Genomic DNA, 228,609 nt, shown 5'->3' with positions numbered 1-228,609 from the left:
TGCGCGCAGGCGCGACAAAAGCGGCGGCGTCGGCCAGGGTGGCATGGACGCGCTGGCCCAGCACTTGCTGGCCGGCCAGCGCCGGGTTGACGGGCACGACCCGGTAGCCGTGCGCGATCAGGTAGTCGGCCACCTGGTGGCTGGCGCGTTCAGGTTTGTCGGACAGGCCGACGATGGCGATGATACGGGCGTCTTGCAGGATGCGGGCGATAGTGGATGTGGTGGACATGGGCTGGGCTTGGGCAGGCGTGCGACATTGCCTGCCTAGCGTAGCAGATTCACGCCCACACCGCAGTCCGCCTGAAGACCTGAGCAGGTCTATTTGCGCACGGCCGCCATCTGCGCCACGAACTCGCGCGCGCGCGTGGTGACGGCGGCGTAGTCGCCCTTGGCGCCCGGGCCACTCAGGCTGCCGCCGATGCCGACGGCGATGGCACCGTTGGCAAACCATTCGCCCAGGTTCTCCACCGTGACGCCGCCGGTCGGCATCAAGGGCGCATGCGGCAACGGTGCGCGCAGGGCCTTGATATACGCGGGGCCGAACATCTCGGCCGGGAAGACCTTGACGATATCGGCGCCGGCCTGCAGGGCCGTGACGATTTCGGTCGGCGTCATGGCGCCCGGCATGGCCAGCACCTGATAGCGCTGGCACACGGCGATGGTGTCGACATTGACGCTGGGCGAAATGATGAACTGGGCGCCGGCCAGAATCGCCGCGCGCGCCGTTTCAGGATCGAGCACCGTGCCCGCGCCCAGCAGCACGTCCTTGCCATGGCGCTCGCGCAGGGTGCGCAGCACGCCCAGGGTGTCGGGGGTGGTGAACGCCACTTCCAGCGCCGTCACGCCGCCAGCGATGCACGCCTCGGCGATCTGTACCGCCGCTTCCGGTGTATCGGCGCGCACGATGCCCACCATGCCGCGTTCGATGATGCCTTGAAAAACTGTTTGCTTCAACATGCTTGATGCTCCTGTTCGGTCAACTGTTCGGTTAATTAAGCTGGCAGTGCGCCAAAGCGCACTTCGGGCAAGCCGCGCACGTCGTCAAGCCGTGCATGGAACAGGCCACCGGCCTGCGGCTCGGCCGCCAGTTGTTCCGGCGTCAGGCTTTCCTGCGCCGTGGTGATGAATACCTCGTTGCATGCGGGGCCGCCCAGGCTCACGCAGCTCGGCTGCGACACGGGCAAGCTCACTTGCCGGTCGAGCGTGCCGTCAGGCGCAAAGCGCACTACGCGCGCCGCGCCCCACTGCGCGCTCCACAGATAGCCGTCGGCGTCGATGGTGGCCCCATCGGGCGCGCCAGGGTCGCTGGCCAGATGTGCAAACACCTTGATTTGGGCAGCATCGCCGCCCAGATAATCGTCCCAGCGCCAGATCACGCCCTGGATCGAGTCGCAGAAATACATGGCGGCACCATCGACGCTGAAACAGATGCTGTTCGAGATCGCCACGTTCGGCAGCGGCAGGCGCTCCAGCGTCAGGTCCAGGTTCAGGCGGTAAAAGCTGCCGATGGCGTCGCGGCACGGACGCTCGTCGAGGGTGCCGAACACGAAGCGGCCCTGGCGGTCGCAGCGGCCATCGTTCAGGCGCGTCATCGGCAGGTCGGCTTCGACCACATGCAAGGTGGTGACGGCGCCGCTGCGCAGGTCATACCAGGCCAGGCGCGAGGCCAGTCCCAGCAGCAGCACATGTTCGTCGCCTGTCAGCGCAAAGCAGGCCAGGCGCTCGGGCATGAGCCAGGTCTCGCGCACGCCGGTGGCAAGCGTTAGCGCATGCAGCTTGCAGCCTTCGATATTGGTCCAGAACACGCGCCCGCTGCGCTCGCACCAGCGCACGCCCTCGCCCAGGAAATCCTGGGAGTCGACCAGTAATTGAGCTGTTGATTCGGCTGTTGTCTCCATCGTTCTCCCCTTTTATTTTTAGTGGGATTAGTGCGACTCGCGCGGCACGGCCGAACCGCGGCAACCGACCAGGAAGTCCAGGTCTGCGCCTTCATCGGCCTGCATCACATGCTTGATATACATGGACTGGTAGCCGCCGCGCATGGTCGGTGCAATCGGCTTCCATTCGGCGCGGCGGCGCGCCAGTTCTTCGTCCGACACTTCCAGGTGCAGGCGGCGGCCGTGCACGTCAAGTTCGATCATGTCGCCATCGCGCACCAGCGCCAGCGGGCCGCCGGCGGCCGCTTCCGGCGCCACGTGCAGCACCACGGTGCCATAGGCCGTGCCGCTCATGCGCGCATCCGAAATACGGACCATGTCGCGCACGCCCAGTTCCAGCAGTTTTTTCGGCAAGCCCATGTTGCCCACTTCGGCCATGCCAGGGTAGCCCTGCGGACCGCAGTTCTGCAGCACCATGATGCAGCTGGCGTCGATGTCCAGCTCAGGATCGTCGACCCGTTCCTTGTAGTGCTCGATGCTGTTGAAGACCACGGCGCGGCCGCGGTGCTGCATCAGTTCGGGCGAGGCGGCCGACGGCTTGATGACGGCGCCGCGCGGCGACAGGTTGCCGTGCAGCACGGCGATGCCGCCTTCGTCCTTGAACGGCTGCTCGAGCGGCGTGATGACTTCCGGGTTGAAGTTTTCCGCTTCGGCCACGTTGATGGCCATGGTGGCGCCGGTCACCGTCAGCGCTTCGCCATGCAGCTTGCCCAGCAGGTCGCGGATAATGACGGGCAGGCCGCCCGCATAGTAAAAATCTTCCATCAGGTACTGGCCCGACGGCATCAGGTTCAGCAGGCATGGAATGTCGCGGCCCAGGCGGTCCCAGTCGGCCAGGCGCATGTCGACGCCGATACGGCCGGCAATGGCCAGCAAGTGGATCACGGCATTGGTCGAGCCGCCGATGGCGCCGTTGACCATGATGGCGTTTTCAAACGCATCGCGCGTCAGCACTTTCGACAGCTTCAGGTCTTCATGCACCATGTCGACGATGCGCCGGCCAGTCAGCTGCGCCTGCAGCTTGCGGCGCGAATCGACGGCGGGAATGGCGGCATTGCCCGGCAGGGTCACGCCCAGCGCTTCGACCATGCTGGCCATGGTCGAGGCAGTGCCCATGGTCATGCAGTGGCCGCTTGAGCGCGACATGCACGATTCGGCCTGCTTGAATTCGGCGGACGTCATGCGCCCGGCGCGCACGTCTTCGGAGAACTTCCACACATCGGTGCCCGAACCGATGGGCTTACCGCGGTAGTTACCGTTCAACATCGGGCCGCCCGACAGCACGATGGTCGGCAGGTCGACGCTGGCCGCGCCCATCAGCAGGGCCGGGGTGGTCTTGTCGCAGCCGGTCAGCAGCACCACGCCGTCAATCGGATTGGCGCGGATCGACTCTTCGACGTCCATGCTGGCCAGGTTGCGGAACAACATGGCGGTCGGGCGCAAATTGGTCTCGCCCAGCGACATCACGGGAAACTCGACCGGGAAGCCACCGGCTTCGAGCACGCCGCGCTTGACCATGTCGGCCAGGTCGCGGAAGTGGGCGTTACAAGGCGTCAGTTCGGACCAGGTGTTGCAGATGCCGATCACCGGACGGCCATCGAAGGCGTCGCTGGGCATACCCTGGTTTTTCATCCAGCTACGGTGGATGAAGCTGTCTTTGTCGTCGCCACCAAACCACGATTGCGAGCGTAATACTCGTTTGTTCTTTTGCTCGCTCACGCGGCCTCCTGCTGTGAAATCAAGCCGCGTGCGGCGGCAATTAAAAGGGCTCCATGGCCCGCCAGATTGGCTTGCTGTGCATCGTCGACGACGATGCGCTTGCCGTAAAAAAATCCGTGTTCTTCGATCAACAATGCCAGCGCCTGGCGCAGCATGGCCTTGCCCGTGATGACCAGGGTAGTCTCGGGCCGCATCTGGATGGCGCTGCTGTTGCGCAGCGCCAGCAAGTCGCCGCTGAGCACCGCGCCCATCAGGAAGTTGGCGCGCTCATTGCGCTCGACGGCGCCGAACTGGCCCAGGGTGCGCACGCTGAAGCAGGCGCGCGCCAGGCCCGTCTTTTGCGCGGCGGCGGCGCCGGCCAGCAGCATTTTCGGCACCAGGGACTCGGCAAAGTCGCCGTCGACCGACTGGCGTATCAGGGTGTGCTGGGTGATCGCCTGCAGCAATTCGCCGGCGATGGTGGTGGCGCAACCGAGGATGCGTCCCTGCTCGTCAACGCTGACGAGCTTGGTATGCGAACCGGGCATGATCAGCGTGGCCGCGTCCTGCAATTGCAGGCGGTCCAGCAAGCCGATCACTTCCGTCTCTTCGCCGCGCATCATGTCCATCGCTTCGGCATTGTGCAGGCCGATGGCGCCATGCTGGTTGCGCACGCCAGGCACCAGCCACAGGGGCTGGGCCAGCACGTCGGGCAGGTCAACCGCCTGCATGCCCTGCGCCAGTTGCGCCAGGCCGGCCGGCGCCGGCAGATGCGGTATTTCCCTGACGCCCATGGGCGAAGTGATCATGCCCGAAGCGAGCACCAGCCTGACCTCGGCGCTGGAAATGGCCGCCTGCGACTGCACTGCGGCGATGCTGTCGCGCAGCGCCTGCTTGAGCGCGCCGTTATGGCCATCGATGGCCGTATTGCGCACACCGATTTCCTGTGACGCCTGGGCGATGACGGCGCCGTCCCGCCATAACAGGGTACGCGTATTGGTGGTGCCGGCATCGATGGTGATTATATTCATGGGCAAGTTTCGCAGCGTCGGTAAAAAAAGGGGCTAAAAACTGCCCTATGTTAGAACCGCGCGGCATATCTGACCAATCACTTATTTAACGCCACCGATATCGATTCTGATATGTCAAACGCATCGATATCCTGTACCCCCAGACGATACACGAAAGTATGCCGCATCGCTGCGCCACACGGTATCTCGAGCGCCTCGGTGGCCAGGCAAAAGCGCCGGCTGTCCGACTGCAGATGCAGCCGCGGCTGGGTGGTAAAAAAGCGCAGCTCGCGGCCAGAAGCGGGGTCGGCCACGCGCGCCGCTTCGCGCAGCAGGCCGTCGCCGGCCAGGCAGAAGCCATGGTCGAAGCCCACCGTGCCGGCCGGCTGGGCGCCCGGCCAGGCCAGGCGCGCGCCCAGCGGCGCCGGGTGGCGGAAGTCGAACGCGCTGCCGGCCACATCGATCACATCAGCGGCCGGCAGGGCCGGCACGTAATGGTCGGCCGCCACGCGCAGCACATGGTCGGCAACCATGCCGCCGCCATGCAGGTTGAACGCGGGCGCGGCCAGGCCGATGCGCGCCGGCGCGATGGCCACCGCCTCGCAATCGATGCGCAGGCCACCATTGTCTTCCAGCCGGTAGCGCAGGCGCACGCACAGGCCGTCCTGCGCCAGACGCAGCTCGAGGCCGGCCTCGCTGGCCGCCTCGCACTGCCAGCGCGGCGCTGCTACTTCGCTGGCGGGCCTGGCTATCGCATGCTCGAGTACATCGGCCAGGCGGCCGTAGCGGTCGGGCGCCCACCACGACGCCAGGCTGGCATCGTGCGGGTTGACCTGCACCCGCATGCCGCGGCTGTTGCAAAGGGTATGCAGGGTATCACTGCCGGCGCAGACAGTCATGGTCATGGGGCGGCCGCCTGAGGCGACCGGCTGCGCAGCTGGAATTCGCGCGGCGTGCAGCCGAGTTCGCGCTTGAAGACGGCGTGCATGTACTGCACCGTGGTAAAGCCGCAGCGCACGGCGACCTCGGCCACCTGGCCCGGTTCGCGCGTGAGGAGGGTCTTGGCCGCGTCGAGCTTGAAGTGCAGGATCTCGTCGTGCACGCTGCGCCCCAGCTCGTGGCGGAAATGCGCTTCCAGCGTCGAGCGCGACACGCCCACGTAGTCGGCCACCTGATCGGTCTTGATGCCCTGGCAGGCGTACTGGCGAATGAAATGGCGCGCCTGCATCACCTGCGGATGCTGGAACGGCTGGTGCCGGGTCGAGGCCAGCACGTTCAAACCGGCCGGCGGCACCAGGATGCGGGTCTCGGCCAGGCGCGCACCGTTCAGCATCTGGTGCAGCAGGTGCGCGGCCGTGCGGCCCATCTCTTCGGCGCCCTGGATCACGGAACTCAAGGGAATGCGCGTGAGCATGCGCGCCAGCGGATCGTTGTCGATGCCGATCAGCGCCACCTGCTCGGGCACGGCGATGCCCGCATGCATGCAGGCCTGCAGCAGCTGGCGCGCGCGCGCGTCGCTGACCGCGATGATGCCGACCGGTTTTTCCAGGCTGTTCAACCAGGCGATCTGCTGCTCGACCGCCTCGTCCCACGACGGCGCGCTGGTGGCCACGCCGCGGTACACATCGGCGCGCATATGGTCGCGTTCCATCAGGCTGCAAAACGCCGTCTCGCGCTCCTGCGCCCAGCGGTTCACGTCCGCCTCGGGCAGGCTGAAACAGGCAAAGCGGCTCAATCCCGCTTCGACCAGGTGGTCGTAGGCCAGCTTGACGATCTTGAAATTGTCGGTCGCCACATAGGGAATGCCGGCCGGATAGCCGCTGTCCTTGGCATACGAGCCGCCCACCGCCACCACCGGCAGATGGCTGTTGGCCAGCGCCGCGCAGACGGCCGGGTCGTCGAAGTCGGCGATAATGCCGTCGCCCTGCCAGCGTTCGATGCCGGGCAGGCGGCAGCGGAAATCCTCTTCCAGGAACAGATCCCACGACACGCGCGTGGTGTTCAGATACGCCGCGATGCCGGCGATGATGTCGCGGTCATAGATCTTGTTGCCATTGAAAAGCAGCGCGATGCGGTGCGCAGTCGGCATCTTCATGTGGGTGTCTCCTCCATGTGGCGGCCGGGACGTATCGTCGTCCCTGGCTGCCTGTCACGCATCGGTTCTCTTACCGGCGTCCCGCTCTTGTGCTGACATCAACCCAGACGGCGAGGGTGAGAATACTGCCTTTCACGATCATCTGCCAATACGTGTCGACGTCGAGCATCGACATGCCGTTGTCCAGGCTGGCCATCACCAGTGCGCCGATCAGCGCGCCGTAGACGGTGCCCGAGCCGCCGCGCATCGAGGTGCCGCCGATAAAGCAGGCGGCGATGGCATCGAGTTCGCTGAAGGTGCCGGCCGAGGGGGAACCGGCGGCCAGGCGGCCCGTGTTGATCAGGCCGGCAAGCGCGCACATCAGGCCCATGATGCCGAAGATCCATAGCTTGACGGCTTTCACGTTGATGCCCGACAGGCGCGTCGCCTCCATATTGCTGCCGACGGCATAAATGCGGCGGCCGAACACGGTCTGGCTGGTGATATAGCTGAACAGGCCCAACAGCGCCAGCAGCAGCAGCACCGGCAGCGGAATGCCTTCATAGCCGTTCAGGGTGCGCACAAACGCATACAGCACGGCGCCGATCACGGCCACGCGCAGGGTGTCGACCCACACCGCCGTTTGTGGCAGGCCGTGCTGGGCGCGGCTGGCGCGGCCACGCCAGGTCAAAAATGCCGCCAGCACGAACAGGAACACGCCCAGCACCACGCCCGGCGTGGCCGGCAGGTAGCCCTGGCCCAGGTAGACCATCGGCTCGGACACGGGAGCGACCGTGATGCCGCCGGTGATACCGAGCAAAATGCCGCGATAGGCCAGCATGCCGCCCAGGCCCACGATAAACGAGGGGATGCCCCGGTACGCCGTCAGGTAGCCGTTCAACAGACCGATCACCAGGCCGCAGCCGAGCACCGCCATCAGGTTCAGCGCCAGCGGCCAGTGCTGCGTGACATCGAGCACGGCAGCGACGCCGCCCAACAGGCCCAGCAAAGAGCCGATCGACAGGTCGATTTCGCCGGCGATAATCACCAGCACCATGCCGCAGGCCAGGATGCCGGTGACCGACATCTGGCGCAGCAGGTTCGACAGGTTGCGCGGGGTGACGAAGCTGCCTTCGGTCTTCCACGAAAAAAAGGCCCAGATCAGCGCCACCGCGATCAGCAGGGCCAGCATCTTGTATTGGGTGAAAAGCTGTTTCACGCTATGCGTATTCATGCGGCAGGTTCCTTGTTTGCAGTAGTGGCGCCTGGCGCCGGACGCTGGTCGAGCGCCGCCGCCAGCACGGTCTCCTGGCTCAGGCCATCGTTGATAAAGTCGCCGCGCAAGCGGCCTTCGCCCATCACCAGCACCCGGTCCGACACGCCCAGCACTTCGGCCAGCTCGGACGAGACCATGATGATGGCCACGCCCTGGTCGGCCAGCGCCAGCATCAGCTTGTAGATTTCATATTTGGCGCCCACATCGACGCCGCGCGTCGGTTCGTCGAGAATCAGCACGCGGGGGCGCGTCAGCAGCATCTTGGCCAGCACGGCCTTTTGCTGGTTGCCGCCCGACAGGCTGGTGATCGGCAGCGACGGGCTGGCCGTTTTCAGTTCCAGCTGGGCGATCTCGCCGCGCACGGCCGTCAGCTCGGCGTTGCCATCGATGCGCGTGGCGCGCGCGAACTGGCCCAGCACCGACAGGGTGATGTTCTGGCCCACGTCGAGGTCCGGCACGATGCCGTGGTGCTTGCGGTCTTCGGGCACCATCGCCAGGCCCATGGCGATCGCCTTTTGCGGCGAGCTGGTGTCGATCTGGCGGCCATCGAGCCACACTTCGGCCTGGCACGGCCCCTGGTAGGCGCCGAACAAGGCGGAGACGAGCTCCGTGCGCCCTGCCCCGACCAGCCCGGCGATGCCAAGGATTTCTCCCTTGCGCAAACTGAAAGAGACATCGTCGACACGTTTGCGTTGCGGGTTGTCGGCGTCGATGCAGCTCACGTGGCGCGCCTCGAACAGCACTTCGCCAATCGATTCTTTTTTCGCGCGCTGCGGATAGAGCTGGTTCATTTCGCGGCCGACCATTTGCGAGATGATGCGTTCGACATTCATCTGCGCCATCGGCGTGGTGGCGATATGCTTGCCGTCGCGGATCACGACGATGGTGTCGCAGATGGCCGCCACTTCATCGAGCTTGTGCGAAATATAGATGCAGGTGACGCCCTTGGCCTTCAGGGCGCGGATAATATCGAGCAGCACGGCGATTTCGGACGCCGTCAGCGACGACGACGGTTCGTCGAGAATCAGCAAACGCGCATTCTTGTTGAGCGCCTTGGCGATCTCCACCAGCTGCTGGTGGCCGCCGCCGTAATTCATTACCGGCAGCGCCACGTTCAATTCGGGGATCTTCAGTTCGCGCAGCAGCTCGTCGGCGCGCTGGTACATGGCGCCATAATTCATGCGCCCGCCAGGCAAGGTAATCTCGCGCCCCATGAAAATGTTTTCGGCCACCGACAGCTGCGGCACCAGCATCAGTTCCTGGTGGATGATGATGATGCCGGCGGCCTCGGTATCGCGGATCGAGCCGGCGCGCAAGGGCTGGCCATCCCACAGGATTTCGCCATCCCAGGTGCCGTGCGGGTACACGCCCGACAGCACCTTCATCAGGGTCGACTTGCCGGCGCCATTCTCGCCGCACAGGCCAATGCACTCGCCAGCCCGCACCTGCAGGTCGATGCCATCAAGCGCGCGGACACCGCCAAACTGTTTGACGATGCCTTTCATTTCAAGCAGATAGTCAAGCATGCTCACTCTCGTTGCAGATACAGGGAGAAATGCCGGGTTGGCGCGCAGCGCGCAACCCGACATTGCGCGGAGAATCAATTACCCAGCTGCGCCTTGGTATAGAAGCCGTCGTCCACCAGAATATTGACATTGGCCTTGGTCAGCGGCGTCGGTTTGAGCAGCACGGTGCTGACTTTTTTCAGACCGTTGTCATAGCTGGAGTTGTAGGCCGGCTTTTCGTTGCGCGCCAGTTGCACCGCCAGTTTGGCCGCTTCCGAGGCGATGGTTTTGAGCGGTTTGTAGACCGTCATGGCCTGGGTGCCGGCGATCACGCGCTTGACGGCGGCCAGATCGGCGTCCTGGCCCGATACCGGTACCTTGCCGGCCAGTTTTTGCGCGGCCAGCGCCTGGATGGCGCCACCGGCCGTGCCGTCGTTCGAGGCGACGATGGCGTCGATCTTGTTGTTGTTGGCCGTCAGCGCGTTTTCGACGATGGACAGCGCTTCGGTGGCGCTCCAGTCCTTGACCCATTGCTGGCCAACGATCTTGATGTCGCCCTTGTCGATGAACGGTTTCAGGACCTTCATCTGGCCTTCGCGCAGCATCTTGGCATTGTTGTCGGTGGGCGAGCCGCCCAGCAGGTAGTAGTTCCCCTTCGGTTGCAGCTTGGTCACGCCTTCGGCCTGCATTTCGCCGACTTTTTCATTGTCGAACGAAATGTAGGCGTCGATATCGGCACCCAGGATCAAACGGTCATACGACAGCACCTTGATGCCGGCCTTTTTGGCTTCCTTGATGGTGTTGTTGAGGACCGTCGCATTGAACGGCACGATCACCAGCACGTCGACGCCGCGCGAGATCAGGTTTTCGATCTGCGAAATCTGGCGCTGCTCGCTGGCGTCGGCCGATTGCACGAAGACCTTGGCGCCCTGCTTTTCGGCGGCGGCGATAAAGAAGTCGCGGTCGCGCGTCCAGCGTTCAACGCGCAGGTCGTCGATGGAAAAGCCGATTTTCGGGTTTTTGGCGTCGGCCAGGGCGGCGCTGCTGGTCATTGCCAGCATGGCGGTCATGATGGCGGCGCTGATGATCTTGTTCATGGTGTGTCTCCTTGTGGATTTTATTAACGACGTTTTGAACTACGGGTGCTGCTGAAAAAGGGGGGCTCGGTTGGTCTCAATGGTTATGCCGTGGCAGGGTCTGGCCGACGGCGCGGTATTTCAGCGCCAGCTCCATGCAGGCGCCCGTTTCGAGCTGGCCCACGCTGGCGCGGTAGATTTCCTGCCATGGCGTGGAACTGTCGTTGATGGCCGGCGGCAGTTCCTGGGCGCGGCGCGCCAGCTCGGCGTCGTCGACCAGCATGTCGCAGCGGCCCTCTTGCAAGTTGACGCGAATCAAATCTCCCGTGCGCAGCAAGGCCAGGCCGCCGCCGACGGCGCTTTCGGGCGACGCGTTCAGAATCGACGGGCTGTCCGAGGTGCCCGACTGGCGTCCGTCGCCCAGCGTCGGCAGATTCAATATGCCAGCCTTGAGCAGGGCGTCGGGCGGCTGCATGTTGACCACTTCGGCCGAACCGGGCCAGCCGACCGGGCCGGCGCCGCGCATGACCAGCATGCAGCTGTCGTCAATTGCCAGCGCCGGATCGTTGATGCGGGCGTGATAGTCGCTTGAGCCGTCGAAGACGATGGCGCGCGCCTCGAAAATTCCCTCGCTGCCGGGGCGCGACAGATAACGTTCGCGGAAAGCCGGCGAAATCACGCTGGTCTTCATGATGGCAAAGTCGAACAGATTGCCCTTCAGGGCCAGAAAGCCCGCTTTTTCCTTGAGCGGTTCGGCAAACGGGCGGATCATTTCGCGGTCATTGCTTTCCTGCCCAAGCAGGTTCTCTGCCATCGTCTTGCCGGTGACCGTCGGGCGGTTCGCGTGCAGCAGGCCTGCCTGCTGCAGTTCCCACATGATGGCCGGCACGCCGCCGGCGCGGTGGAAGCGTTCGCCCAGATATTTCCCGGCCGGCTGCATGTTCAATAGCAGCGGCACGTCGTAGCCATGCGCCATCCAGTCGCTGGAATGGAGCTCGACGCCGGCGTGGCGCGCCATCGCCATCAGGTGCGGCTGGGCGTTGGTCGAGCCGCCGATGGCCGCGTTGACGATGATCGCGTCCAGGAATGCTTCACGCGTGAGGATGGTCGACGGGCGCACGTCGTCATGCGCCAGGGCGACGATGCGGCGCCCCGTTTCATAGGCGATCTGGCCCCGTTCGCGGTACGGCGCGGGGATCGCCGAGCAGCCGGTGAGCGACATGCCCAGCGCTTCGGCCAGTGCGTTCATGGTCGAGGCCGTGCCCATGGTGTTGCAGTGGCCGGCCGACGGTGCCGAAGCGGCCGCGATCTGCAGGAATTTGTCGTTGTCGATCAGGCCGGCGGACAACTGTCGGCGGCCTTTCCAGATGGCCGCGCCCGAGCCGACCAGCTCACCGTCCATCCAGCCGTCGAGCATGGGGCCGCCCGACAGCACGATAGCGGGAATGTCCACCGTGGCGGCAGCCATCAGTTGCGCCGGCGTGGTCTTGTCGCAGCCGGTGGTCAGCACCACCGCGTCGATCGGGTAGCCGTGCAGGATCTCCACCAGGCCCAGGTAGGCCAGGTTGCGGTCCAGCGCGGCTGTAGGCCTGCGGCAGTTCTCGAAGATCGGGTGCAGCGGGAACTCCATCGGAATGCCGCCCGCGTCGCGGATGCCGTCGCGCACACGCTTGGCCAGGTCCAGGTGGATGCGGTTGCACGGGCTGATGTCGCTGCCGCTTTGGGCGATGCCGATGATGGGCCGGCCCGAGCGCAGCTCTTCAGCCGTAATCCCGTAGTTCATGAAGCGCTCGAGATAAAGCGCCGTCATGTCGATATGGTCGGGATTGTCGAACCAGTCCTGCGAGCGGAAGCGGCGCGGCGCAGTCGATGGTGGAATTTTCATGTCGCTCATGCGCCGTACCAGCCCGCATCGACATAGTATTCACGCCCGGTGCACTTGGCCGCGTTGTCCGACGCCAGGAACAGCGCCAGCGCCGCCACGTCTTCCGGCTCCACGCGCAACTGCAGACACTGGCCTTGCAGGATCATGGCTTCGGCTTCCGGCGTATGCCACAGGCGCTCCTGGCGCGGTGTGCGCACGGCGCCGGGAATGATGCAGTTGACGCGGATGCCGTCGCCGCCCAGGTCGCGCGCCAGGCCGCGCGTCAGGCCTTCGATGCCGGCCTTGGCCGTCATGTAGATCGACAGGTTGGGCTGCGCCAGGTGCCAGGAGATCGATCCCAGGTTGAGGATCACGCCGCGCTTTTTCGCGCGCATGGCCGGCGCCACGGCCTGGGCGCAAAAATACTGGTGGCGCAGGTTGACCGCGATGCGCTCGTCCCAGTAGGCGGGCGTGACGTTCTCGATCTGGTGGCGGTCGTCGTTGGCGGCGTTGTTGATCAGGATATCGGCTGCGCCAAAGGTCGCTTCGATGTCGGCAAACGTGGCAGCCAGGCCGGCCAGGTCGGTCAGGTCGCAATAGCGGAACACGGGCGGCTGCGGCAGGTCGGCCAATTTCGCTTGCAGCGCGCGCGAGGCTTCCTCGGCGATATCGAGGAAGGTCACCTGGGCGCCCTGGCGCGCAAATGCTTCGACGATGGCCACGCCGATGCCGGTGCCGCCACCGGTGATGATGACGCGCTGGCCGGCCAGACTGGGATAGGTTGCATGCAGCATTGTTTTCTCTCTTTTTATATGGGGTAAATTGAATGGTCAGAGCAGGCCGCGCTGCGCCAGGCTGGCGTACAGCGCGCGCACGCCGAACTGCCACGGTGCGATCGTGTCGCAATGCCGCACTTCATTGACCAGCGCGCCCAGTGCGGGGCTGGCAATCGTCACGCGGTCGCCCAGGTGGTGGGTAAAACCGCCGCCCGGCGCGCCACGGTCTTTCACGGGCGAGAACATGGTGCCCAAAAACAGCATGAAGCCGTCCGGATACTGGTGGTACTGGCCGGCCGTCTGGCGCACCAGGTCGAGCGGGTCGCGGCTGATTTCGCGCATGAAGCTGGCGCCCTCCAGCACGAAACCGTCGTCAAAGCCTTCGATCAGCAGCGACACTTCGGCGTCGCGCACGGTATCGATGGTAAAGCGGTCATCGAACAGGCGAATGAAGGGACCGATGGCGCAGGAACCGTTGTTGTCCTTGGCCTTGCCCAACAGCAACGCGCTGCGCCCTTCGATATCGCGCAGGTTGACGTCATTGCCCAAAGTCGCCCCCAGCACCTCGCCGCGGCTGTTGACGGCCAGCACGATTTCCGGCTCCGGGTTGTTCCAGGCCGATGCCGGCAGCAGGCCCACTTGGGCGCCGCAGCCGACCGACGACATCGGCTGGGCCTTGGTAAACACTTCCGCGTCGGGGCCGATACCCACTTCCATGTATTGCGACCAGGCGCCGCGCTGCTGCAACTGCTGCTTGAGGCGCTGCGCCGCGTCCGAGCCGGGCTTCAAGGCCGACAGATCGCTGCCCAGGGTCGCCTGCAGGGCGGCGCGCAAGGTGTTGGCCTTGTCGGCGTTGCCGCCGGCCTGTTCCTCGATCACGCGCTCCAACAGGCTGACGGCAAACGTCACGCCGCAGGCCTTGACCGCCTGCAGATCGCACGGCGCCAGCAACAAGGGCTGGCCTGCCGGCGCGTCCAAGGCCTGCGCCAGCAATTCGGCAACCGGGCCCAGCGACTCGCCCTGGGCCTGGCGCACGAAGGCGAGCGCATTGTCGCGCTCCAGCAACTCCGACACGGTGGACACCGAGGCCGTGATATCGAATACCTCACCACCGCGCACGGCCACCACGCAGGGACCGTCGCGCCAGATGCGGCCGATCAGGGTGGCGTCGGCGAGGTCGAGGGGCAACAGGGAAACAGGAGAAATCGGCAACATGGCAGCTTTCGGAAAATGGGGAGCAAGTCAGGTGAGGCCGATTCTGCGCGCCGTCCAACACCTCCGCAATTACGAAAATCACCAAATTGCATGATGATTATTGGTATTGCGACGCATCAAAAAATGCCGGAACAGGCCGCTTTCCCGCGCCCTGTTCCTGTCCATGAAAACGCATGCGGCAGTGCATCAATAAGGGCCGTGATATCTTTTTGGGTATCGCATAAGTGAAAAAATTGATTGGTGAGGTCTCACTGGACAAACTAGTATCAGCCGTGGCCTGGATTGGCCACCAGCATCACGCCGGCCGACAGACCGCGAAGCTGGACCATTCAACTATTCAAAGACGGTGGAGACCTAATATGAAAACAACAATGAAAATGCTGAGCGCGAGCCTGGTCCTGGCCATGTCCGGCATGACCGTGGTACCAATGGCCAACGCCGCAGACAAGGGCGCGGTCGGCATTTCGATGCCAACCAAATCGTCGATGCGCTGGATCGCCGACGGCGACAACATGGTCAAGGTATTCAAGGAACGCGGCTACAAGACGGACTTGCAGTTCGCCGACGACGATATCCCGAACCAGCTGGCGCAAGTGGAAAACATGATCACCAAGGGCGCCAAGGTGCTGGTGATCGCCGCCATCGACGGCACCACCCTGTCGAACGTGCTGCAAAAAGCCGCCGACAAGGGCATCAAGGTCATTTCCTATGACCGCCTGATCCGTGGCACGAAAAACATCGATTACTACGCAACGTTCGACAACTTCCAGGTTGGCGTGCTGCAAGCTGGCTATATCGAATCGGCGCTGAAGCTGAAAGAAGGCAAAGGCCCGTTCAATATCGAACTGTTCGGCGGTTCGGCCGATGACAACAACGCGCACTTCTTCTACAACGGCGCCATGTCGATCCTGAAGCCTTACATCGACAGCGGCAAGCTGGTGGTGCGTTCGAAGCAGATGGGCATGGAAAAAGTGGCCACCCTGCGCTGGGACGGCGCCGTGGCGCAAGCCCGCATGGACAACCTGCTGAGCGCCTACTACGGCAATGCCCGCGTCGACGCGGTGCTGTCGCCATATGACGGCCTGAGCATCGGTATCCTGTCGTCGCTGAAAGGTGTTGGCTACGGTACGCCGAAGCAGCCATTCCCGGTCGTGACGGGCCAGGATGCCGAGATCCCGTCGGTAAAATCGATCATCCGCGGCGAACAGGCTTCGACCGTGTTCAAGGACACGCGCGAACTGGCCAAAGTGACCGCCAACATGGTCGATGCGATGATGACCGGCAAAACGCCGACCGTCAACGACACCAAGACCTACAACAATGGCGTGAAAGTCGTGCCATCGTTCCTGTTGAAACCAGTCATCGTCGACAAGGCGAACTGGAAGCAAGTGCTGGTCACCGGCAGCGGCTACTACACCGAAGCGCAAGTAAAGTAATTTCGTAGACGGGTACTGAAGGCCCGGCGACGCCGGGCCTTTCGCTTCACAGAATATCAAGCAAAGACTGCAGCACGGCCGCCACCTGCGGCGCGGCCGTGCCAGAGAGGTTATATGACGAACACTATCCTGGAAATGCGCGGGATACGCAAGACGTTCCCGGGCGTGGTTGCGCTCGACAATGTCAACCTGCGCGTGCGCAGCGGCGAGATCCACGCCATCGTGGGCGAGAACGGCGCCGGCAAATCGACCCTGATGAAAGTGCTCAGTGGCGTGTACGGCTACGGCAGCTACTCGGGCGACATCGATTATCAGGGCCAGACCCGGCAATTTCGCGGCATCAAGGACAGCGAAGAAATCGGCATCATCATCATCCACCAGGAACTGGCGCTGGTGCCCCAGTTGTCGATCGCCGAGAATATCTTCCTCGGTAACGAGCCGGCCACGATGGGCGTCATCGACTGGGAACACGCGCAAAGCAAGACGCGCGAACTGCTGCACAAAGTCGGCCTGAAAGAATCCCCGGACACCCTGATCACGAACCTGGGCGTGGGCAAGCAGCAATTGATCGAAATCGCCAAGGCGCTGTGCAAGGACGTCAAGCTGTTGATCCTCGACGAGCCGACCGCCAGCCTGAACGAAAGCGACAGCGCGGCCCTGCTCGACCTGCTGCTGGGCCTGAAAGCCCAGGGCATTGCGTCGATCCTGATTTCGCACAAACTGAACGAAATCTCGCGCGTCGCCGATGCCATCACGGTCCTGCGCGACGGCAACACCGTCGACAGTTTCGACTGCCGTGTCGAACCCGTCAGCGAAGACCGCATCATTGAAAAAATGGTCGGACGCGAGATGGCCGACCGCTATCCGCCGCGCACGCCAACGATAGGCGAGACCATCTTCGAAGTGCGCGACTGGAAGGTCTACCATCCCGAGCACGCCGACCGCGCCGTCATCAAGGGCATCAACATGCATGCCAGGAAGGGCGAGATCATCGGTATCGCCGGCCTGATGGGCTCCGGGCGCACGGAACTGGCGATGAGCATATTCGGCCGCGCCTACGGCCAGCGCATCAGCGGCACGGTACTGAAGAACGGCCAGGAAATCGATGTCAGCACCATCGGCAAGGCCATCGCCCACGGCCTGGCGTATGTCACCGAGGACCGCAAGGGCCTGGGCCTGATCCTGGAAGAAGACATCCAGAAGAACACCAGCCTGGCCAACCTGGACGCGATTTCGAAACACATGGTGATCGACGAACAGCGCGAATTCAGTGTCGCCGAAGAATTCCGCCGCAAGCTCAAGACGCGTTGCTCGAGCGTGGCGCAAAAAGTGGTCAACCTGTCCGGCGGCAACCAGCAGAAAGTGGTGCTGGCGAAGTGGCTGTTTTCGCGCCCCGACGTGCTGATCCTCGATGAACCGAGCCGCGGCATCGACGTCGGCGCCAAGTACGAGATCTACAGCATCATCAGCGACCTGGCCGCCGAAGGCAAATGCATCATCATGATTTCCTCGGAAATGCCGGAATTGCTGGGCATGTGCGACCGGATCTATGTCATGAACGAAGGCCGCTTTGCGGCAGAACTAAGCGCAGCAGAAGCGTCGCAGGAGAGAATCATGCGCGCAATCGTCACACACGGAGAGAACAATGGATAACAAACTGACAGCCGGCGCGCCAGCAACGCCAGCGGCCGCGCCGGAAGCGAAAAGCTACGCCGGCTTTTTGAAGAACAATATGCGCGACTACGGCATGCTGCTCTCCTTGATCGTCATCATGGGCTTTTTCCAGTACATGACGAACGGCACCTTGATGGAGCCGCTGAACCTGACCAATCTGGTGCTGCAAAACAGCTACATCGTCATCATGGCGCTGGGCATGCTGATGGTCATCGTGGCCGGCCATATCGACCTGTCGGTCGGCTCGGTGGTGGGCTTTGTCGGCGCGCTGGCGGCGGTATTGATCGTCAACTACGAGATGAACTTTGTCGCCGCCAGCATCATCTGCCTGATCGCCGGCGCCATCATCGGCGGCGCGCAAGGCTATTTTGTCGCCTTCTTCAAGATCCCGTCGTTCATCGTCACCCTGGCCGGCATGCTGGTGTTCAAGGGCCTGACCCTGGCGCTGCTGGCAGGCCAGTCGGTCGGTCCTTTCCCGGAAGGCTTCCAGATGCTGAGCTCGGGCTTTCTGCCGGACCCGTTCGGTGGCGACCGCCTGCGCGGCTTCTCGCTGCTGCTGGGCGTAGTCGCCGCTTGCGCCCTGATCTTCACCTCGCTGCGCAGCCGCGCCAAGCAGATGAAGCACGGCATGGAAAACGAGCCGCGCGCCTTCTTTCTGCTCAAAAACGGCGTGTTCGCCGCCGTGATGGTGTACTTCAGCTACCTGCTGTCGTCGTACCGCGGCTTCCCGAACGTGCTGGCCGTGATGTCGGTGCTGATCGTCGCCTACACCTTCATCACCAACCGCACCGTGCTGGGCCGCCGCGTCTACGCCGTCGGCGGCAATGAAAAAGCGGCCCGCCTGTCGGGCATCAAGACCGAGCGCGTCAGCTTCTACACCTTCGTCAACATGGGCATGCTGGCAGCCCTGGCCGGCCTGATCTTCGCGGCACGTTTGAACACCGCCACGCCGAAAGCCGGTACCGGTTTTGAACTCGACGTGATCGCGGCCTGCTTTATCGGCGGCGCCTCGGCGTCGGGCGGCGTCGGCAAGGTGATGGGCGCGGTGATCGGCGCCTTCATCATGGGCGTAATGAACAACGGCATGTCCATCATGGGCATCGGCATCGATTACCAGCAAGTGATCAAGGGCCTGGTACTGCTGGCCGCCGTTTTCATCGATGTGGTCAACAAAAATAAATGAGAAGAACAAATAAGTACTAGTTCGAGCCTTTAGGGGGTTCAAGCCGGCGCATGCGCCGGCTTTTTTTATGGGCGCGGCCTTATGGTGCGCCCAGCACGGCAGACAAGGCCACCGCATCGGCGCCAGCGGCAATGCGCAGCGGGCATGTAGCATCGTTGGCGGCGCGCCAGACCGCCTCGGCCACGTCCGCCGCCAGCGTCACCTCGGACGACTGGCCCCACTGCGCAAAGACGTCCTGCGCCAGCGCCGCGTAGGCGTCGGGGATGGCGCCCTGCATGCGCTCGCGGGCGTTTTCGCCGAAGCGCGTTGCAGGCGCCCGGCCCGGCAGCACCAGCCTGACCCGCACATTGAATTGCGCCAGTTCCAGCGCCAGCGACTCGGTAAAGGCGTTGACGGCCGCCTTGCTCGCCGTGTACACCGACAGTAGCGGCAGTGGCGCCAATGTCACGCTGGACGTGACGTTGACGATCACGCCGGCATTGCGCTGCCGGAACTGCGGCAACACGGCCTGCGTCAGCGCGATGGTGCCCAGCGTATTGGTCTCGAACACCTCGCGTGCGGTGGCCATTGCCGTACCTTCGAGCGCCCCCAGCACGCCGATGCCGGCATTGTTGACCAGCACGTCGACCGGCCCGGCAGCCTGCATGACCCGGGCGATACTGGCGGCGTCGGTGACGTCGAGCGCCAGCACGCGCAGCTGGGCCGATGGCGGCAGCAAATCCGGATTCGGCGTGCGCATCGTGGCGACCACGTTCCAGCCCCGTTCGAGGAAATGGCGGGCGGTGGCAAGGCCGAAACCGGACGAGCATCCGGTGATCAGAACAGTTTTCATACAAACTCCTGGTATGGTTGGCAGTGCCCTGACTATAGAATGCCCCTGCCGGACTTGCTATAATCAAAAGTCCATCTTTTATTCGCAATAGTCCACAATGGTCGATCCGCTTGCCGAAGTCGTCACCCTGCTCCAGCCGCAAGCCAGATACTCGAAACTCGTCGGTGGCGCTGGCAGCTGGCGCATCCGTCGCGCGGAGTCGGGCCAGCCCTTCTACTGCGTGGTCCTCGACGGAGGCTGCCGCCTGACGCTGGACGGACAGGCGCCGCTACAACTGCGGCAAGGCGACTTTGTGCTGATCCCTGCCGCCCAGGGCTACACCATGTCGAGCCTGGCACCGGCCATACCGCAAGCGACCGACAGCGTGCCTGTCGAACTGCCGCAGGGCCAGTTTCGGCTCGGCAATCCGGATGGGCCACCGGAGGTGCTGCTGCTGGTCGGCCACTGCGCTTTCGGTTCGCCCGACGCGGCCTTGCTGGTGTCGCTGCTGCCGCAGTTGGTGCATGTACGCGGCGAGCACCGGCTGGCCACCCTGGTGCAGCTGGTCATGGACGAATCGCGCGCACGGCGGCCCGGGCGCGAGGTCATCCTGGCCCATCTGATGGAAGTGCTGCTGATCGAAGCGCTGCGCTCGACGGCGGAAAAGAATGCAGACAACGGCAGGGAAAACCTGGCGGCGCCGGGCTTGCTGCGCGGCCTGGGCGACGACCGGCTCGCCGCCGCGCTGCGCTGCATGCACGACAACATGGCGCGTGCCTGGACGGTGGCCGAACTGGCGCAACAATCAGCGCTGTCGCGCTCGGCCTTCTTCGAGCGCTTCAGCCGCGCGGTCGGCGTCGCACCGATGGAATACCTGCTCGCCTGGCGCATGGCCTGCGCCAAAGACCTGCTGCGGCGCAAGGAAGACGGCGGCATCGCCGCGGTGGCCGGACGGGTCGGCTACAGCTCGGCCAGCGCCTTCAGCGTCGCCTTTGCCCGCCATGTAGGCATGCCGCCGGCACGTTATGCGCGCGGGCAGATGGAAGCGTCAAGTTAGCAGGAAGCGGCCGCGTCTGCTCTCAAAATGGCACGGCATCGGCCGTGCATAGGGTGACGGGATTGCCCGGATTGAGCAGCTGGCGCCATACCCAGTTATGGTGTTCGACGATGGCCGGCGCGGCCAAGTGCGGGCGGTCGCGCGTGGTATGCGCGTCACTGATCACCACCGTCGCCAGTTCCAGGCTGGCCGCGCGGCGCACGCTGGTGTCGATGCAAAACTCGGTCGCATAGCCGCAGACATAAATCGTCTCGATGCCGGCCTGCGCCAGGTGCTGCTGCAACCCCGTCTGGCGAAACGCATCGCAGGAGTGCTTGGCGCTGACATGGTCCTGCGGTTGCGGCGCGATCTGCTCTGGAAAGCGCCAGCCGTGCGTGCCGACGGCCCATTCCGAATCGGCCGTATCGTGCTGCACATAGATCACCGGCACGCCGGCGGCGCGCGCCCGGGTGATCAGACCGGCGATGCGTTCGAGCATGGTGTCGGCCTGCCAGGCTGGCGGCTCGCTCAGTACCGCGTTCTGAAAATCAATCACAATCAAGGCATGGCGCATGGTGTTCCTTTCAAGATAAGGTTCTATCGTAGCTGTTTTCCTTATCCATCTGGTAGCGGCATGGCAGGGCTATGCCGCTACTTTCACCTCCTGCATCACATCCTGCATCACCTTGCCATGATGCAGCACCACTACCCGCTGCGCCATGGCGATGGTTTCCGGCCGGTGCGCCACGATCACGCGCGTCAGCTGGATTGTCGATATGTATTTGGGCACCTCGATGCCGTTTGAAAGAGGGCGTCCATTCCATTCGAACCATATTAATTGTTATTGTTGGCATATTTTTCCCTATTTACCAAGATACGCTCTGCGTAGATGAATTGTGATGGGAGTTCCTTGCATTGCGGGTGCGGCCATCAGATTGGTCAGGCGCACCTTGTATGTGCCTGGTGCAAGTAAAATATTAGTTATCTTCTTGTCGAAACTCTTGCCATCAGCGGCATAGTTGCCTATTTTTGATTCGTTTTTATCGAAATCAAAAGATAAGCCGTCCTCACCGATTGATTTTATTTGTAACCTCAGTTTGAGGGGCTCACCCAAGTCGACATACTCTCCCGTATGTGAATTCTTTGTTGACGTACCAACAAGTCGTAAAACGCGCCACGAATCATTCGGATCCTTTCTATTAAAATGAAACCCAAGTCCAAATGTATAAGTTTGCTTCTCGACGATTCGAATTTCGAATTCTGCAACCTCATCACCTTTATCTAAAGAAAAGGGCATTTCAAAGGGCGGTTTTAATATTCTTGTCTGTTCAGCACACGCTATCATGCTAAAAAAAAACAGTGTCCCCATCCAAAAAGTTTTAATTATTCGCAAAACTTTATATGATTTCAGCATGTGAATCGATCCTCCAGTTTTTCGATTTTCGTTGCCTTGCCGTGCGCAAAAAATACTTGAAAAACACAGTCGTTCTTGCCTAAGAACCGCATCTTTTTTTTAAAGGTCATCCAAATTTTACTATTGAAGCAATTGCAAAACGTTTTTTTAGAACCGGTCGACATCACGAAAGCGCGATTTCCCATCGCGTTTTCGTGATGCTGGGCGAATTCTGATCGGTTATGGCGGCGGAATCATGGTCAATCTCATGTTGAGGACGTGGGGATGCCGCACCAGGACGCTTGGGGCGGAATCGGGGGTTGATCTAAACGGTTTGGTCGGGGCATCTTCGAAGTCGCATCAACTGGTCGGCGCCGAGTGCGAGCAGCCCGAACATCAGATGGCTCATGACTTTGGCGTTTCCCTTGACCATGATATTGCGGCTGCCAAACTCGTCCTTGAGGTGCGCGTTGGTCCGCTCGGCGGCGCTACGCTCACATTAGCGAACTGCATCGGCAGGCTCGAAGTGTTCCCTCTCACCACCGCGCGGATTGTGGTCGATCAAGGGTACATGTCCCAGTTCGCGGCAGTGGGCATGCAACTCTTTGCTGCAGTAGGCAGCGTCCATCAAATCGTACAAATTGGTGACCCGTTGCTTCGTGATGAGCGACAGCAGCACGGCGGCGCGGCTGTCATGCATCGAGGTCGAGCACAGCAACGCGGCGATGGGGACGCCGCAATCGGCAGTGTCGATGTGCAGCTTGTAGCCGTTCCAGCTGGTCTTGTACCCTTGCGCGTTGCACTTGGTGCCCCGGTCACAGATGGTGGGCAATTCGGCGAGCATCTCGGGCAAAGCCTGGCCAAGTTGACGCCGGATCGGCGAGCCAGATGCTGGTGCGGCCTGCTTGACAGGGCGCCTACGCTTCTTGCTCTCTGCCGGTGCCGCATTGACCGCTGCCGCACGCCGTTCGCGCGCGGCAATGGCCGTGCCGTCGCGGCTGATGTGCCCGATCAACTGGTCGCCCAGGTGTTCCTCGATCATGGCTTCTTAGGCGCGTTCAACCAGCCGCTCCTCAGCGAATTGCGCAAACGCCCGCGAAAACGTCGCCTCCGAGGGCAACTTTGCAAACGGCAGAAACCCGCAAATGCGCCGCAAGGTCCTGTCCATGGCCAGGCGCTCGAGCAGACCAACGGTGGTGATGATGCCCAGCACCGCCTTGGCCACAAAAGCATTCGCCAGCCAAGCCCGTACATGCGGCGGGCGGCCAATGCCATCCCAGGATTCGCCGACGAACTCCTCGATACGCGCCCAGTCCAAGACGTAGACAACGCGTTCAAGTTTCGGCGTCATGACGCCCACCTCTGCACGCAATTCCGGCAGTACATCGTATTGAACTGCATTCCAGCGTTGCATGATCAAAGCAGGTTGGGTGGCATTCATAGTGTGGGCGTTTTGATTAAGCGTCAGAAACTAAATCATGCCAGAAATGGGCGCCCACTCCCACCTTTTCGCTTGCGCTGCCAAGCACTTTCCATCCGTTCCGCTAGTTTTGCAAGAGCCTCATGATACTGATCGTTGACTCAAATATCTTATTAAATAACTAAAAACTATCAAAAATACATTAACTACCGATGTTGTACGCCACACGGTAAATTATCACGATCAGAAGGGCTGCTGCTGCAGAGGCAAAAGTACGTAATACGAGCCCTCTGAAAGTTACAACTGATTGCACTCCGAAATCGATTTTGAAAAACCGAAACCAAAATACGTTCGGCAAAATGGCGACGATAAATAATACGAAAGGCGAGATTGTTATCTTGTCTCCAAAAATAAGCGGCAACATCATGTATGAAAGCGGCAAAATGACAATTGCAAAGACTTTATATTGCGAGTTTAATTTTTCAACAGACTGAGTTTTCACATAATATCCAGAATTGAAATACCGCCTTGATCAAATAAAAAATTACCAAAATAAATTTCTTCGAAAATACTAAATTTTTTAAAAATTTATTCTTATAATTTATATCCGAAGACTTTCACTGTCAATAATTTATAGACCATTTTTATTGCATTTTGGAAAGGTTTGTAAAAACGGCGCGCTTGAGGTCGAAAGAGTTCAATTTATCGATCTGGTCAAAACCAACATTTATACTGCCGCCAGCCGCGCCGCCCTGTCCCCCCACCAAGCCGCCTCCTCGAACACGGAAAAGCCCGACAAGTCCGCATGCGCGAACAGGATGGCGCCGTCATGTTCGCGCAGTGCCTTCAAGCCCGCATTGCTGCGAAAGCCGGGCAAGGGCGCGGCCATGGCGTGGCCGCGCACGGTGATGTCGACGCGTTCGACGCAGCTGGCAAAGTCGCGGCCATACGCCGTTTTCAGGTCGACGCTGGCCAGCGCCAGCAGTTCCTCGGGGGGGGCCGTATCGAGCCACTTGCGCGCCTGTTCCGGCGTGCGGTCGGACAGCGCGACGTAGGCGCTGAAGACGGTTTGCTCGGGCGGGCGCACGCGGATATCCTGGTGGGTGGAGACCACGTAGCCCAGGCCCGGCTCCTGGTACACCACGTTGTCCCAGCACAGCGGCGCATGCGGCAATTCATCGGGAAAACGTTTCAACAGAAAGTTCGCCACCATCCATGGCGCATAGGCGGGTGTATGGCGTTTGATGTCAAAGCCGTAGCTGGCGATGTCTTTCACCACGCGCGCCGCCACATACAGAGGCATGGCGCAGATGGCCTTGCGGGCACGGACGAGATAAGTGCGCGGCTGGCCGTCGACCAGCTCCATGCACAGCGCTTCGACGCCGGTCGCCGTGGTGGTCAGCGACACTACCGTGCCGGCGTGGCGTGCTACTTTCGACGCCTGCTCCAGCGCGGTGGCGACCGGCTGCATGCCGCCGGGCCAGGTCAGCCAGGCGCCATTGCCCGCGTTGGCGGCCTGGCCCCAGCGGCTGCAATAGTAATGCAGGCCGGCCCAGGCCGAGACCTGGTCGTAGCGCGTGCCGTAGTCGTCGCGGCAGCAATAGTTCAGGTACCAGTGCAGGGTAGGCGAGGTATAGCCGCGCTGCTCCATCCAGGTTTTGAGCGTGATGGTGTCGAGCGCCTGCCAGGCCGGGTCCTGCGAGGAGGCCACGGTCGGGAACACGAACACGCGCTTGCCGTCGTTGCCGCGCGCCTGGCGCAGCTGCGCCACCTGTGCAAAGAAGCGCCGGTGCTGCACCAGCTCTTCAGGCGACACGCCTTCGACGGGAATAAAGCCGTCCTGCCAGTGGCCGTTGAACAGCAGCCGCTCTTCCGGCGCGTGCAGGATATAGCGCTCGTCGTAGGTCGGTTTTTCTGCCATCGGGTCGCGCTGAATAATGCCCAGGTCGAACAGTATCTCGCGCACATGGGTCGATTCGGGCGAAGGCAAAGGCAGGTAGTGGCCACCGGTGGGATAGGCCAGGTCGCCGAAATGGCCACCGGCCGCATTGCCATAGGGCTGCGGGCCGTCGACCATCAGGAAGTCTTTGTGACCGAGTTTGTTGAGCCGCCAGGCAGCAGTCAGGCCGGCAATACCGGAGCCAAGTATGGCCACGTCGGTGGTGAGGGTGCGCGACGGCGGTGGCAGCGCCTTGCGCTCGCGCAGAACGTTACGCAAATAATGACCTTCGGCCCGGCCCGGATACAGCACTTTCGGCGTGATCTCCTGCCAGCGCAAATACGCCGCAATGCTGCCGGCGCCAGCGGCCAGCGCCGCCGTGCCGCCGGCAGCCCACAGCATGAAGGAACGGCGCCGCATCAGCGTATCACCCGATTCCAGTCCTGCTCGAATTCATGCACCAGCGATTGGGTATTCAGACGGTTCGGCGCCATCGGCAAGCGCTGCATGTCGGGCGGGAAGATGAACATTTCGCGCGTGGTGTCGGCATTCAAATAGCGCATCGGCAGGCGGTAGCGGGTGGGCGGTGTGTAGTCAAGCTGGGGCGAGGCGAGGATAAAACCCCATTCGCCGAACGAGGGCACGTAGGCGTGATACGGCCAGGTGCGCATGCCCACTTCGCGCAAGGTGGCGTCGATGGTCCAGTAGGCGTGCGGCGCAAAGAAGGGCGAAGTCGATTGCACCACCATCAGGCCCTTGGCCGCCAGGTGTTTTTTCACCAGGTCGTAGAACGGCACCGAATACAGCTTGCCGAGCGCGAAGCTGGAGGGATCGGGGAAGTCGACGATGGCCGCGTCGAACATATCCTGATTATTGCGCAGCCAGACGGCGGCGTCGGCGTTGATGACGGTGACGCGCTTGTCCGAGAACGATTTGTGATTCAATGCGGCCAGTTCAGGGCGGGTGGTAAACGCGCCCGTCATGGCCGGGTCCAGGTCGACCACGGTAACGTGTTCGATATGCGGGTAGCGCAGGATCTCGCGCAGCGCCAGGCCGTCGCCTCCGCCAAGCACCAGCACGCGGCGCGCCCAGGGCAAGGCTTCCAGTACCGGATGCACCAGCGCTTCGTGGTAGCGGTATTCGTCGCGCGAGGAGAACTGCAGGTTGCCGTTGATGTACAGGCGCGTGTCGTCCTTCCAGCGCGTGATCACCAGGCGCTGGTAGGGCGTGGTGGTGGAATAGACGATCTGGTCGCCGAACAGGCCATGCTCGCCCCACTCCACCATGCGGTCGGACATGGCAAAGCCGGTCACCAGCAGCAGCAGCACGGCGCAGGCACGCAGGAATTGGCCGCTCATGTTTTTCAGCTCGGCGCGAAACACATAAATGCTCCACAGGCCGACGGCCACATTGAGCATGCCGAACAAAAAGCCCGTGCGTACCAGGCCCAGGTAGGGCGACAGCACCAGCGGGAACAGCAGCGAGACGGCCAGCGCACCCAGATAGTCAAACGTCAGCACGCGGCTGACCAGTTCCGAAAATTCGGTTTGCCGCGTGTTCAGCGCGCGCATTACCAGCGGCACCTCCATGCCCACCAGTGCGCCGATCAGGAACACCATCACATACAAAAGCATACGAAACGGCGCGGCCATCCACGAAAAGGTCATGAACAGGAGCGCCGCCGACAGCCCGCCGATCAGGCCGACGGCCAGTTCGATATCGACAAAGCGCGACAGCACGTCGCCGTCTTTCACGTACTTTGAAAAGTGAGCGCCTACCCCCATGGCAAACAGGTAGCAGCCGATAATCGTGGAAAACTGCAGGATGGAGTCGCCCAGCAAATAACTGGACATGGCGCCGGCGATCAGCTCATACGCCAGGCCGCAGGAGGCGACCACGAACACCGATAAAATCAGAATCTTTTTGTTCATTGGGCTGGTTTTGTTCTAATATGCTTGCACGTTATCAAATGCTCAATCGAGGAATGCCGTGCCCGACATCCTAAACTATCTGCTCCACCTTTTACTGGCCGCCGTGCTGCTGATGGCTTTTTTTGTCATCTACACGCGCGTCACGCCCTATAACGAGGTGCTGCTGATACGCCAGGGGAATCAGGCGGCGGCGCTGTCGCTGGGCGGCGCCCTGCTCGGTTTTTCGGCCACCATCGCCTCGTCGCTGATGCACACGGCGAACTACCAGCAGTTCTTCGCCTGGGCCTTTGGCGCGATGGTGGTGCAGCTGCTGGCCTACCTGGTCACCACGCGGCTGCTGCGCATGTCGAAGGACCAGATCGAATCGAACAACACCGCCTTTGGCGGCCTGCTCGGCGCCATCGCGCTGGCGATCGGTGCCATCAATGCCGCCTGCATTTCCTGACCCCGTATTCACCTTCGCAAGGACACCATCATGAGCCTCGGCAGCTTTATCAAGAAGCAGTTTATCGATGTACTGCAGTGGAACGAAGAGAAGGAAGGCGTGCTGGCCTGGCGCTTTCCGATGCAGGATTTCGAGATCCAGAATGGCGCCATCTTGAACGTGCGCGAGTCGCAGGTGGCCGTGTTCGTCAATGAAGGCAAGATCGCCGACGTATTCGGCCCCGGCACGCACAAGCTGACCACGCAAACATTGCCCCTGCTGACCAACCTGAAAAACTGGGACAAGCTGTTCGATTCGCCCTTCAAGTCCGACGTGTATTACTTCAGCACCCGCGTGCAGACGGGCCGCAAATGGGGCACGCCGCAGCCGATCACGATCCGCGACAAGGACTTCGACATGATCCGCGTACGCGCCTTCGGCATGTACTCGTACCGCATCGCCGACGCGCGCACCTTCTTTACCGAAATTAGCGGCACGCGCGACGTCTACACGCGGGACGAAGTGGAAGATCAATTGCGCGGCATTCTGATGGCCAGCATGGCCAGCTCGCTGGGCGGCGCCAACGTGCCCTTCCTCGACATGGCGGCCAACCAGGCGCTGATGGCGCAGCAGGTCAAGGACGGCCTGGCGCAGGCTTTTATCCGCTACGGCGTGGGCCTCGATGAATTCAATGTAGCCAGCATCAGCCTGCCCGAAGAATTGCAGTCGGCGCTCGACGAGCGCATCTCGGCCGGCATGAAGGGCAGCCTGGGCGCCGACAAGATGAGCGGCTTTACCAGGTTCCAGGTGGCCAACGCGATCCCGCTGGCGGCGCAGAACGAAGGCGGGCTGGCCGGCGTCGGCGCGGGCCTGGGGGCAGGACTGTCGATTGGCCAGGTGATGGCGCAGGGCATGGCAAGCGCGTTGCAACAACCTGCACCAGCGCCGGCACCGGCACCGGCCGCGCCTGCCGAAGAACCGATCGAGGCGCGCCTGGAAAAACTCAAGGGCCTGCTCGACAAGGGACTGATTTCGGCGGCCGACTACGACGGCGCGAAGGCCGAACTGCTGAAAAAACTGATCGGCTAAATATTGGCGAAATACGACCGCATGCAAACTGTTTCCTGTCCCAGCTGCGGCGCGGAAGTCCACTTCCGCTCGCACGCTTCCGTGCTGGCCGTGTGCGAGTACTGCCACAGCACCATCATCAAGGATGCCGACGCGGTGCGCGATATCGGCAAGATGTCGGCCGTGCTGGAAGATTATTCACCGATCCAGGTTGGCACGGCAGGCGTGCACGAAGGCGTCAATTTCACGGTCGTCGGGCGCATCCAGCAGCGCTACGCGGCCGGCACCTGGAACGAGTGGTATGTGCTGTTCGATGACGCCAGCACGGCGTGGCTGGGCGACTCGTCCGGCCTGTACACGCTCACGCGCGAGCGCAAGGCCAGCGGCACCCTGCCTGCCTTTGCCGAACTGCGCCCGGGCCAGCGCTACACCATCAATGGCGAACCCTATACGGCGGCCGAAGTGCGCAGCGGCGAGTGCATCGCCGGCCAGGGCGAGCTGCCGTTCAAGGTCGGCAGCGGCTGGCGCATCCAGGTGGCCGATTTGCGCAACTACGCCAGCTTCGCCACGCTCGACTATACGGATGGCCCGCAGCCGGTGCTGTACCAGGGCGTGGCCGTCACCCTCGATGGCATGCAGTGCCAGCTGCTGCGCGACACGGACGCGATCGCACGCACCGCCGGCAAATACCGCGGCAAGCTCGATGCGCTCGACTGCCCTGCCTGCGGCAGCGGCATCCAGTATGTGCCGGGCGCCGCCGCGCAGCTGGTCTGCCCGTCCTGCCATGCCCAGCTCGACGCCAGCGGCCCCGAGGCGCAGGTGCTGGCCAAGGGCCGGCAAGTGGAAGACGAAGCCGACATCACGCTGGAGCTGGGCGCCAGCGCGAAAATCAACAATGCCGACTTTACCGTGATCGGCATGATGCGCCGCGCCGACGACGAAGGCAGCGCGTGGAACGAATACCTGCTGTACAACGCCATCGCCGGCTTTTTCTGGCTGGTGGAAACCGACGACGGCTGGTCGCGCGCCAACGTGCTGCCGAACTGGCCCAGCTGGGCCTCGCTGGAAGCCGAAAAATGCACGCTCGACGACACCACCTACACCAGGCTGTATGACTACGGCTCGCAAGTGACGTATGCGGCCGGCGCCTTCAACTGGAAGGTGGCGGTTGGCGACACCACCCATGTTTATGAATTCGAACAGGGGCAAACCAGACTGGCGGCCGAACTGAGCAGCGAAGAGATGACCTGGTCACGCTCGGTGCCGGTCGCCTACGACCAGATGAGCGCCTGGTTCGGCGCCGCTTTTCACGGCAGCATGCCGTCTTCGAACAGCAAGATGAGCCACCGCGGCGCGGCCAAAATCTTCATCATCATCACGCTGGTATTGAATGCGATCCCGATGTTCATCTCGTTTTCCAGCACCCTGATTTGGAGCCTGCTGGGCTGCCTGGCGCTGTTCGTGCCCGCCGTTTTCCTCGACAAGAACAAGACCCCATAATGAGCAAATACGTGATCTACGCACTGATGGTGACCTTCTCCGTCACGGCCGCCAACTGGGTGCGCATGTTCAAGGTGGCCGGCAGCGGCGGCGCCGGCACCACTGCGGCCAGCACCGGCAGCAGCTGGAGTTCGCGCACCGGTGGCGGTGGCGGCAGCTACGGTAGCGGCTCCAGTGGCGGCAGCAGCTATAACAGCGGCTCCTCCGGCGGCGGCCGCCACAAGTGAGCATGACGTCTCTCCCTTACCTGCCACACGGCACCCATCTGCTGGCCGATCTGTCCGGCGTCGCTGCGGCCTCCTTGCGCGACTGCGCGGCACTGGAGGCGCTGCTGCGCCAGGCCGCCATCGAAGCCGGCGCGCAGGTATTGCACGGCCACTTCCACAGCTTTGGCCAGGAAGCGGGCGTGACGGGCGTGCTGCTGCTGGCCGAGTCGCATATCTCGATCCATACCTGGCCTGAAGCGGGCTTTGCCGCCGTCGATATCTTTATGTGCGGCACGGCACGCCCACAGCTGGCGCTCGATATCATCAGCACCGAGTTGAAAGCGCGATACTCGACGCTGCAGACGGCGCGCCGCGCGCCGCCAGGGCAGGCCTGAACCGGTTGGCCGATTGCCAGGCGATCGCTTACACTGTCGGCTCGCTTCCCTACTTGTTGATCCCCATGCGCCGTTCCGCCCTGCTTGCCTTGCCCTTTCTGCTGCTGGTGTCCGCCTGCGACGACTATACGGCGCCCAGCCTGTACCAGGCCACCACGCCGGACTGCAAGACGTGGACGGACGGCTCGCGCTTCGAGCTGCCGCGCGGCATTACCGCCTACGCCACACCGCCGACCACCCTGAAAGACGGCGGCACCGAACTGGCACTGATTTTTACTTTGCCGGTCGGCACGCAAGCCAGTTTTACAAGGCTGTCGTTCCTGCTGGAAGAGCCGAAAAAGCCGCCATTTGCGAATGCCACGGTGACCACCATCTACCAGCGCGGGCTGGACCAGAAGGCGGAAATCGTCGACGTGATCGAGCAGTTGCCCATCATGTTCTCGGCGGTGGGCAACAGCAAGGCCACCCAATGGCGCCTGCGCCTGCAGCTGCCGCGCAAGCTGCCGCAGCGGTTTGACTTGAACATGCCGGACATGCTGGTGGGCGGCAAGCGCTATCCGGTGCGCACGTTTACGTATCGCTATTTTGACGAGCGCAAGGCCTACGGCATGTGCAGCTGATGTTGACGCCGGCGCGCGCCGCTGGCACACTAAGCAAGTACGCATAAATTCTTGTGACTTCTGACTTCCATAACCGGCGCTCTGCGGCGTTGCCCGCTGCTAGCAGTGCTCGCACTGCGTCGCATCGGGCGCCTTGCAGTGCATCCGGTTCTGTTCGTCATAATTTCACAATAATTTCTTGGTACTTACTTAGTGTTTTACATCACACCACAGGAGTAGACAACATGCGCCATTCGGATATTGCCGTGCTGTCGGCTGCCTGATCACTGCCCTGCTTTCATCGCATCCGGCCCGGCCGGATGGTTTTCCATACGCGTGATCGCGTAGCCGACTTTCCTCTTCTTTCGTGCCAGTCTTGCCCACTGGCGGTGCCTGCACGCGCAGGCGACATGTCCGCACGCGGACGACAGAATATGGAATCACGCTACCATGATCGCAATCGATTTTGAACAACTACGCCCCATCGGACTGCAGCAGGCCATCGCCAGCGCAGCCGCCCTGCTCGAACCCTCCTCCCCCGCCGCGCAGCTGATGCGCGTAAGCGCCGTGCACCGTGACAGCATTATCGTGCACGACGGCCATGCCGAGCGCCCGGCATCGATACTGCCGCAACTGTTGCACGACTTGCAGGCGCAAGACACCGTGCTGGCGGTCGGCGACTGGATCACTATCGAAGACGATGGTCACGATACGCTGTGGATAACTGCGCGCTTGTCCCCAGGCACGCAAATCGCACGGCGCGGCAATGACGGCCGGCGCCAGCTGCTGGCCAACAATGTCGATACGGCCTTGCTGGTGATGGGACTCGATGCCGACTTCAACCCGCGCCGCCTCGAGCGCTACCTGGCCATCGTGCTGGCCGCGCAGGTAGCTCCGGTGGTGGTACTCAGCAAGGCCGATGTGGCCGATGACGTGGCCGGCAAGCTGGCCCTGCTCAGGCAGCGCCTGCCCGCTCATCTCACTCTGTTTGCCATCGATACGCGCCATGCCGGCGACGTGCAAATCCTGGCACCGTGGCTGGGCGCGGGACAGACTTTGGTGCTGCTCGGTTCATCGGGCGCCGGCAAGTCCAGCCTGACCAACACCTTGTGCGCGGCGCGGCAGGCAAGCAATGGCGTGCGCCATGGCGACGGCCGTGGCCGGCATACGACGACGTCGCGCTCGCTGCACCGGTGTACTGGCGGGGCCTGCATCATCGACACGCCGGGCTTGCGCAGCTGGCAGGCCGACGCCGATGCCGAGACGCTGGCGGCCACATTTGACGACATCGCCGCGCTGGCGGCAAGCTGCCAGTTCCGCGATTGCCGGCATGCCAGCGAACCAGGTTGCCAGGTGCGCGGTGCGATCGACGCGGACCGCCTGCGCAACTATCACAAGCTGCTGCGCGCTGCACGACGCGACGACGAGACGCCGCTGCAGCGCATTGCCGCGCGCGCCAGGTGGAAAACCATCGTGAAGGCGACCCAGGAAAGGAACAAGCGCCGGGGATAAGTGAGTGCGCCCATGCCGGGCACACATGAAAAAAGGCAGCCCGAAGGCTGCCTTTTACATGGCTGCGTGCAAATTAATGCTTGCGCAGCTTGTGGATCGCGGCCAGTTGCGCAATCGCGCTGGCCAGCTCGGCTTGCGCTTGCGCGTAGTCGATGCCCGAATCCTTGTTGTGCATATTTTCTTCCGCCAGCTTCTTCGCTTCCAGCGCTTTCGCTTCGTCGAGGTCGTGACCGCGGATCGCGGTATCGGCCAGGACGGTCACGGTGTCAGGCTGCACTTCCAGCAAGCCGCCGGCGACGAAGACGAACTCTTCTTCAGCCTGGCCGACTACCTTGATGCGGACCGCGCCCGGACGGATGCGGGTAATCAAGGGCGTGTGGCGTGGGTAGATGCCCAGCTCGCCTTGTTCACCCGGCAACGCGACGAATTCTGCTTCACCTGAAAAAATCAATTCTTCAGCGGAAACCACGTCAACGTGAATTGTGTGTGCCATGTGTGTCCTATCGGGTTGAAGAACCCCGCCCGGTGAAGGGCGGGGTTAGGCCCAGACTTAACTTAGTTAAGTTTCTTGGCTTTTTCGATTGCTTCGTCGATCGTGCCGACCATGTAGAACGCTTGTTCCGGCAGGTGATCGAGTTCGCCCGACGCGATCATCTTGAAGCCTTTGATCGTGTCTTTCAGCGAAACGTATTTACCTGGCGAACCGGTAAATACTTCGGCGACGTGGAAAGGCTGCGACAGGAAACGCTGCATTTTACGTGCGCGGGCCACCAGCAGTTTGTCTTCCGGTGCCAGCTCGTCCATGCCCAGAATCGCGATAATGTCACGCAGTTCCTTGTAGCGCTGCAGCGTCGTTTGCACGGCGCGCGCAGTGTCGTAGTGCTCTTGACCGACGATCAGCGGGTCCAGCTGGCGCGAGGTCGAGTCCAGTGGATCGACGGCCGGGTAGATACCCAGCGAAGCGATGTCACGCGACAGGGCAACGGTCGAGTCCAGGTGGGCGAAGGTGGTTGCTGGCGAAGGATCGGTGTAATCATCGGCAGGAACGTAGACGGCCTGGATCGAGGTGATCGAACCGGTCTTGGTCGACGTGATGCGCTCTTGCAGACGGCCCATTTCTTCGGCCAGGGTAGGCTGGTAGCCCACCGCCGACGGCATACGGCCCAGCAGTGCCGACACTTCGGTACCGGCCAGGGTGAAGCGGTAGATGTTGTCGACGAAGAACAGAACGTCCTTGCCTTCATCACGGAACGATTCAGCGATCGTCAGGCCAGTCAGCGCCACGCGCAGACGGTTGCCTGGCGGTTCATTCATCTGACCGTAGACCATCGCCACTTTGGAGTTTTCCGGATTTTCCAGATCGACCACTTTCGCATCAGCCATCTCGTGGTAGAAGTCGTTACCCTCGCGAGTACGCTCACCGACGCCGGCAAACACGGACACGCCGCTGTGTGCCTTGGCGATGTTGTTGATCAGTTCCATCATGTTGACGGTCTTGCCCACGCCGGCGCCGCCGAACAGGCCGACTTTACCGCCTTTTGCAAACGGGCACACCAGGTCGATCACCTTGATGCCGGTTTCCAGCAGTTCTTGCGATGGCGACAGTTCGTCGTACGCAGGAGCGGTGCGGTGGATCGAGGCGATCTGTTCGTGCGATACCGGACCGCATTCGTCGATCGGGTTACCCAGCACGTCCATGATGCGACCCAGGGTTGCCTTACCAACTGGCACCATGATCGGTTTGCCGGTGTTCTGGATCATCATGCCGCGACGCAGGCCATCGGACGAGCCGAGTGCAATGGTACGGACGATGCCGTCGCCCAACTGCTGTTGTACTTCCAGGGTCAGTTCCGAGCCCGCCATCTTCAAGGCATCAAATACCTTAGGCATCGCGTTGCGGGGAAACTCAACGTCCACCACAGCGCCGATACACTGAACGATTTTGCCATCAGCCATGTTCGTTCCTTCAAATATAGTTAAATTCGTTTAAACCGCTGCCGCACCGGCGACGATTTCGGAGAGTTCTTTGGTAATCGCAGCTTGGCGGGTCTTGTTGTAGACGAGCTTCAATTCGCCGATCACACTACCTGCGTTGTCGCTTGCAGCTTTCATCGCGACCATCCGTGCCGATTGCTCGGACGCCAGATTTTCTGCGACTGCCTGGTACACCAGCGCTTCTACATAGCGCTCCAGCAATTCGTCGATGATGCTTTGTGCATCCGGCTCGTAGATGTAATCCCACGAGTGTGCGCTCTTGTCGGCGACCATCTTGTCAGCCGTCAATGGCAGCAGCTGTTCGACCACTGGTTCCTGCTTCATCGTGTTGATGAATTTGGTGTAGCACAGGTACACTGCGTCGAGCTTGCCAGCCTGGAACTCTTCGAGCATGACCTTGACAGGTCCGATCAATTTATCCAGGTGTGGCGTGTCGCCGGTCTGGATCGCGTGAGCGATGACCTTGACGCCGATGCGATTCAAAAAACCCAAACCCTTGTTACCGATAGCGACTGCTTCAATCTTGTTGCCGGCCACTTCCAGCTCGCGCGACTTGGACGTCACCTGGCGCAAGATATTGGTGTTCATGCCGCCGCACAGACCCTTGTCGGTCGTGACGACGATGAAACCCGCTGCCTTGGCTTGCGTGCCTTGCGCTGCCGCCAGGAATGGGTGCGTGTATTCCGGATTGGCATTCGCCAGATTGGCGGCGATATTGCGAATCTTGTCACTGTAGGGACGAGCAGCCCGCATCCGGTCTTGCGCCTTGCGCATTTTGGACGCGGCGACCATTTCCATCGCCTTGGTGATCTTCTTCGTATTCTCTACGCTTTTGATCTTGCCACGTATCTCTTTGCTTGATGCCATGAGTCCTTACTCCTTCTGCGCGTAGGGCGGCGCCTCACTCGAGGCGGGCGCCGCCTGGCCGCTTAATATGCGCCGGATTTCTTGAAATCAGCAATGGCCGCCGACAGAGTTGCTTCGCTGTCTTTGTCGAGTTGCTTGGTTTCTTCGATCTTGGCCAGCAGAGCAGCTTGCTTGGTTTTCATGTAAGCGTGGACGCCTGCTTCAAACGACAGCACTTGCTTGACTGGCACGTCGTCCATGAAGCCCTTGTTCACCGAGAACAGCGACACGGCCATCAGCGAGATCGACAGTGGCGAGTACTGGGCTTGCTTGAGCAATTCCGTGACGCGGGCGCCACGGTCGAGCTGCTTGCGGGTCGATTCGTCCAGGTCCGAGGCGAACTGCGCAAACGCGGCCAGCTCACGGTACTGCGCCAGGTCGGTACGGATACCGCCGGACAGGTTTTTGATGACCTTGGTCTGGGCGGCGCCACCGACGCGCGATACGGAAATACCGGCGTTAATCGCAGGACGGATACCGGCGTTGAACAGCGACGTTTCCAGGAAGATCTGGCCGTCGGTAATCGAAATCACGTTGGTTGGCACGAAGGCCGACACGTCGCCTGCCTGGGTTTCGATGATCGGCAGCGCCGTCAGCGAACCGGTCTTGCCCTTGACGGCGCCGTTGGTGAACTTCTCGACGTAGTCGGCGTTCACGCGGGCTGCGCGTTCGAGCAGGCGGCTGTGCAGGTAGAACACGTCGCCAGGGTACGCTTCGCGACCTGGTGGACGGCGCAGCAGCAGCGAAATCTGACGATAGGCAACAGCTTGCTTGGACAGATCATCGTAGACGATCAGTGCATCTTCACCGCGGTCACGGAAGTATTCGCCCATGGCGCAACCGGAGTACGGCGAAATATATTGCATGGCGGCCGATTCCGAAGCGGAAGCGGCGACCACGATGGTGTATTCCATCGCGCCGTGCTGTTCCAGCGAGCGCACGATGTTCTTGATCGACGAGGCCTTCTGGCCAATCGCGACGTAGATACACTTCATGCCCTGGCCTTTTTGATTGATGATCGCATCAATCGCCACGGCCGACTTGCCGGTTTGACGGTCACCAATGATCAGTTCGCGCTGGCCGCGGCCAACCGGAACCATCGCATCGATCGACTTCAGGCCGGTTTGCATTGGTTGCGACACGGATTCGCGGGCGATCACGCCCGGTGCGATTTTTTCAATCGCGGCCGTCATTTTCGCATCGACTGGGCCTTTGCCGTCGATCGGCTGGCCCAGCGCGTTGACCACGCGGCCCAGCAGTTCAGGACCGACTGGCACTTCCAGAATGCGGCCGGTGCATTTCACCGTGTCGCCTTCGGAGATGTGCTCGTAAGCACCCAGGATCACGGAACCGACGGAGTCGCGCTCCAGGTTCATCGCCAGGCCAAAGGTATTGCCCGGGAATTCCAGCATCTCGCCTTGCATCACGTCCGACAGGCCGTGGATGCGGCAGATACCGTCGGCAACGGAAATGACCGTGCCTTGGTTACGCACTTCAGCGCCGCCATCAAGACCTTGGATCCGGCTCTTGATCAACTCGCTGATTTCAGATGGGTTGAGTTGCATACTAACTCCTAAAAGTGTTTCTCTCAGCTTGCGCGAGGGGTAAGGGTCTGTCTAAGCTGGCCTGCCGAAGCGCGTGTCTTACGACACCAGTGCGGCGTGCAATTGCTGCAGTTTGGCGCGCACCGAGGTGTCGAGCACCTGGTCGCCAACCACCACGCGCACGCCGCCGAGCAGCGATGGATCCACTGTGACGGCAGGGTTGAGCTTGCGACTGAATTTCTTTTCCAGCGTTGCGACCAGCTCGGCCGTTTGGCCTTCGCTCAGATCGAAAGCGCTCGTGATCTCGGCGTCAGCCGCACCTTCCAGACCGTTTTTCAACTGGTGGAATTGCGCGCCGATTTCCGGCAGCAGGCTGATGCGGCCATTTTCGATCAGCAGGGTGACGAAGTTTTTGACTTCTTCGTTGAGCGGCGATTTCAACAACGACAGGATGGTGGCGGCGACGTCGCTCTCCGAAACTTTCGGATTGCGCGCGTACGCCTGTACCTCGGGGTGGCTGCCGATCTGGGCCAATTCGGACACCAGTTCGGACCACGCCGCGAGGTTGCTGGACTCCTTACCTGCTTGGGCTACGCGGAACAAAGCTTCCGCGTAGGGACGGGCGACGGTTGCGAGTTCTGCCATGATTACAGCTCGACAGCAAGACGCTGCAACATTTCGGCGTGCGCCGTGGCGTTGACTTCACGCTTCAGGATCTGCTCGGCACCTTTGATCGCCAGGTCAGCCACCTGAGCGCGCAGTTGTTCGCGTGCTTTCGACAGTTGCTGCTCGGCGTCGGACTGGGCTTGCGCGATGATACGCGCCGCTTCAGCCTGGGCATTTTGCTTGATCTCTTCAGCAACCAGCTGGGCACGCTTTTCAGCGTCCGCAACGCGTTGCGACGCTTCTTCACGTGCACCGTTCAATGCTTCTTGCGCACGCTTTTCAGCGACAGCCATCGAAGCCTGACCTTGATCGGCCGCAGCCAATCCATCCGCGATTCGTTTGGCACGCTCATCCAGCGCTGTGTTCAGCGCTGGAAATACGAACTTCATCGAGAACCAGACCAACACCGCGAAGGTGATCATCTGGCCGATGAGCGACATATTGATGTCCATACCTTTGCTCCTGACTAAAAGTTTCTCCTAGGATTGGAGCGAATTACTGAGCAGCGGCCATCAAAGGAGCCAGGAACGGGTTGGCGAACGTGTACAGCAGAGCGATACCAACGCCGATCATCGAGATGGCATCGAGCAGACCAGCGATCACGAACAGTTTGGTTTGCAGTTGTGGCATCAGTTCTGGTTGACGTGCCGAAGCTTCCAGGAATTTACCACCCAAGATAGCGAAGCCCAAAGCGGTACCGATTGCGGCCAGGCCGATGATGATTGCTGCTGCCAGAACGGTCATGCTTTGTACTTGTGCGATCAGAGCTTGCATAAAATTCTCCTAAATTTAAAAACGAAAGGTATTAACAAAAAACAAAATATAAAGTTGCTGATTAATGCTTCTCAACCGCAAGGCTCAGATACACAACCGTCAACGCCATAAACACAAAAGCTTGCAAAGTTACAATCAAGATATGGAAAATTGCCCATGGACCACCCAACGCCCACTGTGCCCACCAAGGCAGCAACGCGATCAAGATGAAAATCAGCTCGCCGGCATACATATTGCCGAACAGTCGCAGCGACAGGGAGATCAGTTTTGCAACCAACTCAACCATTTGCAGCAAGAAATTAACTGGTGCCAACAAGATCGTGCCGATGATGCCACTGGCGTGGAACGGCGCGGTGAACAACTCCTTGATCCAGCCGCCCAGGCCCTTGGCCTTGACGGAAAACGCGATAATGCACAGAACCACCGAGAACGACATGCCAAAAGTATGGTTCACGTCGGCGGTCGGCACCACGCGCAGGTTATGCACGCCAAACCAGCTCAAAATCATCGGCAACAGGTCAACCGGCAGGAAGTCCATCGCGTTCAACAGCCAGACCCACACGAAAATCGTGATGGCCAGCGGCGCGATGATCTTGCTTTTGGCGTGAAAGGCCCCATTAATGGTCTCATTGACCATTTCCATGATCATTTCGACGAAGTTCTGCAGCTTGCCGGGAACACCGGCCGTCGCGCGGCGCGACGCCATGTAGAAAACGGCAAGGAAAACAAAGCCCAGGGCGGCCGAGATCCAGAAGGTGTCCAGATTGAAGGTGCCAGTGGCACTTTTCAAGTGGGTCAAATGGTGGCTGATGTATTCTGTGGCGTTGGCCGGGGCAGCATGGCCCGCTTCAATAGCGTGTTCTGTGGTCATAATGAATTTAGATTTGTCGTTTCAGAGCACAACGGGCCCCAAAACCAATGATTAAACAGCGAGCAATGAAAACCAGTATGCTAAGGTTGCCACCGCGAAACCCAAGATCAGCCATAACCAGGCGGCCGACTGAAACAACACCAGTGCCAATATAAACAGCACCGCTGTGATAAACATTTTCACCGCTTCCGCACGCACGTGCGCACGAAACGCCTTTTTGGCGTCGCTGGAGCCGCGAACGACCAGCATGGCATATGTCATGCTGCCAATGACGGCAATTGCACCGCCAACTGCGGCGGACCAGCCCTTCACACTGCCACCAAAAAACAGGGTTACCGTGGCGAAGCTGATGACGATTGCTAGCTGCAAGGCAACTACTTTGTAGACTGGCTTGGCAATGTTTTGCTTCGAATCACTCAATTACCAAGTTCCCGGAAAAAAATCTACACGCCCAAAGACACGGGATTATAGTTGGCTTTGTTCTACAGAGTCAAACGTTGGTGCACCGCAGCAGGGCAATTGCTGCATGAAACAGACGCTTTATCGACACTTCGCGGCCATTTGCACCAACATATGGCAAAGCGGCTTGCCGTGCCGCTTGCGCACGTGTTAGCAACCCGCCATTTAACCACGCAAACGGCTCAACAGGCCATCCAGTACGTCAAGATCGGCAAAATCAATTACCAATTGACCACGTCCCTTGTTGCCCATCTTGAATACTACCGGCGTGGCCAGCGCGTCGGACAGCTCTTCTTCCAGGCGCGCGATGTCGCCCGATTTTTCTTTCACGCGCGGTTCGGCCGGGTTGGCCGCTTCGTCGATGCTGCGCGTGACCAGTTTTTCCGTTTCGCGCACCGACAGCCGTTTCGCCACCACCAAGTTGGCCAGCGTGATCTGGCTGGCCGCGTCGACCGCCAGCAGCGCGCGCGCATGGCCCATGTCGATATCGCCGGCCATCAGCATGGTTTGCACGGGAGCGGCCAGGTTCATCAGCCGCAGCAGGTTGGAGACAGCACTGCGCGAGCGTCCGACCGCAGTGGCCGCTTGCTCATGGGTAAAATTGAAGTCGGTAATCAGGCGCCCAATGCCTTGCGCTTCTTCCAGCGGATTCAAGTCTTCGCGCTGGATGTTTTCAATCAGTGCCATGGCGGCGGCCGCCAGATCGTCGACATCGCGCACCAGCACCGGCAGGTCTGTCAGGCCGGCCAGCTGCGCCGCGCGAAAGCGCCGCTCACCGGCGATGATTTCATATTTGACAAGTCCGCTCAGGGTGTCCTGGCCGATCGGGCGCACCAGGATCGGCTGCATCAAGCCCTGTGCCTTGATCGAGGCGGCCAGTTCATTCAGGGCGCCCTCGTCCATGCGCGTGCGCGGCTGATATTTGCCGGCTTGCATTTGTGTTACCGACAAGGTTGTCGGCGTGCTCAGTTCCGGGCTGGCGAAGTCGCCGCCGCCCAACAGGGCGTCGAGGCCGCGCCCCAGACCTTTTAATTTTTTGGTAGCCATGCTGTCCTAATGAATTTTTTAAGTAAGCGCTCACATTATGACTGTGATCGCCTGCTTCTTACATATGTTTGATGCGTTCAACCATTTCGGCGCCAAAGGCGATATACGCTTGCGCGCCTTTCGAGCTGGGGTCGAAGTTGACGCCAGGTAAGCCATACGACGGCGCTTCGGCCAGGCGCACGTTGCGCGGAATAATCGTCTTGAAGACCTTGTCGCCAAAGTGCTGTTCCAGCTGGGCCGACACTTGTTGCGATAATGTCATGCGAGGATCAAACATCACGCGCAACAGGCCGATGATCTTCAATTCCGGGTTCAGGTTGGCATGCACCTTCTTGATGGTGTTGACCAGGTCCGACAGACCTTCGAGCGCGTAGTACTCGCACTGCATCGGGATGATCACGCCATGCGCGGCGCACAGGCCGTTCAGGGTCAGCATCGACAAGGCCGGCGGGCAATCGACGAGGATGAAGTCGTAGTCGCCGTCCACTTCGGCCAATGCATCCTTGAGCCGGCTTTCGCGGCGGTCCAGTTCCACCATCTCCACTTCGGCGCCGGCCAGCTCGCGGTTCGACGGCAGCACGTCGAAACGCCCCGCTTCCGAACGCTGGCGCGCCGTCCTGACATCGGACTCGCCCAGCATCACTTCATAGGTCGACGCGGTCAGCCCGGCCTTGTTGATGCCGGCGCCCATGGTGGCGTTGCCTTGCGGATCGAGGTCGACCAGCAGCACGCGCTGGTCCAGCTTGGCCAGGCCGGCGGCCAGGTTGACGCTCGTTGTGGTTTTACCAACACCACCCTTTTGATTTGCTACACAAAAAATTTTGGCCATGTATCTTCTAGTTGTAAATGGATGCACACTTCATTGTCGCGCCCCGGCTTTCCACCGAAACAATTTATACTGTTTATTCTATTTATACGATATAAATCATTTATATAATTTATACCGTATAAATGATTTATACCGTATAAATGATTTATATCATTTATTTTTCAGCGCTTAAATTCTTGTTATAAACACCAGATGGCGCTCCGCATTCAGCCCTGGAACCGTGATCGGCTGCAATTTCGTCACTTTCCAGTCTGCCGGCAGTCGCTCGCGCTCGTCTGGCGGGGCCACGCCCTTCAAGGCGATGAATTGACCGCCCTCCTCCAGCACGTGCTTCGACCAGTTGACGAAGTCGGACAGGTCGGCGAACGCGCGCGAGGTGATCAGGTCGAATTTCTGCTGTACTTCCAGCTGCTCCACGCGCCTGGTGTACACCGTGACGTTGGACAGGCGCAGTTCGGCCTTCACTTGCGTCAAAAACGCCGTCTTCTTGTGCACCGTATCGATCATCGACACCTTGATATCGGGCCGCGCAATCGCCAGCACCATGCCCGGCAGGCCGCCGCCGGCGCCCACGTCGAGCACATTTTTGGCGTCCGCGAAAGCGGGCACGGCGGCCAGCGAATCGAGCACGTGCAAAGTCAGCATCTGCAGCGGATCGCGCACCGACGTCAGGTTGTAGACGCTGTTCCACTTGGCCAGCAAGGCCAGGTAATCGAGCAGTTGTTCCGCCTGTTGCGCGCTCAGGTCCAGCCCCAGCGCGGTAATACCCTCATCTAAAATCTGGGCCAATGCGGCCCGGTCAAACTGCTTCATTCAACAACCTCGTCCTGTAAAGTGGTGGTCTGTATGTCGGCATGACCTGCGCCGAAGCCGCGCTTTTTCAGGTGCACCAGCAGCAGCGAAATGGCGGCCGGCGTCACGCCGGAAATGCGCGAGGCCTGGCCCAGGGTTTCCGGGCGCTGCTTGTCGAGCTTCTGGCGCACTTCGACCGACAGCGCGGTGATGTCCAGGTAATTGAAACCTGGCGGCAAAGCCAGGTTTTCATAGTGTTCGTGGCGCTCGATTTCCTTGGTCTGGCGTTCGATATAGCCGGCATACTTGAGCTGGATTTCCACCTGTTCGCGCACCGCGGGGTCCTCCACGCCGGGACCGGCCAGGGCTTGTCCTGCCACGCCCGTCATGCTCATCAGAGTGTCGTAGGCCACGTTCGGGCGGCGCAGCAAGTCCGCCAGCGAATACTCGCGTTCGATGGCCTGGCCGACGATGCGTTCCGATTCGGCGGCGGCCAGGATGCGGGGATTGACCCAGGTGGAACGCAGGCGTTCCAGTTCCAGGGCGACGGCTTCGCGCTTGCGCTCGAACGCCTCCCACTGCACGTCGCCGACACAACCCAAGGCGCGGCCGATTTCCGTCAGGCGCATGTCGGCATTGTCTTCACGCAGGCTCAATCGATACTCGGCACGGCTGGTAAACATGCGGTAAGGCTCCTGTACGCCCTGCGTGATCAGGTCGTCGACCAGCACGCCCAGATAGGCTTCGGAGCGGCCCGGTGTCCACGCGTCCTTGTCTTGCGTCAGCAACGCCGCATTGATACCGGCCAGCATGCCTTGTGCGGCCGCTTCTTCGTAGCCGGTGGTGCCATTGATCTGGCCGGCAAAGAACAGGCCCGCCACCACCTTGGTTTCCAGCGAGGCTTTCAGGCCGCGCGGGTCGAAATAATCGTATTCGATGGCATAGCCGGGGCGCAGAATATGCGCGTTTTCCATGCCTTTCATCGAGCGCACCAGGGCGATCTGCACGTCGAACGGCAGGCTGGTCGAGATGCCGTTCGGATAGAATTCGTGCGTCGTCAAGCCTTCCGGCTCGAGGAAAATCTGGTGCGATTCCTTGCTGGCAAAGCGGTGAATCTTGTCCTCGATCGACGGGCAATAACGCGGACCGACGCCTTCGATCACGCCCGTGTACATGGGGCTGCGATCAAGGCCGCCGCGGATGATGTCATGCGTCTGGCTATTGGTATGCGTGATCCAGCACGGCACTTGTCGCGGGTGCATGGCCGTGTTGCCCATCACCGAAAACACGGGCACCGGATCGAGGTCGCCCGGCTGCTCTTGCATCACGGAAAAGTCGATGCTGCGCCCGTCGATGCGCGGCGGCGTGCCGGTTTTCAGACGGCCTTGCGGCAGTTTCAATTCCTTCAGACGGCTTGATAACGAGATCGCCGGCGGATCGCCGGCGCGGCCGGCCGAATAGTTATTCAGGCCCACGTGGATCTTGCCGTCGAGGAAAGTGCCTGCCGTCAACACCACGGCGCGCGCCAAAAACTTCAGGCCGATCTGCGTCACGGCGCCCACCACGCGGTCACCTTCCACGATCAGGTCATCGACGGCCTGCTGGAACAGCCACAGGTTCGGCTGGTTTTCCAGGCGCGAACGGATCGCAGCCTTGTATAAAATACGGTCGGCCTGGGCGCGCGTGGCGCGAACTGCCGGGCCTTTCGAGGAATTCAAAATGCGGAACTGGATGCCGGACTCGTCGGTGGCGATCGCCATCGCGCCGCCCATGGCGTCCACCTCCTTGACCAAATGGCCCTTGCCGATGCCGCCGATCGACGGATTGCACGACATCTGGCCCAGGGTTTCAATATTGTGCGTGAGCAAAAGCGTCTTCTGCCCCATGCGGGCGGAAGCGAGTGCCGCCTCGGTACCGGCGTGACCACCACCGACGACGATGACGTCGAATTCTGTAGGAAATAACATGAGTAATAGGTAAATGCGAGGAGTGAGCTCCGATTATAGAGTCTTTTTGCGGCCATAACTTTTTAGCGTCCATTTTTTGCCTATTTTTTACTCAGCAAGCAAAGCCGGGCACCTGTTCCACGTGGAACAGCGCTGACGACCATCAGCCCGGTTTCACGTGGAACATGCACGGTGACCAAAAGCGGAGTAAGCTCGTTGCATCGTCTCGCACCGGAGTGCGCATGTCCGCCTTTCAGTTTCGCACCGTTCCCCATCTGATCAGCGAGCCCGGCGCCAGCAGCGAGCTCGGTACGCATGTCCGCCAGCATTTTCCCGCCGTGCGCCGCGCGCTGCTGGTGACCGATCCAGGCTTTCTCGCCACCGGCCTGGTCGCTACGCCACTACGCAGCTTGCGTGACGCAGGCATTGAGGTGCAGGTGTTTTCGGATGTCCAGGCCGATCCGCCGGAAGCCGTGGTACTGGCGGCCGTGGAGCAAGCCACATTGTTTCACGTGGAACTGGTGATCGGCCTCGGTGGCGGCAGCTCGATGGACGTGGCCAAATTGATCGCCGTGCTGGCACCAGGCCAGCAGACGCTGGCCGACATGTATGGCATCGGCAAGGTCCAAGGCGCGCGCCTGCCATTGGTGCAACTACCCACCACCGCCGGCACCGGCTCGGAAGTGACGAATATTGCCATCGTCACCACTGGCGCCGCCAGCAAGATGGGCGTGGTGGCAGCGCAGCTGTACGCAGACCTGGCCATCCTCGATGCCAGCCTGACCCTGGGCCTGCCACCCGCCGTCACAGCCGCCACCGGGATTGATGCGATGGTGCATGCGATCGAGGCCTACACCACGGCGCACCTGAAGAACCCGTTGTCGGACATGCTGGCGCGCCAGGCCCTCTCCTTGTTGTCCGCCAACTTGGTGCGCGTGTGCCGCAATGGCGACGATCTGGCGGCGCGGCAAGCCATGCTGCTCGGTGCCATGCTGGCCGGGCAGGCATTTTCCAACGCGCCGGTGGCGGCCGTGCACGCCCTCGCCTATCCGATCGGCGCCATGTTTCACGTGCCACATGGTCTGTCGAATGCGCTGGTGATGCCGCATGTGTTGCGCTTTAACCTCAGCCATGCAACACCCATGTATGCGGAACTGGCGGCCATCGTTGCGCCGCAAGCGAGCGGTAGCGAGGAAGCGCGCGCGCAAGGTTTGATCGCTGCCCTGCAGGCGCTGGCGGTGGAGACGGGCATCGTGCGCACCTTGCGTGAAGTGGGCGTCGCTGAAAGCGAGCTCGATGCACTGGCCGAGGCCGCCATGCTGCAGACACGCTTGCTGGGCAATAACCCACGCATCGTGACTGTGGATGACGCGCGCGCCATTTATGCAGCCGCTTGGTGAAATAACAGAGGAAAGAAGAAGATTGCACTGATACACTCAGCACATGAAGCCTGCCGATATCCCCATCCATCCGGACGCCACCGTCGCTCCCGCCCAAGGTTGCGCCGGTTGCCATGACAGCGAAGCGCTGCCGTTTTCCTTCGAGTATGCCTACCAGCCCATCGTCGACCTGGACACGCGCAGCATCTACGCCTATGAAGCGCTGGTGCGTGGCCCGAACGGCGAAAGTGCCGCCAGCGTGCTGGCGCAGGTGACGGACGAGAACCGCTACCGCTTCGACCAGACTTGCCGCGTGAAAGCTGTAGCCGGCGCCGCGCGCCTGGGCATGAAAGAATTCCTGTCGATTAATTTTTTGCCGAATGCCGTGTACCGCCCCGAAGTCTGCATCCGCAGCACGCTGGAGGCGGCGCGCACGCATAATTTCCCTACCGACAAAATCATCTTCGAAGTGACGGAGGGCGAACGGGTGCAGGACCGCCCTCACCTGGTCAATATCTTCCGCGAATACCGGCGCTTCGGTTTCCAGACCGCCATCGACGATTTCGGCGCCGGTTATGCGGGGCTCAATCTGCTGGCCGAATACCAGCCCGATATCATCAAGATCGACATGGACCTGGTGCGCGACGTCGACCGTCATGCGCCGCGCCAGGCCATCGTGCGCGCAATCGCCAGCCTGTGCCGCGAACTGGGTATCAAGGTACTGGCCGAAGGCATCGAAACGCGCGCCGAGCGCGACTTCCTGTCCAGCTGCGGCATCTCGCTGATGCAGGGTTACTGGTTTTCAAAACCCGTGTTCCAGGGCTTGGCAGAGATACCGGACAGCGCTTGGGATGTATAAGATAAGTACTAAAAAAAATGGCCACGTGAAACGTGGCCATTTTTTTGATGAATAGCGCTCAGTCCGGAATAGTCACCACCGCTCCCGCCACGGTGATGGTATTGGCCGGCGCGGGCGCGGGCGCGATCAGCGGCAGATTCACACTGGTGACCGGCGTGCTGGCATCGGGCCGGGTGACGGTGCGCACCACTTGCGATGGCGGCAGCGGCTGGTTCGAGCGCAAGTGGGCGTACATGGCGTCGAGCGCGCGGTTCAGGTACACGTGCAAGGGCACGATCAGGGTCGGCAAGGCGCTGCTGAAGGAGTCGAAGTGGTTGGCGTTGGTCACTTCGATATAGCGCAGCTTGCTATTAGCGCCCTCCACCGCCGCGTTCAGCCCCACATAAGCGCGCGAGGCATGATTGACGGGAATCAGCGTATCGCTGCGGCCGTGCACGATCATCGCCGGTTTACCGTTGAGCTTGCCGCTGGCACGCACCTGCGCCATGCCCTCGCGCACGCGCGCGCTTTGCGCAGCCAGCCCCCCCGTCAAGGCCGCGCCAGTAACGGCGTCGTTGCCGGTCGCCAGGCTGCGCAGGCACAGGAAGCCGTCGAGCGCCTGGTCGGGCAGATTGCTCGACGGCGAAACGGCGGCCGTATACAGACGCGCGCCGCCGACAGCATTCTCATAAATCACATTGCCAAGGATGCCGTTCTGCGTGGCGAAGCTGGCCGCCTTCTGCGCGCTGGTGTAGGCGACGGCATTGCCCAAGGCATCGGTCTGCGCAAAGCTGAAGCCGCAGACTTTATCCGTCGCGGCAAACCTGCCGTAGGCGTAGGCATAGGTCACGGCCACCAGGATATTCGTGCCCGCATGCGCAGCCTGCAAGGGATCGGCGTCCGGCAGCCAGCCATAGGCTTGCAGGCGGCGTTTCGCATCCTGCTGCTGCGAGGCCAGGTCGGCGCCAGTCAACAGGCCCTTGGCTAGCAGCGCGGTGCAGCGCCCGGCGTTGCCGGCCACGGCGGCAATGCAGGGCTGGTACAGCGCCGCATAGGTAGCGTAATCGAACAGCGCACGCCCGGCGCCGTTGACGGTCACCGCGCCCTGGCGCACGCTCCAGGCGGTCGATGGCTGCGGCTGGATCTGCGGCTCGCTGGCGGCCACGCCGCTGATCAATCCCTGGGTATCCTGCTCGGCCGCCAGCAAGGCGGCGCCGGCGCCATTGGAGATGCTCGAAGCAATCGTGATGGTGTTGGATGGCTTCAGGCGCACCAGATGGGCAACGCCATCGCGCGCGGTGGCGCCATAGCGCTCGTTCAACACGTAATAGGCAAACTCGACCGCCTGCAAGGTCGCCCTGCCCCAGTCCTTTTCGGGGTTCTGTTGCGAGTGCGCGTGCTTGAAGGCGACGCGGTTCGGATAATCTCTGGCAAAGGCGGCGCGGTCGGCATCAAGCAGGTCGGGCGCGAAAATCGCATTTTTCCCGGCTTGTGTGCGCGTCGCGCGCAGGCCGTTCTGCAGGTTGACGCTGTCGTCGTCGAACACATACAGGCCGGTGCCCGAGCCCTTGTCGGCATAGGCCACGGCGCAGCCTTTTTTCAGGCCCCATTCACCGGAACTGCCGATGGCGCCGTAAATGCCGCGCGAGCCGCTGGATGTCCCCGTGACGATGCAGGCGCGCTCGGGATCAAAACTGGCGGGCACCTGCACCATCAGGGTGAGGTTTTTCTTGCCCGTGCCATCGTCGGCGTAGGCCACGTACTCGCTGCCCGCGATCAACCCTTCGCCGCTGCCCGCCACGCCGTTGGCGTCGACGTTCGGGCCATACAGGCTGCCGTAGCCGCTGTTGGCTGCGATATCGAGTACGGCGCGGTAATTGGCGTGGATGGCGTTGCGGCGCAGTTCCAGCGCAGTCGGACGCTCGGGGTCGGCATAGGCGGGTACCGCAGCGGCCAGGCCGGTCTTGCCGAGACCGGCCGTCAATAAATCATTGGTCTTGCCATCGACATCGAGGCGCGTGATGGCGCCCAGGTAATCGGGCAAGGGGTTCAGGTCTTCGGCCGTGTGGCTGCTGCCGCAGGCGGACAACAACAAGAGCGCGCCCAAGCCGCCGGTGCGCATGATGGTGGTGGTCATAGCTGTTCTCCATTCATTGATGAGGTAACGCTAAAAACGGTCTCCAAATAAAAAACGCCGGACTCATATCCGGCGTTGCTTGCGGCTCAGGACTCAGGCGGCGGGCCTGGCGGCCCTGCCTCCGAAGCGGGCGATCGCCTCGCCCACGATACCGCGCCGGAACATCAGCACGCAGATCACGAAGATGATGCCGGTGACGATGCCCACCGATTCGCCCAAGGTCCCAAACCACTGCACGCCCGTGTGCGTGGCCAGGTAGGTGCCAAAGTCGCCCAGTTTGTTTTCCAGCGCAATGATCAGCACGGCGCCGAGGATGGGGCCGGCCAGCGTGCCCATGCCACCCACCAGAGTCATCAGGACAACCAGGCCCGACATGCCCCAGTACACATCGGTCAGGGTTTCAAAGCCCAGCACCAGCGTCTTGGTGGCGCCGGCCAGCGCCGCCAGGGACGCGGACAGCACGATGGCCGTCAGCTTGTACTTGTTGACGTCGTAGCCCAGGGAGATGGCGCGCGGCTCGTTTTCCTTGATCGCTTTCAACACCTGCCCGAACGGCGAGTGGATGGTGCGCACGATCAGGGCGAAGCCGGCGACAAAGATGGCCAGCACCACGTAGTACAGCACGGTGTCGTTACCCAGGTTGATGGTGCCAAACAGTGTTCCACGTGGAACACCCTGCAAGCCATCTTCGCCGCCGGTGAACGGCAGGCGCAGCGCCAGGAAGTACACCATCTGCGCCAGCGCCAGGGTGATCATGGTGAAATAGATGCCCTGGCGGCGGATCGCCAGGCTGCCCATCACCAGGCCCAGGAAGGCGCCGGTGACGACGCCGGCCAGCAGGCCCAGTTCCGTCGGCCAGCCCCAGGTGCGCAAGGCGTAACCGGTGACATAGCCGGCGCCGCCAAAAAACGCCGCATGGCCGAAGGACAGCAAACCGGTATAGCCGATCAGCAAGTTGAAGGCGCAGGCAAACAGGGCAAAGCAAAGCAACTTCATCAGGAAGACCGGATAGCCGTAAAACGGTGCGGCCAGCGCCAGCGCCAGGGCGATTGCGTAGCCTACATTTTTATTCATCGTGATTGCTCCAATACATGACTGATGAGATTACTTTTCTTTGCCGAACAGGCCGGCGGGACGCAGCAGCAGCACGATGACCATCACCACGAACACCACGGTGGCCGAGCCTTCCGGGTAGAACACGCGGGTCAGGCCCTCGATCACGCCCAGGCCCAGGCCTGTCAGGATGGAACCCATGATGGAGCCCATGCCGCCGATCACCACCACGGCAAACACGACGATGATCAGGTTCGAGCCCATCAGTGGCGAGACCTGGATGATGGGTGCGGCCAGCACGCCGGCAAAACCGGCCAGCGCCACGCCGAAGCCGAACGTCAGCGTCACCATCAGCGGCACGTTGATGCCGAACGCTTCGACCAGTTTCGGGTTTTCCGTACCAGCGCGCAGGTAAGCACCCAGCTTGGTTTTTTCGATCACGAACCAGGTGGCCAGGCACACCGCCAGCGAAGCGACGACGACCCAGGCGCGGTAGTTCGGCAGGATCATGAAGCCCAGATCGGTGGCGCCGGACAGCAATTCGGGCACGGCATAGGGCTGGCCCGAGACGCCATAGAAGGAGCGGAACACCCCTTCGACGATCAGGGTGATGCCAAAGGTCAGCAGCAAGCCGTACAAATGATCGAGTTTGTACAGCCAGCGCAGCATGGTTTTTTCGATCAGGATGCCGAAGGCGCCGACGATCAGGGGGGCGATCACCAGCATGGCCCAGTAATTGATGTCGAAGTAGCTCAGGCCGATCCAGGCCAGGAAGGCACCCATCATGTACATGGCGCCGTGCGAGAAATTGATGACGTTGAGCAGGCCAAAGATGACGGCCAGACCGAGGGACAACATGGCATAGAACGAGCCGTTGACAAGACCCAGCAGCAGCTGGCTCATCATCGCTTGTAATGGAACGCCGAAAATTTCCATGGCATCACAGTATAAAAAGCACCGCCGGATGACGGTGTGGTATCAAGGGAGGGCGCGGCGGCGCAAGGTGAAGCGTGGCCGGCATGCACGGCCACGACCACACTGCCCGCGTGGCATGGCGCCAGACGGGCAGTGTGGTCAGCTTATTTCCAGAGCGAACACTTCGATTCGGCCTTGGTCAGGTAGGCTTGCGCCCCCGGCACCGTGGCCACCACCTTGTAGTAATCCCATGGGTATTTCGACTCGGCCGGCTTTTTCACTTCCATCAGGTACATGTCGTGCACCATGCGGCCATCGGGACGCACTTCGCCGTTCTTGGTGAACATGTCGTTGATCCTGGTTTTTTTCAGGTAGGCCATGACCTTGTCGGAATCGTCGGTGCCGAGCGCCTTGACGGCCTTCAGGTAATTGGCTGCGGCCGAGTAGTCGGCTGCCTGCAGCATCGACGGCTCTTTCTTCATCTTGTCGAAATAGCGTTTCGACCAGGCGCGCGTTTCCGGATTCAGGTCCCAGTACCAGCCATCGGTCAGGTACATGCCCTGCGTCAGGTTCAGGCCCAGCGAATGGATGTCGTTAATAAAAATCAGCAAGCCGGCCAGTTTCACGCTCTTGGTCACGCCAAACTCATTGGCCGCCTTGATGCTGTTGATGGCGTCGCCACCGGCATTGGCCAGGCCGAGGATTTGCGGTTTGGCCGCTTGCGCCTGCAGCAGGAAGGACGAGAAGTCGGAGGCGCCCAGCGGATGCTTGACGCTGCCCAGCACCTTGCCGCCGGCCGCCTTGACGACATCGGCCGTGTCTTTTTCCAGCGAGTGGCCAAACGCGTAGTCGGCCGTCATGAAATACCAGTTCTTGCCGCCCTGCTTGACGAGGGTGCCGCCGGTGCCGCGCGCCAGTGCCACGGTGTCGTAGGCGTAATGCACGGTGTAAGGCGAGCATTCTTCATTGGTCAGGCGCGAGGAGCCGGCGCCAATGGCGACAAACACTTTTTTCTTTTCGGCCGCAACCTTGGCCATGGCCAGGCTGGCGCCTGAATTGGTGCCGCCGATCAGCATGTCGACGCCCTGCTGGTCGAACCATTCGCGCGCCTTGGAGGCGGCGATATCGGCCTTGTTCTGGTGGTCGGCGGAAATGAATTCGACTTTCTTGCCGGCGATAACGACACCGGCGTCGGCGATCGCCATCTTGATGGCTTCGGCGCCGCCAAGGCCGTCGACGTCGGAATACACGCCCGACATGTCGGAGATAAAACCGATCTTGATGGTGTCGCCGGAGATCTGGGCCTGGGCGGCGGAGGAAAAGCCCAGGGCACAAAGGGCAGCGGTGGCAATGGCGATAGCGTTACGTTTCATGGTGTCTCCGTTGAAAATCATTGTGTGCTATTCAGACGATCGCTTGACACTAAGCAAGCACGCATAAATTCTTGGTACTTACTTAGACACCAAGCAGCTCGGTCAGTACCGGCATCTTGGCCTCAAGTTCGGATGCAGCAAAAGTCTCGACGATCTGACCGTGCTCCATCACATAAAACCGGTCCGCCAGCGGTGCGGCAAACCGGAAATTCTGCTCCACCATGACGATGGTGTATCCCTTCGCTTTCAAGGTGGTGATCATGCGCGCCAGCCCCTGCACGATGACGGGCGCCAGGCCTTCCGAAATTTCATCGAGCAGCAGCAAGCGCGCGCCCGTGCGCAAGATGCGCGCCACGGCCAGCATCTGCTGCTCGCCGCCGGACAGGCGCGTGCCCTGACTGTGGCGGCGCTCCTGCAAGTTCGGGAACATGGCGTAGATTTCCGCCACCGACATGCCCTTCTCGCCGCTGGCCACGGTCAGCTTAGGCGGCAGCATCAGGTTTTCTTCCGTCGACAGCGAAGAAAAAATGCCGCGCTCCTCGGGACAATAGCCGATGCCCAGGTGAGCGATCTTGTGCGTGGCCAAACCGATCGCTTCGATACCGTTGACCTTGATCGAACCGGTGCGCGCGCCCGTCAGGCCCATGATGGCGCGCAAGGTGGTGGTGCGGCCGGCGCCATTGCGGCCCAGCAAAGTAACCACCTCGCCCTGGCGCACTGTCAAGTTCACATCGTGCAAGATGTGCGATTCGCCATACCAGGTGTGCAGTTGCGAAATTTCCAGCGCGGGCGCCGCATGGCTGCCGTTTGATACCGTCGTCATCAATGCGCCCCTTCCAGTTCCGCATGGGTGGTGCCCATGTATGCTTCCATCACCTGTGGATTGCGCGACACTTCCGCATAACTGCCCTCGGCCAGCATGGCGCCGCGCTGCAGTACGGAGATCTTGTCGCAGATGCCCGACACCACGCTCATATTGTGTTCGACCATCAAAATGGTGCGGCCGGCCGAAACTTTCTTGATCAGCTCGGTGACCCGGTGCACGTCTTCGTGGCCCATGCCCTGCGTCGGTTCATCGAGCAGCATCATTTCCGGCTCCATCGCCAGGGTGGTGGCGATTTCCAGCGCGCGCTTGCGCCCGTAAGGCATGTCGACCGTGATGGTGTCGGCAAATTCGGTGAGATCGACTTCGGCCAGCAAGGCCATGGCGCGGTCGTTGAGCTGGTTCAGGGCCCGTTCGCTTTGCCAGAAATAAAACGAGGTGCCGAGCTGGCGCTGCAAGCCGATGCGTACATTCTGCAGCACCGACAGATGCGGGAACACGGCGGAAATCTGGAACGAGCGGATCACGCCCATGCGGGCGATCTGCGCCGGCTTGGCGGCGGTGATATCTTTTCCATTGAACAGGATCTGTCCGGAAGTGGGTACCAGGAATTTGGTGAGCAGGTTAAAACACGTGGTCTTGCCGGCGCCGTTGGGACCGATCAAGGCGTGGATATGGCCGCGTTCCACTTTCAGGTTGACATCGCTCACAGCGGTGAAACCCTTGAATTCCTTGGTCAAACTTCTTGTTTCCAAGATGATGTTGGACATCATGTCTCCTAGTTGTACTTTTTGTACTACTTAGTCTTTTTTATAATACACAACTTGAATTTTCCGCACAATACAGTATAACTACGGGGATTTTTTCCCTTTTCGGCTGGCGCAAACAGGCTCAAACGACGCCGCTTTTCCAGTCGTTTTGTATCATTTGCGCCGCTTTTTCCGCGATCATCACGGTCGGCGAGTTGGTATTGCCCGACGTAATAAAGGGCATGATGGAGGCGTCGACCACGCGCAAGCGCGCCACGCCGATTACGCGCAAGCGGCTGTCCACCACGGACAAAGGATCGCTGGTCAGCCCCATGCGGCAAGTGCCGACCGGGTGGAAGATCGTCGTGCCGATCTCGCTGGCAGCCTGCGCCAGTTCAGCCTCTGTCTGGTACTGAGCACCAGGCTTGTATTCCTGCGGAGCAAACCGCTGCAAGGCGGGCGCAGCAACTATCGTGCGCGTCAGGCGCAGGGCATCGGCCGCCACCTGGCGGTCTTCCGGCGTGCTGAGGTAATTCAGGGCAATCTTGGGTGGTGCGTAACTGTCGTTCGCAGCCAGTTGCACCTGGCCGCGCGACGTCGGACGCAGATTGCAGACGCTGGCCGTAAAGGCGGGAAAAGCATGCAAGGGCGTACCGAACTTGTCGAGCGACAAGGGCTGCACGTGATATTGCAGGTTCGGCGTGGCCTGGCCGGGATCGGATTTGGCGAACGCCCCCAGCTGCGACGGCGCCATCGACATCGGCCCGCTCTGGAACAGCGCATATTGCATGCCGATCTGCATCCTGCCCAGCAAATTGCCGGCCATGATATTCAAGGTTTTCACGCCCTGCACCTTGAATACCATGCGCAGCTGCAAATGATCCTGCAAATTGCCACCCACGCCAGGAGCGTCGACCACGGGGTTGATACCGTGCTGGCGCAGCAAGGCGGCCGGTCCGATGCCGGACAATTGCAGCAGATGGGGCGAGCCGATGGCGCCGGCCGTGAGCACGGTTTCGCGGCGGGCGCTGGCCTGCCACTGCGTGCCGCCGCCGGTAAACGTGATGCCGGTGCAACGCGGGCCACTGTCGGACGCCGTGATCTGCAGCCGTTCCACGTGGCAGCCCGTCATGATGGTCAGATTGGGCCGGCGCGACGCCGGTTTCAAAAATGCTTTCGAGGTATTCCAGCGGATGCCGCGGCGCTGGTTGACGTCGAAATAGGCGCTGCCGCTATTGTCGCCGCCGTTGAAGTCCAGCGTTTTGCCAATGCCGACTTGTTCCGCCGCATCGCGAAAAGCGTTCAATATATCCCACGACAAGCGCTGTTTTTCCACCCGCCACTCGCCGCCGGTGCCATGGTGGTTTGACGCGCCGCCATGGTAATGCTCGCTTTGTTTGAACAGCGGCAGCACCTGGTCCCAGCCCCAGGACGCGTCGCGCGTCAGCTCGGCCCAGCGGTCATAGTCCTGCGCCTGGCCGCGCATATAGATCATGCCGTTGATGGAAGAGCTGCCGCCCAGCACTTTGCCGCGCGGATAAATCAGGCTGCGCCCGCCCAGGCCGGCATCGGCCTCGGTGGAATACAGCCAGTCCGTGCGCGGATTGCCGATGCAATGCAGATAGCCGACGGGGATATGGATCCATACGTAATCGTCCTTGCCGCCCGCTTCCACCAGCAAGACGGCGGCGTTCGGGTCGCGCGTGAGCCGGTTGGCCAGCACGCACCCTGCCGTACCGCCACCGATGATGATGTAGTCAAATTCGCCTGCCGATTCCAATGAAGCTCCTTTCGGTAATACCGTCGAGGATGGGCGGCGTGTCTCCTCGCCGCTTGCCTTTACCAGAGTCTGTGTTCGTGCATCAGTCGCAAAGCAGATTACCACCAGTGACCTTGCACGGCGACATTAATTGCTGAGTCTGCTCAATTCCCTTCCAAAACACCCTCTTCCGGGCTGTGGATAAGTGTATGGATATCCACAGGCACACTATGTGCGTAAGCGAAAAAATTTTCACAGGCGATTTTTTTGTCCCAAAACTGTTACCGCGTCATACAGCGCTTACGCAGCGTTTATACGCGCGCCAAGTTTTTGTTTACAAGGATAAATCTGTACTTATCCACAGGAAAGTTCCTGCGTTAACTACTATTACTATGCTTGTATACGATCTTGTTAGAGTAAACCTGGTCACCCGCAGTTTGACTCGCCAGGCCCGCTTTGCTTGACGCAGCTCTGGCAAGCGAAAAAAAAATTTGAGCCAACACTGCGCCAGCGAAAAAACGGCAAGCCGGCACACCTGCGTCGGCACTGCCAAACCGTCTTGCAGGAAACGATGTGCAGACGTCAAGCCGTCGACGGATCAGGCAAGGTCAGCAACCAGAAAAAATGGGGATTTCAGAACGATTGTGGATAACTCATTTGATATCCACAGGATGACTTGTGCGTAAACACGAAGTTACGCGAGCAGCCCAATTTTATACAATTTTGCTCCTTCGGCGATACAAAGCTTATGCAGGCTTTTTTTTTCGCGTAAACGTTTGATCCTGTTGAAAAAAAGCGACTTATCCACAGAAAAATCGGCGTTTACTATTACTACTATTTTTATATACGAATCTATTGTAAACCGACAAAAAATCCGGCCAACGCACCTGGTTGTGCCAAAAGCAGGTAACACCGGCAAAAAAAACGCGTTAACAGCAACGTTGATCTCCACTGCCAAACCGTCTCCAGGAATCCGTAGTGGATCCTGGCCAACATCGTGAGCAACAATCGAAGTGAACAAACAGCACGGCGGCCAGCACGAAAACCAGGGTTTTTGCTCACCGGTGTGGATAACTGCCTGCATATCCACAGGATGAGATGTGGGAAAAGTCGTTATTTGTCCACAAGCAAACTTTTATCCCAAACAAGTCCTGCCTCGATACAATGCTTATGCAGCGCCTTTTTTGCATGCCAAGTGCTTGTTAACATGACGGTATACCGACTTATCCACAGAAAAACCGTCGTTTACTATCACTACTATTTTTATGTATACCTCTTTATTTAAAACACAGAAACAAACGCGAACCGTGGAAAATCCCAGTTAACGGCTTCGCTGAACGCTTTCAACCCCGCATATCAGGGAAAAACACATGACTACAGACAAAAAAATGCGCCTGGGAATCATCAGCGCCTTGCACGAAGAACAGCAGGGGCTGGTAGAAGCCATGCAAGGGGCCGTCACGCGCTCGCACGGCATGCGGGTCTACACCCTTGGACAGTTGTGGAATATCGACGCTGTGTGCGTCCTGTCGCGTCTGGGCAAGGTTGCCGCCGCCATGACGGCTTCTTTGCTTGTGGAAAAGTTCGGAGTTACCCACATCGTCTTTACCGGCGTGGCCGGCAGCGGGGATAAAACGGTGAAAGTCGGCGATATCGTGGTGGCCGAAACGCTGCTGCAGCACGATATGGATGCGCGGCCCCTGTTTCCCCGCTTTGAAGTACCGCTGACGGGACTGCAGCGTTTTGCCACCGACCTGGCGTTGAGCGAACAACTGACAGGCGCCGCGCAAGACTTTTTGCGCGACGATGCGCACGCCGTGCTCGAGGCGCTGGAAGTGCAGGAATTTGGTTTGCAGCATGCACACGTGCATCGTGGCCTGATCGCCAGCGGCGACCAGTTTATCGGCAGCGCCGCGCATGTGAACCAGCTGAAAGCCGACCTGCCGGATCTGCTGGCCGTTGAAATGGAAGGTGCGGCCGTGGCGCAAGTGTGTTTTGAGCTCGGCGTGCCCTTTACGGTGATGCGCACCGTGTCGGACAACGCGAATGAAGAGGCGGCCGTCGACTTCATGCGTTTCGTGCACAGCGTGGCCTCGCGTTATGCGTTTGGCACCATCAAGCGGCTGTGCCATCGCCTGGCCAGCTGATGTTGTATAAAAAAAAGGCAGAACCCGCAGGTTCTGCCTTGGTTGAGGTGTAAAAAATTACACGCCGAGCATCATCAGGCTGGCGTTGCCGCCGGCCGCCGTCGTATTGACGCACAGGGCGCGCTCGGCGACCAGGCGCCACAGCGGGATGGCGCAGTGTGCCGTCGTGTCGATGGTGCCCACCACGGCCCCTTCCCGGGCCGCCAGCAGCGGTTTGAGTTCACCGGCCAGCGTTGCTTCGAGCATGGCGATCTGGAAATCGTATGTGCCCGAGGAAATATCCGTGATGACCTGGATGCGGTCTTTCAGCGCCGCCGGCAAGTCGGCCGGGATCAGGCTGACGGATTGCGCCAATACCAGCGCCTGGTTACCGGTCGCCAGCACCGCTGCCAGCTGGTTCATCAGCACGCCGGAAGTGGCGGCCGCGCACAAGATCGTGCCGCGCGCGGCAAAGCTCAAGGTATTGCGCTCGCCCGTCGGGCCCGGCAGGACGATGGTGCTGCCCAGCAAGGTGGTGCGCGTGTATTGCTGGGCCAGCTGCATCACCTGCTCATGGCCGTGCATCTTGGCCCAGACGATCAGCGCATCGAGCGCCGGCGCCGCCTGGCGCTGGTGCTGCGCGCCTGGCGCTGCATTGCGCTGCAGGCGTTTCAGGTACAGCGGGCCGCCCGCTTTCGGGCCGGTGCCCGACTTGCCTTCGCCACCGAACGGCTGCACGCCAACCACGGCGCCGACGATATTGCGGTTCACATAGATATTGCCCACATGCGCGCGCCGGGTAATAAAATCGATGGTTTCATCGATGCGCGTATGAATGCCCAGGGTCAGGCCATAGCCGCTGTCGTTGATCGACTGTACCAGTTGCGGCAACTGGGCGCGCTGGTAGCGGATCACGTGCAGCACCGGGCCGAACACTTCCTGCGTCAGCTGGTCCAGCGACTTGATTTCCAGTACCGTCGGCGCGACAAACGTGCCTTCCACCGGCGGCAGGTCGAGCGAAAAATGGTTGATCGCCACGGTTTTCATGCGGTTGATATGGGCCAGCAGATTGCCTTGTGCTTCGGCATCGATGACGGGACCGATATCGGTGGCCAGGCGGTCAGGATTGCCCACGCGCAGTTCCTGCATCGCGCCCTTGAGCATCTTGAGGGTCTTGTCGGCAATTTCTTCCTGCAGGAACAAGACGCGCAAGGCCGAGCAGCGCTGGCCGGCGCTGTCGAATGCCGACGACATCACGTCCTGCACCACCTGCTCCGGCAAGGCGGACGAATCGACGATCAGCGCATTCTGGCCGCCGGTCTCGGCGATCAGTGCAATGTCGGTGTGTTCCACCACGGCGCGCGCGGCCAGGGTGCGGTTGATCAGCTGCGCCACCTGGGTCGAGCCGGTGAAAATCACGCCTTTGACGCGCGCGTCCTGGCACAGGGCACCGCCCACCACTTCGCCGCTGCCGGGCAGGAACTGCAGCGCGCCGCGTGGCACGCCCGCTTCGTGCAGCAGTTGCACGGCGCGCCAGGCGATCAGCGGCGTTTGCTCGGCCGGCTTGGCCAGCACCACATTGCCGGCCGCGAGCGCTGCCGCCACCTGGCCTGTGAAAATGGCCAGCGGGAAATTCCATGGGCTGATGCAGGTGACCGGACCGAGCGCCACGGTGGCTGGTGCATGGTCGACCTCGGCCGCGTAATAGCGTAAAAAGTCGACCGCTTCGCGAATTTCCGCGATCGCGTTCGGCAGCGACTTGCCCGCTTCGCGCACGGCCAGCGCCATCAGTTCGACGCGATGCTGTTCGAACAGGTCGGCCGCGCGCCGCAGCGCATGGGCGCGCAGCGACGCTTGCGTGTCCTGCCATGCGGGAGCGAAGGCGCTGGCGGCGGCCAGCGCCGTTTCTACGTCGGCCGGGCACGCTTCAGCGACCATGCCGACCTGGTCGTCGTGGCGCGCCGGATTGCAGATCGTTAAAGTGGACGCATTCAGGCTGACGGCGCCATCGATCAATGGCGAGGCCTGCCAGGCGTAGGGCTGGGCCAGGCCATCGGCCAGCGCGCGCAAGGTGTCATCGTTGGACAAGTCGATGCCGGCCGAGTTCCTGCGCTCGCCACCGAACATGGCCAGCGGCATGGGAATCGCCGGATGCGGCAAGCCGCCCTGCAGCCGTGCCTGTTCCAGTGGATCGCGGATCAGGCTGTCGATCGCCACGTTTTCGTCGACGATCTGGTTCACAAAAGACGAATTGGCGCCGTTTTCCAGCAAACGGCGCACCAGGTAGGCCAGCAGGGTTTCGTGCGAACCGACGGGTGCATAGATACGGCATGGCTTGTCGAGATTGGCCGCGCCCACCACCTGGTCGTACAGGGTCTCGCCCATGCCGTGCAGGCACTGGAATTCGTAGTCGGTCACGCCGTCGCGCCTGGCCCAGGTATAGATCGTCGCCAGCGTCTGCGCGTTATGGGTGGCAAATTGCGGATAGATCAGGCGGCTGGCGCCCAGCAGTTTTTGCGCACACACCAGGTAGGACACGTCGGTATAGACCTTGCGCGTATAGACCGGATAGCCTTCCTGGCCATCGACCTGGGCGCGCTTGATTTCTGCATCCCAATACGCGCCCTTGACCAGGCGCACCATGAACTTGCGGCCACTGCGCTGGGCCAGGTCGATCAGGTAATCGATGGCGAACGGACAGCGTTTCTGGTAGGCCTGCACCACATAGCCGATGCCCTCGAAACCGGCCAGGTCAGGATCGAACGCCAGCGCTTCCATCAGGTCGAGCGACAGTTCCAGGCGGTCGGTTTCTTCCGCATCGATATTGAAGCCGATGTCGTACTGCTTGGCCAGCAACAGCAGCGCTTTCACGCGCGGCAGCAATTCGGCCAGCACGCGGGCGCGCTGGGCGCGGCTGTAGCGCGCATGCAGGGCCGACAATTTGACGGAAATGCCGGGGCCGTTCTTGATGCCGCGCCCGTTCGAGGCCTTGCCGATGGCGTGGATCGCCGTTTCATACGAAGCGTAGTAATTGGCCGCATCGAGTTCCGTCAGCGCCGCCTCGCCCAGCATGTCGTAGGAATAGCGGTAGCCGCGCGCTTCATTGTCGCGGCTGTTCTTCAACGCTTCGGCGATGGTCTGGCCGGTAACGAACTGGTTGCCCAGCATGCGCATGGCCAGGTCCACGCCTTTGCGGATCAAGGGCTCGCCGCCTTTGGCGATCAACCTGGTCATGGCCGAACCGAGGCCCGCTTCGCTGCTGGTGCCGACCAGCTTGCCGGTAATCAGCAAGCCCCAGGTGGCCGCGTTGACGAACATCGAGGGCGACTCGCCCAGGTGCTTCTTCCAGTCGCCTTTGCTGATTTTGTCGGCAATCAGACGATCGGCCGTCTGAGTGTCGGGTATACGCAACAGTGCTTCTGCCAGGCACATCAGGGCAATACCCTCTTCCGACGATAAGGAAAACTCATGCATGAGCGCATCGACACCGGACGCGCGGGTGCGTTTTTGGCGCACGGCCGCCACCAGTCGGTGAGCCAGCGCCTGCCCTTCAGCCGTCGTTTCGGTGCTCGACGCGCGTACTTGCCGCAATAGCCACTGCACCGCAGAAACCTCGTCGCGCCTGTAGGCGGCAGTGATGGCGGCGCGTGGAGCGGCCGCTGCAGGCAGGACTTCCGCCTGCAGCGCGGCAAAGGGAAGCGGGGTAAAAGCCGGTTGGCCAGCAGGATGCATAGGGACTCTTTACAAGGAAAAAGATGACGGAACCACCGGTATTTCTTGCCCTGTTTTAGTGCAAAAGAATACTGAAAGTCGGACGTTAAGATGATTCGATTGTAAAGGGGATTCTTATGGATTAATTCTGGTAATACAGAGGGCTAGCAATAGATAGTTTTTGATGAGACAATTTAACCAAATAATATTTATTTGGGGAGTGCTTCGGATGCTGGACAAGATAAGCAAGAAAATCTTGATGGAATTGCAGAGCGATGGACGCATCAGCAACGTCGAGCTGGCCGCGCGCGTGAACCTGTCGCCGGCCGCCTGCCTCGAGCGCGTGCGCAAGCTGCACGAATCGGGCTATATCATGGGCTACACGGCCCAGTTGAATCCGCAGTTGCTCGACGTATCGCTGCTGGTGTTTATCGAAGTCGTGCTCGACCGCACCACGCCGGAAGTGTTCGACGCCTTCAAGCATAGCGTACAAATCATTCCGGAGGTACTGGAATGTCATATGGTCGCTGGCGGTTTCGATTACCTGGTCAAGGCGCGCGTGAAGGACATGGCGGCCTACCGCGAATTCCTCGGCAAGACCCTGTTGCAAAAAGGCGTGCGTGAAACCCACACTTACGCGGTGATGGAAGAAGTCAAAAATACCACCAAATTGCCGATCAAATGACCTCGGTAGCGCCTTGCGGTATTTCCGATTGAGCTTGGCTGATAAATGTTGTAGGGTGGAACCACAAATCTGCCATCCGGTAGCCGCCTGAGACGACGCGCAGACGTCGGGATCAAGATGCGGTGTGTGTAATCGTGCACCCCCGCATTCGGCTACAGCCTGCCTTGGGGCCGGCACGGATTCTCGCAGCGGGGGACCAATGAAGCCGTTGTCGCACCAGCTGGTACGTTTCTTTCTATTTACGCTCGCAGCCATCGTGCTGGCCTGTGGCCTGGTGTTTCTGCTGCAACTGGCAGGTGTCGCCTCTGCCTACCTGATCGCCGTGCTGGCCGCCATCGTTGGCGCCGCGCTGGCGCAACTGGCAAGCCGCACGCAGGGCGACCAAGGCTTGCACCGCTTTGCCGATACGGTCGGGCGCGCCATCGACGCCATCATGATCGGCGCGGCGGAAACCTCGTACTTTGTCGACTCGGTCAAAAAGAAGGTCGACCTGGACGTGCAGACGGCCAGCGAGATTGCCGACAGTTCCGCACAAAATGCGTGCAGTACGGAAAAAATCGCCGCCAATGCCGAGCGTGCCGCCACCGTGGCCGCTGGCGTGCGGGTGGAAAGCGTGGCGGCGCGCGCCGAACTGGACCAGGGCTTGCAGCGTGTCAAGCGCGCGCGTGAAGATGCGCAGGCGGCGTCGACCTCCATGCTCAGCCTGCAAGACAAATCGAAGCGCATCACCGGTTTTACGGAAGCGATTTCCGATATTTCCGCACGCACCAACCTGCTGGCGCTGAACGCCGCCATCGAAGCGGCGCGCGCCGGCGAACACGGCCGCGGCTTTGCGGTGGTGGCCGGGGAAGTGCGGCAACTGGCGCAGCGCACCAAGGAAGCGAGCGACGAGATCAGCGTGATGGTGCGCGAAATCAATGAGCAATCGGAAACAGCGGCGCACGGCATGCAGTCGCTGGCCGAAAGCGTGACCGAAGCGGCGCGCAATGTGGAAAGCGTGCACGGTTCCTTGAGCCATATCGAGGAGTCGTCGGGCGTATCGGAAGACGAGATCGGCCAAATTGCCCGCGCCGCGCGCGAACACGTGGACGTCACGCAAGTGATCGCCGACGCCATCGCGCAGATCCGCGACAGCATGCTGTCGACCAATACCGACTTGCCGCGCGCCACGCAGTCGGCGATGGCGCTGGCCGAGCGCGCCGAAGTGATCGCCAGCGCGCTGGGCGAATCGGCGGTGGCCACGCCGCACGACGCCATCCGCGCCGCCGCCCAGCAGGCGGCCCGCGAGGTCGGCAAACTGTTCGAGCAGGCGATTGCCAACGGGCGCATCACGCGCGAGGCGCTGTTCGACCGCCGCTATCAAACGATACCGAATACCAATCCGCCCAAGCACACCACCCAGTTCGACGCCTTTACCGACAAGGTCTTGCCGGAGCTGCAGGAAGCCGTGCTGGCCGCCCTGCCCCAGCTGGCGTACGCGGGCGCGGTCGACACGAATGGGTATTTTCCGACCCACAACAAGAAATTCTCGCAACCGCTGACGGGCGACTATGATCACGATATGGTGCACAACCGCACCAAGCGCATTTTCAGCGACCGCACGGGCGCGCGCTGCGGCAGCAATACGCGGCCGTTTTTATTGCAGACGTATAAACGCGATACGGGCGAGGTCATGCATGATCTGTCGGCGCCCATCTATGTGGACGGCAAGCACTGGGGCGGTTTCCGGATCGGTTACCGCTCCGGCACGCCGACTTAATCCGCGTTCGGCTTGGCCGTGACGCCGCCACCGCCGGCGGTGGCGGTGCGCAAGGCCGGCGAATTCATGCTCTCGAGGTGGTTGCGCAGCCATTTGTGGGCCGGGCTGCGCGCGTCGCGTTCGTGCCACAGCATGTCCAGGTGGACCGCCGGCAGGGTCAATGGCAAGTCCTTGGACAGCAGGGACTCGGTCATGCCGGTTGAGGCGATCAGATGGCGCGGCAGGACCGTGATCAGGTCGGAGTTGGCCACCACCCGGCCGGCCGTGAAGAACTGGTTGACGGTCAATAAAATGCGCCGCTCGCGGTGCATCTGCGACAGCGCTTCGTCGATCAGGCCGTGGGCGCGGCCGGAAAAACTCACCAGCAAGTGGTTCGCCGCGCAATAGTTGTCCAAGGTCAGTTCCTGGTTGGCCAGCGGATGGCCGCGCCGCATCACGCACACGTACTTGCCTGAATACAGACGCTCGTGGCGGATCGGCGAGCCCGTTTCGCTCGACAATTGCGCCGCCACGCCGGGAAAGAAGCCGACCGCCAGGTCGATGTCGCCACGCAGCAACATCGGCCGCGGTTCACGCGTGGTGAGCGGCATCATGCGCACATTGACGCCCGGCGCCTCGCGTTCGATCGAACGCATCAATGATGGCAGCCAGAAGGCGGCCGTGGCGTCGGCCATGGCCATGCGGAACGTGGCATGGGTTTTCGAGACATCGAACGTTTCCGGCGTGACCGCCGCTTCCAGGCTGGCCAGCGCCGAGCGCACGGACGGCCATAGCGCTTCGGCGCGCGGCGTCGGTTTGACGCCATAGGCCGTGCGGATCAGCAACTCGTCACCCAGGCTTTCGCGCAGGCGCTTGATGGCGTTCGAGACCGCCGGCTGTGTCATTGCCAGATGGCCGGCCGCGCGCGTCAGGTTTTGTTCCGTCATGACGGCGTCGAAAACACGCAGCAAGTTCAGATCCAGCGTCAGAAAACTCATGGAAAGTCCAAGGTAAAGTTAAATTCAGATAAATTATTTACCAGTGTAAACCGCGCCGGGGCCGATTGATTTCACTCGTAAAAAAAAATTACAGTTTCCATTCATGATTCATATGATTGGTATCAGGAAATAGAATTAGATTGATATGTTGCACTGCACTATAGTACTGCCAAATTCTATAATGCACTGGAAATCATGTCTACCTTCGCCACCGCCCTGTACGCAGTCTCCGCACCCGTACTGGACATTCCCTTTATCACCGTCGTACAAGTGCTGCTGGCGCTGGTCGCCGTGGGCGCTTTCGTGCTGGTGTTCAAGCCCTTGCTGATCGGTATCGTCCGCGCCCTGGTGCTGGTGGTGCGTCCCAAGCTGAGCCGTGAGCAGCGCCTGGCGCGCGAGCTGGCCACGCGCGCATAAAACGCGATACGCAAGACGACCAGGCCGGTGAATCACCGGCTTTTTTTACGTCGATCGGTTTTACGCCGGCTCACCGAGCAAATGCGCGCGCAATTGCGTGTCGGCCGGATGGGCGCCGAGCCAGATCTTCAGCAGCGCATTATAAAAGGCCAGGTCGGGCACTTTGTCGCCCAGTTGCTTGCCGTTCAGCCGGCACAAGGTGCCCTCTTCGGGCAGCCAGTCCAGCGTCAGCATGTCGCCTTTTTTTAAGCCCGGCGCCATCTCGAACAGGGCGCCGAGCTGCATCGTCTGGCTCAGCAGGCGCGTGCGGTCGGCCTGGTCGGACGTACGGTTCAGGCCTTCCATGAAGGACTTGCGCAGGTCGTCGGAACTGATATCGCGCAGCATGACGATTTCCAGCCGCCGCGGACCCGGCAGCGCCAGGATCTCGTCCAGGCGGCTCTTCTTTTCCGGCAAATACAGCGCAATCGTGTAGACCTTGAAGATCAGCTTGTAGCGCACGCCGGCACCATTGAGTGTCAAGGCCTGGTTCGCCAGTTGCACCGTGTCGTCGAGCTTGACACCGCCCATGTCGACAGATCGCGCCGGCTGCGCGAGAAAGGCGCAGACGCAGGCGGCGGCCAGCATGCGGCCGGATCGGAAATTGCGGTGCATGGTCTGCCTTGTGTGGTGAGGATGTCCACAGTGTAGAGCAGATGCAGGAAGAGGGCCGCGCAGCCTGGCGGCCGGAATGAATCAGGCCTTGGCGGGCAATGCGGCCTGCAGGCGTTCGTACTTGGCCTTCAATTGTTCCGGGCTTTCCACCCAGGCCGGGTTCAGCGGGATGCAGCTGACCGGGCACACTTGCTGGCATTGCGGCTCGTCGAAGTGGCCCACGCATTCGGTGCACTTGTTCGGGTCGATTTCGTAGATTTCGGCACCCATGTAGATTGCGTCATTCGGGCACTCGGGCTCGCAGATATCGCAATTGATGCATTCGTCGGTGATCAGTAGTGCCATGATGTTTACTCTTGCTTATTGCTGCAATGCAGCGTTGGCGGCAATCTTGCTTTGCAACCAGCGGTTGACCGAGGGAAATACGAACTTGGAGACGTCGCCGCCCAGCGCCGCGATTTCACGCACGATGGTGCCCGAAATAAACTGGTACTGGTCGGATGGCGTCAGGAACATGGTTTCGACATCGGGCAGCAGATAGCGGTTCATGCCGGCCATCTGGAATTCGTATTCGAAGTCGGAGACGGCGCGCAAGCCGCGCACGATGACGCGCGCTTCGTGCTTGCGCACGAAATCCTTGAGCAGGCCGGAAAAGCTTTCCACTTGCACGTTCGGATAATGGCCGAGCACTTCGTTGGCAATTTCCAGTCGCTCGTCGAGCGAGAAAAACGGTTGCTTGTTCTTGCTGTCGGCCACACCCACGATCAGCTTGCCAAACAGACCCGAGGCGCGGCGCACCAAATCTTCATGACCGCGCGTGAGCGGATCGAACGTTCCCGGATAAACGGCTACTACCATTGCGGCTCCCTGACGATGCACCAATATAGACGCGCATTATGCCTGAAATTGGGGATGCGCCTTGGGTGGGCCGGCTTTTTTGCCTAAATTATAAGCAGATTCAAGCAGTTGTCGCTACTTTGTTGTAAGTTAGCAAATGATAATAAACAGTCCCTGCTTTATCGGCGCGGATGACTTCCCACGGCGCCATCCACTCCGGCTTGCCTTGCTCGCTGTTTTCATCGAACACCATAGCCAGCCCCGATTCCGCATAGACGATGCCGCCGTCTTTCAGCAGATTGGCGCACAGCGGCAAGACCTTGGCCAAGAAGTCTTGCTGGTAAGGCGGATCGAGGAAGATCAGGTCGAAACGCTGGCCGCGCGCCGCCAGGCCTTGCGCCGTCAGCAGCGCGTCGCCGCGCAGCAGCTGCACGTTGTCGGCGCGCAGTTTCGTCTTGTTCTCTTCGAGCTGGCGGATCACCGGCGTATGCGTGTCGACCATGGTGACGGCGGCGGCGCCGCGGCTGGCCGCTTCGAAGCCGAGCGCGCCGCTGCCGGCGAACAGGTCCAGCACCTGGGCGTTGGACCAGTCGCCGTCGCGCAGGTGATTGATCCAGTTAAATACTGTTTCGCGTACGCGGTCCGGCGTCGGGCGCAGGCCCAGCGCCTGCAGCACGGGCAGGACGGAGCGCTTCCATTGCCCGCCGATAATGCGCACCTGGTTCGGTGGCGGCGCGTGGTGGACGGGGACTTTGGCCGGCTTCTTGATCTTCTTTTGCATGGGAAACTTCTTCAATTCGATGGCGGCCACTATAGCATATGGCCCCATCGACGCCCCTGCGGCCCGGCCCTTACTTCGGCTGGCTTGCCAGCGAATTGAAGTCGTCAATCCAGCCCTGCATGCGCTTGACGCCATGGGCTTTTTGCGCCGGCGTGGCAATCTTGATGACGGTCAGTATCATTTGCGCCGTGCTGTTCTCGAACGCGTCAAAAAAGGCCTTGCGATCGGAATGTTCCAGGCGATCGAAGCTGTCCTTGACCAGGGTATTGATCAGCGACACGGTCGCTTCCTTGCTCAGTTTTTCGTGATGTACCTTTTGCACCAGGGTCAGCACATTGCGCTGGCGGCGCATGCGCTCGTCGAGCCAGATTTCATTGTCCAGCGGCCGCGCATCCGACGCCTTGCGGATGATGGCTTCCTGCTCCCTGCTGAAACTGCCGAACCACAGTTCGAACTGCTCCATCGATTTCTTGTAGCGCAGTTGCTGGCGCTTTTCCTGGTCGCCCGTCAGGAATTTCTTGCGGTAATCGTCATTGTTCGACGTGAACTTCTTTTCCATCTGCGCGATCTGTTCCGGTTTCAGCGAGCGCGCCAGGTCGGCCAGGTCGGGCGCCGCTTTCAGCAGCAGCGATTGGGTACGGCTCTTGATCTCGCTGTAGTCGGCCATCAGGTCCGCCTGGGTGGGATTGCCTTGCACCTGTTTCTGGCCCTTGCGCAGGATTTCGACATAATCGCGCAATTGAGTCTTGCGGTGCCAGTCAAACAGCTTGTCGATATCGTCGCGTACCCAGCCTTTCTGGTCGCGGTCCAGGTCGACATAGGCGTTGAGCCACCAGTACAGCACGGTGTCGCCATTGTTGTAGGCCAGACGCAAGCTGCTGCAGCCGGCCACGACGATCAGCATCAAGATCAGCAGCCCACAAGTAAAACGCTGGTGGAGAGGGGCTTGCGTGTTAAACTTTTTCATATTCTTAACTTATAAAATAAATACGGACTATGAACGTTGTCATTCTCGCCGCCGGTATGGGGAAACGCATGCAGTCGGCACTGCCAAAAGTGTTGCACCCACTGGCTGGCAAGCCGCTGCTGTCGCATGTGATCGATACGGCGCGCACCTTGGCGCCGTCCAGATTATGCGTGATTTACGGACATGGGGGCGCAGCCGTGCTGAAACTGCTGGACCAGTACAAGTGCGGGCAGTCCGTGACCATCGACGCCGCCGAGCAGGCGCAGCAACTGGGCACCGGCCACGCCGTGCAGCAGGCGTTGCCTTTGCTGGACGATAATGTACCCACCCTGATCCTGTACGGCGACGTGCCGCTGACCGGCAGCGATTCCCTGCAGAAACTGGTGCAAGCGGCCGGCAACGGCCAGTTGGCGATCCTGACGGTGGTGCAGGACGATCCTTTTGGCCTGGGCCGCATCGTGCGCGAGAACGGCGCCATCGTGCGTATCGTCGAAGAAAAGGACGCCACGCTCGAGGAGCGTGCCATCACCGAGATTAACAGCGGCATCATGGTCGCGCCGACCGTGCAGCTGAAACGCTGGTTGTCGGCCCTGTCGAACAACAATGCCCAGGGTGAATACTATCTGACCGACATCGTCGCCCAGGCCGTCGCCGATGGCGTGCCCGTCACTTCTGCCCACCCTGGCGCCGTATGGGAAGTCGCTGGCGTGAACAGCAAGGTGCAACTGGCTCAGCTGGAACGCATTTACCAGAACAATCTCGCGCTGGCCCTGCTCGAGCGCGGCGTGACTCTGCTGGACCCGGCCCGCATCGACGTGCGTGGCGAGCTGATCTGCGGACGCGACGTCACCATCGACGTCGGCTGCGTGTTCGAGGGCCGCGTGGAACTGGGCGACGGCGTGCGCGTGGGCGCAAATAACGTGCTGATCAACGCCACCGTGGCGGCCGGCGCGTACATCAAGCCCTTCTGCCATATCGAAGAGGCGGTGGTCGGCGCCGGCTCGCTGATCGGGCCGTACGCGCGCCTGCGCCCCGGCACCGTGCTGGCCGAGGAAGTGCATATCGGTAACTTCGTCGAAGTCAAGAACAGCCAGGTGGCCGCCAACAGCAAGGCCAATCATCTGGCCTATATCGGCGACGCTACCATCGGTTCGCGCGTCAATATCGGCGCCGGCACCATTACCTGCAATTACGACGGCGTCAACAAATCGCGCACCGTGATCGAGGACGACGCCTTTATCGGCAGCGACAGCCATCTGATCGCGCCGGTGACCGTCGGCAAGGGCGCCACCCTGGGTGCCGGCACCACCTTGTCGAAAGATGCGCCGGCCGGCAAGCTGACCATCTCGCGCGCCAAGCAGATGACGGTCGAAGGCTGGCACCGTCCCGTCAAAGCACCGAAATAAGTTGTCGCTCCTTCATGATTGATGCCGCCAGCCTTCACGGGTTGGCGGCATTTTTTATGTGCGCGATTGCTGTGGACAAGCTTGTGGATAGTCAGTTGGCAAATGGGGGATAAATCTACCTGTGCTTGATATTGTCTATTTTACAGTGTGGATAAACCTGTGCACAAGCATGCTGACTATGCGGGGATAAGCCCGGTATAAGCCATGTAAAAGCGGTGGAAAATACGGGATAAGTTTTTTGCTTCAGCGATCCTGGCCTTGCCAGTGGCCGCGATATGACGAGATGTCTGTTTGGTATTTTCTTGCTGTGGATAAAGCTGTGCGAAAATACAGGATAAGTCGGAGTTAATTTTCAAGTCATTGAATTGAATGGATATTTAATCTTTTCGCCGGAAGGCTGCCTGTGGGTAAATCTGTGCACAAGCCTGTGTCCAAGGGGTGGGAAAGCAGCGGACAAGTCGGGATAACTTGTTTTTCATGGCAAGCGCCCACGCTGCTGCTGGCGCTCACTATGCCCGGCACGCCCAAGCTGCTTTTGGCAGTTGTGGATAACCATGTGCGCAAGTTGGATAACAAGTCGGGATAACTTGGCATTGATCCTGTTTCAGACGGCGATGCGTGTCTCGAACTTGCTGCGGAAGGTGGAAAAATAGCTTTTCACATTGCGCACATTGGCATGTGCCGCAAACAGACGGTGCGCCAGCGCATGGTAGGCGGGCATGTCGGCCACCTGCACGATCAGCACGAAGTCGGGGCCTGGCGAGACGCGGTAGCATTGCAGCACGGCCGCGTCGCCAGCCACCAGTTGTTCGAATTCGGCCATGCGTTCGGCCGCCTGCACATCGAGCGTGATCTCGACCACGGCCGTCAGACTGGGTCCTATCCGTTGCGGCGCGACTATGGCCACCTGCCGCTCGATGACGCCGCTGTCGGTCAGGTGCTTGACCCTGCGCAGGCAAGTGGGCGCCGAGACATGGACCAGTCGCGCCAACTCGCTGTTGGTTTGTGATGCATCAACTTGCAAGGCATTCAGGATGCGCCGATCAATGTCGTCAAGAAGGATAGTGATTTCGCTCATGATTTAATGAATTAGCAAAAAAATTTTAATTAAATGAAATAATATTTCATCACAGAATATACACGAAATATTGAATCAAAAATACATGAATTTAGAAAGCTTATTTCATCCACTCTGCATTAGCATGCTTGCATTAATTAATTTTCAATTCGAGGTTTCTCATGTGCGGCATTGTCGGCGCGGTAGCGCAACGTAATATCACCCCTATCCTGGTCGAAGGCCTGAAACGCCTGGAATACCGCGGCTACGATTCCTGCGGCATCGCGCTGCACACCGATGGCCGCTTGCAACGTTCGCGCTCGACCGCGCGCGTGGCCGAACTGGAAAAGCAGATCGCCGAAGAAGGCGTGAGCGGCTTTACGGGCATCGCTCACACGCGCTGGGCCACGCATGGCGCACCGGTATCCTTCAATGCCCACCCGCATTTTTCGCCCAACGAAGAAAATCCTCGCGTCGCGCTGGTGCATAACGGCATCATCGAAAACCACGACGAACTGCGCGCCGAACTGACGGCCCTCGGCTATGTGTTCCAGAGCCAGACCGACACCGAAGTCATCGCCCACCTGGTCGAGCACATGTATAACGGCGACCTGTTCGAGACGGTACAACAAGCCGTCAAGCGCCTCGACGGCGCCTATGCGATTGCCGTTTTCTGCCGCGACGAACCGCACCGCGTGGTCGCCGCGCGCCAGGGTTCGCCGCTGATCGTCGGCCTGGGCGAGGGTGAAAACTTTGTCGCCTCCGACGCCATGGCGCTGGCCGGCACCACCAACCAGATCATCTACCTGGAAGAAGGCGATGTGGTCGACCTGCAACTGTCGCGCGTCTGGATCGTCGATGTCGACGGCAAGCCGGTCGAGCGCGAAGTCAAGACCGTGCACGCCCACACCGGCGCGGCCGAACTGGGTCCTTACCGCCATTACATGCAGAAAGAAATCTTCGAGCAGCCGCGCGCCATCGGCGATACGCTCGAAGGCGTGACGGGCATCATGCCCGAGCTGTTCGGCGACGACGCCTATAAAATCTTCAAGCAGATCGACCGCGTGCTGATCCTGGCCTGCGGCACCAGCTCGTATGCCGGCATGACCGCCAAGTACTGGATCGAATCGATCGCCAAAGTGCCTGTCAGCGTGGAAGTGGCCAGCGAATACCGCTACCGTGACAGCGTGCCGCATCCGAACACCCTGATCGTCACCATTTCGCAAAGCGGCGAAACGGCCGATACCCTGGCCGCCCTGAAACATGCGCGCAGCCTGGGCATGCACCACACGCTGACGATCTGCAACGTGGCCACCAGCGCCATGGTGCGCGAATGCGCGCTGGCCTACATCACCCGCGCCGGCGTGGAAGTGGGCGTCGCCTCGACCAAGGCATTTACCACCCAGCTGGCCGGTCTGTTCCTGCTGACCCTGTGCCTGGCGCAAGTCAACGGTCACCTGACCGAAGAAGAAGAAGCGGCCCACCTGAAAGCCATGCGTCACCTGCCGGTGGCGATCGCCTCGGTGCTGGCGCTGGAGCCGCAGATCATCGCCTGGTCCGAAGAGTTCGCCCGCAAGGAAAACGCCCTCTTTTTAGGGCGCGGCATGCACTACCCGATCGCCCTGGAAGGCGCGCTGAAACTGAAAGAGATTTCCTATATCCACGCCGAGGCCTACCCGGCCGGTGAACTCAAGCACGGCCCGCTGGCCCTGGTGACCAACGAAATGCCGGTCGTCACCATCGCCCCGAACGACGCCCTGATCGAAAAACTCAAATCGAACATGCAGGAAGTACGCGCCCGCGGCGGCCAGCTGTACGTCTTCGCCGACGTCGATTCGCACATCAGCTCGGGCGAAGGCCTGCACGTGATCCGCCTGCCGGAACACTACGGCGTGCTGTCCCCGATCCTGCACGTGGTGGCGCTGCAATTGCTGGCCTACCACACGGCGCTGGCGCGTGGCACCGATGTGGACAAGCCGAGGAATCTGGCGAAGTCGGTGACGGTGGAGTAAGCGTTCAGCAGGTGGGAAGCGAGTTGTGTCGACAAACAATTAAGTTCGACACAAAACAATAAAGTCTGACACAAAACAATAAAGTTTGACACAAGTGGCCTTGGCTACTTGCCATTCGTTGAAGCCCATGTTTGCCTTGATCTGGTCACATGGGCTTTTTAATGCCGCGACGCTGTCGTTTCAAAGACTCCACTGTGAACGGAAATCAGGACTGACGCGATTGCTTTGGCTGTCCGCTCTTGGACGCGGACTGGGTCCGTGAGGATAAAAGTCCTGCCGCTGTGTGTCGTTTGTGTCGTTCATGCACATGCCTCTCTATAGCAAGCCGTATTCATAACCAGATTTTCGCTTAGCATTCCACGATCCTCACGTTGCTTGACGCTACAGTACGCTGCGCAGTCGCACCACCACCACACGGTTCTGCGCCGCGCGCTGGCCGAATTGCACAGTTGCCCCTTTGCCGACGGCACTGCGCACTGTAATGTTAGGCTGTTCAAGCAAAGCGTCCCTGACCAGCAGCGCACGCCGCTCACTGAGGATTAGATTGGCACGGCTGTTGCCTGAGGTATCGCTATAGCCCTCAACCTCTGCCACCAGCGCTTGCCCTGCAAACTGTTGCAGTAAGCCACGCAAAGCATCCAGGCCGCTGTACGTCGTCTCCGTATCAGCCACGCCAAAGTGGACGGTGACGTCGGGGAGGAGCACTTGTCCCTGGATCGGTGGCGTCAATCTTTCCTTTACATGGGCCTGCTGCTGCGCGACCCACGCTGCCAGCGTATTGAGGTTGGCTCGGTCTGCGGGCTCTAAGGTCGAAATTGGCTCCAAATGCGCGTGGTGCTCCTCCCCGCGCTTCAAGCGCTGCAGTTCCGACAGGATGGCTGCCGTATCGGATGCGCCGCCATTGCTTTCCCGCTCAGTTAAGCGGTCCCGTAACTCTTTCATTCGCGCCAAGGTGGCGCTATCGAGTGGCACTCCACTGGTGGACAAATTCGCAATCGCGTTTTGCAGCAGCAGGGATTGCGCACCAGTTTGCGCAGAAATGCGATCGATGCTGGTGAGCTTCTTGTCGATGGCTTCCCTGACGTCCGCATACTGACGTTCCAAGGTTTGACGCACGTCTTCTAGGCCTTGTTCCTGGAATCGGGCGCGCTCTTCCAAAATCTGCTCGACCCGCTTGGCCTGCACGCCGGGTTCAACTGCGCTATCCTCGGCGGTGCCCATGGCGATAACCTCACCAATGACTTTGCCGACTGCAGCCTTGTCTTCAACTCCGCTCAAGGCGATCGATGCTGCCAACCGGTGGTCTAGAAACTCGTTCCATTTTTCCGTACTCATTCCGCCCAGGGCCCAAGAGCGGCAAGCTTGGTTGGTCTGAACCAGAATCGTCGCTTGCAAATTTGATATCTGCGGCGACTGGCTCACATAGCTCATGCCGCCGGCGGCTATGGCGAAATTTCCGTTGATTCCTGCAGAGACATTTTTTCGTATCAGCGAATCAATATTGGTACATTTGGCAGCCACGATTTGGTTTTCGGGCAGCAGAGCCTGCAAGTGCGAGCACGCGCTAAGTGTGGCGACGGCCAAAAATAGGAAGAGTTGTCTCATGGGACCTCTGCAATCTCAATGATGAAATAAGCGCGCTTGCCGACGCGCTCCACATACCTACGCTTACACGGGATTGGGTGGCGCTGTCTGCGGTGCCGTGGCGGGCACCGTTGGTGCCGGAAAGGGTGGCACTGCTCCTGGCGTGTTCGGATCCAACTGCACTTCTGGAATCCCCACTGCGGTTGCCTTGACCTGTTTCACACCGGCTTCAACGGCGGAACAGTTCTTGAATATGGAGGCGTAATCTCTGACGGGAAGTGCTACTGGAGCGGCTTGCACTGCGTGCAAAAAAATATTTTGAAACGCCCAGCGTATGCCTTCTGCACTGCCATCGACCATGTAGCGGAAGTTGGCGCGGAAGTCGGCCAGTCCAATCTGAATCGGGCCGGTCGTCGATGCAATGACGTCGCGCAGGGCGCCGCCGCATGCCCCAATGTTCGCGACACCAGGCAGCTCGGCACTGGCATACAAACTCTTCATCTCGGATCGGATGAACATATCTTCTTTGATATCTGCGAGCGCCTTGTCAAAAATCTTGAGGTCGATGGTGGGATCTTCAGGACGGCGTGTGACATTTCTGAGTAGCTCGCGCTGCTTCTGCTTTTCGGACAATGAATTCAAGACATCGGGGTCAAGCATGTCAGACAGACGTTCGGTCATGACCATCTGGGCCGACTCTAGCTGCCGTAAAGCCGTCGTCTTTGCAGTTGGATCTTTCACGTCGATCTCGATTTGCTCGCGGATTCGACAGGCGTAGAAGCGCATTAACTGCTGCGTCGACTGCGCCATCGAACCTGAATAGGCCGTGCGTACCAGGGCGCCACCGGCCACTGCGGTAAGCCCGCCATCGGTCTTACGCTGAATATTCTTCAGCGCACCGTCCCAGAGATTGGCCCGGACCTCGCCGCCATAATCTTTCATCTCGACCGTGTACGGTGCCCGTCCGCAACTGGACGCCGCCAAGGCGTTCGACACACTAAGCAACGTCGCCACCGCTACACCACACTTGATATGGACTTTCATGATGTGCACCTTTGTTGTAGCTATCGGAAAGCCGTCACGCGGACAGCATCGCGCACGCTGTTAGCAGAGTAGCATTAAATTATTTTCTAATACTCAACAATTGTCACTACACATACATTTTGGAAATTTACCGTATCTATTCAAGTTCGCAATTGTGATTGATTTGCCGATTTGGATACTCTTCGCGAGCGGACTGTCACATGTTGTTGGCGCCGACGATTTTTTGACCCAAGCTGCCGATTTTTGGTAACCCACGTCCATAGCCAGCAAACCCGCGTGCAGCAACGGTTCCAGAGATTTTGAGTTGGGTCAGTTGGAATCGGCAGCCTGGATCAATTTGACGTCGGCGCCAACACCCATGAGCTACCCCGGCTTGCTCGCCGCAGCCACCCAATTCGGACGGCACATCATTGCGGTGGAAGCGGACCAGCACGGCATGGTGCCCGAGATGCTGGAGCAAGCGTGCCGCCAGCACAAGCCCGGGATGGTCTACCTCAACCCACCTTGCAGAACCCGACCGCCATCACCATGCCAGCGCGCCGGCGCCAGGAGCTCGCCAGCGTCGCGCAGCGCTGCCGTGTACGCATCGTCGAGGACGATCCCTATTGGCTGCTTGCCGATGCCCCGCCGCCGCCGATCGTCACGTTTGCGCCGCAACAGGTGTTTTACATCTCCACCCTGTCGAAATGCCTGACGCCCGGCTTGCGGCTTGCCTTCGTGCTGATACTCGAGCCGCACGAGCGCGAACGTTTCCTGGCCGCGCTCAGGTCATTTGCATTGATGGCCGCTCCCCTGGCGGCCGCCCTGGCCACGCAGTGGATATTCGACGGCTCGGCTGACCGCTTGATGGAAGGCGTACGCAAGGAGGCGCGCCTGCGCCACCGGATGGCGCGCGATATCCTGGCGGGGCGGTACAGCGGCTTTGGTGACGGCCTGCACGTATGGCTGGCGTTGCTGGCATACTGGCATTCCCCGCAGGTTGCGCGTGCGGCCGACAGCCACGGCATCGCGGTCACGCCGGCGCAAGCATTCGCCACGGGCAGCGTCTCGGTCAATGCAATCCGTATCTCGTTGGGCAGCATCAAGGACCGCGCACGCTTGCAGGCCGGTCTTCAACGACTGTCTGATCTGCTTGCGCGGCGGCCCGAGTCCTTGAGCTGTGCGGTAGTTTAGGTGCCACACCGGTGGTGGCATGCGGCCAACGCCGCGATGCCGTTCCCATGGCATCAACACGACGCACTCAAGCTCGCTGCGTGTGACGGTGACGAAGTCGGGAGCCGTGCTTTTTTACCATCAACAACATGATGAACCGGTTTGAAAAGGATAACAACGCAAGCCTCGTGGGGTAACCCTGAGCAGCGTATCGGCGACGCTCACCGTCGGTTGGCCCGCACCACGCGGGCATGCATCTGGTGGCCGACCGCGAAGCGCCGCAGCGTCAGGATGGCGATGGCGGAACCGAGCATCGGTACGCCAAACGCCAGCAGCTTCATGCCCTCAATCACGGATGCCGGCTGCCCCATGCCGGGCACGTAGCCCAGCGCTCCCAGGGTCCAGCCGATGGCGGCCAGGGACGCCGCGCCGCCGGCCTTGAGTATGACCAGGATGGTGGCAAAGGTGGCCGTTTCGCGGCGCTCGCGGTGGCGGAATTGGGCGAAATCGATAATGTCTGCCAGTATCCCCCAAGGCAGCATGAACACGCCGCTGAAGCCGATCCCGATCAGCGCCGCCGATGCCGTCAACAACCATGGCTGGTTTCCCGACAAGGAGAAAAGCAATATGCCGCAGGCGGCGACGGCGTGGCTGATGGCCAGCAAGGAGGTCTTGTCGCGGGATCGGACGAGGACGATCCACAGCACGGCACCGGCCAATTGTCCCAGGGTGATGGTCAGCAGTATCCGGCCCGCGAAACCGGGCTGGTTCAGCACATAGGTTGCGATGTAAAGAATCATCTTGGAGAACATCGGCGTCGCGAAGCCGGTGATGAACGCGATGACGGCGATGGCCCCGAACAGCCGGTCCAGCCTGGGCAGGAAGGCCACTTTGGCGACGGTGCGGAACCGGCGTTCGCCGCCGCCCTCCTCCTCCTCCTCCTGCGACGACCAGGCGGCAACGAACATCGCGGCGCAAAACGCCAGTGCGCTGGCGACGCCGAGCCAGGACAGCTGGCCTGCGGTGGCGCGGTGGCCGGCGCTGCCCATGAAAGGCAGCAGCACGGTGGCGATGACCACGCTGGCGCCTGAACTGAACAGGGTGCGATACCCGGACGCGCGGCCTCGCGCGTGGCTGTCGGTCGCGACGCGAACCAGCAGGCTGTTGTGCGGCACGTCGATGATGGCGTAGGCCGCGCGGAAAAATATAATTACCAGGGCAATCCCGCCGATGCTTCCCGGTCGCAACAGCGGCAGGCTGTAAATGAGCGCGAACGCGATGGCGCAGGGCGGCGCGCCCAGCACGATCAGCCGCCGGTAGCCGGTGCCGCGGTTGTGGGCCCAGGCCGCCAGCAGTCCGGCGCCCAGGTCCAGCACCAGGTCGGCGCAGAACACCATCAGCATCAGCCAGCTGACGCTGTGCGGCGCGATGCCCAGCACGTCCGTCAGCAGGAACAGCAGCGTCACGTCCACGCTGCCCAGCAGCAGGTTCTTGCCGAAATTGCCGCTGGAATAGCCGATCAAATGCCGGTCCGTCTTCATCTTGTCGAGATAACGGCCCATGCCCACCTGTCCCCTACCAGAACGAGACCGTGGTCGCCGCGTGGATCGGCAACAGCGCGGCGCCCAGCGCGATCGAGCTGCCGCCCAGGCGCGACACGCGGATCTCGGCGGGCTGCCGGTGCTCGGGCCAGCGCAGCTGTCCCCGGTTCAGCCTGGCGGCCAGGCGGGTCATGATCGATTCCGGCAGCGGGCTGGAAAACACGATCTCGCCCGGATCGAACCACGAGATCGCGCTGTTGACTACCGATTCCAGCTGCCCCGCCGCCCGGTCCAGCCACTGTTCGATCAGCGCCTCGTGGCCGACGGTGTCTTCGTCGAAATGCGCGACCGACTGTATCGCGCATCCCGCCTCGCGCAGCACCGACAGCAGGTCCATCGTGGTGGGCCTCGGCAGCGCCATCGGATACAGGCCGCCGATGTCGCCGGCGCCGCCGAACTCGCCCTTGAGCAGGCGGCCGTCCTCGATGACGCCGGCACCGATGCCATAGCCGAGCAGGAATACCACCACCGTCGACGACTTGCGTATCGTATCGTTCAGGTAGTACTCGGCCAGCGCCGACACATTGGCGTCGTTTTCCAGCATGGTCGGCAGGCCGAGGGCGTCATCGAGGATCTGGCGCAGCGGGACGTGGCGCCATCCGGGCAGGTCGTTGACGATGTTCCATTGGTCACCGTCGCGGCCCCGGGGCGGCCCGGGCAGGCCGACACCGACGCCCAGGAAGCGCCTGCCCAGCAGCCGGTGCCTGACCGACAGCTCGGTGATGCGTTGCTCCAGCAGCTGGGCGAACGCCAGCGGGCCGGGCGCGCCGACCTCCTCGCTGGTCAGCGAGATGATGCCGCCCGCGTAGTCGACCAGGGCGATTTCCAGCACGCCCTTGTGCACCGTCGCGCCGACCGCGAAGCCGCCGGCGGCCGAGATCGTCAACGGCACGGTCGGTCGGCCGCGGCCATTGCTATCGGACGAGGCCTGCTCTTCGACCAGGCCCATGCTGATCAGATTGCGCGACAGCTTGGTCAGCGCTGAGTTGCTCACCTGCAGCGCCATCGCCAGGTCGCTGCGCGGCAGCGGCCCCCTGGTCCGTAACTGCCATAACAAACGCTTTTCTTCCGACGACAGTTTTAGCCGCGCAATTTTCATGATGTGATGTATAGAAAGACAATTCCTGTAACACGCCTGTCATATTCTATTTATTTTACAAGTAATAAATAATTATACCAAAATACCGTGTCTATACTCCGGCTCAACACCCGCCAACCACGACCATACCGGAGAAATCTATGATGAAAAGAAAGAATACCCTTGCCCACAGTTGGGTGATCGGCGCCCTGTACGCCATGGCCTGCCCGGCGTTCGCCCAGACGGTGGCGGCCGAACCGCCCGCCGTGCCGGCAGCGCAAGCGGGCGAGGAAGCCGGCGTCGCCACCGTGGTCGTGACGGGCTCGGCGCGCCCTCAGCGCCGTTTCGACGTATCCTACGCAGTGAACTCGCTGTCGCAGAGCGAGGTGCAAAAACTGGCGCCGCAAAACATGGCCGACCTGCTGGGCAAGCTGCCCGGCATCCAGGTCGAGGCGACCGGTGGCGAGGTGCAGAACATCACCCGCGTGCGCGGCATTCCGACCGATGACGGCCTGGCGCTGTTCCAGCAGGACGGCCTGCCGCTGTTCACGGAAATCAACGGCTTCTTCTTTCGCGGCGACAGCCTGAACCGCTACGACCTGATGACCAAGAACCTGGAGGTGGTGCGCGGCGGCCCGGCGTCGATCTACGCCAGCCAGGCGGCGGCCATCGTCAACAGCAGCACCGTCACCGGCACCGGTACCACCAAGGGCAAGGCGCAGGTGACGCTGGGCACCACCGGCCTGGCCCGCGCCGACCTCTACCAGGCCGGCAAGATCGACGACAAGACCTTCTATGCGGTCGGCGGCTTCGTGCGCCAGGACGACGGCCACCGCGACAACGGCTTCCCGAACGACCGGGGGGGCCAGATCCGCGGCAACATCAAGCGCGTGCTCGAGTCGGGCACGCTGACGGTCAGCGCCAACTACCTGAACGACCACAACGCCTTCTATCTGCCGATCCCGATCGCCGACCCGCGCAATCCGGCGGTCTCGCTCGACAAGTACATCGATTATTTCGACGGCACGATGAATTCGCCGTCGCTGCGCGCCGTGCCGCAGAAATACCTGGACGGCGCGGGCAAGCTGCAGACCGACACGCGTGACCTGGCCAGCGGCCGCCACCTCGAATACGGCAACATCGGCGTGCGCTATGAGGGCGACCTCGGCAAGTGGCAGCTGTCGGCCAAGGGCGGCATGACCAAGGGCACGCTGGACTTCGACGCGTTCTACTCGACCTCGAACCCGGCCGACGCCACCGCGTTTGCCAACGGCTTCCTGGGTGCGGCGAAAACCGCGTTTGGCGCCGTCGACCATCTGGGCTACGCGATCGCCGGCAGCAACGGTGCCCAAGTCTACAATCCGGCAGCCGCCTCCGGCCTGGTGATGCAGGGGCAATACCGCGCCGCCAGCTCGGACTTCTATTCGAACCAGGCCGATATCAATATCACGCGCAACTTCGAGACCGGCTTCGGCAACCACGACTTCAAACTCGGCCTCTACGGCAGCGGCTACGGCCAGACCAGCAAGTCGGTCTACAACGACATGCTGATCGAGGTGCAGGGCCGGCCGCGCACGCTCGACCTGGTCGCCTACTCCGCCGCCGGCTCGGCGCTCGGCTACGTGACCGACAAGGGCGTGTTGCACTACACCAGCACATTGAACCAGGGCGACGTCGACGCCAGAATGGGCGCGCTGTACATGAACGACACCTGGGAGGTCATGCAAGGGCTGCGCCTGGACGGCGGCGTGCGCAAGGAACGCTATCACTATGACGGCTACGCGCTGCTGACCACCCAGGCGAACCTGGGCGATCCGACCACGCTGGCCGATGACACCACGCGCGCCTTCACGGGCGCCCGGCAGGAACACAAGTACAACACCAATACGGTCAATTGGACGCTCGGCGCCAACTACGACTTCTCTCAGCGCTTCGGCGGCTATGCGCGCATGTCGCACCTGGAAGTGCCGCCGTCGATGCAGGTGGCCGCCACGGTCGATCCGCTGGTGCTGACCACCAAGGCGGATCAGTATGAAGTCGGCGTCAAGATGAACGCCGGCCGCTCCTACCTGTACGTGACCGGCTTCTACACGCAGTTCAATCCGCTCAACGCCTCGTTCACCGCCTTCAATCCGGTCACCGGACGCAACGACCAGACCGTGCCATTCTTCGGCAAGGCGATCGTGCGCGGCGCCGAGTTTGACGGCGCCTGGTATTTGTCGGAGCGCTTCAATATCAACGGCTCGCTGACGGTGCAGGATCCGCAATACAAGGACTTCGTCAGCGCGACTGGCGCCGATCCGTCGAAGGTGGTCGGCAACCAGATCATCCGCGAGCCCAAGGTGTTCGGCAACATCCGCCCCAGCTATCATTTCAATACCGGCGACTATCTGGTCGAGATGTACGGCAGCTACGCTTACACGGGCAAGCGTTACGTCGACTTCTTCCAGGCCACTGAACTGCCGGCCTATCATTCGTTCGGCGCCGGCGTGTCGCTCAGCCGCGGCGACTGGAAACTGCAGATCGTCGGCGACAACCTGAGCAACGCGCAGGGTTTGACCGAAGGAAACACCCGCACCGATACGCTGTCCGGCCAGGGCAGCAAGGAAGCGATTTACGGACGTCCGGTCTTTGGCCGCAGCGTGCGCATGGTGCTGAGCAAGGCATGGTGAGCCCGATGATCAGAAAAAGCCTGCTCGCCCTCTCGCTGCTGCTGGCGCAGCAGGCCCATGCTGCCCCTGTGCGCGACCAGCACTGGGCGCTGCTGGCCAAGCAGCTGTTTCCCGCGCTGGTGGACATGGGCGCCGCGCGTCCTGCTCTCGCCACCGCCGTGGTGAGCGCACGTCTGCGCCGCATCGACGCCTGCAGGCAGGCGCCGGCTTGCGTGCTGAACGCCAGCACGTGGACCGATGCGGAAATCGCCAGCCTCGCGGCTGCGGCCGCCAAGGCGCCGGCGTCGACGTGGCGCACATCGACACTGGCCGACGACGGCGCGCCGGCCCAGGTCGAGCGCGAACTGCGCGGGTTGAACTGTATCATCGAGGTGTACGGCCTGGGTGCGTCGCCGCGCTATCCGTTGATCGATGGTCCCGTCGATCCGGTCGGGAGCGTGCATTTCAAGGCGGCGTCCGAGGACGCAGCTTGGCTGGCCAAGGCCGGCGAGGACGATCCGGCTTTGGTGCTCGATCCCAGCCTCAGGCTGGCGATTGCCCTGCTGGACGTCAATGACGGCAATGACGCCATCGCCTTCGAGCCGCTGGACATGGGCCACAACGCCGCCGCGCTGGGCCGCGCGCGCCTCATCGACTGGACGCGGTATCGCTACACGGCGATCATTGTTCCGGGCGTGGGCCCGGAAAACCAGGGGATGCCGTTGAGTGCGCGCGGCAAACTGAATGTGCGGATGGCCGCTCAACGCTATGCCGACGGCGCAGCGCCGTTCGTCATCCTGAGCGGTGCCTCCGTGCATCCGAGAGGGACGCTGTTCGTCGAGGCGGTCGAAATGCGCCGGGCCCTGATCGGGCGCTTCGGCGTGCCGGCCGAGTCCATCATCATCGAGCCCTATGCCCGCCACACGACGACGAACTTGCGCAATGTGACGCGGCGGCTGGCCGCGATGGGAGCGCCGCTGGACAAGGACGGCCTGATCATCACCAACGTCGAGCAAAGCCGTTACATCGAAAGTTCGGAGTTCACCGTCCGCAACCTGAAGGAGCTGGGCTACGCGCCCGGCGCCATCGGCGCGCGGCTGTCACCCACCGAGCTCACGTTCCGGCCGTCGCTCAAGTCGCTGCGCATCGATCCCGCCGATCCCCTGGACCCCTGATACCCTCCTGCACGCCGGGCTGCTGCCTCCGGCGTGCGCAATTTATAGTTATATCGGTATCATTTTCACCTTTTTTGCGTACACGAAAGCCATGGCCCTGGCCTGAAAGCCTATGGCGATGCTCGTTCCCTGTCTTGCAGTTCCAGCTCCCACGTCTCATCCACCATCTCCCTGCCAAACGCCAACACCGGCTCTTGCGCCACCAGCACATAGCCCTTGCCCTGGTAAATCCGGCGCGCATTTTTCTGCTGGTCGGTGGTCCACAGGCGCATCTGGCTGTAGGCGCCGATCACGCCGCGCGCAGCGCCCGCGGCTTGCCGCGCGCCGCCATGCGCGGCGGCGCGCCAGCCAGGCTCTGCGCTTCGCCGGCGTCGAGCTGGAAGCGCTGCACCAGTTGCGCCAGCATCGCCGCCTGATCCTGCATGCTGGCGGCGGCCGCCGCCGCTTGCTCCACCAGGGCCGCATTTTGCTGGGTGACGGCGTCCATTTCATTGATCGCCTGGTTGACGTGGCCGATGCCGGTGCTTTGTTCCTGCGAGGCGGCGCTGATGGCGGCCATGATCTCGGTCACGCGCGACACGCTGGAGACGACCTGGTCCATCGTCACGCCCGCCTCCGCTACCAGCGTGCTGCCGACCTTGATGCTGTCGACGGAGTTGCCGATCAGTACTTTGATTTCCTTGGCGGCTTCGGCGCTGCGATGGGCCAGGCTGCGCACCTCCGACGCCACCACCGCAAAGCCGCGGCCCTGTTCGCCGGCGCGCGCCGCTTCCACCGCCGCGTTCAAGGCCAGGATATTGGTCTGGAAGGCGATGCCGTCAATCACGCCGATAATGTCGACGATGCGCGTGGCCGAGGCATTGATGGTGTCCATCGTCTGTATCACGCGCGAGACCACTTGCCCGCCCTTCTCCGCCACGTCGGCGGCCGACAGCACCAGGGTGTTGGCCTGCTGCGCGTTGACGGCGTTCTGGTTGACGGTGGAGGTCAGTTCTTCCATCGAGGCGGCCGTCTCTTCGAGCGAGCTGGCCTGGCTTTCCGTGCGCGCCGACAGGTCGCTATTGCCGGTGGCAATTTCAGCCGAGGCCAGGGCGATGGTGTTGGCGCTGCGGCGGATCTCGCCGATGGTGTCGGCCAGCTGGTTCTGCATGGTCTGCATGCCGAACAGGATGCTGCTGTCATCGCCCTTGACGGTGTCGAGTGGACCGCTCAAGTTGCCGCTGGCAATGCGCGAGGCGGCCTGCCGCACGGCGCCCGGGTCGCCGCCGATGGTGGCGCGCAAGCTGCGGTTGACCAGGGTCACCAGCAGCGACAGCAGCGTCGACACCACCGCCAGCACGACGGCCGCTTCGACCAGTTCCTTCTTGAAGGCGTCGTTGATATCGTCCATGTAGACGCCGGTGATCAGATCCCATTCCCATGGTGCGAAGCGCATCACGTGCGACACCTTGGGCAGGACCTTGGTGCCGCCCGGGCGCGCCCACACGTAATAGACATAGCCGGTGCCGCTGGGGCTGGCGCCCGCTTCGGCGATATGGCGGTACAGATAGTAGCCGTTGGCATCCTTGAAGCTGCTCATGTCCTTGCCATTGTTTTGCGGCGCGAACGGATTCATCAGGGAAATCATGTGCTTGTCGGTGATCGCGGTGTAGCCGCCGCCGCTGAAGCGCAGCGACTTGATCGCGGCCGTCGCCTGTTTCTGCGCCGCTTCCTTGTTCAGGGTGCCGTTTTTGGTCAGTTCGTCAAAGTGCTTGAGGATGCTGTGTGCCACTTCGTTCACATTGCTCAAATCCTTGCGCCGCTCATCGAGGCGCAGGTTGCGGGTTTCCAATGCGTTATAAATAAAAATGATCACGATACACAGCAAACAGGCCACCAGCGGTAGCCAGAGTTTTTGTTGAAACGAAAGCTTATTCATTAAGGCTTCTTAAGGGCAATTAAAATTGTTGCCTAGTATAGTTGCTTTCTATTAATCAAAAAAGACTATAAAGTAGCATGGTTTGTTGCCAAATACGGTCGAATCGATGGACAAGCTGGTTGCCATGCAGGTGTTTATTACCACGGTGGACTGCGGCAGCCAGTCGGCTGCGGCAGAAAAACTGGGCTTGTCACGGCCGGTCGTGTCGCGCTACCTGGGCGAGCTGGAGGACTGGGCCGGCGCGCGCCTGCTGCACCGGACCACACGCAGGCTGAGCCTGACGGATGCCGGCACGGAAGCGCTGTCGCGTTGCCGCCAGTTGCTGGAGATGGCCAAAGGCATCCAGCTGTCGGTGGGCGAACCGAGTGGCGTGCCGCGCGGCAGGCTGCGCATCACCGCCAGCACCACCCTGGGGCGCTCGCTGCTGACCAGCATGATCGCGCAATTTGTCGACCTGTACCCCGGTGTCGGCGTCGACATGCTGCTGTCGGACCAGAGCGTCAGCCTGGTCGACGAGCGCATCGACCTTGCCATCCGGATCACCAATACGCTGGGCTCGAATGTGGTGGCCAGAAAGCTGGCGCAATGCCGGGTCATGCTGTGCGCCGCGCCTGCCTATCTGCGCCGCCACCCTGCTGTGCGCCATGTCGACGAGCTCAGCATTCACAATTGCCTGCTGCATTCTTTCTATGGCAAAGGCACGTGGACCTTTCGCTGTGACGGCGAGGAGCTGGCGGTGCCCGTCACGGGCAACTTCAGCGCCAACGATGCGGCGGCCATCGAACAGGCAGTGCTGTGCGGCGCCGGCCTGGCCATGTTGCCGGCTTATCTGGCCCTGCCGCTGATCGACAAGGGCGAGCTGGTGGCCCTGCTGCCGGAATGCGAAGCGATGCCAATGGACATCTACGCCATCTACGCCACCCGCAGGAACATGCCGGTGGCGCTCAGCAAGCTGATCGAGTTTCTTGAACGCAGTTTCAAGGACGCGCGGCTGGGATAAAATCAATAAAGCTGGCCGCGCATCGCCGTGTCATAGCCTTCGTCTATGGCCTTGGCGGTGCCGCTGTCGGCGCCGGTGATGGCGGCGACCATATCGCCCGGGGACGGCAGGGTTTTGCGATCCAGTTTCGCATCGGGATGCCACAGTTTCGCGCGCTTGATGGCTTTGCCGCAGTGGAACAGTACCTCATCGATTTTCACTACCACGGCGGTCTTTGGCAGGCGTTCGCCTTCGGCCAGCGATTGCAGCAATGGCGCATTGGTGGAAATGACGGCGTGGCCATTGATGCGCATGAAGATGTCCAGGCCGGGGAACAGGAACAGCATGCCGATGCGGTCATCCTGCTGCAGATTGCTCAGCGACGCGATGCGGTTGTTGCCGGGCCAGTCGGCAAAGGCGACCGTCTTGTGGTCCAGCGCGTGCACAAAACCCGCTGCGCCGCCGCGCGGCGAGGCGTCCAGGCCCTCGGCGCTGCCGCTGGCCAGACAAAAGAACGTCGCCGCTTTCAAATAGCTCAGATGAAACGGCAGCAGATGGTCGAGCACGGCTTTCACGATCATCTCGTTCGGCGGAGCGTACAGTTCTGCGAGGTTGACGGTGGTCATGCGGTTCTCCTGGTAGCGGTCATGTTCGCCACGATAGCGCTGAAACCGTGGCGCTGCTAAGCTAGCAAAGCCAATCAATAGTCCGATCACGCCATGCCGCCTGCCGACCCGCTGGAAACCAAGTTACGCCACGCCATCACGATGGTCGATGGCGAGCCGCCCTTGATCGCCGTCACGGGCAAGGAAAGCGTGCCGCGCGAGTCGGTACCGCACAGCCATTTGCCGGGCCAGCTGCTGGGTCTGTTTTCTGGCCTGTTGACGGTGCGCACCGGCACCGGCAACTGGACCATTCCCACCACGCATGCCGTGTGGATACCGTCGTCCGTCACGCATGCGGCCAGGTCGCATGGCCCGTTCGCGGGCTGGGCCGTATATGTGGCGCCGCAGTCTTGCGTGAACTTGCCGCCGGCGCCGTGCGCGATCCGTGTTTCGGGCCTGCTACGCGAAACGGTGCTGCGCGCGGCGCAGTGGCAGGTGGCGCCCTTGAGCCCTGCCCGGGCGCGGGTGGTGCAGGTGCTGCTCGATGAAGTTGCCGCCGCGCCGCTCGATTCCTTGGGCCTGGTCCTGCCGCGCGAGCCGCGCCTGCTGCGCATCGCCAGCGCCCTGATCGCCGAGCCGGCCGATGCGCGCACCCTCGATGCCTGGGCAAGCTGGGCCAACCTGGCGCCGCGCACCCTGAGTCGCCGCTTTGCCGTCGAAACCGGCATGAGCCTGACGGCCTGGCGCCAGCGCGTGCGCCTGCTGCGCGCGCTGGAACTGCTGGCAGGCGGCTTGCCCGTGACGACCGTGGCGTTTGATTTGGGCTACGACAATGTGAGCGCCTTTATCGCGCTGTTCCGGCGTACCTTCGGGACCACGCCGGGGCGGTATTTTGCGCCTGGACCGGCTGCTATCTGACACCAGCGCATCAAGGCGATGCAGCCGGGGACTGGCCAGCTGCGCGACATGCGGTTTGCGGGATGCTCCGACCGCCAGCGCACCCCAGCGCTCGCCATTGCCGGCCAGGCGCAGGAAGTCGAGCGCGGTGGCATGTGCACGATCAATCGCCATTGTCGGGACGTTGCAGATAAACGAACAGCGCATGCTCAGAAGTAGTCATCATCGCTCTTCCTCAAGCCTGGCCGGCTGCGTATTGCCGGGCTGTCCATCTGCCATAGCGCCACCTCGAGTTCCGGCGCGGCCATGCCGAGCATGCCGAGCACATGGAAGGCGGCCAGGAACAGGCCTACGTTGACGGAGGCTGCGCCGCGCTCCATGCGCTGCAGGGTCGGACGTGAAATGTCGAGACGGGCGCACAGATCGCGCGCCGTGATGTTCTGTTGTACCCGCTGCTTGCGCACGCATTGGCCCCAGATGCGCAGCCGCTCATTGACGAGGGTCGGCATGGTATTGGCTGGGCGGGTACGTTTGGTCATGGCCAGGAAGTGAATATTTTTGCAGCCCGCAAGTGCAAGGATATGCCGGGTTTGTTTATCTTGAGTTCGTCATGCTCAGAACTCTTCCCACTCCGACAGCGCCGCTTCGGCCGGTTGTTCCTGCTTCACAGGCGCCGGTGCACGGGCCGGCGGTGATGCCGGCGTTGGCCTGCTCGCCGCCACAGTCACGGCCGGCTTGACAGTCGCCGCCTGGTCGCCCAGCCTGAACACGCTGACCACCTGCGCCAGGGTCGCCGCCTGTTCGCGCAGGGCGGCGGCGGCGGCGGCCGATTCTTCCACCAGAGCGGCGTTTTCCTGGGTATCGATGTCCATCGCGCTGATGGCGCGGTTGATCTGTTCGATGCCGGCCGTCTGTTCGGCGCTGGCCAGGGTGATTTCGCCCATGATGTCGGTCACGCGGCGCACGCTGTCGACCAGGCCACTCATGCTGGCGCCGGCCTGGTGCACCAGCGCGCTGCCGCTGGCCACCGAGGCGGTCGAGTCATCGATCAGGTGCTTGATTTCCCTGGCAGCGGCGGCCGAGCGCTGCGCCAGGTTGCGCACTTCGGTGGCCACCACGGCAAAGCCGCGTCCCTGCTCGCCGGCGCGCGCCGCTTCGACGGCGGCGTTCAGGGCCAGGATATTGGTTTGAAACGCGATGCCGTCGATGACGCCGATAATGTCGGTGATCTTGCTCGACGACGCACTGATCTGGTCCATCGTGGCGACCACCTGCGCGATCACGGCGCCGCCGTGCTGGGCCGCCTGCGAGGCAGTATCGGCCAGCCCATGGGCCTGGCGCGCGTTGTCGGCGTTCTGCCTGACGGTCGAGGTCAGCTCTTCCATCGACGAGGCCGTTTCTTCGAGCGAACTGGCTTCGTGCTCGGTGCGCGAGGACAGTTCCTGGCTGCCTGCCGCCACCTGGGCCGAGGCGGCGGCGATGGTGTCGGTGCCGGCGCGCACCGTGCCCACCGTGCGCGCCAGGCTGTCGTTCATGCTCTTGAGCGCCTGCAGCAACTGGCCCAGCTCATCGCGCGATTCGATGATGATGGTGCTGCTGAGGTCGCCGGCGGCCACCGTATGGGCCACCTTCAAGGCCTGCGCCACCGGCCGGGTGACGGAACGGGTGATGATGTATGACAACAGTGCGGCGGACAGCAAGGCCAGCAACGACAGCGCGACGAGCAGCGTGCGCGTGGTGACATAGGTGTCGTGCGCGCTGGCGGCGTTGATTGTGGCCACCTTGCTTTGCAAGGCGATCTCTTGCGCGATCAGGCGCTTGTAGTCGTCGAGCATGGCGCGCACGTGGTCGTACATATAAGTGCGTGCTGCTTCCAGGGTGCTGGTACTGACCAGTTCAAGCAGCCTGTCCTGGCCTTCGGCATAGCGCACATGGGCCGCGTGCAGCTGCGTCACCAGTTCGCGTTCGCGCGGCAGCTGCGCCATGCGTTCCAGCCTGGCCATGTCGGCCACGGCCGCTTGGCGCGCGGCCAGCACCGCGCCCGCCTGTCGTTGCCGGTCGGCCGGATCGGTGGTCAGCATGGTGTTGCGCAGGCCGATGGCGATATCGTTGACGTGGTCGACCAGCGCATTGGCAATCGCGATCTTGGGCATGCTGTCTGTGACGATATGGTCGGTGCCCTGGTTGATTTTGCCCAGCATGGCCAGGCCCAGGCAGGAGATGACGATCAGCATGGCGCTGACGGCGCCAAAGCCCAGCGCCAGGCGTTTGCCGATAGGGATGTTGGAGAGGAACTTCATGATGGGCTCGATAGGAAGTGGGAGGATCGGCCGTGCCTGCGCAGCACCTGATCCTGGGCACATGATGCTAGTCTTTTTTATATTACATATCTATAGTGCAATAGGCGTAGACCATAGGCGGCAAGCGCCGTCAAAACGCCGGTCCAGGCCACAATTGCGCGTTTTACGGCGGCATTTTCGGCTATATTGTGCCGCTAACACTCTTCTCTTCCGTCCATAGGCCCGCATGATTTCTCGTCGACCATTCCGCTTGCTGTTTCCCTTCCTGCTGGCGCTGCTGCTGGCCCTGTCATTCGGCGCCAGTCCCGCCCGGGCCCAGGCCGACGACGACGCCGCCACCGTCGACCAGCACCTCGACAACCTGCGCAAACAGATCACGACGATCCAGAAAACCCTGGACGGCGAGGCCGACGTGCCGGACGCCACCTTGTCGCAGATGAAAGCCGATGCGCTGGCCGCCAGCGCCGAGGCCGACAAAGTGGCGGCCGATATCGCACCGCAGCTGGCCAGCGTGCAGGCGCGCCTGGCCGAGCTGGGCAAACCGGCGGCCGGCATCAAGGACGCGCCCGACGTGGCCGCTCAGCGCAGCCAGCTCGACCGCAACAGCAGCGCGCTCGATTCACAGGTCAAGCTGGCGCGGCTGTTGTCGGTGGAAGCGGCGCAAGCGTCCGAGCAGGTCACCACGGTGCGCCGCGCGCAGTTGCAGGCGCGCCTGGGCGAGCGCACCTCGTCGATCCTGGCTGGCGGCTTCTGGCAGCAGCTGTATGCCGAATGGCCGCAGACACGCCTGCGCTTGCAGAACCTGGGCCAGGAGCTGGTTGACGCCGCGCGCTCCACGCCGCTGTCCGTCTGGGCCGGCATGTTTGCCGCCATCGTGCTGCTGCTGCTGGCCAGCGTGTGGATTTCGCGCCGCCTGTTGATGCTCACCTCCACCCGCGTGCCGCACGGCCGCTTGCGCCGCTCGCTGCATGCGCTGGCCGTGCTGGTGCTGGCGCTGGCCACGCCGGGCCTGGTGGCCGAGCTGCTGGTGCTGGGCCTGCGCTGGAATAACGGCGTGTCCGACAAGACCGATGTCTTCCTGGGCAGCCTGGTCGGCGTGATCTGCTTTGCCGGCTTCACGGCCGGCCTCGGCCACGCGCTGCTGTCGCCAAACCGCGCCTCGTGGCGCTTGCTGCCACTGTCCGATGCGCTCGCCTCGCGCATGGCGCGCTACCCGACCGTGTTCGCCTTCGTGATGGTGCTGGTATGGGCCGCCGAGCGCGTGTCCATCGTCATCAATACGGGCTTGTCGACGGCGGTGGCGGTCAACTGCATCGTCGCGCTGGTGCTGAGCGTCACGGTGGCCTACGGCCTGCTGCGCGCCGAGCGCTGCTGGCGCCAGGTGCGCGCGGCCGAGCCCGATTCGCCCGTCACGCCGCTGTGGTTGCGCTGCGTGGTGCTGCTGCTGTGGCTGGCGCTGGCCGTCAGCCTGATCAGCCTGCTGGTGGGCTATGTGGCCTTCGGCAGCTTTGTCACCAAGCAGATCACCTGGATCATGGTGGTGGTGTGCAGCACCTATCTGCTGACGGTGCTGGTCGATGACGTGTGCATGCTGCTGGCCTCGACGCCGCCGCCTGATTCAAGCAATCCGGTGCTGGCCACGCCGAAAGCGCGCGACCAGGCGGCCGTGCTGCTGTCGGGCCTGGGCCGCGCGCTGGTCGTGCTGCTGATGCTGATGCTGTTGCTGGCGCCCTTTGGCGAAGGCCCGGCCGAACTGTTCCAGCGCCTGAGCACGCTGCAAGATGGCCTGGCCATCGGCGAAGTGGCGATACGCCCGGGCTCCGTGATCCAGGCGCTGCTGGTGCTGCTGGTCGGTTATATCGGCGTCGGTTTTTTCAAGCGCTGGCTGCAAAACAGCTATCTGCCGACCACCAACCTCGATTCGGGCATGCAGACCTCGTTCCTGACCCTGTTCGGCTATGTCGGCGCGATCACCGCAGTGGCGCTGGCGCTGTCGTCGGCCGGCATCGGCCTCGAACGCATCGCATGGGTGGCCTCGGCCTTGTCGGTCGGTATCGGTTTCGGCTTGCAGGCGGTGGTGCAGAACTTTGTCTCGGGCTTGATCCTGCTGGCCGAGCGTCCCGTGAAAGTGGGTGACTGGGTCTCGCTGGGGGGGGTGGAAGGCGATATTCGCCGCATCAATGTGCGCGCCACCGAAATCCAGATGGGCGACCGTTCCACGGTGATCGTGCCGAACTCGGAATTCATTACCAAGACGGTGCGCAACGTCACCCACGCCAGCCCCCTGGGCCTGGTGCAGGTCAAGCTGCCGCTGCCGCTGGGCACGGATGCGGAAGCGGCGCGCGCGCTGATCCTCGGCGTGTTTGTCGACAACCACGACGTGCTCGACACACCGGCGCCCAACGTGCAGCTCGACGGCATCGACAATGGCAATCTGCTGTTCAACGCCACCGGCTTTGCCTCCTCGCCGCGGCTGACGTCGGGCATCCGCAGCGCCCTGCTGTTCGAACTGCTCAAGCGTCTCGATGCCGCCGGGATCTCGATCGCCAAGCCCAACACCATGATCCTGAGCAGCTTGCCGGCGCAATTCGAGGTGCCGGCCATATCGGCTGCCACACCGGCGCCGGGGGTATCGCCGCCAACGCCGCCGGCACCCATGCCGCCACTGACGAGCTAATACCTGCATGGAGACGTAATGGCCATCCCGCACAACCGGCAGGAATTACTGGAAGCCATCAACACCAGCTATGCCAGGCTGCAGCAGGACCTGGCGCGCGTACCGCCGGGCCTTGCGCGCGAGCTGGCGCTTGATGGACATGTGGCCGGCACGCGCATGAGCGTGTGCGATTTGCTGGCCTATCTGGTGGGCTGGAACGAGCTGGTACTGCACTGGCATGCGCAACTGCGTGCGGGAAAGCCTGTCGCGGATATCGCTTTTCCCGCCGAAGGTTTCACGTGGAACCAACTTGGCGCGCTGGCGCAGCGGTTTTATGCCGACCATGCCCACCTCGACATGGAGCAGTTACTGCAGCGCCTGGCGCTGGCCAACCGGCAACTGGTGGCGCTGGTGGAAGCGAGCGACGATGCGCAGCTGTATGGCCAGCCGTGGTACAAGCAGTACAGCATGGGCCGCATGATCCAGTTCAATACTTCGTCGCCGTATGCCAATGCGCGCACGCGCTTGCGGGCCTGGCTGAAAACCGTGTAGACAGCGGGGCTTGCACGATTGCATCAGTACCATTTGTTCGTTTTCAGGCACGATAGCGTCTCCACGTATTTCTGCCGAAAGACACCATGCTTACGATCGCCATCGCCCAGCTGAACTTCACCATCGGCGACTTCGACGCCAATACCGCTGCCGTCATCGACCATATGCGCCGCGCCAGCGACGGCGGCGCGCAGATGGTGGTGTTTTCCGAACTGTCGCTGAGCGCCTATTACCCGGGCGACCTGTTCGAGGATGCCGCCTTCCTGGGCAGCATGGACGCGGCGCTGAAAACGGTGCAGCAGGCGTCACAGCGCTGGCCGGCGCTGGTGACCGTGCTCGGTACGGCGCGCGCCAACCCCGGCCCCGGCAAGCCCCTGTACAACGCCCTGCTGGCGATTCAAAACGGGCAGATCGTCGCCGAATACTACAAGCAGCTGCTGCCCACCTACGGCATCTTCGACGAGGGCCGCCATTTCGAGGCGGGGCCGCCGGTGGCCTGCACGCTCGACGTGGCCGGTCACAAGGTCGGCTTCATGATCTGCGAGGACGGCTGGAACGACGAGGGCCGTGCCTACGCCGTCAACCCGTTTGCCTGCCTGCAGGCGGCCCGGCCTGAACTGGTGGTCAGCATCAACGCCAGCCCGTCCGATATCGGCAAGCGCGCGCTGCGCCACGCCGTGTTTGGCGCCGCCTGCCGCCGCCTGGAGCTGCCGCTGCTGTTCGTCAACCAGGTCGGCGGCCATGACCAGCTGGTGTTCGACGGCGCCTCGTTTGCCATCTCGCCGCAGGCCGGGGTGCAGTTCGAGGCGGCCCGCTTCGTGGAAGATTTTCAAGTGCTGCGTTTTGAGGGGGGCCAGTTTGCCCGCAGCGATGGCCAGGCGTTTCCCGCGCCCGATGTGGACGGCATCGCGGCGGTGGAGTTTGCGCGCCGCCAGATCGTGCTGGGCCTGTCCGACTATGCGCGCCGCTGCAACTTTACCAAAGTCGTGGTCGGCTGCTCGGGCGGCATCGATTCGGCGCTGACGCTGGCGCTGGCCGTCGAAGCGCTGGGCGCCGGCAATGTCATCGGCATCACCATGCCGTCGGTGTTTTCCAGCGCCGGCTCCGTCACCGATTCGGTGGCCCTGTGCGAGAACCTCGGCATCACCCTGCTGACCCATCCGATCCGCGATATCGTGGCGCAGTATGAAAGCGGCTATGCGGCGGCGTTTGACGGCAAATTGGCCGGCCTGCCGCTGGAAAACCTGCAGGCGCGCGTGCGCGGCACCATCCTGATGGAATACTCGAACGCGTTTGGCGCGCTCTTGCTAACCACCGGCAACAAGAGCGAAATTTCGGTCGGTTACTGCACCCTGTATGGCGACACCAACGGCGGCCTGGGCCTGATTGGCGACCTGTACAAGACTGAAGTATTCGCCCTGTCGCGCCATGTGAACGCCAGCGCCGGGCGCGAGCTGATTCCCGCCGCCGTGCTCGACAAGCCGCCCTCGGCCGAACTGGCGCCGGGCCAGCGCGACACCGACAGCCTGCCGCCCTACCCCGTGCTCGATGAAATTTTAAAATGGCATATCGAGGGCAACCGCCTGCCGGCGCCCGAAAGCGCGCAGGCGCTGGCGTTTGTGGCCCGGCTGCGCGAGAGCGAGGAAGGCCGCCGCCTGGTCACGCGCATCGTTGGCATGGTGGCGCGCAATGAATACAAGCGGCGCCAGGCGGCGCCGATTATCCGGGTGCGCTCGCGCGCCTTTGGCAGCGGCCGCCAATTGCCGATCGCCGCCCACTACCCTACCGGAGACGCAGCATGAGTGCCGCAACCCCCCTTTCTTCCTTGGACTGCGCGGTGCTGATCGGCCGCTTCCAGCCGTTTCACAGCGGCCACGCGGGATTGTTGCAGGCGGCGCTGGACAGCGCCGCGCAGGTGGTGGTGGTGCTCGGTTCGGCCTTCCATGCGCGCAGCCCGAAAAACCCGTTTACGTGGCTGGAACGGGCCGCCATGATCGCGGCCAGCCTGCCCGAAGCGCAGCGCAAACGCGTGCACTACGTGGCCGTGCGCGACTACTATGACGATGGCCTGTGGGCCGAGAGCGTGCGCCGCCAGGTGGCCGGGGTCGTGCCGCAGGCGTCGCGCGTGGCGCTGGTGGCCTGCTTCAAGGACGCCACCAGCTACTATCTGCACCATTTTCCGCAGTGGCAGATGCTTAACCAGGAGATCGACGCAGGCGCCCCGATCGGCGCCACCGCGATCCGCAAGGTGCTGTTCGAAGCGGAAGACGTCGACGTGTCGCTGGGCGCGCTGGCGCAGCTGCTGCCAAAAGCGATTGCCCAGTACCTGAAAGCCTGGACCATGCTGCCGTGGTATGCGCCTCTGGTGCAGGAACACCGCGCCATCGAAGCGTATAAAACGCGCTGGCGCACGGCGCCGTATGCGCCGATTTTTTGTACCGTCGATGCGCTGGTGCAGACGGGCGGCCATGTGCTGCTGGTCAAACGCGGTGGCTATCCGGGCAAGGATTTATGGGCACTGCCGGGCGGCTTCCTGGAGCCGCGCGAACGCCTGCTGCAGGGTGCGATACGGGAACTGGCGGAAGAAACACAACTGGGCGTGCTGGCGCCGACCCTGGAAGAAGCGCTGGTCGGCGTGGCCGTGTTCGACCACCCCGACCGCAGCCAGCGCGGACGCACCATCACGCACGCCCACCATTTCAATCTGCATACCAGCCAGTTGCCGGAAGTGTCGGCCGCCGACGACGCGGCGCTGGCCCGGTGGCTGCCGCTGGACGCATTGCCGGCGATAGAAGAACAGTTTTTCGAGGATCATTTTCATATCCTCAATCATTTTTTGAAGCTGACGCAAGAAGAGCGCTGATGAAAAACAGCGCTGACGCAGCCGTCAGCGCTGTTCAAGGCAATCGCCTTACGACGTCAAACGATTCCAGCCATGGCGCACGGCATCCTTGAAGTTGTCCCAGGCCGACTGGGGATAGGTATGCTCCCAGTTGCTGCGCAGGTCGTGCTCCACTTCCTCCCACGGACGGCCGCGATAGGTGTCGCTGCCGGCCATCGAGCGGCCATAGCGGTAGGCCGGATCGTAGTCCTCGAAACGCGCGCCGGTCGACAGATAGGTCGCGTCCCAGTGGCTGCGGTAGTACTGTTCGTCGGCGACGACATCGTTCGACAGCGTGTCCGCGCGCGGGTAGGTGCGCACATTGCGCGTGGCACCGCCCAGGCTGGTCGCGCCGCCCGGCGCGATGAAGTCGGGCTGGTTCAAGGAGTCATCGCGGGCGAATTGCTGCGACGCCGTCGAAGGTTGGTCCAGCGTACCGCCACTCAAGTTGCCCACAGGGGCGGCCGGATTGATGCCCAGTTCGGCGCCCGCGCCCAGCGGCGTGGTCTGCTGCGACAGGCTGCCCGACTGCGATTGCAGGTTGGCTGCGGCGCTGCCACTCAAGTTGCCCTTGCTGCCGCCGGCATAAGCGCCAGTGGTGCTGTCGTCGCGGCTCCAGCCGCCGGCGCGCCACTGCTCGCTGTGCTCTTCGATATTGAGCGGGCCGAAGTCTTCGACGATATCGCTGGCGCGGTCGATCTCCGCATCGCTGGCGCTTTCCAGGGTCAGCACCACATGACCGCGCGAGACGGCTTCCGCATACACATAGCGGTCTTCATGGCTGCCGAACAGGTCGGCAAAGAAATGCTTGATGCTGGCGACAAAGCCGTCGTCGTCGCGTCCGGTGGTGTTGGCCACGGTCGAGGTGGCCGATGGTGCGCCGCTGTAGTCGCTGGCCGCGTCATTGAGACGGATGCGCTCGCTGCCGAAGCCCGAGGCGATCAGTTTTTGCCGTGCGCTTTCGGCCGATGCGCGGTTGTCGAATACTGCTGCCAAAGTTTGTGCCATGATGGTCTCCGATCGGTAAGGGATAAGGTAAGTGCATCATTCGCTGTAGCCACAGCCTGCCCTTTTGTAAAGGGCAGCGTCTGCAGTCATGGCATTAGTCTAGGACGAAAAACGGCGACGCGTCTTTCCTTTTCCGTGCGGGAATTGTTTCTCGTTATCCACCTATGGTTTGCTCCGCGACTGGCTCGCTGGTGCGTGGCCGCCCACGTACTTGTTTGATCGGACCGATGGCGCGTTTATTGAAAGGCCCGCTGTTTGGCTTTTGAATTCTTGCCAGGCGTGAAAGCGGGGAAAGATACCGGCCCGAAGACGAATGGCGTCGTCAGTGGCACCGTCGGCTTGGGCTCGGTCTTGATGCGCTTGGTGGGCGAGCTGAAACCCGGATAGTCGGGCGGTGGTTTCCTGTCACGCGTACTTTTTCTCGTGGGACCTGAGCTCGCCACTTCTGGCAGTGGCGTATGCCACTTGGGCCGGTTTTGATCAAACACGGATTGTGGCATCGTGCTCGGCGTCGGCGACAAGTGCCTGTTGAGCATTTTTTTTGCAGTGCTGATCTCTTTTTTTGTCAGGGTATCGCGGGTCTTGTGTCCGCCCTGCGCCGAATGTTCGTCATGCATGACCAGCCGCAGGTTATCGGGATTGGCTACCGCTTTCCTGAACGCGTCGGCCAGGTCAACGGAATTCCTGCGGGGCCGTCCCTGCGCTGCCTGTGAACGTTCGGCAGTGACGAGTTCATCGTGGCCTTGTTTGAGCGCAATATATTGCACGATATGGTCCAGCGCCGGTTGCCTCTTCAAGGGCGGACGGGGCTTGCCATTCTTGGGTTTTTGCGCAATCGATTCCCGGCCTTTGTGATCGAGCGTATGTATCGTGGTGCCGTCGATCGACGTGAACTGAAAATGATTGAGGCTCGGTGTGCGTTTGAGATTCTGGCGCTGGCTGACCACTTCCCGCGCCGATTCATATCCCGGTCGGCTGCTTGATTTCTTGCCGCTGCTGCGGCTATCCACATAATCGTCGTCCTCGCCACTTTTACTTTTACGAGACACCGACGGTGTCATGGCTTGCGAGCGGGCACGGGAAGAAGTCACAGTTTTTCCTATTGAGCAATGTGTTACAGATATGCCATGACAAAATTACGCAATTATGCTTTTTTTGTCAACTTAAATTTCTATGCGGCATGTGGCGTGGCGCAGGAAAACCGCCGGACGGGCGATTGCCGTCTTGTTCCCGCTTACACCCTGGAGAAAAATCCATAAAAGTGTTTCCTCTGCTCTTGCACCATGGCGTCCTGTCGGGCGCCTGGTGGCTGCGGCGGTGCTGAGTGGGCGCGGTCGGGTTTTCTTCCTACAAGCAGGCACGCCGCGCGCCTATCTTGCCGGCGCCCCAAAAGCCGTTAGCATGGGCTTACACCCAAGCGGAGGAGGCATCATGGAAGAAAAACACGGCAATACCCCACAGCACCCGAGCGAGCAGGGCCGCCATACGCGCATCGACAAGACCGACGCCGACAAGGCCGGCGGCGACCCATATGCCAACCAGGGCGGCGGCAAGCTGGCCAGCGGCACGGCCAACAGTGGTTACTGGGCCAACGACGTGCTCACGCCGCAAGGCCCGCCCGATCCGGTCGAGCAGGAAAACATGCATACCCTGGGCCAGCCGGACAGCCATGCCAACGTCAAGGGTTCCGGGCAGCAGCCGCAAAGCGAAGCGGGCAAGCTGGCCGACGACCGGCCCGGGCGCAACGAGTCGAAGGACATCCACCGATCCATCAATCAGCACGAGTAGGGGCGCGTGCGAAGAGCGGAGAGCGAAGACGAGGACGAGGACGAGGAGCACACCATGTCTGCAACGCGCAGAAAAAATGCAATGCGCATGGATACCTGTGCCCGTGCATCGAGCAAATGTTGGCGTGCTCAAAAGATCATGCTTGCCATTGCCTGGGTTGTTTGGCATGATTGAGCGCATGAATCCGCATGACATCACCGTCCCGAACCACCGCCACGTCGCCGCAGACGCTGGCCGTGTTGCGTTCGCCGGTGGCCGTCAGTCCTGTTCCATTATTCGAATTATTCAGGGTCGCTGAGCTGCGGCTGCGCCGGTGCTCGGCGCCCCCAGTCGCCATTGACCAGCGCATCATCGCGCGCGGGCACTGCCCGCGTTCCCCCGAATAGTTCAAATGGAGCACCCCGATGACATCTTCCCATCCGTATCCCTCGCTGGCCCAGATCCGCGACACTGCCGCACGCCTGCAAGGCAAGATCCTGCACACGCCCGTATGGCGCTGGCAAACCGGCGTCATCGACGAACAATTTGCGTCCACCGAAGTGTGGCTCAAGCTGGAACTGTTTCAAAAAACCGGCACCTTCAAGCTGCGCGGCGCGCTCAACTGCATCGAGGCGCTGGACGCGCCGGCGCGCCAGCGCGGCGTGGTCGCCGTCAGCGCCGGCAACCATGCGATTGCCGTCGCGTACACGGCACGGCTGGCCGGATGCAGCGCCAGGGTCGTCATGCCGGCGCACGCCAGCCCTGCGCGCATCGCCGCCTGCCGCGCGTACGGCGCCGATGTGCTGCTGATGCCGGACGTACACCAGGCGTTCGCGCGCGGCCGCGACATCGAACGCGACGAGGGCCGCACCATGCTGCACCCCTACGACGGCCCGCTGACCGCGCAGGGCACCGGCACAGTCGGCCTGGAGCTGATGGCGCAAGTGCCCGGTCTCGACGCAGTGGTGGTGCCGGTCGGCGGCGGCGGCTTGTGCGCCGGCATCGCCGCCGCCGTCAAACAGCTCAATCCGCACTGCGCCGTGTACGGCGTCGAGCCGTTCGGCGCCGACGCGCTGTACCGCAGCTTCGCCGCAGGCGCGCCGCAGACCCTGGAAAGGGTCGATACCGTCGCCGACAGCCTCGGCGCGCCGTATGCGATGGAGTACAGTTTTAATGTCTGCCGCCGCTTCGTCAACGAAGTGGTGCGGGTCGACGATGAGCAGATCTGCGAGGCCATGCTGTACTTGTTCCGCGATGCCAAGCTGGTGGCCGAACCGGCAGCGGCGGTGGCGACGGCAGCGTTGTTCGGGCCGCTGCGCGAGCGGCTGGCGGGCAAGCGCGTGGCCTTGCTGGTGTGCGGCTCGAATATCGACCCGGCGCGCTTTGCCGAACTGCTGTGCCGGGGCGCGCGCCAGGATCGCGTGCGCACGCCTGACCGACATGCGCTGACAGAATAGTTTACGTCAGATCATGCAGGTCCTTGCGCTGCGCCGGGCCTACCGTGAAGTGTGAAAACGTGACTTCCAGCCCGCCGCGTTCCGGCGTGCAGCACATCGGCCCCACCAGATAGCGCGCGCTGGCAGGAAATGGCGCCAGGCGCAGCAGCGGCCACAGCTTGCCGTCGGTCGAATACTGCACCCGGATCACGCCCTCGCTGACGGTCACGCGCAGCCAGAAGCCTTCCGGCATGGCCGGCGCCGCGCTGACGGCCCAATCGGATTTATCCACCGTCAGCACGGTGCTCAGCCACAGCTGGCCGTCAGAGAACTCGATGCCGCATTTGATCCAGTGTTCTGCATCGATGCGCACCATCAGCCCGGCCTGGTCGTACAGGGTTGCATAGTGTCCGGCCACATGCACCTGGGCCGTGAAATCGCCGTCGGTGGCCACGCCCAAAAAGTGGCCGCTGTCGCGGATGAAACCGTAGCTGGTCTTGCGCCAGAAGTCGGTGTTGTCGTCGCTGGTAACGCGCAAGGTTGCGTCTTCGAGCGTCCATTTTGTTGGCTGGTTCAACCAGCTCGCCTGTTCAAACATCGTCTCTCCTGCGTGGTTTATCACTCGTTGTTCAGTCCCCATCCCAGCGCCTGGTACAACGCGACTGCACTGGTGTAGGACGCGGTTTCCGACTGCAGCGCGTCGCGCCGGATGTCATACAGGGCGCGCTGGTTTTCCAGCACCGCCTGGTAGCTGCCGGCGCCGGCTTGATAACGCGTGCTGGCGATCTGCAGCGCGGCGCTGCCGTGGCGTGCCGATTGTAGCAAGGACGCCAGCCGCGTTTGATTTTCGGCCAGTTGCGTGACGGCGTTTTCCACGTCTTCCTGCGCCAGCAGCATCGCCTGTTCGTAGCCGGCCAGCGCGCCTTGCGCCACGGCCTGCGTGCCGCGTACGCGCGCCCTGGCGCTACCGAGGTGAAATGCCGGATGGCTGATGGTGGGCGCCACTTCGAAGGCGCGCGCGCCAGCGTCAAACAGGCTGCTGCCGCGCAGCGCAAAAAAGCCGATAAAGCCGCCCAGGCTCAGTCTCGGATACAGCTCGGCCGTGGCCGCGCCCACGTCTTCGCTGGAGGCGGCCAGCAGGCGTTCGGCGCGCACCACGTCGGGCCGCTGCCTGATCAACTGGTTCACGTCGCCGAGCGGCAGCTGGCCGGCCAGCGGCGCCGCAGCCGGTGCCGTCAAGGCCAGCGCGGTGGCGCCCGGCGGCTGGCCGCTCAATACATCGAGCCGGTACCGGGCCTGGCGCAAGCTCGCCTGCAACGGTGGCAGTGCCGCCTCGCTGCGCGCCAGGTTGGCCAGCGCATTTTGCCGCTCTTCCGGCAAGCCGCTGCCGGCCGCCAGGCGCGCTTCGACCAGGGTCACGGTTTCGCGCCAGCTGTCCACCTGCGCCTGCGCCAGCGCCAGGTGCTGCTGGTCGCCCAGCGCCCGGTAGTAATTGCGCGCCACCTCGGCGGCGATCACCAGCTGCGCCTGGCGCAGATCGGCTTGCGCAGCGCCCGCGCGCGCCTGCGCCGACCGGCTGATATGGCCCAGGCGGCCGAACAGGTCCAGCTCCCACTGCGCATCGAGGCCGAGCCGCGTGCTGGCCGTGGCACTGCGTGTATCGGGCGCGGTTTGCTGCAGATTGCGCTGCCAGCCGGCCTGGCCGGTGACGGCGGGCAGGCGGTCCAGTTGGCGCTCGTCGAACACGGCGCGCGCGGCCAGCAGGTTCGCTTGCGCCTGGGCGATATCGCGGTTGTGCGCGCGTGCCGCGGTGATCAGCTGCGTCAGCCGCGCATCGTCAAAAAAGGTCCACCATGGCGTGCTGCTGGCGATACTGTCGGCAGCTTTGAATTGCGTTTGCTGCGGGCTGGCCAGCGTGATGTTTGGCGTGCCCGGCGTGACGTAGGCGGGGCTGACGGCGCAGCCTGCCAGCAGCAGTGACACAAGCGAAAGGGCTAGGGTTTTCTGGTTCATCATGATCCTTGTGTTGCCGTAGCCAGCGCCTGGGCGCGTGCACTGGCATAGCCGGCAGCGTGATTGCGGGCCAAAAAGGTGTACATGGTCGGCAGCACGAACAGCGTAAACAGGGTGCCGACCAGCATGCCCGAGACGATCACCACGCCCAGGCCAAAACGGCTGTTGGCGCCCGCGCCGGAAGCGAACAGCAGCGGCACCAGCCCCAGCACCATGGCGGCCGTCGTCATCAGGATGGGACGCAAACGGATCTGCGCCGCGCGGGCAATTGCGCTGACGCGGTCAAACCGTTCGTGCACTTGCAATTCGTTGGCAAACTCCACCATCAGAATGCCGTGCTTGCTGATCAAGCCGATCAGGGTCACCAGGCCGATCTGCGTGTAGATATTGATGGTGGCCCAGCCCAGCGCCAGCGGAATCAGGGCGCCGCAAATCGACAGCGGCACCGTGATCAGGATGATCAAGGGGTCCATCAGGCTTTCATATTGGGCCGCCAGCACCAGGTAGATCACGATCACGGCGGCAAGAAAAGCCATCAGCAGGGCGTTGCCTTCGGTGGCGAACTGGCGCGCGTCGGACTGCCAGTCGTAGCTGAAGCCGGGCGGCAGCGTTTTGGCCACGCCGTCGAGGAAGGCCACCGCGTCGCCCAAGGTAACGCCGGGCGCCGGCACGCCCTGGAAGGTGGCGGCGTTTTGCTGGTTGAACTGGGTCAGCTTGTTCGGCTCGACTTCCTGCGTCAGGCTCACCAGGCCGGACAAGGGCACCAGGCTGCCATCGTCTGCGCGCACATATTGCTGCGTCAGTGCCTGGGCCGTCAAGCGCTGGGCGCGCGGACTTTGCGCGATGACGTCATAGGCGCGCCCTTCCATGGCGAAGCGGTTCAGATAGTTTTCGCCCACCAGCACCGCCAGGGATTCGCCGATATCCTGCATTTGCACGCCCAGGCTGTTCGCTTTTGAACGATCGATCCTTACTTTGACCAGCGGGTTGTTGTAATCGAGGTCGCTGTCGACCACGGCAAACAGGCCGCTGGCGCGGGCGCGCTGCTTGATCTCTTCCATGGTGCGATACAGGGTGGCGTAATCCTGGGCGCTGCGCAGCACCAGCTGCACCGGCAAGCCGCCGCTGGACCCCGGCAAGGGCGCCATCTGGAAGGCAAAAATGCTGGTGCCTTCGATATCGCCCACGCCCTGCTGCAGCTCGGCCTGGATCACGGCCGCATTGCGCGCGCGCTCGCCCCAGGGCGTGAGATTGATGCCGCCGATGCTGGACGCCGGCCCGTCGCTGCCGTTGATGATCCAGGTCGACGCCGTCTCCGGCGTGCGCCGGTAGATATCTTCAAGTTGATGGGAGAAGCGCTCGACGTAATCGAGGTTGGCATGCTGCGGCGCCTTGATGGCCGTCAGCACGCTGGCCTGGTCTTCCGACGGCGCCAGTTCGCGCTGCGGCAGCAGGTACAACAACGGCAGGCTGGCCATCACCAATAACGCAAAGCCGCCACTGATCCAGCGGCGCGTGAGCGACCAGGCCAGCAATCGCGCATAGCGGCCCGTCAAACCGCCAAAAAAGTGTTCGGCGGCGCGCGCCATGCGCCCTTCCGACTGTTTTGATTGCAGCAGAAAGGAACTCATCACCGGCGACAAGGTCAATGCCACCACGCCCGAGACCACCACGGCGCCGGCCAGGGTCAGCGCAAATTCCTTGAACAGCGCGCCCGTCAGGCCTCCCATCATGCCGATCGGCGCATACACGGCCGCCAGCGTGATCGTCATGGCCACCACCGGGCCGGCCACTTCGCGCGCGCCGGCCAAGGCCGCCGCCACCGGCGTCTTGCCTTCCTCGATATGGCGGTGCACGTTTTCCACCACCACGATGGCGTCGTCGACCACCAGGCCCACGGCCAGCACCATCGCCAGCAAGGTGAGCAAGTTGATGCTGAAGCCAAACGCCAGCATCAGCGCGGCCGCGCCCAGCATCGACAGCGGAATGGTGACCACCGGGATCAGCACCGAGCGCAGCGAGCCCATGCACAGGTAAATCACCAGCACCACGATCAGCAGGGCTTCGAGCAGGGTGTGCGCCACTTCATCGATCGAGGCCTGGATAAAGCGCGCCGTCTCGAACGCCAGTTCCACCTTGACGCCCGGCGGCAGGGTTTTTTGTATTGCGGGCAGCAGTTTTTTGATGCCGTCGACGATCACCAGGGGATTGCCGCCCGGCGTGGGAAACAGGCCCAGGTGCACGGCCGGCACGCCATCCATGCTGGCGCTCGTTTCGCTGGCGGCCGCGCCCAGTTCCACCGTGCCGATATCTTTCAGCCGTATCAGCGCGCCGCCATCGTCCTTGCCATTGGCAATGACCATCTCGCGAAACTGCGCCACGCTGGTCAAGTCCGTATTGACGCTGATATTCGAGACGACGAACTGCCCCTTTACCTTGCCGGGCGCGGCCTGGTAGTTATTGCGCCGCACGGCGTTCGCCACGTCCGACGCCGTCAGCCCGCGCGCCGCCAGTTTGGCGGGATCTATCCACAGGCGCATGGCCAGCTGCTGGCCGCCAAAGGTCTCGACTTTTGCCACGCCTTCGATGGTGGAAAACATCGGCTGCACCACGCGCGCCAGGTAGTCGGTCAGCTGCGCCGCCGATACCGTATTGCTGGCAAAGCCGACATAGGCGACGGCCGTGGAGTCGCCCGCCGAGCGTTCGATCACGGGGTCGAACGCGCCTTCGGGCAGCTTGTAGCGCACCTGGTTGACCTTGGCCATCACTTCGGTCAGCGCCTGCGTGGAATCGCGATTGAGCTCCATGCGCACGGTGACCAGGCTGGCGCCCTGCACCGAGGAAGAAGTGAGGTAATCGATGCCTTCGACCGACGACACGGCTTGCGCGATCGGCTGCGTGACGAAACCTTGCATCAGGTCGGCCGAGGCGCCCGGATAGGTGGTGGCGATGGTGATGGTCGACGATTCAAGCATGGGGTACTGGCGCACCGGCAGCTGCTTGATGGCGAGGATGCCGAGCATGACGATCAGGCTGCTGATCACCAGCGCCAGCACGGGGCGGCGCACGAACAGGTCGGTAAATGTCATCGCGCGGTATCCTTGTCCAGGGTATTGGCGACCGCCTGCACGGCCATGCCGTCAGCCAGTTTCAGCTGGCCCGAGGCGACCACCTGCTGGCCTGCCGCAAGACCTTCGGTGATCTCCACCCTGCCCGCGTTTCGATCACCCAGCTTGACTGCCACGCGCTTGACGGTGAGCGGCTGCTTGCCCGCCTGCTGCGCCACAAACACCGTGTCGCCATACGCGCTGTAGGTGACGGCCGTTTCCGGCACCGTCAGTTGCGGCTCGGCCTTGCCGGCCTGCGCCACCTTCACATTGGCGTACATGCCGGCCTTCAACGCGCGGTCTGGCTCGCTCAAAGCCGCCTGCACCTGCACCATGCGCGAGCGCGCGATCAGCGGATCGATGGCGCTGATCCTGGCCGCAAACACCCGCTCGGGATAAGCGTCGACCGTGACCTGCACCGCCTGCCCGGCAGCGAGCTTGCTGCTGCTCTGTTCATCGAGCGTGAAGTTCACCAGCAAGGATGTGGTATCGACCAGGCTGGCCACCGTATCGGCGGCGTTCAGATACTGGCCGGCATGCACGCGGCGTATGCCCATCTGGCCGGCGAAGGGGGCGCGGATGGTTTTTTGCGCGATCAGCGCTTCGGTCTGGCGCATTTCGCCCAGCGCCGCATCGCGCATGGCCAGGGCGCTGTCCAATTGCTCCTGCGTGGCCGCCTTGCCTTGTACGAGTTGGACGGTGCGCTGGTAGCTGGTCACGGCATTGTGCAGTTGCGCGCGCAGGCGCAGCAGGGACGCCTGCTCGGGCGCGTCATTGAGCTGCACCAGCACTTCGCCGGCTTTCACCTGCTGGCCCGAGGCGAAGCGGATGGCGGTAATGCGCCCGCCGGTTTCTGCCGCCACCTGCACCTGGCGCGCCGCTTCCAGTTCACCCACGCCGCTGAAGTAGCGTTGCTGCGTGCCGGCCAGCACGGGCGCCAGCGCCACCTTGGTGGCCGGGGACGGCGCCGCTGCGGCGGCGTGCGATTCGAGGCGGGGGTACGTGATGATGCCCGCCACCGCGAGCGTAATGGCCAGCGCACCAGCGCCGGCAAGTCGGATTGTCATGATGGACGTCTTTCGGTAAGGGCGCGTCAGAGCCGCGCGTTAAAGAGCATGAACAAGGCAAGGGTCCACAGCAGCAGCACCAGGTGCGTGGTCTGCAGGCTTTCCTGGGCGATCCAGTAGCCGAACCACAGGCCGCCCAGGTGCATCAGCAGCAAAAACGCCGCCATCGCGCACAAGGCGAGATTGAGCCAGGGCAGCGCGTCGCCGATGCCGCCGCCGAGGAACAGCACGACGCCGCTCCAGGCGGTGATTGCCGCGCCCAGTTGCAGCGCCAGCACTACCAGCAGTGCCAGGCGATGCAATCTCAATGACGTCAGGGCCCGGCGCAGCAGCGGTGTGTCGATCGTCGGGTCCTGGCGCAGCGGGTCCATGCGCATGGTGTTGCCGATGGCCCAGACGGACCCATGGAAGGCGTGCAGATTGTTGAGGGCGGCGATGCTGAGCCAGCATGCGAGGCCCATGGCCAGGATGCATTGAAACAGCCAGATGGTGTGATGGAGCTGCATGGTAAGTCCCGTCAAAGAGGCTTGCCGGCCAAGAGGCTTGGAACACTCGACAGCGCAGCGCTATCAGCCTATTATGCAAGCAATCGGTTGGTTAACTGACCCCATCATAGTTGAGTAAAATGAATTACACAAGTAAACGTTTGGATAATGGCGATAGCCCTGCCGCCCTGCAGACGACGGAGCGCATCCTGTATTTCATCAAGACCAAGGGACCGGTCTCGACGGCATCCCTTGCCAAGACCCTGGCCATGACGGGCGAGGCGGCGCGCCAGCAGGTGCAAAAGCTGGTGACGGCGGGCCTGATCGAAGGACGGATGGAAGCGCAAAGCGGCGCCGGCCGGCCGCGCCAGAACTGGGTGCTGACCGAAGCGGGCCATGCGCGCTTTCCCGACACGCATGCGCAGCTGACGATCAAGCTGATTGGCTCGGTGCGCCAGCTGTTCGGCGAGGAAGGCCTGAACAGGCTGATCACGCAGCGCGAAGAGGAAAGCCGCAGCGCCTATGCGCTGGCGTGTGCGGCGCCCGACCTGCCCAAGCGATTGGCGCAGCTGGCGGCGATCCGCGATGAAGAGGGCTATATGGCCAGGGTGGAAGCGGACGGAGCGGACTGGCTGCTGATCGAAGACCATTGCCCGATCTGCGCTGCGGCGCGCACCTGCCAGGGCTTTTGCCGTTCCGAACTGCAGCTGTTCCAGGAAGTGGCGGGGCCATCGGCCAGGGTGGTGCGCGAGCAGCACGTGCTGGCCGATGCGATGCGCTGCGTGTACCGCATTTCCCTGGTGGCTTAAGGCCGTGGAAACAGCGGCCAGGCGATCAGCGCCACCAGTCCCGCCACCAGCCACACCAGGCCCCAGCTGCTGGCCGCCAGCAAGTGCGGCAGCGCGACCGGCGTAGCGAACAAGCCCACATAGACGGCCGTGTTGGCCATGCCCAGGGCCGTGCCGGCGCTGGCGGCGCCCGCCAGGGTCGCCAGTTCCGTATAGGCCACGCCATGCCAGGCCGATACGCACACGCCGGCCGCGATCACGGCCGCCATCAGCAGCCAGCCCGGCGCGGAAACACCTGCCACGCCGGCCAGCAACAGAAACGACGCCAGCGCCACCAGTACCGAGCCGCGCAGGTAGGCCGGGCGATTCGCATGGCGGTCCGTATGGCGCCCGCTCCAGATGCGCATCACCATCGCGCCCAGCTGCAGCATCACCATCACGCCGGTGATCTGCGCCAGGCCCAGATGGCCATGGTCGTGCAGGAACACGGTGGCATAGCTGAGGATCGCAAACTGCGGCACGCACAGCACGCCGATGCCGGCCACCATGCGCCAGACCTGGTGGTTATATAGCGGCGAGACTGGCGACGATGGCTTGCCCTCAGGCGTGCGCGCAGACGCGTTTTGCGGGCCCCTGGCGGCGTCAAGCGTAAAAGACGGTTCATGCATCCAGCGCCACGTCAACAGCGCCGTCACGGCGCAGAAAAGGCCCAGCACGCCGAATACCGGCACAAAGCCGTAACGCGAGGCCAGGGTTGGCAGCAGCAGGGCGCCCAGGCCGCCGCCAAGCGGCACGGCCGTCTGGCGGATGCTCATGGCAAAACCGCGTTCGCCGGCGCCGAACCAGCGCATCACGGCGCGCCCGCTGGCGCCATTGACGCTGCCGCCCAGCACGCCGACCAGGGCCAGGCCCGCCGACAGCGACAACAGCGATGGCGCGGTCGCGCCCTGCGGCGTAATCCACAGCATCAGGGTGAGCAGGGCCAGCAGGGTACCGAGCAGGCCGGTCAGCAGCACGGGCCGGTCGCCCCAGCGGTCGGTGGCCATGCCCCACGGCAGTTCCGACAAGGCCACGCCCAGGCCCATGGCGCCCAGCGCCACCCCCAGTTCGGTATTGCTCAGATGATAGCCGCTACGCAGCCAGATGGCGGTGGTGGGCATGCCGTTGGCGCAGGCCGAAAAGCTGGCGTTGGCGGCCACGCCGACACCCAGCACTTTCCAGCGGTGGGCGGTATTGAACACTGGAGCGGAGGTAACGATGGCAGGGCAGGTAGCGTTCATGAGATGGAATAAAAGCTGTGGTTGACCATGTCAGTGTTGCGCAGTACGATGATTCTGAATATCAGATAATTTTTATCTGATCGTTCGATAAAACCGGATGGTTATGAACGTACTCAATTTTGATATCGCTTTCCTGCGCAGCTATATCGCTGGCATCGAGCTGGGCAGCTTTGCCCGTGCCGCCGACAAGGTGGGCCGCTCCACCTCTGCCGTCAGCGCGCAGCTGAAAAAACTGGAAGAGCAGGCCGGCATGCCGCTGTTTCGCAAGTCGGGCCGTGGATTGGCGCTGACGGATGCGGGAGAGGTATTGCTGTCTTATGCGCGCCGCATGGTCGAACTGAACGACGAGGCAGCCGTGGCCCTGCGCGGCGTGGAACTTGAAGGCTGGGTTCGCCTTGGCTTGCAGGAAGACTTTGGCGAGGCGCTGCTGCCGGCGGTGCTGGGGCGCTTTGCCCGCGCCCACCCGAAGGTGCGCATCGAAGCGCATGTGGCGCGCAATACGGCATTGATGGAACGCATGGAAATGAACCAGCTCGACCTGGCCTTGCTATGGGGCTGCAGCGCCTTGCAGGATCTGGCCGTCTGGCCGGCGCAGCGGCGTACCCTGATCGCCATGCCCGAGATGCGCTGGATCGCCTCGCCCACCCTGCCCTGGCAGCCGCAATCGGGCGAGCCGCTGCCGCTGATCGCCTTTGACCGCCCTTGCCTGTTCCAGCGCTGCGCCACGGATGCGCTCGACCGCGCCGGCATCGCCTGGCGCATCGCGTTTACCAGCCCCAGCCTGGCGGGCCTGTGGGCGGCGGCGGCCGCCGGCCTGGGCGTGACGGTACGCACCGGCTACGGCTTGCCGGCCTCGGTCTGCGCACTTGATGCGATGGAAGCCGGCCTGCCCGCGCTGCCGTCGCTGTCGCTGGAACTGCTGCGCGCCGCGCATACGCCCAGGCCGCCCGTCGAGCGGCTGGCCAGCTTGCTGGCCGATACCTTGCAGGGCGTGCAGGACGATTGACTGCCGCGCCTGGCGGTGCAGGTGTAAAATCGTTTTCATCCCCTCACCACCGAAGGAGACACCATGGCCCGCAACCTGTTCGTCAACCTGCCCGTCAGGGACCTCGACCGCTCAGTGCGTTTTTTCACCGCGCTGGGCTTCAGTTTCAACGCCCATTTCACCGACGAGACGGCCACCTGCATGATCGTCAGCGAGAGCAGTTTCGTGATGCTGCTGACGGAGGAAAAATTCAAGCAGTTCACGCCGAAACAGCTGTGCGATACCCGGCAGGCAACGGAAGTATTGGTATGTCTGTCGGCGCAGAGCCGGGCGGAAGTCGATCAGCTGGTGGCCAAGGCCGTCGCGGCCGGCGGCAGCATCTACAAGGCGCCGACCGATTTCGGTTTCATGTACGGCCACAGCTTCCAGGATCTCGATGGCCATCAATGGGAACTGGTGTTCATGGAAGCGGAAGCGGTACCGCACTGATGGCGGCAGCGCTTCCGGTCAGGCTTTTTTAGCTGGCCAGCGCCAGCAAATCCACCACTTCCAGCCCCGCCAGGTCCTGCGTGGTATTGCCCGCAAACGCGGCTCGGCTCGGCTGGCCGTCTTTCAGCCAGGTACGGGTCACGGCCTTGATTTGCTCCAGGGTGCAGGTCAAGACGCCGGTGCGGAACTGCTGGCGCACCGCTTCGGTCGTGCCGCGCTGCAGCATGTTCCACGCGGTCAGCGCTTCGGCATATGGCGAGTGCGGCTTGTCCAGGCCCTTGATCACGCAGATGATGGCTTCTTCCACTTGTTCCTGCGAGAATTCGCCGTCGAGGATCTGCGTCAATGTCACGTCGAAGTCGGCATAGGTGCCGGCCAGGCGCGGATCGCGGTAGGAACTCAATGTAAACGTGCCCGCGCCGGCCGCATAGCTGGCGCTGCCGCCATAGGCGCCGCCTTTTTCGCGCAGGGCCGTATGCAGCACCTGGTTGGTCATCAGCTCGGCCGCCACGGCCAGCGCCGCCGCATCCGGGCTATGCACGCCGGGCACGGTCCAGGAGACGAAGCAATGGTTGATCTGGCTGGTCGCATGCAGGGCCGTGTTGGCCAGCGGCAGTGGTACCACCGGTGGCGCGTTCACCGCACTTTCTTCTGCCACTTCTTCCCTGGCGGCGGCCTGGTCGATGGCGGGCAGCTCCAGCAGGCCGGCCAGGATCACGCCGTCCTGCTCCAGACCGGCGCACAGCACGGTCGGCGGCTGGGCGATGATGTGGGCGTGCAGAGCGTCGAGCTCGCGCGCGATTTCCTGCAAGCCCTCGGAGGTCTTGCTCAGCTGCTGCAGGCGGCGGTAGAACGGCAGCGCGGCCGGGCCGCCGATCAGGTCGTCGAAGCGGCGCATCGGCGACAGCGGCGCGGTCGAGGCCAGCATGGCGTAGCGGCTGCCCGATTCTGCCAGGCTGGACAGTTTGTCCTGCACCAGGCTTTCGATCAGGAACGCCAGCCGCTCCTCTTCATCGAAGCGCGGCCTGGCGATCCAGGCCGACAGCACGGCGGCGATCGCTGCGTGCTCTTCGCGCAGGCCGCTGGCCGAGAACGACAGTTCCACGCGCATCGTCTGTTGCGGGCGGGGAATCGCTTCCAGGCCGATATGGAACGACGGCACCATGCTCTGGCGCCAGGCGCTGGCGTCGTCGAACGACATCTCGCCGACACCGAGTTCCGGCGCCAGGTCGGTATACAGGCGCAGCCATGGCCACGACGCTTCCGGCAGGTGCGACACGTCGTACAGCACGTTGGCGTAGCTGATGCCGTTCGAGGCGATTGAAAACGCCACGGCGCCGTTGACGGCCTCGGGAATGGCCAGCGCCGGGCGCGGATGGGCGCTGACGTCGCTCGGACGGATGCGCGGCAGCACTTCCGAGTTCGACGGCAGTTGCTGGTGGGCGTCGAGCGCAGCGGACTCGGCAACAATGTGTGCGCGCTGCTCGTCGCTCAAGCTGGCTTGCAAGGCCGCCAGTTTCGCGTCTTCCTGGGCTGCGCGCTGCGTGAAGAAGGCGGCATCGGGCACCACGCGCGTGGTCAAGCGGGTCGGGTTGGCGATCAGCTCGCGCACCAGGTTCTTGAAAAACTCCGGATCGGCGATCTGCTGTTCCAGCGTTTCCAGGATGGCCGCATTGTCGAAGGCATCCATCACGTCGCCGTCATACATGGCCAGCGGCAGCGCGTGCAGCAGGCGGCCCAGGCCGTAAGGCATGCGGCCGCTGCTGATTTCGCGCTGGCCGTATTTGATGTCGCGCAGGGCCGCATGCAGCACGGCCGCCGGAATGCCCTCTTCGGCCGTCTCTTCCAGCGCGGCCCAGATGCGCGCATGGGCATCAGGAATCTGTTCTTCCGTCAGGCCTTCCATGCCGATATGGAACACCATCTGGCGCGTGCCGGCGTCGCGGCCGTTCATGTCGGACGGGCGGCCGTAACCGGCCGATTCCATCGCGCGCATCACGGGTGCCGACGATTCGCCCAGCAAACCTGACGACAGCAAGTGGGCGTGGTAGAACGCCAGCGGATCGGACGATTCGCCGAGCAGCCATGCAAACTGCAGGCCGAACTCATCGTCGCGCGCTTCCTGCGATGGAATTTTCACGACGTTCTCCTGCGGCGCGGTCCAGGCGGGTGCCAGCTGTGGCAAACGGCGCGGTGAAAAGCCGCTCAGTTTCGACAGCACGCGCTCGGCCACCTGCTCCTGCACGGCCGATGCTTCGATATTGCCGGCGGTCATGATCACGGCTTGCGAAGGATGGTAGTGGCTGGCGTGGAATTGTTTCAGCATCTCGTGCGTCAGCTCGGGGATATCGAGCGGATCGCCGCCCGACTCCACTTCGTACGTGGTGCCTTTGAGCAAGGTGCTGGCGATGCCGCTGTCGAGTGCGCGCATGGGGCTGTTGAAGGCGCCCTTCATTTCATTGAAGACAATGCCCTGGTAGACCAGCTTGTCGCCTTCGAAGGCATGGCGCCAGCCTTCCTGGCGGAAGTTCAGGTAATCGAGATTCGGGAAGAACGCCGCGTCCAGGTACACATCGAGCAGGTTGAAGAAATCCTTGCGGTCGGTGCTGGCGAACGGGTACACGGTGCGGTCCGGATAGGTCATCGCATTCATGAAGGTGGCCGTCGAGCGGCGCAGCATCGAGAAAAACGGGTCGCGCACCGGGTAGCGGGCCGAGCCGCACAAGGCCAGGTGTTCCAGGATATGCGCGCGGCCGTCGCTCACTTCAGGCACGGTGGGAAAGGCCACCAGGAACACCATTTCAGCCTGCTCGGTATGCATATGGATATGGCGCATGCCCGATGCGGGCTCGACATATTGCTCGATGGTGGCCTGCAAGACTGGAATGAAGTTGCTGCTGACTTTTTCAAATGTGCTCATGCGGTATGGGATCTCGGTTCTGGGTGGTCGGAATGGACGGCAATGCGGTCAGGCTGGCTTCTTATCTGGGGACAACATGGCGAAAAGCCAGTGCCAGGCGCCAGCCAGTGGAATGTTTCAGGGTTTTTCCTATTGTACTAGGACTATTCGCCGTGCGCCGCCGGCAGCCCGGACAGCGGGCAAGGCGGCGTCATCGGATATCGGCTTGGCGTACCATGCGCCTTTTCCCACGCTCCCCAGCCGAAGGCCGCACCTTGTCCAGACTTTCCTTTCGCCAATTGCTCTTTGCCGCGTTTATCCTGACGGCCGGCATCATGGCGGCTACCTCCGTGCAAGCCTTGCTGACGCTGGAACACCTGGCGCAGCTGGGGCGCGACACGGCGGCGCAGGCAATTACCCTGACGGAACAGTCGCAACGCCTGGCCGAACGCACGCTGGCCATGGAGCGCAGCGCGCGCCAGTTCATGGTGCTGGACGACCCCGTGTTCCGCGAGCGCTTTGCCAGCGCGCGCGACGAGGCGCAAGGCGCGCTCGGCGTGCTGAACCGCGCCACGCCGCATGTTGCGCCGCAGCTGGCCGACGAATGGAAGGCGCAGGCCGAGTCGGCCTGGGAGGTATTGCAAGCAGGCAAGAAGCGCAAGCGCGACGGCCATGCGGTGGTGTCGCGCGCCTTTGTGCGCATGGCGCAGATCAATGACACGGTGGCGCGCGACAGCAAGACGGAGATCGGCAGCCGCAATGACGACTTGCTGGTCGAACTGGAACGCCAGCGCCGCTTGCTGGGCCTGCTGGTGATCGGCGCCGTGGTGCTGGCGGCCGTGCTGGCCACCTGCTTCGGCTTTTTGCTGTCGCGTCCGCTACGCCGCATCGAGCGCGCCATCGCACGCCTGGGCGACAAGCGCTATGACCAGACCATCGTCGTTGGCGGTCCGGCCGATACCCGCTCGCTGGGCCAGCAGCTGGACTGGCTGCGCCAGCGCCTGGCCAGCCTCGATGCCGACAAGGAACGCTTTTTGCGCCATATCTCGCACGAACTGAAAACCCCGCTGGCCGCCCTGCGCGAAGGCGTGGCGTTGCTGGAAGACGAGGTAGCCGGCAAGCTCAGCGATGGCCAGCGCGAAATCGCCGGCATCCTGCGGCAAAACACGGCGTCCCTGCAAACCCAGATCGAAGACCTGCTGCGCTACAATGCCGCCGCTTTTGACGCCCAGCACCTGGCGCACAGCAAGGTCGACCTGCTGGCGCTGCTGCACGATGTGGTGGCGGCGCAGCAACTGCAATGGCAGGCGCGCCGTTTGACCATCGATGTGCGGGGCGAGTCCTTGGTGGTGCGGCTAGACCGCGACAAGCTGGCCACCGTGCTGGCCAACCTGCTGTCGAACGCCGTGCGCTTCAGCCCCGAGGGCGGCAGCGTGTGTTTTACACTGTCGTGTAACCAGGGTTGCGCCCGCATCGACTGTATCGACCAGGGCGCCGGTGTCGCGCCCGAAGACGTCGAACGCATTTTCGAGCCGTTTTACCAGGGCGCGCGCCAGATGGCCGGCGCGCGCAACGGCAATGGCATCGGCCTGTCCATCGTGCGTGAATATATCGCCGCCCACGATGGCCGCGTCCTTCTTTTACCGCGCCAGGCCGGCGCTCACTTTCGGATAGAACTGCCTTTATGATGATCAAACTTACCGCGCCGCTGCTGGCTGCCTGTGCTCTGTTGCTGGCCGGCTGCGCCGCCCCACCGCCCAAACAGGCACCCGTGCTGGTGCAAACGCCGCCGCGCATCGTCGTCGTCGCCGACCCCAAGCTGACCGAACTGCTGGCCTACCAGGCCAGCCTGCGCCCGATGACGCCGTCCGAGCTGGTCAAGGCCCAGCTGGAGCTGTCCAGGGCCGACCATGCGCCGACCAACACCATCCGCCGCGCCATGTTGCAAGCGACCCTGCGCACGCCGGGCGACCTGGCGCGCGCGCAAACCCTGCTCGAGTCGATCACGCAAGCTTCCAGCGACGAAGCGAAACTGCTGGCGCCCCTGGCGCAGTTTTTGTCCGGCCAGTATGCCGACTTGCGGCGCCAGGACGAGACGGTGGAAAAACTTAACAGCCAGGTGCGGGACGCCCAGCGCCGCAACGAGCAGCTCAATGAAAAACTCGAAGCGCTGAAAAACATCGAGCGCAGTTTATCGGTGCGCCCTGCTGCGGGAGCGCCAAAATGAGCCAGGTACAAATGCCCCAAGCTCATGTCTTGCTGGTCGACGATGACCCCGACCTGCTGCGCCTGCTGACGATCCGCCTGCAGGCGGGCAACTATCGGGTCACGGCGGTGGGCAGCGCGGAAGCGGCGCTGGCGCGCCTGGCGGTGGAATTGCCGGCGCTGGTCATTACCGATGTGCAATTGCCGGGCCGCGATGGCCTGGCCCTGTTTGACGATATCCGCCGCCAGCATGCGGCCCTGCCGGTGATCCTGCTGACCGCCCACGGCACCATTCCCGACGCCGTCGAGGCCACCGCGCGCGGCGCGTTTGCCTACCTGACGAAGCCGTTCGACGGCAAGTTGCTGATGGAAAAAGTGGCTTACGCCGTCAATCTGTCGACCGTGATGCCGGCTGCGGCCTCCAGCGACGAGAGCTGGCGCGCCGAGCTGATCAGCCGCAGCGCGCAAATGGCCGAATTGCTGGCCGAAGCGAAACTGGTCGCCGGGTCCGACGCCAGCATCCTGATCCGTGGCCCCAGCGGCACCGGCAAGGAATTGCTGGCGCGCGCCCTGCACAACGCCAGCCGCCGCAGCAAGGCGCCGTTTATCGCCGTCAACTGCGGCGCCATCCCCGAGCAGTTGCTCGAATCCGAACTGTTCGGCCACGTGAAGGGCTCGTTTACGGGCGCCGTGGGCAACCGCGAAGGCCTGTTCCAGGCCGCCGATGGCGGCACCCTGTTCCTGGACGAGATCGGCGACATGCCGTTGCCGCTGCAAGTGAAATTGCTGCGCGTGTTGCAGGAGCGGGCCGTGCGCCCGGTCGGCTCCGACCAGACGCGGGCCATCGACGTGCGCCTGCTGTCGGCCACCCACCGCGACCTGGACGTGGCGATGGCCGAAGGACAGTTCCGCGAAGACCTGTATTACCGGCTCAATGTGGTGACCTTGACCTTGCCGCCGCTGGCCGAGCGCCGCGAAGATATCGCCCTGCTGGCCAATCATTTTTTGCACAAGCTGGCCGACAAGTATCAGAAGCCGCTGAACGGTTTCGCGCCCGACGCCCTGACGGCCCTGGTCAGCGCGCCGTGGCCGGGCAATGTGCGCCAACTGGTCAATGTGGTCGAGCAAGTGTGCGCGCTGGCCACGGCGCCGCTGGTGCCTTTGAGCCTGGTGCAGCGCGCGCTGCGCGTGCCGTCCCTGGAAGCACTCAGCTATAACGAAGCGAAACAGCGCTTCGAGCGCGACTATCTGATTCAATTGCTGCGCCTGACCGACGGCAACGTGGCCGACGCGGCCAGGCTGGCCGACCGCAACCGCACGGAGTTCTATCGTTTGCTGCAGAAATACGAGCTCACGCCGGCCCTGTTCAGGGGTGAAAACGACCCTGTCGCCGAAGAGCGACAAAAATAAATACTTTGAAATCAAGGGTTTAATGGTGATGCCGGAGATTGTGCTGATGGCGTGTCGCTGACAAGCGACAAACAGCGCGGGTTTTTCCGGCCATGCCCGCCCGAAAAAAAGGAATTAATAGCCAAGTGGTTGATTTTAAAGAAGTTATTAAAGCTGGCACACCCTTTGCTACATGGGTAGATGTAACGCTCCAAAGTGTTGCTTTAACCAAGTAAGAAGCTTTTAACTTTATTGAGAGGAACTACCATGCAAACATCGAAACTGTTCAATACCCTGGTTGCCGCTATCGTTCTGTCGGGCGCCTCGATCACCGCTTCGCATGCCGCTGACTCCGCACCAAAAGCACAAGCTCCTGCTGACACCGTGGTTGCCGCTAACGCCGCTGCTGCCGTACCTGATGAAACCATCACCTCCTCGGCCAAGGCCGCCCTGGGCGCCGATGCCCAAGCCTCGGCCCTGCCGGTGAACGTGGCAACGAAACAAGGCGTAGTCGTGCTGTCGGGCGATGTACCGAGCGCCGAAGCAGGCGACCGCATCGTGCAGATCGTCGCCTCCGTGAGCGGCGTGAAAGAAATCAAGAACGAGCTGAAAGTCAAAGCCGCCGGCTAACGCCTCGCGCTGTACTTTACTCCGGGTTGCCCTGTCTGCGGACAGGGCATTTTTACGCCCGCATTTTCAAGGCCGCTTCGGTGGCCAGTGCCCGCCATTGTTGACGATACGCGTCCAACCCCGTCACCTCCAGCGCCGGCATCACCGCCGATGTCATCTTCGGCACCTCGCCCCAGCGATGCAACATCCACCCACCACAGGTAGTGCCGCTGGCGTCCTGCGACACGGCCACCGCTTGCTGCGGGCGCAATGCCGCCAGCAATGCCGCGAAATGCGGGTTGTCGGTAAAGCTGCCCTCCACCGTCACCGGCCCCTGCGCACCCAAAGCATCAAGGCAATAGTCGCTCATCAGCGCGCAATACAGGGTGGCCAGCGCATAGTGTTCCTGCGCCGTGCGCGGGCTGGGGCCTTCGAGGCGCCCGGCCTGGCCGACGAACGGTCCGCCGGACTCGGCAAAGCATGGCAGCGCCAGCGTGCCTTGCCCGACCAGCCGCGCGATATCGGCCACATCGCACACTTGCGGCGAGGCGCCGGCCAGCGCGGAAAACTCGCGTCCACCCATAAAACGCATGCAGGCCACCGGTTGCCCCAGCGCATTGACATTGGCCAGCATATCGGCCGTTTCATCGAGCCGCTCCAACGGCGCGCCAAACGCGGCGGCAATCGCCCAGGTGCCGGTGGACAAGACCGTGCGTGGCTGGTCGTTTGCATCCGCCTGCAGGTAGCGCAGCAGCGAGGCATTGCTGTCATGGATGCCGCACAGCACTTGGCAGCCGGGCAGTGCGGGGTTGGCCCGCAGCGGCCCCAGCGCCGTCCAGGCCGCTTGCAGCGGTGGAAACAGCGTCGTCCATTCCATGCGCTCCACCAGCGAGGAAAATCTTCCTTGCTGCGGCTGCCACAAATCCGTATGGCAACCGAGCGAGGTCACTTCGCTGGCGGCCACACCCGATAATCTCCAGGCCCAGTATTGCGGGTAGGTCAATATATGGCGCGCGCGGGCGAATTGCTGTGGATACGTTTTCGCCAGCCAGTACAGCTGCAAGCCCAGGTTCAGGCCGCACGGCAGTTGCGGCGACAGGCTGTCGGCAAAGGCCGGCCGCAGCGCCGCGTACTCGGCCGCCAGCGCCTGCGGCAGGCTGGACTCATAGTCGAGGATGGGCAGCACCAGCCCTTCATCGTCGACCAGCGCTGCCGTGGCGCCATGCGTGACGGGCACGATGGCGGTGATGCGGGCCAGGCCTGCAAACGCCGCCAGCGTGCCCTGCAGCCAGTGCCACAGGCGCTCCGTATCGTGATGCGGATACAGTCCCGTGTGAACGATGCTGTTCGGGCAGCGCTGTTCGGCCAGGATGGCGCCGGCCGTGTCCAGCAAGGTCAGCTTGGCATTGGTTTTGCCGATATCGAGTACCACAGTAGCGTCGATGGTCATGCCCTCCTTATGCAAGATGAAATACGGGAGCCAGCGGCACCACGACGGGCGAGGCGTCGCTCTGCGTTTCCATCAGGTCGGCCATGTAATTCCACCAGCGGCGCATCACCGGATGCTGCGGCAGCGCCTCCATCGCGTGGCCGTCGATGCGGCGCAGCACGGCGAACAGCGCGCCTGTGGATTCATCGAGAAAGATGCTGTAGTCGCGCACGCCGGACTCGTGCAGCAAGCTGGCCAGCTCGGGCCAGATGGCGTCATGGCGCCGTTGATATTCCATGGCGTTGCCGGGTTTTAATTGCATCCTGAAAGCGATTTGTTCCATCTTATTTTTTCGTCGGTTTGCGGTTCAACAGGCGCGGCAGTGCGATCGTAATCAGCAGCAAGATGCCGACCACGATGGTCATGATGACGCCAGGAATATTCAATAGCGCCAGGCCATAGGTCACCATGCCCAGCAGCAGCACGGCCAGCAGCACGCCGCCGATGCTGCCCTTGCCGCCGGCGATGCTCACGCCACCGAGTATCACCATGGTGATCACTTCCAGCTCCCAGCCCATGGCGATATTGGGCCGCGTGCTGCCGATGCGTCCCGTGAGCAAGTACGCGGCCAGGCCTGCCATGGCGCCGGTGGCAACAAACAGGGCAAAGCGGTAGCGGTCCACCGCCACGCCCGAGAAGCGCGCCGCCATCGGATTGCTGCCGATGGCAAAGATGCGCCGGCCCCAGCTGGTCGCATGCAGCAGCACCGCAAACAGCACGGCAAACGCCAGCAGGATCACGAACGGGCGGGGAATGATGTCGAAAAAATAGCCCTGGCCCCAGTCGATCAGCAGTTGCGGGTAACCGGTGTAGGCCTGGTCGCCCAGGATCACGCTGGCCAGGCCGCGAAACAGCGCTACCGTGCCGATCGTCACGACGATGGACGGCAAGGCAAAGCGCGTCACCAGCACGCCGTTCAGGCAGCCGCAGGCCGCGCCCATGGCCAGCGCGACGAACAGCAGGCCCCCGGGTGGCACGCCGTGGTGGTGGGCAAAACCCATCGCCACCGACGACAGCGCCAGCGTGCCGGAGACGGAAATATCGATTTCACGGCAGATGATCAGCAAGGCCATGGGCAGCGCGATCAGCGCTTTTTCGCTGAAATTGAAGGTGCTGTCGGCGAGGTTATACGCATCGAAAAAATGCGGCAAAAAGATGCTGTTGCCGACAAATACGGCCACCAGCAGCAGCGCCAGCAGCGCTTCCCAGTGCGCCAGGTAATGCGACAGGCGCTGCGTCTTGCGGTCGAGAATGGTGTAGCGCGAGCCAGGCGCGGCGCTCTGGTGCAGGGAAGTCGAGATCGCGTTCACGCGGCGCTCCTTGATGACGGTTGTAGCATGGCCAGCGGCAGGATCTGGCGCCCGGCTTTTTTATTGCCGCGTGCATTGATCAGGACGGCCGTCAGGATCACGATGCCCGTCAGCGCGCTTTGCCAGAACGGCGAGACCTTGATGATCGGCAAGGCGTTATTGATCACGGACAGGAACAGCGCACCGAGCACGGCGCCCGACACGGTGCCGGCACCGCCGGCGATGCTGATGCCGCCGATCACGCAGGCGGCGATCACGGTAAATTCAAAGCCGTAGGCAATCTCCGAGTACGCAACCGCATAGCGCGCCACCCACAGGTAGCCGCACAGGCCGGCCATCATGCCCGACAGGCCATAGGTCCAGAACAGCCGGCGCGCCGTCGAAATGCCGACATAGCGCGCCGCCAGCGGCTGGTTGCCGATCGCATACAGGTCGCGCCCGAAGCGGGTATACCGCGCCAGCAGCCAGGTGGCAATGATGGCCGCCGCCGCGATCCACACCAGATGCGTGATGCCGAACAAACGCTCCAGCGGAAAGGCGATAAAACCGGCCGGCATATGGTGCGACGAGACCCAGGCGCCGCCCGACAAGACGAATACCAGGCCGCGATACACGCTCATGGTGCCCAGCGTTACCACGATGGGCGGCAGGTCCAGGTAGCCGATCAGGTAGCCGTTGACCAGCCCCAGCAACAGGCCGATGGCCACCGCCACCAGCATCACCACGATCAGCGGCAGCTGCGGGTATTGAACGGCCAGCAAGGCCGCCATCATGCCCGACAAGGCCAGGTTCGAGGCCACCGACAAATCGATGCCGCGCGTGATGATGACGAACATCTGCGCCAGCGCCAGCATGATCAATAACGTGCTGTCGGTGAGCAGGTTGCCCAGGCTGCCAGCGGTCAAAAAGACCGGGGCGCGCAGGCCCACGGCGCCGGCCAGCAGCACGATCAGCAGCGCCAGCTGGACTTCGCGTTGTTTCAGGTAGTGCATGGGAGTTCCTCGTTCGAGTGCGCGCTGCCGGAAGCGGCGGCGACCACGTTTTCCGGCGTCGCCTGGGCGCGCGAAAAAACGCAATGGATATGGCCCTGATGCATCACCACCACGCGGTCGGCCATGCCGAGGACTTCCGGCAATTCGGACGACACCAGAATCACCGACAGGCCTTGCGTGACCAGTTCGCTGATAAAGCGGTGCACGGCCGCTTTCGAGCCGATATCGATGCCCTTGGTCGGTTCATCGAGAATGATGACTTTCGGCTTGGTGGCCAGCCATTTGGCCAGCACCACTTTTTGCTGGTTGCCGCCCGACAGTTCCGACACCATCTGCGTAAAGTGGCTGGCTTTCAGTTCCAGCTGTTCGCTGAGCTGGCGCGCGATGGCCGTTTCGCTGGCACGCTTGCTGCGGAGAAAAAAACCGATGCCGTCCAGAATCGGCAAGGTAATGTTCTGCACGATGGACAGCGACAGATGCGCGCCCTGGTGCTGGCGGTCTTCCGGCACATAGGCGATGCCGTGTTTGATGGCGTCGCTGGCGTTGCGGATCGCCACTTCCTGGCCGTCCATCCTGACCTTGCCGGTCACCCCTGGCGTGAGACCAAACAGCGCCTGCATCACCTCGGAGCGCCCGGCGCCCACCAGGCCATAGAAGCCGACGATTTCGCCTTGCCGCACCGAAAAACTGATATCGCGAAACTCGGTCGGATGACAGAATTGCGACACCTCCAGCAAGGTGGGGCCCAGCGCAATATCGGCCTTGGGGAACACCTGGTGGATGGCGCGGCCCACCATCAATGACACCAGTTGCGCTTCGGTGATCTCGGCCAGCCGGCCGGCGGCGACAAAAATACCATCGCGCAGCACCGTATAGCTGTCGGCGACGGCAAAGATTTCATCGAACTTGTGCGAGATGAAAATGACCGCCGTGCCGGCCGCGCGCAGCTGGCCGATGATGCGGTACAGCTCGTGGATTTCGCGCTGCGACAGCGACGCCGTCGGCTCGTCCATGATCACCACGCGCGCATCCTGCGACAGCGCGCGGGCGATTTCCACGAAATGGCGCTGCGCCACGCTCAGGTCCTTGACCTTGGCCAGGACCGGCAACTGCACTTCCAGGCGCGCGAAGATCGCTTCGGCCTGTTTTGCCATCAGCGCCCAGTCGATGCGGGCCGGATAGCCAGTCTGCGGCTGGCGGCCGATATAGATGTTTTCGGCTACCGTCAGTTCGTCGAACATCACGGTTTCCTGATGCACGGCGGTAATGCCGGCCTCCATCGCCTCTTGCGGGCTGGCAAACAGCACGCGCTGGCCGCCGACTTCGATATGGCCGGCGTCCGGTTGATAAATGCCTGTCAGGGTCTTGACCAGGGTGGACTTGCCGGCGCCGTTTTCGCCGATCAGCGCCATCACTTCACCGGCGCGTACCGTCAGCGCCACGTCTTTCAGCGCGGTGACGCCATGGAAATGCTTGCAGATGCCGCGCAGGCGCAAGACCGGCGCTTCGTGCTGCGCAATGGGGGGATTGTGTGACATAGCCGTTCACAAGTTAAGGATTTCGCGGGCCGGGTCAGCGCAAGGCGTAACCCGACAAAAAACGCCGAGTCTTAGAAAATCTTCGAGAACTTCTCGACGTTATCCTTGTCATAGGTGAACGGTGGCGCCATCGCCGCTTCGCCAGCGGCGTCGACCGTCAGCTTGCCCATGCGGCCCACGGCAATCGAGTCGCCCGCCTTGCCGGTGGCCTTGCCGGTCACGAACTGATGTGCGGCATAGGTGGCGGCGTAGCCGAGGTCGATCGGGTTCCAGATCGCAAAACTTTTCACGGCGCCGCTTTTCACGTGGCCGGCCATTTCCGAAGGCAGGCCCAGGCCCGTCACATACACTTTGCCCACCAGTTTTTCATCGACCACGGCCTTGCCGGCCGCATTGATGCCGACCGTGGTCGGCGCGATAATGGCTTTCAGGTTCGGGTTGCTGCGCAACAGGCCAATTGCTTCACGGTAGCTTTTGTCGGACTGGTCGTCGCCATACACGGTCGAGACCAGCTTGATTTTCGAATACGCGGGCTGGGCCAGAGTTTTTTTCATTTCGGCGATCCAGATATTCTGGTTTGTTGCCTGCGCGGTGGCCGACAAAATGGCGATCTCGCCGGCGCCGCCGATGGCGTCGGAGGCCATTTCGATCTGTTTCTGGCCGATCAGCGCCGGGCTCGATGGGTTCAATTGCAGCAGCCGGCCATCCTTGGCGATGCCGCTGTCGAAAGAGATGACCTTGATGCCGCGCTGCATGGCTTTTTTGGTGATTGGCACCAGCGCATTGGCGTCGTTGGCGGAAATGACGATGGCCTTGACCTTCTGGCTGATCAGGGAACTGATGATTTCGATCTGGCCTTCGGCGGTGGCCGTGGTCGGACCCGTGTAGATGATCTCCACGTCGCCCAATTGCTTGGCCGCTTCGTTCGCGCCCTCGTGGGCGGCGTCAAAAAAGCCGTTGCCCAGGTTCTTGACGACCATCGCGATCTTCATTTTTTCCGCCGCCTGCGCGCCGGTGGCCAGGCAAGCCATCATGCAGGTGCCGAGGACCGCCACCATCATTTTCTTCATTTTCATGCCACGTCTCCTTTTATTATTGATGTGGCGGTAGACACCATGCCCCCTGCCATCTTGTTTTTATGGGTTTTTAGTGGGCCTGCCAGTCGCGCTCGGCATGCAGCGGCTGCGGCGCCGGTTCGGGCGCCACCGCCAGCACCTTGATACCCGATTGTTCGAGCATCTGCACCGCAGCGTCCGACGCGCCGGTGTCCGTGATGACGCAGGAGACGCGATTCAGGCCGCATAAAATCAGCCCCGCCTTGCGCGCGAACTTGCTGCTGTCGGCCAGCACGATCAGTTCTTCGGCCTGGCTGATCAGCCGCTTCTCGGCCTGGATCAGCATCGGGTCCGCTTCCATCAGGCCCAGCATCGACAGGCCGTACACGCCCATGAACATTTTTCCCGCGTAATGGTGCTGGCTGATATCGTTGTCGAAAGGGCTCAGGATGACGTTCTGCTCGCGGTAGACCTTGCCGCCCGGCAGGATGATTTCGTTCTCGCTGGTCATCAACAGGCGCTCGGCCATCAGGAAGGAATTGGTGAGGATTTTCAGGCGCTTGTCGACCAAAAATTCCACCATGCGGTAGGTGGTGGTGCCGCCATTGATGATGATGGTGTCGCCGTCCGCGCACAGGCTGCAGGCATGGCGGGCAATCGCGCGTTTTTGCGCGGCGCAGCGCTCGATATTGTTCTGGAAGGTCTCGCCCGACAGCGCAAAGGTGCGCTGCTTTTTTTGCGGCAGGCTTTCCGCGCCGCCACGGGTGCGCAGCAGCAGATTGCGCTCGGCCAGCCAGGCGATATCGCGCCGTACGGTGGCCGGCGACGAATTGAGCCAGCCGACCAACTGGTCGACGCTCGCGGCGGTATGCTCGGCGAGTAACTTCAACAGCCCCTTGCGGCGTTTGTGATTGATCACTTTGTCTCCTCTTGAGTCATCTCCTTGCCGGCAAGCACAGGGCCAGCAGGCAGGGACGACTTCTTTATCGGTGAGCCAGCCTAAGCAGTTGAGCAGTGCGTGTCAACAATCAATCAATCAACATCGTGATTATTTGCCGAGCGCGCAAATGCGTGATTGTCGCTCCGATCAACATGATGATTATTTGCGTTTCTCTCACTGTTTTGATTGCTTGTTGATTGACACGATCAGGCCGCTGATTTCTACTGAGCGCTGCTGCCGCCAACTGCTCCGCACACAGATGTGGTCATGGCACTGGGCACACATAACCAATAATGGAGACACTGTATGACCGCCACGATGGACACCAAATTGCCCGCGCCCATGGCCTCGCTGTGGGATGATGCGCACGCCGCCACCTTGAGCGAACCGGAGCTGCTGCTGTACCGCTCGAACCTGCTCGGTTCCGACATGCGCATCACCAACTTTGGCGGCGGCAACACCTCGGCCAAGATCAGCATGACCGACCCGCTGACGGGCGATTCAGCCGAAGTGCTGTGGGTGAAGGGCTCCGGCGGCGACCTGGGCAGCATCAAGCTCGACGGTTTTTCCACGCTTTACATGGACAAGCTCAATGCCTTGAAAGGCCGCTACCGTGGCCTGGCGCTGGAAGACGAAATGGTGGCCTATCTGCCGCATTGCACCTTCAACCTGAACCCGCGCGCGGCCAGCATCGACACCCCGCTGCATGCGTATATCGCGCGCAAGCATGTCGACCATATGCATCCCGATGCGGTGATCGCGATTGCCGCCTGCGCCAACAGCAAGACATTGACGCAAAAGATATTCGAAGGCGAACTGGGATGGCTGCCATGGCAGCGCCCCGGCTACGACCTGGGCCTGAAACTCGAAGCGCTGTCGCAGTCGCAACCGCATTTGAAAGGCATTATCCTCGAAGGCCACGGCCTGTTTACCTGGGGCGATACGGCCAAGTCCTGCTATGAAGTGACCTTGGCCATCATCAAGCGCGCCGAAGACTGGCTGGCGGCCAACACCACGCAGCCGGCGTTTGGCGGTGCCAGGGTCGCGCCTTTGCCATCAGAAGAGCGTGCCGCCCTGGCCCAGCGCCTGATGCCTGTATTGCGCGGCAAGATCAGCCAGGACGAATACAAGCTTGGCCACTTCGACGACAGCGCCAATGTGCTCGATTTTGTTTGCAGCAACGATTTGTTGCCGCTGGCCGCGCTCGGTACTTCCTGCCCCGATCACTTCCTGCGCACCAAGATCCGTCCGTTCGTGATCGACTTCGACCCAAGCAACCCCGATTTTGACCGCTTGGTGGCGGGCCTCGACGATGCGCTGGCCGCCTACCGTCTTGAGTACATCGCCTACTATATGCGCTGCAAGCACGACAACAGCCCGGCCGTGCGCGACGCCAATCCCATCATCTACCTGATTCCCGGCGTGGGCATGTTGTCCTTCGCGAAGGACAAGGCAACGGCGCGCATCGCCGGCGAGTTTTATGTCAATGCGATCAACGTGATGCGCGGCGCCAACGGCGTCGACACTTATGTCGGCTTGCCGGAACAGGAAGCGTTCGATATCGAATACTGGCTGCTCGAAGAAGCCAAGCTGCAGCGCATGCCCAAACCGAAAAGCCTGGCCGGGCGCATCGCCCTGGTGACCGGCGGCGCCGGTGGCATCGGCCAGGCCGTGGCGCGCCAGCTGCTGCAGGAAGGCGCGTGCGTGATGCTGACCGATATCGATGGCGAAGCGCTGGCGCAAGCCGAACAGAACCTGTTGAAAGTGGCGGGCCGCGACAATGTCGCCACGGTGCGCGCCAATATCACGGCCGAGCATGAAGTCGAAGCCATCCTGAACGCGGCCGCGCTGCGCTTTGGCGGCGTCGATCTTTTGGTCTCGAACGCCGGCATCGCTTCCTCGGCGCCGGTGGAAGACACGACCCTGGAAATGTGGGAGCGCAACCAGGCTATCCTGGTGACCGGCTACTTCCTGGTCAGCCGCGCGGCGTTTCGCGTCATGAAGCAGCAGCAACTGGGCGGCAGCATGGTATATGTGGCCAGCAAGAATGGCCTGGTGGCCTCCGGCGGCGCCTCGGCCTATTGCACCGCCAAGGCGGCCGAAATCCACCTGGCGCGCTGCCTGGCGCTCGAAGGCGCGCCGCATGGCATCCGCGTCAATGTGGTCAATCCCGACGCCGTCATCCGCGGTTCGCGCATCTGGGACGGCAAGTGGAAGGAAGAGCGGGCCGCCTCGAACAAGATCGATTCGGACGATATCGAGGAATTCTACCGCCAGCGCAGCCTGTTGAAACGCAGCGTGCTGCCGGAAGACATCGCCGAAGCCGTGTATTTCCTGTCCAGCGAAAAAGCGGCCAAGAGCACCGGCAATATCATCAATGTCGATGCCGGCAATGCTGCAGCGTTCACACGATAATCAAGTCCTATAAAAAGCAGCCGGCCAACGCGCCGCGCTGCGCACAAGGAGACGCAACATGAACACCATGATCAACGAAGGCCTGGTGGCCGAGCACAATGCCACACTGCAAGCCAACCTCGATGCCGACTACGCGGCGCTGGCCGGCGTACTGGAGCGGCGCGGCCAGGATATCGAAAAACTGACGGCGCTGGCCCAAACCTTTGCCGTGGCCGTGCCGAGCTGGGGCGCCGGCACGGGCGGCACCCGCTTTGCCCGCTTTCCCGGCGTGGGCGAGCCGCGCAATGTGTTTGAAAAGCTCGAAGACTGCGCCGTCATCCATCAACTGACGCAAGCCACGCCGGCCGTCTCGCTGCATTTTCCTTGGGACAAAGTCAGCGACACGGCCGCCCTGCGCGAAATCGCGCAGGGCCATGGCCTGGGCTTTGACGCCGTCAACTCCAACACGTTTCAAGACCAGCCGGGCCAGGCGCATACCTACAAGCACGGCAGCCTGACGTCGCAAAGCGCGGCCGTGCGCGCACAGGCGGTCGAACACAATATCGAGTGCATCGAACTGGGCCGCGCACTGGGTTCAAAAGCGCTGACGGTATGGGTCGGAGACGGCGCCAATTTCCCGGGCCAGCACAATCTGCGCGGCGCACTCGAACGCTATCTGGACAGCATGCGCGACATCTACGGCGCCCTGCCCGCCGACTGGAATATCTTTATCGAGCATAAACTGTTCGAGCCGGCTTTTTACGCCACCACCATTGCCGACTGGGGCACCAGCTTTGCCTGCGCCACCGCACTGGGACCGAAAGCCAAATGCCTGGTCGACCTGGGCCACCACGCGCCGAACACGAATATCGAAATGATCGTGGCGCGCCTGGCGCAGTTCGGCAAACTGGGCGGCTTCCATTTCAACGACAGCAAATATGGCGACGACGACCTCGATTCGGGCAGCATCAACCCGTTTCAATTGTTCCTCGTCTTCAACGAACTGGCCGATGCGGCCGAACGCGAAGGCAGCTCCTTCAAGCCCGCCTACATGCTGGACCAGTCACACAATGTGACCGACCCCATCGAAAGCCTGATGAGCAGCGCCGTCGAAGTGCAGCGCGCCTTTATCCAGTCCGCGCTGGTCGACCGCGCCGGCCTGCGCCACCTGCAGGAAAGCAACGATGTGCATGCATCCGCGCAAGCCTTGAAGCAGGCCTTCCGCACGGATGTCGGCGCGATTCTGGCCATGGCGCGCCTGCGCTCGGGCGCGGCCATCGATCCGGTGGCGTGCTACCGCACCACGGGCTACCGCGAAGCGCGCGGCGTGGTGCGCCCACCGAAAGCAGGCGCCAGCAGCAGCGGCATTGTGTAAGAGCCGTGATCGGGCGGCATGCAGCTTCCAGGCATGCCGCCAAGCAAGCAGGTAAAATGCCTGGCACTGGCGCAAGGTTGCGCCGCAACCAGGTCTACGCATGTCTTCATTCTCTCCCGGCGCCCTGCTGCGCAATCTGAAACCCGATAATTTTACGATCGCCCTGCTCGTCACCGTTGCGCTGGCAAGCCTGTTGCCGTGCTCGGGCACGACCGCCGTGGTGTTCGGCCATGTCACCACCGTCGCCATCGGCCTGCTGTTTTTCCTGCACGGCGCCAAGCTCTCGCGCGAAGCCGTGGTGGCCGGCGCGCTGCACTGGCGCTTGCACCTGCTGGTGCTGGCCAGCACCTTCATTTTGTTTCCGCTGCTGGGCCTGGCGCTGCGTCCGCTGGCCCTGACCTTCCTCACGCCCGAGCTGTACATGGGCATCCTGTTCCTGTGCGCGCTACCGTCCACCGTGCAGTCCTCGATCGCCATGACCGCCATGGCGCGCGGCAACATCCCTGCCGCCATCTGCAGCGCCTCGGCCTCGAACTTTATCGGCATCTTTCTCGCCCCCATCCTGGTCGGGCTGCTGGTCGCCAAGGGTGCGGAAAGCAAGTCCTCGGTCGACGCCGTCCTGTCGATCGTCATGCAGCTGCTGCTGCCATTTTTGGCCGGGCAGTTCCTGCGCCGCTGGATCGGCCGCTGGGTCGACCGCCACAAAGCGACACTGAAATACGTCGACCAGGGTTCGATCCTGCTGGTGGTCTACACGGCCTTCAGCGAAGCGGTCAACGAAGGCATCTGGCACACCCTGTCGGTGGAAACGCTGGTGGCGCTCGGCCTGATCAGCCTGCTGCTGCTGGGACTGGTGCTGGCCATCTCCACCTTTGTCAGCCGCCGCCTGGGTTTTTCCAAGGAAGATGAAATCGCCATGGTTTTTTGCGCCTCCAAGAAAAGCCTGGCCAGCGGCGTGCCGATGGCCAAGGTACTGTTCTCGACCCGCTCGCTGGGCATGGTGATTTTGCCGCTGATGCTGTTTCACCAGATTCAATTGATGGTGTGCGCGGTGATTGCGCAGAAATATGCGCGGCGCGACGAAGAGGTGGCAGTGAGCAAGTACGGCTGAGGCGGTGTCTGAATGTCCGGCCTTTGCTGCGCAATGACGCATGCTACTATCGCCGTTTCATTGCACCGGTGAACCATGGAACTACGGCAGCTCCGCTATTTCATCCGCGTCGTCGAATTGGGAAGCATGGGCCGGGCGGCCGCAGACCTGGGCGTGGTCACCTCTACCCTCAGCCAGCAAATCAGCCGGCTGGAAGGCGAACTCTCCACCCGCCTGTTACGCCGCACGACAACGGGCGTCGTCCCCACTGACGCCGGCTTTGCCTTCTGGCGCCAGGCGCAGCTGGCACTGCGCCATGTCGACGAGGCGGCCCGCGCCGCGCAGCACGCGCGCCTGTCCGGGCACGTGAGCGTCGGTCTTGCGCCATCGACGGCATCGGTGCTGGCGCTGCCGTTCATGAACGGCTTGCGTGCCCGCTATCCAGATATCCGTTTGCATCTTGTCGAAAGCCTGTCAGGCAACCTCGCGGCCATGCTCAATGCGCGCCAACTCGACCTGGCGATCCTGTTCGAGACGGACGGGGCCAAACGCCTGAGCGCGACACCGCTCCTTGATGAAAGTCTGTTTGTCATCGGCTCCCCGCAGCTGGTTGGCATGCCGAAGGGCAAGCAAGTGCGTCTCCGGGAGATCGGCGCGCTGCCCTTGGCCATGCCGAGCGGCACCCACGGCTTGCGGGCGATCGTGGCGACCGCGTTTGCGCAGGCCAAGTGCGAACCGAACATCGTTGCCGACATCGACGGCCTGGCCATCCTGATGGATGTTGTCCGCGCCGGGCTGGCGGCGACCATCCAGCCCGGCGCGGCAACCTCGCGCCTTCCTGCCTCCGAGGTACGGCTGGTGCAGGTGGCGGACGCCGGCGTGCGCCGCCGCAACCAGCTGGCCAGCCTGCCTGAGGATGAGCTCTCGCCCGCAGTGCTGGCCAGCCGCATCGTGCTGCGCGACGTGGTGCGCGAACTGGTTACCGGCGCCGAATGGCCCGGTGCAAGTCTTCACGAATCCTGAACGCCGCTTGTGTAACCGGCCACTACCGGAGTTGAACCAGTCCACCTAGAATTTACCCCCACAACAAGGAGGTATTCGATGGTGGATGTACTGGTCATTGGTGGCGGCAATGCGGCACTGTGTGCGGCACTGATGGCGCGCGAGGCGGGCGCTTCGGTCCTGCTGATCGAGGCTTCGCCGCGTGAATGGCGCGGTGGCAACTCGCAACACACGCGCAACCTGCGCTGCATGCATGAGGCGCCACAAGACGTACTGATCGACGCTTATTCAGAGGAAGAATACTGGCAGGACCTGCTCAAGGTCACTGGCGGCATCACCGACGAAAAGCTGGCGCGCCTCGCGATTCGCGCTTCGTCGAGCTGCCGCGACTGGATGCGCCGGCATGGCGTGCACTTCCAGCCGCCGCTATCGGGCGCGCTGCATGTGGCCCGCACCAACGCCTTTTTCATGGGCGGCGGCAAGGCCCTGGTGAACGCCTATTTCCGCAGCGCCGAACAGCTCGGCGTCGAGCTGCGCTATGACACGCCGGTGGTGTCCGTCGAGCTCGACGGTGACCGCTTTGTTGCCGTGCATACGGCCAAGGGCGAACGCATTGCCGCGAAAAGCTGTGTGCTGGCGGCCGGCGGCTTCGAGTCGAACCGGGAATGGCTGCGCGAAGCATGGGGCCAGAACGCGCGCGGCGAATGGCCGTCCGACAATTTCCTGATCCGCGGTACGCGCTTCAACGAAGGCGTGTTGCTCAAGCACATGATCGCTGCCGGCGCCGACGCAATTGGCGACCCGACCCAGGCCCACATGGTGGCGATCGACGCCCGCGCGCCGCTCTACGACGGCGGCATCTGCACCCGCATCGACTGTGTCTCGCTCGGCGTCGTGGTCAATCGCGAAGGCGACCGTTTTTACGACGAGGGCGAGGACTTCTGGCCCAAGCGCTACGCAATATGGGGCCGCCTGGTGGCGCAGCAGCCGGGCCAGATCGCCTACTCCATCACCGACCAGAAAGCCATCGGCCGCTTCATGCCGCCGGTGTTTCCCGGCACCGTGGCCAACACGCTGCCCGAACTGGCCCGCCTGCTCGGCCTGCCTGAACAGGCCTTCGTGCAGACGGTGCACGATTACAACGCCGCCTGCCGTCCCGGCAACTTCGACCACACCGCGCTCGACGACTGCCGCACCGCCGGCCTGGCGCCCGCCAAGACGCACTGGGCGCGGCCTGTCGACACCGCGCCATTTTATGGCTACGCGCTGCGCCCGGGCGTCACCTTCACCTATCTGGGCCTGAAGGTCGACGAACATGCCGCCGTGCACTTCGGCGGACGCCCCAGTCCGAATCTCTTCGTCGCCGGTGAAATGATGGCCGGCAACGTGCTTGGCCAGGGCTACACCGCCGGCGTCGGCATGGCCATCGGCACCGCCTTCGGGCGTATCGCCGGCACTCAGGCGGCACTCGCTGCAAAGAAAGTACACCATGCAACAGCTTGAATCCCTGACGCGCGAGGCCAGCACGCTGGCCAGGGGCGGCTATCCCACGATCCCTATCCTGAGCGCGAATGAAGTCGAAGTCGGGCGTCAGATGACGGTCTGCAATTCCTGCCGTTATTGCGAAGGCTACTGCGCCGTATTTCCGGCCATGACACGGCGGCTGGAGTTCAACAAGGCCGACATCAATTACCTGGCCAACCTGTGCCACAACTGCGGCGCTTGCCTGCATGCCTGCCAATACGCGCCGCCGCACGAATTCGCCATCAACGTGCCGCAGGCCATGGCCAAGGTGCGCCTTGAAACCTATACCGATTACGCCTGGCCGCCCGCCCTGGGGGCACTGTACAAACGCAACGGCCTGGCGCTGTCGCTGGCGCTGGTGGCCGGGCTGGCGTTGTTCCTGGCGCTCGCCGCCAGCGGCCAGGGTTCGCTTCTGCAGGTACCGATGGGCGGCAGCTTTTATGCGGTTTTTCCGCATAAGCTGATGGTGAGCCTGTTCGCGCCCATCTTCCTGTTCGCGCTGCTGGCGCTGGGCCTGGGCGTGCGGCGCTTCTGGCGCGACGTCACGCCCGGCGCCGCCTCGGCAGCGGCCGTCGGCGACGCCGCCGACAAGGTGCTGCGCCTGAAATTCCTGGGCGGTGGCCATGGCGCCGGCTGCAACAATGCCGACGATGCCTTCTCGATGGCGCGGCGACGCTGCCACCACCTGACGTTTTACGGCTTCATGCTGTGCTTCGCGGCCACCGGCACGGCCACCCTGTATCACTATCTGTTCGGTTGGGAGGCGCCCTACGCTTTCGGCAGCCTGCCCAAGCTGCTGGGCATCAGCGGCGGCGTTGCCTTGCTGTTCGGCACCGCCGGCCTGTTCGTGCTGAACCTGCGCCGCCATCCCCTGCAAGGCGATGCCGCCCAGAAGCCGATGGACCGCGGCTTCATTGCGCTGCTGTTCCTGACGGCCGCGAGCGGCCTGATGCTGATGCTGGCGCGCGCCACGCCCGCCCTGACGCTGGTGCTGTGCCTGCACCTCGGCACGGTGATGGCGCTGTTTCTCACACTGCCATACGGCAAGTTTGCCCACGGCATATTCCGCAGCGCGGCGCTTCTCAAGTGGGCGATCGAGAAACGCCAGCCGAGCTCGCTGCAGCTGGGCGACGACTGAACCGCAAGCGAATGACGTCCGATGACGCCTTTGCCCGGCGCATCGCGTTCAAGACCAACGGCATAACCCAAAAATACGGAGACACCAACATGACCGGCAAAATCAGCCATACAGGCGCAACGGTTGCTGCACCCCCATCGAAGTTCGGCGCTGTACTGCGTGTGACCAGCGGCAACTTTCTCGAACAGTTCGACTTCTTCCTGTTCGGCTTCTACGCGCACTATATTTCGAAGGTATTCTTTCCAGTCGATAGCGAGTTTGCGTCACTGATGCTGACATTCGCGGTGTTCGGCGCCGGCTTCCTGATGCGCCCGCTCGGCGCGATCATCCTCGGCGCCTACATCGACAAGGCTGGGCGTCGCAAGGGACTGATCGTGACGCTCTCGATCATGGCCAGCGGCACGGTCCTCATTGCGCTGGTTCCAGGATACACATCGATCGGCCTGCTCGCGCCCGCGCTGGTGCTGCTCGGCCGCCTGCTGCAAGGTTTCTCGGCCGGGGCCGAACTTGGCGGCGTTTCAGTCTACCTGGCGGAGATCGCCACCCCGGGGCGCAAGGGTTTTTACACCGCGTGGCAATCGGCCAGCCAGCAGGTCGCCATCGTGATGGCGGCGGCGCTGGGATACGGCTTGAATCAGTGGCTGTCGCCGGAGCAGGTGGCCGCGTGGGGCTGGCGCATCCCGTTCCTCATCGGCTGCGCGATCGTGCCTTTCATCTTCATTCTGCGCAAAAGCCTGCAGGAGACTGCCGACTTCCAGGCGCGCCGACATCACCCCGACACCCGCGAAGTGTTCGAATCGATGCTGCGCAACTGGCGCACGGTACTGACCTGCATGCTGTTCGTCGCGATGACCACCACCACTTTCTACCTGATCACCGTCTACACGCCGACCTTCGGCCGTAGCGTGCTGCACTTGAGTACGGCAGACAGCCTGCTGGTCACGCTGCTGGTGGGACTGTCCAATTTCATTTGGCTGCCAATCGGCGGCGCGCTATCGGACCGCATCGGCCGCAAACCCATCCTGGTCGGCATCTCCCTGCTGGCGCTGCTGACCGCTTACCCGGCGATGTTGTGGCTGGTCGCCAACCCCAGCTTTGGGCATTTGCTGGCGGTATTGCTGTTGTTCTCGTTCTATTTCGGCATGTACAACGGCGCCATGGTCGTGGCGTTGACAGAAGTCATGCCTGTCAACGTCCGGGTAGTCGGCTTCTCGCTCGCCTTCAGCCTTGCCACCGCTGTCTTCGGCGGCTTTACTCCCGCCATATCGACCTATCTGATTGAACTGACCGCCAACAAGGCCTCGCCCGGCCTGTGGATGAGTTTCGCGGCACTGTGCGGGCTGGTGGCGACCTTGATACTCTACCGGCGCGGTGGCGCGGCGAGTCGCGGCGAGCAGCAGGAAAGCGCCGCCCGCCAAGGCCGGTCAGCTGCGCGCGCCTGACTCCTTCGCACGCAGTTTCACCAGATCCAGTTGATGGTGCGCGCGGTGATTGCGCAGCGCTATGCGCGCAGGGATGAGGGTAAAGAAAAGCCGGTGTCTACGCCGTAAAAAAGGCGCCGGGAAGCCAGCCGGCAATGCCGTTCACCTGTGGGGCGATGCTCCGCTCGGGTGGATCGACTGGTCCTTATGCTGCGCGGGCCCGTGCCTGGATCAGACGTTTCAGCGCCGGTAACGCCGGACTGGCTAGCGTACGAGTGACGTTGAAGCGCATCTTCGACGCGGCATGTCTGTCAAGCGAAAACAGAACGCCAGGCGCCAGCAGGTGGCCCTGTTTCAACAGCTCGTCGGCCAACGGCATGGCATCGAGATCGTGCGGCAGCGTCGCCCACACGTACATGCCCGCGCTGGTATCGCCGTCCACGGTGCAGCCAAGCGCGCCCAGCGCCTCGATGACCGGCTGCCGGCACTCGTCGAGCCGGCTGCGCAGCTGCGCGCAATGATGGCGGTAGCCGCCCTGCGACAGCAACTGGTAGATCACGCGCTCGCCGACCGATTGCGCCGCGATCTCGCTGACGGTCCGGTACACCTGCAGCCAATCGAGGATCTTCGCGTTTGCGCACATGTAACCGACGCGCAGACCGGGGGCGATGGTTTTCGAAAAACTGCCGATGTAGATGACGCGCTGCAGCTGATCCAGGCTCGCGAGCCGGGTCGCGGGGACTGCGGCGCCGGGCGGCATCAGGTCGCAGTACGTGTCGTCCTCGACGATGATCAGGTCGAATTCTTCCGCCAGGCGCAGGATCTGGAACGCCTTGTGCGGCGAGATGTGGCTGGACGTCGGGTTGTGCAGCACCGAATTGCAGAAGAAGAACCTCGGGCGATGCTGCGTGCAGTAGTCACGCAGGGCCTCGATGTTCGGCCCGTCGGCCTCGCGCGGTACCCATAACAGGTGCAGGCCGGAGGCCAACAGGCGGTCGCGCAGCAGGAAGGAACAAGGGTCTTCGACCAGCACCTGCTCACCGGGTGTCCGCAACCAGGCCAGGATGATCAGGTGCAGCGCATGCGTGGCCCCGGCCGTGACCATGATGCGCGCCACCGGCGCATCGATGTGCAGGTCGCGCAGCTTGGCCTGCAACTGCTGGCGCAACGGCAGATAGCCCAACGTGTCGCCGTAGCCCGTGAAGCTGCGCATGCTGCCCCGCGCCACGGCGCGCATGGCCTTGGCAAGGCCGGTCTCGTCAAGCCAGTCGGAGGGCAACAAGCCGAGACCCGGCATGCTGGAGAGATTTGCGGCAGGCTGCACCAGCTGGAAACGCCACCAGTCAGGCAGCGTTGGCACCGCGCCGGCCTCGATGGGCGCCTGCACCGGCCTGCGCTGCGCCCGAACAAAGAATCCCGACCCGGCGCGCGACTCCAGGTATCCGTGCGCGACCAGCTTGTCGTACGCGCGCGCGACGGTGTCCCTGCTCACTTCGCACTCGTCGGCCAGCTGGCGTACCGAGTGTATGCGCTTGGCCGGTGCCAGCCGGCCCGACTGGATCTCGGCAACGATGCGCTCGAAGATGCGGTCCACCAGCGACGTACGTTTGCAGCCGCCGGCCGCCGGGATGAGCGCTTCCTTGTTGAACGTGACTGCGGGGCGATGAACGGGACGTCCGCGGGACATGAGGTCTCCTGGCAAGCGGCGCGAATTCCTGCATGATGAATTCGTCAGTACGAAAAGGAGGATATGCGCCAATACTGTACTGTTGTTACAGGAGTATGACAGAATATATTGATGACACTAACTTTCATTATAAAGGGTGTCCATCATGCATCGCAAGAATTCACGTTTAGCCCTACGCCAGGTGATTCTCCCCGGTGCGCTCGCCGGCATCTTCGCCTTGAGCGCGCCGTCCGGCGTCCATGCCCAGCAGGCTCCGGCCGCCGGCAACGTGGCTTCGTTGCATGACTATGACCTGAAAGCTGGCCCGCTCGTGCAGATGCTCGAAGCGATCGAAAAAATCAGTGGCCGCCGCATCGACTTCGATCGCGCCGACCTGGCCAAGGAGCGCGCCAAAGCGGTGAACGGCAACTTGAGCGCCGCTGCGGCCCTCAACCAGGCACTGGCCGGCATGCGCTACGTCGTGCAAGACGACGGCGCCGGCGCCCTCGCCGTCACGCCGGTCACGAAGGTCGAGGTGGTGGCGCGGCGCGACCAGGCAGAGACGGAGTTCAAGGCGGACCGCTCGGATACCTCGACCCGCAGCGGCACCAGCCTGCACAGCGTACCTGGCTCGGTCACCCTCATCACCAGCAAGGTGCTGGAATCGCAGCAGGCGACGGACCTGACGGAGGCGCTGCGCAACGTCAGCGGCATCAACCTCGCCAAGTCGCCGCAGAGCAACACGGCGTTCGGCGTGCGCGGCTTCTCCGCGACCTCGTATACGAACGGCGTCACCGACAACAGCGCCGTTTACCGAAGTGCGCTCTCCGTGGAGCGCGTCGAGGTACTGAAGGGACCGCAAGCGATCTTGTCGGGCGGCAATTCACTGGGCGGCGCGGTGAGCATCGTTGTCAAAAAGCCACAGGCGAACACGATCCGCGACCTGACCGTGCAAATCGGGTCGTTCGGCGAAAAGATGATCGGAGCTGACCTGTCGGACAAAATCGGCGACGACGAACGGTTCACGTACCGGACGGTCGCCAGCATACAGGACATCAATCGCAACGAGGTTGGCATGGACGGCAAGCAGAACAAGTCGTTCCTGCAGGCGCTGCGCTGGAAGGACGGCAAGACCGACTTCATCGCCAGTGCCGATTACTCGAAGGACAAGAAACCGCTGGAGAGCTACACGTTTGCGCGCGGCGACGGCGTGATCCTGCCCGTGCCGAACCGGCTGCTGGGCAATCGCGCCGACGGCGTCGACGTCAAGGTGCGCCGCTTCGGCTACCAGCTGGAACAAAAGTTCACCGACAACGTCGTGCTGATCAGCCGCCTGCAGAGCACCCACCAGGATTTCGACCTGCACATCTCGGCGCCGGGCGGCCTTGAGTACGAAAACGGCGCTCCGTTGGACTCGCCGAAACCCGACGTGCTGTTCTTCGCGTCGCGCACGACGCGGCCGGAGGACACGCTCAGCGGCGACCACTACATGCGGCTCAGCTTCCCGACGGGCGAGGTGCGCCACAAGCTCTCGGTCGGTTTCAACCACACGAACAACGAGATACAGCACACGCAGTATTCCGGCGATCCCGTGAGTGTCCCGGTGTATTCGCCGACGCCATACAACTTCCAGGATCTGCGCGAGCGCGCCGCCACGCGCAGTTATACCAGGCCCATCGTACAGCGCCAGCGCGGCATCTACGCGCAGGACTTGATGACTTACGGGGATTGGAACCTGCTTGTCAACGTGCGGCGTAGCCGCTACACCGTGCCCGAGCTCACAACCACCGAATTCGCCACGCCGAAAAATGTCTTCTACACCGAGCCGGGCCTGAAGACGTATCACACGACACCGGGCGTCGGCCTGGTGTACCATCTCAATGACAAGACGTCGCTGTACGCCAGTTTCGCAGAAGGCTTCCAGCCGAGTTCAACCCTGGCGTGCAATGGCAGCATCGTGCCGCCCGAGCAGACCCGCAACCGCGAAATCGGCGCCAAGTTTGACCTGTTCGACAGCAAATTCACCCTCACGACGAGCGCATACTCGCTGCAGCAAGCGAACCGGCTGTTCTATGACCGCATCAAAAATTGCTACAACGTGGGCCAGGGGCAGCGTACCCAGGGCGCGGAAATCGATGCGCAAGGCCGGCTGCTGCCGGGGCTGGAAGCGATCTTCAACTACACCTACACGCAGGTCAAGGACATGGCCGACCCCAACGCGCTGTTCGCCGGGCAGCCGAAGCACAAGGCAAACCTGTGGGCCGTGTACAGATTCCAGCAGGCCGACCTGAAGGGCCTCGGGATCGGCGCGGGGATTTCGGGCAAGAGCAGCAGCCTCGGCTCGACGTGGCAGCCGTTCATCGTGCCAGGTGGCGCCCAGGTAGACGCCAGCGTTTACTATACGACGGGACCCTGGAGCGCGACGGTGGGCGTGAAGAATGTGTTCGACCGCCTGCTGTACGACACCACGAGCGGCAGTAACTACATCCCGGTCATGACCGGCCGCGCGTACGTGCTGACGGTCAAGCGCAGCTTCCAGTAACAACAGGGCACGAACGATGCATAAAACGCTGCACGCACCACTCCGGCCCAGTCTTTCCACCCTGGCGTTCAGCTACTGGCGACAGGGGGGAAGCTGGAAAGTCTACGCCATGCTCGCCGTCATGCTGGCCACCGTCTTTGGCAGCACTTACCTCGCCATCTGGGCCAACCAGCTGACAGGCGAGGTGACGGACTCCCTGCTGACCATGAAATGGGACAAGATCTGGCCGGTCCTGGCGGCGGCCATCGTCGCCGGACTGTGCATCGGAACGGTGTCGGTCGTCTACATGGCGGTACAGAACTTCCTCGGGCTACGATGGCGCACGTGGATGACCGAGAAGCTCCAGCGGGAATGGCTGGCGGCGCATGCCTTTTACGACATCGAACGCGACGGCCGGTTGAGCAACGCCGACCAGCGGATCGCGGAAGACGTCCGCTTGTATACGACGCAATCGCTGACTCTGTTCTTCAATTTCCTGGGCATGCTCGTCAACATGGTCAGCTTTACCGCAGTGTTGTGGGGCATGTCGGGCTTGTTGCGGTTCGAGATCTCCGGCATGACGTTCGCCATTCCCGGCACGCTGGTCTTCGTCGCCTACGCCTACAACATCGGCAGCCTGCTGCTGGCGCACTGGGTCGGCAAGCGGCTCGTTGGCCTGAACATCGAAAAGCAGACCGTCGAAGCGGACTTCCGTTACGGCGCCATGCAGATCCGGGAAAACGCGGAGCAGATCGCCTTCTACGGCGGCGCCGGGACCGAGCGGCGCCGCCTGACCGGCCTGTTCGCCCGGGTCCGGGACAATACGGCCGCGCTGATCATCCGGCGCGCCAAGGTGATGCTGACCTCGTCCGCGTATTCCCACCTGTTCACCGGCCTGCCGACCATCGCCGCGCTGCCGCTGTACCTGACCGGCCAGATCACGCTGGGTGGCGTGGTCAGCATCGCCGGCGCGTTCAGCATGCTCAGCAATACGCTGAACTTTTTCAGCCAGTCGTACGAGATGGCAGCCGAATGGCTTTCCCTCGCCAACCGCGTGCGCGACCTGGAATGGGCCATCCACAAGGCGCACCTGCGCCAGAGCGGCTTCACGTTAACGCGCCAGCCGGCGCCGGTGCTCGCGACCGGCCCGCTGACGCTGCTCGATCCGATGCAGCGCACGCTGACGCGCCTCGGCCCGCTGCGCATCGCGCCGGGCGAGCGCTGGATCGTGCGCGGCCCGTCCGGCGTCGGCAAGAGTACCCTGCTGCGCGTGCTCGCGGGCCTGTGGCCGTACGGCGCCGGCGAGGTGAATCTGCCGGAAGGTGCGGCGGTGATGTTCGTTCCGCAGCGCAGCTACCTGCCAACCGGGCCGTTCAAGGAGGCGCTGTGCTACCCGCGCGCAGCCGAGGATTTCGACGACGATAGCTGCCGCCGGGTGCTCGCGCAATGCGGGCTCGACCAGCGGATCGAAAACCTCGCCGTGTACGACAACTGGCAGAAACAGCTGTCGGGCGGCGAACAGCAGCGCGTTGCGTTCGCGCGCGTGCTGCTGCACGCGCCGGATTTCGTCTTCCTCGACGAGGCGACCAGCGCGCTCGACCCGGTACTGGAAACCCGCCTCTACACGGCCCTGGTCGAATCGCTGCCGCATGCGGCGATCGTCAGCGTCGCGCACCGGCCGGAACTGGCCCGCTTCCACGACCATGCGCTCGACGTTGGCGCCGTGAGCGACGCCCCACCAACCCCTGACAGATCGCATAACTGTACTGAAACTACGCGCGATACCGTCTGACAAAAACTGCCTATTGCTCCCCGTTACATTGCATGACATGGCTGTTAATCTGGGTGTGCTGGCTTCTCGCAATCTTAATAAGGAAACAAATATGACTTCGACCATCCTGAATGCAACTGACGCGTCCTTCGAAACCGACGTTCTCAAGGTCCCTGGCCTCGTTCTGGTGGACTTCTGGGCCGAATGGTGCGGCCCGTGCAAGGCGCTCGCCCCCATCCTCGCCGACCTCGCCGACGAATATCCCGAAGTGCGCATCGTCAAGGTCAATGCGGACGAAAACAAGCAGATCGGCGAACAGCTGGCCGTTCGCGGCCTGCCATCGCTGCTGCTGTTCTCGGACGGCGTGGAGTGCGCCCGCCTGCTCGGCACCCAATCCAAAACCCGTCTCGCGGCCCTGCTCGACGAGAAGCTGGAGGCCTGAATGAGTCTGAACGCCTATCAATCCGATCCGGCCCTGCGCGACGCAGCCATCGAACGTCTGCGCCGCAATGCCGTGGCCGAATGCCTGGCCCCGGGGCCGCTCAAGTGGGACGGCAGCAAGGGCAGCCTGGTCGGCTGCATCCTTGAAAGCGACGACCTGACTCAATGGGAGCAGACGCTCGGCCTGCCGCAATGGCTGGCATTGACCGCCGATGGCGTCGCCGCCGCGCAGGAATCTGTCGACGCCGCGCTGGCGTTCGGCACCGACCTGCTGGGCGCCGTCCGTCCCGGGGCGGACGTGTCGCGGGCGGGCAGCGCCGTGATCATCAGCGTCCTGGCCGATGCCGATGAATTCGTCGGCAAGCTGACGGACATTCCGGCCGAACTGAAACACCTGTCCGAACAGGTGCAGGGCCTGCAACGCAGGGTGCTGGAAGGCGAGCGCCCGGCACCGGCCGAGTGGCGTCCCGTGCGCCGCGCCGCGACGGCGTTGACCGATACGCTGGAGTCGGAAGTGATGAAAAGCCTGTCGACATGTGTCGAGACTGCGGCCTGGGATCCGACGACGTCGAAGGCGGTCGTGTTCGACACCCTGCGCGTCTACAGCCAGGCCGCCGTCCACAAGGCTTGTGCGGAGGCCGGCTACACGGTCGAGATCGACAACGAGATCCGCACCCATCTCAAACTGATGTGGGACACCTACCTGGCTGACAGGCCCGAGTTGCAGGGAAAGGGTACCACCGTGTTCACGCTACTCAAAGAGCACTATCCGGAGGTCGAGGCCAAGATCCAATGGAAAATGCAACTTGACCGTGAGGCTTACGCCTACGCAAACCGGCGTGCCGCCGAGGTCCTGATCGAACAACTGAAACGCATCTGAGCACCTACTTCACCATCCCATGACGACATTCGAAAAACTCCGAACCCACGAGATTCCGGCCCTGCGCGCGACGGTTGAGGAATACGTCGAGCCCTCATCCGGCGCGCGCCACATCCACCTGGTCACGGAGCGCGGGGACCTGACGTTCCTGGTCGGTTTTCCGACTGTTCCGCAGACGAGCGACGGCCGTCCGCACATCCTCGAACATCTCGCGTTGTGCGGCTCGCGCCGCTATCCGGTGCGCGATCCGTTCTTCTCGATGATGCGCCGCTCGACGGCCAGCTTCATGAACGCGATGACGTACGCGGACCGCACCGCGTATCCGTTCGCGAGCACGGACCGCAACGACTTCTTCAACCTGCTCGATGTGTACCTGGACGCCACGTTCTTCCCCCGGCTCGACTACCTGAACTTCCTGCAGGAAGGCTGGCGCTACACGCTGGAGGACGGCAAGCTGGCTTACCAGGGCGTGGTCTTCAACGAAATGAAGGGTGCGTTCGCCGACCCGATGCGCGCACTGTACCGTGGCCTGACCGGGCATCTGCTCGCGGGCACGACGTACGAAGTCGAATACGGTGGCGATCCGCTCGACATCCCGGCGCTGACGCACGACATGCTGAAGGACTTCCATGCGACGCACTATCACCCGTCGCAGGCCGTCTTCATGTCGTCCGGGCCGATCGCGGCGGCCGAGGTGCAGCGCCGCATCGCCGAGCGCGTGCTGACGGAACGCACCGGCAGCGCAGCGCGCCGAATGCCGCAGCTGGCCACGGTCGACGCGCCGCGCAAGGCTGCCATCACCATCCCGTCGCAGGCCGGAGAGAATGACCACGGCGTACAGATTGCGTGGATCCTCGGCGAGTCTGCCGATCCGGCCGTGTACTACCATGCGGACCTGCTCCGGGCAGGGCTGATGGGCGACGCCTCGGCGCCGCTGCGCAAGGCCATGGAATCGGCCGGCTATGGCCGACCGGCCCGCATCAACGGCATGGACTCGGACGCGCGCCAGATGCTGTTCCACGTCGGCATGGAAGGCCTCAAGAAGTCGCAACTGGCCGAGGCCCGTACCCTGCTCCGGGCCACGCTCGAACGTGTCGCCGACACCGGCGTGCCGGAGGACACGCTACGGGCAGCGCTACGCGACATCACGTACAGCCAGCGCGATACATCGGGCGGCCGGATGCCCAATATCCTGTCGCGGATGCTCGGTGCCCTGCCCGTCGCACTGCACGGCGGCGACGTCGTCGAGGCGTTCGACAGCACGGCGATCCTGGAACAGCTGCGCCGCGACGTCGCCGACCCCGGCTTCTTCCGGGGCCTGGTGCGCAAGCTGCTGGACAACCCGGCGCGGCTGGACGCAGACGTTCTGCCGGACCCGGACTACTTCACGCAACGTGCCGCGACCGAACGCGCCAGACTCGATTCCATCCAGGCCACGCTGACGTCCGCCGACCTGGAACGCATCGCCACCGACAACGCCGCGCTCGATGCTCTTCAGCGCCAATCGGGCGATTCATCCGTGCTGCCACGCATCCGCCCCGGTGACGTGAGTGTCGAGCCGCTTGCACTGCCCGATACCGGCGCCGCAGCAGACGGCAAGTACGTCTTTTCGATCCCCTCGAACGGCATTTCTTATGCCCGAGTCCAGGTCGACGTGAGCGCGCTGCCGGAGACCGACTGGGCCTGGCTGCCGCTCTATGCGAGGCTGCGTGGAGACCTCGGTGTTGCGGACATGGGCTTCGAAGAGGCTGCCGCGTGGCGCCGCTCCCGCGTCGCCCGCCACACCATCGGGGTCAACGCGGTGCAGAACACCGGCGCCGGGCTGCGCGTGTCCATGAACTTCTTCGCCAGCGCGCTGCGCGAGGAGCACGCGCAGATCGCCGAGATGCTCGATGCCTACGTCAACCGGCCTCGCTTCGATGAAGACGAGCGCATCCGCTTCCTCGTCGACCAGATGGCGCGCCAGCATCTCGACGGTCTTGCCCAAGGCGGCGACAACTACGCAAGCCTGGCCGCGACCGCCCCCGTATCGCCGCTGCGTGCGTTCGAATACGCGACGGGCGGCGCACCCTTCGTCCCGTTCCTCACCGGCCTGCAGGCGCAAGTCGCTACGCCCGATGGCCTGCGCCAGGTCAGGGACCGCCTGGCCGTCCTGCATGCGCGCATGGTGGAGTGCCCGCAAACGCTGCTGTGCGCCGGTTCCGGCGACGATGCGCAGGCGCTCTCCGGCCTGTTTGACGGGTTCGCGGCGCATGGCGCTGCCACGCCAGCGCTCCCGGCACCTGCGGCTGCGCCGGCCGGCCTGGCGCTGTACGCCCCGAGCCAGGTCAACCACTGCCATATCGCGTGGGCGGCACCCGATCAGCGCCACCGCGACGCGCCGGCACTGGCGGTGGCGGCCCAGCTGCTGACTGCGCAACTGCTGCACCCGGCCGTGCGCGAACGCGGCGGCGCCTACGGCGGCTTTGCCGCTTACCTGGAAGGCGCCGGCACGTTCACGATGAGCTCCTTCCGCGATCCGCGCCTGGCCGGCACCTATGCCGACTTTGCGACGGCGCTCGACCGGATGGCCGATACGGCTTTCACGGAAGAGCAACTGGAAGAGGCGATCATTTCGGTGCTCAAGAAGCTCGACCATCCGGCCTCGCCGTTCGACGCGGTGCTCGCGGCCTGGGCGCTGCACCTGCGCGACATCGACCTGACGGTGCGCCGGCAATTCCGTTCGGGCGTACTCGGATGCACGATAGCAGACGTCAAGGCCGTGGTGAATCGTTGGCTCAAGGACGGGACACCGAGCCGCGCGGCGTCGGTCGGCAATGTCGAGCAGGACCTGGCCGGGTTGCGGGTGCTTGATCTGCTCGCGTACGGCAAGGGCGAGTCCGTGCCGCCAAACTGACGGGCCGCAGCCGTTTTGCACGACGGCCTCTGCGGAGGCCGTTTTCTTTTCCTCGGACTGTCCATGCTGAGCTCATTGATCGCCGCCCTACCCGGCGACACCCTGCTGCGCAACCCACATTTACGGCGGTTCTGGATCAGAAACCGTAAGCCGGGCAAATCATCGCCAGCGCATTTCAGCGATGGCAGCAATCAAGGATTCTCCCGTATACGATGTATGCGGCTGAATCCTTCTTCGCTGGTGGGGGCCTCGAGAAGCGTATGAACATTCACAATATTTTCCATTGGAACTTGCTGATCAGGCTCGCGCAAGCTGTTTCTACTTAACGCCACCCGCAGTGGAGTATCGATCCAGACCGCCTCTGCCCGCACGCCGTGCTGTTTTGCCAGTGTTAGCGCGCGCTGACGATGGCGAGCAGCAGGCAAGGCGGCATCGACAACAAAAGCATGCGCCGAGAAAAAATCCGGGTTATTTTTAATAAAAGTAGACTTCCCGGAGCCCTGTATTCCGAAAACCATATAGAGAGTGGTATCGGCAACATCTTGGGAAAAATTTCTCTCCAATATACTGTAAATTTCCTCCCAGGCATTTCTGTTTCTTTCCGGAGTCCATACTCTTGGCGTTCCCAAAAAATCGTCGGGATTCAAGATGGCAATTTTATTCATAAATTAAATAAATGGAAAAATAATGCATTGGTGGCGATATACATTTTATCTTTAACCACAAAAACTGTTGTGTGCAATACCTTCGTGTAATGACGGAGGCGCGCGCCTCAAGCTGGACGGCCATACCTGTCAAGCTTCTCCGCCGCGTAGGCAAATGCCTTCAGCGGAGCCGTGGCCAATTGCCGGTCGTGGTAGATCAACAGGCCGGCAAAGGCAGCGTACGCTTCGCCAGATAACCGATAGCAGCCTTCGCTGCCACTCTGCAAAGCCTGCGTCGCCAATGCCTCGTATTCTTCGATTTCACGTGGCAGGGCATGACCGTAGCCAAGTTCCTGCAGAATCGCGCTCGCTAGCGCGACGCGCATGATCAATTGCAGGGAAAGCAATGACCCGGCGCCGACATACAAGGACGCCAGCTGCGCATGATGTTGCAGCGATAGTCGGCTGCATGTGGCTTGCGGCAAAGGCTGGAATTCGAGCCACTCCTTCTGTGCTGCCGAAACCGCGCCACGCAGCAGCAAGGGGAGGCGTTTGCGTCCAGGCGCGTGGTCAGAATGCATGAGGCGAACCAGAGTTCCCGCAGGCAGTCATGGCGATGTCGATCAGCGCAGGGCGCGGCGCCGATAACGCACTGCCGGTCAAAAGATCGATGGTGGTAGCGACGAAGGGAGGATGGATCGCACCGAAAACTTTCGGAGTGTCGAACGACATTGGTTGGCTGGTCATCGATGCGCCTGGTGCCGATAAAAGCGGAATCGTAATGTATTTTTGGCGCAAGTCGCAGTACGGAAAACAGCGAATCAAGCGGCTGTACTGGTGAACGGTTCAGGTCAAAAATCCCGCGTCGACAAAAATAAATTTATACTCTTTTATCATTAATTAAAGCATATATATGCTTTGTTTTTCATTTTTTATAGATAATTCGGAACATGCATTTCAAATGTCTGGCGTACCATATCCAGTATGAAAACCGACATCTACCTCGACTGCAACGCCACCACCGACACCTTCCCCGCCGCCCGCGAAGCGGCGAATCGCGCGATGGGGGACGCGTATGGCAATCCCAGCAGTACACACTCGGCCGGCTTGCGGGCGCGGGCAATTTTGCATGACACGCGAGCGCGCGCTTGGCGCCTGCTCGGTGTCGGCAGCGGCGCACTGATGTTCAACAGTGGCGCCACCGAAGGCATTCAAACTGCCGTTTTGTCCGCACTGTGCTCGCTGCGCGAGCGGCGGGCTCGCGGCGAGCGCACCGGCTCGATTCTTGTGTATGGCGCGACTGAACACAAGGCCGTTCCCGAGAGTCTGAAGCATTGGAATCGCGTGCTTGGATTAGATCTGGAAATACGCGCCCTGCCCGTCAATGGTTGCGGCATGCACGACCTCGCCGAGCTGCGAGCGCTTGCGGCCGATGCGGCGCTGGTGTGCACGATGGCCGCCAATAACGAGACAGGCGCCGTGTCCGACCTTGAAGGCATCGCCGCCGCGCTATCTGGCAGCGACGCCCTTTGGCTGGTGGACTGCGTCCAGGCCTTGGGCAAGATATCGCTGCATCTATCGTCGACGCGCATCGATTACGCACCGTTTTCAGGACACAAACTGTATGCTCCAAAAGGCGTGGGAATGTTATATGTGCGTGCAGGTGCACCGTTTACGCCCTTGATGATAGGCGGCGGCCAGGAAAACGGCATGCGCTCCGGAACTGAAAATATGCCGGGTATCGCGGCACTGGGAGCGGTGCTTGCCGAGCTGGAAGAAGGCAGTTCATTTCGCAGCTGCGCCCAGTTGGAGCAGGCACGCGAGAAATTGATCGCCAGCCTGTTGCGCGCATTTCCGGACCTGATGATCAACACGCCGCTCGAGCAATCACTGCCGACCACCCTGAATGTCACGGTGCCCGGCATTGACAGCGGCACCCTGCTGGATGTCTTCGACGCTGCCGGCATACGTGTTTCAGCAGGCAGCGCCTGCTCTGCTGCAAAAGCGCTGCCCTCCTATGTATTGCAGGCGATGGGATTGCCCGATTGGCGCAGCAGCAATGCAGTGCGCATCTCGATCGGCGCGGCGACCGACGACGCCACTATCGACGCCGCCTGCTCGGGTATTGAGCAATGCGCCGCTGCGCTGCGCATGGCATTCGACAATGGCGCCGACGCAGACGGCATCGTTCGAAACGGGGCCGCCTGCCTCGATGCTCACCTGCCGCATGCAAATGCCGTTACCGCACCGGGCGGCGTTGCCAATAAGGTCGAGCCGGCGGGGCATACGACGAAGGCGCAGGAGCAGCATGCAAAGGTGGCCCCGTCCTTGCAGATCGGTGCCGCCGCTTTGCCGGATTTCCTCAAGCAGCGTGTAGCAACCATCATCGTCGATGTGCGCGACCCGGTCGAGCACGCAGTAAGCAGATTGCCGGCAAGCCTGTTGGGCGCCTTGAATATTCCACTGTCACGCCTGGCCGATGCGGTGCCAGGCTGGCTGGCGCTGCCAGAACCGCCTGCGATCCTGTTCTTTTGCCGTAGCGGAAACCGCAGCACATCCGCCGCCAGCTTGCTGCGCCAACTCGGTTATGCCCCCGCGTTCTCGCTCGATGGCGGCCTGGCACTGGCGGCCCCCTTGCTCGACGCCAGCGACAAGACATATGGGGAGACGGCATGAACACGAGCATATTCGACTTGTTCAAGATTGGCGTGGGGCCATCAAGTTCGCACACGGTGGGTCCCATGATTGCGGCACGACGCTTTCTGCGCGAATGCGATGTGCTCGATCAAGCGGTGGCCGTTGAGGTCCATTTGTATGGATCGCTTGCATTGACAGGTGTCGGCCACGGGACCGATCAGGCAGTCGTTCTCGGGCTGATGGGCGAAGCGCCCGAAACGCTCGATCCGGCGACAGTGAGCACAAAGCTGTCGCAAGCTGCAGCGGCGGGCAGCATCGCGCTATTGGGCCTCAGACGTGTGCCATTTAGCGCCGAAAGCGGATTGTTCTGGCACAAGACGACCTCTTTGCCCGAACACCCCAACGGCATGCGTTTCGTTCTTCACTTGGCTGATGGCAAGGTGATCGCGCGCACTTATTACTCGGTGGGTGGCGGGTTCGTCACGACGGCAGGCGAACAGCAGAGCGAGGCCGAACAAGACGGTCTGTTACCCTTCCCATTTGCCACGATGTCCGACCTGCTGAAGCTCGGGAAAGCGCATGGCATGTCGATCGCCTCCATGCTGCGCGCCAACGAACTGGTGCGCGTTGGCCATGCTGAACTCGACGCAGGCCTCGACCGGATCTGGCACACGATGCGTGACTGCATCGCACGCGGCCTGGAAAACGAAGGAGAATTACCGGGCGGTTTGCGGGTCAAGCGCCGCGCCGCGCGCTTGTTCAAGGACGCGCACAGCGGCGCCGGCGTGCGTCGCAACGAGTTGCCCCACGACGCCACTTATCACGTGACGCTTTACGCAATGGCAGTCAACGAAGAAAACGCTGCGGGAGGACGGGTGGTGACGGCGCCAACAAACGGGGCTGCCGGCATTATTCCGGCAGTGTTGCGCTATTACGCCGAAGACTGCCATCCTTGCGATGCGGACACCGGCATCCGCGTTTTCCTGCTGGCTGCTTCGGCAGTCGGCATGCTCTGCAAGAAAAATGCTTCAATTTCAGGCGCCGAAGTGGGCTGTCAGGGTGAGGTTGGGGTTGCCTGTGCCATGGCGGCCGCTGGCCTGGTCGCAGCGCTTGGCGGCACCAACGAGCAGGTCGAAAACGCTGCTGAAATCGGCATGGAACACCACCTTGGCATGACTTGCGATCCGATCGGCGGTCTCGTGCAGATACCCTGTATCGAGCGAAACGGCATGGGAGCAATCAAGGCCATTACTGCCGCCTCCCTGGCCTTGCGGGGCGATGGCAGTCACTTCGTCAGCCTTGACCAGGTCATCGAAACGATGCGCCAGACCGGCGCGGACATGCAGGCAAAGTACAAGGAAACGTCCCTCGGCGGCCTGGCGGTACATGTCATTACCGTCAACCATACGGCCTGCTGAGGCAGGGCTGTTGGCGCCGACCGAAACTGCCCCCTCTGGAGCAAGGGGCGTAGCGTATCGCAATGCCCGGTTCTGTCGCATTGCTGATCAAACGGCACAACTTCCCCGGAACGGCACTGCGCCGTTCAAACTGAGTTGAGCATATCAATTGGTCCTGGGTTCGGGCACCGCAGTTTTCCTGATTGGCCCGTCGACGTTCGCCAATGCGACAGAACCTTAAAAAACAGAAGTAACCGTGATAATTGAGTAAATCGTTTATGCAGTTTATTGAGTGTATAAAAAATTGAATTCGCTCCGGGATTAAAGCGGCAGCGCGGTCTCGTACTTCACTTCGCGCAGCGCCACGCTGGTATTAACTTGCGACACACCGGGCAGCTTGACCAGTACGTTGTGCAAAAAGTCGTGGTAGGCGTCCATGTCGGCTACCACGACCTTGACCATGTAATCTGCCGTACCCGTGGTTTCGTAGCATTCCACCACCTCCGGGCGCAGCCGCATCGCTTCCTCGAATTGCTGCACCACGCCTTCCGCGTGACGCAGCAGCGAAATGTGCAGCAAGCACACCACCGACAGCCCCACCTTGCGGCGATCGACCAGCGCCGTGTACCGCACGATGTAGCCATTTTCTTCCAGCTCCTTTTGACGGCGCCAGCATGGACTGGCCGACATGCCGATCTTATCGGCCAGTTCGCTGGACGAAATACGGCTGTTCTTTTGCAGTTCCTGCAGGATTTTCAGCGACGCAGTATCGAGAGAAGAGTTTTTCATATTTTCACGTGTTATCAGACTAGTTTCTGCCATTTTATCGGCTAAAACCGAACAGATAGAAATAATTTTTCGACTCTATCGACATATTCTTGTCTGCTCCTATAACCATAACGAGACCATGAATTCGATGACTCTTCCTCAATTGCCGCTGGCCAATCCGCACTACGCACTGAGCGACAATCTCACCCGCATGCACGGCCATGTTTTCCTCACCGGCACCCAGGCGCTGGTACGGCTGCTCTGCATGCAGAAGCTGTATGACGAGGCGCACCACCTGCACACGGCCGGCTTCGTCAGCGGCTACCGGGGCTCGCCGCTGGGTGCCGTCGACCAGGAACTGTGGCGCGCCCGGCCCCTGCTCCAACAGCGCTCGATAGAATTCCTGCCGGCGATCAACGAAGAACTGGGCGCCACCGCCGTCATGGGCTCGCAGCAGGTGGAGGCCGATCCCACCCGCAAGGTCGATGGCGTATTCGCCATGTGGTATGGCAAGGGCCCCGGCGTGGACCGCGCCGGCGATGCACTCAAGCACGGCCACGTGTACGGCTCGTCCCCGCGCGGCGGCGTACTCGTCGTGCTCGGCGACGACCACGGCTGCGTGTCTTCCTCGATGCCGCACCAGAGCGAGCAGGCATTAATCGCCTGGAGCATGCCTGTGATTAATCCGGCCAACGTCCAGGAATACCTGGAATTCGGCCTGTACGGCTGGGCGCTGTCGCGCTACTCGGGCGCGTGGTGCGGCTTCAAGGCGATCTCCGAAACTGTGGAAGGCGGCGCGGTGGTCGAGTTGCCGCCGATGCCCACCTATATCGACCCCGTGGATTACACGCCGCCGCCTGATGGTCTGCACAACCGCTGGCCGGACCTGCCCGGCCTGGCGCTTGAAATCCGGCTGGCGGAAAAGCTCGAAGCGGTGCAGGCCTTCGCCCGCGCCAACTCGATTGACCGGATGGTAGTACCAGCGCCTGCCGCCCGACTTGGCATTCTCACCGCCGGCAAGGCATACCTCGACCTGCTCGAAGCGCTGGAGCGGCTGGGACTGCCGCTCCAGCGCCTTGCGCAACTGGGTGTGCGGTTGTACAAGCCGGGCCTGACCTTCCCGCTCGAATGCACCCGCTTGCAGAGCTTTGTCGCTGGCCTCGACGAAATACTGGTGGTTGAGGAAAAAGGCGCCGTTATCGAACAGCAGGTAAAGTACGCGCTTTACAATATGCCGCAAACCGGCCGCCCGGCCGTTTTTGGCAAGACCGACCGCGATGGCAAGCCGTTGCTGTCGGCGCTGGGCGAGCTGCGGCCGTCGCGCATCGCGCCGGTGCTGGCGCGCTGGCTGGCGCCGCACTTTCCACAACTGGACCTGGCGGGCCTGCTGCCGGATTTTTGCGCCGCCGACCTGCTGTCCAACAGCGCCGACGGCGTCAAGCGCACCCCTTATTTCTGTTCTGGCTGTCCGCACAACACGTCCACTCGCGTGCCGGAAGGCAGCCGGGCGATGGCCGGCATCGGCTGCCATTTCATGGCGACCTGGATGCAGCGCGATACCACCTACCTCTCGCAGATGGGTGGCGAGGGCGTGAGCTGGGTGGGTTCGTCGCGCTTTGTCGGCGAGCGCCATGTATTCCAGAACCTGGGCGACGGTACCTATTATCATTCCGGTTCGCTGGCGATCCGACAGGCGATCGCCGCCCGCACCAACGTCACCTATAAAATCCTCTACAACGATGCCGTTGCCATGACCGGCGGCCAGCCAGTGGACGGCAGCCTCTCTGTGCAACAAATTGTCGAGCAGGTCTGCAGCGAGGGAGCGGCCAAGGTGGTGGTAGTGACCGACGCGCCCGAAAACTACCGCGCCGTTCACCTGCCAGCTGGCGTCACCGTCCATCACCGGCGCGAACTCGACGCCATCCAACGCATGCTGCGCGAGATCGCCGGCGTGACGGTACTGGTGTACGACCAGACCTGTGCCGCAGAAAAGCGCCGGCGCCGCAAGAAGAACACGCCGACCAAAACGGTATTTCCGGACCCGGCCCGGCGCCTGGTGATCAATGCCGCCGTGTGCGAAGGTTGCGGTGACTGCGGCGTGCAGTCGAACTGCCTGTCGATCTTGCCGCTGGAAACCGATCTTGGACGCAAGCGCCAGATCGAGCAATCGTCTTGCAACAAGGATTATTCGTGTGCCGAAGGCTTTTGTCCCAGCTTCGTCTCGGTACTCGGCGGTACGCTGCGCAGGCCGGCCAGCGTGTCGCTGTCGCGGGCCGACCTGGAGCGCGCGTTGGCACCCTTCCCCCAGCCTGCCGCACACGCGCTGCACCGGCCGTTCGAAATCCTGGTGGCCGGCGTGGGCGGCACGGGCATCGTCACGGTCGGCGCGCTGATCACCATGGCCGCGCACCTGGAGGGTAAAGGCGCCTCCACGCTCGACTTCATGGGCTTCGCGCAAAAAGGCGGCGCGGTAATGTCGCATGTACGCGTTTCGTCATCGCCTTCGCGTCTGAACCAGGTTCGCATCGACCTGCGCCAGGCCGATGCGGTGTTCGCTTGCGACCTGGTGGTCGCTGCCATGCCGGACAGCCTGGCGGTGATGGAATACGGCCACACGCAGGTGGTCGTAAACCAGCGCGAAATTCCCACCGCCGATTTTACCCGCGAACGCGATGCATCGATCGACAAGGCTGGCCTGCTGGAAAAACTCGGTGCAGCTGCCGGCCCAGACAAGCTGCTGCCGCTGGACGCGCATGATGCTGCAGCCCGCTTCCTCGGCGACCCGGTCGGCGGCAATATCCTGCTGCTGGGGTATGCATGGCAAAAGGGGCTGGTGCCGGTGGGCTTGGTGGCATTGATGCGTGCCATCGAACTTAATGGCGTGGCAATCGACATGAACCAGCGCGCCTTCCTGCTAGGCCGCTTGGCGGCGGCCGACCAGCAGGCGCTCGACGGCTTGCTGAAGCCCGGCACGGCGCAGTCGCAGGTAATCCAGTTCGCACCGCCCCGCTCACTGGCAGACACCGTTGAGGCACGCGTGCGGCTGCTCACCTCCTACCAGAGCGCCGCATACGCGCGCCGCTACGCGCAGGCGGTAGCCGCTGTCGAAGCGCGCGAGATCGCGCTCGAAGGCGATCACTCGCGCATGCAGGTGAGCAAAGCGGTCGCACGAAACCTGTTCAAGGTTATGGCGTACAAAGACGAATACGAGGTCGCGCGGTTGCACGCTGAACCCGCGTTCCACGCGCAGATTGCCGCGCAATTCGATGGTGATTACCAGCTAGCCTTCCACTTGGCGCCGCCGCTCATCGCCAGCCGCGATGCGCGCACCGGCATCCCGCGCAAGATCACGGTGGGTAGCTGGATGCTGCCGGCGTTCGGCTTGTTGGCGCGACTTAAACCACTGCGAGGCACGCCGCTGGACATCTTCGGCTACACTCACGAGCGCCGCCGCGAGCGTGGGCTGCGCGACCGCTACATCGACTTTGTTCTCCGGTTGGCCACCGGCCTGCGCGCCGACAACAAGGAGACAGCACTGGCGCTGGCGCAATTGCCAGACCGGGTGCGCGGCTATGGACATGTCAAGCTGGCGGCGCTGGACGGCGTCGACGCCCAGTGGAATACCCTGCTGGCGCGGCTCGATAGCGCATCACATGAAGGCAATGCGATGGTGGAGCTGAAGCGCCAGCAAGACTAGCTGGCCGATTGCTGGAGTGTGGCTAGTCCACGCTCCGTAAAATCATGCCGAACCCTACCGCTGTCACCCAGGTTCGGCATGTCGCGCATGAAAACCCCCTCCCCAACCTGGTACGTCACCTCGCTCGATGGCGCGCCCGGCACTGACAACGTCCTTGCCTTCAATCGACCGATATCAAACGACTCGCCCGCTGCGAACAGGCGGTGCGAGGCGGGATCGATTCGATCAACGCCGGCCGCGACGTGCCGATCCTGGTGCGTCAGGTTAAATACCTCAACAACATCGTCAGGCAGGACCATCGCGCCATCACAGTTCGCTATCGACGGCGGCGATGCAATGTCGTCGCCGTCCAGTTTGAACGGCGCAGTGCCGTTCCGGGGAAACTGCGCCGTTTGATTACCAATCGGCGGCATCGGCATACACCGCCCGCCTGAACTGATGGTCCATGCTCAAGCCGGCAGCGTTTCGAAATAGCGCTGCGCGTCGAGCGCTGCCATGCAACCGGTGCCGGCGCTGGTAATGGCCTGGCGATACACGTGGTCCTGCACGTCGCCGGCCGCGAACACGCCCGGCACACTGGTCGCGGTGGCCATGCCGTCGCGTCCTCCGAGCGTGACAATGTAGCCGTCGCACATCTTCAGCTGTCCGGCAAACAGACCCGTATTCGGCTCGTGCCCGATCGCCACGAACACGCCGGCGACGTCGATCCGGCTGGTTTGCCCGTCCGCAGCCGACGCCAGCACGGCGCCGGTAACTTTGCTGCCGTCACCGACCACCTCGTGCAAGGTCTGATTGAGCTTCAGGTCTATTCTGCCTTCCTTCACCCGCGCCATCAGCCGATCGACGAGAATGGGCTCGGCACGCAGGCGGTCGCGCCGGTGCACCAGTGTGACCTTGCGCGCGATGTTCGCCAGGTACAAGGCTTCCTCCACGGCCGTGTTTCCGCCACCGACGACCAGTACATCCTGACTGCGGAAAAAGAAGCCGTCGCAGGTGGCGCAGGCGGACACGCCGCGTCCCATATAGGCCATAGGTTTATACACATCTCCGCGTCAGCCCGCCAAGTTTGCTTGGCGATAACAGTGGGGCGGAAAAATCCGTTTACATTCAAGCACTTGCGGGAGCAGTTGTAAACTATTGATTTTTCAGGTTTACTCTCGTCTTTTGGCTCGCGAAATAATGACTAAATCGACGCACTGGACGGGCCTGGAATTTGCTGAACTTGACCTTGGGGACTCCCGCCTTGACAGTCGCGCCAGGAAGATCGTGGCGCGATTTGCCGACAAGCCCTCGTCCAGCATTCCTAAGTCGTGCAATGGCTGGGCCGAGACGATCGCCACATACCGATTTCTCGAGAACGACGCCGTCGAGTGGCGCGACATCATGGCACCGCACTGGGCCAAGACGCAGCAGCGCATGGGCGAACACCCCGTCATTCTGTGCTTGCAGGACACGACCGAACTCAATTTCAACGGGCAGCAGATCGAAGGTCTCGGGCCGCTCAGCTATGAAGTCCAGCGCGGCATGTATGTCCATCCAACGTACGCCGTCACGCCGGAACGGTTGCCGCTAGGCGTGCTCGACGCCTGGATGTGGGCGCGCGAGAAGATCAACGATGCCGCCGTTCGCCCGGCAATCAAGGAAAGTGGCCGCTGGATCGAAGGCTACGGGCGGATCGCCGAGATGGCCGCCGAGATGCCGGCGACGCGACTGGTGTACGTGGCCGACCGCGAGGCCGATATGATCGAGCTGATGACCTACGCACAGGACTGCGGCACGCCGGCCGACTGGCTGGTGCGCGCGAAGACCGACCGGGCACTGCCAGAGGGCGAGCGATTGTGGGCGCACACGCTCGATGGTGCGCCGGTGGGGGAAATCAGTTTCGTCATCGGCGCGCGCGACAAACAGAAGGGCCGCAAGGTGCGCCAGCAACTCTGGGCCAGGCGTGTGGAACTGCCGGCGCGGCGCGGCGTCAAGATCGCTGCGACCTGCGTCATCGCGCGCGAAATCGATGCGCCCGCCGGCATCGAGCCGATCGAATGGCGCTTGCTCACCAATCGAACCGCCACCACCGTCGATGAGGTGATCGAGTTGATCGACTGGTACCGCGCGCGTTGGGAAATTGAGATGTTCTTCCATGTGTTGAAGAACGCCTGCAAGGTCGAGGCGATGCAGCTCTCCCACATCGACAATCTTGAACGCGCGCTGGCGCTGTTCATGATCGTGGCGTGGCGCGTCTCCTATCTGATGCGCATCGGGCGCATCTGCCCGGATCTCGACGCCAGCCTGTTCTTCGACCCAGATGAAATCCGTGGCGCTTACCTGCTCACGAAGGAGCGACGGCCGGATCAGCCTCCGACACTTAACGATGTGGTGCGCTTGATCGCGCGCATCGGCGGCTTCCTTGGACGAAAAGGCGACGGCGATCCGGGCGTCAAGACAATCTGGCAGGGCATTCAGGATGTGCGCGTGGCTGCACTCACCATCAAAGCGCTACGCGACGAAGCTGGGTGATTTGTGTATAAACCTATGCATATAGGCCTGCTCGGAGGCGAGACCGAGGTAGCGGGCCGAGGCGCCGGTGGCGATGATCAGAGCGTCGCACGTATAGGTACCGCTGTCGCCCACCAGCCGGAACGGTTTTTCGCCCAGGTGCGCAGTGTGGATGTGATCGGACGCCAGCACCGTCTTGAATCGCGCGGCGTGCTGGGCCAGGCGTTCCATCAGTTCGGGCCCTTGCACGCCAAGCGGATCGCCGGGCCAGTTTTCGACGTCGGTGGTGGTCATCAGCTGGCCACCCTGCTGCAGGCCGGTCAACAACATCGGTTCCAGGTTGGCGCGCGCGGCGTAGACGGCGGCGCTGTAGCCGGCTGGTCCGGAGCCGAGGATCAGTACACGGGCGTGGGTAGCCGGCTTCATGCGCTTTTCTCCTGCCTGCGCTCTTGCGCGAGATTGCACAGCCAGCGGGCCAGCAGGGGCACCGGACGCCCCGTCGCGCCCTTGTCGGCGCCGGACTTCCATGCCGTACCTGCGACGTCGAGGTGGGCCCAGGTGTACTTGCGGGTGAACCGCTCCAGGAAGGCCGCAGCGACGATGGCACCGCCGCCCGGGCTGCCGATGTTGGCGAGATCGGCGAATTCGCTTTTGAGCTGTTCGAAGTACGGTTCCTCGACGGGCATGCGCCAGACCGGATCGCCGGACTGTTTGCTGGCCGCCAGCAGCGCCGCGGCCAAGTGCTCGTGTGCGGGACTGGTGCGCGTGAACAGGCCGCTGTTGTGGTGACCCAGCGCTACCACGCAAGCGCCTGTCAGTGTGGCGATGTCGATGACGGCGGCGGGCTCAAAACGTTCCGCATAGGTCAGCGCATCGCACAGAACGAGTCGTCCTTCCGCATCGGTGTTGAGCACTTCGATGGTCAGGCCGTTCATCGAGGTGACGATATCGCCCGGCCGGGTGGCACGTCCCGACGGCATGTTTTCGCAGGCGGCGACGATGCCGACGACGTTCAGCGCCAGCTTCATTTCGCCGATGGCACGGAACACGCCCAGCACGCAAGCCGCGCCTGCCATGTCGTACTTCATCTCGTCCATCGCGGCGCTAGGTTTGATGGAAAGGCCGCCGCTGTCGAACGTCAGGCCTTTGCCAACCAGCACAACGGGCGCCTCGCCCGGCGTCCCGCCCCGGTGGCGCAGCACGAAGAAGGCCGGCGACGCTTCGCTGCCGTCCGCAACCGCCAGATAGGCGTTCATCTTCAGCTCGGCAAGCGCGGCGTGGTCCAGCACCTCCAGTTCAAAGTGGAAATCCGCCGCCAGCTTGCCGGCGCGCTCGGCCAGGTAGGTCGGCGAGCAGATGTTCGGCGGCAGGTCGCCCAATTCGCGCGCCAGCGACGTGCCTTCGCCAGTGGCGAGGCCTTCGGCAAGGGCCGCCTGGGCGGCATCGGTCGGCGGATGCCACAGCACTACGCTGGCGACACCGTCAGGCTGCGTCGCAGGTTCGCTTTTCAGGCGATCTCGCCGATACGCCAGCTCGTGCGCGGCCTGGGCGGTGTGCCGGATCGCCCAAGCCGCGTCACGGCCCTCGACGCTCGCCAGCGGCAGTGCCAGGATGGCTTCGTCCGCGCTCAGTTGCTGAAAGCAGCGCAGCGCGGTCCGAATAGCCTTGGCGAAGACTGCGTCGCTCAGGGCGTGCTGGTGGCCGAGGCCCACCAGCAGCAAGCGTTCTGCCTCGATCCCCGCCACCTGGCGCAGCAGGAGGCTCGAGCCAGGCTTGCCGCTGACGTCCTTTGCCGCCACGGCGGACGTGATCGCGCCACTGGCGTCGAGCAGCTCGGCCTCGCGGCTCAGGACGCCGTCTTCGAATACCCCGACCGCGATGCAAGCGGTACGGGTTGTGGCCAGCGAGCCTGCTGCGCCATCGTTGCATTTCATAGTGATCTTCAAGTGTGACTCCCTCTTGTGGAAGCACCCATCTTAAGACGCGCGGGAGAGGTTCGATCGTGACGAAATTGACGATTTCGGCCGTACTGTCATCACCGTGCAATCCGGACGGAATTGGATTTTGTCCGTGCGCTGCACCCAGTACGGTATTGCGCACTTCCGTCATAACCGTACTGATTTGCGCAGCCTGCATGCGCTATGCTCGCGGCTTTCCCGAGATCGCGCGGCTCACATGACAGCAATCATACATCCCAATCACCATTCGCCCGATACGCTGCTCGTCGAACCCCATTTCGACGAGGCGACGGGCACCGCCAGCTATCTGCTGATGGACCCGAAGAGCCGCGAGTGTGCGCTGGTTGACACGGTGCTCGGCTACAGCGCCGCTTCGGGTACGATCAGTCACACCGCCGCCGACACCTTGATTGCGCGCGTTCGCGCCCTCGACGGCAAGCTGATGTGGATCCTGGAGACGCATGTACATGCCGATCACCTGACGGCGGCCGCTTACATCAAGGACAGGCTCGGTGGGCGCACCGGCATCGGCGCACGAATCACCGAAGTACAGTCGACGTTCGCCAAGCTGTTCAATCTTCCACCGGACTTTCCGACCGACGGCTCACAATTCGATCGGCTCTTTGCAGACAGCGAAACGATGCGCCTTGGCGCTCTCACCCTGACCGCCATGCACACGCCAGGCCACACGCCGGCATGCCTGAGCTACCTTGTTGCGCATGCCGACAGCCCTGATACCCCGCGCGCCGCTTTCGTCGGCGACACCTTGTTCATGCCCGATTTCGGTACGGCCCGCTGTGATTTCCCCGGCGGGGATGCGCGTCAGCTGTACTGGTCGATTCGCAAAGTACTGGACCTGCCCTGCGACACAATCCTGTACACCGGGCACGACTACCAGCCCGGCGGACGCGCGGCGCGGTTTGCCACAACAGTCGCTACCCAGCGTGCGCTCAACCTTCACGTGGGCGGGGAAGCAACCGAGGATAGCTTCGTTGCGATGCGCACCGCGCGCGACGCCGGGCTTGCACTGCCGGCACTGATGCTGCCTTCCGTTCAGGTAAACATCCGCGCGGGCCGGCTGCCGGAGGCTGAACCAAACGGCATCGCCTACCTGAAGATACCCCTTAACGCCTTGTGAGCGGCACCGCCATGACCGACATCTTTCTCGGGCCTGACCGGCGCCAGTGGCGCCATTCTGGCGGCGCCTGCCGCAGCCCTTCCACAGTAATCCGATACGCCTGCCGCCGGTTCTCCTCATCCGGCGCCCGCAGCACATACGACGGGCGATACACGGTCACCACCCAGCGCCCCGGCCCAAGGCCACGATCACCTGCGCTTGCACGCTGGCCAGTTCCTGCTCCAGCCAGTCATGGCAGGCGGCGCTTGCCGCGCGGTTTCCACTTGAAATGCTTGACCGCGCTGGTGACATAAACGCTGTCGCGCGCCAGACCCGCTTCCTGAACAGCGCGTTCCAGCACGGCGCAGGTTGACGATGCGCTGGGCGTTGCGAAATGCTGTGTTTATATAGTACATCAGGCTTTGGGCCTGTGGCCGCTTGACCTGTGCAATGGCATAGCGCTATATATCGGTGTATATTACGCTTTTTGTTGATGACTGATTTCAAGGAGAAGCCCATGCGTTTGACCGCTCTTGCCCGCCTGCTGGGCGCCGTCTTGCTGACTGCTGCCGCCTCGGGCGCGACGGCTGGCGAAGTGGTGGTCTCGGCGGCGGCCAGCCTGACGAACGCTTTCAGGGAGGCGGCGCAAAACTACGAGGCGCAGTATCCGGGTAGCAAGGTGTCGCTGAATTTTGCCGCCTCGGGCGTGCTGCTGCAGCAGATCGTCAAGGGCGCGCCGGTCGACGTGTTTGCCTCGGCCGACCAGGAAACCATGGACGCGGCGCAAAAGCAGGGCCTGGTGTTGCCAGCCGGGCGCATGGATTTTGTCGGCAACAGCCTGGTGCTGATCGTGCCGTCGGACAGCAAGCTGGCCATCAGGAACCTCAATGACCTGACGCGCAACAGCGTGACGCGCGTGGCAATCGCCAACCCGGCCAGCGTGCCGGTGGGTCGCTATTCAGAAGGCGCGCTGAAAAAGGCGAACTTGTGGGATGGCGTGCAGGCCAAGGCCATCAGTACGCAGAACGTGCGCCAGTCGCTCGACTACGTGGCGCGCGGCGAAGTCGATGCGGGCTTTGTTTACGGTACCGACGCGGCCATCATGAAAGATAAAGTCAAAGTGGCGTTCGAGGTGCCATTGGACGCGCCGGTGCTGTACCCGATCGCCACCATCAAGGGCAGCAGCAACGCGCTGGAGGCGAAACGTTTTGTCGGCTATCTGCAAACGGCGCCGGCGCAGGCCATCCTCGCCAAATATGGTTTTAAAAAGCCATAGCGCCCCATGGAGATCGCCTGGACCGCGCTGGCCCTGTCGCTGAAAGTGGCGGCATGGGCCACGGCGCTCAATCTGCTGCTGGGCGTCGCCACTGGCTATCTGCTGGCGCGCGCGCGCTTTCCCGGGCGCGAGCTGCTCGATGCTTTATTGACCTTGCCGATGGTGATGCCGCCGACGGTGCTGGGCTACTACCTGCTGGTGCTGCTGGGCCGGCGCGGCACGCTGGGTGTCTGGCTGCAGGAACACTTCGGCATCAACCTGATTTTTACGTGGCAGGGCGCCGTGATCGCCGCCACCATCGTCGCCTTTCCGCTGGTGTTCAAGCCGGCGCGCGCCGCCTTCGAGGCGGTCGACGGCCAGCTGGAACAGGCGGCGCGCGTGCTCGGCATTTCCGAAACCGCCATTTTCTTTCGCGTTACTTTACCGCTGGCGTGGCGCGGCATCCTGGCCGGCGTGCTGCTGGGGTTTGTGCGCGCGCTCGGCGAGTTTGGCGCCACGTTGATGGTGGCCGGCAGCATCCCCGGCAAGACGCAAACCCTGTCGGTGGCCGTGTACGAAGCGGTGCAGGCGGGCCAGGACGATACGGCCAACACCCTGGTATTGATCACTTCGTTTGTCTGCATCGTGGTGCTGCTGGCCGCCGGCCGGCTGGCGCCGGGCCGCATCGCACACCAATAAAACCATGCAACTCGACCTCGACATCCGCGCCACTTTACGCTCCGGCAAACGCCATTTCGACTTGCAGGTGCGGTGTACGTCCAGCAGCCAGCGCATTGCCCTGTACGGGCCGTCCGGCGCCGGCAAGAGCATGACGTTAAAGGCGATCGCCGGCCTGTTGACGCCGGACGCCGGCCATATCCGTTTGAACGGGCGCACCCTGTTCGATGCCGCCGCCGGCATCAACCTGGCGCCGCAGCAGCGCAATGTGGCCTATCTGTTCCAGGACTATGCGCTGTTCCCGCACCTGACGGTGCGCCAGAACGTGGGCTTTGGCCTGGCGCGCGGCTGGTTCAATCCGCGCGCGCGCGAAAAACTGGCAAAAGTCGAGCATTGGCTCGATGCGTTTGGCATACGGGAACTGGCGCATCAGTATCCTGGCGAGTTGTCCGGAGGCCAGCGCCAAAGAGTGGCGCTGGCAAGGGCGCTGGTGGCGGAACCGGCCGCGCTGCTGCTCGACGAACCGTTCGCCGCGCTCGACCCGGCGCTGAGGGTCACCATGCGCGAGGAACTGAGCCAATGGCAGCGGCGCCTGGGCGTGCCGATGATATTGATTACGCACGACCCGCAAGACGCACGTATCCTGGGCGACCATGTGCTGACGCTGCGCGACGGCCGCATCGATGAGCAGCAAGCAACAATACACGAGGTGAAGATTGGATAAGGCGGAAATCAAGCTGGAAGGCTCGGTCTGGATGACGGTCGGCGGCGAACAGTTAGGCGGCGCCGGGCGGGTGGCGCTGCTCGCTGCGATCGCCGAACACGGCTCGATCACACAGGCGGCCAGGGCTGTCAAAATGAGCTACAAGGCGGCCTGGGACGCGATCGATGCGATGAACAATCTGGCCGGCGAGCCGCTGGTGGAGCGGCTGGCCGGCGGCAAGGGCGGCGGCGGCACGCGGCTGACGCGGCGCGGGCGCCAGCTGGTCGACAACTTTCGCCTGATCGAGATCGAGCATGCGCGCTACCTGCGCCAGCTGGGCAGCCAGGCCGAGGGCATTGCCGACGATTTGTTGCTGATACGGAGAATGGCCATGAAAACCACGGCGCGCAATCAATTCCTCGGCAAGGTGGCCCAAGTCAAGGCGGGCGCCGTGAACGATGAAGTGATCCTGGCGCTGCCTGGCGGCCAGCAGATCGTCGCCATCGTCACGCGTGACAGCTGCGAAAGCCTGGGCCTGGCGAGCGGCGTGGAAGCATTCGCGCTGATCAAGGCCTCGTCCATCATCCTGGTGCTTGACGGCGACGGCGCGCGTTTTTCGGCACGCAACGAGCTCGCCGGCAAGGTCACGCGGGTGCAAAAGGGCGCCGTCAATACGGAAGTGGTGCTGGAATTGCCGGGTGGCGGGACGATTGCGGCCATGATCACCAATCAAAGCTGCGCCGAGATGGGGCTGGCCGTCGGCAGCGTGGTGACGGCGCTGTTCAAGGCGTCGAGCGTGATTTTGGGCGTGCCGGCGTAAACGATTCAATCCTCCAGCTGCGACAACCAGTGCGCCGCCGCCGCCAGCACCTGCTCGAGTTCGCGCACCGTTTGCGCCAGCAAGGCCGGCACGTCCTCCTGGCGGCCTTCGTCGATCGCCTGTTCGGTGGCGAACGAGGCGCGGATCAGGCGCTTGGTGCCCAGCGTGCCTACCGAGCCGCGCAGACCGTGCAGGATGCGCGCGACGTCGCTGTGGCGGCCGGCCTGCAGCGCCGCTTCGGCCTCGCGCAACGGCGTCATGCCCTTGTTCAGCGCGTCTTCCACCATGCGCCGCAACACGCCCCGGCCCTTGGCGTCCTTGCCCATCACGCGCATCAGGGCGGCCATGGAAAACACTTCCTCGTCGGGCGGCGGCGCTGCCGCTGCCACCTGCACCGCCGTGCGTTTTGGCAGGTGGCGGTTGATTACTTCCATCATCTCTTCGACCACCACCGGCTTGGCGATAAAGTCGGTAATGCCGGCCGTCATGCAGCGCTCGCGCTCGGAGGCCAGCACGCCGGCCGTCATGGCGATCACGGGCAGTTGCAAGCGCAGTTCGGTGCGGATCAGTTGGGTCGCGCTGAAGCCGTCCATGACGGGCATCTGCATGTCCATCAGTACGATGTCGTAGCGCAAGGACTCCATGCGCAGGCGCTCGACCGCCTGCAGGCCGTCGCCCACCACGTCCAGCGTGGCGCCCATGTGTTCGAGGATGCCGCGCGCCACGGCCTGGTTCAGATGATTGTCTTCGACCAGCAGGAAGTGCACGCCGGCCAGCTCGGTGCCGCTCTGTTGCCGGGCGATATGCTGTTCGCCATTCTGCTTGGCGGTCAAGGCCTGGTGCAAGGCGTCGAACAGGCTCGAACCCGTGATCGGCTTCATCAGCACCACGTCTGCTTCGGCCGCGCTGGAGATCTCTTCCAGGTGGTTGCGGGCAAAGGCGTTGACCATCACCACGATGGGCTGGCGCTGGCCGCTGGCCGCCTGGCGGATCGCCTTGGCCGTGGCCAGGCCGTCCATCACCGGCATATGCCAGTCGGCCAGCACCACATCGTAAGGCTGCTGCTGGTCCAGGCGTTCGCGGTACAGCTCGATGGCGGCAAAACCCGAGTCCACTTCATCGGCGGCCCAGCCCCACGCTTCGATCAGTTTGACGATCAGTTCGCGCGTGGTGCGGTTGTCGTCGGCCACCAGCAGGCGCAGCTGGCCCAGCGCCGGCTTGCGGCGCTCTTCCGCCGGCTGCGCCAGGACCTCGAACGGCACGCTGAACCAGAAGCGGCTGCCCTTGCCTTCGCTGCTGGCCACGGCGATATCGCCGCCCATCATGTGGATCAGATGCTTGCTGATCGCCAGGCCCAGGCCGGTGCCGCCGAAGCGGCGCGTGATGCTTTGATCGCCCTGCGAAAAGGCGGTAAACAATTGTTCCTGCTGCGTCGGTGTCATGCCGATGCCGGTGTCGCGCACTTCGAAGCGCAACCAGGCCTGTCCCGGCGCCTGTTCGGCCACACTGACGGCCACCACCACTTCGCCGCTTTCGGTAAATTTGATGGCGTTGCCGGCCAGGTTGACGAGGATCTGCTGCAGGCGCTGGGCGTCGCCCACCAGGCGGCGTGGCACGTCGGGTTCGACGGCGATGGCCAGTTCCAGTTCTTTTTCGCCGGCGTTCATGGTCATGGTGGTGGCCAGCGTGTTCATCACTTCGTCGAGATCGAATTCGACCGGCGACAGGTCCATGCGGCGCGCCTCGATCTTGGAAAAATCGAGCACGTCGTTGAGGATGCCCAGCAGCGACTGGCCGGCCACGCGCACCATGGTCAGGTATTTGCGCTGCTCGGTATTGAGCCTGGTGTTACCCAATAAATACACCATGCCCAGCACGGCGTTGAGCGGCGTGCGGATTTCATGGCTCATGTTGGCGACGAAATCGCTTTTCGCGCGGTTGGCCGCTTCGGCACGGTCGCGCTCGTCTTCGAGTTCGCTGGCGCGCGCTTCGAGTTCCTGTTGCAATCGGTCGCGCTCGCTCATCAGGCTGTTGAAGGCCGCCGTCAGTTCGCCGATCTCGTCGCGCTGCTCGACCGGCAGCGGCGTGAAGCGCTGGTCGCTGCTGCGCAGGGCCAGCAGGGTGTCGCGCAGGCGCACCACCGGCGAGAGCAGCCGCACCGTGACCCAGCCCAGCACCAGCGCTGCCAGCAGCGAGGCGCAGGCGCTCCACAGCACCAGGCGGTACAGCACGCCGTCGAAGGGCTCGAAGGCATCATCGATGGGCAGCGAAGCGGCCAGCAGCCAGTTCACCGATTTCAGGCGCTTGAAGCTGTTGACGGCGTTGATGCCGCGGCTGTTGGTGCTGACCATGCTGCCTTCGCCGCCGCGCGCGATCAGCGCACTGGTGGCGCGATTGGCGTTGGCCGCACGCGGTTGCAGCAGCTTGGCCGGATCGGGATGCAGCACATATAGCGGTACCTGGCCCTGGGTGAGGATGAAATAAAAACCGTTCTTGCCGACCTTGGTCGTGCGCAGGTCGCCCAGCAGGTTGTCCTTGAACAGGCGCAGCACGCCGACCACCATGCCGGCCACCTGGCCGTCCTTGTCCAGCACGGGCGCGACCATCTGCACGATGGGCAGGCCGCTGGTCTTGCCCAGCATCGGTTCGGTGATCATGGGCTGGCGGGTAACCAGGATGGTCTTGAAATAGTCGCGGTCGGCCGCGTTGATGTCGGTGCGCCCCGGCACTTCGGGCACGTCGCTGATCACCTTGCCGCGTGCATCTAGCACCAGCACGTCGTCGAACAGAGCCAGCATGGCGCGCTGTTCGTAGTATTGGCGCAACTGGGCCGGTTGTTCCATCAGCGCGGGTGGCTGGCGGCGCGCCGTTTCGCTGATCACGTCGAGCAGCATGCCGAGCTTGTCGTCGAGCTCTTCGGCCGTGCGCTCGATCATCGCCGTTTGCTGGCTCAATAGCACCTTGGTGAAATCGTCGCGCATGCGCTGCACCTGCACCAGGGTGACCAGGGCGATCATGGCGATCGAGGTCAGGCTGGTGGCCAGCGCGACTTTTGCTTTAATGCCGAGAGGCTTCATCATTTCATTATCCTTAGCATGCGGCGCCAGCGGCAAACTATGCTGTCAGGAATTCTCCTATCAATACGTCAACTTGGCAAGGTGCGCTTGTGGTGATGCTGCCATACAAATAAATGCAGAACGTGATTTAATCCCCACAATTCGCCGAAATTGGCACATGGCCTCCTGGATGCAGTAAACTTATTGTTGTATTTTCTAAAAGGTAGCGACATGACACAAGACCTGCTGGCCCCAACCCTGCCCACCGTGAACGTGGAAGCGTTGCGTGCGCGCTGCGCCACCTGCAGCATGCATCAGTTGTGTCTGCCCATGGGACTCGACGTGGGGGACATGGACCGCCTCGACCAGATCATCGGCCGGCGCCGCAAGATTGTGCGCGGCGCCTCGCTGTTTCGCATCGGCGACTCGTTCCAGAATCTGTACGCGATCCGCCTGGGCCATTTCAAGACCTATCAGATCAATCCCGGTGGCGAAGAGCAGGTGACGGGCTTCCAGATGGCCGGCGAACTGCTGGGCATGGATGCGATCAGCGCCGACCGCCATCATTGCAATGCGGTGGCGCTGGAAGATAGTGAAGTGTGCGAGATTCCGTTTTCCAGCCTGGAGCAATTGCTGGGCAATATGCCGACCCTGCTGCGCCATTTTCACCGCATGATGAGCCAGGAAATCACGCGCGAGCAAAGCGTGATGCTATTGCTGGGCAATATGCAGGCGACCCAGCGCTTTGCCGCCTTTATCGTCAACCTGGCGTCGCGCTATGAGGCGCGCGGCTATTCGGGCAGCAAGTTCCAGCTGCGCATGTCGCGCGAGGAGATCGGCAACTACCTGGGCCTGACGATCGAAAGCATCAGCCGCTTGCTGTCGAAATTCAAGAAGGAAGGCTGGCTGAGCGTATCGAATCGCGAGATTGAAATCCTGCAGCCGGCCAAATTGAAGGCCATTACGGCCGGTACCGACGTCTGCAAATAATTACAACTCACTGTCGGCATGGAGCGTAATGCCGCGCTGGGCCGGCCAGGTCCAGATGCCCGACAAGCGCCATTCGCGCTTGCCATCTTCCACCAGCACCTGCCAGCGGCTGCGCTCGAGCATCGGCAGCGAGACCGAAAAATTGCCTTGCGCATCCGGTTGCACCATCAGGCGGATATCTTTTTCCGGCAGGGTCGCATGCGCCAGGTGCAGCTGCAAGGGCTGCTGCCAGGCCTTGCCGAAGCTGTGCACGGAACCGCTCATGCGCGACTGCGCCACGTCATACGCCAGGCTGGTATCCATCGCCAGGTTGCTGGCGATGGTGTCGCGGCGCAAGTCCTGGTTGATGGCCTTGCCTTGCTTGTAGTAGTCGCCCACCACCAGCGCATCGGGCTGCGTAAACGCGATATAGCCCATGAAGCTGCCGACCACCACCGACAGGCCGGGGCCGATCATCAGCAGCCACGGCCAGCGGTGCTTGTACCAGGGATCGACGGGCGCTTGCAGTTTGACTGATTTGAGCATTTTTTCTCTCCTTGAAGGTCAGTTCCTTCGGCATCGGCTGGCGCTCCACTGGAGCGCCAGCCGCCGTCGGGTCTGACCCCGGTGTTTAACGCGGCACAATAAATACCGCGCTTTCGCGCACATGCAAAGACGGATCATCGAGCGACTGCAGCTCGATCCGGATCTTGTTCGAGCCTTTTTCTCCCACGCCGTGCGGCAGGCGCAGGCGCACCGGCCAGCCCAGCGTTTCGGTCGGCTGCAAGGTCACTTCGTTGCGCGTGATCAAGGCCAGGCCGGGCAGGCCCGACACCGCGATCCTGAAGTGCTGCTGCTGTTCGGACGTGTTCATGATCTGCAGGCGATACACGTTTTCGATCATGCCGTCTTCCACTTCGCGACCCATTGAGCCACGGTCGCGGATCACGTCCATTTTCAGCGGCGTGCGCAGGAACAGCGAGGTGCAGACGGCAACGATGATCAGCGCCAGGATGGCCGTGTAGATCAGCACGCGCGGGCGCATGGCGCGCTGGCGGATCTGCTGCGAACTGAAGTTGTTTTCCATCGCATGGTCGGTGCTGTAGCGTACCAGCCCGCGCGGGCGCTCGACTTTGTCCATCACGCTGTTGCAGGCGTCGACGCAGGAGGCGCAGCCGATGCATTCATATTGCAGGCCGTTGCGGATGTCGATGCCGGTCGGGCACACCTGCACGCACAGGGTGCAGTCGATGCAGTCGCCCAGTTGCGACTCGGTACCATCCTTGGCGGCTTTCTTGTTCAGTGCGCCGCGCGGTTCGCCGCGTTTTTCATCGTAGGTGATGATCAGGGTGTCCTGGTCGAACATGGCGCTCTGGAAGCGCGCATACGGGCACATGTATTTGCAGACCTGCTCGCGCAGCCAGCCCGCGTTGCCGTAGGTGGCCAGGCTGTAGAATAAAATCCAGAACCATTCCCACGGACCGAAATTGAAGGTCCGCACTTCCTGTACCAGGTCCAGGATCGGCGTGAAGTAGCCGACAAAGGTAAAGCCCGTCCACAGGGCGATGGCGCCCCAGGCCAGGTGCTTGGCCACTTTCTTGCCGGTCTTGCGCACGGAAGGGCCCTGGCGGTCGAGCGCCATGCGCGCGCTGCGCGTGCCTTCGATCTTGCGTTCGACCCACAGGAAGATTTCGGTGTACACCGTTTGCGGGCACGAGAAACCGCACCAGACCCGCCCGGCAATCGCGGTAACCAGGAACAACAGATACGCCGCGATGATCAAGAGGGCCGCCAGATAAATGAAATCCTGCGGCCACAGCACGACGCCGAAAATGTAGAACTTGCGCGTGGTCAGGTCGAACAGCAGGGCTTGCCTGCCGTTCCAGTTGAGCCACGGCAAGCCGTAGAACGCCAGCTGGGTGAGCCATACGCACACCCAGCGCCATGTCGCATAGCGTCCTTTGGCCTCGCGAGGGTAGATCTGCTCGCGGGCCGCATACATCTTGATGACTTGGGGTTCCATTACATTACTTCACGGGAACCGCAGGCTGGGGGTTCGACAGGCTCCAGATATACGCCGACAGCACATGCACTTTCGACTCGCCAAGGAAGTCACCGAAGGCGGGCATGGTGTTGTTGCGGCCCTTGCGGATGGTTTCCATGATGGTGTCGGCACTGCCGCCATACAGCCAGATCCTGTCGCTCAGGTTCGGTGCGCCCAGCTGCGCGTTGCCCTTGGCGTCGGCGCCATGGCAGGCCATGCAGGCGCCGAATTTCGACTTGCCCAGCACCGATTTCACCGGGTCCGAGGTCGAACCCGACAGGCTCAGCACGTAATGGGCCACGTTCTCGATATCCTGTTCGGAACCCAGGGCCGCACCCATCGGCGGCATGATGCCGTTACGGCCATGCATGATGGTGGTCTTGATGATGTCGGGGTCGCCGCCATACAGCCAGTCCTTGTCGGTCAGGTTGGGAAAGCCCTTGTTGCCGCGCGCATCCGAACCATGGCACTGCGCGCAGTAGGTCAGGAACAGGCGCTGGCCGATGGCGTTCGCCTGCGGATCGGCGGCCACCGCTTTCAGGTCCTGTTTCAGGTACTTGTCGAACAGGGGGCCGTAGTCGGCTTCCGCCTTCTTCAGTTCCTGCTCGTACTGGCCCGACGATTTCCAGCCCAGCTTGCCTGCATACGTGCCCAGGCCCGGATACAGGAACAGATAGGCCAGAGCGAACACGATGGTGATGTAGAACAGCCACATCCACCAGCGCGGCATCGGCGTATTGAGTTCCCTCAGGTCTTCATCCCACACGTGGCCGGTGGTGCCGTCGGCCGGCGCGCCCGGCAGTACCGTCACTTTCGACTGCGAGTACAGCAGCACGCCGCAGCCGATGATGCCCAGCAGGGACAGCACGACGATGTAAATATTCCAGAAACCACTGGTAAAGTCAGACATGGCTGCGCTCCTCTTTTGCCGGGACTTCCCCGGCCGGATAGTCCAGCGCCTCGTCGGCGAACGGCAGGTTGGCCGCCGCGTCGAAGTCCTTGTTGCTGCGGCTGAAAGTCCACCACAGGATGCCTGCGAACGTCGTAAAGGAAACCACCGTCATGACGCTGCTGGCGCTGTCGAACAGGTTCTCGATTGCCATGCTAATTCCTCGTTTTGATTAATGTGCCCAGGCCTTGCAGGTAGGCCACCAGGGCGTCTTCTTCCGTCTTGTCCTGCAGTTGCTCGGGACCAGCCTTGATCTCTTCTTCGCTGTATGGCTGGCCCAGGCGTTTCAGGGCGCGCATCTTCGGCACGATATCTTCCGGCGTCAGCTTGGTTTTTGCCAGCCATGGGTAAGCCGGCATGTTCGACTCGGGCACCACGTCGCGCGGATTGTTCAGGTGCGTGCGGTGCCATTCGTCGCTGTAGCGCGCGCCCACCCTCGCCAGGTCGGGACCGGTACGCTTGGAACCCCACTGGAACGGACGGTCGTAGACGAACTCGCCGGCCACCGAATAATGGCCATAGCGTTCGGTTTCCGCGCGCAGCGGACGCACCATCTGCGAGTGGCAGTTGTAGCAGCCTTCGCGCACATAAATGTCGCGGCCCGCCAGGCGCAGCGGCGAGTACGGTTTCAGGCCGGCGATCGGCTCGGTGGTGCTCTTCTGGAAGAACAGCGGCACGATTTCAACGGCGCCGCCGACGCTGATCACCAGGGTGACCAGGCCGATCAGCAGCCAGGGGTTTTTTTCGATCCATGCATGTGAGAATTTCATTTGCTTTTGCTCCTGTCAGGCGTGCGCCGCGTTCAGTTCCGGGATGCGTGCGACCGGCACCTTGGTGCCGCGCAAGGTCATGTAGGTGTTGTAGCCCATCACGCACATGCCAGCCAGGTACAGCAGGCCGCCGCCCACGCGCACCACGTAGTACGGATAGGTTGCCTTGACGCCTTCGACGAAGGTGTAGGTCAGGGTACCGTCCGGGTTGACCGCGCGCCACATCAGGCCCTGCATCACGCCGGCGATCCACATCGCGGCGATATACAGCACGATGCCGATGGTGGCGACCCAGAAGTGCAGGTCGACCAGGCGCGTGCTGTACATTTTGGTCTGGCCGGCCACGCGCGGCAGCAGGTAGTAGATCGAACCCATGGTGATGAAGCCGACCCAGCCCAAGGCGCCCGCATGCACGTGGGCCACGGTCCAGTCGGTGTAGTGCGACAGCGAATTGATGGTCTTGATCGACATCATCGGGCCTTCGAAGGTGGCGATGCCGTAGAACGACAGCGAGACGATCATGAACTTCAGGATCGGATCGGTGCGCAGCTTGTGCCAGGCGCCCGACAAGGTCATGATGCCGTTGATCATGCCGCCCCAGCTTGGCGCCAGCAGCACCAGCGAAAACACCATGCCGATCGATTGCGTCCAGTCAGGCAGTGCCGTGTAGTGCAGGTGGTGCGGGCCGGCCCACATGTAGGTGAAGATCAGCGCCCAGAAGTGGACGATCGACAGGCGATACGAGTACACGGGGCGCTCGGCCTGTTTCGGGATGAAGTAGTAGACCATGCCCAGGTAGCCGGCGGTCAGGATGAAGCCCACCGCGTTATGGCCATACCACCATTGAATCATGGCGTCCTGCACGCCGGCATAGGCCGAGTAGGATTTGGTAAACGAGGCCGGCATGACGGCGCCATTGACCACGTGCAAAATGGTGACGGCCAGGATGTAGGCGCCGAAGAACCAGTTGGCCACGTAGATATGCTTGACCTTGCGCTTGATCAGCGTGCCAAAGAACACGATGGCGTAGGCGATCCAGACCACGGCGATCAAAATCGAGATCGGCCATTCGAGTTCGGCGTATTCCTTGCCGCGCGTCAGGCCCATCGGCAGGCTGACGACCGCACACAGGATCACCGCTTGCCAGCCCCAGAAGGTAAAGGCGGCCAGCTTGTCGGAAAACAGGCGCACCTGGCAGGTGCGTTGCACCACGTAGTACGAGGTGGCGAACAGACCGCAGATACCGAACGCAAAAATGACCGCATTCGTATGCAGCGGACGCAAACGACCGTAAGTGAGCCACGGTATGTCGAGGTTCAGGGCGGGCCAGGCCAGCTGGGCGGCGATAATCACGCCGACCAGCATGCCGATGACGCCCCATACCACAGTAGCGACCGCGAATTGCTTCACGATCTTGTAGTTATAGTTCAGCGATTGATCCACAAAGACTCCCTGGAATGTCTATTTATGATGGTGGGCAGAGGTTAAGTGTTTGATGTCAAAAAAACTTTGATGTGGATCAAAATTACCCAGATGAAAGATGGGTAGCGAAGCGGCACCAAATTAATTGCTGATCTGGGTAAAAAAAGTCCGGCAAGAGCCCGGCAACAAGGTCATTGATCTGGCTTAAAAGGTGCACATAAGCAACGCTTTACAGTGACCAGTCCAGCCACTTTTGAAGCACGCCATGAGCGATAGCGACAGCAAGACTGCGCACGATGAGGCCCGCTACCATGTTCTCGGAACATTCAGCGGCAGTTGTCTGTACAGCCACAGCCTGCTCGAGTGTGTGCAGCAGATGCCGTCGCCCGGCATCGTCATCTTCGTGCACGGCGTCAATTCCGATGGCGAGTGGTATCGGGCAGCGGAAGAGGGCCTGTGCAAGGGACTCAACACGCGCATGAAGCGCTGCGACGAGCACCTGTGCCATGCCACCGCGCAGGCCGGGCAACTGACTCCGGTGCGCTACAAGGACGAGCTGAGCGACGATGGCTATGTCGATCCCGACTACACGGCCAGCAGCTTTATCGAGCAGCAAGCGCACTTCTCGCCGGTAATCCAGTTCCGCTGGGGCTACAAGGCTAGCGCCAATCAATTGCAGCAATATGGCGATTCGGTCTACCTGAACGAACACGATTACTGGGGCGGCGGACCGTTCGCCAATGGCTGCTCGTCCTTGCCGGATCTGTGGGGTGAAGGCTTGTCCGACGCCCTGTTTCTGTGGATACACATCGAGCACCTGAACCCTGTCAACGACCGCATCGTGTATGCGTGCCCGCCGCGCCCTTATTTCGTGCTGGCCGCGCTGCGCCTGGCGCATCTGGTGGCGGCGATCCGCAAGGAGCAGGCCGACGTACCGATTACCCTGGTGTGTCACAGCCAGGGCAATATGGTGGGCATGGCGGCGGCGTTTCTCGGTAACAAGATGACCAATGTCCAGGATGCGGTGGGGAAAACCGGCCGTTGCGTGGCCGACACCTATGTGTTGTGCAATCCTCCCTATAGCCTGCTGCGCCGCAACGACACCGAAGGCTGGCTGCAGGGACAAGTCAGGGACGTCGACGGCAATGTCGGCCGGCAAAGCGGCAAGGCGCGCCGCAAGACACTGGCGGCGTTCTTCGATATCGTGCGCGGCCAGGCGCAGGAACCGCCCATGGACCCCTGCCTGAGCCGCATGGCGGACAACGAGAACCATGATTTCAGCCTGGACAAGGATAAGGCTGCCTATGGCTGTGGCCCGCAGCGCTCGACGCGCGGTCGCGTCACGCTGTATTGCAATCCGCACGACCAGGTGATCTCGGCCACGCCGATACAGGGCATCGGCTGGCTGGGCATGAGCGCCGAAGAGATCAAGGCCACAGGCGGCGCTGGCGTGTTCAGCCAGCGGGTCTTTGCACAGGGCCACCCGGTGGGCCAGCCGGGCGATTATGACTACTGGAGCAACCACTATCGCCAGCCCGGGCGTGGCAGCGACGACTTTTGGTTTCCCCATTCGCCGATTTCCACCTACAACCCGGACAAGGGCGTGCGCGCCAGTAGCAGCGCCGCAGGCAAGGCGGCCACGGTGCGCACGGCCGCCGCCGCCTCGCAACTGATGAAGTGGCTGAAAATTCCCATTCATGCCGTACCGCCCGACGACTGGCGCATTCCCGTCAACGCGCCTGCGCTGCCGAGCACTTTTTTGCCGCAGGCCGTGCGTTTCGGCACGTCCAGCGCGCAATTCGACCAGGATCTCGATGCTCCCGCCACGCATCGCCATGCCGGCAAGGCGCGCGCTGAAGACGATCCCTATGCGGACGAGCAACTGGGCGCCGCGCCGGCCGGCAACCGCGATACCGAAGCGGGCCTGCGCTACGAAGACCATGCACGTTTGCGCATGAAAGCACGGCGTGAAAAGCTGTATGGCAATGGCGAGAAGGTGGGCATGGAAGACGACCTGTCGACCGCCACGCCCGAATATCGGCAATGGCGCAGGCAGGAAATCCGGGCGCAACTGGTGGCCACCTGCGATACCCACGCCACCGACCATTCCACCATTCTGACCAACGGCGCGCATGCGGAAAAGGCGCTGGCGTATGACGTGGCGATCGGGGTGAGTCTGGTCAGCGAGGAGGCGATGCATCAGCTACGTATTGCGGCAGATTGGCGTCTGGTAGAGGGAGTGGATGAGAATCAGCTACAGAAGATGTTTGCAGAGTATTTTTTGACCGGGAAGTTCAAAAAACTGTCGCTGCTCGATTGGGTACGCCTTGGTGGCAGCGCGGGAGCCATGCCGTCCGAGATCGAAGATGAACGCATGTACAAGCGCCAGGAGACATCCTGATGCGCAAGCTGATTGCAACTTTGCCGCGCCGGCTGGGCTGGAGCATGCTGGCATTCAGTTTTGCCTTTGCCATTGCCCTCTGGTCGGTATGGCAGGCCGTGCTACTCGATGTCCCTCTTGCAGAAGGAATAATCATGAAGCGACTATTGTTGATGCCCATGTTGCTGGCGCTTGCCGTGCTTTTCTTGATGACGGCGTGCGCCAGCAAGGCGCCTGCCGTGGCAGCGATTCCTTCCCCTGTGCCGCCTGCACCGGCGCGGCCGTATATGGCGCAGGTGGTGGGCGTGCAGTGGTTGAATCCCCTGCAGCGGCGCGATTATCCAACCGAATGGCAATTGCTGTGGACACTGGGTCTGGCCAAGCCGAACAAGGATGATGGCAAGGTCAAGGAAAATCCTGTGCGGTTTGGCAAGGTGCAATCGATCGGCATGATTGCTTATGGTAATAATGGGAAGGAAACCTTTAACGGCTACCATCACAAATACGTTACCAAATTGATTTATCTCTTTCGTGACATTTATTTTTCCAGCGAAGCGTATTTTTACAATGCCCATTCCCTGACCGATAAATCCACGCGGCGCGAACTGGCTGGTATCCATGTCGAATATGCGCTGCCTGAAGGACGCCTGGATGCAGTCGAAGCGGGGAAATATCTGGCTGAAACGATCACTGATGCTTTCGACATTGGCAATACCTCCTTCCCCGACTCCTGGACCACTGCCACCCCGCCCGAGGTGCGCGTCACCCTGGGCGGCGCCAATGCCGGTTTTGCGTCCTTGACGGCCGCCCTGGCCTACCTGCAGGCCCATCCGGATAAAACCGTGTGGGTGATGAACTGGGATGCGCCGAGCTTTCCGCCGAAGGATGAGCAGATCAACGAAAACATGGTGTTGCTGGTGCTGGCCGGCCCCGATTACCCGACCGGGCGCGCGCCGCTGGCGTGGCTGGGGTTCCCCGTTACGCACAATGTGGCCGATTTCAAGGCGGAGAAAGGGCAAGCGCCGCGCGCGGTGCGGGCCTGGCGCCAGGCCATCGAAGAGGCCGCCGGAAATGCGCAGACCAGCGACAGCGCCATCGGCTATGTGATCCACGATGCCGGCGTCACGTATCCGGCCTCGTCCGAGCGCATCGGGCCGCTGGCGCAAAGCCTGACGGAGCAATTGCCGGAACTTGATTTCAACCGGCAGAGCTTCAACCTGCCTGCCCTGCTGGGCGAGACGGGGGCCGGCACGGCCCTGACGAATGTTGCGCTGGCCATCGCTTATGCCCATCACGTGGGTGGGCCGGTGCTGGTGGCCGGCACCAGCGACGCACAGCAGGCAACCGCCGTGGTGGTGGCGCCGCCGGCCGTGGTGCGGCCCATCGATCACGATGCGCCCTGGTTCCGCGCGCGCGGCGGCGGCACGGTGTTCCTGCCCTGGTGGGGCCGGCGTTTCGATGCGCGGCCCGGTTCGCAAGGCTATTCGCGCTGAGCTGGCTGGTTGATGCAGCGATTCCTTCTCCTGTACCGCTGCTGTGGATGCGGGATCAGCGCCATGTTTTTTCACCAATATTGTGCATTTTTGAATGAAATGGTGCGGCGCACAAAATAATGAAACAAAGTAGTGCAATTCGGCATGTTAAATTATTTTAAAGTAAGTTTTCCATATTTAATTTGCTGGCCCGCTTTTTGCGTATCTATTAATTCAAAAAGGAGGGCGTCCACATGGCAAATCCACAGGCAATCGTCGATCTCACGCATCAGGTCCGCAAACTCGCCACCAGCAAGATCGGCGACATCAATGACATCAACCGCGAAGCCAATTTCCTGGCACTCAACGCGCTGATCGAAGCGGCGCGGGCAGGCGCCGCCGGACGCGGCTTTGCCGTGGTGGCGAACCAGGTCAAGCAGGTGTCGCAACGCATCGGCGAAGTGACCGAGAGCCTGAACAAGGAACTGGTTGGCTCGCTGTCCAGCCTGACCGCGCTCGGTGACCTGATGATAGGCCGCATGCAGTCGCATGAAGGACAGCGTTGCGCCGACCTGGCCCTGAACATGATCGACATCATCGACCGCAACCTCTACGAGCGCTCGTGCGATGTGCGCTGGTGGGCGACCGATTCGGCGCTGGTGGCCAGCCTGGCGCAAGGCAGCCTTGAGGCGCGCGCACACGCCTCGCAGCGGCTGTCCGTGATCCTCGACAGCTATACGGTCTACAAGGATATCTGGGTGCTTGATGCCGACGGCACGATTGTCGCCAGCGGTCGCCCTGCGCAGTATGCGGTGGCCGGGCGCAACGTCGCCAGGGCGCCCTGGTTCAAGGCGGCGCTGAACACGGCCAGCGGCGAAGAGTATGTCGCCGATGACGTGTGCACCACCTCGCTGCTGCACAACGCCCAGGTGGCCACGTATGCGACGGCCATCCGCGCGGGCGGTGCGACGCACGGCAAGGTACTGGGTGTGCTGGTGATTTTTTTCGACTGGGCCCAGCAGGCGCAAGCGGTGGTCCAGGGCGTGCGCCTGACGGATGCGGAGTGGGCGCGCAGCCGCTGCATGATCCTCGATTCCGCGTTCCGCGTGCTGGCCAGTTCCGATGGCGAGGGCGTGCTCACGGAAACGTTCCCGCTGCGCCCCGATCGGCGCCGTGCCGGTTTCTACCAGGACGGCGGCCTGACGGTCTCGTTCGCCGCCACGCCCGGCTATGAAACCTACAAGGGGTTGGGCTGGTATGGGGTGGTGTGCCAGCGTGGGCAGGAGCGCAGTTGATCTGGCCTGGCAGGTGCATGGTCCTGATGCTCGCCGCGTAGCCGGCGTTTCGATGCGCGGCCCGGTTCGCAGGGCTATTCGCGCTGAGCTGGCTGCGGCCCGGCCGGCTGCTCCGGCGTCGTATCGTCGTCCTGCAGCACACGCAGGCCTGGCCCCACCAGGTCGTCGAACTGGCCGCCGTCGGAGGCCGTGAAGAAGACCCACAGCGCGATAAACACCACCACGATGCTTAGCGGTATGAGCAAGTACAGCGATTCCATCAGCTTTTCCTCAGGCGCAGGGCGTTGGCGATCACGACCGCCGAGCTGGCGGCCATGCCGACACCCGACAGCCACGGGTTCAGGAAGCCCAGCGCGGCGGCGGGGATGGCGGTGAGGTTGTACACGGTGGCCCAGGCGAGGTTTTCGCGGATGATGCGCATGCTGCGCGCCGCCGTGCGGGCCGTGTCGCGCACCGAGCGCAACTGGTTCGACAGCAGCACCGTGTCGGCATGCGCCTGCGCCAGCGCGGCGCCCGAGCCCATGGCGAACGACACATCGGCCGCGCTCAGCACGGCGGCGTCGTTGATGCCGTCGCCGACCATCGCCACTACCGCGCCGGTGGCCTGCAACTGCTGCACGAAATCGAGTTTTTCATCGGGCAGGCATTCGCCGCAGGCGGTGGCGATGCCCAGTTCGCGCGCCACGCTTTGCGTCAGCGCTTCCTGGTCGCCGCTCAAGAGCAGCACCTGCTTGCCGTGGTGCTGGAAATATTCGACTACCTCGCGCGCTTCCGGGCGCAGCGCGTCGCTGAGCAGAAAACGCGCCAGCCACTGCCCCTCGATGCCCAGGTAGAGCGGCGTCATGCCTGCCACGCCGACGGCCGTGTCGCCCACCGGCGGGCCGGCGATCGCCGCCACAAAGGCGGCATTGCCGAGGCGGTAGCGCATGCCGTTGAGCATGCCTTCGAGACCCTGGCCCTGCACTTCCCGCAGCTGCGTCGCATGATCGAGCTCGATGGCGCCGGCCGCGTCCAGCATGGCTTGCGCCAGCGGATGGGCGCTGCCCGTTTCCAGCGCGGCGGCGATTTTCAGGCAGGCGTGCTCGTCCAGCGGTCCCAGGCTGTCGGTGTGTTTCAGCACGGGCCGGCCGATGGTCAATGTGCCCGTCTTGTCGAACACGATATGGGTGGCGCGGTGCAAGGTTTCCAGTACATGCGGCTGCACGATCAGCACGCCGCGCCGCAGCAGGCTGTCGGTGGCGGCGGCCAGCGCCGTCGGCGTGGCCAGCGACAGCGCGCACGGACACGACACCACCAGCACGGCAATGGCCACCGGCCACGCTTGCGCCGGGTCGTGCCAGCTCCAGAAGGCGAGCACGGCGACGGCAAACAGCAGCAGGCCCAGCACGAACCAGGCGGCCACCTTGTCGGCCCACTGCGCGATCCGCGGCTTGCCGCTGCCGGCCCGCTCGATCAGTTTCAGCAGGTCGGACAGGGTGCTCTCGCGCGCCGGTTTCAATACGCGCAGCAGCAGCGCGGCGCTGGCGTTGATCGCCCCGCCCGGCACCTGTTCGCCGCTTGACCGACGCTGCGCCGCGCTCTCGCCCGTCAGCAAGGATAAATCGAGCGCGCTGTTGCCTTCGATAATGACGCTGTCGGCGGCGATCGCTTCGCCGGGTTTCACCAGGATCACGTCACCGACCCCCAGGCTGCCGGCCGGCACCAGGGTGGGGGCGCGGCTGGCGGGAAAGCCGGCCAGCAGGGTGGCCGAGGCGGGCAAGGCGTGTTGCAGGCGCTCGAGTGCCGAGGCGGCCTTGCGGCGCGCCTGCAGTTCAAAGTAGCGGCTGCACAGCAGCAGGAAAATGAACATCGTGGCCGAGTCGAAATATACCTCGCCGCGGCCGGTAAAGGTGGCCACCAGGCTGCCGAAAAAGGCCGCCAGGATACCCAGAGTGACGGGCACATCCATGCCCAGGGTGCGTGCGCGCAGGCTGGACCAGGCGCCCTGGAAAAACGGCAGCGCCGAGTAGCAGATGGCCGGCAGCGTCAGCAGCAGGCTGGCCCAGCGCATCAGGCTTGCCATGTCCGGATCGAGGGTGCCGTCTTCGGCCGCCAGGTAGGACGGCGCCACGTACATCATCACCTGCATCATCGACAGGCCGGCCACGAACAGCTGGCGGCCCAGGGTCTTGCTGGCTTTTTGCAGCTGCTCGCCATGGCGCACGGCGTCGTAGGGATAGGCCGTGTAGCCGACCTGGCGCACGGCTTGCAGGATATCGCCCGGCTCGCACTGCGCACGGTTCCAGCGCACGTACAGGCGTTCGGTGGCGACATTCAGGCTGGCCACCTGCACCCCGGGCAGGCCGATCAGCTGGCGCTCGATCAGCCACACGCAGGCGGCGCAGCGTATGCCTTCGACCGACAGGGTCGCTTCGCAGCTGCCCGCGTCGCGCGCGAACTGCGCATCGTCATTGCTGTACAGGCGCAGTTCGGGCGGCATCAGGGTGGCATCAAACGCATTGACGGCGTAGGCGTCGCGCTCGCTGTAGTACTTGCTCTGGCCGATGTCGACGATGGTTTGCGCCACCGCTTCGCAGCCGGGGCAGCACATGGCGCGCGGCAACTCGTCGATGGTCACGTTCCAGCGGGAACCGGGCGGGACGGGCAGGCCGCAGTGAAAACAGTCGGTCACTTGTAAAACGGCGTTCATGGGCGTGTTCTCATGGATGGGGCGCCACGCACAGGGCGTCGAGCCAGCCCAGCGAGACGCCGTTGGCCGCGCGCAACAAGCCCAGCAAGCCAAAGCCCAGCACCAGCAGGCCGCTGGCGATGCGCACGGCGCGGCGCTGCATTTGCTGGCGCAATCGCGCACCCAGCAATCCCATGCCGAGCAGCGTTGGCAAGGTACCCAGGCCAAACGCGGCCATGGCGGCCGCGCCGTGCAGGGCCGAACCGGCCATCATGGCGGTCAGCAAGGCGCTGTAGACCATGCCACATGGCACCCAGCCCCACAGGCCGCCGACGGCCAGCGCTTTCAGCGGCGTATCCATCGGCAGCAGCGGTTTTAACAAGGGACGCAGGCGGCGCCACAGCACATTGCCGGCCGCTTCCAGATGCGCCAGGCCGCGCCAGGCGTCCATCAGGTACAGGCCCAGCGCGACCAGCATCAGGTTGGCCAGCCAGTAGCCGGCCACTTGCAGCGAGGCAATGCGCACCATGCCGGCGCCGGCCAGGCTGCCGGCCGCCGCGCCGGCCAGCATATAGCTGCCGATGCGCCCGCCGTTATAGGCCAGCACGCGCAAGGTACCGTTGTCGCGCACTGCATGGATGGCGATCACCGCGCGCGGCGGCGTGGGCGCAACCCCCACCGACAGCGCACCGACGATGCCGCCGCACATGCCGATGCAGTGCACGCTGCCGGCCAGGCCGACCATAAACAGCGGCAAAAGGCTCAGGGAATTCATCGGCGCGCGTTACACCGTCTTCGAGTAGCGCAGCGGTTGCGGCGCATCGGCTGGCGCCAGCGCTGCCCTGGCGCGCGCCTCGGCCAGGTGGCGGTCGAACACCATGCAGATATTGCGGATCAACAGACGGCCCTTTGGCGTCACCGTCAGCCAGTCCTCTTCGATGATCAGCAGGCCGTCGCGCGCCAGTTCGCGCAGCTTTTCCAGCTCGCTGGCGAAGTAGCTACGGAAAATCACCGGGTGCGATTGCTCGATGGTGGCGATCGACAGTTCGAAATTGCACATCAGCATCTGGATAATGATACGGCGCAGCATGTCGTCCGTTTCCAGCTTGATGCCGCGCGCGATCGGCAGCACGCCTTCGTCGAGCTTTTCGTAATACGCGTCCAGCGTCTTTTCATTCTGGCTGTAGACGGCGCCCACCGAACTGATGGCCGACACGCCGCAGGCGATCAGGTCCGCTTCGGCGCGCGTGGAATAGCCCTGGAAATTGCGGTGCAAGCGGCCCTGGCGCTGCGCCACGGCCAGGTCGTCGGTGGGCTTGGCGAAATGGTCCATGCCGATATACACATAGCCGGCGGCCGTCAGGCGCGCGATGCACAGGCCCAGCATGGCCAGCTTGGTGCTGCTGTCGGGCATGTCGGCGTCGAGGATGCGGCGCTGCGGCTTGAACAGGTGCGGCATGTGCGCATAGTGGTACAGGGCAATGCGGTCGGGGCTGGCGTTGATCACCTTGCGCAAGGTTTCCGTCATGGTCTCCATGTTTTGCTTGGGCAAGCCATAGATCAGGTCGATGCTGATGGAGCGAAAACCGGCGTCGCGCGCCGCCTGCATCACGGCCACGGTTTCCGCTTCGGGCTGGATGCGGTTGACGGCTTTTTGCACGTCGGCGTCGAAGTCCTGCACGCCCAGGCTGATGCGGTTGAAGCCTTGCGCGCGCAGCGAAAACACGCGTTCGCGCGAGACCGTGCGCGGATCGATTTCGATCGAGTATTCGCCATCGGCGTCCGGCGCGAATTCGAAGTGCTGGCGCAGATGCGTCATCAGCTCGTCCATCTGTTTTTCGCTCAGGTAGGTGGGCGTGCCGCCGCCGAAGTGCAGCTGCTCGATCTGGTTCATGCCGGCAAACAGCTTGGCCTGCATGGCGATTTCCTGCTTCAGGTAGCTGAGATAGGTGACGGCCTTGCTGCGGTCTTTCGTGATGATCTTGTTGCAGGCGCAGTAGTAGCACAGGGTGTCGCAAAACGGCACGTGCACGTACACCGACAGCGGACGGCGCCCACCGCGCATGCGCAGCGCCGCCACGGCTTCGAGGAAATTGCCATAGCCAAAATTGGCATGGAAGCGGTCGGCGGTCGGATACGAGGTGTAGCGCGGGCCGGACTGGCTCATCTTGCCGATGATGACAGGATCGAATTCGACGACGGCGTCGAGTTCGCCGGAAGTGTTGCTCAGTAATGTGGACATGGTGGTTCGATTCTTGAAATGATCAGGCAGCCAGGCGTTTCAGGCCGGCGCTTTTGCCGCTGTTTTGGCTGCTATTGCCGGCGTTGGCGGCGTCGCCACGTGCGTTATTTGGCGTCAGCCGGCGCGTCGGCGGCAGCTTGCCGAAATTGAACAGGCTGACCGCTTGCGACAGGCTGGCCGCTTCTTCCGACAGGCGCGTGGCCGCTGCCGCCGCTTCCTCGACCAGCGCCGCATTCTGCTGCGTCACCTGGTCCATGTGGGCGATGGCGCTATTGACCTGGTCGACGCCGATGCTTTGCTCGCGCGAGGCGATCGAGATTTCCTGCATGATGGCGGTCACCTGCTGCACCGAGCTGACCACTTGTTCCATGGTGGTGCCAGCGCGGTTGACCTGCAGCATGCCGGCGCCGACCTTGCTGACGGAAATGTCGATCAGCTGCTTGATGTCCTTGGCTGCTACTGCGGAACGCTGCGCCAGGCTGCGCACTTCGCCGGCCACGACCGCAAAGCCGCGGCCCTGTTCGCCGGCGCGCGCCGCTTCCACGGCCGCGTTCAGCGCCAGGATATTGGTCTGGAAAGCGATGCCTTCGATCAGGCCGATGATGTCGACGATCTTCTTCGACGAGGTATTGATTTCAGCCATGGTGGTGATCACGTCGGCGACGATCTCGCCGCCCTGCACTGCCACTTTCGATGCGGCCACGGCCAGATCATTGGCCTGCACCGAGTTGTCGGCGTTCTGCTTGACGGTCGACGAGAATTCTTCGATGCTCGACGCCGTCTCTTCCAGGCTGGCCGCCTGCGATTCGGTGCGGCCCGACAGGTCCATATTGCCCGCCGCGATCTGCTTGGTGGCCACCGCCATGGTTTCGACATTGATGCGCACGTCGCGGATGGTGGCGATCAGATTGCTGTTCATCTGCTGCAGCGCGCGCAGCAACTGGCCCACTTCATCGGTGCTGTCCGTTTCAAAGCTGCCCGACAGGTCGCCGGCGGCGATCGCCCGCGCGCCGTTCAGGGCCTTGTTCAAAGGCTGCAGCACCGATACGCGCAAGGTGTACCAGAGGAAGACGTTGATCAGGAAGCCGGCCAGGGTGGCGCCGAAGATGCCGTAGTTGGTCACCCCGCTGTTGGCGGCGAACAGGGTGATGGCGCACACCAGCAGCTGCAGGCAGTTGACGGCGCTGGTCGCCATCCAGATGCGCAGGCTGAGCGACATATGGGTCAGCTTGTGCAGCACATGGGCCAGGCCGGGGCGCACGATCTGGCCGTGCTTGATGACGATGCGTCCGCCTTCCTGGTGGCGGATGGCGTGATAGGCCTCTTCGGCCACCTTGACCTGGTCCTTGTCGGCTTTCACCCGCACCGACATGTAGCCGATGGTCTGGCCCGCTTCGCGGATCGGCGTGACGTTGGCGCGCACCCAGTAAAAGTCGCCGTTCTTGCAGCGGTTCTTGACCAGGCCGGTCCATGGCGTGCCGGCTTTCAGCGACGCCCACATGTCGGCAAACGCTTCGGCCGGCATGTCGGGATGGCGCACGATGTTCTGCGGTGAGCCGATCAGTTCTGCCTCGGTAAAGCCGCTGACCTGGCTGAAATACGGGTTCACGTACACGATGTTACCGTTCATGTCCGTTTTCGAGACGATGGCCTGATCCTCGAGAACCAGGGTTTCACGGTTGGTAACTGGCAAATTCTGGCGCATGACGGCTTCCCGGACAGGTGCGTCGAACGGCAGTCGGACGCGGTTATTGAATAAAGCTTGCAGGATTGCAAGAACGTGGATCAGTGTAAGGAGTCATCAGCGCAAATTTATTGATGTAGATCAAAATCCCTAAAATTGGAGTGGCTAATTTAACGGCGCGCAGACACGGCTAATCATTTCTGCAGAGGGATGGTTTGATGCATGCCGCCATAGTGACTACGGCGTAGCTGGCCCTTCAGTCCATGCCGGCCACCAGCGGGCGCAAGCCGCCCACCGCGTAACCCTGGGCGTAATCGACGCCCAGTTCGCGGATGACGGCCAGCGTCGCTTCGTCTTCCACGTATTCGGCCACTGTTTTCAGGCCCATCACGTGGCCCACTTCATTGATGGCCTTGACCATGGCGCGATTGATCGCGTTGGCGGCGATGTCGCGCACGAATACGCCATCGATCTTCAGGTAATCGACCGGCAGCGCTTTCAGGTAGCCGAACGAGGAGAAGCCGGCGCCGAAGTCGTCGAGCGAGAAGCGGCAGCCGAGGGCCTTGAGCTGGTGCATGAACACCTGCGCCTTGGGCAGGTTGGCAATCACCGCCGTTTCCGTGATTTCAAAGCAGATCTGTTCGGGGGCGATCGCGTAGTGCACGAACTGCTCGGTAATGTAGTGCTGCAAGCCGGTATCGACCAGCGACATGCCCGACAGATTGATCGAATATAGCGCCGGCGCGCGGCGGCGCTGTTCCACCAGTGCCGCGACCGGTTCCAGGCTCTCGCGCACGCTCTGGATATGGGCGCACACGGCGCGGATGACCCAGCGGTCGATCGAGATCATCATGTCGTAGCGCTCGGCGGCCGGGATAAAGGCGCCGGGCAGGATCAGGTCGCCCTTGCTGTTACAGATGCGCAGCAGCACCTCGTCGTGGCGTTCCTGGCCTTCGCGCAGGTGCACGATGGGCATCGCGTACAGGCGGAAATATTGTTTTTCGAACGCTTCGTTCAGGCGCGCGATCCACAGCATTTCGCCATGGCGCTGGGCCAGCATCACGTCCGCTTCCTGGTACACGTGGATGCGGTTGCGGCCCTGCTCCTTGGCCAGGTAGCAGGCCTGGTCGGCGGCGATCATCAGTTCGCTCAGCGACTTGCTGTCCTGGCTGATTTCCACCATGCCGATGCTCACGCCCAGCTCGTAGCTGCGGCCATCCCAGGCAAAGTGAAAGTCGCGGATCGACTGGCGCAGCTGTTCGCCGACCTGGCGTGCATGTTCCATCGGGCAGTGCGGCAGCAGCACGCCCAGTTCGTCGCCGCCCAGGCGCGCCAGGATGTCGCTGTCGCGCATCTGCGATTGCAGCAGCTTGGCCAGCAGTTGCAGCAGCACGTCGCCGGCGTTGTGGCCGCAGGTATCGTTGATGACCTTGAACTGGTCCAGGTCCAGATACAGCAGGGCGTGCACATGGCCCTGCTCCTTGGACGTGTGCAGGGCGCCGGCCACCAGGTGCTCGAAATGGCGCCGGTTGACCAGGCCGGTGAGGTGGTCGTGCGTGGCTTCCCACGACAATTGCCGGCTCAGCTTGCGCTCATGGCTGATGTCGCGAAACACCACCACCGCGCCGAGGATCTCGCCGTCGCGCGACCAGATCGGCGCGGCGCTATCCTCGACGGCGATCTGGCGCCCGTCGCGCGTGATCAGGTTGGTGTGCGCCGAGGTGCCGACCGCCTGGCGCTGGCGCAGGCATTTGATGGCCACGTGCTCGAGCGTGGCGCCCGTCTGTTCGTCGGCCAGCGGCATGGTTTCCCAGATATCGAGGCCCTGCGCCAGCTGGGTGGTCCAGCCCGTCAATTGCTCGGCCATGCGGTTCAGGTAGCGCGTCTTGCCCTGCGGGTCGGTGGTGATCACGGCGTCGCCGATGGAACTGAGCGTCACTTCCGCCAGTTCCTTGCGTTCGGCGATCATGATTTCCTGCTGCGTATGTTCGGTGATGTCCCAGATGATGCCCAGGGTGCGCTCGGGCTGGCCGCCAGCGTCCATGAACACCTGCGCCCTGGCGGCCAGCCAGCGTTCGCTGCCGTCGGGCCACACCACGCGGTATTGCAACGCATAGCCGCCGTGGCGCTGCACGCCATCCTGGAGTACTTCCAGCACGTGCGTGCGGTCGTCGGCGTGCACGCAGGCGAGAAAATCGCGGAACGTCTGCGTCAGCGCCCGCTCCTCCAGTCCCAGCAATGCCGCACCGCGCGCCGACCAACTGACGGTGCCGTCGACCACCTGGCCACCGACGAGGTGCGAATCCCAGATCGCCATGTGCGCCGCGTCGAGTGCCATCTGCAAACGTTTTTGCTGGTCGCTCATCGCGCCCTCCTGTGTTGATAAACAGGTAGACGCGCTTGCCGCATTTTGGTTCCCGAATCTGTCAGGCCGGCGGCGTGGCGGCGGGCTCGTCAAGTGTGGGGCGGGCCGATTGGGCGATATCGCGCACATTCTTTTGCACCGCCACCGCCGCAAACAAGCTCAGCAAGAATGACATGGCATAAAAGCCTTTTTCGCTGTTCTGCATGGTGGCGTTGAACAGGCCGACCGTCAACAATAGCAAGGCCAGCAGTACGGAGATCCAGCACAGGCCGAAATAAATACCGGTCACGGCGATGCCTTCATACCGGTCGCGCACGGATTTTTGCAGCGAGACGGCGGCGAACAAGCCGTACATCAGCAAGGTGAAGTAGTAACCTTTTTCATTGAGCGCCATGCCGGCATTCCACAGGCCCGCCAGATAGGTGATCGAGCCGATCAGCAGTGCGGCCCACGAGGCACCGATAAACGCGCTGCTCGGACGTTGGAAGGGGGATTGCTGCATGCTTGACTCCTGAGGTGGTTGGAAGGGAAATGCGGGCGACAGCCACGGTTGCCGCCGCCCCATCAGAGCAGAAAGTCTATTTGGCCGGCTTGACCATGCGCAACAAAGCCTGGCCACCGCTGACCACCGCCAGCACCAGGGCACCGGCGATCACGCCGGCCACGGCGTTGACCACGCTGGGCAGCACGGCCGCCAGCACGCCGCCGACCACCGCCACGCCGGCCGCCGCATGCTCGATCTGGTGCAGCAGCGCGCTGGCCCACGGCCAGCCGTGCGTCAGGATGCCGCCGCCGACCATGAACATGGCCAGGGTGCCGACCACCGACAGGAACTTCATCAGCCTGGGGGCGGCGGCAACGAGCATGCGGCCCAACGCCCGCACGCCATGCATCAGCGCGCCGGGGCCCTTGCGCGCGGCCAGGTAAAACCCTGCGTCGTCGAGCTTGACGATGCCGGCCACCAGGCCATACACGCCCACCGTCATGATCACGGCGATGCCGGCCACCACCGCCACCTGTTCGGCGAAGGTGGCGGTGGCCACCGTGCCCAGGGCAATCACGATGATTTCGGCCGACAAAATGAAATCGGTGCGCACCGCGCCCTTGATCTTGTCTTTTTCCAGCGCCACCAGGTCGACATTCGGGTCGCGCAGCGCTTCGGCCAGCTCGGCCTTGTGGCTGTCGTCCGGGTGCAGCAAGGGATGGGCGATCTTCTCAAAGCCCTCGAAGCACAGATAGGCGCCGCCCACCATCAGCAGCGGCGTGATGGCCCACGGCGCAAAGGCGCTGATGGCCAGCGCGGCCGGCACCAGGATGGCCTTGTTTTTCAAGGAACCGAGCGCCACCGCCCACACCACCGGCAGTTCGCGCTCGGCGCGCACGCCCGATACCTGCTGGGCATTGAGGGCCAGGTCGTCGCCGAGCACGCCGGCGGTTTTCTTGGCCGCCACCTTGGTCATCAGGGAAACATCGTCGAGGATGCTGGCGATATCGTCGAGCAGGGCAAACAGGCTGGTGCCGGCCATCTCAGCAGCCCTCCGGGGCGGTGCATGGGGCGAAGGAAAGAAGTGTAATGTTCATCATGTTCTTATTGGTTGGGATGCAAGAATGGAGCTTGGCATGATCTTAACCCAGCCAGCCCGGCGGCGACGCACGCGGCGCGGTAAAATTGCCGCTTCCTCTCCTTTCTGGATTTCGCATGAGCTTTGCCACCTGGATCGCCTTTGTCCTTGCCGCTTCCATCATCGCCGTCTCGCCCGGCTCCGGCGCCGTGCTGTCGATGTCGCACGGCCTGTCGTATGGCGTGAAAAAGACCAGCGCCACCATCCTCGGTCTGCAACTGGGCCTGCTGGTGGTGCTGTTCATCGCCGGCGCCGGCGTCGGCTCCCTGCTGCTGGCCTCGGAAGTGGCCTTCAATATCGTGAAAACCGTCGGCGCGCTGTACCTGATTTGGCTGGGGCTGTCGCAGTGGCGCGCGAAGATCGCCGTGGCCGGCGACCTGCACGCGGCCGCCGTGCTGCCGAGCATGGGCCGGCGCGTGCTGACCGGCTTCCTGACCAATGTGACCAATCCCAAGGGCATCATTTTCATGGTGGCGGTATTGCCGCAATTTATCAGCCCCGGCGCGCCCGTGCTGCCGCAACTGCTGATACTGGCCGTCACCATGTGCACCATCGACCTGATCGTCATGCACAGCTATGCGTACCTGGCGTCGTCGATGCAGCGTTTTTTCCGCGACGCCAGGGCCGTCAGGAAGCAGAACCGCTTTTTTGGCGGCCTGCTGATGGCCGTCGGCGCGGCGCTGTTTTTCGTCAAACGTGGCGCGCACGCCACGTCCTGATGGCGCACTTGCAATCATTTGTAAGCCCGCTTGTGGCGTAACGCGCCTCGGGCTGTAATCGGGCCATATCTCTATACAGTGTTCGTACTTCGTCGTCCAACTGGAGCGCCATCATGCGTCCGTCTTTCCTCCATGCCGTGTTTGCCCTCGTGCTGTCTGCGGCCGGTGCGCCAGCGCTGGCCGATCCCCCCGAGCGGGTGGGGCGCATCTCCACGGTCGAAGGGCAAGTGCTGGTGCGCGCCGGCGATGGCGAGCCGCAGGACGCCCTGCTCAACTGGCCCGTCAGCAGCGACAACCGCATCACCACCCGGCGCCATGCGCTGGCCGAGTTTCGCGTCGGCGGCGCCGCCGTGCGTCTCGATGGCGATTCCGAGCTGGAAGTGACGCAGCTCGATGAGGACCGTTTCACATTGCACCTCGGCTACGGCAGCGTCAGCGTGCGGGTGCGCAATCCTGACGCCCTGCGCGGCCTGGAAGTGACCACCGCCCAGGCGCGCGTGGTGCTGACGCAGCTGGGCTGGGTGCGCGTCGATGCCGAACGCCTGCCCGGCACCAGCGTGGTCAGCGTGCTCGAAGGCGCGGCCGATATCGATGGCGGCACGGCCAGCGTGATGCTGCGCGCCGGCAAGCGCGCCGAACTGACGGACGAGGAGTTGCGCACCGGCCCGCTGCAGCGCATCGCCTTTGACCGCTGGCCCGAAACGGTAGTGGCGGCTTCGCCGGCGCTGCGCTATGTGACCGAAGACATGACCGGCTATGAAGAGCTGGACCGCCATGGCACGTGGCAGGAAGACGCCGAATACGGCCCGCTGTGGCTGCCGCGCGCGGTGCCCGTGGGCTGGGCGCCGTACAGCGATGGCCTTTGGCGCTGGATCGCGCCGTGGGGCTGGACCTGGATCGACAATGCACCCTGGGGCTATGCGCCGTCGCACTATGGCCGCTGGGTGCAGGTCGGCCAGCGCTGGGGCTGGGCGCCGGGCCGCGAACGGGTCCGCAGCGCCTGGGCGCCGGCGCTGGTGGGCTGGGCCAGTGGCGATCACGGCCCCCGGCCGGGTCTGCAATACCGACCCGGCCAAGGCCCCGGCATGGGCTGGTTCCCGCTGTCGCCGCGCGAGCGCTATATGCCCGGCGACCGGGACCGGGACCGGGACCGGAACCGGAACCGGTACCAGGAACGTGACCAGCCCCGGCGCGATGGCGGGACGACGATGCCGCCGCCGCAGGTGCATAACGTGCCCCTGGGCGGCGCGCCCTTGCCCGCCCCTGGCGCCGCCTGGCAGCGTGCGCCGCGCGAAGCAAATCGTCCTGATTTTCCGCGCCGCGACTGGAGCAACCGTGGCGGCCGTCTGCAGACCGAGGATATCGCCATGCCGGTGCGCGAACCGCGGCGCCCGCCGCTGCCTGCCACACCAGCCGCACCGGCCATGCCCGCCGCGCCCGTCCTGCCGCCGGTACAGGATACGATCGCCCAGCCGGGCCGTCCGTCCTGGCGCGGCGAGCGTGCCGAGCGGCCTGATCGCAGTGAGCGCGGCGACCGGTTCGATCGCGGCAACCGCCAGACGCCACAGTCCCTGCCGCCTGCCGCGCCGGCGATGCCGGCCCCCCGTCCTGCCACTGCCAACGAAGCGCGCGCCGAGCGCGGCGGTCAGGCGCGCGAACGCCCCAGCCAGGGGCGCGGCAGTGGCCGCCTCCAGGAAACGGAGCGCTGAACAGTACCGTCTGGCGGCAATTTCAGCCGGTTCATGCCTTCAAACCGACAGTTCATCACATGCCGGAAGTAAATCATCGGTGTCTTCTCTACAGTAGCGTCATTGCCGCACGGCGCAACGCCGTGCGGCGAGACAGCAGCGATTTTTCCGGCTATTTTGTGCAAGCGAAATAGTTTTTGCCAGCTTACCCAGCTGGCTTTTTTTTGCTGCATCGACGGGCAGGCGGCGCCGGCATCGTCGGTGGGCGAATTTCGCTACAATACGGCCTTATGCGGGCGCGCCCCGCCCTCACCGCTTCTGATTGGAACCACCATGCAAACCATCCCTCCCAGCGAATCGCTGATCGAATACCCGAGCGACTTTCCCATCAAGATCATGGGGCCGACGCATATCGACTTCGCACCCACGATCACCGCGCTGGTGGTCAGCCATGATCCCACCTTCCATGAAGGCAAGCTGGAAGTGCGTCCTTCGGGCAAGGGCAATTACACGGGCCTGACCGTTACCGTGCGCGCCGTCAGCCGCGAACAGCTCGACGCACTGTACAACGCGCTGTCGGCGCATCCGATGGTCAAGATCGTGATGTAAGCAGCTGCCCTGCCTGGAAAGCGGCGATTTCCTCGTTCAGTCAGGCGCTGAAGGCCACTACCGGTTCCCGCCCGGCCGCAGCGGGCGGGCTGACCAGGTAGTACGCGTCCTTGCTGGGCGCGACCAGGTCGAACAGGCGCACCAGCCGTCCTTCCGCCAGCTCCTGCAGCACGATCGCATGGCGCACCAGCGCCACGCCGTCGCCATCGATGGCCGAACGTATCAGCATCGACAAATCCTCGTACAGTACGCCACCGGCCGGCTCGGCCAGTGGCAAGCCCGCCGCCGCCAGCCACGGCTGCCAGGGCGCGAGCGAGCGCAGCAAGGTTGCCTGCGCCAGGTCGCCCGGCGCGGCGGGCAGACCCGCAACAGCAGGATGGCGCTCCAGGCCCAGGGCGAGGGCGGTGTTTTGATGTTGTACCAAAATAAAGTGGCAGGCCAGGGCTGGCGCACCAGAACGGTGAGAGTAGAATGGTTGTGGTGTAATGCGGTTGCCGTTAGCACGAAAAACCATTGGACCACTTGGACGATTCTCTATGCCGTCAGGAAAATTACCGCTAGCCCCGGATTTGCCGCGCCCTGCCAGCTGGCTGGACCAACCCGGTGTCAGCAAGCAGGATGGCGCGTATGAGGCGTTGCGCGCGGCCATCCTCGGCAAGACTTTGCCGGCCGGCAGCCGCCTGCCATCGAGCCGGACCCTGGCGGCGCGCTGGGAATTGTCGCGCGGCACCATCGAAACCGTGTTCGACCGCCTGCATGCGCAAGCTTATGTCACGCGCGTGCCCGGTTCCGGCACGCGCGTGTGCGCGGTGGTGCCGGAACGTTTCCTGATGGCCGGCTTCGCCCTGCCGGAGCAACGGGCAGCCGGTGCCAGTGCCGCCCTGCCTCTGCCCCAGCTGCTGCCGGATACCGGCGTGCGCGACGCCCTGGCCTTTGTTGGCGGACGCGCCGACGCGGCCCTGTTCTCGACCGCCTCCTGGTCGCGCTGCGCAGCCAGGGCGCTGGCTGCCGCCACGCCGGCCCAGCTGTGCAGCGCCGACCCGGCCGGCGCACCCGCATTGCGCCGGCAGATTGCCGACTACCTCGCCAAGTACCGCGGCATCCGCTGCGACCCGCAAGACGTCGTGATCACCACCGGCATCGGTCACGCGCTCGACCTGGTCGCGCGCGCCACCGTGCGCCCGGGCGACAAGGTCTGCCTGGAAGACCCCGGCTACCCTGCCGCGCGCACCCTGTTCACCCTGGCCGGCGCCGTCCCGGTCGATATCGCGGTCGACGCCGAAGGCATCGATTGCGCCGCGCTGCAGGCGCATGCCGACGCCAGCCTGGTGTATGTCACGCCGGCGCACCAGTCGCCGCTGGGTGTGGCGATGTCCGTCACGCGCCGCCTGGCCCTGCTCGACTGGGCCAGCGACAACGGCGCCTGGGTGGTGGAAGACGATTACGACAGTGAATTCAACTACCAAAGCGCGCCGCTGGCGGCCCTCAAATCGCTCGATCAGTATCAGCGCGTGATCTATTGCGGCAGCTTCAACAAGACCCTGTTTGCCGGCCTGCGCCTGGGCTTCATGGTGTTGCCGCCCGGTTTGCGTCCCCTGCTGCTGCGCACCTTGCAAGTGACGGGCCGCTCGGTGGGCGTGACGGAGCAGCTGGCGCTGGCCGCCTGGATGGAAGACAGCGCCTTTGTGCGTCATCTGCGCCAGGCGCGCCTGGCCTACAAGGAGCGGCGCGACCTGCTGCTGACCTGCCTGGAACAACTGGCGCCCGGCCGCTACACTATTTCTGGCCAGCAAGCCGGTTTTCACTGCGTGCTGTGGCTGCCGCCCGGCAGCGACGAAGCGGCTTTTTGCGCGCGCGCCGCGCAGGCCGGCCTGGCGCTGCAGGGGCTGGGCGAATGTTGTCAGCAGGTAAGCCTGCCGCCGGCCGTGCTGATCGGCTACACGGCCCTGAACCCGGCGCAGATCCGGCTGGCGGCACCGAAATTGGCGCACCTGTTGTTGCAGATCCGAGCCATGCCCGATCCTGGCGCCACGGTGGCGGTATAATCACGGCTTCGCCGCAGCGTCCACCGCGCGCCGGCAGCCGATTACATAATCTGTCATGACCACCACCCGAACCGAAGCGGCCCTGATCCGCGAGCTGGGCCGCGTCGATTACGAGCCGACCTTTGCCGCCATGCGCGCATTTACCGATGCGCGCACGACCGAGACGCGCGACGAACTGTGGATCGTCGAGCACCCGCCCGTGTTCACCCTGGGCCTGGCGGCCGACCGTGGCCACTTGCTGGCCGGCGCCGCGATTGAAGAACATGCCATTCCCGTGGTGCAGACCGACCGCGGCGGCGAAGTGACCTTCCACGGCCCCGGCCAGGTGGTGATTTACCTGCTGATGGACCTGCGCCGCAACAAGCCCGGCGGCAAGCTCTATGCGCGCCAGTTCGTGCATAAAATCGAGCAGGCCATCATCAATGTGCTGGCGGCGTATAATCTTGCAGGCGAGCGCATCGATGGCGCGCCCGGCATTTACATCGCCGGCGGACCCGACAAAGGCGCCAAGATCGCCGCGCTGGGCTTGAAGGTGCGCGGCAACGGCTGCACCTACCATGGCGTGTCGCTCAATGTGGCGATGGACCTGGCGCCGTTTTCCTGGATTAACCCTTGCGGCTATTCCGGCCTGAAAACGGTCGACATGCGCAGCATGGGCGTGGACGCCCCGCTGGCCGACGTGCAACATGCGCTGGCCCGTGAACTGACCGTATTACTCGATGTACAGCAGAGCGCCGCAGGCGCGCCTCAGGCAGCGGATGCCTGAGCAAACAAACCAACATGCCCGTCAAGGGCTCGCAGCCATGACTTCTGAGACCATTTCCAGCACCGCCCCCGTCGCCGCCGCCGCTCCCGTCTACAACCCGAGCGACAAGCAAAAAGGCGCCAGCAAGACCTCGCGCATCCCGATCAAGATCGTGCCGATCGAACAGATCGAGCGCCTGAAAAAGCCGGACTGGATCCGCGTCAAGGCCGCTTCGGCCTCGACCCGCTTCTATGAGATCAAGGACATCCTGCGTGAAAACAAGCTGGTGACCGTGTGCGAAGAAGCGAGCTGCCCGAATATCGGCGAATGCTTCGGCAAGGGCACCGCCACCTTCATGATCATGGGCGACAAGTGCACGCGCCGCTGCCCGTTCTGCGACGTCGGCCACGGCCGCCCTGATCCGCTGGACAAGGACGAGCCGGCCAACCTGTCGAAAACCATCGCCAAGCTGCGCCTGAACTACGTCGTCATCACCTCGGTCGACCGCGACGACCTGCGCGACGGCGGCGCCGGCCACTTCGTCGAGTGCATCCAGCAAACGCGCGCCCTGTCGCCGAACACCCGCATCGAAGTGCTGGTGCCCGACTTCCGCGGCCGCCTGGAAAAAGCCCTGAACCTGTTCAAGGATGGCTTGCCTGACGTTATGAACCACAACCTGGAAACGGCGCCGCGCCTGTACAAGGAAGCGCGCCCCGGTTCGGACTACATGCATTCCTTGAAACTGCTGAAGGACTTCAAGGCCATGTACCCGGACGTGAAAACCAAGTCCGGCATCATGGTCGGCCTGGGCGAGACGGACGAGGAAATCCTGCAAGTGATGCGCGACATGCGCGAGCACGACATCGACATGCTGACCATCGGCCAATACCTGGCGCCATCAAACAGCCATCTGCCGGTACGCCGCTACGTGCACCCGGACGTGTTCAAGATGTTCGAAGAAGAAGCCTACAAAATGGGCTTCACCCACGCCGCCGTCGGCGCCATGGTGCGCAGCTCGTACCATGCGGATGAGCAGGCGCATATGGCTGGCGTGGAGTCGGCACTGAACGTGTAAGTAAGTCATCACAAACGATCAGATCTAGCCGCCCCGCGCAAGCCGGGCGGCTTTTCCTTTATGGAAATGTAAAGCAGCCATATTGCTTGGCAGTCTATACTTTGTTTGCTAAAAAATTGTGGAGTTATCATGGAAGTACGTATCGAGCCATCCTGGAAACAGCGGCTGCATGCCGAATTCGAGCAGCCCTGGTGGGCTACGCTGGCGGCGTTCGTCAAGGAAGAATATGCGGCCGGGCCGTGTTTTCCACCCGGTAAAGCGATTTTCCGCGCGTTCGACCTGGCGCCGTTCGAGCAGGTCAAGGTGGTGATCCTGGGGCAGGACCCGTATCACACGCCGGGCGCGGCCATGGGCTTGTGCTTTTCGATACCCGAGGGCACGCGCGCCCAGCCCAGTTTGCAAAATATCTTCAAGGAATTGAAAAGCGATGTCGGCGTGGCGCGCACCAGCACGGATCTGAGCGACTGGGCCGGGCAAGGCGTATTTTTGCTCAACAGCGTTTTAACCGTACGCTCGGGCGCGGCCGGCTCGCATGCGGGCAAGGGCTGGGAAAAGCTGACCGACAGCGCGATCCGCCATCTGTCGCAGGAGCGCGAGGGCGTCGTCTTCATTTTGTGGGGGGCGTATGCGATCGCCAAGCGTGCGCTGATCGACGAGGGCAAGCACTTGGTACTGACGGCGCCGCATCCATCACCTCTGTCCGCGCACCGGGGTTTTTTCGGCAGCAAGCCGTTCAGTCAAACAAATGACTATTTGAGGATGCACGGGACGGCTGAAATTACCTGGGCATAGTTAAGTGGAGTCAATTTGTCTCCATTGTGGCGCCAAATTGACCCCTTTGTGCTATGATGGATACCAATGGTAAAAACTGGTTTAATTATTTTAAAGTAAGTAAAGTAAGTAAAATTGCTATATGTAATGTTTGTACGTAAGTAAGATGGCCGACTAATTGTCGAGATGATGGGACTACATGATGAGTGTTATCGAAGAACGCGGCCGTATTACGGCCAGAGTTTCCAGCTCGGTTGCTGAGAAACTTCAAGAGGCGGCTGAGTTGACCGGCGCTACCTTGAATCAATTTTTGGTTCAAGCGGCATTGGAAAAAGCGGAAATGATCATTGATCGTGAACATCTGATTCGTTATTCGCGTCGCGACGCTGCCATGATGATTGACTTACTCGAAAATCCGAAGGGGCCAAATAAGGCCCTCACCATGGCTTTTGAGAATTATGAACAGAAAGTAGCAAATGGCGTATTTCGTGAGGGGGTTGGAACCAGTACATGATGTAGCACGGTTTAATTGTGGCATACCTGTACTGGATACATGGTTGCAAACAACGGCAAGGCAACATCAACGGCATGGTGCATCGCGAACCTTTGTATTAGTCGATGATGCGGAGCCGGCGGAGATTATTGGCTATTTCGCATTGGCAGTTCGTTCGATGACGGCCAGGGAATCCATTCCCGCACCTATGATGAAAAGGCTTCCCAGCAAGGTACCTGGTTTCACTCTGGCACGGCTTGCTATCGCGCAGCGCCATCAAGGTCGGGGCTTTGGCGAATTGCTGCTGATATCAGCCATGAAGCGTGTGAAATCGGCGGCGGCGGAAGTGGGCGGTTTTGCCTTGTTTGTCGATGCCAAAGCGCCGCAAGGTGCGCTGTTCTATCAAAAATACGGATTTACGTCCTTGCCTGACGATCCGCTGATCATGTTGATACCGATAGCCGATATTCCCAACTAATGCCCCTACAAGCGCCATTCTGATCCCTCATCCACGGCAACCGACAGCGGCAGGCGTTGCTCCCTGCCGCTGTCCTCGCCCGTAACTCTTTAGAAACTGGTCGACAAGCCGGCGTACACGCTGCGGCGGGCGCCATATTGCGGCGCGCCGACGCCGACGCCGGAACCGTCGCGCAGCAGATACGATTTGTCGAACAGATTGATCAGCGCCAGGCGTCCCTCCACCTTGCCCAGCGGCGTGTTTTTCCAGGTGTGCGTCAGTGCCGTATTGACCGTGAAGTAATGCGGCAAGTGGCCGGAATTCGGTGCGCCGCCGCTTGGCGTCATGCGCAGGCCGCTGCCGTACAGGAAGTCAGCGCTCACTTGCGAATCGCCGAAATGGTAGTGGCCGCCACCCGACATGGTCCAGGTCTGGTCGTGATCGAGGAACACATAGTTGTTCTTGATGTAGGCGATTTCATCGGTGCCGAACAGCGACTGGCCGGAATTGATATTACGGCCCTGCGCCTTTTGCGTGCTGGCGTTGAGGAACATGCCCCAGTCCTTCTCGCTATAGATGGCCGACAGTTCCAGTCCCTTGGCATAGCCTTCGGCGTAGTTGAATGGCGTGAGGATCAGCGCCTGGCCGAACTGGCCTTCGTCGAGCAGGTTGGTGATTTTCTTGTAGTACACGTCGGCCGTCAGCGTCAGTCTGGAATTGAGCTGGTGGCTGATGCCGATATCGTAATAGTGGGTGCGCTCGGCCTTGACGTTGTCCGAGGTGGCGATGGCGGGGGCGTTGGTGGTGTTCGCGTACAGGTCGATGCTGTTCTGCGCCGCCAGTTCCTGCGGCGGCGGCGTGAAGTAGCGCGAGTAGCCGGCATGCACGGCCGTGCCTGGCGCCACCTGGTAGGCCAGGTTCAGGCGCGGGCTCCATTGCTGCTCCTCGGTAAAGGCCGAGACCTTGTCGAAACGCACGCCATAGTTCAGGGTCAACGGCTTGCTGAGATGCCATTCGTCCTGCAGGTAAAAGCTGGCCAGGGTGCCGGTCTTGCCGCTGTTGTCGACGATGGTGATCGGCGTGGTGTCGCTCTGGCCATTCGCGTCCGTCGGGAAGACGCCGACCGTGTTGTCGCTGCTGGTTTTCTGGCGCGTGTAGGCCAGGCCGGCGCGCACCGTGTGGTCCTGGTGCCATTTGTAGCTGATATCGAACTGGGTGCCCGAGGCGCTGTTCGCGCGGCGCGAGTCGGACGCCACGCCGTTGTAGATCAGGTCGCCGATCGGATCGGGCGTGAAATGCAGCTGCGAATACTGGTGGAAGGCGGACACCTGGTAGTTGAGGTCGCCCAGGCTTTTCTGCAGCGACAGCACCAGGAAGCGGTTCACTTCGCGCTGGTTTTCATCGAGTTGCGACGATGGCAGGGTCGACGTGCCGGCCTGCGCATCGCTGCGCCCGGCCAGGGTGAAGCCGGGCGCCTGGTTCGGGTTGTTGGGGATCTGGAAGCGGCCGTTGTAGGTGCCGAACATGGCGCCCAGGCGGGTATTGTCATCGAGGAAATACGACAGGTTGCCGAAGGTTTTGTTCTGGCGCGTCTGGTCATGCAGCGCGTTGCGCGTGTTTTGCGGGTTTTCCACGCCCAGCGAATTGCCCAGATAGCTGCCGGACAGGTAGTAATTGAACTTGCCGACGCTGCCGAAGAACTCGGCGCTCGGTTCGATATGGCTGTGGCTGCCGACTAAAATGCCGATGCGCCCGCCCGGGTTCATGCCGCCTTCTTTGGTTTCGATATCGACGATGCCCGCCGTGCGCAGGCCGAACTGGGCCGGCAAGGCGCCCGTGATGAAATCGGTCTTGTCGATCAGGCGCGTGTCGATCGATTGGCCAAAGCCGCTGATGCTTTCCGGCAGTTGCACGCCATTGATGCGGTATTGCACGTTTGCATGGTCATCGCGCACATGCAGGGCGCCCGAGCCTTTCGAATCCTGCGACACGCCAGGCAGGCGCAGCAGCACTTCGTTGAACGGGGTGTTGTCGCCCTGGCCCAGCATGTCGACCATATGGCTGTCGATGCTGTAGATGGTGGTGCCCACTTTCGGCGACAGCTCGATGCGCGCGCTGCGCAGGTGGGCCGAGGTGACTTCGACGGTCTGCATGGCTTGTGGCGCTGCCTCATCGGCATGGGCGGAAACGGAAAACAGGCTGGCAAGGGCGAGCGACAGCGCGCTCAGGCGTGGAGTTTGTTGCATGGTAAACCTCAAAATAGTGTACGCCAGGCGGCATGGCGCAAACCTCGTGGGCGCGGCGCATGCAACCTGAAAAAAGAAAAACAGCGTGGGAACTACAGCGAGGTCGGTGGCGGGCCGCGCACCGGCGGCAACAGCAGGGCAATGGCGGGCGCCGGCATGGCCGGCAAGGCGGCCAGCAGGCGATACGGCAGCAATTGCGCAGGTGCTTCGGCGATTGCTGGCGGGACGGCAATGTCGGCCACCTTGTCGATGACGGTGGCGCACAGCGTGCACTCTTCCGCGTCGAGGCTGGTCTTGTGCAAGTGCGAGGCAGCCGTCGACAGCAGCAACACCAGGGCCAGCGCACTGAACAGCGCCACGCACAGTTGCCATGGTGTGCGCGCAGGGGCGGACGCCTGGTGGGCTGGCTGACGTGATAGGTGGCGGGTGGACATGTGGCGCATGGTAACAAGAAAACGCTATCGTTGTCAGCGCTTGTTGCAATTGATTTGCCTAAGAGCCTATCTTACAAGGTGGCGCGCAGCGCGCGCGGCGACAGGCCATGGTGCTGGCGGAAGCGCGCCGCGAAGCGTGACGGCGAGGCATAGCCGCACAGGGCGGCAATCTCGCTGATCGGCAAGATGCCGGTTTGCAGCTCCTGCAGCGCCCGTCCCAGGCGCACGGATTCCAGAATATCGCGGAAATGGCGTTGTTCCAGGGCCAGTTGACGGCGCAGGGTGGACGCACCCAGATGCAGCTGCGCCGCCACCCGGGCCACGCTCCAGGCGGCAGCCGGATCGAGCAGCATCACCTGCTGTACGCGCGCGGCCAGCGGATCGCGGCGGTCCATCAGCAGCGGACCGCAATGGCCGGCCAGGGCCAGTGCCAGCAGCAAGCCTTCGACCTGATGGGCTTGCAAGGCGGCTGGCGCGCCGCCTGCCAGGCTGGCCATTACCTGATCCCAGGCCAGGGCCCCATGTTTGTCGAGCGGCACGCACAGGCTGGCGCCCGCCGCACCGCGCAGTTGGCTATCGACCAGACTGCCATGGCGGGTACGGAAACGGGCGATCAGTGCCGGTGAAAAACTGAGTACTTCGGCAAGATAACCGTGTGCTCCCGGCAGGTTGGCCACGCTCAGCTCCTGGCCCGCCGGCATCAGCACCACCTCGTTCGCCCCGGCGCGCGCCTCGCGCTCACCCCAGCTCAGCAGCTTTTCGCCCTGCCGCACGCGGCACAGCGCGGGCATGAACACGGGCACCCGGCGCAGGGTCTGCGCGCGGCGTGCCTCGACCGTGCCGCGCGCGATGCGCAGTTCGCTCAAGGCGACCTGATCTGCCGCGCAGGCCGGGTCAGCGGCCATACAGTCCCGTCAGTTGCGCCTTGCCCAGCACATTGGCATTGAGCAGGTAGCCGACCAGGGCGCCGCTGGCTTGCTGGTCGAGCGGCAACTTGTCCACCTTCAGGGCCCAGACGGTGACCTGGTAGCGGTGCGGCTGGTCGCCCACCGGTGGGCAGGCGCCGCCAAAGGCGCTGTCGCCAAAATCGTTGCGCCCTTGCACGGCGCCGGCTGGCAAGCTGGCGGCGGTGGCGCCGCCAGCCACGTTGTTGACGTTGGCTGGCAGGTTGAAGACGCTCCAGTGCCACCAGCCGCTGCCGGTCGGCGCATCAGGATCGTAGACGGTGATGGCGTAGCTGTTGGTGCCGGCAGGCGCGCCGCTCCATGACAACTGCGGTGCGAGGTTGGCGCCGGTGCAGCCGAAACCTCGGAACACTTGCGATTCGGTCATCATCTTGCCTTCGGCAATATCGGTGCTGGTGAGCGTGAAGGCGGGCGCGGCTTGGGCGCCCAGGTGCAAGGCCAGGCCAAATGTTGCAGTCAGGAGTCGGGTGGTCAACATGTTTTTCCTTTCTATGGAGTATAGAGGAAAGTGTATGTTGAGCAACATCTGCCGGTGATGCCATGGCGCTCGACCATGGTGCCGAAACGCTCTCACCGCGCCGAAAAGCAGCATCCAACAAAAGCACGGTGAGGAGTTTGCTATGATCGACGTGTTTTCAGACCATCATCACAAGGATACAAAGAGACCATGAGCCATCCTGAAATTACCCTGGACCTGTTGAATCAGCGCGGCGTCGGTCGCCTGCCCGGCCACCTGGGCATCGTCATCACGTCTGTCGGCGACGGCCAGGTGACGGCCGAACTGCCGGTGCAGCCGCACTTGCTGGCGCCGAACGGCTATTTGCATGCCGGCAGCGTGGTTACCCTGGCGGACACGGCCTCGGGCTATGGCTGCATCGCCAACCTGCCCGAAGGCGCGAACAACTTCACCACCGTCGAACTGAAATCGAACCACCTGGGCACGGCCCGCGACGGCACCATTGTCTGCACCGCCAAGGTCGAGCACCAGGGCCGCAATACGCAAGTGTGGGACGCCGTGGTCAAAAGCAAGGAAACCGGCAAGACCCTGGCGCTGTTTCGCTGCACGCAGATGATTCTGTATCCCAAGTAAGACGACAAGCTGATCCAGTTACCTTTTTCAAGCAGGTAATGATTGCAACGCCCTATGTTTCATGCGCGGGTGTTTAGCCAGCGATGGCTTTTTCAAGCAGCTTGTGCAGCTCGGCAAATTCGGGCTTGCCCACGTAGCGCTTGAGGATCTTGCCCTGCTTGTCGAGCACGAAGGTGGTCGGCGTCATCGCCACGTCGCCATAGGCCTTGGCAGCCTCGCCCGTCACGTCGAGCGCCACCTTGAACGGCAGCTGGCGCGTCTGGGCAAAGTTCAGCACATAGTTGGCCGGGTCGTACTGCATGGCCACTGCAACAAATTCCAGCCCTTGCGCCTTGTATTTGTTGTAGGTGTCGACCATTTCCGGCATTTCCGCGACGCAAGTTGTGCACGAGGTGGCCCAGAAATTGACCATCACGACCTTGCCGCGCAGGCTGGCAGAGGAAATCTTTTCGCCGTCGATGGCGTGGAAGGTGATGTCCGGCGCGCTTTGCTTGTTGTTCAACGACAGATAGGCAGCCGCCGCCACGCCAGCGACCAGCACGGCGATCAGGGCCGGCTTGCCCCAGGAGTTGGAAGTCGATGTTGCCATAGTTTTCACACCAGATAACGTAACAATGGGGCCATTATAGCCCCATCGTTCTGCTCGCGCCCCAGACCGGCAGGGCTACAGGGGTTTTACTGTCCCACGGGGTTGCTGACGCGCGCCGGCGCCGGATCAGGCTGCAATTGTTTCAGTTCCGCTTCCGAGATGTAGTCGAACAGCTTGACCACTTTCTGCACGCCGCCCACGGCGCGCGCCACGTCGGCCGCCACGGTGCCTTCGCGCTGGGTCACGCGGCCCATCAGGAACACGGTGCCGTTTTCGGTGACGACCTTGAACGAGGCGGCCGAGATGGTTTTCATGTCGACCAGGCTGGCTTTGACCTTGGTGGTGATCAGCGCGTCATTCGAGCGCGAGGTATAGCTGGCCGGGCCGGCGATGATCAGCTCATTGGCCACCGATTCGACGCCGTCTATATTGCGCACTTCGCGCTCGACGGCGTTTTTCATCGCTTCGTCGCGCACTTCGCCCGTCAGCAGCACGCGGCGGTTGAAACTGGTGACATTGACATGGCCGGCGTCACCCGTGACGGCCGGCACGCGCGACTCGCCCTTCACGGCGATCGCCTTGTCTTCGGTCTGGGCGCCCAGGGTACGGCGGTCTGCCGCGGCCACGCCGCTCATCACTGCGCCACCGACCATCAATTCGATGCAGCCGGTCAGCGAGGTGAGCATGGCGCCGCACAGCAGGGCGGTCACCAAAGGGCGTCGTACGCGTTGCCAGCCTGGGCCAGTACCGAATTCAGTCATTCACGTCTCCTCCGAACAGTGCGACGTCGATGCCGTCGCAAATGCAGTGTATGGTTGTCAGATGTACTTCCTGGATGCGCGCCGTGCGTTCGGCCGGCACGCAGATATGCACGTCGGCATCGGTCAGCATTTTGCCGATCGCGCCGCCGTCCTTGCCCGTCAGCGCCACCACGCGCATTTCGCGTTCGAGCGCCGCTTCCACCGCCGCCATCACGTTGCCGGAATTGCCCGAGGTGGAAATGGCCAGCAGGATGTCGCCGGCCTGGCCGAAGGCCTGCACCTGCTTCGAGAAAATTTCGCGGTAGCTGTAGTCGTTGGCCACCGCCGTCATGATCGACGTATCGGTGGTCAAGGCCAGCGCCGGTAGCGGAAAGCGTTCACGCTCGAAGCGGCCGACCAGTTCGGCGGCAAAATGCTGGCAGTCGGCGGCGGAACCGCCATTGCCGCAGGCCAGGATCTTGTTACCGTTCGACAGCGCGGCAAACATCAGCTCGATTGCCTGGGCAATCGCGGGCGCCAGCACCGTAGCGGCCTGGATCTTGAGTTCGGCACTTTCGTGGAAGTGCGAGAGGATGCGTTGATTATTCATAGTCTGCCGATTATAGTGCAGGCGCGCGGCCGGGCGGACAAGCGCTGTTAAAAATGCTTACATGTCGAGAATATTCTTCAGCCACTCGATGCGGCCGCCATCGATGACGACGGCGTCAAAACGGCATGGCGGCGTGTTTTTTTGCGTCAACAGCCAGGTCTGCGCGGCGCGCGTCATGCGCCGCTGCTTGGCGGGCGTGATGCTGGCCAGCGCGCCGCCAAAATCCTTGCTGGCGCGCTGGCGCACCTCGATGAAGACGATGCTTTTGCCGTCGCGCATGATCAAATCGAGCTCGCCGCCCTTGCACAGGACATTGCGCGCCACCAGTGTGAGTCCCTGCAGCAGCAGATAGGCCAGCGCATCGTCTTCCGCCAGCCGCCCCAACGCACGTTTGTCTGGCGTAGGCGGCATGGCGTTGCTCTACTGCGCTGTTGGCAAGGCGGCCGGTTGTTCCGGTACCGGCTTCGGCGGCCAGGTGCCAACCACGCCCTGCTGGTAGGTGGCGGCCTGCTCGGTGCGTTCGAAGCGCGTTTGCCCGTTGTCATAGCGCACTGCCAGGCGGCCCGTCACGCCGTCAAGCGTGAACGGCGCCTCGGGACGCAGCGCCACTTCGCGCGCCACGCGGAAGGCGTCGATGCCGAGCGCATACAGGCGCTCCATGTCGGCCGTCAGGCGCCCGTCGATGGGTTGTGGCGGCTGCGGATACACCATCACTTGCGGATGATCGCGCTGTACCTGCCATGGCAGGTCGAGCAGGCGCGCGCCATCCAGTTCGGGGCCGCTGGCGCCGCGGCCGATGCCGGGGTTCAGCGACGAGGTGCCGTACAGCGGCAGCTCGGGGCCGATCGCCACGCGCAGCTGGCGCGCCTGGTCGGCGTCCAGCGCGGCGAAGATCAGCGCCGGCGGGTTGGACGACAGGCGCGAGCGCAACTGCACCATCTCGGCGTCACTGAGGTAACCGTTGGTGGCCGTCAGGTCGACCTGGTCGGCGCTGCCGCCCTGGCGCAACCACTCCTGCCTGAAGGCGGTGCTGGTGCGGCGCTGCGAGGCCGAATTGGCCGACAGGATCAAGGCGCTGGCGCGTGGCTGTTCGCTGGCGGCCCAGGCGGCCACTTGCCGCGCTTCCGCTTCGATCGACAGGCCCATCACCAGCAGCCTGGCCGGCAGCCGCGCTTCGCTGCGGTTGTCGGGGTGGTTCAGGGCGATCGTCGGCTTTTTCACCAGGTCGCTGTTGGCCACCGCCGTGACGGCCGAGCGCGACAGCGGGCCGACGACGATATCCTGTTCCTGCTGGGCCTGCGCAAACTTGTTGAGCGCGTCGTCGCTGCCGTCGCCCGTATCGATCACGGTCACTTCAAAGCCGCTGCGGTCGCGCTCGTAGGCGGCCATGAAGCCGGCGCGCAGCAGGGACGCGGCCGGCCCCAGGGTTTCCGAGCGCAGCGGCAGCAGCAGGCCGATATGGTGGAGCTTGCCGTCGGACGGCGCCGGCGCCGTGGCGGCCGGCATGTCCTGCGGTGTGCCGGTGGCCGGCTTGCCGGTGACGGGCGCCACGTTCGGCTTGCCGCCTTCATCGTAGGAAGTGATGTCGGGCACGGCGACGGCAAACGTTACCGGTTCCGGCACGGCCGGCTTGGGCAGCGGCGCCGGGATCGGGGCAGGCGCCGGCCGTGGCGGCAGCGCCCTTGTGTTTGATTCAATAGGCGCGCACAATTGCCCGGGCGCGTCGCAAGGCGTGCTGCAAGCGCTCAGCATGCCGGTCGCGGCACAGACAAGCAGTAACTTCACACTATTAGCAAGCATTCAACCTCCAAAATGACCGTACAAGACATCAGTTCCATCGCCAGCCTGCCCATCATGACAGAGGCGGCGCACCAGGTCTATCCTATCGCAACATTGTATGTAGTGGCCACGCCCATCGGCAATGTCACCGATATCAGCCTGCGCGCCTTGCATTTGCTGAGCCTGGCTGACGCCGTCGCCTGTGAAGATACGCGCAATACGGCGCACCTGCTGACGCGTTTTGGCCTGAACAAGCCGTTAATTGCTGCACATCAACATAATGAGCGCGAAGTGGCGCAAACCCTGATCGCCCGCCTGCATGCCGGCGAGCGCATCGCGCTGGTGTCCGACGCCGGCACCCCGGCCGTGTCCGACCCCGGCGCGCGCATCGTCGACGCCGTGCGCGCGGCCGGCCTGCGCGTGCTGCCCCTGCCCGGCCCGTCGGCGGCGATCACCGCCATCTCCGCCAGCGGCTTGCTGAACGACCAGTTTTACTTTGTCGGCTTTTTGCCCGCCAAGGCCAAGCAGCGCGAAAACATGCTGCACAGCCTGCGTGGCGTGACCGCCACCATGGTGTTTTATGAAGCACCGCACCGCATCCTCGATTGCGCCACCGCGCTGGCTGAAGCGTTCGAGCCGACGCGCCAGGTGGTGTTCGCGCGCGAACTGACGAAATTGTTCGAAGAAATCCACCGCTGCCCGCTGTCCGAGGCCGAGGCCTGGATCCGTGCTGACGCCCACCGTGAAAAAGGCGAATTCGTCGTCCTGCTCGCAGGCGCCACCGAAGCGCAGGACGCCGAAGACGTGGAAGCCGAACGCATCCTGGGCATTCTGCTGGCCGAATGCAGCGTCAAGCAGGCGGCCAACCTGACGGCGCAAATTACCGGGCGCAAGAAGAATGCCTTATATGAGCGGGCGCTGCAGTTGAAGGGGCAGGAGTAACGTGGCAAGGTTTCGCCGGCTACCACTTGCACCCGCTGTCTTTTTTATCCAATAACATCAACACCGGCGCCAGCAGCCCTGCCCCCGCATAATCGGTGCGGCAGTCGCCGCGCTTGCCGCTGGCAATATCGCGCGCCAGCCGGGTTTGCGTGCGCAGCGGCTGGTCCGGAATCTGGCCCACCGCCGTGCCGGCCTTGGCCGGGTCCCTTTCGCTGGCCACCTTGCGCGCGGTGCCCAAGGCCGCTTCCATGTCGAACTTCGGCGCGTCCGCCGCCGGCGGATCGGCAGGCGTGGGCGATGGTGCGACTGTAATGGCGTTCGGCACGGGTTTGGCCGCTGGCGCTGCCGCCCTGGGCGTCGTCGCCGCACGGAGCGGTTTCTGCTCGCGCCTCGGCGCCACCCTGGCCAAGGGCGGCGGCAGCGGCTTGACCGCCGGCGGACGTATCCACACGGTGATCGACTCCACCTTCGGCCCGCTATCGGGCAGGGGCGGCGGTTTGGCATGGCGCCAGCCATAGAGAAAAGCCCCATGCAGCAGCAAAACGCCGACACCGAGAACCATGTGGTGCCGGCGCGCCGGGCGCGGGTAATCATGCAAGGAATCGCTAAAAGGTAAGGCCGTCATGTTTTCGCATCCTGTGAGAGAAAACTGGCGTTCAGTGTCGCATACTTTTTTGGCATCAAAACGGCCGGGACTGGCAGGGGCTAAATAATTTCCGGGAAATTTTGCCGGACCCTTGACCGAATTGAATATGGTCTGTATTATCTTGGTCTTCGGAGTGTGGCGCAGCCCGGTAGCGCACCTGGTTTGGGACCAGGGGGTCCAAGGTTCGAATCCTTGTACTCCGACCAAATTTGTAGAAAAAAACCCAAGAGTTCACGCTCTTGGGTTTTTTTTCGCCTGTACCTTTCAAAGGAAAAACGGCTCCTGCATGCACACTGCAGTAGCCGTTTCTTTTACGTCAGGCGCTTGGCCGCCAGCGCATTGCCCGCCCGGCTCGAGCCCTTGCGCCCCAGTTGCTGCGAGATGAACTGGCCTGCGTCCACCACCAGGTCCAGGTCGATGCCGGTGGCGATGCCCAGGCCGTTCATCATGTACAGCACGTCCTCGGTGGCGACATTGCCGGTGGCGCCCTTGGCGTAGGGGCAGCCGCCCAGGCCCGAGACCGACGAGTGATAAATCGCGATGCCCAGTTCCAGGCTGGCGTAGATATTGGCCAGCGCCTGGCCGTAGGTGTCGTGGAAGTGGCCCGACAGGCCGCCCACATGAAACGCCTCGATGGCGCGCGCCATCACCGCCTGGGTTTTTCCCGGCGTGGCCACGCCGATGGTGTCGGCGATGTCGATCTCGTCGCAGCCCAGGTCGCGCATGCGCCCCACCACGTCGGCGACGGCATCGAGCGGCACCTCGCCCTGGTAGGGGCAGCCGAAGGCGCAGCTGATGCTGCCGCGCAGGCGCAGGCCGTGCTGCCTGGCCGCCCTGGCCACGCCCTCGAAGCGGGCGATCGATTCGGCGATCGAGCAATTGATGTTCTTTTGCGAGAACGCCTCCGAAGCCGAGCCGAAGATCACCACTTCGTCGGCCCGGGCCGCCAGCGCCGCCTCAAACCCCTGCATATTGGGCGTGAGCGCCGAATAGATGGTGCCTGGGCGGCGCGCGATGGCGGCCATCACTTCCGTGCTGGTGGCCATTTGCGGTACCCATTTGGGCGACACGAACGACGCCGCCTCGATATTGGCAAACCCGGCCTGCGTCAGCCGGTCGACCAGTTCGATCTTGACGGCGGCGCTGATGGTGTCCTGTTCATTTTGCAGGCCGTCGCGCGGGCCCACTTCGACGATCTTGACCTGTTTTGGCAGATTGGCTGCAGCGTTCATTTCAGTATCCTTGCAAACGGTTGACGATGCCGGCGACAAGCTCGCCGGCCTGCAGGCGGCGCATCTTGGCGGCGATTTGCGCCACGCTTTCGCGGCGCAAGGTGGTGGCGGAAACATGGGGCGTGATGGTGATGCGCGGCTCCTGCCAGAACGGATGCTGCTGCGGCAGCGGTTCGTTGCGGAACACGTCCAGCGTGGCGCCGGCGATATGGCCCGAGCGTATCAGGGTCAGCAGGTCCGGTTCGGCCAGGTGCGCGCCGCGCGCCACGTTGATGACATAGGCGCCCGGCAGCAGCATAGCCAGCCTCGCGCGGTCGAGCAGATTATGCGTCTCGGGCGTCAGCGGCAGCAGGCAGACCAGCACGCGCGTGCCGCGCAAGAATGCTTCCAGTGCGTCTTCGCCCGCAAAGCAGTCGACGCCATCGACCTGCTTTGCGCTGCGGCTCCAGCCGCGCAGCGGAAACTCGAACTGCGCCAGCGCGTCGAGCACGCGCTTGCCCAGCACCCCCATGCCCAGCACGCCGACTGGAAAGTCGTGCTTGTCGAACGCGGGCAGCGGCTGCCAGATGCCGGCGCGCGCCTGCGCCTCGTAGTCGTCGAAACGGCGGAAGTGGCGCAGCACGGCGTGGCTCACATATTCGGCCATCTGCACCCCCATGCCGGCGTCGTCCAGGCGCACCAGCGGCACATGGGGCGGCAGCGCCTCGCCAAATTTGAGCAGCGCGTCGACCCCGGCGCCGGTGTTGAAGATGGCTTTGACCTTGCCCAGTTCGGCCAGCATGGCGGCCGGCGGCTGCCACACAACCGCGTAGTCGCAATCGGGCGTTGCCTGCCCTTCGCGCCAGGGATGGATCTCGGCTTGCGGCAGCAGTTCGGCGAAATCGCTGATCCAGGCCGCCTCCTTGCCGTCCGATCGTTGCAGCAGTATGCGCATGACGACTCCTATGCCGCTGCCTTGAAGGCCAGCAGCGGCGCGCCGTCGGCCACCTGGTCGCCGACTGCATACAGCACGTCTTCCACCAGGCCGTCGTGCGGCGCGGCGATGGTGTGCTCCATCTTCATCGCTTCCATGATCACCAAAGGCTCGCCCTTTTTCACGTCCTGGCCTTTGCCCACCAGTACGGCGACCACCTTGCCCGGCATCGGCGCCGTCAGGCGACCGCCTTCGGCTTCCGCTTCGCCGGCATGTGCCATCGGGTCGTTGTACTGCAAGGTGTAATGCACGCCGCCCGTAAACACGTGAAATTGCTCGCCGTCGCGGTGCACGGTGCCGTGCACGGCGCGTTCGCCGAGTTTCACATGCAATTGCTGGCCGTCGCGCGCCGAGAGGCGCAAGCGCTGGCCGTTGAACAGCCAGCCGTCTGCCTGATAAGCGATGCGTGTTGCATATGCCTTGGTTTCGCCGGCCATGGAAAACTCATCGGCAAACGACAAGGTGCGCCCCAGGGTGCTGTTCAAACGCCAGCCCAGCGCATCGCCCCACGGGCCGCTGCCCTGGCTGGCGGCCGCTTCCTGCGTCAGCAGCGCCACGGCAGCCAGGGCCAGCGCCGTATCGGGCGCGGCCTGCGGGGCCGGGAACAGTGCTTCGTGATGGCGCTCGATCAGGCCCGTGTCGAGGTCGGCGTTGGCAAACGCTTCGCCTTCGACCAGGCGTTTCAGGAAGGCGATATTGCTGGCCAGGCCGACGATCTGGTAGTCGGCCAGCGCCTGCGCCATGCGCGCCAGCGCCTCGCGGCGGTCCGCGCCCCAGACGATCAGCTTGGCGATCATCGGGTCGTAGAATGGCGAAATGGCGTCACCCTCGCGCACGCCCGAATCGATGCGCACGCCGGCCGGAACCGGCGTGCCACCGAGTTCGAACGTCACCGCTTGCGGCGAGCGCAGATGGCGCAAGGTGCCGATCGACGGCAGGAAACCCTTCTCCGGATTTTCCGCATAAATGCGCGCTTCGATGGCGTGGCCGTGGATGGCCAGCTCGCCTTGCGTTTTCGGCAGCGGCTCGCCAAAGGCGACGCGCAGCTGCCACTCGACCAGGTCGGTGCCGGTGATCATTTCGGTCACCGGATGCTCGACCTGCAGGCGCGTGTTCATCTCCATGAAGTAGAACGAGCCGTCCTGGTTGGCGATGAATTCCACCGTGCCGGCACCCACATAGCCGACGGCTTTGGCGGCGGCGACTGCCGCTTCGCCCATGGCGGCGCGGCGTTCAAGCGGCATGCCCGGCGCCGGCGCTTCTTCCAGCACCTTCTGGTGGCGGCGCTGCACCGAGCAGTCACGCTCGAACAGGTAGATGCAGTTGCCCAGGGTATCGGCAAACACCTGGATTTCGATATGGCGCGGGCGCGACAGGTATTTTTCGGCCAGCACCTTGTCGTCGCCAAAAGAGCTGATCGCTTCGCGCTTGCACGAGGCCAGCGCGGCCTTGAAGTCCAGCGAATTGTCGATCACGCGCATGCCCTTGCCGCCGCCGCCGGCCGACGCTTTCAGCAGCACCGGGTAGCCGATCTGGTCAGCCTGCGCGTGCAAAAAGTCCGCATCCTGATTCTCGCCGTGGTAGCCGGGCACCAGCGGCACCTTGGCTTTTTCCATCAGCGACTTGGCCGCCGATTTCGAGCCCATGGCGCGCATGGCCGATGCCGGCGGGCCGATGAATACCAGGCCCGCTGCCGCGCAAGCGTCGGCAAAGTCGGCGTTCTCGGACAAAAATCCGTAGCCCGGATGAATCGCCTGCGCGCCCGTGGCCAGCGCCACGGCGATGATCTTGTCGCCGCACAGATAGCTTTCCTTGGCCGGCGCCGGGCCAAGCAAAACGGCTTCATCGCACACGGCGACATGTTTGGCATTGGCGTCCGCCTCGGAATACACGGCGACCGTCCGCACGCCCATGCGGCGCGCGGTGGCGGCCACACGGCAAGCGATTTCGCCACGGTTGGCGATCAGGATTTTAGTGAACATGGTCTCTCTCTTTGCAGCTCGTGGCTGGAAGTTTTTTTTGTTGGGGTCAGACCGGCTCAGCAGCCGCACTTCTCTTTCTGCACCGATTCGAGCATCGCGCCGCGCGTCTGCAGGCCGAGCTTGCCCAGCAAGACACGGTCATCTTCCGCTTCCGGATTGTCGGTGGTGAGCAGCTTGTCGCCGTAGAAAATCGAATTGGCGCCGGCCAGGAAACACATCGCCTGCACCGCTTCGCCCATCTGGCGTCGGCCGGCCGACAGGCGCACGCGCGCTTTCGGCATGGTGATGCGGGCGACCGCAATGGTGCGCACGAATTCGAACGGGTCCAGCGCTTCGATGCCAAACAACGGCGTGCCTTCCACCTGCACCAGGTGGTTGACGGGCACCGATTCCGGATACGGATTCAGGTTGGCCAGCTGGGCGATCAGGCCGGCGCGTTGCAAACGCGTCTCGCCCATGCCGACGATGCCGCCGCAGCATACTTTCAGGCCTGCTTCGCGCACCCTGCCCAGGGTGTCAAGGCGGTCCTGGTATTGACGGGTCGAGATCACGTTGTCGTAGAACTCGGGCGCCGTATCGAGGTTATGGTTGTAGAAATCGAGGCCGGCGTTTTTCAGGCGGTCGGCCTGGCCCTCTTCCAGCATGCCCAGGGTGGCGCAGGTTTCCAGGCCCAGGGCCTTGACCTTGCTGACCATTTCTTCGACTTTTTCCATGTCGCGGTCCTTCGGGCCGCGCCAGGCGGCGCCCATGCAAAAACGCGTGGCGCCGTTGGCCTTGGCCTGGCGCGCGGCGTCGAGCACGGTGTCGATGTCGAGGATTTTTTTCGCTTCCACGCCGGTGTCGTAGCGCGCCGCCTGCGGGCAGTAGCCGCAGTCTTCCTCGCAGCCGCCGGTCTTGATCGACAACAGGGTCGCCAGTTCCACGTCGCCGTCCGGGAAGTTGGCGCGGTGGGTTTGCTGGGCCTTGAACATCAGGTCGTTGAACGGCAGGTCGAACAGGGCCAGCACGTCGGCGACGGGCCAGGTGGCCGCTTCGGGCACGGTAATGCGTGCCGCCGGGCGGTGCAGTTCGACGGTTTTTGCTGCTTCTTGGATGAATGACATCGTGATTCCTTGGTTTTCGTTGACTTCAATTGTCGGGATGTTGCATCGGCCAGTTCGGCAGGCCGGTAAAATCGAGATGCGACGCCGCCTCTGCGGCGCTCGGCTGCGCCAGGCGCGGCACCTTGCCCAGCAGCGGCGCGGGGATGCGTTCGATCAGCGCATCGATATTTTCGTCGATAAAGCGCATTTCGACTTCCAGCGTATTGGCAACCCAGCCGATCACGGTCAAGCCGCGCGCTTCGATCGCTTCGAGCGTCAGCAGGGCCTGGTTGATGCAGCCGAGGCGCATGCCGACCACCAGAATCACCGGCAGGTCCAGCTGCTGCGCCAGGTCGGCCGTGTCAAAATTGGCGGACAGCGGCACGCGAAAGCCGCCCACGCCTTCGACCACCACCGCGTCCGAGGCGGCCGCCACTTCCAGGTAGGCGGCCAGGATCGGCACCGGATCGATGGTCACGCCTTCGAGGGCGGCGGCGATATGCGGCGCGGCCGGCTCCCTGAACATGTAGGGCGTGGTGATATTGGGCAGCAGGGTGACGTTGCCGGCTGCTTTAAGGCTGTCGGCGTCGTCATTATGCAGCGCGCCATCGCGCAGTTCGGCGCCGGCGGCCACCGGCTTCATGCCGCAGGCGCGCACGCCGCGTTGTACCAGCGCGTGCAGCAGCGCCGACGAGGTCAGCGTCTTGCCGATTTCCGTATCGGTGCCGGTGACGAAACAGGCAAAGCGCGACGGCAGTGCGGCCGCCACCGGCACCGCTTCCACGGCCGGTTCCAGCTCGCTCACGTCGGCCGTGCCCACGACCACGGGATCATTCAAGCTCATGGCGCGTCCTTTCCAGGTTATTGACTGCATTGATCAATCGTTCCACCTGCTGCGCGGTGTGGCCGGCAGACAGGGTCACGCGCAGGCGGGCCGTGCCCACCGGTACGGTCGGCGGGCGGATCGCGCCGACCCACAGGCCCTCCTGGTACAGGCTGGCGGCGATCTCCATCATCGCGGCGTTCTCGCCGATGATCACGGGCTGGATCGCGGTGTTTGACGCCAGCGGCTGCCAGTGCCGCAGCTGCAGGCCGGCGTTCCATTGTGCCACCAGCGCCTGCAAATGCGCGCGGCGCTGCCGGCCCTCTTCGCCGGCGATGATATCCAGGCTGGCCAGCAGCGCATGGGCCATTGCCGGTGGCGCGGCGGTGGTAAAGATATACGGGCGCGCCTTCTGGATCAGCGTGTCGATCACGGCTTCATGCGCGCAAACAAAGGCGCCGCCGACGCCGGCCGACTTGCCCAGCGTGCCCACATATACCAGGTGCGGCGAATGCAGATCAAAATGTTCGAGCGCGCCACGGCCATGCTGGCCCAGAGCGCCAAAGCCGTGCGCATCGTCGACCACCAGCCAGGCGCCGTATTGTTCGCACAGGGCCAGCAGCGCTGGCAGGGGTGCCATGTCGCCGTCCATGCTGAACACGCTGTCGGTGACGACGATTTTTGTGGCGGCACGGCTGGCCGCCAGCAGGGCCGCCAAGGCAGCGAGATCGGCGTGCGGGTAGACGCGCGTGGTCGCGCGCGCCAGGCGCGTGCCGTCGATCAACGAGGCGTGATTGAGCGCTTCCGAAAAAAATTCGGTATCCTTGTCGTCCGCCGCCAGGCCCGTCAGCACGGCCAGGTTGGCCATATAGCCGGTGCAGAAATACAGGGCGCGCGCCGACGCCAGGTTGGGGCCGACAAATGCGGCCAGCCGCTCTTCCAGCAGCGCGTGGGCGCGGCTGTGGCCGCTGATCAGGTGCGAGGCGCCGCTGCCGGCGCCATACAGGTCGGCGCCTTCCTTCAAGGCCGCGACGATGCGCGGATGCGAGGCCAGGCCCAGGTAATCATTGCTGCAAAAGGCCAGCATCTCGCGGCCATCGACGCTGATGCGCGGCGCGCAGGGTGTCTCGACCGTGCGGCGCCGGCGTATCAGGCTGCGCTCTTCGAGTGTCTGCAACTGCTGTTGCAAGCGTGTGATCAGTTCCATCTCACGCTCCGATCACGTGGTTGAACACGGCCAGCGTCTGCCGGCCCACGCCGTCGATCTGCTCGTCGTCGAGGATATACGGCGGCATCAGGTAGACAGTGGAACCGATGGGACGCATCAAGAGTTCATGCTCGAGCGCCGTGCTGAAAAAGCGGCGCGAAAAATCGGGTGCCGCGTCCACCGCGTCAAATGCCCAGATCATGCCCCGCTGCCTGAAGTGTTTTACCTTTTCGTGCTGTGCCAGCGGCACCAAAGCCTGCGTGATCCTGTCGGCGCGTTTTTGGTTATTGATCAGCACCTCGTCTTCCTCGAAGATGGCCAAGGTCGCCAGCGCGGCGCGGCAAGCCAGCGGATTGCCCGTGTACGAGTGCGAATGCAGAAAGCCGCGGCGCACGTCGGTGCTGTAGAAGGCCTGGTAGATCTCCTCGCGCGTCATCACCAGGGACAGCGGCAGGTAGCCGCCGCTGATGCCTTTTGACAGACACACGAAATCGGGCCAGATGCCGGCCTGTTCGCAGGCGAAAAAGGTGCCGGTACGGCCGCAGCCGACGGCGATTTCGTCGAGGATCAGATGCACCTGGTAGCGGTTGCACAGCGCACGCACCAGCGACAGGTACAAAGGGTCATGCATGGCCATGCCGGTCGCGCATTGCACCAGCGGCTCGATGATGATGGCGGCGATGTTGCCGGCTTTTTGCTGGAACAGCAGTTCGACTTCGGCGGCCGCGCGGCGCGCCACGTCCTGCGCCGTTTCACCTTCCTGCGCCTGGCGAAAGTCCGGCGACATCACCGTCTGCGTGGCGCGCAGCAGCGGGCCATAGGCGTCCTTGAACAGGGCCACGTCGGTGACGGCCAGCGCGCCGATGGTCTCGCCGTGGTAGCTGCCTTTCAGGCAAACGAATTCCTGCTTGTCGCTTTTCCCGCTGTTGCGCCACGCATGAAAACTCATTTTCAGCGCAATTTCCACGGCCGAGGCGCCATCGGACGCATAAAAACTGTGACCGAGCACGCCGCCGGTCAAGGCCGACAGCTTTTCAGACAGTTCGATCACCGGTTCGTGGGTAAAGCCGGCCAGCATGGCGTGTTCCAGCCGGTCCAGCTGGTCTTTCAGCGCGCCGTTGATGCGCGGGTTGGCGTGGCCGAACAAATTCACCCACCAGGAGCTGATGGCGTCGAGGTAACGCCGGCCGTCGTGGTCGTACAGCCAGGCGCCGCGGCCATGGCTGACGGGGATCAACGGTACAGATTCATGGTGCTGCATCTGCGTGCACGGATGCCACACGCTGCGCAGGCTGCGTTCCACCCATGCCGATTGTTTTTCTGATTTCAAAGCTGCTCCAATGATTTGTTAGTCCATGCGCTAGCCCATGAGCCAACCCGGCTTGCGCTTGTCCAGGAACGCCTGCACGCCTTCGCGCCCCTGTTCCGAGGCGCGGATCTGCGCGATGCGTTCGGCGGTGTCCTGCAACAGTGCATCGTCGACGGGTTGGCCGGCGATCTCGCGCACCAGCTGCTTCGCTTGCGCCGCCGCGTGCGGGCTGTTGCCCGTCAGTGATTTCAGCACTTCTGCGGTTTTCGCGTCCAGTGCGCTGGCCTCGACTACCTCGTGGGCAAAGCCGATGCGCAGCGCCTCGCGGGCAGTGAATCGCTCGGCGGAGATAAAGTAGCGGCGCGCCGCCTGTTCGCCCATGGCCTTGATGACATACGGTGAAATGGTGGCCGGGATCAGGCCCAGCCGCACTTCGCTCAGGCAGAATTGCACGTCTTCCGCAGCCAGGATGATATCGCATGCGGCGACCAAGCCCATGCCGCCGGCATAACAGTCGCCCTGGACCTTGGCCACCACCGGCTTCGGGCACATATAAATCGTGCGCAGCATCTGCGCCAGCTGCAGCGCGTCGGCCTGATTTTCGGCATGCGTATAGCCGGCCATTTTCTTCATCCAGTGCAGGTCCGCGCCGGCGCAAAAGGCCGCGCCATTGGCGGCCAGCACGATGGCGCGCACCATGTCGCTGCGGCCCAGGCCTTCGAAGGCACGCGTGAGTTCGGCGATGGTCGTTTCGTTGAAGGCGTTGCGCACGTCGGGACGGTTCATGGTCACGGTGGCGACATTGCCTTCGATGACCAGTTTCAGGGTTTCAAATTCCATGGTATTTTCCTTCTCTTACATGCCGGTTACATGCGAAATACGCCGAACTTCGTCTCGGGAATTTCCGCGTTGAGCGCCGCCGACAGGCCCAGGCCCAGCACCATGCGGGTGTCGGCCGGGTCGATCACGCCATCGTCCCACAGGCGCGCAGTCGCATAGTAGGGGTGGCCCTGGTGTTCGTACTGGTCCTTGATCGGCTGCTTGAAGGCCGCTTCCTCGTCCGCGCTCCAGGCACCGCCCTTGCCCTCGATGCCGTCGCGTTTTACTGTTGCCAGCACCGACGCGGCCTGGTCGCCACCCATCACGGAAATGCGCGCATTGGGCCACATCCACAGGAAGCGCGGCGAAAACGCGCGGCCGCACATGCCGTAGTTGCCGGCGCCAAAACTGCCGCCGATAATCACCGTGAACTTCGGCACGGCGGCGGTGGCCACGGCGGTCACCATCTTGGCGCCATTGCGGGCGATGCCCTCGTTTTCGTATTTGCGCCCGACCATGAAGCCGGTGATATTTTGCAAAAACACCAGCGGGATCTTGCGCTGGCAGCACAGTTCGATGAAGTGCGTGCCCTTCAGGGCCGACTCGGAAAACAGAATGCCGTTGTTGGCGATGATGCCGACCGCGATGCCGTGGATATGGGCAAAGCCGCAGATCAGGGTGGTGCCGTAGCGGGCCTTGAATTCGTCGAAGTCGCTGGCGTCGACGATGCGGGCGATTACTTCGCGCACATCGAATGGTTTGCGCGTATCGACGGGAATGACGCCATACAGCTCCTGCGGCGGGTAGTTCGGCTCCCGCGATTCGCGCAGCGCCATCTGCTGCGGTTTCGTGCGGTTCAGGTTTGAAACGATGGTGCGCGCCAGCGACAGCGCGTGCAAATCGTTCTGCGCCAGGTGGTCGACCACGCCCGACAAGCGCGTATGCACGTCGCCGCCGCCCAGGTCTTCGGCCGTCACCACTTCGCCGGTGGCCGCTTTCACCAACGGCGGGCCGCCGAGGAAAATCGTGCCCTGCTCCTTGACGATGATCGACTCGTCGCTCATGGCCGGCACGTAGGCGCCGCCGGCCGTGCAAGAACCCATCACCACGGCGATCTGCGCAATGCCCTTGGCCGACAGCTTCGCCTGATTGTAAAAAATGCGGCCGAAATGGTCGCGGTCGGGGAACACATCGTCCTGGTTCGGCAGGTTGGCGCCGCCCGAGTCGACCAGGTAGATGCAGGGCAGCTTGTTCTGGTCGGCGATTTCCTGGGCCCGCAAATGTTTTTTCACCGTCATCGGATAATAGGTGCCGCCCTTGACGGTGGCGTCGTTACAGACGATCACGCATTCCTGGCCCGAGACCCGGCCGATGCCGGTGATGATGCCGGCGGCGGGCGCCGCGTCGACGCCGTTGGCGTCCTGGTACATGGCATAGGCCGCCATCTGGGAAAACTCGAGGAAGGGCGTGCCGGGATCGAGCAGCATTTGCACGCGGTCGCGCGGCAGCAGTTTGCCGCGCGCCAGATGCTTGGCGGCCGCCGCTTCGCCGCCACCGGCCGCGATTTTTTCCACCTTGTCGCGCAAATCGTCGACGATGGCCTGCATGGCGGCCACGTTGGCCTTGAAATCGTCGCTGCGCGGATTGAGTTTGCTTTCGATGTGCGGCATTGCGGTTCCTTTTTATTCTCGCCCGGTCTCTCGGGTCGCGCTATTCGGGAAAACTGCCGTCGAGATAAAGCCAGCGCAGGGCGCCATCGCGCTCCTTGTCCGCTTCGCGCACGAAGCGGCTCACTTCATGCAGGCGATGCGCGCGGCCCCTGACCTTGTAGCGGGCGACGAATTCGACGGTATCGTGGTTGCTCTCTTCGGCCTGATTGGCATATTCTGCTTTACGTTGACGTAAACGTAAAGCAGATTTTACCTCAAGTCCCAACCACTGTACTGTTTCTTCTTCGGCAAACAAGGCGTCGCCCGGGCGGGTGCTGGCGTGCCAGGTGGCGCGCAGATACGGCTCGTCGCGCAAGGTAAAGGCCGTGTAGCGCGAGCGCATCAGGGTTTCGGCCGTCGGCGGCAGGGCGGTACCGGCGATATACGGGCCGCAGCAGCCGGCATAGGCGCCACCGCCGCAGGGGCAGGCAGCAGAGGGGGAAGAGTTGGACATGCGATAGGCGGCAAGAGCGGAAAGTTCCGCAATTATCCGCCATAAGGGACGGGCGCGTGCTATGTCTTCGGAGCCAGGCAGTCCAGCGCGAACGGCGGCGTCTTGCCGGCCATCAGGTCGGCCAGGATGCGCGCCGTGCCGGCCGCAAAGGTAAAGCCCAGCGGGCCATGGCCCACGTTCAGCCACAGATTGGCGACTTTGCTGGCGCCCACCAGCGGCGCGCTGTTCGGCGTGGCGGGCCGCAAGCCGGCCCAGGCCGTGGCGTGCTCGTAGTCGGCCGCCTGCGGCATGGCCTCGCGCGCCAGCCGCTTGAGTCCGGCGATACGGCCAGGATCGATGCGGGTGTCGGCGCCCACCATGTCGACCATGGCCGCCACGCGCAAGCTGCCTTTGATGCGCGCATACAGCACCTTGCGCTCGAAATCGGTAATGCTGATCTCGGGCGCCAGGTGGTGCGCGCGCACGGGCGCCGTCAGGCTGTAGCCTTTCAAGGGATACAGCGGCAGATAGATGCCGGCGCTGGCGGCCAGGTCGCGGCTCTGGATGCCTGCCGCCAGCACATATTGATCGGCTTTCATCCGGCCCAGGCTGGTCTCGAGCCCTGCCACCTTGCCGTTGCGCAGCACCAATTTGTACGCTTCGCCCTTGAGCAGCAGCGCGCAATTCGGGTGCTGGCGCAGCCGTGTTTCGAGCGCCAGGCAAAACGCGTGGCAGTCGGCCACCGCTTCGCCTTCCGTAAAGATGGCGCCAGCCAGCGATTCTTGCAGCGCGGCCAGCGCCGGCTCGCGCCGCACCGCCTGCGCGGGGGTGAGCACCAGGCGCGTTTCCGATGCGGCACGGCTCACGGCGCGCTGGAACATCGCCTGTGAACGGTAGATGATGAGTTTGCCCGCATCGCGCCAGGCATAGGCCTCGGGCGGCACCGCCAGTTCCAGCTGCGCCATGCCGGCGCGGCTCAGTTCGCCCAGTTCCAGCAGCTTGGCGGTGGTGCTGGCATTGCTGGCGGCGTTACAGTTGCACAAAAAACTGGCCAGCCAGCGCCACTGGCGCCAGTCCGCTTCCGGGCGGAAGCGCAGCGGGCCATCTTTGCGCAGCAGCCATTGCAGCGCTTTCAGGGGCACGCCGGCATCGGCCAGCGGCGCCACATAGCGGTAGCTGAGCTGTCCGCCATTGCGGTAGCTGGCGGCGATGCCGACCTGTTCGTTGCGTTCCAGTAAAGTGACCTTGTAGCCAGCTTCGGCCAGCCACCAGGCCGACGTCAGGCCGACGACGCCGCCACCGATAATGATGACTTGTTGTTGCTGCATGCTGCCTCGCTGCGTAGGTGCCCCCATGGCGCGGGAGCATTCGGTGAGAGCTTAGAGGCTGGCCATCGGGCGAGCCAATGAAACATCATGGTGCGGCCATAACTTACAGGAATGCACCATTCTGATGCAGCACATGGCCGCTATTGATGTCTGTTTTCCATTTATTGCTGGGCGGCGCGCTCCCCGCCAGCGCCATCGCCATTACACTACACGCACGAGGAGAACGGTAATGCGCCAGACCAGTATGGAACGCAAGGTCGATTTGAATGACAATTCGCCTTTATATATGCAGATCGCCCGCAAGCTGGGCGATGACGTACGCAATGGCCGCTACCAGGTAGACCAGGCCCTGCCGTCCGAACGCACGCTGTCCGAGTTGCTCGACGTTTCGCGGGTGACCGCGCGCAAGGCTATCGATCAGCTGGTCGAGCAGGGCCTGGTGGTGCGCCGCCGTGGGTCGGGCAACTATATTGCGCCGCGCATCGAGCAGACGCTGTCGAACCTGTCGAGTTTTTCGGAACAGTTGCAGCAGCGCGGCTACCGGGCCGGTTCGCGCTGGCTCCGGCGCGAAGTGGTGATCGCCAGCAGCGACGAACAGCTGAGCCTGGGCCTGGCGCACAACACCAAGGTGGCGCGCCTGGAGCGCTTGCGTCTGGCCGACGACGTGGTGATGGCCTACGAGGTCAGCGTGCTGCCCTTCGGCGTGCTGCCGGACCCGGCCGCCGTCGGCGACTCGCTGTACGCCTACCTGGCGCAGATCAACAAGTCGCCCGTGCGCGCGCTGCAGCATATCCGCGCCATCAACGCCACCGGCGTGCTGGCCAGGCGGCTGGGCGTGCCCGACGGCCAGGCCGTGCTGTTCATTACCCGCCTCGCCTACCTTGAATCAGGTGAAGCGGTGGAACTCACGCATTCGTATTGCCGCAGCGACCATTATGATTTCGTGGAGGAGATGCGCAGAGCTCCATAAGCTCCTGTTATGCTTGTTCGCCATCCTTTCATGGCTGGCTGTGCTCGTTGGTATTACACTGGTTTTATCGTTCAACCATGTCCATGAGTCATGTTAAAAACTGAAACCCCGAGCACCCGGCATGCGGAACTCGATCTGTATCCAACTGACAAGTTGGTTGCCGCCCTGGTCGATGACCAGTTCCAGGCCGTCGAGGCCGTGCGGCTGGCCTCGCCACAGATCACGGCAGCCATCACGGCGGCCCTGCCCCGCATCGCCGCCGGTGGCCGGCTGCTGTATGTGGGCGCCGGCACTTCAGGCCGGCTGGGCGTGCTCGACAGTGTAGAACTGAACCCCACCTTTTCCTGGCCGCCCGAGCGCGCGCTGGCCCTGCTTGCCGGCGGCAACGGCGCCATGTTCGCCGCCGTCGAAGGCGCGGAAGATGATGTGGCTCAGGGTGCGGCCGATGTGCTGGCCTTGCAGCCGCAGATCAACGACGTGGTGTTGCTGCTGGCCGCGTCCGGCGCCACGCCGTATGTGCTGGGCGCCTTGCGCGCCGCGCGCGGGGCGGGTGCGCTGACGGTCGGCATCGTCAATAATGTCGATGCTCCCGTGGCCTTGCAGGCCGAGTGCGGCATTGTGCTCGATACGGGCACGGAAGTGATCTCCGGCAGCACGCGCCTGAAAGCGGGCACGGCGCAAAAGATTACCCTCAATACCATTTCCAGTGCGCTGATGGTCGGTTTGCATAAAACCTATGGAAACTTGATGGTAGACTTGAAGCCGACCAACGCCAAGCTGATCTTGCGGGCCGTCAAACTGACCATGCATGCCACCGGCGCCGGCGAAGCGCAGGCCAGAAGCGTGCTGGAGCAATGTCAGTTTCATGTCAAGGTGGCAATTGTTGCCTTGTTAAAAAAAATGACCACAGACCAGGCACAAGCATTGTTGGCCGGCGCTGGCGGCAGTGTGCGCTCGGCACTGGCCGCCTGAGCCGAGGGCGCCGCATTCTTCTGACCGGCTGACGATGAAGGATGTATGAAGCTTGTGAAACCTGCCGCTGCCGCTCCCGCGCGCGCGAAAAACCCCTGGCTGTGGGTCCCCTCGCTGTATTTCGGCCAGGGCATACCGTATGTGGTGGTCATGACGCTGTCGGTGATCATGTACAAGAATTACGGCTTTTCCAATACCGATATCGCCCTGTATACCAGCTGGCTGTACCTGCCATGGGTGATCAAGCCGCTGTGGTCGCCCTTTATCGACATGTACCGCACCAAGCGTTTCTGGATCGTCGGCTTGCAACTGGTGATCGGCGCGGCGCTGGCGCTGGTCGCGCTGACCACCTCCCTGCCGCATTTTTTCCAGATCAGCCTGGCGATTTTCTGGCTGATGGCCTTCAGTTCGGCCACGCATGACATCGCGGCCGACGGCTTTTACATGCTGGGCCTGGAAGAACACCAGCAAGCGGCCTTTGTCGGCGTGCGCAGCACTTTTTATCGCCTGGCGATGATTTCCGGCCAGGGCCTGCTGGTCTACCTGGCCGGCTATCTGACGCACTCGACTGGCAGCGTACAGCTGGCCTGGTCGGTGGTGTTCGCCATCCTGGCGGGCCTGTTCGTCATGCTGTTCTTGTACCACTATTTCGTGCTGCCCAAGCCGGCGGCCGACCAACCGAGCATCGCCCATGCTGGTATTTCTCCGTTGCAGGAATTCGTCGCCACCTTTGCCTCGTTCTTCAAGAAAAAGGACATCCTGGTCATCCTGGGCTTTCTGCTGCTGTTCCGCCTCGGCGAAGCGCAGCTGCTGAAACTGGCTGCGCCCTTCCTGCTCGATCCCGTCGCCAAGGGCGGCCTGGGCCTGTCCACGGAACAAGTGGGCCTGGTCTACGGCACCATCGGCGTGCTCGCCCTGACCCTGGGTGGCTTGCTGGGCGGCTACATCATTTCGCGCTTTGGCCTCAAGCGTTGCCTGTGGGTCATGGTGCTGTCGGTGCATCTGCCCGACCTGGTCTTCGTCTACCTGGCCACTGCCCTGCCCGGCAATATCTATCTGATCGCTGGCGGCATCGCGCTGGAACAGTTCGGCTACGGCTTCGGCTTTGCTTCCTATATGTTGTACATGATCATGGTCTCGGACGGCGCCCACAAGACGGCCCATTACGCCATCTGTACCGGTTTCATGGCGCTGGGCATGATGTTGCCAGGCATGGCCAGCGGCTGGATACAGCAGATGCTGGGTTACCAGCACTTCTTTATCTGGGTCTGCATTGCCACCATCCCGGCCTTTGTCATGGCGTCGCTGGTCAAGATCGATCCCGAATTCGGCAAGAAGGCCGAGGCCTGATCTTTTCAAATGTGCGCGCCCCGACACGGCCGCGCACAGTAGAATGCCCGCACCGATAGACCCTCGCCCTACCCTTGCAAGGAATTGTTTTGTTGTCTACTTTCAAAAAACGGCTGGCGACGGCCGCCGGCATGCTGGCCGCGCTGGCTGCGGCCAGCTTGCTGAGCAGCTGCACCAGTTCCCGCATGCCGGTCGATGCGACACCAGGCACTGCCGCCGTGCCGGCCGTGCCGCCCGTACTGCATATCAAGGGTGAAGTACCGCCGCCAGCGCCGCGCGAGTTTCGCGCCGCCTGGGTCTCGACGGTCGCCAATATCGACTGGCCCAGCCGCAGCAACCTGACGGTGGCCAAGCAGCAAGCTGAAGCGATCGCCATCCTCGACCGCGCCAAGTCGCTCAATCTGAACGCCATCGTGCTGCAGGTACGTCCCAGCGCCGACGCGATTTACCCGTCGCAGCTGGAGCCGTGGTCGGAATTTCTGACCGGCAAGCAAGGCCAGCCGCCACTGCCCATGTATGATCCGCTGGCCTTCTGGGTGGCGCAGGCGCATGCGCGCGGACTGGAACTGCACGCCTGGTTCAATCCCTACCGGGCCCGTCACGCCACAGCCAAGTCGCCGCTGGCGCGCGACAGCTTTGCCGTCACCCATCCGTCTTCCGTGAAACAGTATGGCCGTTATCTGTGGATGGACCCGGGCGACGCCGCCGCCTCGAAACACACGACCGACGTGGTGCTCGACGTGGTGCGCCGCTACGATATCGACGGTGTGCATATCGACGATTATTTTTATCCCTACCCGATTGATGCGCCCGGTGCCGGCGCTGGGGCGGAAACTGCCGCGCTGGACGCGGGCGGTGGCGCTGCCAAGGGCGAACTGCCGTTTCCCGACGAACCGTCGTGGCAGAAATATCTGCTTGGTGGCGGCCAGCTCGAACGCGCCGCCTGGCGCCGCCAGAATGTCAACCAGCTGATCGAAGGTTTGTATACCGGTATCCACCGCGAGAAAAGCTGGGTGCGCTTCGGTATCAGCCCATTCGGTATCGGCCGCCCCAACCTGCGTCCGCCCGGCATCGTCGGCTTCAGCCAGTACGATAAATTGTATGCGGATGCCGAACTGTGGCTGTCCAAGGGCTGGCTCGATTATCTGTCGCCGCAGCTGTACTGGCCGGTGGCCCAGGCACCGCAGGCGTTTGGCGTGCTGCTCGACTATTGGCTGGCGCAAAATCCGTATGGCCGCCACGTCTGGCCGGGCCTGTACACCAGCCGCATCGACAATACGCCCAAGTCCTTCACGCCGCAGGAAATCGTCAAGCAGGTCGAAGTGACGCGCACGCGCACGGGCGCCAACGGACAAGTGCATTTCAGCATGGCGCCCCTGATGCAGAACCGCAAGGGCATCAGCGAGCAACTGAAGGCGGGTGTCTATCAAAGCCCGGCGCTGATTCCGGCCACGCCATGGCTGGGCACGGAAGCGCCCGGCTCGCCCCTGGTGGCGATGCGGCGCGCGGGCGACGGCGTGAACGTGAAACTGACGGCCGGCGGCGGCAAGCCGGTGGCGCAGTACGCGGTGTGGGCACGCTATGGCGAGGAGTGGCGTTTCCTGGTGGTAACAGGCACGCAAGCCGAACTGAATCTGGTCGATGACGCCATCGGCAGGGTCAATGCGGTGGTGGTCAGCGCCGTCGACCGCCTGGGCAATGAAAGCCCGCGCATCACCCTGCGCCAGCCGACCTTGGTGGCGGAAAAGTAAGCGGTAGTCCATAACCTGCAGGCATGTATTATGCGCAAGCTTTCATGCCTGCCAGCCTTTTCTGGCTTTACACTCACGGCATGACTTCTTTCCATGCAACTGCTCGACTGGGCCTGGGCATCGATGCCGGCGGCACTGAAACGCGCTGGGCGCTGGCCGCAGTCGACGGCGCCATCGTCGCCAGCGGCGTGGTGGACGGCTTGTCGGCCTTGCAAATGGGCAGCGAGGCGGGCCGCGCGGCCTTGCACGCCACCTTTGCCGCCCTGAGCCGTGCCGTGCTGGCCGTCGGCCAGCCCACGCATGTGCATGCCGGTCTTACCGGTTTTGGCGGCGACGGTGCGCTGTTGGCGCAGGCCCTCGCCACTTTGCTGGCGTTGAGCACCATGGACGTGACTTTGTGCAATGATATCGAAATTGCTTACCTCGACAGTTTTGCGCCCGGCGAAGGCTATCTGGTGTATGCGGGGACGGGTTCGATTGCCGCCTGGATCGATACCGACGGCGTATTTCACCGCGCTGGCGGGCGTGGCGTGTTGTTGGATGATGGCGGCGGCGGCTACTGGATCGCGCGTGAAGCCTTGCGCCAGATCTGGCGCCGCGAAGACGAGGCGCCGGGCAGCTGGCGGGCTTCGCCGATGGCGCATGCCGTGTTTGAACAGATCGGCGGCAGCGACTGGGACAGCTCGCGCCAGTTCATGTATGGCCAGGAGCGCGGCGCGATTGGCCGGCTGGCGCTGGCCGTCGCCGCCAGCGCCGGGGCAGACCCGTTGGCGCTGGCGATCTTGCAGCGGGCCGGGCAGGAGCTGGCGCGCCTGGCCCTGGCGTTGACGGCGCGCCATGGCCGGCGTCCCGTGGTGCTGGCCGGTCGCGCGGCACAGTTGCATCCGGCAATTGCGGTAGCCATGCGCGCCGCCTTGCCGATATCATTGATGATGGAACAAAAGACGGCTCGTTCGCACGAGGCGGCCGCCCGGCTTGCCGCCAGGGCGGGCATCAAGCTGTAGATTGATTAACCCTGTGATGGATACCTTATGAAAAAAATCGCTCTTGCCTTGCTCGTTGCCCTGCTGTCAGCCTGCACCACCACCGTTCCCCAGATCGACCGCAGCCTGACGGCGCGCGGCCAGAGTCCGCGCGTGAAATTCATCGTCATCCATTACACGGTGAGCGACCTGCCCACGTCGATCAAGGTGCTCAGCGAGCAAGTCGTCAGCAGCCATTATTTGCTGACCGATACGGCCCCGGCGAAGTTCTATGCCCTGGTCGACGAATCGCGCCAGGCCAATCACGCCGGTGTCAGCAGCTGGAAGACATACACTCAGTTGAACGTCAGTTCGATCGGCATCGAGATCGTCAACCCGGGTTACAAGGACACGCCGGAAGGCCGGCTCTGGTATCCGTTCCCGCAGGTGCAGATCGACGCGTTGATTCCGCTGCTGAAGGATATCCAGGCCCGCTACAATATCGCGCCGGAAAATATCATCGGTCACAATGAAATCGCACCGCAGCGCAAGCAGGACCCGGGTCCGTTGTTCCCATGGAAGCAACTGGCCGACGCCGGCCTGATCGTCTGGCCGGACGCCACGCGCGTCGCCGCGCAACGCGTGATGTACGAGCAATCGCTGCCCGACGCCGTCTGGTTCCAGCACAAGCTGGCCGAGCACGGTTATGCCACGCCGCAGACCGGTGTGTTTGACGAAGAGACCAAAAACGTGCTGATCGCTTTCCAGATGAAGTACCGCAATACCTTGTTCAATGGCACGGCGGATGCGGAAACGGCGGCCTTGCTGCAAGTATTGACGACGCCGCTGCCGGTCGCCGCTCCTGCACCGGCTGTTGCAACCAGGTAGCATGCCATTTCAGGCCCATGACTTTTTCTACTATGCTGAACCTTTGCGGCTTCAGCGCTCAAAAGTAAAAAACGAAGGAACAAGTCATGCGGCTGCGTCATATCGAAGTTTTCCACGCCATCATGCAAGTTGGCACCATCAGCGGTGCGGCGCAAGTGCTGCATATCTCGCAGCCGGCCGTCACCAAGGTGCTGCAACATTGCGAACTGCAACTGGGCATGCCGCTGTTCGAGCGCGTGCGCGGCAAGCTCTATCCCAGGCCTGAAGCGCACCGCTTGTTTGTCGAAACGGAAAAACTCAACCGCGATCTGCTCGGTATCCGCCGCCTGGCCGCCAGCCTGAAGGGGCATGCGGTGGAAACCATCCGCCTGGTGTCGACGCCGACGATTGCCATCAGTGTCTTGCCATTCGCCATGACGGCCTGGCGCCGCGACTTTCCCCATACGCGCTGCCAACTGGCGACCCACCATACCAGCGAGATCGTCAATACCCTGCGCCTGGGGGAAGCTGACCTTGCCCTGTCGCTGCAAGACCCGCGCCATCCGGGCATCGTGGCCGAAGCAATCGCCCAGGGTGTGATGACGGTGATCGCGCCCGCCGGCACCTGGCGCGCGGCGGAGTGCGGCACGCCCCTGACGGCGCATGGCTTGACGGGCGAACTGATCGGCCACGCCGACCATGATCCGCTGGGCGAGCTGGTGCTCGCCGGCTGCGAAGCGCAGGATATCCACCCCGTGTTTTCCACCGTCGTCCAAACCTATCAGATCGCCCGTTCGCTGGTGGAAGCAGGCGCCGGCATGGCCGTGGTCGATCCCTTTACGGCCGCTTCCGGCTCGCCGGCGATGCTGCAGCGCCGGCCATGGGCGCCGGCGATACCGCTTCAACTGTATTTATTGACGGCCAGCCATTCGCCGTTGTCGCATGGTGCGCGCCGCCTGGCCGACAGCATCGGCGTGGCGGCCCGCAACTGCCTGGAAAGAGCAATGTAATGCCTGGTGCAAGCCTGCAACTGGAAGCGGTCGCCAATAATCCGCAATTTCGCCACTTGAGCAGCATCGCCGGCATCGCCGTCGACTTGCGCTATGCCACCCCCGACAATTTTGTCGGCCGCGATCTTTACAGCCCCAACGATTGCGCCTGGCTGCACCGCGATGCCGCTAGCGCACTGGAAAGCGCCGTGGCCTGGCTGGCGCTGCAAAGGCCCGATCATCATTTGCTGGTGCTCGACGCTCTGCGCCCGCAGCGGGTACAGCAGCAATTGTGGGATGCCCTGCAAGGCACGGAGTTGCTCGGCTATATCGCCGAACCGTCGCGCGGCTCCATCCATTCGTTCGGCATGGCGCTGGACATCACCATCGTCGGGCCGGATGGATTGGAACTCGATATGGGCACGGGGTTTGATGATCTGAGCGAACGCTCGCATCCGGCGCTGGAACTCAGCATGCTCGAATGCGGAGACATTAGCGAACCGCAGGTGGAGCATCGCCGGCTGTTGCGCGGAGCCATGTTCCAGGCGGGATTTTTTGGCATCAACAGCGAATGGTGGCATTTCGATTGCGGCGACCGGGTGCTGGTGCGCCAGCACTACACCCGGGTGTTGTGAGTAAAAGAAAAATACCCGGCAAAAGCCTTGCGTCCGCAGTGCCGCTTTGCTATAGTTCGCCTCCCCAATGACGCGCAGTCAAATGCAAGACAAAAGGGATAGTCTGAAAGGGCTGGAAGTAATAAAGAAGGAGTTGACGGATTGAGCGAAATGCTTCATACTCTTCCTTCTTCGCAGATGACAAACACAACGCTTTGTCGATAACGCGAAACGTAACACCGAC

At 62.7% G+C, this 228,609-nt stretch carries 198 protein-coding genes, 1 tRNA gene and 5 pseudogenes (1 of these 204 running past the window's edge); 85 read left to right on the top strand and 119 right to left on the bottom strand.

Annotation, left to right across the window (positions count from 1 at the left end):
* The 13 genes from CD932_RS11185 to CD932_RS11125 all read right to left on the bottom strand — a co-directional run.
* On the bottom strand, window positions 1–229 hold the 5' portion of the coding sequence (locus CD932_RS11185) for a CoA-binding protein (protein ID WP_094442705.1). 203 nt of this gene lie to the left of the window's left edge; 229 of the gene's 432 nt are visible here — the first part of the coding sequence; the start codon lies at window positions 227–229; the stop codon falls past the left edge of the window.
* 89 nt (window positions 230–318) lie between these two features.
* On the bottom strand, window positions 319–957 hold the full coding sequence (locus tag CD932_RS11180; protein WP_094442704.1) for a bifunctional 2-keto-4-hydroxyglutarate aldolase/2-keto-3-deoxy-6-phosphogluconate aldolase: 639 nt from the start codon (window positions 955–957) through the stop codon (window positions 319–321).
* 35 nt (window positions 958–992) lie between these two features.
* Window positions 993–1,898 (bottom strand): SMP-30/gluconolactonase/LRE family protein, encoded by a 906-nt coding sequence (locus CD932_RS11175; RefSeq protein ID WP_094442703.1) that lies wholly within the window; start codon window positions 1,896–1,898, stop codon window positions 993–995.
* A gap of 27 nt (window positions 1,899–1,925) precedes the next feature.
* Window positions 1,926–3,656: an L-arabinonate dehydratase gene (gene araD / locus CD932_RS11170; RefSeq protein WP_094442702.1), complete on the bottom strand. Its 1,731-nt coding sequence runs from the start codon at window positions 3,654–3,656 to the stop codon at window positions 1,926–1,928.
* A complete protein-coding gene (locus CD932_RS11165; protein ID WP_094442701.1) occupies window positions 3,653–4,666 on the bottom strand; it encodes a 2-dehydro-3-deoxygalactonokinase in 1,014 nt (337 codons plus the stop codon). The genes araD and CD932_RS11165 overlap by 4 nt, the downstream gene beginning before the upstream one ends.
* Window positions 4,667–4,743: 77 nt before the next feature.
* Window positions 4,744–5,550 (bottom strand): hypothetical protein, encoded by an 807-nt coding sequence (locus tag CD932_RS11160; RefSeq protein WP_094442700.1) that lies wholly within the window; start codon window positions 5,548–5,550, stop codon window positions 4,744–4,746.
* The gene (locus CD932_RS11155) at window positions 5,547–6,740 is read right to left on the bottom strand and encodes a DNA-binding transcriptional regulator (protein WP_094442699.1); all 1,194 of its coding nucleotides are present in this window, start codon (window positions 6,738–6,740) and stop codon (window positions 5,547–5,549) included. The genes CD932_RS11160 and CD932_RS11155 overlap by 4 nt, the downstream gene beginning before the upstream one ends.
* 70 nt (window positions 6,741–6,810) lie before the next feature.
* Complete coding sequence (locus CD932_RS11150; protein WP_094442698.1) at window positions 6,811–7,953, bottom strand: sugar ABC transporter permease; 1,143 nt, start codon at window positions 7,951–7,953, stop codon at window positions 6,811–6,813.
* On the bottom strand, window positions 7,950–9,521 hold the full coding sequence (gene xylG, locus CD932_RS11145; RefSeq protein ID WP_094442697.1) for a D-xylose ABC transporter ATP-binding protein: 1,572 nt from the start codon (window positions 9,519–9,521) through the stop codon (window positions 7,950–7,952). Before xylG ends, CD932_RS11150 begins: the two co-directional genes overlap by 4 nt.
* Window positions 9,522–9,595: 74 nt before the next feature.
* The gene (xylF, locus tag CD932_RS11140) at window positions 9,596–10,597 is read right to left on the bottom strand and encodes a D-xylose ABC transporter substrate-binding protein (protein ID WP_217907254.1); all 1,002 of its coding nucleotides are present in this window, start codon (window positions 10,595–10,597) and stop codon (window positions 9,596–9,598) included.
* A 76-nt stretch (window positions 10,598–10,673) separates the two neighbouring features.
* Window positions 10,674–12,461, bottom strand: coding sequence for an IlvD/Edd family dehydratase (locus CD932_RS11135; protein ID WP_094443588.1), 1,788 nt, complete (start codon window positions 12,459–12,461; stop codon window positions 10,674–10,676).
* Window positions 12,462–12,466: 5 nt separating this feature from the next.
* Complete coding sequence (locus CD932_RS11130) at window positions 12,467–13,234, bottom strand: SDR family NAD(P)-dependent oxidoreductase (protein ID WP_094442696.1); 768 nt, start codon at window positions 13,232–13,234, stop codon at window positions 12,467–12,469.
* 36 nt (window positions 13,235–13,270) lie between these two features.
* Complete coding sequence (locus CD932_RS11125; protein ID WP_094442695.1) at window positions 13,271–14,431, bottom strand: fumarylacetoacetate hydrolase family protein; 1,161 nt, start codon at window positions 14,429–14,431, stop codon at window positions 13,271–13,273.
* A 359-nt stretch (window positions 14,432–14,790) separates the two neighbouring features.
* Between CD932_RS11125 and chvE the strand changes: the two genes are divergently transcribed.
* The 3 genes from chvE (at window position 14,791) to mmsB (ending at window position 18,724) form a co-directional block, all read left to right on the top strand.
* The gene (chvE, locus tag CD932_RS11120) at window positions 14,791–15,867 is read left to right on the top strand and encodes a multiple monosaccharide ABC transporter substrate-binding protein (RefSeq protein WP_094442694.1); all 1,077 of its coding nucleotides are present in this window, start codon (window positions 14,791–14,793) and stop codon (window positions 15,865–15,867) included.
* 114 nt (window positions 15,868–15,981) lie between these two features.
* Window positions 15,982–17,520 carry a multiple monosaccharide ABC transporter ATP-binding protein gene (gene mmsA, locus CD932_RS11115; RefSeq protein ID WP_094442693.1) on the top strand — a complete coding sequence of 513 codons (1,539 nt, stop codon included), beginning with the start codon at window positions 15,982–15,984 and terminating at the stop codon, window positions 17,518–17,520.
* Window positions 17,513–18,724 (top strand): multiple monosaccharide ABC transporter permease, encoded by a 1,212-nt coding sequence (gene mmsB / locus CD932_RS11110; RefSeq protein WP_094442692.1) that lies wholly within the window; start codon window positions 17,513–17,515, stop codon window positions 18,722–18,724. Before mmsA ends, mmsB begins: the two co-directional genes overlap by 8 nt.
* A gap of 79 nt (window positions 18,725–18,803) precedes the next feature.
* On the opposite strand, the gene CD932_RS11105 is transcribed toward mmsB, so the two are convergent.
* A complete protein-coding gene (locus CD932_RS11105; protein WP_094442691.1) occupies window positions 18,804–19,556 on the bottom strand; it encodes an SDR family oxidoreductase in 753 nt (250 codons plus the stop codon).
* Between the two features lie 97 nt (window positions 19,557–19,653).
* Here CD932_RS11105 and CD932_RS11100 point away from each other — a divergent pair, with 97 nt between their 5' ends.
* Window positions 19,654–20,592 (top strand): AraC family transcriptional regulator, encoded by a 939-nt coding sequence (locus tag CD932_RS11100; RefSeq protein WP_094442690.1) that lies wholly within the window; start codon window positions 19,654–19,656, stop codon window positions 20,590–20,592.
* 22 nt (window positions 20,593–20,614) lie between these two features.
* Here the strand turns inward: CD932_RS11100 and CD932_RS11095 are convergent, their stop codons facing one another.
* The 7 genes and pseudogenes from CD932_RS11095 to CD932_RS11075 form a co-directional block, all read right to left on the bottom strand.
* A complete protein-coding gene (locus CD932_RS11095) occupies window positions 20,615–21,145 on the bottom strand; it encodes a cysteine hydrolase family protein (RefSeq protein ID WP_094442689.1) in 531 nt (176 codons plus the stop codon).
* Between the two features lie 69 nt (window positions 21,146–21,214).
* A complete protein-coding gene (locus tag CD932_RS28790; RefSeq protein WP_176460818.1) occupies window positions 21,215–21,361 on the bottom strand; it encodes a hypothetical protein in 147 nt (48 codons plus the stop codon).
* A 72-nt stretch (window positions 21,362–21,433) separates the two neighbouring features.
* The gene (locus CD932_RS28190; protein ID WP_141213228.1) at window positions 21,434–21,985 is read right to left on the bottom strand and encodes a DUF5625 family protein; all 552 of its coding nucleotides are present in this window, start codon (window positions 21,983–21,985) and stop codon (window positions 21,434–21,436) included.
* A 304-nt stretch (window positions 21,986–22,289) separates the two neighbouring features.
* A pseudogene (locus CD932_RS11090) lies at window positions 22,290–23,405 on the bottom strand (transposase).
* Window positions 23,406–23,586: 181 nt separating this feature from the next.
* Window positions 23,587–23,886, bottom strand: coding sequence for a hypothetical protein (locus tag CD932_RS11085; protein ID WP_141213227.1), 300 nt, complete (start codon window positions 23,884–23,886; stop codon window positions 23,587–23,589).
* Window positions 23,887–24,111: 225 nt separating this feature from the next.
* Window positions 24,112–25,743, bottom strand: coding sequence for an NAD(P)/FAD-dependent oxidoreductase (locus tag CD932_RS11080; protein WP_094442687.1), 1,632 nt, complete (start codon window positions 25,741–25,743; stop codon window positions 24,112–24,114).
* Window positions 25,743–27,254, bottom strand: a complete 1,512-nt coding sequence (locus CD932_RS11075) for a polyamine aminopropyltransferase (protein WP_094442686.1) — start codon at window positions 27,252–27,254, stop codon at window positions 25,743–25,745. Before CD932_RS11075 ends, CD932_RS11080 begins: the two co-directional genes overlap by 1 nt.
* Window positions 27,255–27,312: 58 nt before the next feature.
* Between CD932_RS11075 and CD932_RS11070 the strand changes: the two genes are divergently transcribed.
* The 7 genes from CD932_RS11070 (at window position 27,313) to rsgA (ending at window position 32,958) form a co-directional block, all read left to right on the top strand.
* Window positions 27,313–27,699 carry a DUF350 domain-containing protein gene (locus CD932_RS11070; RefSeq protein WP_094442685.1) on the top strand — a complete coding sequence of 129 codons (387 nt, stop codon included), beginning with the start codon at window positions 27,313–27,315 and terminating at the stop codon, window positions 27,697–27,699.
* Between the two features lie 30 nt (window positions 27,700–27,729).
* Window positions 27,730–28,767, top strand: a complete 1,038-nt coding sequence (locus CD932_RS11065; RefSeq protein ID WP_094442684.1) for an SPFH domain-containing protein — start codon at window positions 27,730–27,732, stop codon at window positions 28,765–28,767.
* A 21-nt stretch (window positions 28,768–28,788) separates the two neighbouring features.
* Window positions 28,789–30,246, top strand: a complete 1,458-nt coding sequence (locus tag CD932_RS11060) for a DUF4178 domain-containing protein (RefSeq protein ID WP_094443587.1) — start codon at window positions 28,789–28,791, stop codon at window positions 30,244–30,246.
* Window positions 30,246–30,473, top strand: coding sequence for a hypothetical protein (locus tag CD932_RS11055; protein ID WP_094442683.1), 228 nt, complete (start codon window positions 30,246–30,248; stop codon window positions 30,471–30,473). The genes CD932_RS11060 and CD932_RS11055 overlap by 1 nt, the downstream gene beginning before the upstream one ends.
* 2 nt (window positions 30,474–30,475) lie before the next feature.
* Window positions 30,476–30,847 (top strand): adenosylmethionine decarboxylase, encoded by a 372-nt coding sequence (speD, locus tag CD932_RS11050; RefSeq protein ID WP_094442682.1) that lies wholly within the window; start codon window positions 30,476–30,478, stop codon window positions 30,845–30,847.
* 65 nt (window positions 30,848–30,912) lie between these two features.
* Window positions 30,913–31,467, top strand: coding sequence for a hypothetical protein (locus tag CD932_RS11045; protein WP_094443586.1), 555 nt, complete (start codon window positions 30,913–30,915; stop codon window positions 31,465–31,467).
* Between the two features lie 429 nt (window positions 31,468–31,896).
* On the top strand, window positions 31,897–32,958 hold the full coding sequence (gene rsgA, locus CD932_RS11040; RefSeq protein ID WP_094442681.1) for a ribosome small subunit-dependent GTPase A: 1,062 nt from the start codon (window positions 31,897–31,899) through the stop codon (window positions 32,956–32,958).
* Window positions 32,959–33,031: 73 nt separating this feature from the next.
* Here the strand turns inward: rsgA and CD932_RS11035 are convergent, their stop codons facing one another.
* The 13 genes from CD932_RS11035 to mnmG all read right to left on the bottom strand — a co-directional run bounded on the left by CD932_RS11035 (window position 33,032) and on the right by mnmG (window position 44,808).
* The gene (locus CD932_RS11035; RefSeq protein WP_094442680.1) at window positions 33,032–33,451 is read right to left on the bottom strand and encodes a F0F1 ATP synthase subunit epsilon; all 420 of its coding nucleotides are present in this window, start codon (window positions 33,449–33,451) and stop codon (window positions 33,032–33,034) included.
* A gap of 62 nt (window positions 33,452–33,513) precedes the next feature.
* Window positions 33,514–34,914 (bottom strand): F0F1 ATP synthase subunit beta, encoded by a 1,401-nt coding sequence (atpD, locus tag CD932_RS11030; protein WP_065307861.1) that lies wholly within the window; start codon window positions 34,912–34,914, stop codon window positions 33,514–33,516.
* Window positions 34,915–34,944: 30 nt separating this feature from the next.
* The gene (atpG, locus tag CD932_RS11025) at window positions 34,945–35,820 is read right to left on the bottom strand and encodes a F0F1 ATP synthase subunit gamma (protein WP_094442679.1); all 876 of its coding nucleotides are present in this window, start codon (window positions 35,818–35,820) and stop codon (window positions 34,945–34,947) included.
* A gap of 62 nt (window positions 35,821–35,882) precedes the next feature.
* Window positions 35,883–37,424, bottom strand: coding sequence for a F0F1 ATP synthase subunit alpha (gene atpA, locus CD932_RS11020; RefSeq protein ID WP_094442678.1), 1,542 nt, complete (start codon window positions 37,422–37,424; stop codon window positions 35,883–35,885).
* 78 nt (window positions 37,425–37,502) lie between these two features.
* Window positions 37,503–38,048, bottom strand: a complete 546-nt coding sequence (locus CD932_RS11015) for a F0F1 ATP synthase subunit delta (RefSeq protein WP_094442677.1) — start codon at window positions 38,046–38,048, stop codon at window positions 37,503–37,505.
* Window positions 38,049–38,050: 2 nt separating this feature from the next.
* On the bottom strand, window positions 38,051–38,521 hold the full coding sequence (locus CD932_RS11010; RefSeq protein WP_094442676.1) for a F0F1 ATP synthase subunit B: 471 nt from the start codon (window positions 38,519–38,521) through the stop codon (window positions 38,051–38,053).
* A 43-nt stretch (window positions 38,522–38,564) separates the two neighbouring features.
* Window positions 38,565–38,843 carry a F0F1 ATP synthase subunit C gene (gene atpE, locus CD932_RS11005; protein ID WP_094442675.1) on the bottom strand — a complete coding sequence of 93 codons (279 nt, stop codon included), beginning with the start codon at window positions 38,841–38,843 and terminating at the stop codon, window positions 38,565–38,567.
* Between the two features lie 61 nt (window positions 38,844–38,904).
* Window positions 38,905–39,714, bottom strand: a complete 810-nt coding sequence (atpB, locus tag CD932_RS11000) for a F0F1 ATP synthase subunit A (protein WP_094442674.1) — start codon at window positions 39,712–39,714, stop codon at window positions 38,905–38,907.
* A gap of 51 nt (window positions 39,715–39,765) precedes the next feature.
* Window positions 39,766–40,134 (bottom strand): ATP synthase subunit I, encoded by a 369-nt coding sequence (locus CD932_RS10995; protein WP_094442673.1) that lies wholly within the window; start codon window positions 40,132–40,134, stop codon window positions 39,766–39,768.
* Between the two features lie 204 nt (window positions 40,135–40,338).
* Complete coding sequence (locus CD932_RS10990) at window positions 40,339–41,220, bottom strand: ParB/RepB/Spo0J family partition protein (RefSeq protein ID WP_094442672.1); 882 nt, start codon at window positions 41,218–41,220, stop codon at window positions 40,339–40,341.
* A 58-nt stretch (window positions 41,221–41,278) separates the two neighbouring features.
* Window positions 41,279–42,049, bottom strand: a complete 771-nt coding sequence (locus CD932_RS10985) for a ParA family protein (protein ID WP_094442671.1) — start codon at window positions 42,047–42,049, stop codon at window positions 41,279–41,281.
* 168 nt (window positions 42,050–42,217) lie between these two features.
* Window positions 42,218–42,862: a 16S rRNA (guanine(527)-N(7))-methyltransferase RsmG gene (gene rsmG / locus CD932_RS10980; RefSeq protein ID WP_094442670.1), complete on the bottom strand. Its 645-nt coding sequence runs from the start codon at window positions 42,860–42,862 to the stop codon at window positions 42,218–42,220.
* Window positions 42,859–44,808, bottom strand: a complete 1,950-nt coding sequence (gene mnmG, locus CD932_RS10975) for a tRNA uridine-5-carboxymethylaminomethyl(34) synthesis enzyme MnmG (RefSeq protein ID WP_094442669.1) — start codon at window positions 44,806–44,808, stop codon at window positions 42,859–42,861. Before mnmG ends, rsmG begins: the two co-directional genes overlap by 4 nt.
* A 221-nt stretch (window positions 44,809–45,029) precedes the next feature.
* Here mnmG and CD932_RS10970 point away from each other — a divergent pair, with 221 nt between their 5' ends.
* Window positions 45,030–46,187, top strand: a complete 1,158-nt coding sequence (locus tag CD932_RS10970) for an iron-containing alcohol dehydrogenase (RefSeq protein ID WP_094442668.1) — start codon at window positions 45,030–45,032, stop codon at window positions 46,185–46,187.
* Window positions 46,188–46,230: 43 nt separating this feature from the next.
* Window positions 46,231–47,025: an EAL domain-containing protein gene (locus tag CD932_RS10965; protein WP_094442667.1), complete on the top strand. Its 795-nt coding sequence runs from the start codon at window positions 46,231–46,233 to the stop codon at window positions 47,023–47,025.
* Window positions 47,026–47,083: 58 nt separating this feature from the next.
* Here the strand turns inward: CD932_RS10965 and CD932_RS10960 are convergent, their stop codons facing one another.
* The 7 genes from CD932_RS10960 to CD932_RS10930 form a co-directional block, all read right to left on the bottom strand.
* The gene (locus tag CD932_RS10960; RefSeq protein ID WP_094442666.1) at window positions 47,084–49,141 is read right to left on the bottom strand and encodes a 3-hydroxybutyrate oligomer hydrolase family protein; all 2,058 of its coding nucleotides are present in this window, start codon (window positions 49,139–49,141) and stop codon (window positions 47,084–47,086) included.
* Between the two features lie 93 nt (window positions 49,142–49,234).
* A complete protein-coding gene (locus tag CD932_RS10955) occupies window positions 49,235–50,215 on the bottom strand; it encodes a branched-chain amino acid ABC transporter permease (protein WP_094442665.1) in 981 nt (326 codons plus the stop codon).
* Window positions 50,216–50,245: 30 nt separating this feature from the next.
* Window positions 50,246–51,130, bottom strand: a complete 885-nt coding sequence (locus tag CD932_RS10950) for a branched-chain amino acid ABC transporter permease (protein WP_094442664.1) — start codon at window positions 51,128–51,130, stop codon at window positions 50,246–50,248.
* A gap of 143 nt (window positions 51,131–51,273) precedes the next feature.
* Window positions 51,274–52,482, bottom strand: a complete 1,209-nt coding sequence (locus CD932_RS10945; protein WP_094443585.1) for an ABC transporter substrate-binding protein — start codon at window positions 52,480–52,482, stop codon at window positions 51,274–51,276.
* An 82-nt stretch (window positions 52,483–52,564) separates the two neighbouring features.
* Window positions 52,565–53,305: an ABC transporter ATP-binding protein gene (locus tag CD932_RS10940; protein WP_094442663.1), complete on the bottom strand. Its 741-nt coding sequence runs from the start codon at window positions 53,303–53,305 to the stop codon at window positions 52,565–52,567.
* Window positions 53,305–54,075 (bottom strand): ABC transporter ATP-binding protein, encoded by a 771-nt coding sequence (locus tag CD932_RS10935; protein WP_094443584.1) that lies wholly within the window; start codon window positions 54,073–54,075, stop codon window positions 53,305–53,307. The genes CD932_RS10940 and CD932_RS10935 overlap by 1 nt, the downstream gene beginning before the upstream one ends.
* Window positions 54,076–54,196: 121 nt before the next feature.
* Window positions 54,197–55,834: a GMC family oxidoreductase gene (locus CD932_RS10930; protein WP_094442662.1), complete on the bottom strand. Its 1,638-nt coding sequence runs from the start codon at window positions 55,832–55,834 to the stop codon at window positions 54,197–54,199.
* Window positions 55,835–57,183: 1,349 nt separating this feature from the next.
* Here CD932_RS10930 and CD932_RS10925 point away from each other — a divergent pair.
* A complete protein-coding gene (locus CD932_RS10925; RefSeq protein ID WP_254926551.1) occupies window positions 57,184–57,960 on the top strand; it encodes a 5'-methylthioadenosine/adenosylhomocysteine nucleosidase in 777 nt (258 codons plus the stop codon).
* A gap of 57 nt (window positions 57,961–58,017) precedes the next feature.
* On the opposite strand, the gene putA is transcribed toward CD932_RS10925, so the two are convergent.
* Window positions 58,018–61,671 carry a trifunctional transcriptional regulator/proline dehydrogenase/L-glutamate gamma-semialdehyde dehydrogenase gene (putA, locus tag CD932_RS10920; RefSeq protein ID WP_094442661.1) on the bottom strand — a complete coding sequence of 1,218 codons (3,654 nt, stop codon included), beginning with the start codon at window positions 61,669–61,671 and terminating at the stop codon, window positions 58,018–58,020.
* A 208-nt stretch (window positions 61,672–61,879) separates the two neighbouring features.
* Between putA and CD932_RS10915 the strand changes: the two genes are divergently transcribed.
* Entirely contained in the window at window positions 61,880–62,335 is a 456-nt protein-coding gene (locus CD932_RS10915) for an Lrp/AsnC ligand binding domain-containing protein (protein ID WP_010393827.1), read from the top strand.
* A gap of 199 nt (window positions 62,336–62,534) precedes the next feature.
* Complete coding sequence (locus CD932_RS10910) at window positions 62,535–64,094, top strand: methyl-accepting chemotaxis protein (protein WP_094442660.1); 1,560 nt, start codon at window positions 62,535–62,537, stop codon at window positions 64,092–64,094.
* Here the strand turns inward: CD932_RS10910 and CD932_RS10905 are convergent.
* Window positions 64,091–65,071: a LysR family transcriptional regulator gene (locus tag CD932_RS10905; protein WP_094442659.1), complete on the bottom strand. Its 981-nt coding sequence runs from the start codon at window positions 65,069–65,071 to the stop codon at window positions 64,091–64,093. The two genes, CD932_RS10910 and CD932_RS10905, sit on opposite strands and share 4 nt — an antisense overlap.
* A 195-nt stretch (window positions 65,072–65,266) precedes the next feature.
* On the opposite strand from CD932_RS10905, the gene CD932_RS10900 reads away from it, so the two are divergent.
* A complete protein-coding gene (locus tag CD932_RS10900) occupies window positions 65,267–65,488 on the top strand; it encodes a hypothetical protein (RefSeq protein WP_094442658.1) in 222 nt (73 codons plus the stop codon).
* A gap of 60 nt (window positions 65,489–65,548) precedes the next feature.
* Here the strand turns inward: CD932_RS10900 and CD932_RS10895 are convergent, their stop codons facing one another.
* The 5 genes from CD932_RS10895 to CD932_RS10875 form a co-directional block, all read right to left on the bottom strand.
* Window positions 65,549–66,142: a chalcone isomerase family protein gene (locus CD932_RS10895; RefSeq protein ID WP_094442657.1), complete on the bottom strand. Its 594-nt coding sequence runs from the start codon at window positions 66,140–66,142 to the stop codon at window positions 65,549–65,551.
* Between the two features lie 81 nt (window positions 66,143–66,223).
* On the bottom strand, window positions 66,224–66,487 hold the full coding sequence (locus tag CD932_RS10890; protein WP_094442656.1) for a YfhL family 4Fe-4S dicluster ferredoxin: 264 nt from the start codon (window positions 66,485–66,487) through the stop codon (window positions 66,224–66,226).
* A 15-nt stretch (window positions 66,488–66,502) separates the two neighbouring features.
* Window positions 66,503–67,000 (bottom strand): pantetheine-phosphate adenylyltransferase, encoded by a 498-nt coding sequence (coaD, locus tag CD932_RS10885; RefSeq protein WP_094442655.1) that lies wholly within the window; start codon window positions 66,998–67,000, stop codon window positions 66,503–66,505.
* A gap of 100 nt (window positions 67,001–67,100) precedes the next feature.
* A complete protein-coding gene (gene rsmD, locus CD932_RS10880; RefSeq protein WP_094443582.1) occupies window positions 67,101–67,760 on the bottom strand; it encodes a 16S rRNA (guanine(966)-N(2))-methyltransferase RsmD in 660 nt (219 codons plus the stop codon).
* Window positions 67,761–67,830: 70 nt separating this feature from the next.
* The gene (locus tag CD932_RS10875) at window positions 67,831–68,727 is read right to left on the bottom strand and encodes a DUF6279 family lipoprotein (RefSeq protein WP_094442654.1); all 897 of its coding nucleotides are present in this window, start codon (window positions 68,725–68,727) and stop codon (window positions 67,831–67,833) included.
* Window positions 68,728–68,756: 29 nt separating this feature from the next.
* Here CD932_RS10875 and glmU point away from each other — a divergent pair, with 29 nt between their 5' ends.
* A complete protein-coding gene (gene glmU / locus CD932_RS10870; protein ID WP_094442653.1) occupies window positions 68,757–70,133 on the top strand; it encodes a bifunctional UDP-N-acetylglucosamine diphosphorylase/glucosamine-1-phosphate N-acetyltransferase GlmU in 1,377 nt (458 codons plus the stop codon).
* Window positions 70,134–70,737: 604 nt separating this feature from the next.
* On the opposite strand, the gene CD932_RS10865 is transcribed toward glmU, so the two are convergent.
* Complete coding sequence (locus CD932_RS10865) at window positions 70,738–71,211, bottom strand: Lrp/AsnC family transcriptional regulator (RefSeq protein ID WP_094442652.1); 474 nt, start codon at window positions 71,209–71,211, stop codon at window positions 70,738–70,740.
* Window positions 71,212–71,372: 161 nt separating this feature from the next.
* Between CD932_RS10865 and glmS the strand changes: the two genes are divergently transcribed.
* On the top strand, window positions 71,373–73,202 hold the full coding sequence (gene glmS / locus CD932_RS10860) for a glutamine--fructose-6-phosphate transaminase (isomerizing) (RefSeq protein ID WP_094442651.1): 1,830 nt from the start codon (window positions 71,373–71,375) through the stop codon (window positions 73,200–73,202).
* 381 nt (window positions 73,203–73,583) lie between these two features.
* Here the strand turns inward: glmS and CD932_RS10855 are convergent, their stop codons facing one another.
* The 3 genes from CD932_RS10855 to CD932_RS28785 form a co-directional block, all read right to left on the bottom strand.
* Window positions 73,584–74,807, bottom strand: a complete 1,224-nt coding sequence (locus tag CD932_RS10855) for an OmpA family protein (RefSeq protein ID WP_094442650.1) — start codon at window positions 74,805–74,807, stop codon at window positions 73,584–73,586.
* A 63-nt stretch (window positions 74,808–74,870) separates the two neighbouring features.
* Window positions 74,871–75,830, bottom strand: coding sequence for a hypothetical protein (locus CD932_RS10850; protein WP_141213226.1), 960 nt, complete (start codon window positions 75,828–75,830; stop codon window positions 74,871–74,873).
* A gap of 196 nt (window positions 75,831–76,026) precedes the next feature.
* Window positions 76,027–76,290, bottom strand: a complete 264-nt coding sequence (locus CD932_RS28785; RefSeq protein ID WP_176460817.1) for a hypothetical protein — start codon at window positions 76,288–76,290, stop codon at window positions 76,027–76,029.
* Between CD932_RS28785 and CD932_RS10845 the strand changes: the two are divergent.
* Window positions 76,186–77,003, top strand: a pseudogene (locus CD932_RS10845) (PLP-dependent aminotransferase family protein); the annotation flags it as partial. The gene CD932_RS28785 and the pseudogene CD932_RS10845 sit on opposite strands and share 105 nt — an antisense overlap.
* A gap of 200 nt (window positions 77,004–77,203) precedes the next feature.
* Here the strand turns inward: CD932_RS10845 and CD932_RS10840 are convergent.
* Together CD932_RS10840 and CD932_RS10835 are read right to left on the bottom strand one after the other, a co-directional pair.
* The gene (locus CD932_RS10840; protein ID WP_094442648.1) at window positions 77,204–78,544 is read right to left on the bottom strand and encodes an MFS transporter; all 1,341 of its coding nucleotides are present in this window, start codon (window positions 78,542–78,544) and stop codon (window positions 77,204–77,206) included.
* Window positions 78,545–78,557: 13 nt separating this feature from the next.
* A complete protein-coding gene (locus CD932_RS10835; protein WP_094442647.1) occupies window positions 78,558–79,682 on the bottom strand; it encodes an ROK family transcriptional regulator in 1,125 nt (374 codons plus the stop codon).
* A 140-nt stretch (window positions 79,683–79,822) separates the two neighbouring features.
* On the opposite strand from CD932_RS10835, the gene CD932_RS10830 reads away from it, so the two are divergent.
* Together CD932_RS10830 and CD932_RS10825 are read left to right on the top strand one after the other, a co-directional pair.
* Window positions 79,823–82,333 carry a TonB-dependent receptor gene (locus tag CD932_RS10830; RefSeq protein WP_217907252.1) on the top strand — a complete coding sequence of 837 codons (2,511 nt, stop codon included), beginning with the start codon at window positions 79,823–79,825 and terminating at the stop codon, window positions 82,331–82,333.
* Window positions 82,327–83,487 (top strand): YdcF family protein, encoded by a 1,161-nt coding sequence (locus CD932_RS10825; protein WP_217907251.1) that lies wholly within the window; start codon window positions 82,327–82,329, stop codon window positions 83,485–83,487. Before CD932_RS10830 ends, CD932_RS10825 begins: the two co-directional genes overlap by 7 nt.
* Window positions 83,488–83,597: 110 nt before the next feature.
* On the opposite strand, the gene CD932_RS10820 is transcribed toward CD932_RS10825, so the two are convergent.
* Together CD932_RS10820 and CD932_RS10815 are read right to left on the bottom strand one after the other, a co-directional pair.
* Window positions 83,598–83,780 (bottom strand): hypothetical protein, encoded by a 183-nt coding sequence (locus CD932_RS10820; protein ID WP_094442646.1) that lies wholly within the window; start codon window positions 83,778–83,780, stop codon window positions 83,598–83,600.
* Complete coding sequence (locus CD932_RS10815) at window positions 83,777–85,405, bottom strand: methyl-accepting chemotaxis protein (RefSeq protein WP_094442645.1); 1,629 nt, start codon at window positions 85,403–85,405, stop codon at window positions 83,777–83,779. The genes CD932_RS10820 and CD932_RS10815 overlap by 4 nt, the downstream gene beginning before the upstream one ends.
* Before the next feature lie 82 nt (window positions 85,406–85,487).
* On the opposite strand from CD932_RS10815, the gene CD932_RS10810 reads away from it, so the two are divergent.
* Window positions 85,488–86,405, top strand: coding sequence for a LysR family transcriptional regulator (locus tag CD932_RS10810; protein ID WP_369679826.1), 918 nt, complete (start codon window positions 85,488–85,490; stop codon window positions 86,403–86,405).
* Window positions 86,406–86,407: 2 nt separating this feature from the next.
* Here CD932_RS10810 and CD932_RS10805 read toward each other — a convergent pair whose 3' ends face one another.
* Window positions 86,408–87,010, bottom strand: a complete 603-nt coding sequence (locus tag CD932_RS10805) for an MSMEG_1061 family FMN-dependent PPOX-type flavoprotein (protein ID WP_094442644.1) — start codon at window positions 87,008–87,010, stop codon at window positions 86,408–86,410.
* Between the two features lie 141 nt (window positions 87,011–87,151).
* Between CD932_RS10805 and CD932_RS10800 the strand changes: the two genes are divergently transcribed.
* Window positions 87,152–87,907 (top strand): helix-turn-helix domain-containing protein, encoded by a 756-nt coding sequence (locus tag CD932_RS10800; protein WP_217907284.1) that lies wholly within the window; start codon window positions 87,152–87,154, stop codon window positions 87,905–87,907.
* A 188-nt stretch (window positions 87,908–88,095) separates the two neighbouring features.
* On the opposite strand, the gene CD932_RS10795 is transcribed toward CD932_RS10800, so the two are convergent.
* Both CD932_RS10795 and CD932_RS29645 read right to left on the bottom strand, forming a co-directional pair.
* A complete protein-coding gene (locus tag CD932_RS10795) occupies window positions 88,096–88,425 on the bottom strand; it encodes a helix-turn-helix transcriptional regulator (protein WP_094442642.1) in 330 nt (109 codons plus the stop codon).
* Window positions 88,426–88,500: 75 nt separating this feature from the next.
* Window positions 88,501–90,186 carry a methyl-accepting chemotaxis protein gene (locus tag CD932_RS29645; RefSeq protein ID WP_094442641.1) on the bottom strand — a complete coding sequence of 562 codons (1,686 nt, stop codon included), beginning with the start codon at window positions 90,184–90,186 and terminating at the stop codon, window positions 88,501–88,503.
* Between the two features lie 226 nt (window positions 90,187–90,412).
* Here CD932_RS29645 and CD932_RS10785 point away from each other — a divergent pair, with 226 nt between their 5' ends.
* From CD932_RS10785 to CD932_RS10770, 4 genes are all read left to right on the top strand, one after another.
* Window positions 90,413–92,863 (top strand): DUF3772 domain-containing protein, encoded by a 2,451-nt coding sequence (locus CD932_RS10785; protein ID WP_094442640.1) that lies wholly within the window; start codon window positions 90,413–90,415, stop codon window positions 92,861–92,863.
* Between the two features lie 18 nt (window positions 92,864–92,881).
* Window positions 92,882–93,394, top strand: coding sequence for a ClbS/DfsB family four-helix bundle protein (locus tag CD932_RS10780; RefSeq protein WP_094442639.1), 513 nt, complete (start codon window positions 92,882–92,884; stop codon window positions 93,392–93,394).
* A gap of 86 nt (window positions 93,395–93,480) precedes the next feature.
* The gene (locus CD932_RS10775; RefSeq protein ID WP_094442638.1) at window positions 93,481–95,196 is read left to right on the top strand and encodes an NAD+ synthase; all 1,716 of its coding nucleotides are present in this window, start codon (window positions 93,481–93,483) and stop codon (window positions 95,194–95,196) included.
* A complete protein-coding gene (locus CD932_RS10770; protein ID WP_094442637.1) occupies window positions 95,193–96,257 on the top strand; it encodes a bifunctional nicotinamide-nucleotide adenylyltransferase/Nudix hydroxylase in 1,065 nt (354 codons plus the stop codon). Before CD932_RS10775 ends, CD932_RS10770 begins: the two co-directional genes overlap by 4 nt.
* Before the next feature lie 48 nt (window positions 96,258–96,305).
* Here CD932_RS10770 and CD932_RS10765 read toward each other — a convergent pair whose 3' ends face one another.
* Entirely contained in the window at window positions 96,306–97,283 is a 978-nt protein-coding gene (locus CD932_RS10765; RefSeq protein WP_094442636.1) for a hypothetical protein, read from the bottom strand.
* A 236-nt stretch (window positions 97,284–97,519) separates the two neighbouring features.
* Window positions 97,520–98,374 (bottom strand): hypothetical protein, encoded by an 855-nt coding sequence (locus CD932_RS10760; RefSeq protein ID WP_141213225.1) that lies wholly within the window; start codon window positions 98,372–98,374, stop codon window positions 97,520–97,522.
* A 36-nt stretch (window positions 98,375–98,410) separates the two neighbouring features.
* Between CD932_RS10760 and CD932_RS29350 the strand changes: the two genes are divergently transcribed.
* From CD932_RS29350 to CD932_RS10750, 3 genes are all read left to right on the top strand, one after another.
* Entirely contained in the window at window positions 98,411–98,542 is a 132-nt protein-coding gene (locus tag CD932_RS29350) for a hypothetical protein (protein ID WP_254926550.1), read from the top strand.
* 172 nt (window positions 98,543–98,714) lie between these two features.
* Window positions 98,715–99,071, top strand: a complete 357-nt coding sequence (locus CD932_RS10755; protein ID WP_094442634.1) for a hypothetical protein — start codon at window positions 98,715–98,717, stop codon at window positions 99,069–99,071.
* 404 nt (window positions 99,072–99,475) lie between these two features.
* Entirely contained in the window at window positions 99,476–100,507 is a 1,032-nt protein-coding gene (locus tag CD932_RS10750) for a threonine/serine dehydratase (protein ID WP_094442633.1), read from the top strand.
* 1 nt (window position 100,508) lies between these two features.
* Here CD932_RS10750 and CD932_RS10745 read toward each other — a convergent pair whose 3' ends face one another.
* The 5 genes from CD932_RS10745 to CD932_RS10725 are packed head-to-tail and all read right to left on the bottom strand — an operon-like array spanning window position 100,509 to window position 107,179.
* Window positions 100,509–101,084 (bottom strand): DUF1349 domain-containing protein, encoded by a 576-nt coding sequence (locus CD932_RS10745; RefSeq protein ID WP_094442632.1) that lies wholly within the window; start codon window positions 101,082–101,084, stop codon window positions 100,509–100,511.
* A 20-nt stretch (window positions 101,085–101,104) separates the two neighbouring features.
* The gene (locus tag CD932_RS10740; protein WP_176460926.1) at window positions 101,105–102,499 is read right to left on the bottom strand and encodes an efflux transporter outer membrane subunit; all 1,395 of its coding nucleotides are present in this window, start codon (window positions 102,497–102,499) and stop codon (window positions 101,105–101,107) included.
* Window positions 102,499–105,588 carry a MexW/MexI family multidrug efflux RND transporter permease subunit gene (locus CD932_RS10735; RefSeq protein WP_094442630.1) on the bottom strand — a complete coding sequence of 1,030 codons (3,090 nt, stop codon included), beginning with the start codon at window positions 105,586–105,588 and terminating at the stop codon, window positions 102,499–102,501. The genes CD932_RS10740 and CD932_RS10735 overlap by 1 nt, the downstream gene beginning before the upstream one ends.
* Window positions 105,585–106,673, bottom strand: a complete 1,089-nt coding sequence (locus CD932_RS10730) for an efflux RND transporter periplasmic adaptor subunit (protein ID WP_094442629.1) — start codon at window positions 106,671–106,673, stop codon at window positions 105,585–105,587. Before CD932_RS10730 ends, CD932_RS10735 begins: the two co-directional genes overlap by 4 nt.
* A gap of 26 nt (window positions 106,674–106,699) precedes the next feature.
* The gene (locus CD932_RS10725; protein ID WP_094442628.1) at window positions 106,700–107,179 is read right to left on the bottom strand and encodes a DUF2165 family protein; all 480 of its coding nucleotides are present in this window, start codon (window positions 107,177–107,179) and stop codon (window positions 106,700–106,702) included.
* A gap of 119 nt (window positions 107,180–107,298) precedes the next feature.
* Between CD932_RS10725 and CD932_RS10720 the strand changes: the two genes are divergently transcribed.
* The gene (locus CD932_RS10720; RefSeq protein WP_094442627.1) at window positions 107,299–107,967 is read left to right on the top strand and encodes a metalloregulator ArsR/SmtB family transcription factor; all 669 of its coding nucleotides are present in this window, start codon (window positions 107,299–107,301) and stop codon (window positions 107,965–107,967) included.
* Here the strand turns inward: CD932_RS10720 and CD932_RS10715 are convergent.
* Entirely contained in the window at window positions 107,964–109,226 is a 1,263-nt protein-coding gene (locus CD932_RS10715; protein ID WP_094442626.1) for an MFS transporter, read from the bottom strand. The genes CD932_RS10720 and CD932_RS10715 overlap by 4 nt on opposite strands.
* 103 nt (window positions 109,227–109,329) lie before the next feature.
* Here CD932_RS10715 and CD932_RS10710 point away from each other — a divergent pair, with 103 nt between their 5' ends.
* Window positions 109,330–110,232 carry a LysR substrate-binding domain-containing protein gene (locus CD932_RS10710; protein WP_094442625.1) on the top strand — a complete coding sequence of 301 codons (903 nt, stop codon included), beginning with the start codon at window positions 109,330–109,332 and terminating at the stop codon, window positions 110,230–110,232.
* 63 nt (window positions 110,233–110,295) lie between these two features.
* Window positions 110,296–110,700, top strand: a complete 405-nt coding sequence (locus tag CD932_RS10705) for a VOC family protein (RefSeq protein WP_094442624.1) — start codon at window positions 110,296–110,298, stop codon at window positions 110,698–110,700.
* Window positions 110,701–110,728: 28 nt separating this feature from the next.
* Here CD932_RS10705 and CD932_RS10700 read toward each other — a convergent pair whose 3' ends face one another.
* Entirely contained in the window at window positions 110,729–113,620 is a 2,892-nt protein-coding gene (locus tag CD932_RS10700; protein WP_094442623.1) for an insulinase family protein, read from the bottom strand.
* A 254-nt stretch (window positions 113,621–113,874) separates the two neighbouring features.
* On the opposite strand from CD932_RS10700, the gene CD932_RS10695 reads away from it, so the two are divergent.
* The 4 genes from CD932_RS10695 (at window position 113,875) to CD932_RS10680 (ending at window position 117,823) form a co-directional block, all read left to right on the top strand.
* Window positions 113,875–115,287 (top strand): HAMP domain-containing sensor histidine kinase, encoded by a 1,413-nt coding sequence (locus tag CD932_RS10695; protein WP_094443578.1) that lies wholly within the window; start codon window positions 113,875–113,877, stop codon window positions 115,285–115,287.
* Window positions 115,284–115,826 (top strand): hypothetical protein, encoded by a 543-nt coding sequence (locus CD932_RS10690; RefSeq protein WP_254926549.1) that lies wholly within the window; start codon window positions 115,284–115,286, stop codon window positions 115,824–115,826. Before CD932_RS10695 ends, CD932_RS10690 begins: the two co-directional genes overlap by 4 nt.
* Window positions 115,823–117,214 (top strand): sigma 54-interacting transcriptional regulator, encoded by a 1,392-nt coding sequence (locus CD932_RS10685; RefSeq protein ID WP_254926548.1) that lies wholly within the window; start codon window positions 115,823–115,825, stop codon window positions 117,212–117,214. The genes CD932_RS10690 and CD932_RS10685 overlap by 4 nt, the downstream gene beginning before the upstream one ends.
* A 246-nt stretch (window positions 117,215–117,460) precedes the next feature.
* Window positions 117,461–117,823, top strand: coding sequence for a BON domain-containing protein (locus CD932_RS10680; protein ID WP_094442621.1), 363 nt, complete (start codon window positions 117,461–117,463; stop codon window positions 117,821–117,823).
* A gap of 52 nt (window positions 117,824–117,875) precedes the next feature.
* On the opposite strand, the gene CD932_RS10675 is transcribed toward CD932_RS10680, so the two are convergent.
* From CD932_RS10675 to CD932_RS10645, 7 genes are all read right to left on the bottom strand, one after another.
* Window positions 117,876–119,252 (bottom strand): FGGY-family carbohydrate kinase, encoded by a 1,377-nt coding sequence (locus tag CD932_RS10675; protein WP_094442620.1) that lies wholly within the window; start codon window positions 119,250–119,252, stop codon window positions 117,876–117,878.
* 7 nt (window positions 119,253–119,259) lie between these two features.
* Window positions 119,260–119,574, bottom strand: coding sequence for an L-rhamnose mutarotase (rhaM, locus tag CD932_RS10670; RefSeq protein WP_094442619.1), 315 nt, complete (start codon window positions 119,572–119,574; stop codon window positions 119,260–119,262).
* Between the two features lies 1 nt (window position 119,575).
* Complete coding sequence (locus CD932_RS10665) at window positions 119,576–120,601, bottom strand: ABC transporter permease (protein ID WP_094442618.1); 1,026 nt, start codon at window positions 120,599–120,601, stop codon at window positions 119,576–119,578.
* A complete protein-coding gene (locus CD932_RS10660) occupies window positions 120,598–121,593 on the bottom strand; it encodes an ABC transporter permease (protein WP_094442617.1) in 996 nt (331 codons plus the stop codon). The genes CD932_RS10665 and CD932_RS10660 overlap by 4 nt, the downstream gene beginning before the upstream one ends.
* The gene (locus tag CD932_RS10655) at window positions 121,581–123,131 is read right to left on the bottom strand and encodes a sugar ABC transporter ATP-binding protein (protein ID WP_094442616.1); all 1,551 of its coding nucleotides are present in this window, start codon (window positions 123,129–123,131) and stop codon (window positions 121,581–121,583) included. The genes CD932_RS10660 and CD932_RS10655 overlap by 13 nt, the downstream gene beginning before the upstream one ends.
* 71 nt (window positions 123,132–123,202) lie before the next feature.
* Window positions 123,203–124,207, bottom strand: coding sequence for a rhamnose ABC transporter substrate-binding protein (gene rhaS / locus CD932_RS10650; RefSeq protein ID WP_094442615.1), 1,005 nt, complete (start codon window positions 124,205–124,207; stop codon window positions 123,203–123,205).
* 70 nt (window positions 124,208–124,277) lie between these two features.
* Window positions 124,278–125,105, bottom strand: a complete 828-nt coding sequence (locus tag CD932_RS10645) for a DeoR/GlpR family DNA-binding transcription regulator (protein WP_094442614.1) — start codon at window positions 125,103–125,105, stop codon at window positions 124,278–124,280.
* A gap of 327 nt (window positions 125,106–125,432) precedes the next feature.
* On the opposite strand from CD932_RS10645, the gene CD932_RS10640 reads away from it, so the two are divergent.
* The 7 genes from CD932_RS10640 (at window position 125,433) to CD932_RS10610 (ending at window position 135,091) form a co-directional block, all read left to right on the top strand.
* Window positions 125,433–127,541 (top strand): bifunctional rhamnulose-1-phosphate aldolase/short-chain dehydrogenase, encoded by a 2,109-nt coding sequence (locus tag CD932_RS10640; protein ID WP_254926547.1) that lies wholly within the window; start codon window positions 125,433–125,435, stop codon window positions 127,539–127,541.
* 58 nt (window positions 127,542–127,599) lie between these two features.
* Window positions 127,600–128,895, top strand: a complete 1,296-nt coding sequence (gene rhaI / locus CD932_RS10635; RefSeq protein ID WP_094442613.1) for an L-rhamnose catabolism isomerase — start codon at window positions 127,600–127,602, stop codon at window positions 128,893–128,895.
* A gap of 100 nt (window positions 128,896–128,995) precedes the next feature.
* The gene (locus CD932_RS10630; protein ID WP_094442612.1) at window positions 128,996–130,006 is read left to right on the top strand and encodes a bile acid:sodium symporter family protein; all 1,011 of its coding nucleotides are present in this window, start codon (window positions 128,996–128,998) and stop codon (window positions 130,004–130,006) included.
* 75 nt (window positions 130,007–130,081) lie between these two features.
* Entirely contained in the window at window positions 130,082–131,008 is a 927-nt protein-coding gene (locus CD932_RS10625; protein ID WP_094442611.1) for a LysR family transcriptional regulator, read from the top strand.
* A gap of 78 nt (window positions 131,009–131,086) precedes the next feature.
* On the top strand, window positions 131,087–132,490 hold the full coding sequence (gene tcuA, locus CD932_RS10620; RefSeq protein ID WP_094442610.1) for an FAD-dependent tricarballylate dehydrogenase TcuA: 1,404 nt from the start codon (window positions 131,087–131,089) through the stop codon (window positions 132,488–132,490).
* Window positions 132,477–133,649, top strand: a complete 1,173-nt coding sequence (tcuB, locus tag CD932_RS10615; RefSeq protein WP_094442609.1) for a tricarballylate utilization 4Fe-4S protein TcuB — start codon at window positions 132,477–132,479, stop codon at window positions 133,647–133,649. Before tcuA ends, tcuB begins: the two co-directional genes overlap by 14 nt.
* Before the next feature lie 89 nt (window positions 133,650–133,738).
* Window positions 133,739–135,091: an MFS transporter gene (locus CD932_RS10610; RefSeq protein WP_094443575.1), complete on the top strand. Its 1,353-nt coding sequence runs from the start codon at window positions 133,739–133,741 to the stop codon at window positions 135,089–135,091.
* 184 nt (window positions 135,092–135,275) lie between these two features.
* On the opposite strand, the gene CD932_RS10605 is transcribed toward CD932_RS10610, so the two are convergent.
* Window positions 135,276–136,757, bottom strand: coding sequence for a PLP-dependent aminotransferase family protein (locus CD932_RS10605; protein ID WP_094442608.1), 1,482 nt, complete (start codon window positions 136,755–136,757; stop codon window positions 135,276–135,278).
* A 145-nt stretch (window positions 136,758–136,902) separates the two neighbouring features.
* Here CD932_RS10605 and CD932_RS10600 point away from each other — a divergent pair, with 145 nt between their 5' ends.
* From CD932_RS10600 to CD932_RS10580, 5 genes are all read left to right on the top strand, one after another.
* The gene (locus tag CD932_RS10600) at window positions 136,903–139,278 is read left to right on the top strand and encodes a TonB-dependent siderophore receptor (RefSeq protein WP_094442607.1); all 2,376 of its coding nucleotides are present in this window, start codon (window positions 136,903–136,905) and stop codon (window positions 139,276–139,278) included.
* A 16-nt stretch (window positions 139,279–139,294) separates the two neighbouring features.
* A complete protein-coding gene (locus tag CD932_RS10595) occupies window positions 139,295–141,049 on the top strand; it encodes an ABC transporter ATP-binding protein/permease (protein ID WP_094442606.1) in 1,755 nt (584 codons plus the stop codon).
* 91 nt (window positions 141,050–141,140) lie between these two features.
* Window positions 141,141–141,470, top strand: a complete 330-nt coding sequence (gene trxA / locus CD932_RS10590; RefSeq protein WP_094442605.1) for a thioredoxin — start codon at window positions 141,141–141,143, stop codon at window positions 141,468–141,470.
* Window positions 141,471–142,349, top strand: a complete 879-nt coding sequence (locus tag CD932_RS10585) for a hypothetical protein (RefSeq protein WP_094442604.1) — start codon at window positions 141,471–141,473, stop codon at window positions 142,347–142,349.
* Window positions 142,350–142,368: 19 nt separating this feature from the next.
* Window positions 142,369–145,245 carry an insulinase family protein gene (locus tag CD932_RS10580; RefSeq protein ID WP_094442603.1) on the top strand — a complete coding sequence of 959 codons (2,877 nt, stop codon included), beginning with the start codon at window positions 142,369–142,371 and terminating at the stop codon, window positions 145,243–145,245.
* Between the two features lie 191 nt (window positions 145,246–145,436).
* Here CD932_RS10580 and CD932_RS28180 read toward each other — a convergent pair whose 3' ends face one another.
* Together CD932_RS28180 and CD932_RS10575 are read right to left on the bottom strand one after the other, a co-directional pair.
* Window positions 145,437–145,910 (bottom strand): AAA family ATPase, encoded by a 474-nt coding sequence (locus tag CD932_RS28180; protein ID WP_141213224.1) that lies wholly within the window; start codon window positions 145,908–145,910, stop codon window positions 145,437–145,439.
* A gap of 107 nt (window positions 145,911–146,017) precedes the next feature.
* Complete coding sequence (locus CD932_RS10575) at window positions 146,018–146,470, bottom strand: Fis family transcriptional regulator (RefSeq protein ID WP_141213223.1); 453 nt, start codon at window positions 146,468–146,470, stop codon at window positions 146,018–146,020.
* 29 nt (window positions 146,471–146,499) lie between these two features.
* Here CD932_RS10575 and CD932_RS10570 point away from each other — a divergent pair, with 29 nt between their 5' ends.
* The 3 genes from CD932_RS10570 (at window position 146,500) to CD932_RS10560 (ending at window position 149,944) form a co-directional block, all read left to right on the top strand.
* On the top strand, window positions 146,500–146,730 hold the full coding sequence (locus CD932_RS10570) for a hypothetical protein (RefSeq protein ID WP_094442601.1): 231 nt from the start codon (window positions 146,500–146,502) through the stop codon (window positions 146,728–146,730).
* A 143-nt stretch (window positions 146,731–146,873) separates the two neighbouring features.
* Window positions 146,874–148,565: an aminotransferase class V-fold PLP-dependent enzyme gene (locus tag CD932_RS10565; protein WP_094442600.1), complete on the top strand. Its 1,692-nt coding sequence runs from the start codon at window positions 146,874–146,876 to the stop codon at window positions 148,563–148,565.
* A complete protein-coding gene (locus CD932_RS10560; RefSeq protein WP_094442599.1) occupies window positions 148,562–149,944 on the top strand; it encodes an L-serine ammonia-lyase in 1,383 nt (460 codons plus the stop codon). Before CD932_RS10565 ends, CD932_RS10560 begins: the two co-directional genes overlap by 4 nt.
* Before the next feature lie 300 nt (window positions 149,945–150,244).
* On the opposite strand, the gene CD932_RS10555 is transcribed toward CD932_RS10560, so the two are convergent.
* Window positions 150,245–150,712 (bottom strand): Lrp/AsnC family transcriptional regulator, encoded by a 468-nt coding sequence (locus CD932_RS10555; protein ID WP_094442598.1) that lies wholly within the window; start codon window positions 150,710–150,712, stop codon window positions 150,245–150,247.
* A 118-nt stretch (window positions 150,713–150,830) separates the two neighbouring features.
* On the opposite strand from CD932_RS10555, the gene CD932_RS10550 reads away from it, so the two are divergent.
* Entirely contained in the window at window positions 150,831–154,388 is a 3,558-nt protein-coding gene (locus CD932_RS10550; protein WP_094442597.1) for an indolepyruvate ferredoxin oxidoreductase family protein, read from the top strand.
* A gap of 215 nt (window positions 154,389–154,603) precedes the next feature.
* Window positions 154,604–154,696 (top strand): annotated as a pseudogene (locus CD932_RS28175) (IS6 family transposase); the annotation flags it as partial.
* A gap of 141 nt (window positions 154,697–154,837) precedes the next feature.
* On the opposite strand, the pseudogene CD932_RS10540 reads toward CD932_RS28175, so the two are convergent.
* Window positions 154,838–155,416: pseudogene (locus CD932_RS10540) on the bottom strand (FAD-dependent oxidoreductase); the annotation flags it as partial.
* 151 nt (window positions 155,417–155,567) lie between these two features.
* On the opposite strand from CD932_RS10540, the gene CD932_RS10535 reads away from it, so the two are divergent.
* Window positions 155,568–156,902 carry an IS4 family transposase gene (locus CD932_RS10535; RefSeq protein WP_094442594.1) on the top strand — a complete coding sequence of 445 codons (1,335 nt, stop codon included), beginning with the start codon at window positions 155,568–155,570 and terminating at the stop codon, window positions 156,900–156,902.
* A 6-nt stretch (window positions 156,903–156,908) separates the two neighbouring features.
* On the opposite strand, the pseudogene CD932_RS10530 reads toward CD932_RS10535, so the two are convergent.
* A pseudogene (locus CD932_RS10530) lies at window positions 156,909–157,307 on the bottom strand (FAD-dependent oxidoreductase); the annotation flags it as partial.
* Window positions 157,304–158,815 (bottom strand): leucyl aminopeptidase, encoded by a 1,512-nt coding sequence (locus CD932_RS10525; protein WP_094442593.1) that lies wholly within the window; start codon window positions 158,813–158,815, stop codon window positions 157,304–157,306. The pseudogene CD932_RS10530 and the gene CD932_RS10525, both read right to left, overlap by 4 nt.
* A gap of 241 nt (window positions 158,816–159,056) precedes the next feature.
* Here CD932_RS10525 and CD932_RS10520 point away from each other — a divergent pair, with 241 nt between their 5' ends.
* The 5 genes from CD932_RS10520 to CD932_RS10495 all read left to right on the top strand — a co-directional run bounded on the left by CD932_RS10520 (window position 159,057) and on the right by CD932_RS10495 (window position 163,412).
* Window positions 159,057–159,977, top strand: coding sequence for an MBL fold metallo-hydrolase (locus CD932_RS10520; RefSeq protein ID WP_094442592.1), 921 nt, complete (start codon window positions 159,057–159,059; stop codon window positions 159,975–159,977).
* Between the two features lie 496 nt (window positions 159,978–160,473).
* On the top strand, window positions 160,474–161,232 hold the full coding sequence (gene modA, locus CD932_RS10510) for a molybdate ABC transporter substrate-binding protein (RefSeq protein ID WP_094442591.1): 759 nt from the start codon (window positions 160,474–160,476) through the stop codon (window positions 161,230–161,232).
* Window positions 161,233–161,238: 6 nt separating this feature from the next.
* Window positions 161,239–161,910: a molybdate ABC transporter permease subunit gene (modB, locus tag CD932_RS10505; protein WP_094442590.1), complete on the top strand. Its 672-nt coding sequence runs from the start codon at window positions 161,239–161,241 to the stop codon at window positions 161,908–161,910.
* A gap of 4 nt (window positions 161,911–161,914) precedes the next feature.
* A complete protein-coding gene (locus tag CD932_RS10500) occupies window positions 161,915–162,613 on the top strand; it encodes an ABC transporter ATP-binding protein (protein WP_094442589.1) in 699 nt (232 codons plus the stop codon).
* 31 nt (window positions 162,614–162,644) lie between these two features.
* Complete coding sequence (locus CD932_RS10495; RefSeq protein WP_094443574.1) at window positions 162,645–163,412, top strand: TOBE domain-containing protein; 768 nt, start codon at window positions 162,645–162,647, stop codon at window positions 163,410–163,412.
* Window positions 163,413–163,417: 5 nt separating this feature from the next.
* On the opposite strand, the gene CD932_RS10490 is transcribed toward CD932_RS10495, so the two are convergent.
* Window positions 163,418–166,492, bottom strand: coding sequence for a response regulator (locus CD932_RS10490; RefSeq protein WP_254926546.1), 3,075 nt, complete (start codon window positions 166,490–166,492; stop codon window positions 163,418–163,420).
* A 207-nt stretch (window positions 166,493–166,699) separates the two neighbouring features.
* Here CD932_RS10490 and fnr point away from each other — a divergent pair, with 207 nt between their 5' ends.
* A complete protein-coding gene (gene fnr / locus CD932_RS10485) occupies window positions 166,700–167,458 on the top strand; it encodes a fumarate/nitrate reduction transcriptional regulator Fnr (protein ID WP_094442587.1) in 759 nt (252 codons plus the stop codon).
* Here the strand turns inward: fnr and CD932_RS10480 are convergent, their stop codons facing one another.
* From CD932_RS10480 to ccoN, 6 genes are all read right to left on the bottom strand, one after another.
* Complete coding sequence (locus tag CD932_RS10480) at window positions 167,459–167,983, bottom strand: FixH family protein (RefSeq protein WP_094442586.1); 525 nt, start codon at window positions 167,981–167,983, stop codon at window positions 167,459–167,461.
* An 85-nt stretch (window positions 167,984–168,068) separates the two neighbouring features.
* Window positions 168,069–169,460: a cytochrome c oxidase accessory protein CcoG gene (gene ccoG / locus CD932_RS10475; RefSeq protein WP_254926545.1), complete on the bottom strand. Its 1,392-nt coding sequence runs from the start codon at window positions 169,458–169,460 to the stop codon at window positions 168,069–168,071.
* Between the two features lie 4 nt (window positions 169,461–169,464).
* Window positions 169,465–170,391 (bottom strand): cytochrome-c oxidase, cbb3-type subunit III, encoded by a 927-nt coding sequence (gene ccoP / locus CD932_RS10470; protein ID WP_094442585.1) that lies wholly within the window; start codon window positions 170,389–170,391, stop codon window positions 169,465–169,467.
* Window positions 170,384–170,584 (bottom strand): cbb3-type cytochrome c oxidase subunit 3, encoded by a 201-nt coding sequence (locus CD932_RS10465; protein WP_094442584.1) that lies wholly within the window; start codon window positions 170,582–170,584, stop codon window positions 170,384–170,386. Before CD932_RS10465 ends, ccoP begins: the two co-directional genes overlap by 8 nt.
* Window position 170,585: 1 nt before the next feature.
* Window positions 170,586–171,200, bottom strand: a complete 615-nt coding sequence (gene ccoO, locus CD932_RS10460) for a cytochrome-c oxidase, cbb3-type subunit II (protein ID WP_094442583.1) — start codon at window positions 171,198–171,200, stop codon at window positions 170,586–170,588.
* A 15-nt stretch (window positions 171,201–171,215) separates the two neighbouring features.
* Window positions 171,216–172,643, bottom strand: coding sequence for a cytochrome-c oxidase, cbb3-type subunit I (gene ccoN / locus CD932_RS10455; protein ID WP_065307944.1), 1,428 nt, complete (start codon window positions 172,641–172,643; stop codon window positions 171,216–171,218).
* A gap of 244 nt (window positions 172,644–172,887) precedes the next feature.
* Between ccoN and CD932_RS10450 the strand changes: the two genes are divergently transcribed.
* The 3 genes from CD932_RS10450 to CD932_RS10440 all read left to right on the top strand — a co-directional run bounded on the left by CD932_RS10450 (window position 172,888) and on the right by CD932_RS10440 (window position 177,769).
* Window positions 172,888–175,023 (top strand): DUF3274 domain-containing protein, encoded by a 2,136-nt coding sequence (locus CD932_RS10450; protein ID WP_094442582.1) that lies wholly within the window; start codon window positions 172,888–172,890, stop codon window positions 175,021–175,023.
* A 134-nt stretch (window positions 175,024–175,157) separates the two neighbouring features.
* Entirely contained in the window at window positions 175,158–176,495 is a 1,338-nt protein-coding gene (locus CD932_RS10445) for a hypothetical protein (RefSeq protein WP_369679824.1), read from the top strand.
* Between the two features lie 233 nt (window positions 176,496–176,728).
* A complete protein-coding gene (locus CD932_RS10440; RefSeq protein ID WP_094442580.1) occupies window positions 176,729–177,769 on the top strand; it encodes a methyl-accepting chemotaxis protein in 1,041 nt (346 codons plus the stop codon).
* 74 nt (window positions 177,770–177,843) lie between these two features.
* Here the strand turns inward: CD932_RS10440 and ccoS are convergent, their stop codons facing one another.
* From ccoS to CD932_RS10400, 8 genes are all read right to left on the bottom strand, one after another.
* Window positions 177,844–178,029 carry a cbb3-type cytochrome oxidase assembly protein CcoS gene (gene ccoS, locus CD932_RS10435; RefSeq protein ID WP_094442579.1) on the bottom strand — a complete coding sequence of 62 codons (186 nt, stop codon included), beginning with the start codon at window positions 178,027–178,029 and terminating at the stop codon, window positions 177,844–177,846.
* Window positions 178,029–180,458 (bottom strand): heavy metal translocating P-type ATPase, encoded by a 2,430-nt coding sequence (locus CD932_RS10430; RefSeq protein ID WP_094442578.1) that lies wholly within the window; start codon window positions 180,456–180,458, stop codon window positions 178,029–178,031. The genes ccoS and CD932_RS10430 overlap by 1 nt, the downstream gene beginning before the upstream one ends.
* A gap of 10 nt (window positions 180,459–180,468) precedes the next feature.
* On the bottom strand, window positions 180,469–181,212 hold the full coding sequence (locus CD932_RS10425; RefSeq protein ID WP_094442577.1) for a sulfite exporter TauE/SafE family protein: 744 nt from the start codon (window positions 181,210–181,212) through the stop codon (window positions 180,469–180,471).
* 9 nt (window positions 181,213–181,221) lie between these two features.
* Entirely contained in the window at window positions 181,222–182,679 is a 1,458-nt protein-coding gene (hemN, locus tag CD932_RS10420; RefSeq protein ID WP_094442576.1) for an oxygen-independent coproporphyrinogen III oxidase, read from the bottom strand.
* Between the two features lie 22 nt (window positions 182,680–182,701).
* Complete coding sequence (locus tag CD932_RS10415; RefSeq protein WP_254926544.1) at window positions 182,702–184,384, bottom strand: PAS domain-containing methyl-accepting chemotaxis protein; 1,683 nt, start codon at window positions 184,382–184,384, stop codon at window positions 182,702–182,704.
* Between the two features lie 235 nt (window positions 184,385–184,619).
* The gene (locus CD932_RS10410; protein WP_094442575.1) at window positions 184,620–186,728 is read right to left on the bottom strand and encodes an EAL domain-containing protein; all 2,109 of its coding nucleotides are present in this window, start codon (window positions 186,726–186,728) and stop codon (window positions 184,620–184,622) included.
* 61 nt (window positions 186,729–186,789) lie between these two features.
* Window positions 186,790–187,230, bottom strand: a complete 441-nt coding sequence (yiaA, locus tag CD932_RS10405; protein ID WP_094442574.1) for an inner membrane protein YiaA — start codon at window positions 187,228–187,230, stop codon at window positions 186,790–186,792.
* Between the two features lie 76 nt (window positions 187,231–187,306).
* The gene (locus CD932_RS10400; protein WP_094442573.1) at window positions 187,307–188,254 is read right to left on the bottom strand and encodes a DUF808 domain-containing protein; all 948 of its coding nucleotides are present in this window, start codon (window positions 188,252–188,254) and stop codon (window positions 187,307–187,309) included.
* A gap of 173 nt (window positions 188,255–188,427) precedes the next feature.
* On the opposite strand from CD932_RS10400, the gene CD932_RS10395 reads away from it, so the two are divergent.
* The 3 genes from CD932_RS10395 to CD932_RS10385 all read left to right on the top strand — a co-directional run bounded on the left by CD932_RS10395 (window position 188,428) and on the right by CD932_RS10385 (window position 191,366).
* Window positions 188,428–189,069, top strand: a complete 642-nt coding sequence (locus tag CD932_RS10395; protein WP_094442572.1) for a LysE family transporter — start codon at window positions 188,428–188,430, stop codon at window positions 189,067–189,069.
* Between the two features lie 113 nt (window positions 189,070–189,182).
* The gene (locus CD932_RS10390; RefSeq protein WP_094442571.1) at window positions 189,183–190,778 is read left to right on the top strand and encodes a DUF6600 domain-containing protein; all 1,596 of its coding nucleotides are present in this window, start codon (window positions 189,183–189,185) and stop codon (window positions 190,776–190,778) included.
* A 312-nt stretch (window positions 190,779–191,090) separates the two neighbouring features.
* Window positions 191,091–191,366, top strand: a complete 276-nt coding sequence (locus tag CD932_RS10385; protein WP_094442570.1) for a DUF493 family protein — start codon at window positions 191,091–191,093, stop codon at window positions 191,364–191,366.
* A gap of 40 nt (window positions 191,367–191,406) precedes the next feature.
* On the opposite strand, the gene CD932_RS29345 is transcribed toward CD932_RS10385, so the two are convergent.
* The gene (locus tag CD932_RS29345) at window positions 191,407–191,790 is read right to left on the bottom strand and encodes a LysR substrate-binding domain-containing protein (RefSeq protein WP_254926543.1); all 384 of its coding nucleotides are present in this window, start codon (window positions 191,788–191,790) and stop codon (window positions 191,407–191,409) included.
* 112 nt (window positions 191,791–191,902) lie between these two features.
* Here CD932_RS29345 and CD932_RS10375 point away from each other — a divergent pair, with 112 nt between their 5' ends.
* From CD932_RS10375 to CD932_RS10350, 6 genes are all read left to right on the top strand, one after another.
* Complete coding sequence (locus CD932_RS10375) at window positions 191,903–193,411, top strand: PLP-dependent aminotransferase family protein (protein WP_094442569.1); 1,509 nt, start codon at window positions 191,903–191,905, stop codon at window positions 193,409–193,411.
* A 55-nt stretch (window positions 193,412–193,466) separates the two neighbouring features.
* Window positions 193,467–194,177, top strand: a complete 711-nt coding sequence (gene lipB, locus CD932_RS10370; RefSeq protein WP_094442568.1) for a lipoyl(octanoyl) transferase LipB — start codon at window positions 193,467–193,469, stop codon at window positions 194,175–194,177.
* Between the two features lie 37 nt (window positions 194,178–194,214).
* Window positions 194,215–195,231: a lipoyl synthase gene (gene lipA / locus CD932_RS10365; RefSeq protein ID WP_094442567.1), complete on the top strand. Its 1,017-nt coding sequence runs from the start codon at window positions 194,215–194,217 to the stop codon at window positions 195,229–195,231.
* Window positions 195,232–195,360: 129 nt separating this feature from the next.
* Window positions 195,361–196,023: a uracil-DNA glycosylase gene (gene ung / locus CD932_RS10360; protein WP_094442566.1), complete on the top strand. Its 663-nt coding sequence runs from the start codon at window positions 195,361–195,363 to the stop codon at window positions 196,021–196,023.
* 178 nt (window positions 196,024–196,201) lie between these two features.
* Window positions 196,202–196,516 (top strand): DUF1778 domain-containing protein, encoded by a 315-nt coding sequence (locus CD932_RS10355; protein WP_094442565.1) that lies wholly within the window; start codon window positions 196,202–196,204, stop codon window positions 196,514–196,516.
* 43 nt (window positions 196,517–196,559) lie between these two features.
* The gene (locus CD932_RS10350) at window positions 196,560–196,973 is read left to right on the top strand and encodes a GNAT family N-acetyltransferase (RefSeq protein ID WP_369679823.1); all 414 of its coding nucleotides are present in this window, start codon (window positions 196,560–196,562) and stop codon (window positions 196,971–196,973) included.
* 89 nt (window positions 196,974–197,062) lie between these two features.
* Here CD932_RS10350 and CD932_RS10345 read toward each other — a convergent pair whose 3' ends face one another.
* The 4 genes from CD932_RS10345 to CD932_RS10330 form a co-directional block, all read right to left on the bottom strand.
* Window positions 197,063–199,198, bottom strand: coding sequence for a TonB-dependent receptor (locus CD932_RS10345; protein ID WP_094442563.1), 2,136 nt, complete (start codon window positions 199,196–199,198; stop codon window positions 197,063–197,065).
* Window positions 199,199–199,290: 92 nt separating this feature from the next.
* The gene (locus CD932_RS10340) at window positions 199,291–199,632 is read right to left on the bottom strand and encodes a hypothetical protein (RefSeq protein WP_141213222.1); all 342 of its coding nucleotides are present in this window, start codon (window positions 199,630–199,632) and stop codon (window positions 199,291–199,293) included.
* A 71-nt stretch (window positions 199,633–199,703) separates the two neighbouring features.
* Window positions 199,704–200,537 (bottom strand): helix-turn-helix transcriptional regulator, encoded by an 834-nt coding sequence (locus CD932_RS10335; protein ID WP_217907250.1) that lies wholly within the window; start codon window positions 200,535–200,537, stop codon window positions 199,704–199,706.
* Window positions 200,527–201,075: a YbhB/YbcL family Raf kinase inhibitor-like protein gene (locus CD932_RS10330; RefSeq protein WP_094442561.1), complete on the bottom strand. Its 549-nt coding sequence runs from the start codon at window positions 201,073–201,075 to the stop codon at window positions 200,527–200,529. The genes CD932_RS10335 and CD932_RS10330 overlap by 11 nt, the downstream gene beginning before the upstream one ends.
* Window positions 201,076–201,264: 189 nt before the next feature.
* On the opposite strand from CD932_RS10330, the gene CD932_RS10325 reads away from it, so the two are divergent.
* On the top strand, window positions 201,265–201,687 hold the full coding sequence (locus CD932_RS10325) for a PaaI family thioesterase (protein WP_094442560.1): 423 nt from the start codon (window positions 201,265–201,267) through the stop codon (window positions 201,685–201,687).
* A 73-nt stretch (window positions 201,688–201,760) separates the two neighbouring features.
* Here the strand turns inward: CD932_RS10325 and CD932_RS10320 are convergent, their stop codons facing one another.
* The 5 genes from CD932_RS10320 to CD932_RS10300 form a co-directional block, all read right to left on the bottom strand.
* The gene (locus tag CD932_RS10320) at window positions 201,761–202,276 is read right to left on the bottom strand and encodes a peroxiredoxin (RefSeq protein ID WP_094442559.1); all 516 of its coding nucleotides are present in this window, start codon (window positions 202,274–202,276) and stop codon (window positions 201,761–201,763) included.
* A gap of 86 nt (window positions 202,277–202,362) precedes the next feature.
* A complete protein-coding gene (locus tag CD932_RS10315) occupies window positions 202,363–203,037 on the bottom strand; it encodes a BON domain-containing protein (protein WP_094442558.1) in 675 nt (224 codons plus the stop codon).
* Window positions 203,030–203,626 carry a phosphoheptose isomerase gene (locus CD932_RS10310; RefSeq protein ID WP_094442557.1) on the bottom strand — a complete coding sequence of 199 codons (597 nt, stop codon included), beginning with the start codon at window positions 203,624–203,626 and terminating at the stop codon, window positions 203,030–203,032. Before CD932_RS10310 ends, CD932_RS10315 begins: the two co-directional genes overlap by 8 nt.
* Window positions 203,627–203,683: 57 nt before the next feature.
* On the bottom strand, window positions 203,684–204,037 hold the full coding sequence (locus CD932_RS10305; protein WP_094442556.1) for a YraN family protein: 354 nt from the start codon (window positions 204,035–204,037) through the stop codon (window positions 203,684–203,686).
* Between the two features lie 9 nt (window positions 204,038–204,046).
* Complete coding sequence (locus tag CD932_RS10300) at window positions 204,047–205,378, bottom strand: penicillin-binding protein activator (protein WP_094442555.1); 1,332 nt, start codon at window positions 205,376–205,378, stop codon at window positions 204,047–204,049.
* A 60-nt stretch (window positions 205,379–205,438) separates the two neighbouring features.
* Here CD932_RS10300 and rsmI point away from each other — a divergent pair, with 60 nt between their 5' ends.
* A complete protein-coding gene (gene rsmI, locus CD932_RS10295; RefSeq protein ID WP_094442554.1) occupies window positions 205,439–206,347 on the top strand; it encodes a 16S rRNA (cytidine(1402)-2'-O)-methyltransferase in 909 nt (302 codons plus the stop codon).
* 19 nt (window positions 206,348–206,366) lie between these two features.
* Here rsmI and CD932_RS10290 read toward each other — a convergent pair whose 3' ends face one another.
* On the bottom strand, window positions 206,367–206,972 hold the full coding sequence (locus tag CD932_RS10290) for a hypothetical protein (RefSeq protein ID WP_094442553.1): 606 nt from the start codon (window positions 206,970–206,972) through the stop codon (window positions 206,367–206,369).
* Between the two features lie 150 nt (window positions 206,973–207,122).
* Here CD932_RS10290 and CD932_RS10285 point away from each other — a divergent pair.
* Window positions 207,123–207,199, top strand: a tRNA-Pro gene (locus tag CD932_RS10285).
* A 105-nt stretch (window positions 207,200–207,304) separates the two neighbouring features.
* Here the strand turns inward: CD932_RS10285 and CD932_RS10280 are convergent.
* Genes CD932_RS10280 through CD932_RS10230 form a run of 11 tightly spaced genes read right to left on the bottom strand, consistent with a single transcriptional unit; the run spans window position 207,305 to window position 219,890 of the window.
* Complete coding sequence (locus CD932_RS10280; RefSeq protein WP_094442552.1) at window positions 207,305–208,225, bottom strand: hydroxymethylglutaryl-CoA lyase; 921 nt, start codon at window positions 208,223–208,225, stop codon at window positions 207,305–207,307.
* 1 nt (window position 208,226) lies between these two features.
* A complete protein-coding gene (locus CD932_RS10275; protein ID WP_094442551.1) occupies window positions 208,227–209,159 on the bottom strand; it encodes a glyoxylate/hydroxypyruvate reductase A in 933 nt (310 codons plus the stop codon).
* Window positions 209,160–209,167: 8 nt separating this feature from the next.
* Window positions 209,168–211,180 (bottom strand): acetyl/propionyl/methylcrotonyl-CoA carboxylase subunit alpha, encoded by a 2,013-nt coding sequence (locus tag CD932_RS10270; protein ID WP_094442550.1) that lies wholly within the window; start codon window positions 211,178–211,180, stop codon window positions 209,168–209,170.
* Window positions 211,181–211,236: 56 nt separating this feature from the next.
* A complete protein-coding gene (gene bioB, locus CD932_RS10265) occupies window positions 211,237–212,283 on the bottom strand; it encodes a biotin synthase BioB (protein ID WP_094442549.1) in 1,047 nt (348 codons plus the stop codon).
* Between the two features lie 25 nt (window positions 212,284–212,308).
* On the bottom strand, window positions 212,309–213,106 hold the full coding sequence (bioD, locus tag CD932_RS10260) for a dethiobiotin synthase (RefSeq protein ID WP_094442548.1): 798 nt from the start codon (window positions 213,104–213,106) through the stop codon (window positions 212,309–212,311).
* Entirely contained in the window at window positions 213,093–214,292 is a 1,200-nt protein-coding gene (bioF, locus tag CD932_RS10255) for an 8-amino-7-oxononanoate synthase (protein ID WP_094442547.1), read from the bottom strand. Before bioF ends, bioD begins: the two co-directional genes overlap by 14 nt.
* Window position 214,293: 1 nt before the next feature.
* The gene (gene bioA, locus CD932_RS10250) at window positions 214,294–215,622 is read right to left on the bottom strand and encodes an adenosylmethionine--8-amino-7-oxononanoate transaminase (RefSeq protein WP_094442546.1); all 1,329 of its coding nucleotides are present in this window, start codon (window positions 215,620–215,622) and stop codon (window positions 214,294–214,296) included.
* Window positions 215,623–215,652: 30 nt separating this feature from the next.
* Complete coding sequence (locus tag CD932_RS10245) at window positions 215,653–216,441, bottom strand: enoyl-CoA hydratase/isomerase family protein (protein ID WP_094442545.1); 789 nt, start codon at window positions 216,439–216,441, stop codon at window positions 215,653–215,655.
* Window positions 216,442–216,467: 26 nt separating this feature from the next.
* Entirely contained in the window at window positions 216,468–218,090 is a 1,623-nt protein-coding gene (locus tag CD932_RS10240) for a carboxyl transferase domain-containing protein (protein WP_094442544.1), read from the bottom strand.
* A gap of 40 nt (window positions 218,091–218,130) precedes the next feature.
* The gene (locus CD932_RS10235) at window positions 218,131–218,583 is read right to left on the bottom strand and encodes a YchJ family protein (protein WP_094442543.1); all 453 of its coding nucleotides are present in this window, start codon (window positions 218,581–218,583) and stop codon (window positions 218,131–218,133) included.
* Window positions 218,584–218,642: 59 nt separating this feature from the next.
* On the bottom strand, window positions 218,643–219,890 hold the full coding sequence (locus tag CD932_RS10230; RefSeq protein ID WP_094442542.1) for a D-amino acid dehydrogenase: 1,248 nt from the start codon (window positions 219,888–219,890) through the stop codon (window positions 218,643–218,645).
* A 229-nt stretch (window positions 219,891–220,119) separates the two neighbouring features.
* Between CD932_RS10230 and CD932_RS10225 the strand changes: the two genes are divergently transcribed.
* The 8 genes from CD932_RS10225 (at window position 220,120) to CD932_RS10190 (ending at window position 228,386) form a co-directional block, all read left to right on the top strand.
* Entirely contained in the window at window positions 220,120–220,860 is a 741-nt protein-coding gene (locus CD932_RS10225; RefSeq protein ID WP_094442541.1) for a GntR family transcriptional regulator, read from the top strand.
* Window positions 220,861–220,950: 90 nt separating this feature from the next.
* Window positions 220,951–221,832 (top strand): N-acetylmuramic acid 6-phosphate etherase, encoded by an 882-nt coding sequence (locus CD932_RS10220; RefSeq protein WP_094442540.1) that lies wholly within the window; start codon window positions 220,951–220,953, stop codon window positions 221,830–221,832.
* A 45-nt stretch (window positions 221,833–221,877) separates the two neighbouring features.
* Entirely contained in the window at window positions 221,878–223,182 is a 1,305-nt protein-coding gene (locus CD932_RS10215; protein ID WP_094442539.1) for an MFS transporter, read from the top strand.
* 131 nt (window positions 223,183–223,313) lie between these two features.
* Entirely contained in the window at window positions 223,314–224,933 is a 1,620-nt protein-coding gene (locus CD932_RS10210) for a glycoside hydrolase family 10 protein (protein ID WP_094443570.1), read from the top strand.
* Between the two features lie 80 nt (window positions 224,934–225,013).
* Window positions 225,014–225,937: a BadF/BadG/BcrA/BcrD ATPase family protein gene (locus tag CD932_RS10205; RefSeq protein ID WP_254926542.1), complete on the top strand. Its 924-nt coding sequence runs from the start codon at window positions 225,014–225,016 to the stop codon at window positions 225,935–225,937.
* Between the two features lie 27 nt (window positions 225,938–225,964).
* Complete coding sequence (locus CD932_RS10200; protein WP_094442537.1) at window positions 225,965–226,783, top strand: N-acetylmuramoyl-L-alanine amidase; 819 nt, start codon at window positions 225,965–225,967, stop codon at window positions 226,781–226,783.
* A gap of 86 nt (window positions 226,784–226,869) precedes the next feature.
* Window positions 226,870–227,772, top strand: coding sequence for a LysR family transcriptional regulator (locus CD932_RS10195; protein WP_094442536.1), 903 nt, complete (start codon window positions 226,870–226,872; stop codon window positions 227,770–227,772).
* Window positions 227,772–228,386 carry a M15 family metallopeptidase gene (locus CD932_RS10190; RefSeq protein WP_094442535.1) on the top strand — a complete coding sequence of 205 codons (615 nt, stop codon included), beginning with the start codon at window positions 227,772–227,774 and terminating at the stop codon, window positions 228,384–228,386. The genes CD932_RS10195 and CD932_RS10190 overlap by 1 nt, the downstream gene beginning before the upstream one ends.
* The last annotated feature ends 223 nt before the right edge of the window (window positions 228,387–228,609 follow it).

The sequence above is a fragment of the Janthinobacterium sp. PC23-8 genome, from assembly GCF_002250505.1.
Taxonomy (GTDB): domain Bacteria; phylum Pseudomonadota; class Gammaproteobacteria; order Burkholderiales; family Burkholderiaceae_D; genus Janthinobacterium.
This window is presented reverse-complemented; position numbering and strand designations above follow the sequence as displayed.

What these genes read in the sequence shown, in the direction of transcription:
- CD932_RS10910 (WP_094442660.1), top strand. Translation starts at nt 62,535, where the DNA reads ATGAAGCCGTTGTCGCACCAGCTGGTACGTTTCTTTCTATTTACGCTC.
- CD932_RS10195 (WP_094442536.1), top strand. Translation starts at nt 226,870, where the DNA reads ATGCGGCTGCGTCATATCGAAGTTTTCCACGCCATCATGCAAGTTGGC.
- coaD (WP_094442655.1), bottom strand. Translation starts at nt 67,000, where the DNA reads ATGGTAGTAGCCGTTTATCCGGGAACGTTCGATCCGCTCACGCGCGGT.
- CD932_RS10970 (WP_094442668.1), top strand. Translation starts at nt 45,030, where the DNA reads ATGTCCGCCTTTCAGTTTCGCACCGTTCCCCATCTGATCAGCGAGCCC.
- CD932_RS10745 (WP_094442632.1), bottom strand. Translation starts at nt 101,084, where the DNA reads ATGTTTGAACAGGCGAGCTGGTTGAACCAGCCAACAAAATGGACGCTC.
- CD932_RS10240 (WP_094442544.1), bottom strand. Translation starts at nt 218,090, where the DNA reads ATGCCGCACATCGAAAGCAAACTCAATCCGCGCAGCGACGATTTCAAG.
- CD932_RS10960 (WP_094442666.1), bottom strand. Translation starts at nt 49,141, where the DNA reads ATGACCACCACCATCATGCGCACCGGCGGCTTGGGCGCGCTCTTGTTG.
- CD932_RS10690 (WP_254926549.1), top strand. Translation starts at nt 115,284, where the DNA reads ATGATGATCAAACTTACCGCGCCGCTGCTGGCTGCCTGTGCTCTGTTG.
- rhaS (WP_094442615.1), bottom strand. Translation starts at nt 124,207, where the DNA reads ATGAAAATGAAGAAAATGATGGTGGCGGTCCTCGGCACCTGCATGATG.
- CD932_RS10495 (WP_094443574.1), top strand. Translation starts at nt 162,645, where the DNA reads ATGACGGTCGGCGGCGAACAGTTAGGCGGCGCCGGGCGGGTGGCGCTG.
- CD932_RS11015 (WP_094442677.1), bottom strand. Translation starts at nt 38,048, where the DNA reads ATGGCAGAACTCGCAACCGTCGCCCGTCCCTACGCGGAAGCTTTGTTC.
- CD932_RS10890 (WP_094442656.1), bottom strand. Translation starts at nt 66,487, where the DNA reads ATGGCACTACTGATCACCGACGAATGCATCAATTGCGATATCTGCGAG.
- bioF (WP_094442547.1), bottom strand. Translation starts at nt 214,292, where the DNA reads ATGGAACTGATCACACGCTTGCAACAGCAGTTGCAGACACTCGAAGAG.
- CD932_RS11125 (WP_094442695.1), bottom strand. Translation starts at nt 14,431, where the DNA reads ATGTTGCCGATTTCTCCTGTTTCCCTGTTGCCCCTCGACCTCGCCGAC.
- CD932_RS11155 (WP_094442699.1), bottom strand. Translation starts at nt 6,740, where the DNA reads ATGAAGATGCCGACTGCGCACCGCATCGCGCTGCTTTTCAATGGCAAC.
- ung (WP_094442566.1), top strand. Translation starts at nt 195,361, where the DNA reads ATGGAAGTACGTATCGAGCCATCCTGGAAACAGCGGCTGCATGCCGAA.
- CD932_RS10685 (WP_254926548.1), top strand. Translation starts at nt 115,823, where the DNA reads ATGAGCCAGGTACAAATGCCCCAAGCTCATGTCTTGCTGGTCGACGAT.
- CD932_RS10375 (WP_094442569.1), top strand. Translation starts at nt 191,903, where the DNA reads ATGCCGTCAGGAAAATTACCGCTAGCCCCGGATTTGCCGCGCCCTGCC.
- CD932_RS10865 (WP_094442652.1), bottom strand. Translation starts at nt 71,211, where the DNA reads ATGAGCGAAATCACTATCCTTCTTGACGACATTGATCGGCGCATCCTG.
- CD932_RS10575 (WP_141213223.1), bottom strand. Translation starts at nt 146,470, where the DNA reads ATGCATTCTGACCACGCGCCTGGACGCAAACGCCTCCCCTTGCTGCTG.
- CD932_RS10580 (WP_094442603.1), top strand. Translation starts at nt 142,369, where the DNA reads ATGACGACATTCGAAAAACTCCGAACCCACGAGATTCCGGCCCTGCGC.
- lipA (WP_094442567.1), top strand. Translation starts at nt 194,215, where the DNA reads ATGACTTCTGAGACCATTTCCAGCACCGCCCCCGTCGCCGCCGCCGCT.
- xylG (WP_094442697.1), bottom strand. Translation starts at nt 9,521, where the DNA reads ATGCTTGACTATCTGCTTGAAATGAAAGGCATCGTCAAACAGTTTGGC.
- CD932_RS10340 (WP_141213222.1), bottom strand. Translation starts at nt 199,632, where the DNA reads ATGTCCACCCGCCACCTATCACGTCAGCCAGCCCACCAGGCGTCCGCC.
- CD932_RS10715 (WP_094442626.1), bottom strand. Translation starts at nt 109,226, where the DNA reads ATGAACGCTACCTGCCCTGCCATCGTTACCTCCGCTCCAGTGTTCAAT.
- CD932_RS11100 (WP_094442690.1), top strand. Translation starts at nt 19,654, where the DNA reads ATGGTCGATCCGCTTGCCGAAGTCGTCACCCTGCTCCAGCCGCAAGCC.
- CD932_RS10915 (WP_010393827.1), top strand. Translation starts at nt 61,880, where the DNA reads ATGCTGGACAAGATAAGCAAGAAAATCTTGATGGAATTGCAGAGCGAT.
- atpB (WP_094442674.1), bottom strand. Translation starts at nt 39,714, where the DNA reads ATGACCACAGAACACGCTATTGAAGCGGGCCATGCTGCCCCGGCCAAC.
- CD932_RS11175 (WP_094442703.1), bottom strand. Translation starts at nt 1,898, where the DNA reads ATGGAGACAACAGCCGAATCAACAGCTCAATTACTGGTCGACTCCCAG.
- CD932_RS10840 (WP_094442648.1), bottom strand. Translation starts at nt 78,544, where the DNA reads ATGGGCCGTTATCTCGACAAGATGAAGACGGACCGGCATTTGATCGGC.
- CD932_RS10705 (WP_094442624.1), top strand. Translation starts at nt 110,296, where the DNA reads ATGGCCCGCAACCTGTTCGTCAACCTGCCCGTCAGGGACCTCGACCGC.
- CD932_RS28190 (WP_141213228.1), bottom strand. Translation starts at nt 21,985, where the DNA reads ATGCTGAAATCATATAAAGTTTTGCGAATAATTAAAACTTTTTGGATG.
- CD932_RS10225 (WP_094442541.1), top strand. Translation starts at nt 220,120, where the DNA reads ATGCGCCAGACCAGTATGGAACGCAAGGTCGATTTGAATGACAATTCG.
- CD932_RS10525 (WP_094442593.1), bottom strand. Translation starts at nt 158,815, where the DNA reads ATGAAATGCAACGATGGCGCAGCAGGCTCGCTGGCCACAACCCGTACC.
- CD932_RS10335 (WP_217907250.1), bottom strand. Translation starts at nt 200,537, where the DNA reads ATGGCCGCTGACCCGGCCTGCGCGGCAGATCAGGTCGCCTTGAGCGAA.
- CD932_RS10720 (WP_094442627.1), top strand. Translation starts at nt 107,299, where the DNA reads ATGAATTACACAAGTAAACGTTTGGATAATGGCGATAGCCCTGCCGCC.
- CD932_RS10450 (WP_094442582.1), top strand. Translation starts at nt 172,888, where the DNA reads ATGAGCGATAGCGACAGCAAGACTGCGCACGATGAGGCCCGCTACCAT.
- CD932_RS10600 (WP_094442607.1), top strand. Translation starts at nt 136,903, where the DNA reads ATGCATCGCAAGAATTCACGTTTAGCCCTACGCCAGGTGATTCTCCCC.
- ccoP (WP_094442585.1), bottom strand. Translation starts at nt 170,391, where the DNA reads ATGTCTGACTTTACCAGTGGTTTCTGGAATATTTACATCGTCGTGCTG.
- atpG (WP_094442679.1), bottom strand. Translation starts at nt 35,820, where the DNA reads ATGGCATCAAGCAAAGAGATACGTGGCAAGATCAAAAGCGTAGAGAAT.
- CD932_RS10735 (WP_094442630.1), bottom strand. Translation starts at nt 105,588, where the DNA reads ATGACATTTACCGACCTGTTCGTGCGCCGCCCCGTGCTGGCGCTGGTG.
- mnmG (WP_094442669.1), bottom strand. Translation starts at nt 44,808, where the DNA reads ATGTTATTTCCTACAGAATTCGACGTCATCGTCGTCGGTGGTGGTCAC.
- CD932_RS10755 (WP_094442634.1), top strand. Translation starts at nt 98,715, where the DNA reads ATGGAAGAAAAACACGGCAATACCCCACAGCACCCGAGCGAGCAGGGC.
- CD932_RS10520 (WP_094442592.1), top strand. Translation starts at nt 159,057, where the DNA reads ATGACAGCAATCATACATCCCAATCACCATTCGCCCGATACGCTGCTC.
- CD932_RS10205 (WP_254926542.1), top strand. Translation starts at nt 225,014, where the DNA reads ATGACTTCTTTCCATGCAACTGCTCGACTGGGCCTGGGCATCGATGCC.
- CD932_RS10990 (WP_094442672.1), bottom strand. Translation starts at nt 41,220, where the DNA reads ATGGCTACCAAAAAATTAAAAGGTCTGGGGCGCGGCCTCGACGCCCTG.
- CD932_RS11055 (WP_094442683.1), top strand. Translation starts at nt 30,246, where the DNA reads ATGAGCAAATACGTGATCTACGCACTGATGGTGACCTTCTCCGTCACG.
- CD932_RS10605 (WP_094442608.1), bottom strand. Translation starts at nt 136,757, where the DNA reads ATGTCCCGCGGACGTCCCGTTCATCGCCCCGCAGTCACGTTCAACAAG.
- CD932_RS10415 (WP_254926544.1), bottom strand. Translation starts at nt 184,384, where the DNA reads ATGCGCCAGAATTTGCCAGTTACCAACCGTGAAACCCTGGTTCTCGAG.
- CD932_RS10830 (WP_217907252.1), top strand. Translation starts at nt 79,823, where the DNA reads ATGATGAAAAGAAAGAATACCCTTGCCCACAGTTGGGTGATCGGCGCC.
- CD932_RS10480 (WP_094442586.1), bottom strand. Translation starts at nt 167,983, where the DNA reads ATGCTCAAATCAGTCAAACTGCAAGCGCCCGTCGATCCCTGGTACAAG.
- CD932_RS11165 (WP_094442701.1), bottom strand. Translation starts at nt 4,666, where the DNA reads ATGAATATAATCACCATCGATGCCGGCACCACCAATACGCGTACCCTG.
- CD932_RS10490 (WP_254926546.1), bottom strand. Translation starts at nt 166,492, where the DNA reads ATGATGAAGCCTCTCGGCATTAAAGCAAAAGTCGCGCTGGCCACCAGC.
- CD932_RS10900 (WP_094442658.1), top strand. Translation starts at nt 65,267, where the DNA reads ATGTCTACCTTCGCCACCGCCCTGTACGCAGTCTCCGCACCCGTACTG.
- trxA (WP_094442605.1), top strand. Translation starts at nt 141,141, where the DNA reads ATGACTTCGACCATCCTGAATGCAACTGACGCGTCCTTCGAAACCGAC.
- rsmI (WP_094442554.1), top strand. Translation starts at nt 205,439, where the DNA reads ATGACCGTACAAGACATCAGTTCCATCGCCAGCCTGCCCATCATGACA.
- CD932_RS11180 (WP_094442704.1), bottom strand. Translation starts at nt 957, where the DNA reads ATGTTGAAGCAAACAGTTTTTCAAGGCATCATCGAACGCGGCATGGTG.
- speD (WP_094442682.1), top strand. Translation starts at nt 30,476, where the DNA reads ATGACGTCTCTCCCTTACCTGCCACACGGCACCCATCTGCTGGCCGAT.
- lipB (WP_094442568.1), top strand. Translation starts at nt 193,467, where the DNA reads ATGACCACCACCCGAACCGAAGCGGCCCTGATCCGCGAGCTGGGCCGC.
- CD932_RS11080 (WP_094442687.1), bottom strand. Translation starts at nt 25,743, where the DNA reads ATGCGGCGCCGTTCCTTCATGCTGTGGGCTGCCGGCGGCACGGCGGCG.
- CD932_RS10740 (WP_176460926.1), bottom strand. Translation starts at nt 102,499, where the DNA reads ATGAACCAGAAAACCCTAGCCCTTTCGCTTGTGTCACTGCTGCTGGCA.
- hemN (WP_094442576.1), bottom strand. Translation starts at nt 182,679, where the DNA reads ATGTCCACATTACTGAGCAACACTTCCGGCGAACTCGACGCCGTCGTC.
- CD932_RS10355 (WP_094442565.1), top strand. Translation starts at nt 196,202, where the DNA reads ATGATGAGTGTTATCGAAGAACGCGGCCGTATTACGGCCAGAGTTTCC.
- CD932_RS10270 (WP_094442550.1), bottom strand. Translation starts at nt 211,180, where the DNA reads ATGTTCACTAAAATCCTGATCGCCAACCGTGGCGAAATCGCTTGCCGT.
- mmsB (WP_094442692.1), top strand. Translation starts at nt 17,513, where the DNA reads ATGGATAACAAACTGACAGCCGGCGCGCCAGCAACGCCAGCGGCCGCG.
- CD932_RS10940 (WP_094442663.1), bottom strand. Translation starts at nt 53,305, where the DNA reads ATGACGACGGTATCAAACGGCAGCCATGCGGCGCCCGCGCTGGAAATT.
- ccoO (WP_094442583.1), bottom strand. Translation starts at nt 171,200, where the DNA reads ATGAAATTCTCACATGCATGGATCGAAAAAAACCCCTGGCTGCTGATC.
- rsmD (WP_094443582.1), bottom strand. Translation starts at nt 67,760, where the DNA reads ATGCAAAAGAAGATCAAGAAGCCGGCCAAAGTCCCCGTCCACCACGCG.
- CD932_RS11095 (WP_094442689.1), bottom strand. Translation starts at nt 21,145, where the DNA reads ATGCGCCATGCCTTGATTGTGATTGATTTTCAGAACGCGGTACTGAGC.
- CD932_RS10905 (WP_094442659.1), bottom strand. Translation starts at nt 65,071, where the DNA reads ATGAGTTTTCTGACGCTGGATCTGAACTTGCTGCGTGTTTTCGACGCC.
- CD932_RS10800 (WP_217907284.1), top strand. Translation starts at nt 87,152, where the DNA reads ATGGTCGATGGCGAGCCGCCCTTGATCGCCGTCACGGGCAAGGAAAGC.
- CD932_RS10765 (WP_094442636.1), bottom strand. Translation starts at nt 97,283, where the DNA reads ATGGCACAAACTTTGGCAGCAGTATTCGACAACCGCGCATCGGCCGAA.
- CD932_RS10700 (WP_094442623.1), bottom strand. Translation starts at nt 113,620, where the DNA reads ATGAGCACATTTGAAAAAGTCAGCAGCAACTTCATTCCAGTCTTGCAG.
- CD932_RS10795 (WP_094442642.1), bottom strand. Translation starts at nt 88,425, where the DNA reads ATGACCAAACGTACCCGCCCAGCCAATACCATGCCGACCCTCGTCAAT.
- CD932_RS10555 (WP_094442598.1), bottom strand. Translation starts at nt 150,712, where the DNA reads ATGAAAAACTCTTCTCTCGATACTGCGTCGCTGAAAATCCTGCAGGAA.
- atpA (WP_094442678.1), bottom strand. Translation starts at nt 37,424, where the DNA reads ATGCAACTCAACCCATCTGAAATCAGCGAGTTGATCAAGAGCCGGATC.
- CD932_RS10200 (WP_094442537.1), top strand. Translation starts at nt 225,965, where the DNA reads ATGAAAAAAATCGCTCTTGCCTTGCTCGTTGCCCTGCTGTCAGCCTGC.
- CD932_RS10610 (WP_094443575.1), top strand. Translation starts at nt 133,739, where the DNA reads ATGACCGGCAAAATCAGCCATACAGGCGCAACGGTTGCTGCACCCCCA.
- CD932_RS10785 (WP_094442640.1), top strand. Translation starts at nt 90,413, where the DNA reads ATGATTTCTCGTCGACCATTCCGCTTGCTGTTTCCCTTCCTGCTGGCG.
- CD932_RS10625 (WP_094442611.1), top strand. Translation starts at nt 130,082, where the DNA reads ATGGAACTACGGCAGCTCCGCTATTTCATCCGCGTCGTCGAATTGGGA.
- CD932_RS11075 (WP_094442686.1), bottom strand. Translation starts at nt 27,254, where the DNA reads ATGAACAAAAAGATTCTGATTTTATCGGTGTTCGTGGTCGCCTCCTGC.
- modB (WP_094442590.1), top strand. Translation starts at nt 161,239, where the DNA reads ATGGAGATCGCCTGGACCGCGCTGGCCCTGTCGCTGAAAGTGGCGGCA.
- CD932_RS10325 (WP_094442560.1), top strand. Translation starts at nt 201,265, where the DNA reads ATGAGCCATCCTGAAATTACCCTGGACCTGTTGAATCAGCGCGGCGTC.
- CD932_RS11160 (WP_094442700.1), bottom strand. Translation starts at nt 5,550, where the DNA reads ATGACCATGACTGTCTGCGCCGGCAGTGATACCCTGCATACCCTTTGC.
- CD932_RS10780 (WP_094442639.1), top strand. Translation starts at nt 92,882, where the DNA reads ATGGCCATCCCGCACAACCGGCAGGAATTACTGGAAGCCATCAACACC.
- CD932_RS10290 (WP_094442553.1), bottom strand. Translation starts at nt 206,972, where the DNA reads ATGACGGCCTTACCTTTTAGCGATTCCTTGCATGATTACCCGCGCCCG.
- xylF (WP_217907254.1), bottom strand. Translation starts at nt 10,597, where the DNA reads ATGAACAAGATCATCAGCGCCGCCATCATGACCGCCATGCTGGCAATG.
- CD932_RS10305 (WP_094442556.1), bottom strand. Translation starts at nt 204,037, where the DNA reads ATGCCGCCTACGCCAGACAAACGTGCGTTGGGGCGGCTGGCGGAAGAC.
- yiaA (WP_094442574.1), bottom strand. Translation starts at nt 187,230, where the DNA reads ATGCAGCAATCCCCCTTCCAACGTCCGAGCAGCGCGTTTATCGGTGCC.
- putA (WP_094442661.1), bottom strand. Translation starts at nt 61,671, where the DNA reads ATGCATCCTGCTGGCCAACCGGCTTTTACCCCGCTTCCCTTTGCCGCG.
- tcuA (WP_094442610.1), top strand. Translation starts at nt 131,087, where the DNA reads ATGGTGGATGTACTGGTCATTGGTGGCGGCAATGCGGCACTGTGTGCG.
- CD932_RS11130 (WP_094442696.1), bottom strand. Translation starts at nt 13,234, where the DNA reads ATGCTGCATGCAACCTATCCCAGTCTGGCCGGCCAGCGCGTCATCATC.
- CD932_RS29350 (WP_254926550.1), top strand. Translation starts at nt 98,411, where the DNA reads ATGACAAAATTACGCAATTATGCTTTTTTTGTCAACTTAAATTTCTAT.
- CD932_RS10935 (WP_094443584.1), bottom strand. Translation starts at nt 54,075, where the DNA reads ATGTCCAACATCATCTTGGAAACAAGAAGTTTGACCAAGGAATTCAAG.
- CD932_RS10440 (WP_094442580.1), top strand. Translation starts at nt 176,729, where the DNA reads ATGGCAAATCCACAGGCAATCGTCGATCTCACGCATCAGGTCCGCAAA.
- CD932_RS10965 (WP_094442667.1), top strand. Translation starts at nt 46,231, where the DNA reads ATGAAGCCTGCCGATATCCCCATCCATCCGGACGCCACCGTCGCTCCC.
- CD932_RS10770 (WP_094442637.1), top strand. Translation starts at nt 95,193, where the DNA reads ATGAGTGCCGCAACCCCCCTTTCTTCCTTGGACTGCGCGGTGCTGATC.
- CD932_RS10275 (WP_094442551.1), bottom strand. Translation starts at nt 209,159, where the DNA reads ATGCGCATACTGCTGCAACGATCGGACGGCAAGGAGGCGGCCTGGATC.
- CD932_RS10680 (WP_094442621.1), top strand. Translation starts at nt 117,461, where the DNA reads ATGCAAACATCGAAACTGTTCAATACCCTGGTTGCCGCTATCGTTCTG.
- CD932_RS10315 (WP_094442558.1), bottom strand. Translation starts at nt 203,037, where the DNA reads ATGACTGAATTCGGTACTGGCCCAGGCTGGCAACGCGTACGACGCCCT.
- CD932_RS10320 (WP_094442559.1), bottom strand. Translation starts at nt 202,276, where the DNA reads ATGGCAACATCGACTTCCAACTCCTGGGGCAAGCCGGCCCTGATCGCC.
- CD932_RS10895 (WP_094442657.1), bottom strand. Translation starts at nt 66,142, where the DNA reads ATGCACCGCAATTTCCGATCCGGCCGCATGCTGGCCGCCGCCTGCGTC.
- rhaI (WP_094442613.1), top strand. Translation starts at nt 127,600, where the DNA reads ATGAACACCATGATCAACGAAGGCCTGGTGGCCGAGCACAATGCCACA.
- chvE (WP_094442694.1), top strand. Translation starts at nt 14,791, where the DNA reads ATGAAAACAACAATGAAAATGCTGAGCGCGAGCCTGGTCCTGGCCATG.
- CD932_RS11065 (WP_094442684.1), top strand. Translation starts at nt 27,730, where the DNA reads ATGAGCCTCGGCAGCTTTATCAAGAAGCAGTTTATCGATGTACTGCAG.
- CD932_RS10310 (WP_094442557.1), bottom strand. Translation starts at nt 203,626, where the DNA reads ATGAATAATCAACGCATCCTCTCGCACTTCCACGAAAGTGCCGAACTC.
- modA (WP_094442591.1), top strand. Translation starts at nt 160,474, where the DNA reads ATGCGTTTGACCGCTCTTGCCCGCCTGCTGGGCGCCGTCTTGCTGACT.
- CD932_RS10210 (WP_094443570.1), top strand. Translation starts at nt 223,314, where the DNA reads ATGCTGGCCGCGCTGGCTGCGGCCAGCTTGCTGAGCAGCTGCACCAGT.
- CD932_RS10730 (WP_094442629.1), bottom strand. Translation starts at nt 106,673, where the DNA reads ATGACAATCCGACTTGCCGGCGCTGGTGCGCTGGCCATTACGCTCGCG.
- CD932_RS11105 (WP_094442691.1), bottom strand. Translation starts at nt 19,556, where the DNA reads ATGAAAACTGTTCTGATCACCGGATGCTCGTCCGGTTTCGGCCTTGCC.
- CD932_RS10875 (WP_094442654.1), bottom strand. Translation starts at nt 68,727, where the DNA reads ATGAAAAAGTTTAACACGCAAGCCCCTCTCCACCAGCGTTTTACTTGT.
- ccoS (WP_094442579.1), bottom strand. Translation starts at nt 178,029, where the DNA reads ATGGAATCGCTGTACTTGCTCATACCGCTAAGCATCGTGGTGGTGTTT.
- CD932_RS10850 (WP_141213226.1), bottom strand. Translation starts at nt 75,830, where the DNA reads ATGAAAGTCCATATCAAGTGTGGTGTAGCGGTGGCGACGTTGCTTAGT.
- CD932_RS10500 (WP_094442589.1), top strand. Translation starts at nt 161,915, where the DNA reads ATGCAACTCGACCTCGACATCCGCGCCACTTTACGCTCCGGCAAACGC.
- bioD (WP_094442548.1), bottom strand. Translation starts at nt 213,106, where the DNA reads ATGAGCTTGAATGATCCCGTGGTCGTGGGCACGGCCGACGTGAGCGAG.
- CD932_RS10945 (WP_094443585.1), bottom strand. Translation starts at nt 52,482, where the DNA reads ATGAAACGTAACGCTATCGCCATTGCCACCGCTGCCCTTTGTGCCCTG.
- CD932_RS10230 (WP_094442542.1), bottom strand. Translation starts at nt 219,890, where the DNA reads ATGCAGCAACAACAAGTCATCATTATCGGTGGCGGCGTCGTCGGCCTG.
- CD932_RS10385 (WP_094442570.1), top strand. Translation starts at nt 191,091, where the DNA reads ATGCAAACCATCCCTCCCAGCGAATCGCTGATCGAATACCCGAGCGAC.
- CD932_RS10390 (WP_094442571.1), top strand. Translation starts at nt 189,183, where the DNA reads ATGCGTCCGTCTTTCCTCCATGCCGTGTTTGCCCTCGTGCTGTCTGCG.
- fnr (WP_094442587.1), top strand. Translation starts at nt 166,700, where the DNA reads ATGACACAAGACCTGCTGGCCCCAACCCTGCCCACCGTGAACGTGGAA.
- CD932_RS10725 (WP_094442628.1), bottom strand. Translation starts at nt 107,179, where the DNA reads ATGCAGCTCCATCACACCATCTGGCTGTTTCAATGCATCCTGGCCATG.
- CD932_RS10585 (WP_094442604.1), top strand. Translation starts at nt 141,471, where the DNA reads ATGAGTCTGAACGCCTATCAATCCGATCCGGCCCTGCGCGACGCAGCC.
- CD932_RS10775 (WP_094442638.1), top strand. Translation starts at nt 93,481, where the DNA reads ATGCTTACGATCGCCATCGCCCAGCTGAACTTCACCATCGGCGACTTC.
- CD932_RS10465 (WP_094442584.1), bottom strand. Translation starts at nt 170,584, where the DNA reads ATGGCAATCGAGAACCTGTTCGACAGCGCCAGCAGCGTCATGACGGTG.
- CD932_RS10925 (WP_254926551.1), top strand. Translation starts at nt 57,184, where the DNA reads ATGACTACAGACAAAAAAATGCGCCTGGGAATCATCAGCGCCTTGCAC.
- CD932_RS10655 (WP_094442616.1), bottom strand. Translation starts at nt 123,131, where the DNA reads ATGTCACACAATCCCCCCATTGCGCAGCACGAAGCGCCGGTCTTGCGC.
- CD932_RS10835 (WP_094442647.1), bottom strand. Translation starts at nt 79,682, where the DNA reads ATGAAAATTGCGCGGCTAAAACTGTCGTCGGAAGAAAAGCGTTTGTTA.
- CD932_RS10235 (WP_094442543.1), bottom strand. Translation starts at nt 218,583, where the DNA reads ATGTCCAACTCTTCCCCCTCTGCTGCCTGCCCCTGCGGCGGTGGCGCC.
- glmS (WP_094442651.1), top strand. Translation starts at nt 71,373, where the DNA reads ATGTGCGGCATTGTCGGCGCGGTAGCGCAACGTAATATCACCCCTATC.
- CD932_RS10640 (WP_254926547.1), top strand. Translation starts at nt 125,433, where the DNA reads ATGACCGCCACGATGGACACCAAATTGCCCGCGCCCATGGCCTCGCTG.
- CD932_RS10855 (WP_094442650.1), bottom strand. Translation starts at nt 74,807, where the DNA reads ATGAGACAACTCTTCCTATTTTTGGCCGTCGCCACACTTAGCGCGTGC.
- CD932_RS10245 (WP_094442545.1), bottom strand. Translation starts at nt 216,441, where the DNA reads ATGGAATTTGAAACCCTGAAACTGGTCATCGAAGGCAATGTCGCCACC.
- atpE (WP_094442675.1), bottom strand. Translation starts at nt 38,843, where the DNA reads ATGCAAGCTCTGATCGCACAAGTACAAAGCATGACCGTTCTGGCAGCA.
- CD932_RS11045 (WP_094443586.1), top strand. Translation starts at nt 30,913, where the DNA reads ATGCGCCGTTCCGCCCTGCTTGCCTTGCCCTTTCTGCTGCTGGTGTCC.
- bioB (WP_094442549.1), bottom strand. Translation starts at nt 212,283, where the DNA reads ATGTCATTCATCCAAGAAGCAGCAAAAACCGTCGAACTGCACCGCCCG.
- CD932_RS11010 (WP_094442676.1), bottom strand. Translation starts at nt 38,521, where the DNA reads ATGGACATCAATATGTCGCTCATCGGCCAGATGATCACCTTCGCGGTG.
- CD932_RS10805 (WP_094442644.1), bottom strand. Translation starts at nt 87,010, where the DNA reads ATGACCACCGTCAACCTCGCAGAACTGTACGCTCCGCCGAACGAGATG.
- CD932_RS10400 (WP_094442573.1), bottom strand. Translation starts at nt 188,254, where the DNA reads ATGGCCGGCACCAGCCTGTTTGCCCTGCTCGACGATATCGCCAGCATC.
- CD932_RS10630 (WP_094442612.1), top strand. Translation starts at nt 128,996, where the DNA reads ATGTCTTCATTCTCTCCCGGCGCCCTGCTGCGCAATCTGAAACCCGAT.
- rsgA (WP_094442681.1), top strand. Translation starts at nt 31,897, where the DNA reads ATGATCGCAATCGATTTTGAACAACTACGCCCCATCGGACTGCAGCAG.
- CD932_RS10710 (WP_094442625.1), top strand. Translation starts at nt 109,330, where the DNA reads ATGAACGTACTCAATTTTGATATCGCTTTCCTGCGCAGCTATATCGCT.
- CD932_RS10215 (WP_094442539.1), top strand. Translation starts at nt 221,878, where the DNA reads ATGAAGCTTGTGAAACCTGCCGCTGCCGCTCCCGCGCGCGCGAAAAAC.
- CD932_RS10560 (WP_094442599.1), top strand. Translation starts at nt 148,562, where the DNA reads ATGAACACGAGCATATTCGACTTGTTCAAGATTGGCGTGGGGCCATCA.
- tcuB (WP_094442609.1), top strand. Translation starts at nt 132,477, where the DNA reads ATGCAACAGCTTGAATCCCTGACGCGCGAGGCCAGCACGCTGGCCAGG.
- CD932_RS11060 (WP_094443587.1), top strand. Translation starts at nt 28,789, where the DNA reads ATGCAAACTGTTTCCTGTCCCAGCTGCGGCGCGGAAGTCCACTTCCGC.
- CD932_RS10750 (WP_094442633.1), top strand. Translation starts at nt 99,476, where the DNA reads ATGACATCTTCCCATCCGTATCCCTCGCTGGCCCAGATCCGCGACACT.
- CD932_RS10430 (WP_094442578.1), bottom strand. Translation starts at nt 180,458, where the DNA reads ATGAACGCCGTTTTACAAGTGACCGACTGTTTTCACTGCGGCCTGCCC.
- CD932_RS10550 (WP_094442597.1), top strand. Translation starts at nt 150,831, where the DNA reads ATGAATTCGATGACTCTTCCTCAATTGCCGCTGGCCAATCCGCACTAC.
- CD932_RS10220 (WP_094442540.1), top strand. Translation starts at nt 220,951, where the DNA reads ATGTTAAAAACTGAAACCCCGAGCACCCGGCATGCGGAACTCGATCTG.
- CD932_RS10330 (WP_094442561.1), bottom strand. Translation starts at nt 201,075, where the DNA reads ATGTTGACCACCCGACTCCTGACTGCAACATTTGGCCTGGCCTTGCAC.
- CD932_RS28180 (WP_141213224.1), bottom strand. Translation starts at nt 145,910, where the DNA reads ATGAATAAAATTGCCATCTTGAATCCCGACGATTTTTTGGGAACGCCA.
- CD932_RS10565 (WP_094442600.1), top strand. Translation starts at nt 146,874, where the DNA reads ATGAAAACCGACATCTACCTCGACTGCAACGCCACCACCGACACCTTC.
- CD932_RS10675 (WP_094442620.1), bottom strand. Translation starts at nt 119,252, where the DNA reads ATGACCATCGACGCTACTGTGGTACTCGATATCGGCAAAACCAATGCC.
- CD932_RS10280 (WP_094442552.1), bottom strand. Translation starts at nt 208,225, where the DNA reads ATGAACGCTGCAGCCAATCTGCCAAAACAGGTCAAGATCGTCGAAGTG.
- CD932_RS10395 (WP_094442572.1), top strand. Translation starts at nt 188,428, where the DNA reads ATGAGCTTTGCCACCTGGATCGCCTTTGTCCTTGCCGCTTCCATCATC.
- CD932_RS11035 (WP_094442680.1), bottom strand. Translation starts at nt 33,451, where the DNA reads ATGGCACACACAATTCACGTTGACGTGGTTTCCGCTGAAGAATTGATT.
- CD932_RS11135 (WP_094443588.1), bottom strand. Translation starts at nt 12,461, where the DNA reads ATGAAAATTCCACCATCGACTGCGCCGCGCCGCTTCCGCTCGCAGGAC.
- rhaM (WP_094442619.1), bottom strand. Translation starts at nt 119,574, where the DNA reads ATGGAACAAATCGCTTTCAGGATGCAATTAAAACCCGGCAACGCCATG.
- CD932_RS29645 (WP_094442641.1), bottom strand. Translation starts at nt 90,186, where the DNA reads ATGAAGTTCCTCTCCAACATCCCTATCGGCAAACGCCTGGCGCTGGGC.
- mmsA (WP_094442693.1), top strand. Translation starts at nt 15,982, where the DNA reads ATGACGAACACTATCCTGGAAATGCGCGGGATACGCAAGACGTTCCCG.
- atpD (WP_065307861.1), bottom strand. Translation starts at nt 34,914, where the DNA reads ATGGCTGATGGCAAAATCGTTCAGTGTATCGGCGCTGTGGTGGACGTT.
- glmU (WP_094442653.1), top strand. Translation starts at nt 68,757, where the DNA reads ATGAACGTTGTCATTCTCGCCGCCGGTATGGGGAAACGCATGCAGTCG.
- ccoG (WP_254926545.1), bottom strand. Translation starts at nt 169,460, where the DNA reads ATGGAACCCCAAGTCATCAAGATGTATGCGGCCCGCGAGCAGATCTAC.
- CD932_RS10410 (WP_094442575.1), bottom strand. Translation starts at nt 186,728, where the DNA reads ATGAGCGACCAGCAAAAACGTTTGCAGATGGCACTCGACGCGGCGCAC.
- CD932_RS11150 (WP_094442698.1), bottom strand. Translation starts at nt 7,953, where the DNA reads ATGAATACGCATAGCGTGAAACAGCTTTTCACCCAATACAAGATGCTG.
- CD932_RS10570 (WP_094442601.1), top strand. Translation starts at nt 146,500, where the DNA reads ATGGCGATGTCGATCAGCGCAGGGCGCGGCGCCGATAACGCACTGCCG.
- CD932_RS10425 (WP_094442577.1), bottom strand. Translation starts at nt 181,212, where the DNA reads ATGAATTCCCTGAGCCTTTTGCCGCTGTTTATGGTCGGCCTGGCCGGC.
- CD932_RS10955 (WP_094442665.1), bottom strand. Translation starts at nt 50,215, where the DNA reads ATGAATAAAAATGTAGGCTACGCAATCGCCCTGGCGCTGGCGCTGGCC.
- CD932_RS10950 (WP_094442664.1), bottom strand. Translation starts at nt 51,130, where the DNA reads ATGGAAATTTTCGGCGTTCCATTACAAGCGATGATGAGCCAGCTGCTG.
- CD932_RS10660 (WP_094442617.1), bottom strand. Translation starts at nt 121,593, where the DNA reads ATGCACTACCTGAAACAACGCGAAGTCCAGCTGGCGCTGCTGATCGTG.
- CD932_RS10815 (WP_094442645.1), bottom strand. Translation starts at nt 85,405, where the DNA reads ATGAATAAGCTTTCGTTTCAACAAAAACTCTGGCTACCGCTGGTGGCC.
- rsmG (WP_094442670.1), bottom strand. Translation starts at nt 42,862, where the DNA reads ATGAAGCAGTTTGACCGGGCCGCATTGGCCCAGATTTTAGATGAGGGT.
- CD932_RS10825 (WP_217907251.1), top strand. Translation starts at nt 82,327, where the DNA reads ATGGTGAGCCCGATGATCAGAAAAAGCCTGCTCGCCCTCTCGCTGCTG.
- CD932_RS10345 (WP_094442563.1), bottom strand. Translation starts at nt 199,198, where the DNA reads ATGCAACAAACTCCACGCCTGAGCGCGCTGTCGCTCGCCCTTGCCAGC.
- CD932_RS10985 (WP_094442671.1), bottom strand. Translation starts at nt 42,049, where the DNA reads ATGGCCAAAATTTTTTGTGTAGCAAATCAAAAGGGTGGTGTTGGTAAA.
- CD932_RS10595 (WP_094442606.1), top strand. Translation starts at nt 139,295, where the DNA reads ATGCATAAAACGCTGCACGCACCACTCCGGCCCAGTCTTTCCACCCTG.
- CD932_RS10190 (WP_094442535.1), top strand. Translation starts at nt 227,772, where the DNA reads ATGCCTGGTGCAAGCCTGCAACTGGAAGCGGTCGCCAATAATCCGCAA.
- CD932_RS10535 (WP_094442594.1), top strand. Translation starts at nt 155,568, where the DNA reads ATGACTAAATCGACGCACTGGACGGGCCTGGAATTTGCTGAACTTGAC.
- CD932_RS10300 (WP_094442555.1), bottom strand. Translation starts at nt 205,378, where the DNA reads ATGCTGAGCGCTTGCAGCACGCCTTGCGACGCGCCCGGGCAATTGTGC.
- CD932_RS10445 (WP_369679824.1), top strand. Translation starts at nt 175,158, where the DNA reads ATGAAGCGACTATTGTTGATGCCCATGTTGCTGGCGCTTGCCGTGCTT.